Origin of the sequence: Stenotrophomonas sp. STK16_22, assembly GCF_051984505.1 — a bacterium.
GTDB lineage: Bacteria > Pseudomonadota > Gammaproteobacteria > Xanthomonadales > Xanthomonadaceae > Stenotrophomonas > Stenotrophomonas maltophilia_A.
In genome coordinates, this window is record NZ_CP196972.1 from 3,975,383 (window position 1) to 4,201,399 (window position 226,017).

Annotated in this window: 208 protein-coding genes (2 of these 208 only partly in view); 80 read left to right on the forward strand and 128 right to left on the reverse strand. The window is 66.0% G+C overall.

Features of this window, described 5'->3' with window-relative positions; all coding sequences use genetic code 11:
- Positions 1-2,412: the 3' portion of a TonB-dependent receptor domain-containing protein gene (locus tag ACSYAO_RS18385; RefSeq protein WP_121504397.1), read on the forward strand. It extends 678 nt beyond the left edge of the window; 2,412 of the gene's 3,090 nt are visible here — the last part of the coding sequence; its start codon lies off the left edge, out of view; it ends in the stop codon at positions 2,410-2,412.
- Positions 2,413-2,459: 47 nt separating this feature from the next.
- Here ACSYAO_RS18385 and ACSYAO_RS18390 read toward each other — a convergent pair whose 3' ends face one another.
- Complete coding sequence (locus tag ACSYAO_RS18390; protein WP_134951584.1) at positions 2,460-3,365, reverse strand: LysR family transcriptional regulator; 906 nt, start codon at positions 3,363-3,365, stop codon at positions 2,460-2,462.
- Between the two features lie 130 nt (positions 3,366-3,495).
- Here ACSYAO_RS18390 and ACSYAO_RS18395 point away from each other — a divergent pair, with 130 nt between their 5' ends.
- Both ACSYAO_RS18395 and ACSYAO_RS18400 read left to right on the forward strand, forming a co-directional pair.
- A complete protein-coding gene (locus tag ACSYAO_RS18395; protein WP_134951585.1) occupies positions 3,496-4,599 on the forward strand; it encodes an alkene reductase in 1,104 nt (367 codons plus the stop codon).
- 59 nt (positions 4,600-4,658) lie between these two features.
- On the forward strand, positions 4,659-5,075 hold the full coding sequence (locus ACSYAO_RS18400) for a VOC family protein (RefSeq protein WP_121504394.1): 417 nt from the start codon (positions 4,659-4,661) through the stop codon (positions 5,073-5,075).
- A gap of 12 nt (positions 5,076-5,087) precedes the next feature.
- On the opposite strand, the gene ACSYAO_RS18405 is transcribed toward ACSYAO_RS18400, so the two are convergent.
- Positions 5,088-5,783, reverse strand: coding sequence for a DAPG hydrolase family protein (locus ACSYAO_RS18405; RefSeq protein WP_149908657.1), 696 nt, complete (start codon positions 5,781-5,783; stop codon positions 5,088-5,090).
- Between the two features lie 75 nt (positions 5,784-5,858).
- On the opposite strand from ACSYAO_RS18405, the gene ACSYAO_RS18410 reads away from it, so the two are divergent.
- Positions 5,859-6,521 (forward strand): TetR/AcrR family transcriptional regulator, encoded by a 663-nt coding sequence (locus tag ACSYAO_RS18410; protein ID WP_149908658.1) that lies wholly within the window; start codon positions 5,859-5,861, stop codon positions 6,519-6,521.
- 51 nt (positions 6,522-6,572) lie between these two features.
- On the opposite strand, the gene ACSYAO_RS18415 is transcribed toward ACSYAO_RS18410, so the two are convergent.
- The gene (locus tag ACSYAO_RS18415) at positions 6,573-7,235 is read right to left on the reverse strand and encodes an SMI1/KNR4 family protein (protein WP_262220553.1); all 663 of its coding nucleotides are present in this window, start codon (positions 7,233-7,235) and stop codon (positions 6,573-6,575) included.
- Positions 7,236-7,364: 129 nt separating this feature from the next.
- A complete protein-coding gene (locus tag ACSYAO_RS18420) occupies positions 7,365-8,249 on the reverse strand; it encodes a LysR family transcriptional regulator (protein ID WP_149908660.1) in 885 nt (294 codons plus the stop codon).
- Positions 8,250-8,356: 107 nt separating this feature from the next.
- Between ACSYAO_RS18420 and ACSYAO_RS18425 the strand changes: the two genes are divergently transcribed.
- Complete coding sequence (locus ACSYAO_RS18425) at positions 8,357-9,415, forward strand: NAD(P)-dependent alcohol dehydrogenase (RefSeq protein WP_071229530.1); 1,059 nt, start codon at positions 8,357-8,359, stop codon at positions 9,413-9,415.
- 157 nt (positions 9,416-9,572) lie between these two features.
- Complete coding sequence (locus tag ACSYAO_RS18430) at positions 9,573-10,829, forward strand: NnrS family protein (protein ID WP_149908661.1); 1,257 nt, start codon at positions 9,573-9,575, stop codon at positions 10,827-10,829.
- Positions 10,830-10,868: 39 nt separating this feature from the next.
- Here the strand turns inward: ACSYAO_RS18430 and ACSYAO_RS18435 are convergent, their stop codons facing one another.
- The gene (locus ACSYAO_RS18435; protein WP_149908662.1) at positions 10,869-12,233 is read right to left on the reverse strand and encodes a glutamate--cysteine ligase; all 1,365 of its coding nucleotides are present in this window, start codon (positions 12,231-12,233) and stop codon (positions 10,869-10,871) included.
- A 152-nt stretch (positions 12,234-12,385) separates the two neighbouring features.
- Here ACSYAO_RS18435 and ACSYAO_RS18440 point away from each other — a divergent pair, with 152 nt between their 5' ends.
- The 3 genes from ACSYAO_RS18440 (at position 12,386) to ACSYAO_RS18450 (ending at position 15,371) form a co-directional block, all read left to right on the forward strand.
- Entirely contained in the window at positions 12,386-13,090 is a 705-nt protein-coding gene (locus ACSYAO_RS18440; RefSeq protein WP_149908663.1) for a VIT1/CCC1 transporter family protein, read from the forward strand.
- Positions 13,087-13,911 (forward strand): helix-turn-helix transcriptional regulator, encoded by an 825-nt coding sequence (locus ACSYAO_RS18445; protein WP_134951702.1) that lies wholly within the window; start codon positions 13,087-13,089, stop codon positions 13,909-13,911. Before ACSYAO_RS18440 ends, ACSYAO_RS18445 begins: the two co-directional genes overlap by 4 nt.
- A gap of 488 nt (positions 13,912-14,399) precedes the next feature.
- The gene (locus ACSYAO_RS18450) at positions 14,400-15,371 is read left to right on the forward strand and encodes an MBL fold metallo-hydrolase (RefSeq protein ID WP_049461259.1); all 972 of its coding nucleotides are present in this window, start codon (positions 14,400-14,402) and stop codon (positions 15,369-15,371) included.
- Positions 15,372-15,444: 73 nt separating this feature from the next.
- Here ACSYAO_RS18450 and yihA read toward each other — a convergent pair whose 3' ends face one another.
- Positions 15,445-16,047 carry a ribosome biogenesis GTP-binding protein YihA/YsxC gene (gene yihA / locus ACSYAO_RS18455; protein ID WP_149908665.1) on the reverse strand — a complete coding sequence of 201 codons (603 nt, stop codon included), beginning with the start codon at positions 16,045-16,047 and terminating at the stop codon, positions 15,445-15,447.
- A gap of 155 nt (positions 16,048-16,202) precedes the next feature.
- Between yihA and ACSYAO_RS18460 the strand changes: the two genes are divergently transcribed.
- From ACSYAO_RS18460 to ACSYAO_RS18475, 4 genes are all read left to right on the forward strand, one after another.
- On the forward strand, positions 16,203-17,003 hold the full coding sequence (locus ACSYAO_RS18460) for a c-type cytochrome (protein WP_032128969.1): 801 nt from the start codon (positions 16,203-16,205) through the stop codon (positions 17,001-17,003).
- A 106-nt stretch (positions 17,004-17,109) separates the two neighbouring features.
- Positions 17,110-17,760 carry a thiol:disulfide interchange protein DsbA/DsbL gene (locus ACSYAO_RS18465; RefSeq protein WP_049400466.1) on the forward strand — a complete coding sequence of 217 codons (651 nt, stop codon included), beginning with the start codon at positions 17,110-17,112 and terminating at the stop codon, positions 17,758-17,760.
- 106 nt (positions 17,761-17,866) lie between these two features.
- Positions 17,867-18,694, forward strand: coding sequence for a thiol:disulfide interchange protein DsbA/DsbL (locus ACSYAO_RS18470; RefSeq protein ID WP_149908666.1), 828 nt, complete (start codon positions 17,867-17,869; stop codon positions 18,692-18,694).
- Positions 18,695-18,747: 53 nt separating this feature from the next.
- Entirely contained in the window at positions 18,748-19,485 is a 738-nt protein-coding gene (locus ACSYAO_RS18475) for an endonuclease/exonuclease/phosphatase family protein (protein ID WP_005419292.1), read from the forward strand.
- Positions 19,486-19,543: 58 nt separating this feature from the next.
- On the opposite strand, the gene ACSYAO_RS18480 is transcribed toward ACSYAO_RS18475, so the two are convergent.
- Positions 19,544-20,419, reverse strand: a complete 876-nt coding sequence (locus ACSYAO_RS18480) for an EamA family transporter (protein WP_012512098.1) — start codon at positions 20,417-20,419, stop codon at positions 19,544-19,546.
- A gap of 72 nt (positions 20,420-20,491) precedes the next feature.
- On the opposite strand from ACSYAO_RS18480, the gene ACSYAO_RS18485 reads away from it, so the two are divergent.
- The 4 genes from ACSYAO_RS18485 to ACSYAO_RS18500 all read left to right on the forward strand — a co-directional run bounded on the left by ACSYAO_RS18485 (position 20,492) and on the right by ACSYAO_RS18500 (position 24,526).
- A complete protein-coding gene (locus ACSYAO_RS18485; RefSeq protein ID WP_049463305.1) occupies positions 20,492-20,974 on the forward strand; it encodes an Lrp/AsnC family transcriptional regulator in 483 nt (160 codons plus the stop codon).
- Positions 20,975-21,051: 77 nt separating this feature from the next.
- A complete protein-coding gene (locus ACSYAO_RS18490; protein ID WP_149908667.1) occupies positions 21,052-21,603 on the forward strand; it encodes a M23 family metallopeptidase in 552 nt (183 codons plus the stop codon).
- 172 nt (positions 21,604-21,775) lie between these two features.
- Positions 21,776-23,920, forward strand: coding sequence for a ferric-rhodotorulic acid/ferric-coprogen receptor FhuE (gene fhuE, locus ACSYAO_RS18495; protein ID WP_121504386.1), 2,145 nt, complete (start codon positions 21,776-21,778; stop codon positions 23,918-23,920).
- Between the two features lie 171 nt (positions 23,921-24,091).
- On the forward strand, positions 24,092-24,526 hold the full coding sequence (locus ACSYAO_RS18500) for a hypothetical protein (protein WP_032128962.1): 435 nt from the start codon (positions 24,092-24,094) through the stop codon (positions 24,524-24,526).
- Between the two features lie 70 nt (positions 24,527-24,596).
- Here the strand turns inward: ACSYAO_RS18500 and ACSYAO_RS18505 are convergent, their stop codons facing one another.
- On the reverse strand, positions 24,597-27,458 hold the full coding sequence (locus tag ACSYAO_RS18505) for a TonB-dependent receptor (RefSeq protein WP_149908668.1): 2,862 nt from the start codon (positions 27,456-27,458) through the stop codon (positions 24,597-24,599).
- A gap of 99 nt (positions 27,459-27,557) precedes the next feature.
- Here ACSYAO_RS18505 and ACSYAO_RS18510 point away from each other — a divergent pair, with 99 nt between their 5' ends.
- Entirely contained in the window at positions 27,558-28,163 is a 606-nt protein-coding gene (locus ACSYAO_RS18510; protein ID WP_149908669.1) for a hypothetical protein, read from the forward strand.
- Positions 28,164-28,172: 9 nt separating this feature from the next.
- Here ACSYAO_RS18510 and ACSYAO_RS18515 read toward each other — a convergent pair whose 3' ends face one another.
- On the reverse strand, positions 28,173-28,580 hold the full coding sequence (locus ACSYAO_RS18515) for an ExbD/TolR family protein (RefSeq protein ID WP_149908670.1): 408 nt from the start codon (positions 28,578-28,580) through the stop codon (positions 28,173-28,175).
- A gap of 151 nt (positions 28,581-28,731) precedes the next feature.
- On the opposite strand from ACSYAO_RS18515, the gene ACSYAO_RS18520 reads away from it, so the two are divergent.
- The 3 genes from ACSYAO_RS18520 to ACSYAO_RS18530 all read left to right on the forward strand — a co-directional run bounded on the left by ACSYAO_RS18520 (position 28,732) and on the right by ACSYAO_RS18530 (position 32,395).
- Positions 28,732-30,717 (forward strand): transglycosylase SLT domain-containing protein, encoded by a 1,986-nt coding sequence (locus tag ACSYAO_RS18520; RefSeq protein ID WP_149908694.1) that lies wholly within the window; start codon positions 28,732-28,734, stop codon positions 30,715-30,717.
- A 106-nt stretch (positions 30,718-30,823) separates the two neighbouring features.
- The gene (locus ACSYAO_RS18525; RefSeq protein WP_008267778.1) at positions 30,824-31,060 is read left to right on the forward strand and encodes a hypothetical protein; all 237 of its coding nucleotides are present in this window, start codon (positions 30,824-30,826) and stop codon (positions 31,058-31,060) included.
- Positions 31,061-31,174: 114 nt separating this feature from the next.
- Positions 31,175-32,395 carry a multifunctional CCA addition/repair protein gene (locus ACSYAO_RS18530; RefSeq protein WP_149908671.1) on the forward strand — a complete coding sequence of 407 codons (1,221 nt, stop codon included), beginning with the start codon at positions 31,175-31,177 and terminating at the stop codon, positions 32,393-32,395.
- 46 nt (positions 32,396-32,441) lie between these two features.
- Here ACSYAO_RS18530 and ACSYAO_RS18535 read toward each other — a convergent pair whose 3' ends face one another.
- The 4 genes from ACSYAO_RS18535 to ACSYAO_RS18550 form a co-directional block, all read right to left on the reverse strand.
- Positions 32,442-32,639: a hypothetical protein gene (locus ACSYAO_RS18535; RefSeq protein WP_125895627.1), complete on the reverse strand. Its 198-nt coding sequence runs from the start codon at positions 32,637-32,639 to the stop codon at positions 32,442-32,444.
- Positions 32,640-32,741: 102 nt separating this feature from the next.
- On the reverse strand, positions 32,742-33,176 hold the full coding sequence (locus ACSYAO_RS18540; protein ID WP_005419309.1) for an SseB family protein: 435 nt from the start codon (positions 33,174-33,176) through the stop codon (positions 32,742-32,744).
- A 49-nt stretch (positions 33,177-33,225) separates the two neighbouring features.
- Positions 33,226-33,561: a hypothetical protein gene (locus tag ACSYAO_RS18545; RefSeq protein ID WP_149908672.1), complete on the reverse strand. Its 336-nt coding sequence runs from the start codon at positions 33,559-33,561 to the stop codon at positions 33,226-33,228.
- Between the two features lie 3 nt (positions 33,562-33,564).
- Positions 33,565-34,602, reverse strand: a complete 1,038-nt coding sequence (locus ACSYAO_RS18550; protein ID WP_134951226.1) for a S41 family peptidase — start codon at positions 34,600-34,602, stop codon at positions 33,565-33,567.
- Between the two features lie 417 nt (positions 34,603-35,019).
- Between ACSYAO_RS18550 and ACSYAO_RS18555 the strand changes: the two genes are divergently transcribed.
- On the forward strand, positions 35,020-35,448 hold the full coding sequence (locus ACSYAO_RS18555; RefSeq protein ID WP_134951225.1) for a hypothetical protein: 429 nt from the start codon (positions 35,020-35,022) through the stop codon (positions 35,446-35,448).
- Between the two features lie 70 nt (positions 35,449-35,518).
- Here the strand turns inward: ACSYAO_RS18555 and ACSYAO_RS18560 are convergent, their stop codons facing one another.
- The 6 genes from ACSYAO_RS18560 to ACSYAO_RS18585 form a co-directional block, all read right to left on the reverse strand.
- Positions 35,519-38,548 (reverse strand): autotransporter family protein, encoded by a 3,030-nt coding sequence (locus ACSYAO_RS18560; protein WP_149908673.1) that lies wholly within the window; start codon positions 38,546-38,548, stop codon positions 35,519-35,521.
- A 298-nt stretch (positions 38,549-38,846) separates the two neighbouring features.
- Positions 38,847-39,914 (reverse strand): acyltransferase family protein, encoded by a 1,068-nt coding sequence (locus ACSYAO_RS18565; RefSeq protein ID WP_149908674.1) that lies wholly within the window; start codon positions 39,912-39,914, stop codon positions 38,847-38,849.
- Positions 39,914-41,062: an N-acetylglucosamine-6-phosphate deacetylase gene (gene nagA / locus ACSYAO_RS18570; RefSeq protein WP_149908675.1), complete on the reverse strand. Its 1,149-nt coding sequence runs from the start codon at positions 41,060-41,062 to the stop codon at positions 39,914-39,916. Before nagA ends, ACSYAO_RS18565 begins: the two co-directional genes overlap by 1 nt.
- A complete protein-coding gene (locus ACSYAO_RS18575; RefSeq protein ID WP_049400482.1) occupies positions 41,062-42,090 on the reverse strand; it encodes an SIS domain-containing protein in 1,029 nt (342 codons plus the stop codon). Before ACSYAO_RS18575 ends, nagA begins: the two co-directional genes overlap by 1 nt.
- Positions 42,091-42,097: 7 nt before the next feature.
- Positions 42,098-43,165 (reverse strand): LacI family DNA-binding transcriptional regulator, encoded by a 1,068-nt coding sequence (locus ACSYAO_RS18580; RefSeq protein WP_006391719.1) that lies wholly within the window; start codon positions 43,163-43,165, stop codon positions 42,098-42,100.
- A 39-nt stretch (positions 43,166-43,204) separates the two neighbouring features.
- Positions 43,205-44,494 carry a sugar MFS transporter gene (locus ACSYAO_RS18585; protein ID WP_032128949.1) on the reverse strand — a complete coding sequence of 430 codons (1,290 nt, stop codon included), beginning with the start codon at positions 44,492-44,494 and terminating at the stop codon, positions 43,205-43,207.
- A gap of 376 nt (positions 44,495-44,870) precedes the next feature.
- On the opposite strand from ACSYAO_RS18585, the gene ACSYAO_RS18590 reads away from it, so the two are divergent.
- From ACSYAO_RS18590 to ACSYAO_RS18600, 3 genes are all read left to right on the forward strand, one after another.
- The gene (locus ACSYAO_RS18590; protein WP_032130422.1) at positions 44,871-45,887 is read left to right on the forward strand and encodes a glucokinase family protein; all 1,017 of its coding nucleotides are present in this window, start codon (positions 44,871-44,873) and stop codon (positions 45,885-45,887) included.
- 143 nt (positions 45,888-46,030) lie between these two features.
- Positions 46,031-48,691, forward strand: a complete 2,661-nt coding sequence (locus ACSYAO_RS18595) for a TonB-dependent receptor (protein ID WP_149908676.1) — start codon at positions 46,031-46,033, stop codon at positions 48,689-48,691.
- 111 nt (positions 48,692-48,802) lie between these two features.
- The gene (locus ACSYAO_RS18600; RefSeq protein ID WP_149908677.1) at positions 48,803-51,160 is read left to right on the forward strand and encodes a beta-N-acetylhexosaminidase; all 2,358 of its coding nucleotides are present in this window, start codon (positions 48,803-48,805) and stop codon (positions 51,158-51,160) included.
- A gap of 135 nt (positions 51,161-51,295) precedes the next feature.
- Here ACSYAO_RS18600 and ACSYAO_RS18605 read toward each other — a convergent pair whose 3' ends face one another.
- Both ACSYAO_RS18605 and ACSYAO_RS18610 read right to left on the reverse strand, forming a co-directional pair.
- Positions 51,296-51,688 (reverse strand): VanZ family protein, encoded by a 393-nt coding sequence (locus ACSYAO_RS18605; RefSeq protein WP_149908678.1) that lies wholly within the window; start codon positions 51,686-51,688, stop codon positions 51,296-51,298.
- Entirely contained in the window at positions 51,685-52,869 is a 1,185-nt protein-coding gene (locus ACSYAO_RS18610; protein ID WP_010480950.1) for a class I SAM-dependent methyltransferase, read from the reverse strand. Before ACSYAO_RS18610 ends, ACSYAO_RS18605 begins: the two co-directional genes overlap by 4 nt.
- A gap of 59 nt (positions 52,870-52,928) precedes the next feature.
- Between ACSYAO_RS18610 and ACSYAO_RS18615 the strand changes: the two genes are divergently transcribed.
- Positions 52,929-53,666, forward strand: coding sequence for a pteridine reductase (locus tag ACSYAO_RS18615; RefSeq protein WP_024957037.1), 738 nt, complete (start codon positions 52,929-52,931; stop codon positions 53,664-53,666).
- A gap of 60 nt (positions 53,667-53,726) precedes the next feature.
- Here ACSYAO_RS18615 and folK read toward each other — a convergent pair whose 3' ends face one another.
- Complete coding sequence (gene folK / locus ACSYAO_RS18620; RefSeq protein ID WP_149908679.1) at positions 53,727-54,212, reverse strand: 2-amino-4-hydroxy-6-hydroxymethyldihydropteridine diphosphokinase; 486 nt, start codon at positions 54,210-54,212, stop codon at positions 53,727-53,729.
- A gap of 93 nt (positions 54,213-54,305) precedes the next feature.
- On the opposite strand from folK, the gene ACSYAO_RS18625 reads away from it, so the two are divergent.
- Positions 54,306-55,049: a 20S proteasome subunit A/B gene (locus ACSYAO_RS18625; RefSeq protein WP_149908680.1), complete on the forward strand. Its 744-nt coding sequence runs from the start codon at positions 54,306-54,308 to the stop codon at positions 55,047-55,049.
- Positions 55,050-55,124: 75 nt separating this feature from the next.
- Here ACSYAO_RS18625 and ACSYAO_RS18630 read toward each other — a convergent pair whose 3' ends face one another.
- From ACSYAO_RS18630 to ACSYAO_RS18655, 6 genes are all read right to left on the reverse strand, one after another.
- The gene (locus ACSYAO_RS18630) at positions 55,125-55,253 is read right to left on the reverse strand and encodes a hypothetical protein (protein ID WP_262975181.1); all 129 of its coding nucleotides are present in this window, start codon (positions 55,251-55,253) and stop codon (positions 55,125-55,127) included.
- Positions 55,254-55,462: 209 nt separating this feature from the next.
- Complete coding sequence (locus ACSYAO_RS18635) at positions 55,463-55,591, reverse strand: hypothetical protein (RefSeq protein ID WP_262975182.1); 129 nt, start codon at positions 55,589-55,591, stop codon at positions 55,463-55,465.
- 40 nt (positions 55,592-55,631) lie between these two features.
- Entirely contained in the window at positions 55,632-57,143 is a 1,512-nt protein-coding gene (locus tag ACSYAO_RS18640; RefSeq protein WP_149908681.1) for a hybrid sensor histidine kinase/response regulator, read from the reverse strand.
- Between the two features lie 4 nt (positions 57,144-57,147).
- Positions 57,148-57,588: a response regulator gene (locus ACSYAO_RS18645; RefSeq protein WP_005411057.1), complete on the reverse strand. Its 441-nt coding sequence runs from the start codon at positions 57,586-57,588 to the stop codon at positions 57,148-57,150.
- Positions 57,585-59,402: a sensor histidine kinase gene (locus ACSYAO_RS18650; RefSeq protein WP_032130516.1), complete on the reverse strand. Its 1,818-nt coding sequence runs from the start codon at positions 59,400-59,402 to the stop codon at positions 57,585-57,587. Before ACSYAO_RS18650 ends, ACSYAO_RS18645 begins: the two co-directional genes overlap by 4 nt.
- Before the next feature lie 230 nt (positions 59,403-59,632).
- A complete protein-coding gene (locus tag ACSYAO_RS18655) occupies positions 59,633-60,016 on the reverse strand; it encodes a BON domain-containing protein (RefSeq protein WP_006470382.1) in 384 nt (127 codons plus the stop codon).
- A gap of 171 nt (positions 60,017-60,187) precedes the next feature.
- On the opposite strand from ACSYAO_RS18655, the gene ACSYAO_RS18660 reads away from it, so the two are divergent.
- Complete coding sequence (locus tag ACSYAO_RS18660) at positions 60,188-61,231, forward strand: oxidoreductase (RefSeq protein ID WP_049463250.1); 1,044 nt, start codon at positions 60,188-60,190, stop codon at positions 61,229-61,231.
- Between the two features lie 227 nt (positions 61,232-61,458).
- Here the strand turns inward: ACSYAO_RS18660 and gnd are convergent, their stop codons facing one another.
- The 7 genes from gnd to ACSYAO_RS18695 all read right to left on the reverse strand — a co-directional run bounded on the left by gnd (position 61,459) and on the right by ACSYAO_RS18695 (position 68,968).
- The gene (gene gnd, locus ACSYAO_RS18665) at positions 61,459-62,364 is read right to left on the reverse strand and encodes a phosphogluconate dehydrogenase (NAD(+)-dependent, decarboxylating) (RefSeq protein WP_049463249.1); all 906 of its coding nucleotides are present in this window, start codon (positions 62,362-62,364) and stop codon (positions 61,459-61,461) included.
- 10 nt (positions 62,365-62,374) lie between these two features.
- Complete coding sequence (locus tag ACSYAO_RS18670; protein WP_149908682.1) at positions 62,375-63,613, reverse strand: hypothetical protein; 1,239 nt, start codon at positions 63,611-63,613, stop codon at positions 62,375-62,377.
- A gap of 17 nt (positions 63,614-63,630) precedes the next feature.
- Positions 63,631-64,224: a DUF2242 domain-containing protein gene (locus ACSYAO_RS18675; RefSeq protein ID WP_049463248.1), complete on the reverse strand. Its 594-nt coding sequence runs from the start codon at positions 64,222-64,224 to the stop codon at positions 63,631-63,633.
- A 242-nt stretch (positions 64,225-64,466) separates the two neighbouring features.
- Positions 64,467-66,644: a carboxy terminal-processing peptidase gene (locus ACSYAO_RS18680; RefSeq protein WP_149908683.1), complete on the reverse strand. Its 2,178-nt coding sequence runs from the start codon at positions 66,642-66,644 to the stop codon at positions 64,467-64,469.
- A 318-nt stretch (positions 66,645-66,962) separates the two neighbouring features.
- Positions 66,963-67,973, reverse strand: a complete 1,011-nt coding sequence (gene lipA, locus ACSYAO_RS18685; protein ID WP_032130310.1) for a lipoyl synthase — start codon at positions 67,971-67,973, stop codon at positions 66,963-66,965.
- A gap of 18 nt (positions 67,974-67,991) precedes the next feature.
- Positions 67,992-68,702, reverse strand: a complete 711-nt coding sequence (gene lipB, locus ACSYAO_RS18690; RefSeq protein WP_032130311.1) for a lipoyl(octanoyl) transferase LipB — start codon at positions 68,700-68,702, stop codon at positions 67,992-67,994.
- The gene (locus tag ACSYAO_RS18695; protein WP_005411067.1) at positions 68,690-68,968 is read right to left on the reverse strand and encodes a YbeD family protein; all 279 of its coding nucleotides are present in this window, start codon (positions 68,966-68,968) and stop codon (positions 68,690-68,692) included. Before ACSYAO_RS18695 ends, lipB begins: the two co-directional genes overlap by 13 nt.
- Before the next feature lie 261 nt (positions 68,969-69,229).
- Between ACSYAO_RS18695 and ACSYAO_RS18700 the strand changes: the two genes are divergently transcribed.
- Positions 69,230-70,303 carry a lipid A deacylase LpxR family protein gene (locus tag ACSYAO_RS18700; protein ID WP_032130312.1) on the forward strand — a complete coding sequence of 358 codons (1,074 nt, stop codon included), beginning with the start codon at positions 69,230-69,232 and terminating at the stop codon, positions 70,301-70,303.
- A gap of 174 nt (positions 70,304-70,477) precedes the next feature.
- On the opposite strand, the gene ACSYAO_RS18705 is transcribed toward ACSYAO_RS18700, so the two are convergent.
- From ACSYAO_RS18705 to ACSYAO_RS18745, 9 genes are all read right to left on the reverse strand, one after another.
- Complete coding sequence (locus ACSYAO_RS18705) at positions 70,478-71,698, reverse strand: D-alanyl-D-alanine carboxypeptidase family protein (protein ID WP_032130313.1); 1,221 nt, start codon at positions 71,696-71,698, stop codon at positions 70,478-70,480.
- 100 nt (positions 71,699-71,798) lie between these two features.
- On the reverse strand, positions 71,799-73,073 hold the full coding sequence (locus ACSYAO_RS18710; RefSeq protein ID WP_440566123.1) for a septal ring lytic transglycosylase RlpA family protein: 1,275 nt from the start codon (positions 73,071-73,073) through the stop codon (positions 71,799-71,801).
- The gene (gene mltB, locus ACSYAO_RS18715) at positions 73,070-74,215 is read right to left on the reverse strand and encodes a lytic murein transglycosylase B (protein WP_049463245.1); all 1,146 of its coding nucleotides are present in this window, start codon (positions 74,213-74,215) and stop codon (positions 73,070-73,072) included. Before mltB ends, ACSYAO_RS18710 begins: the two co-directional genes overlap by 4 nt.
- 1,139 nt (positions 74,216-75,354) lie before the next feature.
- A complete protein-coding gene (gene rodA, locus ACSYAO_RS18720) occupies positions 75,355-76,434 on the reverse strand; it encodes a rod shape-determining protein RodA (RefSeq protein ID WP_032130316.1) in 1,080 nt (359 codons plus the stop codon).
- A 192-nt stretch (positions 76,435-76,626) separates the two neighbouring features.
- Positions 76,627-77,739 carry a rod shape-determining protein RodA gene (gene rodA, locus ACSYAO_RS18725; protein ID WP_032130317.1) on the reverse strand — a complete coding sequence of 371 codons (1,113 nt, stop codon included), beginning with the start codon at positions 77,737-77,739 and terminating at the stop codon, positions 76,627-76,629.
- The gene (gene mrdA, locus ACSYAO_RS18730; RefSeq protein WP_121504363.1) at positions 77,736-79,817 is read right to left on the reverse strand and encodes a penicillin-binding protein 2; all 2,082 of its coding nucleotides are present in this window, start codon (positions 79,815-79,817) and stop codon (positions 77,736-77,738) included. Before mrdA ends, rodA (ACSYAO_RS18725) begins: the two co-directional genes overlap by 4 nt.
- A gap of 3 nt (positions 79,818-79,820) precedes the next feature.
- A complete protein-coding gene (gene mreD / locus ACSYAO_RS18735; protein ID WP_032130319.1) occupies positions 79,821-80,306 on the reverse strand; it encodes a rod shape-determining protein MreD in 486 nt (161 codons plus the stop codon).
- Entirely contained in the window at positions 80,303-81,541 is a 1,239-nt protein-coding gene (gene mreC, locus ACSYAO_RS18740; protein WP_149908684.1) for a rod shape-determining protein MreC, read from the reverse strand. The genes mreD and mreC overlap by 4 nt, the downstream gene beginning before the upstream one ends.
- A gap of 121 nt (positions 81,542-81,662) precedes the next feature.
- Positions 81,663-82,709 (reverse strand): rod shape-determining protein, encoded by a 1,047-nt coding sequence (locus ACSYAO_RS18745; RefSeq protein WP_005419402.1) that lies wholly within the window; start codon positions 82,707-82,709, stop codon positions 81,663-81,665.
- Between the two features lie 283 nt (positions 82,710-82,992).
- On the opposite strand from ACSYAO_RS18745, the gene ACSYAO_RS18750 reads away from it, so the two are divergent.
- A complete protein-coding gene (locus ACSYAO_RS18750; protein WP_049463230.1) occupies positions 82,993-83,931 on the forward strand; it encodes a carbohydrate kinase family protein in 939 nt (312 codons plus the stop codon).
- 103 nt (positions 83,932-84,034) lie between these two features.
- Here ACSYAO_RS18750 and ACSYAO_RS18755 read toward each other — a convergent pair whose 3' ends face one another.
- The 4 genes from ACSYAO_RS18755 to ubiE all read right to left on the reverse strand — a co-directional run bounded on the left by ACSYAO_RS18755 (position 84,035) and on the right by ubiE (position 88,504).
- On the reverse strand, positions 84,035-84,658 hold the full coding sequence (locus ACSYAO_RS18755; RefSeq protein ID WP_049463235.1) for an HAD family hydrolase: 624 nt from the start codon (positions 84,656-84,658) through the stop codon (positions 84,035-84,037).
- Positions 84,658-85,389, reverse strand: coding sequence for a hypothetical protein (locus ACSYAO_RS18760; protein WP_019337678.1), 732 nt, complete (start codon positions 85,387-85,389; stop codon positions 84,658-84,660). The genes ACSYAO_RS18755 and ACSYAO_RS18760 overlap by 1 nt, the downstream gene beginning before the upstream one ends.
- Positions 85,390-85,511: 122 nt before the next feature.
- Positions 85,512-87,440 (reverse strand): M1 family metallopeptidase, encoded by a 1,929-nt coding sequence (locus tag ACSYAO_RS18765; protein ID WP_049463229.1) that lies wholly within the window; start codon positions 87,438-87,440, stop codon positions 85,512-85,514.
- Between the two features lie 302 nt (positions 87,441-87,742).
- Complete coding sequence (gene ubiE, locus ACSYAO_RS18770; RefSeq protein ID WP_005411082.1) at positions 87,743-88,504, reverse strand: bifunctional demethylmenaquinone methyltransferase/2-methoxy-6-polyprenyl-1,4-benzoquinol methylase UbiE; 762 nt, start codon at positions 88,502-88,504, stop codon at positions 87,743-87,745.
- An 80-nt stretch (positions 88,505-88,584) separates the two neighbouring features.
- Here ubiE and ACSYAO_RS18775 point away from each other — a divergent pair, with 80 nt between their 5' ends.
- The 4 genes from ACSYAO_RS18775 (at position 88,585) to ACSYAO_RS18790 (ending at position 90,383) form a co-directional block, all read left to right on the forward strand.
- A complete protein-coding gene (locus ACSYAO_RS18775) occupies positions 88,585-89,037 on the forward strand; it encodes a nucleoside deaminase (protein WP_049399252.1) in 453 nt (150 codons plus the stop codon).
- Between the two features lie 199 nt (positions 89,038-89,236).
- Positions 89,237-89,497, forward strand: a complete 261-nt coding sequence (locus tag ACSYAO_RS18780; protein ID WP_049399251.1) for a hypothetical protein — start codon at positions 89,237-89,239, stop codon at positions 89,495-89,497.
- A 74-nt stretch (positions 89,498-89,571) separates the two neighbouring features.
- Positions 89,572-89,898 carry a hypothetical protein gene (locus ACSYAO_RS18785; RefSeq protein WP_049463228.1) on the forward strand — a complete coding sequence of 109 codons (327 nt, stop codon included), beginning with the start codon at positions 89,572-89,574 and terminating at the stop codon, positions 89,896-89,898.
- Between the two features lie 62 nt (positions 89,899-89,960).
- Positions 89,961-90,383, forward strand: coding sequence for a low affinity iron permease family protein (locus tag ACSYAO_RS18790; protein ID WP_032129005.1), 423 nt, complete (start codon positions 89,961-89,963; stop codon positions 90,381-90,383).
- A gap of 142 nt (positions 90,384-90,525) precedes the next feature.
- Here ACSYAO_RS18790 and smeF read toward each other — a convergent pair whose 3' ends face one another.
- From smeF to smeD, 3 genes are all read right to left on the reverse strand, one after another.
- Positions 90,526-91,926, reverse strand: coding sequence for a multidrug efflux RND transporter outer membrane subunit SmeF (gene smeF / locus ACSYAO_RS18795; RefSeq protein WP_125893439.1), 1,401 nt, complete (start codon positions 91,924-91,926; stop codon positions 90,526-90,528).
- Between the two features lie 109 nt (positions 91,927-92,035).
- On the reverse strand, positions 92,036-95,158 hold the full coding sequence (gene smeE, locus ACSYAO_RS18800; RefSeq protein WP_032129007.1) for a multidrug efflux RND transporter permease subunit SmeE: 3,123 nt from the start codon (positions 95,156-95,158) through the stop codon (positions 92,036-92,038).
- Between the two features lie 12 nt (positions 95,159-95,170).
- On the reverse strand, positions 95,171-96,355 hold the full coding sequence (smeD, locus tag ACSYAO_RS18805) for a multidrug efflux RND transporter periplasmic adaptor subunit SmeD (protein WP_149908685.1): 1,185 nt from the start codon (positions 96,353-96,355) through the stop codon (positions 95,171-95,173).
- 227 nt (positions 96,356-96,582) lie between these two features.
- Here smeD and smeT point away from each other — a divergent pair, with 227 nt between their 5' ends.
- The 3 genes from smeT to ACSYAO_RS18820 are packed head-to-tail and all read left to right on the forward strand — an operon-like array spanning position 96,583 to position 98,776.
- The gene (smeT, locus tag ACSYAO_RS18810) at positions 96,583-97,242 is read left to right on the forward strand and encodes an efflux transporter SmeDEF transcriptional repressor SmeT (RefSeq protein WP_032129009.1); all 660 of its coding nucleotides are present in this window, start codon (positions 96,583-96,585) and stop codon (positions 97,240-97,242) included.
- The gene (locus ACSYAO_RS18815; RefSeq protein WP_049399243.1) at positions 97,239-97,748 is read left to right on the forward strand and encodes a MepB family protein; all 510 of its coding nucleotides are present in this window, start codon (positions 97,239-97,241) and stop codon (positions 97,746-97,748) included. The genes smeT and ACSYAO_RS18815 overlap by 4 nt, the downstream gene beginning before the upstream one ends.
- Positions 97,749-97,783: 35 nt before the next feature.
- Positions 97,784-98,776: a Gfo/Idh/MocA family protein gene (locus ACSYAO_RS18820; RefSeq protein WP_149908686.1), complete on the forward strand. Its 993-nt coding sequence runs from the start codon at positions 97,784-97,786 to the stop codon at positions 98,774-98,776.
- A 54-nt stretch (positions 98,777-98,830) separates the two neighbouring features.
- On the opposite strand, the gene hslU is transcribed toward ACSYAO_RS18820, so the two are convergent.
- The 9 genes from hslU to ACSYAO_RS18865 all read right to left on the reverse strand — a co-directional run bounded on the left by hslU (position 98,831) and on the right by ACSYAO_RS18865 (position 106,662).
- Positions 98,831-100,204: an ATP-dependent protease ATPase subunit HslU gene (hslU, locus tag ACSYAO_RS18825; RefSeq protein ID WP_014038532.1), complete on the reverse strand. Its 1,374-nt coding sequence runs from the start codon at positions 100,202-100,204 to the stop codon at positions 98,831-98,833.
- Between the two features lie 103 nt (positions 100,205-100,307).
- Positions 100,308-100,859: an ATP-dependent protease subunit HslV gene (hslV, locus tag ACSYAO_RS18830; RefSeq protein ID WP_005411093.1), complete on the reverse strand. Its 552-nt coding sequence runs from the start codon at positions 100,857-100,859 to the stop codon at positions 100,308-100,310.
- Positions 100,860-101,031: 172 nt separating this feature from the next.
- Positions 101,032-101,232: a DUF3079 domain-containing protein gene (locus ACSYAO_RS18835; RefSeq protein WP_032129030.1), complete on the reverse strand. Its 201-nt coding sequence runs from the start codon at positions 101,230-101,232 to the stop codon at positions 101,032-101,034.
- Between the two features lie 77 nt (positions 101,233-101,309).
- The gene (gene xerC, locus ACSYAO_RS18840) at positions 101,310-102,200 is read right to left on the reverse strand and encodes a tyrosine recombinase XerC (protein WP_049463226.1); all 891 of its coding nucleotides are present in this window, start codon (positions 102,198-102,200) and stop codon (positions 101,310-101,312) included.
- A 13-nt stretch (positions 102,201-102,213) separates the two neighbouring features.
- Positions 102,214-102,888 carry a DUF484 family protein gene (locus ACSYAO_RS18845; RefSeq protein ID WP_049463225.1) on the reverse strand — a complete coding sequence of 225 codons (675 nt, stop codon included), beginning with the start codon at positions 102,886-102,888 and terminating at the stop codon, positions 102,214-102,216.
- Positions 102,885-103,736 carry a diaminopimelate epimerase gene (dapF, locus tag ACSYAO_RS18850; protein WP_049463224.1) on the reverse strand — a complete coding sequence of 284 codons (852 nt, stop codon included), beginning with the start codon at positions 103,734-103,736 and terminating at the stop codon, positions 102,885-102,887. Before dapF ends, ACSYAO_RS18845 begins: the two co-directional genes overlap by 4 nt.
- Positions 103,729-104,001: an LPS translocon maturation chaperone LptM gene (gene lptM, locus ACSYAO_RS18855; RefSeq protein ID WP_049463223.1), complete on the reverse strand. Its 273-nt coding sequence runs from the start codon at positions 103,999-104,001 to the stop codon at positions 103,729-103,731. The genes dapF and lptM overlap by 8 nt, the downstream gene beginning before the upstream one ends.
- Positions 104,002-104,070: 69 nt before the next feature.
- A complete protein-coding gene (locus ACSYAO_RS18860; protein ID WP_049463222.1) occupies positions 104,071-104,496 on the reverse strand; it encodes a YbaN family protein in 426 nt (141 codons plus the stop codon).
- A gap of 54 nt (positions 104,497-104,550) precedes the next feature.
- Positions 104,551-106,662: a S9 family peptidase gene (locus ACSYAO_RS18865; RefSeq protein WP_049399231.1), complete on the reverse strand. Its 2,112-nt coding sequence runs from the start codon at positions 106,660-106,662 to the stop codon at positions 104,551-104,553.
- Between the two features lie 192 nt (positions 106,663-106,854).
- Here ACSYAO_RS18865 and ACSYAO_RS18870 point away from each other — a divergent pair, with 192 nt between their 5' ends.
- Entirely contained in the window at positions 106,855-108,042 is a 1,188-nt protein-coding gene (locus ACSYAO_RS18870; RefSeq protein WP_149908687.1) for a pyridoxal phosphate-dependent aminotransferase, read from the forward strand.
- 136 nt (positions 108,043-108,178) lie between these two features.
- Here ACSYAO_RS18870 and ACSYAO_RS18875 read toward each other — a convergent pair whose 3' ends face one another.
- Positions 108,179-110,275, reverse strand: coding sequence for a prolyl oligopeptidase family serine peptidase (locus ACSYAO_RS18875; protein WP_049463220.1), 2,097 nt, complete (start codon positions 110,273-110,275; stop codon positions 108,179-108,181).
- A 69-nt stretch (positions 110,276-110,344) separates the two neighbouring features.
- Positions 110,345-110,671: a hypothetical protein gene (locus tag ACSYAO_RS18880; protein ID WP_049399225.1), complete on the reverse strand. Its 327-nt coding sequence runs from the start codon at positions 110,669-110,671 to the stop codon at positions 110,345-110,347.
- A gap of 127 nt (positions 110,672-110,798) precedes the next feature.
- On the opposite strand from ACSYAO_RS18880, the gene ACSYAO_RS18885 reads away from it, so the two are divergent.
- Positions 110,799-111,401, forward strand: a complete 603-nt coding sequence (locus ACSYAO_RS18885; RefSeq protein WP_010481371.1) for a lipocalin family protein — start codon at positions 110,799-110,801, stop codon at positions 111,399-111,401.
- A gap of 40 nt (positions 111,402-111,441) precedes the next feature.
- Here ACSYAO_RS18885 and ACSYAO_RS18890 read toward each other — a convergent pair whose 3' ends face one another.
- The 5 genes from ACSYAO_RS18890 to ACSYAO_RS18910 all read right to left on the reverse strand — a co-directional run bounded on the left by ACSYAO_RS18890 (position 111,442) and on the right by ACSYAO_RS18910 (position 115,076).
- Positions 111,442-111,741, reverse strand: a complete 300-nt coding sequence (locus ACSYAO_RS18890) for a HigA family addiction module antitoxin (protein ID WP_049463234.1) — start codon at positions 111,739-111,741, stop codon at positions 111,442-111,444.
- A 10-nt stretch (positions 111,742-111,751) separates the two neighbouring features.
- Positions 111,752-112,030: a type II toxin-antitoxin system RelE/ParE family toxin gene (locus tag ACSYAO_RS18895; protein WP_080356578.1), complete on the reverse strand. Its 279-nt coding sequence runs from the start codon at positions 112,028-112,030 to the stop codon at positions 111,752-111,754.
- Between the two features lie 255 nt (positions 112,031-112,285).
- The gene (locus ACSYAO_RS18900; protein WP_032129021.1) at positions 112,286-112,975 is read right to left on the reverse strand and encodes a methionine ABC transporter permease; all 690 of its coding nucleotides are present in this window, start codon (positions 112,973-112,975) and stop codon (positions 112,286-112,288) included.
- Positions 112,972-113,979 carry a methionine ABC transporter ATP-binding protein gene (locus ACSYAO_RS18905; protein WP_049463219.1) on the reverse strand — a complete coding sequence of 336 codons (1,008 nt, stop codon included), beginning with the start codon at positions 113,977-113,979 and terminating at the stop codon, positions 112,972-112,974. Before ACSYAO_RS18905 ends, ACSYAO_RS18900 begins: the two co-directional genes overlap by 4 nt.
- A 200-nt stretch (positions 113,980-114,179) precedes the next feature.
- Positions 114,180-115,076 carry a DMT family transporter gene (locus ACSYAO_RS18910; protein WP_049399222.1) on the reverse strand — a complete coding sequence of 299 codons (897 nt, stop codon included), beginning with the start codon at positions 115,074-115,076 and terminating at the stop codon, positions 114,180-114,182.
- 317 nt (positions 115,077-115,393) lie between these two features.
- On the opposite strand from ACSYAO_RS18910, the gene ACSYAO_RS18915 reads away from it, so the two are divergent.
- Positions 115,394-115,876: a YajQ family cyclic di-GMP-binding protein gene (locus ACSYAO_RS18915; protein ID WP_006471121.1), complete on the forward strand. Its 483-nt coding sequence runs from the start codon at positions 115,394-115,396 to the stop codon at positions 115,874-115,876.
- Positions 115,877-115,911: 35 nt separating this feature from the next.
- Here ACSYAO_RS18915 and ACSYAO_RS18920 read toward each other — a convergent pair whose 3' ends face one another.
- The 3 genes from ACSYAO_RS18920 to ACSYAO_RS18930 all read right to left on the reverse strand — a co-directional run bounded on the left by ACSYAO_RS18920 (position 115,912) and on the right by ACSYAO_RS18930 (position 119,782).
- Positions 115,912-117,009: a helix-turn-helix domain-containing protein gene (locus ACSYAO_RS18920; protein WP_032129024.1), complete on the reverse strand. Its 1,098-nt coding sequence runs from the start codon at positions 117,007-117,009 to the stop codon at positions 115,912-115,914.
- A 161-nt stretch (positions 117,010-117,170) separates the two neighbouring features.
- Positions 117,171-118,298, reverse strand: a complete 1,128-nt coding sequence (locus ACSYAO_RS18925; protein WP_049460891.1) for an NAD(P)-dependent alcohol dehydrogenase — start codon at positions 118,296-118,298, stop codon at positions 117,171-117,173.
- 17 nt (positions 118,299-118,315) lie between these two features.
- Positions 118,316-119,782 (reverse strand): benzaldehyde dehydrogenase, encoded by a 1,467-nt coding sequence (locus tag ACSYAO_RS18930; protein ID WP_032129026.1) that lies wholly within the window; start codon positions 119,780-119,782, stop codon positions 118,316-118,318.
- 193 nt (positions 119,783-119,975) lie between these two features.
- Here ACSYAO_RS18930 and ACSYAO_RS18935 point away from each other — a divergent pair, with 193 nt between their 5' ends.
- Both ACSYAO_RS18935 and ACSYAO_RS18940 read left to right on the forward strand, forming a co-directional pair.
- Entirely contained in the window at positions 119,976-120,542 is a 567-nt protein-coding gene (locus ACSYAO_RS18935; RefSeq protein WP_032129027.1) for a DUF1415 domain-containing protein, read from the forward strand.
- On the forward strand, positions 120,539-121,342 hold the full coding sequence (locus ACSYAO_RS18940; RefSeq protein ID WP_049460889.1) for an SDR family oxidoreductase: 804 nt from the start codon (positions 120,539-120,541) through the stop codon (positions 121,340-121,342). The genes ACSYAO_RS18935 and ACSYAO_RS18940 overlap by 4 nt, the downstream gene beginning before the upstream one ends.
- Positions 121,343-121,510: 168 nt before the next feature.
- Here the strand turns inward: ACSYAO_RS18940 and ACSYAO_RS18945 are convergent, their stop codons facing one another.
- Positions 121,511-123,541: a M3 family metallopeptidase gene (locus ACSYAO_RS18945; RefSeq protein WP_440566137.1), complete on the reverse strand. Its 2,031-nt coding sequence runs from the start codon at positions 123,539-123,541 to the stop codon at positions 121,511-121,513.
- A gap of 165 nt (positions 123,542-123,706) precedes the next feature.
- Between ACSYAO_RS18945 and ACSYAO_RS18950 the strand changes: the two genes are divergently transcribed.
- A complete protein-coding gene (locus tag ACSYAO_RS18950) occupies positions 123,707-124,111 on the forward strand; it encodes a hypothetical protein (RefSeq protein WP_049460886.1) in 405 nt (134 codons plus the stop codon).
- Positions 124,112-124,169: 58 nt separating this feature from the next.
- Here ACSYAO_RS18950 and ACSYAO_RS18955 read toward each other — a convergent pair whose 3' ends face one another.
- The gene (locus tag ACSYAO_RS18955; RefSeq protein ID WP_049460884.1) at positions 124,170-125,282 is read right to left on the reverse strand and encodes a PLP-dependent cysteine synthase family protein; all 1,113 of its coding nucleotides are present in this window, start codon (positions 125,280-125,282) and stop codon (positions 124,170-124,172) included.
- A 125-nt stretch (positions 125,283-125,407) separates the two neighbouring features.
- Between ACSYAO_RS18955 and gloA the strand changes: the two genes are divergently transcribed.
- Positions 125,408-125,923 (forward strand): lactoylglutathione lyase, encoded by a 516-nt coding sequence (gene gloA / locus ACSYAO_RS18960; protein ID WP_049460883.1) that lies wholly within the window; start codon positions 125,408-125,410, stop codon positions 125,921-125,923.
- A gap of 89 nt (positions 125,924-126,012) precedes the next feature.
- Positions 126,013-126,441: a VOC family protein gene (locus tag ACSYAO_RS18965; RefSeq protein ID WP_049460881.1), complete on the forward strand. Its 429-nt coding sequence runs from the start codon at positions 126,013-126,015 to the stop codon at positions 126,439-126,441.
- 67 nt (positions 126,442-126,508) lie between these two features.
- Here ACSYAO_RS18965 and ACSYAO_RS18970 read toward each other — a convergent pair whose 3' ends face one another.
- Entirely contained in the window at positions 126,509-126,940 is a 432-nt protein-coding gene (locus ACSYAO_RS18970) for a CBS domain-containing protein (RefSeq protein WP_006394252.1), read from the reverse strand.
- 445 nt (positions 126,941-127,385) lie between these two features.
- Complete coding sequence (glmS, locus tag ACSYAO_RS18975) at positions 127,386-129,224, reverse strand: glutamine--fructose-6-phosphate transaminase (isomerizing) (RefSeq protein ID WP_049460878.1); 1,839 nt, start codon at positions 129,222-129,224, stop codon at positions 127,386-127,388.
- A 203-nt stretch (positions 129,225-129,427) separates the two neighbouring features.
- On the opposite strand from glmS, the gene ACSYAO_RS18980 reads away from it, so the two are divergent.
- From ACSYAO_RS18980 to ACSYAO_RS19010, 7 genes are all read left to right on the forward strand, one after another.
- Positions 129,428-130,705 (forward strand): efflux RND transporter periplasmic adaptor subunit, encoded by a 1,278-nt coding sequence (locus ACSYAO_RS18980; RefSeq protein ID WP_049399200.1) that lies wholly within the window; start codon positions 129,428-129,430, stop codon positions 130,703-130,705.
- A 35-nt stretch (positions 130,706-130,740) separates the two neighbouring features.
- On the forward strand, positions 130,741-131,466 hold the full coding sequence (locus ACSYAO_RS18985; RefSeq protein ID WP_032129038.1) for an ABC transporter ATP-binding protein: 726 nt from the start codon (positions 130,741-130,743) through the stop codon (positions 131,464-131,466).
- 10 nt (positions 131,467-131,476) lie between these two features.
- Complete coding sequence (locus tag ACSYAO_RS18990) at positions 131,477-132,775, forward strand: ABC transporter permease (RefSeq protein ID WP_049460876.1); 1,299 nt, start codon at positions 131,477-131,479, stop codon at positions 132,773-132,775.
- A 20-nt stretch (positions 132,776-132,795) separates the two neighbouring features.
- Complete coding sequence (locus ACSYAO_RS18995) at positions 132,796-134,013, forward strand: ABC transporter permease (protein WP_049399196.1); 1,218 nt, start codon at positions 132,796-132,798, stop codon at positions 134,011-134,013.
- Positions 134,014-134,029: 16 nt separating this feature from the next.
- A complete protein-coding gene (locus ACSYAO_RS19000; protein ID WP_177179520.1) occupies positions 134,030-134,407 on the forward strand; it encodes a PDZ domain-containing protein in 378 nt (125 codons plus the stop codon).
- A 123-nt stretch (positions 134,408-134,530) separates the two neighbouring features.
- Complete coding sequence (locus ACSYAO_RS19005; protein ID WP_032129058.1) at positions 134,531-135,877, forward strand: sigma-54-dependent transcriptional regulator; 1,347 nt, start codon at positions 134,531-134,533, stop codon at positions 135,875-135,877.
- Entirely contained in the window at positions 135,874-137,226 is a 1,353-nt protein-coding gene (locus tag ACSYAO_RS19010; RefSeq protein WP_049399192.1) for a sensor histidine kinase, read from the forward strand. The genes ACSYAO_RS19005 and ACSYAO_RS19010 overlap by 4 nt, the downstream gene beginning before the upstream one ends.
- A gap of 47 nt (positions 137,227-137,273) precedes the next feature.
- On the opposite strand, the gene ACSYAO_RS19015 is transcribed toward ACSYAO_RS19010, so the two are convergent.
- Positions 137,274-137,807 (reverse strand): GNAT family N-acetyltransferase, encoded by a 534-nt coding sequence (locus tag ACSYAO_RS19015; protein ID WP_149908690.1) that lies wholly within the window; start codon positions 137,805-137,807, stop codon positions 137,274-137,276.
- Positions 137,776-139,143, reverse strand: coding sequence for a bifunctional UDP-N-acetylglucosamine diphosphorylase/glucosamine-1-phosphate N-acetyltransferase GlmU (gene glmU, locus ACSYAO_RS19020; protein WP_049460871.1), 1,368 nt, complete (start codon positions 139,141-139,143; stop codon positions 137,776-137,778). Before glmU ends, ACSYAO_RS19015 begins: the two co-directional genes overlap by 32 nt.
- Positions 139,144-139,226: 83 nt before the next feature.
- Here glmU and ACSYAO_RS19025 point away from each other — a divergent pair, with 83 nt between their 5' ends.
- A complete protein-coding gene (locus ACSYAO_RS19025) occupies positions 139,227-139,610 on the forward strand; it encodes a GtrA family protein (protein WP_049460896.1) in 384 nt (127 codons plus the stop codon).
- A gap of 187 nt (positions 139,611-139,797) precedes the next feature.
- Here the strand turns inward: ACSYAO_RS19025 and ACSYAO_RS19030 are convergent, their stop codons facing one another.
- From ACSYAO_RS19030 to ACSYAO_RS19070, 9 genes are all read right to left on the reverse strand, one after another.
- Positions 139,798-140,220 (reverse strand): F0F1 ATP synthase subunit epsilon, encoded by a 423-nt coding sequence (locus tag ACSYAO_RS19030; protein ID WP_005419509.1) that lies wholly within the window; start codon positions 140,218-140,220, stop codon positions 139,798-139,800.
- 113 nt (positions 140,221-140,333) lie between these two features.
- Entirely contained in the window at positions 140,334-141,740 is a 1,407-nt protein-coding gene (gene atpD, locus ACSYAO_RS19035; protein ID WP_005411128.1) for a F0F1 ATP synthase subunit beta, read from the reverse strand.
- A 37-nt stretch (positions 141,741-141,777) separates the two neighbouring features.
- Complete coding sequence (gene atpG, locus ACSYAO_RS19040; protein WP_005411129.1) at positions 141,778-142,641, reverse strand: F0F1 ATP synthase subunit gamma; 864 nt, start codon at positions 142,639-142,641, stop codon at positions 141,778-141,780.
- Between the two features lie 97 nt (positions 142,642-142,738).
- A complete protein-coding gene (gene atpA, locus ACSYAO_RS19045; protein WP_005411130.1) occupies positions 142,739-144,286 on the reverse strand; it encodes a F0F1 ATP synthase subunit alpha in 1,548 nt (515 codons plus the stop codon).
- Positions 144,287-144,330: 44 nt separating this feature from the next.
- Complete coding sequence (locus ACSYAO_RS19050) at positions 144,331-144,858, reverse strand: F0F1 ATP synthase subunit delta (protein WP_005411131.1); 528 nt, start codon at positions 144,856-144,858, stop codon at positions 144,331-144,333.
- 2 nt (positions 144,859-144,860) lie between these two features.
- A complete protein-coding gene (locus ACSYAO_RS19055) occupies positions 144,861-145,331 on the reverse strand; it encodes a F0F1 ATP synthase subunit B (protein ID WP_005419512.1) in 471 nt (156 codons plus the stop codon).
- A 106-nt stretch (positions 145,332-145,437) separates the two neighbouring features.
- On the reverse strand, positions 145,438-145,743 hold the full coding sequence (atpE, locus tag ACSYAO_RS19060; RefSeq protein WP_005411133.1) for a F0F1 ATP synthase subunit C: 306 nt from the start codon (positions 145,741-145,743) through the stop codon (positions 145,438-145,440).
- 73 nt (positions 145,744-145,816) lie between these two features.
- Positions 145,817-146,617 carry a F0F1 ATP synthase subunit A gene (gene atpB / locus ACSYAO_RS19065; RefSeq protein WP_010481316.1) on the reverse strand — a complete coding sequence of 267 codons (801 nt, stop codon included), beginning with the start codon at positions 146,615-146,617 and terminating at the stop codon, positions 145,817-145,819.
- Between the two features lie 31 nt (positions 146,618-146,648).
- A complete protein-coding gene (locus tag ACSYAO_RS19070) occupies positions 146,649-147,014 on the reverse strand; it encodes a hypothetical protein (protein ID WP_006394654.1) in 366 nt (121 codons plus the stop codon).
- A gap of 459 nt (positions 147,015-147,473) precedes the next feature.
- Between ACSYAO_RS19070 and ACSYAO_RS19075 the strand changes: the two genes are divergently transcribed.
- Positions 147,474-148,292 carry a hypothetical protein gene (locus ACSYAO_RS19075; RefSeq protein WP_010481314.1) on the forward strand — a complete coding sequence of 273 codons (819 nt, stop codon included), beginning with the start codon at positions 147,474-147,476 and terminating at the stop codon, positions 148,290-148,292.
- Positions 148,293-148,736: 444 nt separating this feature from the next.
- On the opposite strand, the gene lpdA is transcribed toward ACSYAO_RS19075, so the two are convergent.
- The 3 genes from lpdA to ACSYAO_RS19090 form a co-directional block, all read right to left on the reverse strand.
- Positions 148,737-150,545, reverse strand: coding sequence for a dihydrolipoyl dehydrogenase (gene lpdA / locus ACSYAO_RS19080; RefSeq protein WP_049460868.1), 1,809 nt, complete (start codon positions 150,543-150,545; stop codon positions 148,737-148,739).
- Positions 150,546-150,652: 107 nt separating this feature from the next.
- On the reverse strand, positions 150,653-152,365 hold the full coding sequence (gene aceF / locus ACSYAO_RS19085) for a dihydrolipoyllysine-residue acetyltransferase (RefSeq protein ID WP_049399181.1): 1,713 nt from the start codon (positions 152,363-152,365) through the stop codon (positions 150,653-150,655).
- A gap of 167 nt (positions 152,366-152,532) precedes the next feature.
- Positions 152,533-153,048, reverse strand: a complete 516-nt coding sequence (locus tag ACSYAO_RS19090) for a DNA-deoxyinosine glycosylase (protein ID WP_049460894.1) — start codon at positions 153,046-153,048, stop codon at positions 152,533-152,535.
- A 186-nt stretch (positions 153,049-153,234) separates the two neighbouring features.
- Here ACSYAO_RS19090 and ACSYAO_RS19095 point away from each other — a divergent pair, with 186 nt between their 5' ends.
- The 3 genes from ACSYAO_RS19095 (at position 153,235) to glpK (ending at position 157,109) form a co-directional block, all read left to right on the forward strand.
- Positions 153,235-153,867 (forward strand): OmpW/AlkL family protein, encoded by a 633-nt coding sequence (locus ACSYAO_RS19095; RefSeq protein WP_049460865.1) that lies wholly within the window; start codon positions 153,235-153,237, stop codon positions 153,865-153,867.
- A gap of 184 nt (positions 153,868-154,051) precedes the next feature.
- Positions 154,052-155,530: a glycerol-3-phosphate dehydrogenase gene (gene glpD, locus ACSYAO_RS19100; protein WP_049460863.1), complete on the forward strand. Its 1,479-nt coding sequence runs from the start codon at positions 154,052-154,054 to the stop codon at positions 155,528-155,530.
- Between the two features lie 79 nt (positions 155,531-155,609).
- Entirely contained in the window at positions 155,610-157,109 is a 1,500-nt protein-coding gene (glpK, locus tag ACSYAO_RS19105; protein ID WP_049460861.1) for a glycerol kinase GlpK, read from the forward strand.
- Positions 157,110-157,204: 95 nt separating this feature from the next.
- Here glpK and ACSYAO_RS19110 read toward each other — a convergent pair whose 3' ends face one another.
- Together ACSYAO_RS19110 and ACSYAO_RS19115 are read right to left on the reverse strand one after the other, a co-directional pair.
- Positions 157,205-157,999, reverse strand: coding sequence for a MetQ/NlpA family ABC transporter substrate-binding protein (locus ACSYAO_RS19110; RefSeq protein WP_032129055.1), 795 nt, complete (start codon positions 157,997-157,999; stop codon positions 157,205-157,207).
- Positions 158,000-158,026: 27 nt separating this feature from the next.
- Positions 158,027-158,998: a helix-turn-helix transcriptional regulator gene (locus tag ACSYAO_RS19115; protein ID WP_010481302.1), complete on the reverse strand. Its 972-nt coding sequence runs from the start codon at positions 158,996-158,998 to the stop codon at positions 158,027-158,029.
- A gap of 80 nt (positions 158,999-159,078) precedes the next feature.
- Here ACSYAO_RS19115 and ACSYAO_RS19120 point away from each other — a divergent pair, with 80 nt between their 5' ends.
- Entirely contained in the window at positions 159,079-159,681 is a 603-nt protein-coding gene (locus tag ACSYAO_RS19120; protein WP_049399177.1) for a LolA family protein, read from the forward strand.
- Positions 159,682-159,788: 107 nt separating this feature from the next.
- Positions 159,789-160,565, forward strand: a complete 777-nt coding sequence (locus ACSYAO_RS19125; RefSeq protein ID WP_010481298.1) for a DUF481 domain-containing protein — start codon at positions 159,789-159,791, stop codon at positions 160,563-160,565.
- Positions 160,566-160,680: 115 nt separating this feature from the next.
- Here ACSYAO_RS19125 and hemC read toward each other — a convergent pair whose 3' ends face one another.
- From hemC to mdoH, 5 genes are all read right to left on the reverse strand, one after another.
- Positions 160,681-161,592: a hydroxymethylbilane synthase gene (hemC, locus tag ACSYAO_RS19130; RefSeq protein WP_107433283.1), complete on the reverse strand. Its 912-nt coding sequence runs from the start codon at positions 161,590-161,592 to the stop codon at positions 160,681-160,683.
- Between the two features lie 577 nt (positions 161,593-162,169).
- On the reverse strand, positions 162,170-162,901 hold the full coding sequence (locus tag ACSYAO_RS19135; RefSeq protein ID WP_010481294.1) for a LytR/AlgR family response regulator transcription factor: 732 nt from the start codon (positions 162,899-162,901) through the stop codon (positions 162,170-162,172).
- A gap of 10 nt (positions 162,902-162,911) precedes the next feature.
- On the reverse strand, positions 162,912-163,955 hold the full coding sequence (locus tag ACSYAO_RS19140; RefSeq protein ID WP_177179491.1) for a sensor histidine kinase: 1,044 nt from the start codon (positions 163,953-163,955) through the stop codon (positions 162,912-162,914).
- Between the two features lie 3 nt (positions 163,956-163,958).
- Complete coding sequence (locus ACSYAO_RS19145) at positions 163,959-164,618, reverse strand: alpha/beta hydrolase (RefSeq protein WP_080291776.1); 660 nt, start codon at positions 164,616-164,618, stop codon at positions 163,959-163,961.
- Between the two features lie 50 nt (positions 164,619-164,668).
- Positions 164,669-166,594, reverse strand: coding sequence for a glucans biosynthesis glucosyltransferase MdoH (mdoH, locus tag ACSYAO_RS19150; RefSeq protein WP_032128590.1), 1,926 nt, complete (start codon positions 166,592-166,594; stop codon positions 164,669-164,671).
- Between the two features lie 493 nt (positions 166,595-167,087).
- Here mdoH and ACSYAO_RS19155 point away from each other — a divergent pair, with 493 nt between their 5' ends.
- Positions 167,088-169,133, forward strand: coding sequence for a TonB-dependent receptor domain-containing protein (locus ACSYAO_RS19155; RefSeq protein WP_149908691.1), 2,046 nt, complete (start codon positions 167,088-167,090; stop codon positions 169,131-169,133).
- A gap of 60 nt (positions 169,134-169,193) precedes the next feature.
- Here the strand turns inward: ACSYAO_RS19155 and ACSYAO_RS19160 are convergent, their stop codons facing one another.
- The gene (locus tag ACSYAO_RS19160; RefSeq protein WP_165929944.1) at positions 169,194-169,364 is read right to left on the reverse strand and encodes a hypothetical protein; all 171 of its coding nucleotides are present in this window, start codon (positions 169,362-169,364) and stop codon (positions 169,194-169,196) included.
- 217 nt (positions 169,365-169,581) lie between these two features.
- Here ACSYAO_RS19160 and ACSYAO_RS19165 point away from each other — a divergent pair, with 217 nt between their 5' ends.
- On the forward strand, positions 169,582-169,968 hold the full coding sequence (locus ACSYAO_RS19165) for a DUF2628 domain-containing protein (protein WP_049423770.1): 387 nt from the start codon (positions 169,582-169,584) through the stop codon (positions 169,966-169,968).
- A 95-nt stretch (positions 169,969-170,063) separates the two neighbouring features.
- Here ACSYAO_RS19165 and ACSYAO_RS19170 read toward each other — a convergent pair whose 3' ends face one another.
- The 3 genes from ACSYAO_RS19170 to ACSYAO_RS19180 all read right to left on the reverse strand — a co-directional run bounded on the left by ACSYAO_RS19170 (position 170,064) and on the right by ACSYAO_RS19180 (position 174,709).
- Complete coding sequence (locus tag ACSYAO_RS19170) at positions 170,064-172,595, reverse strand: methyl-accepting chemotaxis protein (RefSeq protein WP_032128587.1); 2,532 nt, start codon at positions 172,593-172,595, stop codon at positions 170,064-170,066.
- A 210-nt stretch (positions 172,596-172,805) separates the two neighbouring features.
- Complete coding sequence (locus ACSYAO_RS19175) at positions 172,806-173,699, reverse strand: NAD-dependent epimerase/dehydratase family protein (RefSeq protein WP_049462001.1); 894 nt, start codon at positions 173,697-173,699, stop codon at positions 172,806-172,808.
- 98 nt (positions 173,700-173,797) lie between these two features.
- On the reverse strand, positions 173,798-174,709 hold the full coding sequence (locus ACSYAO_RS19180) for a S41 family peptidase (RefSeq protein WP_049462000.1): 912 nt from the start codon (positions 174,707-174,709) through the stop codon (positions 173,798-173,800).
- Between the two features lie 50 nt (positions 174,710-174,759).
- Between ACSYAO_RS19180 and ACSYAO_RS19185 the strand changes: the two genes are divergently transcribed.
- A complete protein-coding gene (locus ACSYAO_RS19185) occupies positions 174,760-175,224 on the forward strand; it encodes a MarR family winged helix-turn-helix transcriptional regulator (RefSeq protein ID WP_049423760.1) in 465 nt (154 codons plus the stop codon).
- A gap of 5 nt (positions 175,225-175,229) precedes the next feature.
- On the opposite strand, the gene ACSYAO_RS19190 is transcribed toward ACSYAO_RS19185, so the two are convergent.
- Positions 175,230-176,714 carry a DUF4434 domain-containing protein gene (locus tag ACSYAO_RS19190; protein ID WP_049461999.1) on the reverse strand — a complete coding sequence of 495 codons (1,485 nt, stop codon included), beginning with the start codon at positions 176,712-176,714 and terminating at the stop codon, positions 175,230-175,232.
- A gap of 207 nt (positions 176,715-176,921) precedes the next feature.
- Between ACSYAO_RS19190 and ACSYAO_RS19195 the strand changes: the two genes are divergently transcribed.
- From ACSYAO_RS19195 to ACSYAO_RS19205, 3 genes are all read left to right on the forward strand, one after another.
- Positions 176,922-178,178, forward strand: coding sequence for a M24 family metallopeptidase (locus tag ACSYAO_RS19195; RefSeq protein WP_049461998.1), 1,257 nt, complete (start codon positions 176,922-176,924; stop codon positions 178,176-178,178).
- The gene (locus ACSYAO_RS19200) at positions 178,171-178,845 is read left to right on the forward strand and encodes a CerR family C-terminal domain-containing protein (protein WP_049461997.1); all 675 of its coding nucleotides are present in this window, start codon (positions 178,171-178,173) and stop codon (positions 178,843-178,845) included. Before ACSYAO_RS19195 ends, ACSYAO_RS19200 begins: the two co-directional genes overlap by 8 nt.
- Positions 178,846-178,980: 135 nt before the next feature.
- On the forward strand, positions 178,981-179,286 hold the full coding sequence (locus tag ACSYAO_RS19205; protein WP_032128582.1) for a KGG domain-containing protein: 306 nt from the start codon (positions 178,981-178,983) through the stop codon (positions 179,284-179,286).
- Positions 179,287-179,296: 10 nt separating this feature from the next.
- Here ACSYAO_RS19205 and ACSYAO_RS19210 read toward each other — a convergent pair whose 3' ends face one another.
- A complete protein-coding gene (locus tag ACSYAO_RS19210; protein ID WP_049461996.1) occupies positions 179,297-180,769 on the reverse strand; it encodes an MFS transporter in 1,473 nt (490 codons plus the stop codon).
- Positions 180,770-180,895: 126 nt separating this feature from the next.
- Here ACSYAO_RS19210 and ACSYAO_RS19215 point away from each other — a divergent pair, with 126 nt between their 5' ends.
- Positions 180,896-181,516 (forward strand): TetR/AcrR family transcriptional regulator, encoded by a 621-nt coding sequence (locus ACSYAO_RS19215; RefSeq protein ID WP_049461995.1) that lies wholly within the window; start codon positions 180,896-180,898, stop codon positions 181,514-181,516.
- Positions 181,517-181,531: 15 nt separating this feature from the next.
- Here ACSYAO_RS19215 and ACSYAO_RS19220 read toward each other — a convergent pair whose 3' ends face one another.
- Positions 181,532-181,882, reverse strand: a complete 351-nt coding sequence (locus ACSYAO_RS19220; protein ID WP_032128579.1) for a VOC family protein — start codon at positions 181,880-181,882, stop codon at positions 181,532-181,534.
- A gap of 124 nt (positions 181,883-182,006) precedes the next feature.
- Positions 182,007-182,207, reverse strand: a complete 201-nt coding sequence (locus ACSYAO_RS19225; protein ID WP_049462007.1) for a hypothetical protein — start codon at positions 182,205-182,207, stop codon at positions 182,007-182,009.
- A 188-nt stretch (positions 182,208-182,395) separates the two neighbouring features.
- Here ACSYAO_RS19225 and ACSYAO_RS19230 point away from each other — a divergent pair, with 188 nt between their 5' ends.
- On the forward strand, positions 182,396-185,752 hold the full coding sequence (locus tag ACSYAO_RS19230) for an autotransporter domain-containing protein (RefSeq protein WP_149908692.1): 3,357 nt from the start codon (positions 182,396-182,398) through the stop codon (positions 185,750-185,752).
- A 66-nt stretch (positions 185,753-185,818) separates the two neighbouring features.
- Here ACSYAO_RS19230 and cml read toward each other — a convergent pair whose 3' ends face one another.
- Positions 185,819-187,006, reverse strand: a complete 1,188-nt coding sequence (cml, locus tag ACSYAO_RS19235) for a CmlA/FloR family chloramphenicol efflux MFS transporter (protein WP_049461993.1) — start codon at positions 187,004-187,006, stop codon at positions 185,819-185,821.
- Positions 187,007-187,204: 198 nt separating this feature from the next.
- Positions 187,205-188,110, reverse strand: coding sequence for a LysR family transcriptional regulator (locus tag ACSYAO_RS19240; RefSeq protein ID WP_032128595.1), 906 nt, complete (start codon positions 188,108-188,110; stop codon positions 187,205-187,207).
- A 107-nt stretch (positions 188,111-188,217) separates the two neighbouring features.
- On the opposite strand from ACSYAO_RS19240, the gene ACSYAO_RS19245 reads away from it, so the two are divergent.
- A complete protein-coding gene (locus ACSYAO_RS19245) occupies positions 188,218-189,708 on the forward strand; it encodes an MFS transporter (RefSeq protein WP_049461992.1) in 1,491 nt (496 codons plus the stop codon).
- Between the two features lie 85 nt (positions 189,709-189,793).
- On the opposite strand, the gene ACSYAO_RS19250 is transcribed toward ACSYAO_RS19245, so the two are convergent.
- Entirely contained in the window at positions 189,794-190,246 is a 453-nt protein-coding gene (locus ACSYAO_RS19250; protein WP_005419568.1) for a PA2169 family four-helix-bundle protein, read from the reverse strand.
- Positions 190,247-190,800: 554 nt separating this feature from the next.
- Between ACSYAO_RS19250 and ACSYAO_RS19255 the strand changes: the two genes are divergently transcribed.
- Together ACSYAO_RS19255 and ACSYAO_RS19260 are read left to right on the forward strand one after the other, a co-directional pair.
- Positions 190,801-193,635 (forward strand): TonB-dependent receptor, encoded by a 2,835-nt coding sequence (locus ACSYAO_RS19255; protein WP_032128574.1) that lies wholly within the window; start codon positions 190,801-190,803, stop codon positions 193,633-193,635.
- A 258-nt stretch (positions 193,636-193,893) separates the two neighbouring features.
- Positions 193,894-194,922 carry a hypothetical protein gene (locus ACSYAO_RS19260; protein WP_049462006.1) on the forward strand — a complete coding sequence of 343 codons (1,029 nt, stop codon included), beginning with the start codon at positions 193,894-193,896 and terminating at the stop codon, positions 194,920-194,922.
- Between the two features lie 8 nt (positions 194,923-194,930).
- Here the strand turns inward: ACSYAO_RS19260 and ACSYAO_RS19265 are convergent, their stop codons facing one another.
- The gene (locus tag ACSYAO_RS19265; RefSeq protein ID WP_049401061.1) at positions 194,931-195,824 is read right to left on the reverse strand and encodes a DMT family transporter; all 894 of its coding nucleotides are present in this window, start codon (positions 195,822-195,824) and stop codon (positions 194,931-194,933) included.
- Between the two features lie 65 nt (positions 195,825-195,889).
- Here ACSYAO_RS19265 and ACSYAO_RS19270 point away from each other — a divergent pair, with 65 nt between their 5' ends.
- Positions 195,890-196,693 (forward strand): AraC family transcriptional regulator, encoded by an 804-nt coding sequence (locus ACSYAO_RS19270; RefSeq protein ID WP_049462005.1) that lies wholly within the window; start codon positions 195,890-195,892, stop codon positions 196,691-196,693.
- A gap of 7 nt (positions 196,694-196,700) precedes the next feature.
- Here ACSYAO_RS19270 and ACSYAO_RS19275 read toward each other — a convergent pair whose 3' ends face one another.
- Complete coding sequence (locus ACSYAO_RS19275) at positions 196,701-197,117, reverse strand: hypothetical protein (protein ID WP_049461991.1); 417 nt, start codon at positions 197,115-197,117, stop codon at positions 196,701-196,703.
- A gap of 127 nt (positions 197,118-197,244) precedes the next feature.
- Here ACSYAO_RS19275 and ACSYAO_RS19280 point away from each other — a divergent pair, with 127 nt between their 5' ends.
- Positions 197,245-197,886 (forward strand): glutathione S-transferase family protein, encoded by a 642-nt coding sequence (locus ACSYAO_RS19280; protein WP_049461990.1) that lies wholly within the window; start codon positions 197,245-197,247, stop codon positions 197,884-197,886.
- A 21-nt stretch (positions 197,887-197,907) separates the two neighbouring features.
- Here ACSYAO_RS19280 and ACSYAO_RS19285 read toward each other — a convergent pair whose 3' ends face one another.
- Both ACSYAO_RS19285 and ACSYAO_RS19290 read right to left on the reverse strand, forming a co-directional pair.
- Positions 197,908-198,315, reverse strand: coding sequence for a hypothetical protein (locus ACSYAO_RS19285; protein ID WP_049461989.1), 408 nt, complete (start codon positions 198,313-198,315; stop codon positions 197,908-197,910).
- 49 nt (positions 198,316-198,364) lie between these two features.
- On the reverse strand, positions 198,365-198,784 hold the full coding sequence (locus tag ACSYAO_RS19290; protein ID WP_049423730.1) for an H-NS histone family protein: 420 nt from the start codon (positions 198,782-198,784) through the stop codon (positions 198,365-198,367).
- Between the two features lie 118 nt (positions 198,785-198,902).
- On the opposite strand from ACSYAO_RS19290, the gene ACSYAO_RS19295 reads away from it, so the two are divergent.
- Positions 198,903-199,295: a DoxX family protein gene (locus ACSYAO_RS19295; RefSeq protein ID WP_049461988.1), complete on the forward strand. Its 393-nt coding sequence runs from the start codon at positions 198,903-198,905 to the stop codon at positions 199,293-199,295.
- 25 nt (positions 199,296-199,320) lie between these two features.
- Here ACSYAO_RS19295 and ACSYAO_RS19300 read toward each other — a convergent pair whose 3' ends face one another.
- Entirely contained in the window at positions 199,321-200,007 is a 687-nt protein-coding gene (locus tag ACSYAO_RS19300; RefSeq protein ID WP_049461987.1) for a hypothetical protein, read from the reverse strand.
- 60 nt (positions 200,008-200,067) lie between these two features.
- Positions 200,068-200,715, reverse strand: coding sequence for a hypothetical protein (locus ACSYAO_RS19305; RefSeq protein ID WP_049461986.1), 648 nt, complete (start codon positions 200,713-200,715; stop codon positions 200,068-200,070).
- Positions 200,716-201,040: 325 nt separating this feature from the next.
- Here ACSYAO_RS19305 and ACSYAO_RS19310 point away from each other — a divergent pair, with 325 nt between their 5' ends.
- From ACSYAO_RS19310 to ACSYAO_RS19335, 6 genes are all read left to right on the forward strand, one after another.
- On the forward strand, positions 201,041-201,886 hold the full coding sequence (locus ACSYAO_RS19310; RefSeq protein ID WP_239544480.1) for an HNH endonuclease: 846 nt from the start codon (positions 201,041-201,043) through the stop codon (positions 201,884-201,886).
- Positions 201,887-201,890: 4 nt separating this feature from the next.
- Positions 201,891-202,712: a GIY-YIG nuclease family protein gene (locus tag ACSYAO_RS19315; RefSeq protein ID WP_111008290.1), complete on the forward strand. Its 822-nt coding sequence runs from the start codon at positions 201,891-201,893 to the stop codon at positions 202,710-202,712.
- A 93-nt stretch (positions 202,713-202,805) separates the two neighbouring features.
- Positions 202,806-203,354 (forward strand): hypothetical protein, encoded by a 549-nt coding sequence (locus ACSYAO_RS19320; RefSeq protein WP_111008289.1) that lies wholly within the window; start codon positions 202,806-202,808, stop codon positions 203,352-203,354.
- Between the two features lie 168 nt (positions 203,355-203,522).
- A complete protein-coding gene (locus ACSYAO_RS19325; RefSeq protein ID WP_111008288.1) occupies positions 203,523-203,771 on the forward strand; it encodes a helix-turn-helix transcriptional regulator in 249 nt (82 codons plus the stop codon).
- Positions 203,772-203,888: 117 nt separating this feature from the next.
- On the forward strand, positions 203,889-204,179 hold the full coding sequence (locus ACSYAO_RS19330; protein ID WP_099470527.1) for a hypothetical protein: 291 nt from the start codon (positions 203,889-203,891) through the stop codon (positions 204,177-204,179).
- Positions 204,176-205,633, forward strand: coding sequence for a YfjI family protein (locus ACSYAO_RS19335; RefSeq protein WP_111008287.1), 1,458 nt, complete (start codon positions 204,176-204,178; stop codon positions 205,631-205,633). Before ACSYAO_RS19330 ends, ACSYAO_RS19335 begins: the two co-directional genes overlap by 4 nt.
- 197 nt (positions 205,634-205,830) lie before the next feature.
- Here ACSYAO_RS19335 and ACSYAO_RS19340 read toward each other — a convergent pair whose 3' ends face one another.
- The 9 genes from ACSYAO_RS19340 to ACSYAO_RS19380 all read right to left on the reverse strand — a co-directional run bounded on the left by ACSYAO_RS19340 (position 205,831) and on the right by ACSYAO_RS19380 (position 218,181).
- Positions 205,831-206,625 (reverse strand): MobA/MobL family protein, encoded by a 795-nt coding sequence (locus ACSYAO_RS19340; RefSeq protein WP_204275145.1) that lies wholly within the window; start codon positions 206,623-206,625, stop codon positions 205,831-205,833.
- A gap of 255 nt (positions 206,626-206,880) precedes the next feature.
- Positions 206,881-210,186, reverse strand: a complete 3,306-nt coding sequence (locus ACSYAO_RS19345; protein WP_204275144.1) for a type I restriction endonuclease subunit R — start codon at positions 210,184-210,186, stop codon at positions 206,881-206,883.
- A 37-nt stretch (positions 210,187-210,223) separates the two neighbouring features.
- The gene (locus ACSYAO_RS19350; protein ID WP_164242517.1) at positions 210,224-210,544 is read right to left on the reverse strand and encodes a type II toxin-antitoxin system RelE/ParE family toxin; all 321 of its coding nucleotides are present in this window, start codon (positions 210,542-210,544) and stop codon (positions 210,224-210,226) included.
- A 39-nt stretch (positions 210,545-210,583) separates the two neighbouring features.
- Positions 210,584-210,919, reverse strand: a complete 336-nt coding sequence (locus ACSYAO_RS19355) for a type II toxin-antitoxin system Phd/YefM family antitoxin (RefSeq protein ID WP_111008284.1) — start codon at positions 210,917-210,919, stop codon at positions 210,584-210,586.
- Positions 210,920-210,982: 63 nt separating this feature from the next.
- Entirely contained in the window at positions 210,983-212,215 is a 1,233-nt protein-coding gene (locus tag ACSYAO_RS19360) for a restriction endonuclease subunit S (RefSeq protein WP_111008283.1), read from the reverse strand.
- Positions 212,212-214,392 (reverse strand): type I restriction-modification system subunit M, encoded by a 2,181-nt coding sequence (locus ACSYAO_RS19365; protein ID WP_111008282.1) that lies wholly within the window; start codon positions 214,390-214,392, stop codon positions 212,212-212,214. The genes ACSYAO_RS19360 and ACSYAO_RS19365 overlap by 4 nt, the downstream gene beginning before the upstream one ends.
- Positions 214,389-216,284, reverse strand: a complete 1,896-nt coding sequence (locus tag ACSYAO_RS19370; protein WP_111008281.1) for an N-6 DNA methylase — start codon at positions 216,282-216,284, stop codon at positions 214,389-214,391. The genes ACSYAO_RS19365 and ACSYAO_RS19370 overlap by 4 nt, the downstream gene beginning before the upstream one ends.
- A 2-nt stretch (positions 216,285-216,286) precedes the next feature.
- Entirely contained in the window at positions 216,287-216,586 is a 300-nt protein-coding gene (locus tag ACSYAO_RS19375; RefSeq protein ID WP_245885062.1) for a DUF4258 domain-containing protein, read from the reverse strand.
- Positions 216,587-216,723: 137 nt separating this feature from the next.
- Positions 216,724-218,181: a competence protein CoiA family protein gene (locus tag ACSYAO_RS19380; RefSeq protein WP_099470519.1), complete on the reverse strand. Its 1,458-nt coding sequence runs from the start codon at positions 218,179-218,181 to the stop codon at positions 216,724-216,726.
- A gap of 45 nt (positions 218,182-218,226) precedes the next feature.
- Between ACSYAO_RS19380 and ACSYAO_RS19385 the strand changes: the two genes are divergently transcribed.
- Positions 218,227-219,243, forward strand: a complete 1,017-nt coding sequence (locus tag ACSYAO_RS19385) for a hypothetical protein (protein ID WP_099470518.1) — start codon at positions 218,227-218,229, stop codon at positions 219,241-219,243.
- Positions 219,244-219,536: 293 nt separating this feature from the next.
- On the opposite strand, the gene ACSYAO_RS19390 is transcribed toward ACSYAO_RS19385, so the two are convergent.
- From ACSYAO_RS19390 to ACSYAO_RS19420, 7 genes are all read right to left on the reverse strand, one after another.
- Positions 219,537-220,751 carry a hypothetical protein gene (locus ACSYAO_RS19390; protein WP_111008279.1) on the reverse strand — a complete coding sequence of 405 codons (1,215 nt, stop codon included), beginning with the start codon at positions 220,749-220,751 and terminating at the stop codon, positions 219,537-219,539.
- A gap of 4 nt (positions 220,752-220,755) precedes the next feature.
- Complete coding sequence (locus tag ACSYAO_RS19395; protein WP_111008278.1) at positions 220,756-221,889, reverse strand: nucleoid-associated protein; 1,134 nt, start codon at positions 221,887-221,889, stop codon at positions 220,756-220,758.
- Positions 221,890-222,601: 712 nt separating this feature from the next.
- A complete protein-coding gene (gene radC, locus ACSYAO_RS19400) occupies positions 222,602-223,105 on the reverse strand; it encodes a RadC family protein (RefSeq protein WP_111008277.1) in 504 nt (167 codons plus the stop codon).
- A 243-nt stretch (positions 223,106-223,348) separates the two neighbouring features.
- A complete protein-coding gene (locus ACSYAO_RS19405; RefSeq protein WP_099470514.1) occupies positions 223,349-224,242 on the reverse strand; it encodes a recombination directionality factor in 894 nt (297 codons plus the stop codon).
- Between the two features lie 2 nt (positions 224,243-224,244).
- Complete coding sequence (locus ACSYAO_RS19410) at positions 224,245-225,222, reverse strand: YqaJ viral recombinase family protein (RefSeq protein ID WP_440566167.1); 978 nt, start codon at positions 225,220-225,222, stop codon at positions 224,245-224,247.
- Positions 225,223-225,311: 89 nt separating this feature from the next.
- The gene (locus ACSYAO_RS19415) at positions 225,312-225,629 is read right to left on the reverse strand and encodes a hypothetical protein (RefSeq protein ID WP_099470512.1); all 318 of its coding nucleotides are present in this window, start codon (positions 225,627-225,629) and stop codon (positions 225,312-225,314) included.
- Positions 225,630-225,632: 3 nt separating this feature from the next.
- A protein-coding gene (locus ACSYAO_RS19420) for a DUF932 domain-containing protein (protein WP_099470511.1) crosses the window boundary here: on the reverse strand, positions 225,633-226,017 show its 3' portion. It continues 572 nt past the right edge of the window; 385 of the gene's 957 nt are visible here — the last part of the coding sequence; the start codon falls outside the window, past its right edge — the gene reads right to left on this strand; the stop codon is at positions 225,633-225,635.

Here is a 226,017-nt window from a genome sequence, read left to right on the forward strand (position 1 = left end):
GCTGATGGCCGTGGCCACATTGTGGTGGCGGCGGAACTGGACAACGCCGATGGGGTGAACGCGCTGCAACGCGATTTCTACCGCCAGGGCTACAGCCTGCAGGCCAATCCCACGGCGGCCAATGCCACTGCCCAGCCCCTGCGCCGGCCGACCAATGATGGCCGCATCGACGGCAGCATTCCGTTCAACACCGGGCCCCGCGATGGTATCCCCGACCAGGTCTGGATCCGCAACCGGCGCATTGCCAGCATGACCTTCGGTGGCCTGGTGATGCCGGCGACCGGCAGCTACACGCGCAACGGCCTGGGCGACATCCTTGGCTTCGGCCCGAACAAAGACAAACTGTGGCAGTTCAACAACGAGGGCAAGCTGGTCGAGTTCAATCCCGGCACCAGCTACGCGGGCGGCAACGCCTCCGGCGGTGACGGCCTGAACCTGTTCGAGACGGTGCCGCTGATCGCCGACCTCGAACGACGCTCGGTGTTCTCCACCGGCAGCTTCGACTTCACCGACAACGTGCGCGGCTTCTTCGAACTTTCGCGATACGAAGCGACCGCCCGCGAAACCCTCGACCAGAACGTCTACAACGCGGTGTCCTTCGGCAATGCGCGCCTGGACGGCGGCGGTACCGCCAGCGGTGCACTGACCTTCAGCGCCAGCAATCCGTTCCTCAGTGCGGAAACCCGCAAGATCCTCGCCGACAACGGCATCACCTCGTTCCGCCTGTCGCGATCTTCGCGCGACCTGTCGATGAACAACGCCAGCACCGAAACCCGCCTGACCCGTGCGGTGCTCGGCCTGAACGGCTTCTTCGAGGTCGGAAAACGCAGCTTCAACTGGGAAGCCAGCGTCACCCACGGCCGCGGTGACTTCGACTACCTCGGCACCGGCCTGATCCAGCAGAACTTCATCAATGCGATCAACGTCACCACCGACGCCAGCGGGCGCATCATCTGTGATGCCACCCGCCCGGGCACCACGGCCGATGCGAACTGCCGCCCGCTGAATCTGTTCGGCGAGAACCAGGCGTCGCGCGAAGCCCTGGACTATGTCTCCACCCGGACCGTGGCCAAGGCGCAGACCCGCCAGACCGTCATCAATGCGTCGGTATCCGGCGGCCTGTTCGATCTTCCCGGCGGCGAGCTGTCCGCGGCGGCCGGCTTCGAACACCGCCGCGAAGAAGGCTCCTTCACCCCCAGCGAGTACCAGCGCCTGGGCCAGGGCCGCTCAGTGCCGACCCAGGCGGCGGAAGGCAAGTACCACACCAATGAAGTGTTCGCCGAAGTGCTGGCACCGCTGTTCAATCCCGACTGGGATATTCCGGGCCTGCATCGCCTGGACCTGACCGCCAAGTTCCGCCGCGTCGACAACTCCGTCGCCGGCGCGTTCAATGCGTTCACCTACGGCATCCAATACGAACCGATCGCCGGCCTGCAGCTGCGCGGCAACAAGACCCAGTCACTGCGCGCGCCCTCCATCGCCGAGCTCTACACCACCCAGCAGCCGGCCTACTACAACATCCCGGAAGTGTGCTCGCTGGACAACATCAGCGGCGGCTCAAATCCGGCGGTGCGTCGCCGCAACTGCGAGGCGTTCTTCGCCGCCTACCCGGGTGCCGATCCGAACACCTTCCGCCAGCAGCCGACCAATACGCTGGGTTCGACCAACGGCAGCACCCGCCTGCAGAACGAAACGGCGAAGTCGTGGACGGCCGGCATCGTGTTCGCCCCAGAATGGATCCCGGGCCTGCGCGTCGCCGCCGACTGGTATGACATCAAGATCAACAACGTGATCACGTCGCTGAGCGCCAACGACATCATCACCGGTTGCTTCGACACTGCCGACTTCAACGCCGCCAACGTGCCCAACGCCAACCGCTTCTGCAGCCTGGTGACGCGTGATCCGAACACCGGCGTGGCTACCAGCATCAAGACCGAGTATGGCAACGGCCCGGTGCTGATGTTCCGTGGCTGGACCGCCGAAGTCGGCTACCGTTGGGACCTGTCGCGCTTCGGCGTACTGGACCTGGACTTCTACGGCTACATGCCGAAGAACCGTGGCCAGGCCGCGAACCGGGACGTGCCGTTCGTCGAACAGGCGGGCAGCTTCAACGAGCCCAAGCGCCAGTTCCGTTGGACGGCCCAGCATCGCATCGGCAACTGGAACTACGGCGTGGCCTCCAACTACACCAGCCGCGCCCAGTACACGATGACCGATACCCCGGAAAGCCGTCAGTACTTCTACCGCGACAGCTGGACCACCTGGGACGCCAACGTCACCTACCGCATCACCGACGCCGCGCGCGTGACGTTGTCGGTGATCAACGTGGGCGATGACATCGGGCCGTTCCCGTATGTACTGGATGCACTGGGCCGTCGCTACATGGCCAGCCTGCGCTACAACTTCAAGTAGGCCTGGCGCAGCGTTTCCACAGGCGGGGCCCGGTGTACGGGCCCCGCTCAATCAAACAGACCTTGTTCCGCCAACCGGGTCAGCTCATCCACCACGTAGCGCACCTTCGGCCGCAGGTGGCGCGTCGGTGGCCACAGCGCATGGATGTCGATGTGCCGCTGCATGTGTTCGTCCAGCACCGATTGCAGCACGCCGGAATCAAGATGGCGGCGCACCAGTGAAATGGGCATCTGGCAGATGCCGAGGCCGGCGATGGCCGCTTCGATCACCGCGTCGCCATCATTGAGTTGATAGGGCGCACTGGGAATGAACGTTCCCTCGTCCTCCTCGCTGCCGATCCGCCACCAGATCGGTTGCCCGTGGCGGAAGCCGACGATGCTGCGGTGCTGCGCCAGTTCCTGCACCGTGCGCGGCACGCCATGCGCCTGAAGGTACTCCGGCGATGCGCAGGTGACCAGGCGCTGGCGCCCCAACCGGCGCGCGACCAGGTGCTCGGCCTGGTGCAGCCCACCGAAACGGATCAGCAGGTCGATGCCCTCTTCGACCGGATCGACGAAGTGATCGGTGAAGGTCATCGTCAACTGCAGGTCCGGATACTGCCGGCACAACCGCAGCAGCACCGGCAGCACCACCAGCCGCCCGAACGAGGACGGCATGTCGATGCGCAGCCGCCCGCTGGGCAGGCCCGCCGACCCCAGACAGGCCTCGGCCGCGGAGATTTCTTCCAGCGCCGCCGCACAGGAGGCGTAGTACGCCTCGCCATCAGTGGTCAGTGCGATGCGCCGCGTAGTGCGATGGAACAGGCGCACCCCCAGCCGCGCTTCCAGACGGGCGATGGCCTTGCCCACCGCCGAGCGCGAGATGCCCAGCGCGTCTGCCGCCTCGGTGAAGCTGCCCGAGCGTGCGGTCGTGACGAACGTCACCAGGCCATTCAAGGATTCCAGCGGCAGCATCGTTCGCACTCCATTGGGGACAAATGGTCCCGCACCAAGGGAGATCGAAGCGCTTTATGCGCCTGCATGTCAACTCCATCCTGTGTGCATCGCGCCGCTGGCGCCTCTCCCCCGCACCGAGATGACCGACATGACCACCGCCCTCTTCCGCCCGTTCGACCTGACAGGCATCGCCCTGCGCAACCGCATCGCGATGGCGCCGATGACCCGTGCCCGCAACCCCGGCTCGGTCGCCAATGAGCTCACCGCGCAGTACTACCGGCAGCGTGCCAGCGCCGGCCTGATCATCAGCGAAGGCACGCCGGTCTCGCCGCAGGGCCAGGGCTACATCGACGTGCCGGGTATCTGGTCGGCCGATCAGGTGGCCGGGTGGAAGCTCGTCACCGAGGCGGTGCATGCCGCGCAGGGCACGATCTTCGCCCAGCTCTGGCACGTCGGCCGCATGTCGCATTCCTCGCTGCAGCCTGAGGGCGGACAACCGGTCAGCGCCGGTACCCGCCCGGTGGCCAGCGCACCGAAGAACACCTCGTTCGTCTATCTGGACGACGGCAGCCGCGGCCATGCCGATCCCACCCCGGCACGTGCGCTGGCCACCGAAGAGATCCCCGGCATCATTGCCGCCTTCGCACGCGGCGCCGACAACGCCATCGCTGCCGGCTTCGATGGCATCGAGTTGCATGCCGCCAACGGCTACCTGTTCGAGCAGTTCCTCAACCCGCTCATCAACGAGCGCGACGACCGCTACGGCGGCTCGCTGCCGAACCGCGCGCGATTGATCCTGGAGACGGTGGATGCGATGGCCCAGCGCATCGGCGCCCACCGCATCGGCGTGCGCCTGGCACCGAACAACCTCACCTTCGACATGCCGTTCTACCCCGACAACGAAGCCACCTATCTGTACCTGGCCGAGGAACTGGGCAAGCGCGGGCTGGCCTATGTGCACCTCAACGACAACCTGCAGGCGGGGCAGTCGGTGCTGGGCGAGGCGTTCCTGCAGCAGTTCAAGCAAGCCTACGGTGGCAACGTGATCCTGGCCGGTGGCATGACCCGCGAGCGCGCCCTGCAGCTGGTCGAGACCGGCACCATCGACCTGGCCGCATTCGGCCAGCCGTTCATCGCCAACCCGGATCTGGTCGAACGCCTGCAGCACAACGTCGCGCTGGCCACGCCCGACCGCAATACCTATTACGGTGGCGGCGAGGCCGGCTACCTCGATTACCCGCGCGCGCAGTAGAGCCACGCGATGCGTGGATGCGGGCGTACACTGCCCACCCGCATCCACCGGATCTGGCCATGGATACGCCCACCGCATCGTTCATCGTCAACCTCGATGTCCCCGATCTTGCCGCTGCCGAGGACTTCTACATCCGAGTCTTCGGCCTGCGCATCGGGCGCCGTCTAGGCCCGGGCGCCGTGGAGCTGCTCGGTGGGCCAACGCCGCTGTACCTGCTGCAGAACGAGGCCGGCAGCGCCGCCACCGAGGATGGCGACGTGCGCGACTACGAGCGCCATTGGACGCCGCTGCACCTGGACTGGGTGGTGGATGACATCGAAGCCGCACTGGTCCGTGCGGTTGCGGCCGGGGCGACGCTTGAGCAGTCCGTGCGCGAGCGCCGCTGGGGGCGCATCGCCGTGCTGGCCGATCCGTTCGGGCATGGCTTCTGCCTGATCCAGTTCAGCGGCGAAGGCTACAACGCGCTGGTCGAATGACCGGCGCGCCGTTCACCACGGCAACGGCACTGCTTCACCGTTGGCGCGCTCACCGTAGTACAGCGACGGCAGCAGGCGCGAGAGGAAACTGAACTCCGTGTAGCAGTGCTTGAGCAGGCCCAGGCCGACCGCATCGCCGGCATCGCAGTGCGGATCGGTGCTGTCCAGGCCGAGCACGAAGCGGCTGCGCAGCACACAGCCAAACGGCGTATCGCGCGCCACGTGCAGCATCTGCCCGTCGCAGGGATCACCGTTTGCATCCAGGCGTACGTGGTCGCCAAAGCCGATGCGCGCGGCGATCACTGCCGATACATCGCCTGCATCCTGTGCCGCCTGCAGGCGCTCTGGCACCAGCAACGTGCGCGGGTCATGGAACTTCAGGCGCGCCGCCACCGGCGGGATGTCGGCCAGCGATTCCACCGCGTGGATGCTGGCACCGTGGTAGCTGCGTCCGCGCTGCCAGGCCGCGTCCCAGCCGCGATGCTCGACATGATCGACCGGATGCCACCAGCGGATGTGCTGTGTGGTCTCAAAGAACGTAAACCACCAGTCCAGCATGCGGCCCTTGCAACCGTGCAGATCGGTACGCACCGCCACCAGCAGGGTGCCATCTTCGCGGCGCTGGATGCCGGTTTCCAAGCGCATCGGTGCGGGGTCGAGCAGATCGTGGTGGTCCAGCCAGGCGCGGGCGTTCACAGCGGCATCCATCGGGGTCTCCTGCATGTCGGAAGATCTGACAATACGGAAACGATCTTCGTTTCTCAATTATCCGAATGCGGTAAGATGGGCGCAATGAACAGCACCACCCTGCCCGAGCCACCCTCACCAATCCGCCGCCGCGGCCGCCCTGCGCGGCCGGAAGCCGAAGTCCGCCACGCCGTGCTGCAGGCCACGCTGGAGCTGCTGCTGGCACAGGGTTACGAGGCCACCACCATCGAAGCGGTGGCGGCGCACGCCGGGGTAGCGAAGAAGACCGTGTACCGCCACGCCAGCAACCGCGAAGAACTGGTCGGGTTGGCCGTGCGCGAGTGGACCGACGGCTTCGCGCCGCAGTTGCAGCGCGATGCGCACGACGCCGACGAGGTGATGCCGTTGCTGCAGGCCATCCTGCACGCGGTGTGCGCGCAGGCACTGTCGGCGCAGGCAGTGCAGGTGTTCCGGCTGCTGGCCACCGACTTTCCTGGCAAGGACGCGCTGCTGCAGGCCTATCTGGACAATGGCATCGAACGCGGCCGTGCGCTGCTGGCCGACTGGCTGGCGCGTCAGCAGCAGCGCGGGCTGCTGCGCGAGGGAGATCCCGCGTGCATGGCGCGGCTGATCCTGGCGATGGCCGTGGCCGAGCCGCTGCGCGAACGCGTGATCGGTGTGGTGGCCGAGGATGCGCCGGTAGAGGTGCATCTGCGTGAGTGCCTGGAATTGTTGGCACCCGTACTGCAGGTGCCGTAGCCGGCCGCATCCACGCATGGCGAGGTTCTACAGGCAGCGCTTCGGATCAGGTCACGCCTGCACGTAGGGCATTTCGCTGTCGATACCATCGAACGCGATCAGCTGCAGCAGCGGCTGCACGTCCTCGTCACTGATCTCACCCGCAGTGATGTCCTCCACGCGTGCATACAACGCCTGCAGCGCCGCTACCTGGTCCCCTCGCAGCCAGCCACGATGGGTACCGAGCCAAGCCTGCAGATTGGTTCCGATATCGCCCTCCGAAAGCAGCGAATCCTCTTCCTCCAGCTCCACCACCGCTTCGGCCATCTTGCGGAACAGGAAGTCCTGGAAGTTCGCGGCCAGCAGATCGGCGCGATCATCGTCATGCCAGACCAGCAGCACCGGCGACTCGCTGGAACCCGGTGCATTGGTCCAGAAACAGTAATGATCACCCGCGCCGGTGCGCGCGAACGGCAGCAGTTTCAGGTCATCGCGCAGCGGGTTGTAATGATCTTCGGCAGTCAGATCTTCCCACGCTGCGCGCAGTTCGCTCGGCTCGATCGGTTCATAGTCGTTGGCATACAGTAGTACCGGCGGCTGCGGCTGCACCTGCGGGAACACCGTGCGGTACCAGTTCGGGCCCTGCTCGCCCCAGCTGAAACGGTTGCCTTCCACCAGCTGGCGGAACAACGGCGGGAAGGTCTGGCCGGAAGCCTGTTCGAGATCGGCGAGCATGCTCAATGACGTCCTTTTGTTGAGAAGACTCACTCTAGCGGGTGAACGCCATCCACGCATGGCGTGGATCTACCCGGAAAGCTCTCGTTGGAGCCGGTCATTGGACGGCACTGCGCCATCCACCGCGATTCACTCGCGCAGCATATCCACGAACGCACGCAGCGCACCGGGCATCTGCCGCTGCTTCGGGTAGTACAGCGCGAAGCCGGCGAACGGTTCGCTCCAGTCTTCCAGCACCGCCACCATCTGCCCTGATTCGATGTAGGGCCGCGCGGTGTCTTCCAGCACGTAGGCCAGGCCGATGCCATCGAGTACCGCGCCGACCACGGTGCCCTGCTCGCCCAGCGTCAGCCGTCCGGGCACGTCGATCTCCAGCGCCTGCCCACCGCGCTCGAACTGCCACTTGTACAGATGCCCGCTGGCGAAGCGGAAGCGGATGCATTCGTGTGCAGCGAGATCGCGCGGATGCTGTGGCGCGGGATGCCGCCGCAGGTAGTCCGGCGATCCGACAATCAGCCCGCGCAGTGGTGGCCCCATCGGCACTGCCACCATGTCCTCGGGTACGAACTCGTGCAGGCGCACGCCGGCGTCGTAGCCCTCGGCGACGATGTCGACCAGGCCGTCGTTCTCGGTCAGCTCCACCCGCACGTCGGGATGGGCGTGCAGGAAGCGCGCCAGCCGTGGTCCCAGCTGTGTCGCCACCGCAGCACGGGTGGCGTTGATGCGCAGCAGGCCAGCCGGGACAGCACGGAACTGGTTCATCTCCTCCAACGCATCGTGCACCTGCCCCAAGGCCGGCTGCAGGCGCTCCAGCAGGCGCTGCCCGGCCTCGGTCAGGGCCACGCTGCGGGTGGTGCGATGAAACAGGCCCACCCCCAACCGTTCTTCCAGCGCGCGGATCGCATAGCTCACCGCCGAGGTCGACAGCGCCAGCTCGGCGCCGGCACGGCGGAAGCTGCGGTGGCGGGCGACTGCGGCGAACGCGGCCAGGTGGGAGAGATTGTCAGTGGCCATGATTGTGCAGTTTCACTTGATGAATCATGCCGATATCCGGGCTTTCTGCCGCTGGGTACGGAGCGTATTGTAAAGCGCCTTTCGACAAACCCTGCCAAGGATTCCCCATGTCCCTCGCCCGTGGTTACGCCGCCCATTCACATACCGACCCGCTGATCCCCTACGAGTTCGAACGCCGCGCGGTCGGCCCGGACGATGTGCGCATCGAGATCCTCTACAGCGGCATCTGCCATTCGGACCTGCACCAGGCCCGCGACGACTGGGGTGGCTCGATCTACCCGATGGTGCCGGGCCACGAGATCATTGGCCGCGTCACCGAGGTCGGCAGCAACGTCACCCGCTTCAAGGTGGGCGACCACGCCGGCGTGGGCTGCATGGTCGACTCATGCCGCCACTGCGACGCCTGCGAGCACGACCTGGAGCAGTACTGCGCCGAAGGCGCGACCTGGACCTACAACGGCCGTGAACGCGAAAGCGGCGCGCCGACCTACGGCGGCTATTCCGACCACGTAGTGGTCGAACAGCGCTTCGTGGTGAAGGTGTCCGAAACGCTGGACCTGAAGGCCGCCGCCCCGCTGCTGTGCGCCGGCATCACCACCTGGTCGCCGCTGCGCCACTGGAAGGTCGGCCCGGGCCAGAAGGTCGGCGTGATCGGCCTCGGTGGCCTCGGCCACATGGGCGTGAAGTTCGCCAAGGCCCTCGGCGCGCACGTGGTGATGATCACCACCACGCCGGAAAAGGGTGCCGATGCCAAGCGCCTGGGCGCCGATGAAGTGCTGGTCTCGCGCGATGCCGCGCAGATGAAGGCGCACGCCGGCAGCTTCGACTTCCTGCTGAACACCATTCCGGTTGGCCATGACACCAACCCGTACATGGTCCTGCTCAAGCGCGAGGCCACCATGTGCCTGGTCGGCGTGCTGACCGAACTGGATCCGCCGCTGACCGGCGGCAGCGTGATCTTCGGCCGCAAGCACCTGACCGGCTCGGCGATCGGCGGCATGGCCGAAACCCAGGAAATGATGGATTTCTGCGCCGAGCACGGCATCGTCAGCGATGTCGAGATGATCGACATCAAGAACGTCAACGAAGCCTGGGAGCGCATGGCGAAGAACGATGTGCGCTACCGCTTCGTGATCGACATGGCGACGATGAAGAACGCCGCCTGATCGATCGGCGACTGTGAACGAAGAACCCCGGCACTGCCGGGGTTTCTTGTTTGCGTTGCACGGCCCGTCGGCCGGGCATGGCCCGGCGCTACCGGAAAGATGACGGGTAGCGCCGGGCCATGCCCGGCGAGCGAAGCGGTTGCCTCCCTCCTTGGGCATGACGAAGATCAAGGACCCGGCCACCAGCCGGGCGCAGACTCGCTGCATGGCCCGCCTGCCCTCCCCTGCGATGCTGATGCGCGCGCCGCACCGGCTGCTGTTCTTCATCGGCGCCAGCAACCTGCTGCTGGCAATGCTGTGGTGGGCGTTGTGGCTGGGCGCATTGCGCGGGTTGTGGACGCCGCAGCCACCGCCGCTGCCTCCGGCCTGGCTGCACGCGCTGCTGATGCAGTACCTGGTACTGCCCAGTTTCATCTTCGGCTTCCTGCTCACCGTGTTCCCGCGCTGGATGGCACAGCCGGAGCTGCCACGCAGCCGTTATGCGCCGGTCGGCATCGGCCTGTTTGGTGGGCAGGCGTTGCTGATTGCCACCGCCTGCGGGTGGACACCCGGGCTGTGGCCCGGCCTGCTGCTGGCACTGGCCGGCTGGAGCGCCGGACTGATCGTGCTGGGACGCGTGCTCAAGGCCGCCGGTCCCAACCGCAACTGGCATGCGCGCGCCTGCTATGCCGCACTGCTGCTGGGCTGGCTGGGGCTGCTGCTGTTCATGGCGGTGGGGCGCGGCCACGCCACGCTGATGCCAGTCACGGTGGCACTCGGCACCTTCGGCCTGCTGCTGCCGGTCTACCTCACCGTCGCGCACCGGATGATCCCGTTCTTCGCCAACAACGTGGTGGATGGCTATGTGGCGTGGCGCCCGCTGCGCTGGTTGGCTGCGATGTGGGCGCTGCTGATGCTGCGCCTGCTGTTGAGCGCGTTGCAGGTCGACCACCTGCTGTGGCTGGCCGATGCGCCGCTGCTGATGTTGTCGCTGCAGGCGCTATGGCACTGGTGGCCACGCGGGCCGATGCCGGGCCTGCTCGCGGCCCTGTTCCTGGCACTGGCGTGGCTGCCGATCAGCTTCGCGTTGTATCTGCTGCAGGACATCGGCCAGATGCTGGGCCATCCGCAACTGCTCGGCCGCGCGCCGCTGCATGCCCTCGCCGTGGGCCTGTTCGGCAGCCTGCTGGTGGCGATGGTGACCCGTGTCACCCAGGGCCATTCCGGCCGACCGCTGGTGATGCCGGCAGTGGCCTGGTTTGCGTTCGTCGCGCTGCAGGCGGTGGCGATCATGCGCATCGCTGCCGAACTGATGCCCGACGCCTATGCGTGGCATTTCGCCGCAGCCATCGGCTGGTTGCTGGCCTTGGCACCGTGGGTGGCGCGGGTGGGCTGGATCTACCTGTGCCCACGGCGCGACGGCAAGCCGGGCTGACATCGACGCCGGGCATGGCCCGGCGCTACCGCAATCGAATCAATACGCGAATTCGCGGAACACCGGATCAACGTCGCCGTGCCAGCGGCCATGGAACAGCGCCAGCTTGCGTTCGGCCGGGGTCAGGCCGGACTCGACGATCTCCTGCAGCACGTCCAGGAACTTGCTCTCGTCCTGGCCGTCGGCATTGCGCGCCGCGCGGCGCTTGAGGCCTTCGACGGAAATCTTCACCGCTTCACGGGCCAGGTCGCGCACGCTGCCAGTGCGGAACGGCAGGTTCATCGCATGCTTCGGCACGCCGTCGCGCAGTGCATGGCGCTCGGCCAGGGTGAAGTCACGCACCAGGTCCCACGCAGCGTCCAGCGCAGCGTCGTCGTACAGCAGGCCGACCCAGAATGCCGGCAGCGCACACAGGCGGCTCCACGGACCACCATCGGCGCCGCGCATTTCCAGGTACTTCTTCAGGCGCACTTCCGGGAACGCGGTGGTCATGTGGTCCGACCAGTCGCGCAGCGTCGGCAGCGCGCCCGGCAGCACCGGCAGCCTGGCCAGCATGAAATCGCGGAAGCTCTGCCCGCTGGCGTCGTGGTAGATGCCATCGCGGTAGGAGAAATACATCGGCACGTCGAGCAGGTAATCGACATAGCGCTCGTAACCGAAGCCATCCTCGAACACGAAGTCGAGCATGCCGGTGCGGTCAGCGTCGGTGTCGGTCCAGATGTGCGAGCGGTAGCTCAGGTAGCCGTTGGGCTTGCCTTCGGTGAACGGCGAATCGGCGAACAGCGCGGTGGCGATCGGCTGCAGCGCCAGCGACACGCGGAACTTCTTCACCATGTCCGCTTCGGTCGCGTAATCCAGGTTCACCTGCACCGTGCAGGTGCGGGTCATCATGTCCAGGCCCAGCGAGCCGACCTTGGGCATGTAGGCGCGCATGATCTTGTAGCGGCCCTTTGGCATCCACGGCATTTCATCGCGCTTCCACTTCGGCTGGAAGCCCATGCCGAGGAAGCCGAGCTGCAGCTCACCGGCCACCTGTGCCACTTCGTTGAGATGGGTGCCGGTCTCCACGCAGGTCTGGTGGATGGTCTCCAGCGCCGCGCCGGACAGTTCCAACTGACCGGCAGGTTCCAGCGTGACCGAGGCACCATCGCGCAGCAGGGCGATCGTGTTGCCGTTCTCCTGCACCGGCTCCCAGCCGAAGCGGACCAGGCCGTTGAGCAGCGCTTCGATGCCGCGCTCGCCTTCAAAGGTCGGCGGGCGCAGGTCATCCAGGCGGAACCCGAACTTCTCGTGCTCGGTGCCGATGCGCCACTGCGCGCGGGGCTTCTCGCCGGAGGCGATCACCTCCACCAGCTGCGAGCGGTCGGTAATGGGGGTATCGGCGACGTGGCTGGGGCTCGACAAGGGAAAGGCTCGCTGGACGGTGGCGGGGGATGTGGGGCTCGCGGCCTTCCATCGCAAGGGCGCACTATAGCGTGGCACCCCGTTGCGTCATGCGACGGTGACGGGTTTCAGCATCCTACCGACGCCCTCTTGACCCTCGTACACTCAGAGCCATGAGCCGCCATTCACGACACCCCGAACTGCATCGCTCCGAGCGCGTCGGCTGGCTGCGAGCCGCCGTGCTGGGCGCCAACGATGGCATCGTCTCGGTGGCTGGCCTGGTGGTCGGCGTGGCCGCCAGCGGCGCCTCGGCTGCGACCATCCTGGCCACCGGCGTGGCAGGTACCGTGGCCGGCGCGATGTCGATGGCGGCGGGCGAATATGTGTCGGTGCAGACCCAGGCCGACACCGAAGAGGCCGACCTGGCAATGGAAAAGCGCGAGCTGCGCGACGATCCGCACAGCGAACTGGAGGAGCTGGCCGCGATCTACCGCCACCGCGGCCTGGAGCCTGCGCTGGCGCGGCAGGTGGCCGAACAGCTCACCGCCCACGATGCGCTGGGTGCCCACGCCCGCGACGAACTGGGCATCACCGATACCCTGCGCGCCCGCCCGCTGCAGGCAGCGCTGGCCTCGGCCGGTGCGTTCACCTGCGGTGCGGCGCTGCCAGTGCTGACCGCCCTGCTGGCGCCGGTCGACAAGGTCGCACTGATGACCACCGCCAGCACCCTGCTCGGCCTGTGCCTGACCGGCGCGATGGCGGCCCAGGCCGGTGGCGCACCGCCGGTACGCGGCGCGATCCGGGTGATGTTCTGGGGCGCGTTGGCGATGGCCGCGGCCGCCGGCGTCGGTCGCCTGCTCGGCGCACACGTGACATGACCGCCATGCTGCCCCCGGCCACCGCACTGCTGGCCGAGATGGCCAGTCTGGCGGGCTGTGAGCGCGCCGAAGGCTATGCCTGCATCACCGCCCGTCGCGAGCATGGCGCCAGCTCGGTGGAGATTCCGCAACCGCAGTTCGCGATCCTGCTGGAAGGCCGCAAGCAGGTGCGTACCGCGCACCAGTCGCTGGAATTCATCCCTGGCGACATCCTGCTGCTGACACAGCGCTGCCGTATCGACGTGGTCAACAGCCCCGACCCGGGGACCGGCCGCTACCTCAGTGCCATCGTGCCGCTGTGTGCCGAAGTGCTGGCGGCCGCACGCACACTGTGGAGCGAGGAACTTCCCGCCCCTGGCCAGGCGATGGCACGTCTGCCGTTGATCGACCATGGCCCGGTGCTGCGCCAGTGGCGGCAATCGCTGCAGGACGGCCGTTACAGCGAGGCACGATTGGCCCTGGCCTCGCTGGTGCTGACCCTGTGCCGGCAGGGCCACGGCAACCTGCTGCTGCCGCAGGCGCCGAGCCTGGGCGAACAGATCCGCGACCGCATCGCCGCCGAACCGGCACGCGACTGGCAATCGCGTGATGTGGAAGAACAGTTCGCGCTGAGCGGTGCGACCCTGCGTCGTCGTCTCGCCGCCGAGGACACCAGCCTGCGCCAGCTGCTTACCGAGGCCCGGCTGGCGCATGGCATGCAGCTGCTCTACACCACGGACCTGCCATTGAAGACCGTCGCAGCACGCGCGGGCTACCGGTCTGCGGCGAGTTTCAGCAAGCGCTTCGCCGAGCAATACGGACTGGCTCCCACAGACATTTGAGGGGGTTCGGCAGGGCTGCGCCCTGCACCCGCAGAGGCAACGGCAACGGCCGAAGCAACAGCAACAGCGGCTATCCGAGGGATGGCGTGGATCTACTGTGTCGACCAAGGTCGACACCCACCAGAGCAGTTTGCCGTTCCGACAGATCGCAGAAAACTGTCGAAGGCGGGGTGGGTCCGGTTGCGGGGGCGTGAGCCGCATGGATGCGGCGACCGAGCTTACATGGACGTACTTGCAGCGGCCCCCGCAACCGGACCCACCCCGCCATCCCACGGATAGCCCGCTGTTGCTGTTGCCTCGGCTGTTGCTGTTGCTTCAGCCGTTGCTGTTGCTTCAGCCGTTGCTGTTGCCTCTGCGGGTGCAGGGCGCAGCCCTGCAGACAACACCCCTTCCCTGAGCATTCCGCGTAGTGGTTTGAGCGCCGCACACACGTCGGCCACGGCACGCTATGCGGCAACGGAACCACCCATCGTCCACCGAGAACCACCATGACCCTGCGTCCCCTGCCGCTGCACCGCGCCCTGCTGTTGGCCCTGTCATCCCTGCCACTGGCCGCGCTGGCCGAAACCACGTCGCCTGCCCCCACCCAGCAGGTCCCAGGCGTCTACCACCAGCGCGTCGGTGCGCTGCAGGTCACCGCCCTGTTCGATGGCGTGGTCGCGCTGGGCCGGCAGGAAGTCGTGGACGTGCCGCCGACGCTGGTCAGCCGCCTGCTGGAAGGCCGTTACGTGCCCGAAGACAAGAAGGGCCTGCAGACCGCGATCAACGCTTTCCTGGTGCGCCAGGGCAACCACCTGACCCTGGTCGATACCGGTACCGCGCAGTGCTTCGGCCCCGGCCTGGGCCAGGTGCTGGGCAACCTGCGCGCCTCCGGCGTGGACCCGGCCGAGGTGGATGAGGTGCTGCTGACCCACGCCCATCCGGACCATCTGTGCGGCGTGCTCGACGCGCAGGGCAAGCCGGCCTACCCGAATGCCACGGTGTGGCTGTCCAAGGCCGATGCCGACTACTGGCTCAACCCGGCCAGCGAGGCCACCGCGCCGAAGGGCGTGCGCTTTGCCTTCCCGCTGGCGCGCAACGCGGTAGCGCCCTATCAGGCCAGCGGCCACCTGCGCACCTTCAGTCCCGGCGATGCCCTGCCCGGTGGCGCGGTGGCGATGGACACCCATGGCCATACGCCCGGCCATGTCTCCTACCGGTTCGACAGCCAGGGCCAGTCGCTACTGGTGTGGGGTGATGTGCTGCACTTCCATGCGGTGCAGTTCGCGCACCCGGAGGCGGCCTTCGAGGCCGATTCGGACCGCAAGGCGGCCATCGCCAGCCGTCGCGGCCTGCTGCAGCAGGCCACCGCCAACGGTTGGTGGGTGGCCGGTGCGCACCTGCCGTTCCCCGGTCTGGGCCATGTGCGTGGCGAGGGCAAGGCCTATGCGTGGGTGCCGGCGGAGTATTCGCCGTTGTGAGGGTGTGCCGACCAAGGTCGGCACCCACCCGATCCGGTAGCGCCCGGCTGCCAGCCGGGCGACCGGAAATGCCTTATTCCAGCCCCAACCAACCACCGATGATGCCGCGGGCTTCGTCCACACCGGTGCGGGCCGCGCCAGAGAACACCTGCACGCTGACCGTATCACCGAAGGAGGAGTGCAGTTCCTTGCGCACCTTCTGCAGGGTCTGCATCTGCTGGCTGCGGCTCAGCTTGTCGGCCTTGGTCAGCAACGCATGCGCCGGCAGGCCACGCTGCACGGCATAGGCCAGCATCTGCCGGTCGTAGTCCTTCAGCGGGTGGCGGATATCCATCACCACCACCAGGCCCCTCAGCGCATTGCGGGTGCGGAAGTAGCGGTCGATGAAGGCCTGCCAGTGCGCCTGCAGGTCCAGCGGCACCTTGGCGTAGCCGTAACCGGGCAGATCGACCAGATGGGCTTCCGGGGTCACCCGGAAGAACACCAGCTGCTGGGTGCGGCCGGGGGTCTTGGAGACCCGGGCCAGGCTGTTCTGGCGGGTCAATGCGTTGAGAGCACTGGACTTGCCGGCGTTGGAGCGGCCCGCAAAGGCCACTTCGGCCCCCTCATCGGGCGGCAGCTGCCCCATATTGTGGGCAGAGAGGTGGTATTGAGCGCGTTCGATGAGCAATGACATGTGCATAGGATCGCATGTTGTGGCACCGCGCGCCCGGCCCCGGGCCCTCCGCCGGGAAAATGCTGCACTGCTGCGTTGACCGTGCGCGGAAACGGCGTTGATAATCCGGACGATGCCGTGGCTGCCGCCCGGCCCGGTCCATACGGAGCTTTAGCATGCGCCACGCTCGCGTTCTTGCCGTATCCGCCCTTGCCACTGCCGTAGTTGTTGCCGCTGCTGCGTTCGCGCAGACCACGTTGACCCCGCTGCCCGACAACGGGCCGATCAACACCGCCTCGCTGGAGGTAGATTTCAGCAAGACCCACTGGGGCGATGCCAAGGCCGGCCAGACCAAGGCCTCGGCCTGCGCGGCCTGCCATGGCGCCGACGGCAACTCCACGGTGGAGATGTACCCATCCATCGCCGGCCAGAGCGAACGCTACGTGGCCCAGCAGATGGCCCTGATCGCCAACGGCCAGCGCAGTTCCGGCGCGGCGGTGGCGATGGTGCCGTTCGTGCAGAACCTCACCCCGCAGGACATGCGCGACATCGGCGCGTTCTTCGCCACACAGAAGGCCACTGCCGGCATCGCCGATGACACGGCAGTCACCGACGGCCCCTACAAGGGCATGAAGTTCTACGAGATCGGCCAGCAGCTGTACCGTGGCGGCGATGCCAAGCGTGGCCTGCCGGCCTGCATGGCCTGCCACGGCCCCAGTGGCGCCGGTAATCCGGGGCCGGCCTATCCGCACATCGGTGGCCAGCATGCCAGCTATGTCGCGCGCCGCCTGCAGGAATACCAGGCCGGCCAGACCAACGAGACCGACAAGGCGCACTTCCAGATCATGGCTGCGGTTGCGCAGAAGCTGAGCGAGCAGGAGGTGCAGGCGCTGTCGAGCTACCTGCAGGGCCTGCACAACAAGGCCGACGACGTGGCCGTTGCCACCGCGCCGGCACAACCGGCTGCCGCCCCCTGACCACCACTGGTCGGCCCGGGTCGCCACGCCGGCCCGCGGCTGCGGTATGTTTCCTTCACGCCGGCGACCGCGCCGGCGTTGCTTTTTTCAACGGAGATGCGTGTCGATGAGGTTGATTTCCCGCCTGCTGTTGTCTGTGCTGGTGCTGCTGCCGCTGGTAGCCTGCGCCGCCACCCCCGCCAATGCCCCGCTGGTCGAAGGCAAGGACTACGAGCGCATCGCCCAGCCGGGCCCGTTCCAGCCGCTGGCCGGCAAGATCGAGGTGGTCGAGGTCTTCGGCTACACCTGCCCGCACTGCGCCCGTTTCGAACCGCAGCTGGAAGCCTGGGCAGCCAAGCTGCCGGCCGATGTGCGCTTCACTCCGGTACCGGCAGCCTTCGGCGGCGCCTGGGATGCCTGGGCACTGGCCTACTACGCCGCCGACGAAGTCGGCGTGGCCAAGCGCAGCCATGGCGCCGTGTTCAAGGCCCTGCACCAGGACGGCTCGCTGCCGATGCAGAACGTCTCGGCCGATGAGCTCGCCACCTTCTACAAGGCCTACGGCGTGACCCCGGACCGTTACCTGCAGGCCCTGCGCGGCGATGCCGTACAGAAGAAGGTCGATGCCGCCCGCGCGTTCGCCCAGCGCACCAAGATCCCCGGGACCCCGGCGCTGATCATCAACGGCCAGTACCTGGTCCGTGGCGACAGCTTCGACGACCAGCTGCGCATCGCCTCGGCGCTGATCGCCCAGGCCCGCGCCGCCCGCGGCCGCTGAACCAACACCCACCACCGACACGGCGCTGTCGCCGCCGCGTGTCATCATTTCCCCCTGGCCGGCGCATGACGCCGGCCCCACCTTTCCAGATGCTGGAGACGTTTCCATGAAGATCCGTTACGCCCTCGCCCTCGCAGCGCTGCTGCCGATCCTGGCCGCCTGCAAGGCCGACGATGGCAGCACCAACACCACCGCAGCCCCGGCTGAGCCGACCGCCGCTCCGGCCACCACCGAGCCGGCAGCACCGGCCGCTGGCAGCGAAGGTGCCGCACCGGCCGCTGAAGGCGACAAGGCGCCGGCTGAAGCCGCCCCGGCCGCTGCACCGGCCCCGACCACCACCGCACTGACCGGCCCGGCCCCGGTGGAAGGCGCCGACTACCAGGTGATCCCGAACGGCCAGCCGTTCCAGCCGGCCGCCGGCAAGATCGAAGTGACCGAGATCTTCGGCTACGTCTGCCCGGCCTGCGCCGCGTTCCAGCCGCTGGTCGGCCCGTGGAAGGCCGGCCTGCCGAGCGACGTGAACTTCGTCTACGTGCCGGCCATGTTCGGCGGTACCTGGGACAACTACGCCCGTGCCTTCTACGCCGCACAGACCCTGGGCGTGCAGGAGAAGACCCACGAAGCCCTGTACGCTGCCATCCATTCGCAGAAGACCCTGAAGGGCGAGCGCGGCACCGATTCGGTTGACGACATCGCCAAGTTCTACGGTGCCTACGGCGTGGATCCGAAGCAGTTCGCCGCCACCATGGGCAGCTTCGCGGTGAATGCCAAGACCAACTCGGCCAAGCAGTTCGCCCAGCGCAGCCAGATCAGCGGCACCCCGTCGATCATCGTCAACGGCAAGTACCTGGTGAAGGGCAAGAGCTTCCCGGACATGCTGCGCATTGCCGACCACCTGATCGCCCGCGAACGCGGTGCGGCCCAGGCTCACTGATCCAAGAGAAGCGTTTCCCGGCCGTGAATTCCCCCCGTACACGGACCCTGCGCTTGCTGACGGCCAACATCCAGGCCGGCTCAAGTACCCGCCGCTACAGCGACTATGTGACCCGCAGCTGGTCACATGCGCTGCCGGCGGGCCGCAAGCGCAGCAGCCTGGACGCGATCGCCACCCTGGCGCGCGAACATGACATCGTCGGCCTGCAGGAGGCCGACCCGGGCAGCCTGCGCTCGGGCTTCACCAACCAGACCCACTACCTGGCCCAGCGTGCCGGCTTCAACTACTGGAGCCACCAGCCGAACCGGCGCATGGGCGGGGTCGCCTCCAGCGCCAACGGCCTGCTGAGCAAGCTGGAACCGGTGGAAGTGCAGGATCACGCCCTGCCCGGCCGCATCGGCGGGCGCGGCGTGCTGCTGGCCAAGTTCGGCGACGGCGCCGATGGCCTGGCGGTAGCGGTAGCCCATCTGTCGCTGGGCGCGGGTTCGCGGATGTCGCAGCTGGGCTTCATTGCCGAGCTGCTGTCCGACCATCCCAATGCGGTGCTGATGGGCGACTTCAACTGCCTGGCCGAACGCCCGGAAATGCAGGTGCTGTACCAGAAGACCCGGCTGCAGCCCCCCGGCTGCATCGTGCCGACCTTCCCCAGCTGGCGCCCCGATCGCGCCATCGACCACATCCTGGTCAGCAGCGGCCTGCAGACCCGTACCGTGGAAGCCGTACCGGCCGCGTTCTCCGATCACCTCGCCCTGGCGATGCAGATCGACGTCCCGGCCGACGCCCTGCGCTGACCGCTCCTGGTGGGTGCCAACCTTGGTTGGCACGCTCTCCGCCGGGCATGGCCCGGCGCTACCCCGCCTGCACCACCGGCACCTTCAGCCGCCGCGCGGTCATCGTGCTGCCCACCGAGGCCAGCACCGTGCAGCCGATCGCCAGCCACTGCAGCCCGTGCAGGTGCTCGTGCAGCAGCAGCATCGCCCACAGCGCGGCTACTGCCGGCTCCATGCTGATCAGGATGCCGAAGGTCTCCTTGGGCAGGCGCTTGAGCGCCATCATCTCCAGCGACATCGGGATCGCGCTGGACACCAACGCCACCAGCAGGCCAGCGGCCAGGATCTTCGGATCGAGCAGTGCGGCGCCGGCATGCACCACGCCCACCGGCACCACTACCAGCGACGCCGCCAGCAGCCCCAGCGACACCGAATGCCCGGCGTGCAGATGGCCGGCACGCTTGCCGAACACGATGTACAGGCCCCAGCACGCCGCCGCACCCATGGCATACAGCACGCCGGCCGGATCCAGCGCCGGGCCGCCACCGATCGGCAACAGCAACAGCAGCCCCACCGCCGCGCAGCCTACCCACAGGAAGTCGATCGGTCGCCGTGATGACAGCATCGCCACCGTCAGCGGCCCGGTGAACTCGATGGCCACCGCGATGCCGAAGGGAATCGTGCGCAGGGCCATGTAGAACAGCAGGTTCATCAGGCCCAGGGTGAGCCCGTAGCGCAGGATGGTGATCGCATCCACGCGGCTGGTCTTCCAGCGCCATGGCCGCCAGAACAGCAGCAGCAACAGCGCCGAAAAGCCCACGCGCAGCGCGCTGGTGCCCTGGGCACCGATCAGCGGGAACAGGTGTTTTGCGTAGGAGGTGCCGATGGCCAGCGAGGTGACCGAGCCGAGCACCGCCAGCGCCGGCAACATCGGCGCGAATCGTGAAGTCTGCATGCGCAAAGTCTATTGCGCCGGCGCCGAGCACTTGGCTCAATTGACGGCCCGTTCGTGCAACTTCTGCTCGCCATGGCCACCGCCCCCGTGCTCGACAGCTTCGACTGCGCCATCCTCGACCTGCTGCAGCGGGACAACACCCTGCCGCAGCGCGAAATCGCCGAGGCCGTGCACCTGTCCACCCCGGCCGTGCAGCGCCGCATCAAGCGCCTGCAGGACAGCGGCGTGATCGCGGCCAATGTGGCCGTGGTCGCTGCGGCGAAGGTCGGGCGGCCGCTGACCATCATCGTCGAGGTGCGCGTGGTCAGCGAGCAGCGCGAACGCGTGGCGCCGTTCAAGCGTCGCGTGCAGGACGACCCGGCCGTGCAGCAGTGCTACTCGATCACCGGCGATGGCGATTTCCTGCTGTTGCTTTCGGCGGCGTCGATGGAGGAGTATGAGGCGATCACCGAGCGCTTGTTCGGTGGCGATGACAACATCGAGCGCTTCCGTACCTCGGTGGCACTGGGCACCTTGAAGCGGAGTTTCGAGGTCCCGCTGGCACCGGTTCTGTAGCGTCGAGCCATGCTCGACTGCGTTTTTACCGCAAAGCAACAGCCGTCGAGCATGGCTCGACGCTACAGTCGGAGACCATGAGCACTCCTTCCTCTCCTGCCGGTCGCCTGCGCCGCTGGCTGCTGCGCGGCCTGTGGCTGGCCATTGCCGTCGTTGCGATGATGGCGTTGTGGAACAGTCCCTGGGCCGCCGCACCAAAGATGCTGTGGACACTCGCGCAGATGCCGCCGGCCACCGAACTCCCGGTGCCGGTGGAGGGTGTGCGCCCCCGCCAGATCGCCGATACCTTCGGCGCGCCGCGCGGCCGCGACCGCTCCCACGCCGGCATCGATATCTTCGCCCAGCGCGGCACGCCGGTGCGCAGCGTCACTGCCGGCGTCATCGCGGATGTCAGCGAACGCGGCCTCGGTGGTCGCCAGGTCTGGGTGATCGGGCCCGGGCGGGAACGCTACTACTACGCGCATCTGGAAGGCTGGGCCGAGGGCCTGGCGCGCGGCCAGGTGGTGCAGGCCGGTGACCTGCTCGGCCACGTGGGCGACAGCGGCAATGCCAAGGGCACGCCGCCGCATCTGCACTGGGGCATCTACGGCACGAACGGCCCCCGCGACCCGTTGCCGTTGCTGCGCTGATCGCCACGGCGCACCCGCGCACCGAACCGTTCATGATTTGTAAATAGTAATAGTTCGTATTACCATTTCTTTCGTTTCCGGTGGTGCCAGGACGGCCTGCCCGCCCTTCCCCTACCCGTAGCGCCTCGCCTCCTGGATGCCGGCCGAACGCGCGTGCTCGTCCAGGACCCCCATGACCCGTCCCGCCTTCCGTACCCTGCAGCCGCAGCGGCTGTCCGTTGCCGTGCTTGCCGTTCTTTGCGCCGTGGCCCCAGCCGCCTTCGCCGACACCGCCGCCGATCCGACCACGCTGGACAAGGTGGTGGTCAAGGGCGAACGTGCCGAAGGCTATTCGGTGCGCCGCACCTCGGCCGGTACCCGCTTCGATCTGGCACCGCGCGAGATCCCGCAGTCGGTCAGCATCATCAGCCACCAGCGCATCGAAGATCAGAAGCTGGACGACATCATCGACGTGCTGGCCAACACCACCGGCGTGACCAGCACCCAGTCCGACAGCGAGCGCACCGAGTTCTACGCGCGTGGCTTCTACATCGATGCCTACCAGTTCGATGGCCTGCCGACGCAGATGGTGCAGAACTGGAGCTACGGCGATTCCGGCCTCGATCTTGCGCTGTACGACCGCGTGGAAGTGGTACGCGGCGCTACCGGCCTGCTCAGCGGTGCCGGCAATCCGTCCGCCTCGGTGAACCTCATCCGCAAACACGCCGACAGCGCAGAACTGACCGGCAGCGTCTCGGTGAACGTCGGCAGTTGGGGCCGCACACGCACCACCGTGGACGTGGGCACCGCGCTGAACGCCAGTGGCACGGTGCGCGGCCGGGTGATCGGCAGCTACCTGGACACCGATGGTCAGATGGACCGCTACAACCAGCGCAAGACGCTGGGTTATGCCGTCATCGACGCCGACCTGACCCCGGACACGCAGCTCAGCGTGGGCTACGACTACCAGCAGAAGCGCGCCAACGGCGCGACCTGGGGCGGCTTCCCGATGTGGTACGCCGATGGCAGCCCGACCAACTATCCGACCTCGTTCAATCCGTCGCCGGACTGGACCTACTGGGACACCACCAGCAAGCGTGCGTTCGCCACCCTGCAGCATGCCTTCAGCAACGGCTGGAAGTTCAAGATCGGCGCCACCCACGACCGCACCAAGGCCGACGACAAGCTGTTCTATCCGGCCTACACCGCGTTCAACAAGACCACGGGCGCCGGCATCACGCCGATGGCCGGCTTCTACAACACCGAGCGCAAGGTTGATGGCATCGATGGCTACATCGATGGGCCGTTCCAGCTGTTCGGCCGCGAGCACCAGTTCATGGCCGGCCTGAGCTACAACAAGCGTGAGTTCGCCAACTATGGTGATTTCCAGCCTGACTTCAACGATCCGAATGCACAGTACCTGCCGCTGGCCAGCTACTTCGGCTGGACCGGTGATTTCCCGCAGCCGAACTGGCGACCGCTGAAGCTTGCCAGCCAGGGCACCATCACCCAGAAGGCCGGCTATGCCGCCGCACGCCTGTCGCTGGCCGATCCACTGAAGCTGATCATCGGTGCGCGCTACACCGACTGGAAGAGCGAAGACGAAGGCAACGACCGCTCGCACAAAGTGACCACGCCGTATGCCGGCCTGGTCTACGACATCAACGATACCTACTCCGCCTACGCCAGCTATACCGAGATCTTCCAGCCGCAGACGCTGCGCAACAAGCAGGGCAGCTACCTCGATCCGGTCGATGGCAAGAGCTACGAAGTCGGCGTCAAGGGCGCGTGGTTCGACAACCGGCTGAATGCATCCGTGGCAGTGTTCCGCATCGAGCAGGACAACGTTGGCCAGGAAACCATGGACAAGGTCGACGGGCAAATGAACGAGACCGCCTACATCGCTGCACGTGGCACCGTCAGCCGCGGCTTCGAGTTCGAAGTGAACGGCGAACTGGCACCGGGCTGGAACGCGACCTTCGGTGCTTCACGTTACGTGGCCAAGGACATCAACGGCGCAGACATCAACACCAACCTGCCGCAGACCGCGCTGAAGCTGTTCACCAGCTACACCCCGCAATCGCTGCAGGAACTGACCGTCGGCGGCGGTGCCAACTGGCAGAACCGCATCTACTACGCTGCGCCGGTAGTGGGCCGCTTCGAACAGGAAGGCTACGCGCTGGTCAGTGCCTTCGTGCGCTACCGCATCTCGCCGGAGTTCAGCGTGCAGGCCAACCTCAACAACCTGCTGGACAAGAAGTACTACTCGCAGATCACCGGCTACGGTGCCTACGGCGACGGCCGCAATGGCTCGCTAACGTTCACCTGGGCGTTCTGATCCAACCGGCCTTGTAGCGTCGAGCCATGCTCGACTCGATCACACGGGGTCGTCGAGCACGGCTCGACACCACAACGGGGGCGCCCAGCGCCCCCGTTGCCGCGCTGCCCTTGCAGGTGTAGCGTCGCGCAGACGGATACCTCGCGCCTTCCCCCTCCAGGACGACCGGCCATGCGCACCCGCACGAAACTCGGTCTATCGCTCGTGGCCCTGTTCTCTTCGCTGCCGCTGATGGTCGCTACAGGCAATGGCTACTTCATCCTGCTTCTGCTGATCGGCCTGCCCGCAGCGATCCTGTTCTGGTTCGATCTGGGCCGTGAACTGCGCGCCATCCCCACTCCCACCCGCTCCGAGCGCGCGCTGGGATTGGCAATGGGCATTCCACAGGTGCTGTTCGGACTGTTGTGCGCGGGGATCGGCCTGATCCTGGTGGCCTGGATCCTGTACAACCTGCTGGTTGAATCCCTGCCGCAGTTCCGCATTCCGTCACTGCCTGGTTTCGCGGTCGGGCCGATGATGATCATGGCCGGGCTGGGATGGGCACGCACCGCGTTCCGCCGTGCCAGCCTTGAACAGGATGACCCGGAACAGGACATTCCGGATTGACCACCTTCATGGAGTCGAGCATGGCTCGACGCTGCAACGGCGCCGGGCTGAGCCCGGCGCCGTCCCTTCATCAGAAACGCAGGTCCGCGCGCAGGTACCAGTAGCGGCCACGCGGGATGTCATAGGTCGAAGCGTCGTAACCGTTCAACGAGCACGACAGGCAGATCGGCGGATCCTTGTCGAACACGTTGTTCAGGCCAGCGGTCAGCTGCAGCCCCTTCATCCAGTCGATCTTGTAGCCCACCTGCATGTCATGGAAGGTGGTGGCCGACAGCGTATTGGTGCCTGCGGCCTGGTTGCTGCAGACCGGGAATACAGAGGCGTCACCGCAGTTCTCGGTCAATTCGGAGATATGCCGAACGGTCCAGTTGGCACTCCAGCGGTCCAGCGTCCAGCCGATGCTGGCATTGCTGGTCCATTCCGGAATCGAGCTGTCGGCCACTTCCACGCCCGGCTTCTGCGGCTGCTTCTGGCCCGCCGCACCGGTAGCCTCGTAGCGGCCGACGAACGTGTTCTTCCAGCCCAGCTTGAACTGGCCGATCGAGCTCTGCGGCAACGTCCAGAACAGATCCACGTCCCAGCCATCGGTCTTGATCGAGCCGAGATTGGTCAGGCGGTTGTTGAAGCTGCTCACTGCACCGGTACTGGCGCGGGAGATGCCATCGCAGTAGATCGGATCCAGCGTTTCCACGCACAGGTCCAGCTGGGTCTGCGCGTTGATTGCCTGGATCGCGCCATCGATGGCATGGCGATAGAAGGTCACCTCCACGTCGAAGCGCTCGGACCACGAGGTGTCGTTGCCAAACCACGGGCTCCACACGAAACCGGCACTGAAACTGCGCGAGCGCTCCGGATCCAGCTCGCGGTTGCCGCCGGTGGTCACCGAGATCTGCGAGTTGGCCTGCTGGAAGCCGGCCGGCACGCCCAGCGCGGCACAGTTGGCGGCGCTGCCGCGCGGCGGCGTACCGCCCAGGCCCACCGAGCATGGATCGAACAACTGCAGGTCGGCACGCGCGGCCGAACCGTACAACTCACCAATCGACGGTGCACGGAAGCCCTCGGCATAGGTCGTGCGCAGCACGAAATCGTCGGTCACCTGCCAACGCAGGCCGTACTTGGGCGTGAACTCGCCACCGAAGGTGGAGTAGTCCGAATAGCGGCCGGCCAGGCTCAGGTCCAGCTTCTTGCCGAATGAAGAGTCGGCGAAGATCGGCACGCTCAACTCCAGGTAGGCCTCGTTGACGTCATACGAGCCGGATGTCGGCTGCGAAGGCACGCCGTTGTAGTGGCCCGCCACCGTCAGCGGATCGGGCTGGTACGAACCCTCGTACTTGCGATACTCGAAGCCGGTAGCGAACGACACCGGGCCGGCCGGCAGCGTGAACAGGTCGCTGGACAGGTTGGCGGTGAACAGGCTCAGTTCGTTCTGGCTGCGGTCACGCACCACCGGCTGGATCCACTTCAGCATGTCCGGCGTGATCGAACCGGCACCGCCGAAGATGTTCAGCGGCACGCAGCCCGGCGTCGCCGCACAGACGGACGGATCGCCCAGCGCCATGTTGACGTTGTAGATGTTGTAGCTGCCGTAGTTGGTCTGTTCGGCCTTGTTCTTGCTGTACATGCCGTTGACGTCCCAGTACCAGCTGCGGTCAGCCGCCTGGAAGTTGCCGACGAAGCCGGTGGCGAAATACGTGGTGTCCACTTCCTGCTTGAAGACGCGCGCACCGCCTTCCACCGGACGGCGACCGATCAGGCTCAGGTTGTCACCCGAGACCAGGTCGAAGCCGAACGGGTTGTACGGGTTGAGCGCAGACACGGTGATGTTGTCGGCCAGCGGATTGCCGGTGGCGCCATCGGGACCGAAGAACAGCGGCTCCGGGCCGGCCTGGTTGGTCGACTCACGGCGGTTGCCCAGTGCCTTGACGTACCACTGCACGTTGTCGGTGATGTCGAAGCGGAACTGGCCGAACAGGCCCTTACGCTCCGACGGTGTCAGCACCATGTTGTATTCGGCGAAGTTGAAGCGATCAGCACTGGTGAAGCAGTGATAGTCATCGGTGCGCGCGCAGCCGGCACTGCCGTCGTAGCGCGGGTTGCTCACGCCGGTATTGGGCACGATGTTCTGCACCGCACCGGTGTTCGGGTCGGTGAACATGAAACGGCCCTGCGGAATGCCACCGCTGCCGAAGGCCAGGCCGGTGCCGGGAATCGGGAAGCGCGACTGCTCGCGGTCCTTGGCGAACACCGGATCCTGCTTGGTCCAGCTGGCGCCGAGGAACAGGCTGAAGCGATCACCGCTCTTGCCCCAGGCCAGGTCCACGCCCTTCTGCGTGCCATCGCCCTTGCTGTACTCGCCGTAGTTCAGGGTCACCTGGCCGCCATCGAAATCACGACGGGTGATGATGTTGACCACGCCGGCAATGGCATCGGAGCCGTACAGCGACGACGCGCCATCTTCGAGCACTTCGATGCGCTCGACGATGGCCAGCGGAATGGTGTTGAGGTCGGTGGCCGAGCCCACACCGGAGGCGGACGACTCATTGACCCAGCGGATGCCGTCAACCAGCACCAGCACGCGCTTGGCGCCCAGATGGCGCAGGTCCACCTGCGCCGAGCCAGCACCTACACCACTGCCATCGGGCGGGAAGCCGAAGTTGCCGGACGAATTGAACTTGGCATTGAGCGCGGAACCGGAACCGGTGAGCTGCTGCAGCACTTCGCCGATCGAGGTCAGGCCGGTGCGTTCGATATCACCGCGGGTCAGCGTCTGGATCGGCACCTGGCCTTCGACTTCAGCGCGCTTGATGCGGGTACCGGTGACTTCCACCGCATCGAGGTTGGTGGTGGATTGTGCAGCGGCACCCAACGGTGCCAGGGTCATCACGCACAGCGCGACGGCAACCGCCAAAGGGCGGTGGTGCAGGTGATTCATTCGCTCTCTCTCCAAAGGAATGTCGGGACATGGGCTGCCGCACTCCCTCCCTGCATGGCGGCGCCGTCTCCTTTGTAAACAAGTAGTAAAAATCGCGGCGTGATGATCGACACTCTTTCACGCGGAATTGACGCAATTGCAGGCCGATTGCGTCAGATGGCTGCAGGTTATGACCGGACGATATTGTTCACGACAGGCAGCCTTGATGCCGGCTGCGACAGCGCGCGCCGGGGGCTGCCACATTCATGGAAAAGGTCTTTGCCGGACCGTTTCAGGAATAGTTTGAAATTCCCTCTTTCAGAAGGCGCCGCTAGTCGATCCAGCGCAGACTCGCACCTCCAGCCATTCGCGGGAGGGTCGATCATGAAAGCGGTGAGTGCGGTGCTGGGTGTCACGACGGTGATGACGCTGCTTTTTTCCCTGGCGGGCGAATCGAGAGCAGGCGGCGTGATCGAGTGCAACAACTGCCCCTCTCCCAGCGATGCGGCCTTGGCCTCGGGAGAGGGATTGACGGTTGTGGTGGATTTCGAGAGAGCCGAGTTGACTGCTTTCGACGTTGAACGTGCCCCTGGGACCGGAAGGTGGCGAGCACATCCAACCCCGGTTCCAGCGCAGATTGAAATGGCCTTTCTGCGGATCCTGGATGCGACGCTGTCAGCAGGGGAAGCGCCGCCCATGCGGCAATCACCGCATGAGCGGCAGTGAGACATCGCACTACCGCACGAACGCAATGCGCTCCATGCCGGTCGCCTCGGCTGCGGCCAGAATCCTCGCCATGCCTTCGTATTCGGCCGCCGGATCGGTGGCGATACGCAGCTCCGGCAGGTTGCCGGCATGTTCGCCCGCCTGTGCCTGCAGGCGCGCCTGCAGCTCACTGATCACCATCGGCTGACCATTCCAGCTGAGCTGGTTGGCAGCGTCCAGGCGCAGCTCGATCGGCGGTGGCGGTTCGGGACGGTCGACCACGTGATCGGTGGCCTGCGGCAACTGCACGGCAATCGGCCGGGCCACGATCGGCGCGGTCACGATGAAGATGATCAACAGCACCAGCATCACATCCACCAGTGGCGTGACATTGATGTCCGCCAGCGGGCCGCTTCTTCCTGCGCTACTGAACGCCATGTGCCGCTCCCTGCAGCCGGGCCGTTCGCCCAAGCTCGACACTACGTCGCCCGCAGGCTCGCGAGGCAGTGCCTGCAGCACGAGCATTCAGCTGCCGTTGCCGACCCATCGCGTGCACGCAATGCGAAACTGAATTCAGCCATTGCCCGCTATGCTGCCCGCCATGACCCGACGCTCTTCGACCGCCCTGTCCCTGCTGCCCTTGGCCACCACGCTGCTGATCGGCTGCGCCAATGCCCAGTCCCTCGACGCCCAGAACGCGCAGCTGAAGGCCGCGATCGCTGCCGCCGAACGCGGCCAGTTCGATTCCGGCCAAGCCGCCGCACTCAGCCGCCATCCTGCATACGGCTGGCTGGAGTACGCCAACCTGCGCCGCAACATCGACACCGTCGATACCGCGCAGGCGCAGGCCTTCCTCAAGCGCTACGACGGCCAGGCCGTGGCTACCACCTTCCGCAGCGTGTGGCTGCCCTCGGTCGCACGCCGCCAGGACTGGCCGACCCTGCTCGCCAACTGGGCGCCCACCGACAACGCCGGCCTGCGCTGTGCGCAGCTGACCGCGCGCCAGGTGACCGGCAAGGTTGATCCGCAGTGGATCAGCGAAGCGCAGGATCTTTGGCGCAAGAACGGCAAGTCGCTGCCGGACGGCTGTGATGCCGTTTTCGCCGTGCTGCAGGCGCAGGGTGGTCTGAGCGACGCGCTGCGCTGGGAACGCATCGATGCCGCCGCCGACGCCCAGCAACCCGCTGTGATGCGCAGCGCCGCACGGGGCCTGCCTGCCACCGACCTGGCGCTGGCCAACAATTACGCGGCCTTTGTCGACAAGCCCAATGCCAGCGCATTGAACTGGCCGCGCAACGAGCGCAGCCGGCGCATCGCCACCGATGGCCTGGCCAAGCTGGCCAAGGCCGATCCCGGCGCCACCGAACAGCAGCTGCCGCAATACGCGCAGGCACTGGGCCTGAGTGCCGACCAGCAGGGCCAGGTGCTGTACCAGATCGCACTGTGGACGGTGGCGTCCTACCTGCCCGATTCGGCGCGCCGTCTCAATGCGGTGCCGGAATCGGCGTACGACGAACGCCTGCACGAATGGCGCGTGCGCGAAGCGATGTCGCGCGGCGACTGGCCGGCAGCGCTGACCGCGATCCGCAAGATGGGCAGCAAGCAGCGCAGCGACCCGCGCTGGCGCTACTTCGAAGGCCGCATGCTGGAGAAGACCGGCCAGGCCCAACAGGCGCAGCCGCTGTTCCGCGAGGCCGCGCGCGCACCGACCTTCCATGGTTTCCTCGCCGCCGACAAACTGCAGCAGGGCTACACGCTGTGCCCGTGGAAGCCGAACGACAGCGCGCAGGCACAGGCGGTGATCGCGCGCGACCCAGCCATCCAGCGCGCGATGGCGCTGTACCAGATCGACCGCGCCGGCTGGGCCGTGGCCGAATGGAACAGTGCGCTGTCGCGCTTCGATGACACCCAGCGCCGCCTCGCCGTTCGCGTGGCGCAGGACAATGGCTGGTTCGACCGCGCCGTGTTCGCGCTCGGCAAGCAGCCGCAGGAACAGCGCCTGTATGACCTGCGCTTCCCGCTGCACCACGACGCCACCATCCGCCGCGAATCGGCACGCAACGCGATCGATCCGGCCTGGGTGGCGGCAGAGATCCGCGCCGAGAGCACCTTCACCCCGCGCGCGCGCTCGCCTGCCAACGCCATGGGCCTGATGCAGGTGCTGCCGGCCACCGGTGCCGGCGTGGCCAAGTCGATCGGCCTGACCGGCTACGGCGGCGCCGACAGCCTGTACGACCCGGACACCAACATCGCCATCGGTACCGCCTATCTGCGCCAGCTGATGAACAAGTACGACGGTCTGCCGTACGTGACCATCGCCGCCTACAACGCCGGCCCGACCCCGACCGCGCGTTGGCAGGGCCAGCGCCCGGGTTATGACCCGGACCTGTGGATCGAGACCATCAGCTACAAGGAAACCCGCGAGTACGTCGCGCGCGTGCTGGCCTTCAGCGTGATCTACGACTGGCGCCTCAATGGTGATGCGCTGCCTCTGAGCGACCGTCTGATGGGCCGCCTGGTGGACAAGCGCAAGAGCTTCAGCTGCGCCGCCAACGCTGACCAGGGCGGCGATTGATCGCACTGCGGTCGTGCCGGCCGCTGGCCGGCTTCGGCCATTATCCAAGGGTTGCCGGCCAGCGGCCGGCACTACCCGGCATCCGTTTCCCGGGGAGGGGAAAGCGATGAGCCTGCTGGCCTGGATCGGGATGTTCGCCGCCTGGAGCCTGTTCGCCACCTGGGTATTGCGCTGGGGTGGCGCGGCCTGGATGGAAGGCTGGAAGTCGCTGGCCTTCGTCGACAGCTGGGGCAGCCTGTGGGACGAAGCGCAGATCAAGCTCTACTTCCTCTGCCTGTGGATCGTCTACGGGCTGTGGTTCCTGGCTGGCCTGTTCGTGCCGGAGTGGCGCGGCCTGCCGTGATGCCGCTGCGTCGGTAGTGCCGGCCGCTGGCCGGCAACCGCTATTTGCCCAGGGGTTGCCGGCCAGCGGCCGGCACTACCGGTGCATCTGCGCCGGGCATGCGATCATCCCCCCATGAAGATCTATCTTGTCGGCGGCGCCGTACGCGACCGCCTGCTGCAACGCCCTGCCGGCGACCGCGACTGGGTGGTGGTCGGTGCCACGCCCGCGCAGATGGAAGCGCAGGGCTACACCGCCGTCGGCCGCGATTTCCCGGTGTTCCTGCATCCGAAGACGGGTGAGGAGTACGCGCTGGCGCGCACCGAGCGCAAATCCGGCCGCGGCTATCGCGGCTTCTTGGTCGACGCCGATCCGGCGGTGACGCTGGAAGAGGACCTGCAGCGCCGCGACTTCACCATCAACGCGATCGCCTGCGATGAGGAGACCGGCACGCTGGTCGATCCTTACGGTGGCGTTCGCGATCTTGAGCAGCGCGTGTTGCGCCACGTCGGCCCTGCGTTCGTGGAAGATCCACTGCGCGTACTGCGCGCGGCGCGCTTCATGGCGCGCTTCGCGCCACTGGGCTTCACCGTCGCCGAAGAGACCATGGCGCTGATGCGCGAGGTCGCCGCCAGTGGCGAGCTGGACGCGCTGGTGCCGGAACGCGTCTGGCAGGAACTGCGCAAGGCGCTGGTCAGTGAACGGCCCTCCGCCTTCCTGCGCACGCTGCACGCTGCGCATGCGTTGGGCCCGATCCTGCCCGAGCTGGAAGCGCTGTATGGCGTGCCGCAGCGTGCCGAATTCCATCCGGAAGTCGACACCGGCATCCACCAGGAAATGGTCAGCGACATGGCCGCGAAACTGGCACCGGGTGATGACCTGGTCGGCTTCGCTGCCCTCACCCACGACCTCGGCAAGGGCCTGACCCCGCCGGAGGAATGGCCACGCCACATCATGCACGAGCAGCGCGGCATCAAACCGCTGAAGGCATTGTGCGCGCGGTTGAAGATTCCCACCGAGCACCAGCAGCTGGCCGAAGCGGTCTGCCGCGAGCACTTGAACCTGCACCGCATCGACGAACTGCGCGATGCCACTGTGCTGGAACTGCTGGGCCGCTGCGATGCGCTGCGCAGGCCAGAGCGCGTGGCTCGTATCGCGCTGTGCTGCGAGGCCGACAAGCGCGGTCGGCTCGGTTTCGAGGATGCCGACTACCCACAGGGCGAAACGCTCAAGCGCCTGCACCAGGCGGCGCTGTCAGTGCAGGCGCGGGATCTGGATACCACGCATCTGAAAGGTCCGGCCATCGGTGAGGCACTGGCCAAGGCGCGGGTGAAAGCCATCGCCGCCGCACGCTGAAGCCCTGGTAGTGCCGGCCGCTGGCCGGCACCTTCACATCTCCCGTCTATCGACGACGCTTGCGCGAAAAATGGTCGACAGCATGAGCACCCAACAAGATGGGTTGCATCAAGAGGAACAGCCATCCACCCAACCGGAGCGTCTCCACCGGATTGAACCGGGTGATGAACGCAGCTGCCAGTGCCAAACCCGCAAGAAGGCCGATCTCATAGACCCACAGCGATCGGTTAGAACGCTTGCCCACGATGCTCCTCTCCATTGAACAGGACGCACTTGCAAGCCATCGCCGCCGTCCGGCATCACGGGTAGTGCCGGCCGCTGGCCGGCACCCAGACAATCCCTGGATTCAGTGCGCCATGCCGCGGGTGATCGCCGCCGCACGCTGCTTCAGCTGGGCCACGGCATCGGGAATCATCTCCATGCCCACGTCCAGGCCCGGGTTCAGCACCAGGCCGACGCCGTCGCCGATACCGGCCAACAGCGCGTGCACCGCGATCGGCATGGCATGCGCAAACTGCGGCAGCTGCTCGTGCCACAGGCCGGCGCGCTCGGGGGCGGTGAACACCGCGAACATCGGCTCGCCGCTCTCGCTGGTCAGCACCAGCGGCGAGATGCTCTCGTCCCAGGCGCCATCTTCGCCGATGGCCTTGTCCAGCAGCACGAACGCCGTCGAGGTCAGCAGGCCGTCGAGGAACTGCGCTGCGGTCAGCGTGCCGTCCTGGGCCTGCAGCAGGCGCACCTCGAGGTCGTTGAGGGGTTCGAACGGGGTGTCGTGGTCCATGGTCGGTTCCGGTACGTGATTGCAGGGCAGACTTTAACAGGCCCGCTCCTCAACCGAGGAATCCATGACGCCACAGCCAGCCCAGCGCCGCCAGACCGGCCACCACCACCAGCATCAGCGGCAGGCCGAAGCGGTGCCGCCACGGGATCGGCACCCCGCCCAGCTGCTGGTCCATGGTGTCGGTGTCCAGCACCCAGCCGTGCCCGCACCGGCTGCAGGCCAGCTCGTAGCGGCGATGGTAGGTGAGGCCGAACAGCAGGTCGATGCGCGCCATCTTGTAGCGCAGCTGGGGCGCGAACCCGGTTTCCGTCTGGCAGCGCAGGCAGTGGTGGGCTTCGGTCGGGCCGACCACCATCACCCGTTCCTGCTGGCCGATCAGGATCATGGATCAGCGGCCCTGGCAGGCGGGTTGGGCCAGCAGCCAGGCTTGGGCGGCGGCAAGGGTGGCGGCATCACCCTCGATGCGCTGGTCGGGCTCGATCTTCAACCCATCACCACGATCATTGCGGTCGCGCATCACGGTGGTGGTCAACAACAGGCGGCTGCCATCGGCCAGTGTGCGCACGTTGTTGCCAGTCGAGACCCCTGCCGTCGGCTGGCCGAAGCTGCGCGTCTGCGCGCGGCCACGCCACGCCAGCGCCGAGGCCTCGCCCGAACTGCCGGTACGCTGTCCGAACAGCACCGCCACCGGCGCGCCAGGCTGCCGCAGCACATAGCCGGTCTGGCCGAAGTCCAGCACCGGCTTGCCTGCACGCTGCACGGCGGTCGCGGTCAACGTCCAGCGCTCCGGCCCCTGTGCGGTTTCGAACGACCCCACATCTTCGTTGTTCACCACCGAGGTGCGCAGCAGCGGTGCCATGCCCAGCAGCATCGGCCACATGTTGCCACCGCTGTTGTCACGCAGGTCGACGATCCAGCCACAGCGCATGCCGTCGTCCTTGCTGCGGATGACCTGCTGCCACCGCGCGGCGCGCTGGATGTTCTGGCGGAACGCTTCCTGTGGCGTCGCGCCGGGCGTGGAGGCATATCCCTCGATGACCAACCAGCCGATGCGCGCATCCACCGCATCGGCGGCCTTGGCCCTTTCCACGGCGGCGGCGCCGACCTGCTGCGCGCGCGCAAGGGATTCGCTCTGGCGCTGGGTCGTCGTCCATACGCCATGATTGCCCGTGCTGACCGCAATGGCTTCGCGCAGCAACGCCAGCCGCTTCACGGGGTCACCCTGCACCGATTGCAGTCGTGTGCGGGTGCCAGGCCAGTCCACCCGGTCGCGATACAGCGCCTGCCGTTCAAGCAGGTTGAGGATCTCGGCCTCCGCCTCCGGCGAGGGCACCTCGATTGCCTTGGGCGTATCGGCCATGGCGTTGGCAGCCACCAGCGCGATCACCAGCGCACCAATGCGACGCACTCCCTTGCGAACCTGCATGTGACGTTTCCTTGTCGTTGAGGCAGGCGCACAGCATAGCCCGCAGGTGATGGCTTTCGCCATGCGCGGACTGTCGTATCTGGCCCCGCCGCGGATTGCAGCAAGACAGCTTGCACGCGATCAGTAGATTGCAACTTTGCCCATGTCATCGCCACCTAGAACGCGAGAAGGTTGCCTCCGTCGGCGCCTCCTGCGCTGGCCGGGATTGGCGTCCTGAATGAAGCTACCTGAAGTCGGGCTTGCGACCATGTCGCGGGCTCGAATAATGCACCGTCCGTCGTCCTGCGGCGGGCGGTGCGTGGGGATCCTTCCGATCCGCCGGCTTCGTTTCCTTTGGGTAGCTTCACCGGCACGCCAACCCGCACCGCCCGCCACCTTGCATCCCTGCAGGTGGCCCAGCCTTGTGAGGTTGCTGACATGACCACGCTCTACCCCACCTACCCACGTCTGTATGTACTGCTCGGTGCCGCAATGCCCGGCCTGCAGCTCTCCAATGCCGCAGCCGAAGCGTTGGAAGATGCGCTCACAGAAGCCCATGAACACGCTCCGCCGCCGGCCTTCTTCGCCCGGTTGCACGGCATCGCGCAAAGCCACGCCGCCGATGGTCAGGTCTGGCGCGAACGGCAACTCAGCGATGTGCGTGGCCGGGAACTGGCGGAGGCGACGCGCTGCTTGGCAGCATTGTCTGTGTGCGGCGGGGTACTGCTGGCTGCACAGTCGGCGCGCGAGACGGACGATGCGCAGGCGCAGTGTCCGCCGCAGGTGGAGGAAGGCCTGCTGCACGCGGTAGTGGTGTTGGCCGATCATGCCAGCGCGCTGGTGGCGCCGGGTGCATGCGCGGGGTAATGGCACCGATGGATTCGTGCCGACCAAGGTCGACACCTCACAGAGCGGGTCATGAAATCCATACCCGGCGCTACCAGTCCGCGCGCAGGCCGATGTTGCCTTCGATGATGCGGCGCTTCTCGTTGCGGTCGCCGCCCAGCTCGCGCGTGTAGTCGGCAACGGCATAGGCGCTGATGGTCCGGTTGAAGCGCCCGACCACACCCACGCCGGCTTCCAGTGCGCGCGAGCGCTGCGAATTGATGATCGTGTCGTTGTCGAAGCCGACGCGATCCTCGCCGGAACGGCCATGCCAGTAGTTGAGCTTGAAGTACGGTTGCCAGCCGTTGTCGGCCAACTGGTAGTCGCCGGCCAGGCGCAGGCCGATGCGGCCGGTCCAGGCATTGTCGTTGTCGAAACGCGCGCTCGATACTTCATCGCGGCGGTCGTCCAGCGAGGTGCGCTGCCAGATCACCTGCACCTGCGGTTCCAGCCACCATGCGGACTGACCGAAGTACAGCAGCGGCTTGCCCGCCTCCACCGACACGCTGGTGCCATCGCCCTTGATCCCAAAGCCGAGCCCACGCGAGGAGCGTACGCGGCCGTCGTAACGGCTCTGCATCGCCACGGCGTCGATGTAGCCACCGCTGCTGTCGGTGAACGTCCAGTACAGGCCCACGTGCTTGTCGTCCAAGCGGTTCTGCCCCACCTGCACGTTCTCCCAGCCGAGTGCCAGGCCGGTGGTCTTGCCCTGCGCGCGGGTGCGGCCGACGAACACGCCGATCTGGTTGCGATGGTTGTCATTGGCCGTGGCCCACACATCGAGGCCGGCCTGCAGGCCCATCACATCGCCATCAAAGCCGGGCTGCGCATCCCCCTTCCAATGGATCTCGCTGCTCTGCCCCACCAGACGACCCCAGGCCGTGCGGAATGCGCCCTGGTTGTACAGCAGGCGCTGCTCGCCCTGCCGCTCATGGAACGTGCCGAGGCTGGCCAGCGAGGTCTCGCGCAGCAGCGGCGGCACCACGGCGTAGGTGGCGGTTTCCACGCGGTACAGCGGCACCACTGCGCCCTCGGCGGGGCGCGCGCCCGGCGTCGGCGGCGTACCGGTACCGGGCAGGCTGCCACCCGCCACCGGCACATCCGGCACCGCCGGATCACTGGGCGGCGCCACCGGCACGGGTTCCGGCGGCGGTGGTGGCGGCGCGGTCTCGCCTGCGGTCAGATCCGGATCGGTGGCACCTTCGGGCGGCGGTGGCGGTGCCGGGGTGATCGGTGGTGGGGGTGCGACGGGTGGCGTCGGCGGCGGCGGCACGCCATTGATACCGCTTCCGTTGGGCGCCGGTGCAGGCCCGGCCACCACGGTCGAGCGCAGGTACCAGTTCTCGCTGGTACCGGCACTGACACCGCCCTTGAACAGGAAGTACTCGTAGGCACCGGCCGCAACCGGTGCGAACAGCGAGAACGCGCCCGGCGCGGTACGGCCACCATTCAACGCCTGCACCACCAGGATGCCATCGGCCAGCGTGGCCGCGCCGCTGCCGCCGGCATTGAGCACGCCGATGCCGGTGGTGCCGGTGGCGGTACCGCCATCGATCACCAGGCGGTCGCTGGTGGAATTGTCCGCGCCGAGCACGGTACGCAGGTACAGGCCACCGCCGTCACCACGATAGTTGCCACGCACGGTAAACACGTCGCCAGCACCGGTACCGGTCAGGTCGATACGCCCGGCATTGACCATCTCCACCAGTGCGCCATTGTTGAACGGACGGACGGCATGGCCGCCACTGCCCGCGTAGACAGTGCTGGTGTCATCCACCGTGAGCGTGCCGGTGCCGGTTCCGCTGTCACCCAGCACCAGATCACCATCGAAGCTCAGCTCGGTGCTGTTGGCCAGGCTGATTGTCTCCCAGTTCTGGAAGCGTCCCACGCCCGCGGTCTTGACGTTGTTGAAGTTGAGCTGATCGATGCCACTGCCACCGTCGAACAGCGGCACTGCACCAAGGTTGCCCTGGTTGAGGCTGGCGAGATTGGCCACGTCGTTGTCAGGACCCATGTCGATCGCGCCATAGACGATGCCGCCACCTCTCCAGTTGAAGATGTCGTTGCCGGTACTGAGCAGCACCTGGCCACGCACGGTGCCATCGGTGATGGTCACGCTGTCGGCACCACCACTGACACTGATGTTGCCGCCGATGTAGGCCGTACCCGAGATGATGATGGTGTCGGTGTCGAAGCCGGTGACCACGTTGCCCTCAACGATGCCGCCGGACTGATCCCACAGATTCTTGTCCAGCTTCATGTTGACGCGGCCGATGCGGCCAGCGGTCATCCAGGCCTGGTCGCCATCCTCGAACGCACCGACGATGCGGCCACCGCTCATATGGAAGGTATCGATGTTGTCGCCCTGCTGCAGCGCGCCGATCGTGCCGCCACTCATGACGAAATCATCGCGGCCACTGCCCTGCACCACCACGCCGGTGACGGTGCCGCCGGTGACAGTCATCTGGTCACCGCCACCTCCCTGGTCGACGCTGTCGATCGTGCCGTCACTGAGCAGCAGCACATCGTTTCCATCGCCCTGCAGTACGCCTCCGGTGATGCTGCCGGCCTGCATCTCGAGGCGATCGTTGCCCGCATCGAACTGCACGCCGGTCTGACCACTGATCGTTCCCCGATTGACCAGCACGCTGTCGCCTGCGCCGATGAACTGCAGGGCAATGTTGTTGCCGGTGCTGATGCTGCCGCGGTTGTCGACGCGGCTGCCGCCCCCAAGCTGCACGGCCGCACCGCCCACCGAACTGATCGTGCCCTGGTTTGACAGCAGGTGACCATCGGCACCGACCAGCACGAGGGCCGATCCACCACCACTCTGCTGCAACTGGGCACCATTGCCGACGTTGACGGTGATTCCGGCCGCGCCACTGGCGGCAACGGGAACGGTCTGCGGATTCGGTGCGTTGGCATCACAGGTGACGGTCTGGCCGGCGGTCGGTGCCGGGTTGTTGCAGCCCGCCCAGGCGACGCTGGCGGTCGTCAGAAGCAGGGACGGAACGGCGAGGGCCTGCAACACGGAAACAGCAAGGCGGCGTGGGCGGAACGCACGCGGAACGGCACGGGACATGGGGCACTCCTGGACGGGAAATCAGGAACTGCGTATGTGCGGCACTGCGCTTGCAGTCTGCCGTGTGGTGAACCGTTTCGACAGGTGAACTTGCGTGCAGAGAATCACAGTTCAGATGTGAAATCGCCCGGTCCTCACGCCAATGTGATGTGGCTGAAATCGTTCATTTTTTGGCACGTGGGGATCACGCGCAAAGCATCCACGCATGGCGTGGATCTACTGACCCTGCATCGCCAATCGATTCACTCATGGCACCTGGTAGATCCACGCCATGCATGGATGCCGTTGGCGGATGGGGTCAGATCTTCAGATAGATCTTCCGCCGGTCCAGCCACCACGCCACGCCCCACCACAGTGCGACGAACACCAGCGCCTGCAGCATCGACGCCAGTTCCAGCGCCTGCGGCATCGCGGTGGCAAGCTGCTGCCAGATCCAGCCCCAGACGCCGGTCGCCATCAACACCACCGACATCACCGATGCCCCCAGGTACGCGGTGATCGCGTTGACACCGAAGCGCCGGCCCAGCGCGGGCCAGCCCTTCTGGTCGATCAGCACGTGGCCCAGCCACAGCGCCAGCGCCGCAAGACCGCCCGTCCACAGCACGTAACTGGGCGTCCACAGCTGTTTGTTCAGCGGCAACACGATGGCCAGCAACAGGCCGAGCACAGCGGTCGCCACGCCCAGCCCGGCCAATGCCGCCGAACGCCGGTTGCGCAGCAGGCCACCGGCCAACAGTCCGAGCACGGTACTGGCCAGCGCCCCCAGCGTGCTCAGCAATCCTTCCGGGTCATGGCCCAGCCCGGTATCGGCGTGCCATTGATAGATCCACGGTGCGAACAGCGTGGTATCCAGACGACTGGCCGGATTGGTCCACGGCGCCAGATCGCCGACGCCCAGCAGCAGCACGGTATACCCCACCAGCAGACTGACCAGTACGGCCGCCTGTGCGCGCGGACGCGCATACACCGCGAGCACGCCCACCAGCGCCGCGCATACCGCGATCCGCTGCAGCACGCCCCAGATGCGGAAGTGATGGGTATCCAGCGCCCACCAGATCAGCAGGTGCAGCAACGCACCGGCCACCAGGATGCGCAGTGCGCGCTCCAGAACGCCGCGCGCCAACGCGGGTCGTAAGGCCACGTCCAGCGCGCGTGGCGCCACGCTGAAGGCCATCGACACGCCCACCAGGAACAGGAAGAACGGGAACACCAGGTCGGTGGGCGTGCAGCCATGCCATTCCGAATGACGCAGCGGCGCGAACACCGCGCTCCAGTCACCCGGGTTGTTGACCAGCAGCATTGCCGCCACGGTGATGCCGCGCAGGGCATCGATCGAGCCCAAGCGGCGCGGCGGCATACTGTTCATCAAGCGGCCTCGTATTGTCCGGCAATCCAGGTGCCACGCACCTGCAGGGCATCGTCCAGCAGCACCAGGTCGGCCTGGTAGCCCTCGGCGATGTGGCCCAGACGATCGTCAACGTTGAGGAACTGCGCCGGATAGGTCGAGGCCATGCGCGCGGCTTCGGCCAGCGGCTGGCCGAGCAGCTGCACGGTGTTGCGCACGGCAGTGGCCATGTCCAGCGCCGAACCGGCCAGCGAACCGGCCGCATTGCGCACCACGCCATCGATGGCGGTGATGGTTTCGCCGTACAGCACGTAACTGGGATCGTCGGCGCCAACCGGTGGCATCGCATCAGTCACCAGCAGCAGGCGGCCGCGCGGCTTGGCCGCCAGCGCCACGCGCAGGCTGGCCGGATGCACATGCACGCCATCGACGATGATGCCGATCCAGCTGTCGCGGTCTTCCAGCGCCGCGCCCACCGCGCCGGGCTCACGCCCCTGCAGCGGCGACATCGCGTTGTACAGGTGGGTGAAGCCGCGCACGCCGGCATCCAGGCCGGCGCGGATCTCTTCATAGGTGCCTGCGGTGTGGCCGGCGGCAACGATCACGCCGCGCTCGACCAGCGCGCGAATGGTCTCCAGCGGCACGCGTTCCGGTGCCAGCGTCAGCAGGGTCACGCCGTTGTCCAGCGATGCGGCCAGCGCAATCTCTGCTTCGTCGGGCACGCGGAACTTGCTGGCATCGTGCGTGCCCTTGCGGGCCGGCGCGATGTACGGTCCTTCCAGATGGATGCCGATCACCCCTGGCACACCCTGCGCGATCGCCTCGCGCATCGCATCGATGGCTTCACGCATCACGCCCACGTCATCGCTGATCAGCGTCGGCAGCATCGCGGTGGTACCGAAGCGACGGTGCGCCTGCGCGATGGTGCGCAGTGCCGCCACGTCCGGCGTGTTGTTGAACAGCGCGCCGCCGCCACCATTGACCTGCACATCGATGAAACCGGGCAGCAGCCAGCCACCGCCCAGATCAACCTGCTCGGCGGCCTGGCCCAGCTGCGGCGCTGCATCGGGCAGCAGCGCGCTGATGCGGCCGTGCTCGATCACCACCGCCAGATCATCGCGGAATTCGTCGCCTGCCAGGATGCGGGCATTGCGCAGGACCGTTGCCATCACACCGTCTCCGTGACCTTGTTCAGGTGCGGCGGCAGATCCGGATTGAAGCCGCGACGCAGCGCCAGCGCGTTGATCGCGCGGTAGAAGCTCTGCACGGTCAGCAGCGGTGCGCACAGCGGATGCGGCGCGGCCGCTACCGGCAGGTTGCCACCGGCACCGGCCATCCACACCTGTGCACCGCGCGCGGTGAATTCCTCGACGACGGCACGGGTGCCGGCGCCGGTTTCATCCGGCTGGGCAAAGGCCAGCACCGGGAAACCGCGGTCGACCAGCGCCATCGGGCCATGCTTCACTTCAGCCGAGCTGTAGGCTTCGGCATGCAGGCTGCAGGTTTCCTTGAACTTCAGTGCGGCTTCCTGCGCCGCGCCCAGGCCCAGGCCACGGCCGAGCACGAACAGGTTGGTCGCCTCGACCAGGCCCTCGGTCACCGGCGTCCAGTCGCACTGCCAGGCCTCGCGCATCGCGTCCGGCAGCAGGTCCAGCGCCGCACGCAGGCTTGCGTCCTGCTTCCAGTAGGCAGCCAGCTGCAGCAGCGCGGCCAGCGACGCCAGGTAGCTCTTGGTCGCCGCCACACTCTTCTCGGCACCGGCATGCAGCGGAATGACCGTATCGGCCAGCTGCGCCAGCGGCGAATCCTCGACGTTGACCAGTGCGATCACGCGCGCGCCGGCGGCCTTGGCAGCTTCCGCGTTGCGCAGCAGGTCCGGGCTCTTGCCCGACTGCGAGATGACGATGAACAGCGCGCCACGCAGCTGCAGCGGTGCGGCATAGACCGAACCCACCGACGGCGAAGCCGATGCGACCACCAGGCCCAGCTGGGTTTCCAGCAGGTACTTGCCATAGGTGGCGGCATGGTCGGAGCTGCCGCGTGCACAGGTGACCACGAACGGCGGCGGCGCCGCACGCAGGCTGGCGGCCAGGGTTTCCATGGTGGCGTGGTTGCGCGAGAACTGGCGCGCGACCACGTCGGCCGCTTCAGCGGCCTCGGCGAACATCAGGGTGGACGTGGGGTCTGACAGCGACATGGCAGGCTCAGGCAGGATCGGAAGGAAGGGGGCGTGCGCCGGCCGGGCGCATCGGCGCGGTCGAACCGCGCACCACCAGCTGCGGCACGAAGCCCTGGTTGTGCAGCGGTGCCGGCGCATCGTCATAGGCGTCGCTGCGCAGCTGTGCAATCAGCAGGCGCGCGGCGTGGCGGGCGATGTCTTCGGTGGCCTGCTTGGCGGTGGTCAGCGGCGGCCACGACTGGCGCGAGAACGGGCTGTCCTCGAAACCGGCGATGGACAGGTCATACGGCACGTTCATGCCGGCCGACTTGGCGGCGGCCAGCACACCGGCGGCGATTTCGTCGTTGGAACCGAAGATGGCCGTGGGCGGCTCGCGCAGCGCCAGCAGGCGGCGTGCGCCCCGGAAACCGTCGTCGAAGGTGTAGTCACCCTGCACCACCAGGTGCTTGTCCACGGTCATGCCGTAGTCCTTCAGCGCGGCTTCGTAACCGGCATAGCGTTCGCCCGAGGAGCGGTGCGAGATGCCGCCCCAGAGGAAGCCGATGCGCTGGTGGCCCAGCTGGATCAGGTGCTCGGTGATCTCGTAGGCGGCCTCGCGGTCGTCGACGAACACGCAGGCGCCGTCGGCCGGGTCTTCGGTGGCGGCAATGATGCGCACCAGCTTGATGCCGCGCGCGGTCAGTGCCTGGATCAGGTCGCGGCGCTCGGACATCGGTGCGGTCAGCACCAACCCGGCCAGGCGCGAACGCTGCACCCAGTCGGCCAGCTCATCGGCCAGCAGCGGCGAGCTGGAATCGCAGGGATGGATCTGCAGGCCGAAACCGGTCTCGCGGCACGCGGCCAGTACGCCGTTCTGCACGCCGATGATGTGGTACGGGTTCGGGTTGTCGTAGACCAGCCCGATCACGAAGGTGGTGCCGCTGCGCAGGTTGCGCGCGGATGGATCGGGTTCGTAATCGAGTTCAGCGATGGCACGCAGCACCCGCGCACGGGTGGCCTGCATCACCGAAGGCTCGTTGTTGATCACCCGCGAGACCGTCTTCAGCGAGACCTTGGCCTTTTCCGCAACGTCCTTGATGGTCGCTCTGCGCATGGGTTTTCCCTGGGGTTGGCTGCCGTCCATCATCGCCGATCAGGCCTTGTCCTGCGGCAGGCCGGCGCGGTGGCCGACCACCGAGTAGAACAGGATGTACAGGTAGCACGGCACCATCAGCAACACGAACACCAGCTGGAAGTCGATGTGCTGCTTGAGCACGGCGAACAGCTGCGGAATGATCGCGCCACCGGCAATGCCCATCACCAGCAGGGCCGAGCCGGTTTCGGTGAAGCGGCCCAGGCCGCGGATCGCCAGCGGGAAGATCGCCGGCCACATCATGGCGTTGGCGAAGCCCAGCAGGGCCACGAAGGCCACCGATACATAGCCGTGGGTGGCCCAGGCGCCCAGGCAGAACACCACGCCCAGCACCGCCGAAATGGTCAGGTAGCGCGACTGCGAAACGACCTTGGGGATCAGCAGCAGGCCGACCACATAGCCGACCAGCATCGCGCCAAGGGTAAGCGAGGTGAACATCTTGGTCTGGTCCAGCGGCAGGTCGAAGCCATGCCCGTAAGTACCAATCGCATCACCGGCCATCACCTCCACGCCCACGTAGACGAACAGGCACAGCACGCCCAGCCACAGATGCGGGAACTGGAAGATGCTGCGGCGCTCGGCGGCACCGGCAGCCGCCGGCGTGGCGTTGGCTTCGGACGACTTGATTTCCGGCAGCGGCGAGAACAGCACGGCCACCGCCAGCACCACCAGCAGCGCAGCCATCGCCAGGTACGGGGTGTGGATCTTGGCGGCAAACTCGTTCAGCAGCGCGGCCTTTGTGACCGCATCTGCGGCCTGCACCTGTGCATCGAGGTCACCGATGCCGTGCAGCACCAGCGTGCCGATCAGCACCGGCGCCAGCATGCCGGCGATCTTGTTGCAGATGCCCATCAGCGCGATGCGGCGTGCCGCCGTCTCGATCGGGCCGAGGATGGAGATGTACGGGTTGATCGCAGTCTGCAGCAGGGCCAAGCCGCTGCCGATCACGAACAGGCCGCCAAGCGCGCCCGGGTACCAGCGCTGGGTGGCGAACTCACCGAACAACGCAGCACCACCGGCCATCACCAGCAGGCTCAGGCTGAGGCCCTTTTTCATGCCGGTGCGGCGCAGGATCCAGGACGCCGGCAGGGCCAGGAAGAAGTAGGACAGGTAGAACACCATCAGCACCAGGAAGGCGCCGACCTCGCTGAGTTCAAAGGCGAGCTTGACGAAGGTGATCAGCGGGCCGTTGAGCCAGGTGAAGAAGCCGATCAGGAAGAACAACACGCCAACGATGGCGATGGAGGTGGCCACGTTCGGGCGCGCGCTTGCAGCGGGGACGGCGGACATCAGGAGGGCTCCTGCGGCGACGGCCGCAGAACGCGGCGTCGGAGAGTGGCTGGGAACAACGTTGTCACATTCTTTCGATGGACAGCTGCGGTTTGTCAACTTCCACACGCAGCCCTGTGAACCTCGTGCTGCACTGCGCAACCCGATCGCAACGCATCGTGCTGAATGCGCCGAAGGCCTTGGCCCATGTGCGGCAACGGTTCCCACGTGAAAGCCGCACTCACGTCATGTAAACGTTTACTGCATGTCGCATTCGTTGCGATGCAGCAACGAAAGTGTCACGAACTCGTTGACATCGTTGTCAGCGGGGTTACAGACTCCGCCCCAATCGCCGCCCCCGATCCCGGGGCCGGCCCCACCTGCAGCAGGAGCCCGCGTGACCGCCAGCCACCCCGCCCCGGCCCATGTCCTGTCCCGAGTCGCGCCGACGTTCCTGGCCGCCGACGTCGGTGGCACCCATGTGCGCGTGGCCCGGGTCCAGGCCAGCGGTGATGCCGCCCATCCGGTGCAGGTGCTGGAGTACCGCAAATACCGCAACGCCGACCATGCCGGCCTCAGCGCGATCCTGTCCGACTTCCTCGGCGAAGGCCCGCGGCCCACGCATTGCGTGGTCGCCAGTGCCGGCTACGCCCGCGAGGACGGCACGGTGATCACCGCCAACCTGCCGTGGCCGCTGTCGGCGCGCCAGGTGGAAGCCGACGTCGGCCTGCAGCGGGTCTACATCGTCAACGACTTCGAAGCCGTGGCCTACGCCGCCGCGCAGGTTGACGCCAGTGGCGTGCTGCACCTGTGCGGACCGGAAACCGCCGCCCGCGGCCCGACCCTGGTGGTCGGCCCCGGCACCGGCCTCGGCGCCGCGCTGTGGATCCCTACCGCGCACGGCCCGGTCGTGCTCCCGACCGAAGCCGGGCAACCGACCCTGGCCGCCAGCACCGAACTGGAAATGGCCATCGTCCGCCACATGCAGCGCGACCGCGCGCACGTGTCGATCGAACACGCGATCTCCGGCCCGGGCCTGATGAACCTGTACCGCGCGGTGTGCGCACTGCAGGGCCAGGCGCCGACCCTGGCCAGCCCCGACGCGGTCACCGCTGCGGCCATGGCCGACAGCGATGCACATGCGCGCCAGGCGCTGGATGTGTTCTGCGGCCTGCTCGGCAGCACCATCGGCGACATGGCGCTGTTCTACGGCGCCCACGGTGGCGTCTACCTGGCCGGCGGCATCCTGCCGCAGATCCGTGAATACCTGCACGCCAGCACTTTCGTCGAACGCTACCTGCAGAAGGGACCGATGGGCGAAGCGCTGGCACGCATCCCGGTGAAGGTCGTCGAGCACGGCCAGCTGGGCGTGGTCGGCGCTGCCAGCTGGTACCTGCAGCAGTCGGCCGCCTGACACCGCAACAGGCTTCAACGCAATCGCAGCACGCAGTACGTGGCACGCCAACGCACGGGACTTCGCCGCCGCCCCGCGCATGTCATCGCAACCGTAATCGAACACCGCCGCCGGCATCCAATCGAGTGATGAGGAGAGACATCATGAACACCCGCAAGACCCTGCTTTCGGCCGCCATCGTCAGCTGCCTCGCCTTCAGCGCGCACGCGCAGCAGGCCACCCAGACCGCCACCGACCTGGATACCGTGCAGGTCACCGGCATCCGTGGTTCGATGGAAAAGTCGCTGGATACCAAGCGCGAAGCCAATGCGCGCGTGGAAGTGGTCACCGCCGAAGACGTGGGCAAGCTGCCCGCGCACAACGTCGCCGATACCCTGCAGCGCCTGCCGGGTGTGAACATCAGCTCGTCCAGCGCCGACGAAGGCGGCTTCGACGAAGCCGACCGTGTCAGCCTGCGCGGCACCAGCCCGAGCCTGACCCAGACCCTGATCAACGGCCATACCGTCGGCTCGGCCGACTGGTTCGTGCTCAGCCAGGGCAACAACGTCGGCCGCAGCGTCAGCTACTCGCTGCTGCCGTCGGAACTGGTCAGCTCGGTGGAAGTGAACAAGTCCTCGCAGGCCAAGCTGCAGGACGGCGGCACCACCGGTACCGTCAACATCATCACCCGCAAGCCGCTGGAATTCTCCAAGCAGTTCACCGCGGAAGGCTCGATCGGCGCGGTGCGCTCGGACCAGGCCAAGTCGAACGACCCGCAGCTGTCGGCCCTGTTCAACTACAAGAACGATGAAGGCACCTTCGGCGTGATGCTGCAGGCCTTCAGCCAGAAGCGCGAGCTGCGCCGCGAAGCGCAGGAAATTCCGGGTGGCTTCTTCACTATCGAAGCCAACGATCCGGTGGCCAAGACCAACCCGGATCTGCTCGGCGTACAGGTTCCGGGCCTGCTGGGCTCAACCCTGTTCGAGCAGACCCGCAAGCGTACGGGTGGCCTGGTTTCGCTGCAGTTCAAGCCGACCGATGATCTGAGCTTCGTACTCAGCGGCTTCAGCTCCAAGCTGAAAGCCAACAACTACAACCGCAACTTCATGATGTTCGGCAACAGCTTCGGCAAGTCGCAGGCGCCTGATCCGGGCTATGTGGTGAAGGATGGCGTGCTGACGCAGGCCAGCTACAAGGGCATGCCCGACACCAACTACGCGGTGTACGACATGATCTACCGCGAGTCGACGGCCAAGACCAACTACATCACCCTGGATGCCGACTGGCAGGTCAGCGAAAACCTGACTGCGAAGTTCCAGGCCGGTACCACCAAGGGCACTGGCGAAACGCCGCGCCAGTACATCGCCGAGCTGTTGACTGCAAAGGGTGGCGGCGCCAGCTGGACCACCCATGGCAACGGCTCGCCGGTGGACTGGAATGTGGGGGGCGATATCAGCCCTGCCGGCGCCAGCTGGGGCGGCACCTGGGGCAACCAGCAGGTCACTGCGATCGACAAGGAAAAGTGGGCCAACGTCGATTTCAGCCAGTACTTCAACGCAGGCGTGCTGAGCTCGATCGATTTCGGCGCGCGCTACGCCGACCACACGCGTGAAGCAAAGTCGCCGGAAGGCGCCACCCCAGGCAACATCTGGGACGCCCTGCGCGGCAGCCCCACCGCCAACTACCCGGGTGGCTTCGCCGGCGACATCGGCGGCAACTTCCCACGCAACATCTGGTACTACACCCCGGCAGCACTGCGTAATGCGGTGACCAACAACTCCGAATGGCTGTCGGGCAATGACGGTCCGGATGGCCGCCACAACTATGGTGCCGAATGGAAGGTGACCGAAAAGAACTTCGCCGCCTACGTGCAGGGCAACTTCAGCGGCGACCGCTGGAGCGGTAACGTCGGCCTGCGCTACGTCAACATCAAGCAGGACATCGATACCTACGCCACCGCCACCGGCTCGACCGTGCCGGACGTGAAGAGCCTGTTCGGTGCGTGGACCCGCGAAGCCTTCGAGAACAAGCACAACCGCGTGCTGCCGAGCGCGAACTTCAAGTACGACCTGCGCGACGACTTGGTGCTGCGCCTCGCCGCCTCGCAGACCCAGACCCTGCCCGACTACTCCGCACTGGGTGCGTCTTCGTACGGCTCGGATCTGAACCGAAAGGGCGGCGGCGGCAATCCGAAACTGAAGCCGGTGATCTCGACCAACTTCGACGCCAACCTGGAGTGGTACTTCATGCCGCGCGGCATGCTGTCGGTCGGTGCGTACTCGATGCGCCTGAAGGACTACGTGGCCTTCAGCACCGAGAAGCAGATGCTGTTCAGCGAGCTGACCAACCAGCTCGAGGAGTACGACATCTCGCGTCCGAAGAACGCCGATGGCAAGGTGCGCGGTATCGAAGTGGCCTACGAGCAGCCGATCGGCGAGTACTTCGGCGTCAACGCCAACTACACCTACGCTGATGGCAGCACCGAGCACACCTGGGCCGATGGAACCGACAACCTGCTCGGCACTTCGAAGAACACCTACAACGTGGGTGCCTACTTCGAGAACGACACCTTCGGTGCACGCGTCAGCTACACGCGCCGTTCGTCGTTCCTGATCGGCCTGTCCGGTGCCAACCCGTACTACCAGGATGACTTCGGCACGCTGTCGGCATCGCTGAGCTACAAGGCCACCGACTGGCTGAGCATCAGCTTCGATGCGCTCAACCTCAACAACCCGACCTACAAGTACTACCAGACCGCGGCCATCCCGACCTCGTTCTACAGCAACGGCCGCCAGTACTACCTCAACTTCCGCTTCAAGTACTGATTCAGCGGCGGCAACATCGCCGAGTCGTGCACGCACGCCGGGCCTGGGTCATTCCGGGCTCGGCGTTTTTCATGTATAGCGTTCATCGCACCGTTCCAAGGAGTCGTTCCGATGGTCAAGCCTTCCCGCGCCCGGATGCGCAGCGCAGTGCTGCTGGGCAGCCTGCTCGCCCTGCTGCCGGCACTGCCGGCGCTCGCCGCCGATCCCACGCCTGCCGCTGAAGCACCCGGTCCGCAGCTGCGTGCCGGCAGCCTGATGCTGATTCCGGCCCCGGCCACCGTGCAGCGCGGCCAGGGCAGCGGCATCACCGTCCGCGCCGATACCGTGCTGCAGGCCGAAGGCGAAGTCGCGCAGCGCGTCGCCGCCCAGTTCGCGGACCTGCTGGCCCGCAGTGGTGGCCCGCGCCTTGTCCTGGCCAAGGGCAAGGCTGCAGCCAAGACCGGCAGCATCCGCTTCCAGATCGTGCCCACCTTCCGCGACAGCGGCGAAAGCTACACGCTGGAGAGCACCGCGCAGGGCGTGCTGATCCAGGCCGGCAACGAAACCGGCCTGTTCTATGGCGCGACCACCCTCGCCCAGCTCGCCACCGGCGGCAGCAATGGGGTGCTGCCAGCGGTGCAGATCCAGGATGCGCCACGCTTCAGCTGGCGCGGCTTCATGCTCGACTCGGCTCGGCATTTCCAGAGCCTGGACGAGATCAAGCGCGTGCTCGACGCAATGGCTGCGCACAAGCTCAACACCTTCCACTGGCACCTCACCGATGACCAGGGCTGGCGCATGGAGATCAAGCGCTACCCGAAGCTGACCGAAGTGGGCAGCTGCCGCCTGCCGGCCGGCGATGGCGGCATCGATCCGGTCAGCGGCCAGGAGCATCCGTACTGCGGCTTCTACACGCAGGACCAGATCCGCGAAGTGATCGCCTATGCCGCGAAGCTGCATATCCAGGTGATTCCGGAAATCGACGTGCCCGGCCATGCGACCGCTGCGATCGCCGCTTATCCCGAACTGGGCACCATCGATACACCACTGAAGCCGCTCAGCGAATGGGGCGTGTTCCCCAACCTGTTCAACGTCGAAGACAGCACCGTCAGCTTCCTCGAGAACGTGCTGGAGGAAGTGATCGAACTGTTCCCGGCCAAGTACGTGCACGTAGGTGGCGACGAGGCAGTGAAGGACCAGTGGGAAGCTTCGAAGCAGGTGCAGCAGCGCATGCGTGCACTGGGCATCAAGGATGAGATGGCCATGCAGAGCCACATCATCAAGCGCCTGGAGACGTTCCTGGAGGAGCACGACCGGCGCCTGATCGGCTGGGATGAGATCCTCGAAGGCGGTCTGCCGCCGCAGGCCACGGTGATGTCGTGGCAGGGCACCGAGGGTGGCCTGGCTGCGGCCAGCGCCGGGCATGACGTGATCATGTCGCCGGTCGGCTACCTGTACCTGGACTACCTGCAGACGGCCTCACCGAACGAACCGCCGGGCCGCCCGACCCAGGTCAACCTCGGCAAGCTCTACAACTTCGAGCCGGTGCCGGCCGAACTGGCCGCCGACAAGCGCGGGCACATCCTCGGCCTGCAGGCCAACATGTTCACCGAACACACGCGCAGCTATGCACGCCTGCAGCACAACCTGTTCCCGCGCCTGGCCGCCGTGGCCGAGACAGGCTGGAGCACGCCGGAACATCGCGACTTCCGTGATTTCCTCGCACGCCTGCCGGCACAACTGCAGCGCTACCGTGCCTGGGGCCTGGCCTATGCGCAGACCCCGTTCGAAGTAGGCGTGGACTACACCGATGATCGCGCGAAGAACACCGTGACCGTGTCGCTGGCCAATCCGCTGGGCTATGAGGTGCGCTACAGCACCGATGGCCAGCCGGTGACCGCGCAGTCGCCGCTGTACCAGCAGCCGCTGACGGCGCAGCTGCCCGCCGCTGTGCAGGCCGCCGCGTTCTACCAGGGCCAGATGCTGGCCGCGAAGCCGACGGTCGCGGACTTCAGCGCACAATCGCTGCTCAGCCGCCGCAGTGATGAACTGCTCAGCTGCGTAGGCAAGAAGGGCCTGGTGCTGCGCCTGGAAGATGATGGCCCACGCGAGGGCCCCCGTGCGGTGTTCAACGTGGACATCTTCCAGCCGTGCTGGCGCTGGCCACAGGCGCAGCTGGACGGCATCGGCAGCGTGGAAGTGCGTGCAGGTCGCATCCCGTACTACTTCCAGCTGGCCCACGACGAGCCCAAGCGTCGCTTCGAGAAGGCCAAGCGCGCGCATGGCGAGATGCTGGTGCGCCGCGGCGACTGCAGCGGCAAGGTGCTGGCCGAAGTGCCGCTGCCGGCCAAGCCGGATGCCGATGGCTTCGTGACCCTGCGTGCGGCGCTGCCGAAGGGCACCCAGGGCACCAGTGACCTGTGCATCAACTTCACCGGCGATACGCGCCCGGCGATGTGGGTGCTGGATGAGGTCACGCTGGGGAAGTAATGACAGGTCTGTCATGGTGGGTGCCGACCTTGGTCGGCACCTCGGGCAGCTCATCCACGCATGGCGTGGATCTACTGATTCCATCCACACGCAGCGTGGATCTACCGGTAGGTGCCAACCTTGGTTGGCACGCCTTTACCCGCGCCAGCGCAGCAGCAGGTCGCGCATCGGGGTCAGTGCAGTGGCCATGCCGGCCAGCACGCCAATGGTATTGGCCAGCGCATCCATCGGGTCAGCAGTGCGGTTGATGGTCAGCGCGCCCTGCGCGAACTCGATGCCGATCCCCATCAGCACCAGGCCCACGCCCACCCACAGCAGCGGGCGGCCCCGACGGAACAGCTGCACCGCGCTGCCGGCCAGGATGAAATAGGCGAGGAAGTGTTCGCCCTTGTCGCTGTTTTCCGGCAACGGAATCGGCGGTGGTGGGATCAGGCAGACCACGATCACCAGCAGTACTGCCGCCGCCCACAGCGCGGCCCAGAGCCGGGGCCGCCGCAGCGGCTTGATCACCGGCAACGCGTGGCTCACAGGCGCCAGCTCAGGTCACCCAGCTCGAAGGCCGGTTCGAAGTCGACGCCACGCTGCAGGCCGATGGCCTGGAAGCGCTCGCCCATCTCCGTCGGCAGGGTCAACTTCTTCACCTGGTCGCGCAGCTGGATGCGCCCCACTTCATCGGTGCGTTCCTCGGCCAGCAGCAGCACCTGGTCCAGGCCGTTGCCAAGCAGGAAACTGGCCTGGCTGCAGTAACCGGCCAGCTCGAAACCGCCGTGCATGCCGGCCTCGGCCATCGCGGTGAAATCCACCGACGCCGTGATGTCCTGCAGGCCCGGCCAGCGATGCACGTCGTTGTGCACGTGGTGGCGGTAGAACGCACGCACGGTGCCATCGTCGCGGTCGTGCTGGTAGAACTCGCCGCGGTTGTAACCGTAGTCGACGAACAGCATCGCGCCACGCTGCAGGCCACCGGCGACCGCCTGCAGCCAGTACGGCAGCTGCGGCAGCACTTCGGAGCGGTAGCCCTCGGCGAAGGGCTTTTCCAGGTAGCGCTCGATGTGGCGTACCGCGCCATTGAGCAGGATGTCGGCCGGCTGCGCGCCGCGGATGAAGTTGCCTTCGGCATCCAGCTCGACGGTTTCCTCGTAGACCTCGCCATCCCGGATCAGGAAGCGCGGCGTCGGCAATGCGTCGATCACCTCGTTGGCGAACACCACGCCCTCCCAGTCCTCCTCGAACGGCCGGTCGACCCAGTCCACGCGCGCCGCCAGCTCGGCCGGCAGGTTCTGCTGCAGGCGCTGCTGCTGGCGCTCGCGCAGGTCGGCGCTGGGTTCGAGGATGGCGTAGCGCGACGGCAGCGCGTCGAGCTCGGCCAGGCGCAGCAGCACCGCTTCGGCGAAGGCGCCGGTACCACCGCCCAGTTCCAGCATCCGCGCCTGCGCACCCAGCTGGGCGAACACCGGCGCCAGCGCATTGGCCACGCTGCCGGCGAACAGGCTGCCGAGCTCGGGCGCGGTGGTGAAGTCACCGCTGCCACCGAACTTGCTGGCGCCGGCGCTGTAATAGCCCCAGCCGGGGGTGTACAGGCACAGTTCCATGAAGCGCGAGAACGGCATCGCCCCGCCCTGCGCAAGGATTTCGGCACGCAGGGCGGCGGCCAGCTGGTCGCTGTGGGCCAGGGCATCGGCTTCGGGCAGGGGGAAGGTGGGCTGCATGGCGTCTTCGAATGCGGTGACAATGGTGCACAGGATAGCCGAGCCTTGGAGGACCCTCGATGAGCGACACCCACCCCGTGGTCCTGATCACCGGCAGCGCGCGCCGGATCGGTGCGGCCATCGCCCGCCAGTTCCATGCCTGTGGCTGGTCGGTGGTGCTGCACGCCAACACCTCCAGCGCGGAGCTGCAGCAGGCCGCGTTCGATTTCGACAACGTGCGCCCGGGCAGCGTGCTGGCCCTGCAGGCCGACCTGCGCGACGCCGACGCCCTGGCCGACCTGGTGGAGCAGGCCGTCACCCACTTCGGGCGACTGGATGCACTGGTCAACAACGCCTCCAACTTCTTCCCCACCCCACTCGGCCAGGTCACCGCCGAGGCGATGGACGAGCTGTATGCGGTCAATGCGCGCGCGCCGCTGCTGCTGTCACAGGCGGCGGCGCCCTACCTGCGCCGCCAGCAGGGCTGCATCGTCAACCTGACCGACCTGCACGGCACCGACCCGATGCGCGACCACATCGCCTACACCATGGCCAAGGCCGCGCTGGAGATGGCCACCCGCTCGCTGGCGCTGGAGCTGGCGCCGAAAGTGCGGGTCAATGCGGTAGCGCCGGGGGCGATCCTGTGGCCGGAACAGGGCAAGGACGATTTCGCCCGCGAGGCGCTGCTGGCGCGCACGCCGCTGGCACGGATCGGCACGGTCGAGGAGATCGCCGAGGCGGTCTACTGGCTGGTGGCCGAAGCCAGCTTCGTCACCGGCCACACCCTGCGCGTGGATGGTGGGCGCACGGTCAGTTGAAATGTTGCCGGCCAGCGGCCGGCGCGAGCGGTAGTGCCGGCCGCTGGCCGGCAACCACCCTCATTCCAGGTCCACCACCTCGAACGCCTCGCCAAACTGTCTGTGCGCACGCCACAGCGTTGCCAGGTCCTGCCCGCTGACCGGGTCGATGAAGCCCGGCGCGATGTCGGCCAGCGGCTTCAGCACGAAGGCGTGCTTCAGCTCCGGGCGCGGAATGCGCAGGTGGCCGGGACCTTCCACCACCAGATCCCCGTAGAACACTACGTCGATGTCCAGGGTCCGATCGGAGAAGCGCGGCCCGCTGCGGTCGCGCCCGTGCGCGTCTTCCAGCGCATGCAGCCACTCGTCCAGTTCCTGCAGCGGCAGGCCGGTTTCGATCGCCACCGCATTGTTGAGGAAGGCCGGGCCATCGAAGCCGACCGCGGCGGTACGGTAGGCGGGCGACACCTGCAGCGCGCCGAAGCGCTCGCGCAGGGCCGCCACCGCGGCGTGGAGGTAGCGACGGGGCTGGACGTTGCTGCCCAGGCTCAGGAGCACGGTGGTCATGCGGTTCAGGTGACGGCACTTGGGGGGGGCGTGGACATGCCGTCGTCACGGCGGCCTGCCTACAATCCGGGACGCACATGATAGGGCACCGACATGACCTATTGCGTTGGAATCGAGGTGGACGAGGGCCTGGTCTTCGCTGCCGACACCCGGACCAATGCCTCGCTGGACGATGTGCGCGTGCACCGCAAGCTGCACGTGTTCGAGTACCCCGGCCAGGCAGCCTACGTGCTGATGGCGGCTGGCAACCTGGCCACCACCCAGCTGCTGGTGTCGCGCCTGGGGCGCGATGCCGGCGAACGGCGCACGCCCAACCTGCGCGACATGACTCACCTGTTCGAAGCCGCCGAGTACGTCGGCCAACTGCTGGTGGACAGCCAGGTGCACAGCAGCCACAGCGAACATGGCCATGACGGGGTCAATACCCAGGCCACGCTGATCTTCGGCGGCCAGATCGCCGGCGAGCGGCCCGGGCTGTACATGATCTACCCGCTCGGCAACGCCATCGCTGCTTCGCCGGAAACGCCCTACCTGCAGATCGGTGAGTCCAAGTACGGCAAGCCGATCCTCGACCGCATCCTCAGCCCGGCCACACACCTGGAGGATGCCGCGCGCACGGCGATCGTCTCGCTGGACTCCACCATCCGTTCCAACCTGTCGGTGGGCCTGCCGATCGATCTGGCGCTGCTGCGCGACGGCGAGCTGCGCATCGGCCAGCAGCTGCGGCTGGGCGCGGATTCGGCGTTGTATGCCGATATTCATCAGAACTGGTCGCGGCGGCTGGAACAGGCGGTGGACGCGCTGCCGCGGTTCCCCTGGGAAACCCTGGACCGGTAGTGCCGGCCGCTGGCCGGCAACCGCAGTGATCCCACCGCACGGCGATGCCGGCCAGCGGCCGGCACTACCGGGGCATCAGCCCAGCGCTTCAGCCACCGCGCGGAACACCTGCTGCATCGGCAGCGGCCAATACCAGCCACGCATCTCCAGGGAAACCGGGGACTGGTAGTGCCGGCCGCTGGCCGGCAACCGCAGTGATCCCATCGCACGGCGATGCCGGCCAGCGGCCGGCACTACCGCGGCATCAGCCCAGCGCTTCGGCCACCGCGCGGAAGACCTGCTGCATCGGCAGCGGCCAATACCAGCCACGCATCTCCAGGGAAACCGGGGACCGGTAGTGCCGGCCGCTGGCCGGCAACCGCAGTGATCCTACCGCACGGCGATGCCGGCCAGCGGCCGGCACTACCGGGGCGTCAGCCCAGCGCTTCGGCCACCGCGCGGAACACCTGCTGCATCGGCAGCGGCCAATACCAGCCACGCATCTCCAGAGAAACCGGGGACCGGTAGTGCCGGCCGCTGGCCGGCAACCGCAGTGATCCCATCGCACGGCGATGCCGGCCAGCGGCCGGCACTACCGCGGCATCAGCCCAGCGCTTCAGCCACCGCGCGGAAGACCTGCTGCATCTGCAGCGGCTTGTGCAACACATGCACCTCCACACCGGCCGGGAACGCGTCCGCCGCGACTGGCACCGCCGGATCCTCCAGCACCAGCGCCGGACCGCGGTAGCCAAGCGTGGCCATCTCGCCCAGCAGCTGGCTGGCCGGCAGCAGTTTGGAGCCGGCATCGGCAATCACCAGCGCCGGCATCGCCTCCTGCTGCATCCAGCGCAACGCCGCCGGGCCATCGGAGGCCAGCTGCAACTGGTAACCCTGGCTGGACAGCGCGTTGCCGAGCAGCGACAGGCGCGTGGCTTCGCCGTCAACCACCAGGATCGACTGGCCACTGCCCAGCGCCACCAGCTGCTCGATCGGCTCGCTGCCATCGATGGCCTCATGCATCGGCAGCCGCAGTTCGAAGCAGGTGCCCTGCCCCGGCTGGCTGTTGACGTGGATGCTGCCACCGGCGCCTTCAACGATGCGCTTGCAGGAAATCAGCCCCAGGCCGGTGCCATCGGCCTTGGTGGTGAAGAACGGATTGAACAGGTGTGACAGCGTGTCCGCATCCATGCCGATGCCTTCATCGGCCACGCAGATCTGCATCCAGTCCACGCCATCGCGCTGGCCGGCATGGCTGGCAGTCAGGCTCAGGCGCCCGCCGTTGGGCATCGCCTGGATCGCGTTGAGCGCCAGGTTCAGCATCACCTGCTGCAGTTCGGTGTAGTTGGCGTCGACCACCAGGCCTTCGTCCTGCACCTGCAACTCCAGGCGCACCGCATCGGGCACGTTGCTGCGCAACAGCAGCGCCACCGCATCGAACAGGCCATCGATCTCGATGCGCTCGCTCGGCTTGCGCGAGCCGCGCACGAACGACAGCATCGACTCGGCCATCTCGTGGCCACGGCGGCCGCACTCGGCGATGACATCGGCCAGGTGGTGCAGCTGCGGATCCTCGGTGCGCGCTTTCAGCAGGTCCGGCATGATCAGCAGCGGCTGCAGGATGTTGCGCAGGTCGTGGCTGAGGCCGGCGGCAAGCAGCGACAGGCTTTCCAGGCGCTGCGCGCGCATGAGTTCGGTTTCCACCCGCGCGCGCTCTATGGCGCTGCGTGCATCGCGGATCGCACGCGCCACCGCCGACGGCAGGCGCGCCGGCAGGTGCTTGATGATGTAATCGTTGGCGCCCTTCTGCAGCGCCGCCACCGCGTTCTCCTCACCCATGGTGCCGGAGACGAAGATGAAGGGCACTTCCGGTGAGGTCTCGCGCACGATGCGCAGCGCGTCATCACCGGAGAACCCCGGCATGCTCAGGTCGGACAGCACGATGTCCGGCTGGAACGCGACCAGTGCCTGGCGCAGTTCGGCCTCGCTCTCGACACGCTCGAAACGGGCCTCCAGGCCCGCGTCGAGCATCTGTTCGGACATCAGCTCGGCATCTTCCGGTGAGTCCTCCACCAGCAGGATGCGCAGCGCCCCCAGGGCGGGACCGGTCAGGGGCATGGGCTCACTCGAGTTCCGGTGCCTGGTTGATCAACGCCCAGAACTTGCCCAGGGTCTGCACCGCGCCGAAGAACTGGTCCACGTCCACCGGCTTGACCACATAGGCGTTCACGCCCATGTCCCAGCTGCGGGCCAGGTCGCTTTCCTCGCGCGAGGACGACAGGATCACCACCGGCAGGCGCTTGAGCTCTTCGTGCTCGCGGATCTGCCGCAGCACCTCCAGGCCATCCATGCGCGGCATCTTGATGTCCAGCAGCAGCACCGCCGGCAGGCCTTCCTCGCGGTTGGCGAAGGCACCACGGCGCAACAGGTAGTCCATCACTTCCACGCCATCCTCGACGTGCACGATGGGGTTGGCCAGACGCGCCTCTTCCAGGGCGTCGATCGCCATTTCGGCATCAGCCGGGCTGTCTTCGGCGAGAAGAATGGTGCGCAGAGTGGTCATGCAGAAGGCCCTTGTTTGTCCGCATCGATCGCGGGAGGCAGGTAGAAGTGGAAGGTGGCGCCGACGTCCGGTTCAGCCTCGGCCCAGATACGGCCGCCATGACGGGTGAGCACGCGGCGCACGCTGGCCAGGCCGATGCCGGTACCCGGGTAGTCGCTGGCCTTGTGCAGGCGCTGGAAGACACCAAACAGCTTGCCGGCGTAGGCCATGTCAAAGCCTGCACCATTGTCGCTGACCGTGAACTGATGACCGCCGTCAGGCTGTGGCTGGTAGTCCACGCGGATCTTCGCTGGTTCGCGGTTGCCCGAGTACTTCACCGCGTTGCCGAGCAGGTTCAGCCAGACCTGGCGGATCATGTTCTCATCGCCCACCACGATCGGCAGCGGCGCGATGCTCCACTCCACGTGGTGCGCATGGCCGCTGTTCTCGGCCTCGGCCTGCAGGTTGGAATCGAGCATGGCGCGGGTATCGGCCACCAGCGACTGCATGTCCACCGCCTGCTGGCGCATTGCCGCGCGGCCCAGCCGCGAGTAGACCAGCAGGTCGTCGATCAGTGCCGCCATGCGCCGCGCCGAACTGGAGATCACCTCCAGGTAATGGCGGCTCTTGTCATCGGCGGCGTCGCCCAGATGGCGCGACAGCTTGTCGGAGAAACCGGCCACGTGGCGCAGTGGTGCACGCAGGTCGTGCGACACCGAGTAGCTGAAGGCTTCCAGTTCCCTGTTGACCTCGGACACCTGCGCAACCTTGCCTTCCAGCTGGCGGTTCAGTTCCTCCACCCGCAGCTGCACGGCACGCTGCACGGTGACGTCGCTGACCGTGAGCAACACCACTTCGTCGTCGGTGTCCGGCAGCGGCATGCGCCGCGCGTTGAGCAGCATGTAGCGCACCATGCCATCGGCGGCGCGCTGTTCATGCTCGAAGTCCCACAGTTCGCGGCCGCGCAACAGCACATCGGACAGTCGCTGGCGCATCACGGGGTCTTTCCATGCACCGTCGCCGACAGTGTCCAGCAACAGGCCATCGGCGCGTTCATCCTGCAGCCCGTACAGCTCGGCGAAGGCAGGGTTGTGCAGCTGCACACGCAGGTCGCGGTCGAGCAGCACGATCGGCTCACGCACGGTCTGCAGCACCGAGGCTGCACGCGCGGCCGAACGCAGCGACTGTCGTTCGGCATGCAGGCGGCGACCGATCTGCCGCTGCAGCAGCCACAGCACCAGGCCAAGCAGCGCCAGCTGGATCACCAGCGAACTCCACGACACCAGCTCGGTCTGCTTGCGCTGGCGTGCGGCCTGCTCGGCGCGCTGTGTCAGCAGCTTCTGCTCGCTCGCCTGCAGTTCCTCCACCAGGCCACGGATCGGATAGCGCGTGCTCAGGTCCTGCACCAGCTCGCGCTGATCACTGTTGGGTTCGGACTTTGCCAGTTCGCGGGCAAGCGCCATGCGCCCTTCCAGCATCGACTCGATACGGCCGATGCGGATCAGCTGCTCAGGATTGTCGCGGGTCATCCGGCCCAGTTCAGCCAGGCGACCGGGAAGGTCATTGGCTTTGGCCATGCGCTCGCGCAGGCCAGGCGCATCCACACCCTTGGACAGGGTCAGCGCAGCCGATTCGACATCGCGTACATCAGCCTGCAGCTGCTGCAGGGCCACACCCACGGCCTGGGTATGATTGACCCAGGCCATCGCATCTTCGCTGTCCTGCTGCAGTTGGCGCAGGGTCAACCACGGCACCACGATGATCGCGGCGGCGGCCAGCGCCAGGGCCGGCAACCGCCAACGGTCCCAGATGTCATCACTGAAAACCAGCGCCATAGTTCCTCGTCAGCACAGCCGCGGAGCGTAGGCCGATACCGGCCCGGCTGCGGCGGAACGGGCAATATAGCGCAGGCGGTCACAACTCTGGAGTTTCCCGCCTGGTTGGCTGAACGGGTTGCGGAAACCCACGGTAGAGCCGAGACGTGCTCGGCTGCAACCCAAAGGGCAGTCGAGCAAGCTCGACTCTACCCAGGCAGCGGGCGCCCCATGCGGGGCGCCCTCCGGGGTCAGCGCTTGGCAGCAGCGCTGACCTTCAATGCAGCGGCATCGACGCGGGTCACGCCCTTGATGCCCTTGGCGGTGGTGACCGCCTTGTCCTTCTCGGCCTGGGTGGCCACGGCACCACTCAGGCTGACCACGCCGTTCACGGTTTCCACCTTGATTTCAGTGCCCGGAACGTTGCTGCTGGCCAGCAGATCGGCCTTCACCTTGGTGGTGATCCAGGTATCGGTCACCGGCTCGTTGGAGTCATGGCGATCAGCATGGGTTGCCGGATGGGTGCTGGTCGGCGGGCTCTTCGCGGCCGGGTCCTTGGCGAAGGCAGCCGAGGAGGACAGCGCCAAGCCCAGGGTCAGGGCGGAAGCAATCAGCGTGCGGGTGGTATTGCTCATCGTGTCGTACTCCTTCGGAATGTGCTGCCAGTCTGGACAAGCCGCCGTAGAGCAGGCGTGGCGTTGCGGTCATGCCGCTGTGAATCGAGGCGTTTCCAACGGCAACGGTTCAGTTTTGGCCTGTACGCAGGTGTCGTTTACCCTGCCCTTCCCCATTGCCGGAGCCGTCTCATGCGCCCCGACCTGCAACTGGCCCTGATCGGCTACGGCCTCGCTGGCCGCGTCTTCCATGCGCCGCTGATCCAGCACACGCCCGGGCTGGTGCTGCACAGCATCGTCAGTTCGCAGCGCGACACGTTGCTGCGCGCGTTCAGCGACGTGCACGTGCGCGCCACGCCGCAGGAGGTGTTCGACGACCCGGCGGTGGACGCGGTGGTGATCGCCACTCCGAACGCACAACACGCACCGCTGGCGATCGCGGCGTTGGCCGCGGGCAAGCATGTGCTGGTCGACAAGCCGTTCGCGCTGGATGTCGCTGAAGCCGAAGCGGTGCTGGCTGCGGCACGTGATGCCGGACGCATCGCGACCGTGTTCCAGAACCGGCGCTTCGATGCCGACTTCCTCACCCTGCAGGCGCTGCTGGCCGAAGGCGCGCTCGGTGACGTGGCCGAGTGCCATGCGCACTTCGACCGCTACCGGCCGCAGGTGCGCGACCGCTGGCGCGAGCAGGACGGACCGGGCAGCGGCCTGTGGTACGACCTCGGACCGCACCTGCTGGACCAGATGCTGGTGCTGTTCGGCTGGCCCGAGGCCATCGATGCCGATCTGGCCGTGCAACGCGAAGGTGGCAGCGGCATCGATTACTTCCACGCGGTACTGCACTACCCGAGGCATCGCGCGATCGTGCATGCCGGTTCGCTGGTGGCGGCCCCCACGCCGCACTTCAGTGTGCATGGCAGTCGTGGCAGCTGGATCAAGCATGGGCTGGACGTGCAGGAGGCACAGCTGCGGCGCGGTGTTGCGCCAGGAGCGCCAGGCTGGGGCATCGACCCACGGCACGGCGAGCTGGTGCGCTGCGATACTGAGGACAATGTGCAGCGCAGTACCGTGGACAACCTGCCGGGCGACTACCGGCGGCTGTATTCGCAGTTCGCGGCGGCGATGCACGGCGATGGCGAGCCGACGGTCAGCCCGGTGCAGGCACTGCAGCTGATGCGGTTGCTGCAGGCCGGCATGGACAGCGCGCGCGAAGGGCGGCGAATCGCGTTGGGGTGATCGGCAGGGCTGCGCCCTGCACCTGCCGAATCAACGGCAACGTCAACGTCAAAAGCGGGCATTCCGTGGATGACGGGGTGGGGTCCGACGGTGGGTGTCGACCTTGGTCGACACATCGACGTGGAAACCATCGGAGACGGCTCTTGTAGGGTCGAGCCATGCTCGACTGGCTTCATGGGGTCGGACCCCTTCGGCAACGCCGAAGGGGTCCGACCCCACCGCGGTGCTTACGATTTCTTGATGGCGTGGCCGCCGAACTCGTTGCGCATCGCCGACAGCAGGCGGTCGGTGAACGAATTCGATTCGCGCGAGCGCAGGCGTTCCAGCAGCGACAGGGTGATCACCGGTGCCGGTACATCCAGTGCGATCGCTTCGGCAACCGTCCAGCGGCCTTCGCCGGAGTCTTCCACGTACGGTGCAATGCCATCCAACGATGGATTGCGCTTGAGGGCTTCGGTGCTCAGGTCCAGCAGCCACGAGCGCACCACGCTGCCGTGGCGCCACACCTCGGCCACCTGGGCCAGGTCCAGCTCCATTTCCTGCTTGCGCTCCATCAGTGCGAAGCCTTCGGCGTAGGCCTGCATCATTCCGTACTCGATGCCGTTGTGGACCATCTTGGTGAAGTGGCCAGCGCCGGACGGGCCGACACGACCCCAGCCACGATCTTCGGCCGGTGCCAGCGTGCGCAGCAGCGGTGCGATCTGCTCCACCACCGACGCTTCGCCACCGACCATCAGGCTGTAGCCCTCCTGCAGGCCCCACACGCCACCACTCGTGCCGCAGTCGACGTAGCCCAGATCGTCTTCGGCCAGTGCCTTGGCGCGACGGATCGAGTCCTGGTAGTTGGAGTTGCCGCCATCGATGACGATGTCACCCTCGGCCAGGTGCGGGGTCAACTGGCCCAGGGTCTGGTCGACGGTTTCGCCGGCCGGCACCATCAGCCACACCACGCGCGGTGCCGGCAGCGCGGCAACCGCGGCGGCCAGCGAATCAACCACTTCCAGGCCGGCCTCGGCAGCGCGCTGGCGGGCACCCTCGCCCGGGTCGTAGCCGACCACGCGGTGGCCGCCGCGATGCAGGCGCTGGGCCATGTTGGCGCCCATGCGGCCGAGGCCGATCATTGCAATGTCCATTGTTTCACCTTCAGTTGGGGTCTAGGGTCAGGCTGCCTGGCCTGCCGGTAGCCGCGCAGTGGCGCAGCTGCGCCTCGCGCCAACGCCGGTAGAGCGTGGTATGCAGATTGTGCACCGCCAGGTCGATCGAAAACGGCGTTCGCGGGTTGCGATCGAGCAGGCGGGCGATGTGGTAGCCGATGGGACGTATACCGCGTGGATGCACATAGATCACGAACTGCTGGTAGAACGGATCGTCCAGCAGCTGGTCCATGCGTGCCAGCGTGTCGTGGTAGCGCGGTTCCAGCCGTGCACGAAGGTTGGGATCACGCTCGAACAACAGGCGCTCGAAGTAGCGCTGGCCGATGCGCGGGATGCCCTGCGCGAGTTTCCAGAGTTCGGCATTGCGCTGGTCGTACCAGGCCAGGCCGCCATGCTCAGCCAGTGCCTGCGCGGCGCCCTCGCCCACCTCGACCACGACGAAGTTCTCGGCCTGGTTGCTCAGGTCATCCAGCGTGCCCTTGTCGTACACGTGCTCGATGAAACCGGGCACACCAACGAAGGCCTGCCGTCCCATCGCCGAGGTGCGCACCGCCTTGCCATCGGCGAAGAAATCACCCGCGTGGGCTCCGAGCAGGATGCTGTCGGTCTCGTGCAGGGCGAGGAAAGTGCCGATCGACAGTTCATCCGCTGCGAACTCCGTATCGAACGCGGCATCACCATAAAGCTCTCGTTGCGTGGCCAGCTGCGCGACCTGGCGGCCGACCCCGCATTCGGCACGCACGGCACCGCTGTAGAACGCCTCCAGTGCATGACTGTTACCCGCGCTCGGCACGAAGCCACGACCGAAACTGCGTGTGCGCTGCCAGCCTTGCGCGCGTGGGCCCTGCAGGCCGAAGCCGATCCAGCCCAGCTGCGGGCCGGAGAAGCGGAAGGTGGGGTTGTCCTGCAGTGCAGAAGCCGCACGTTGCGTGGCCGCGCCCAGTTCGAAGGCATAGGCGCAGACCGTGGCTGGATCGTCCAGCAACTGTTGCAGCAACGCCTGGCGTGCTGCAGCGGACATTCCGGCCGGCCACCCCACGCGCAGATCGCCTGCCGCCTGTGCTGCAGCCAGCGAGGCACGTGTACACAACGGGCCGCCGTGCACCTGTGGTGCACCGGCCGTGACCTCGTCAAAGCGCCATCCCAGCCGCTGCAGCAGGCCCTGCGTGCAGTCCGGCGTTGCGGACGCAATGCCCAGCGCGGGCATCAGCAGGAGTGCCACTCCCATCAACGTGCCGCGCACGATCACCCTTGATCCGTGCTGCGGGCCGGTGCGGGCTCGGGCGGCGCGAGCGCAGGCGGTGCGGGTTTGCCAGCATCCGCCGGCAGGTACTGTTGCAGGCGCTGGAAGAAGCGCTGATAGAACCCGGCATCGGTGACGGTGCTGCTGGCCACTTTCACCAGGGAATCGTCATTGCTGCCGAACGGCAGCGACACCGAGCCCAATGCACCCACGCCCACGCTGGCCGACGTCGGGCTCTTCTTCAACGCATAGCGGTCCTGCACCGCGCTGACGAACACCAGCGTCTGGCTACCACGCTGCGCGCAGGAGATGCGCAGCACCAGCTGCTCGTGGTCGTCCTCGCGTGGCTGGAAGTTCTTGTTGCCTTCCACCTGCGCTTCGTCGGAGCGGGCGATGGCGTAGCCCTGGCTGAGCAGGGTGCGCCGCGCGGCCTCGCAGGCGTCACCGGGGCGGCCATCGACGGTACGCGAGAAGGTGTCGCCGGAATCAAAGGATTCGCGCAGCAACGTACTGTCGGCGGCGCGGCCACCACAGGCCGACAGGATCAGGGCGCTGGCGAGCGCCACGGCAGCACTGGAAAGACGGGAGGCCCGCATGGGTACTCCTGCGAGGACGGTACCGCCAAGGGTAGCCCTGCGGCCGTGTGCGGCAGGTTGAAACCGGCGTGACCGAGCCACCCCGTTGCTGCCGGTTCATGCACAGAAAAGGGGACGGAGGGGATTAAGTCGTTTGTGGCACTTCGCTCGCCGGGCATGGCCCGGCGCTACCGTGAACGAGGTCCCCAGACAGAAAGGGGCCGGCAATGCCGGCCCCTCGGGTATCACATGCCGTCGCCGGCTCAGTCGGCCCAGCGACCAGCGCCGGTCGACTGCGGCAGCACCTGCGCCGACAGCGGGCGATCATTGGCCAGCAGGTTCACCGCATCGGCCAGGATCGAGGCCGACTCGCGCAGCAGCGGGTCCGGACGCTTCTCGGCGGCCTTCTCGCGCGCTGCATCCTTGACGATGTCGCGCTCGTTGCCAGTCAGGCCGTCGTCGTTGCTGTCATCGGCCAGCGGGTCCAGGGCCAGGCCCAGTTCCTTGCGCATCGCCTGGCGCTCCTTGCGCTGGGTGTCCTGGCGCTCACGCTCGGCGCGGCGGGTGGCCTCGTTGAGCGAGACGTACTTCTTCGCGGCCTCGGTGCGGAACTGCTGCACGTCCTCGTTCCACCACTGGAATTCCTTGTCGGCGGCGATGCGCGCGTCATGGCGGGTTTCCAGCTTCGGCAGCAGCGGCGCGAAGTTGCCGTACTGGGTGTGCGGCACGGCAGCGATGCGGGTCCACGGCAGCGCGTTGTCGTAGGTGCTCTCGCCGAACTCGGTGGCATCGACACTGGCCGGGAAGGCCAGGTCCGGCACCACACCCTTGTGCTGGGTGCTGCTGCCGCTGATGCGGAAGAACTGGGCGATGGTCAGCTTCACCTGGCCGAAGCGCTGGGTCTCGCCACTCGGCCAACGGTCCAGGTCGACGATGTTCTGCACGGTGCCCTTGCCGAAGCTGGTCTCACCGATCACCAGGCCACGGCCGTAATCCTGGATGGCACCGGCAAAGATTTCCGAAGCCGAGGCCGAACCGCGGTTGATCAGCACTGCCAGCGGGCCATCCCATGCCACGCCCTGGTTGCGGTCGCTGTTGACGGTGACGCGGCCACCGGACTCGCGCACCTGCACCACCGGGCCCTGCTCGATGAACAGACCGGTCAGTTCAATGGCTTCATCCAGCGAACCACCACCGTTGTTGCGCAGGTCCAGCACCACGCCGTCCAGCCTGTCGTTCTTGAAGCCGGCCAGCAGCTTGGCCACGTCGCGGGTGGCCGAGGCGTAGTCGGCCGCGTTGCGGCGACGGCCTTCGAAGTCCTGGTAGAAGGTCGGCAGCTTGATCACGCCGACCTTGCGCGCCGGCTCGCCATTGGCGGCCGGAATGGTCATGGTCTCGCCCTTGGCGGCCTGTTCGGCCAGGCGCACCTTCTGGCGGGTCAGCACCAGAGTGTGGTGCTTGCCGTCGGCGCCCTCAGCAGCCGGGATGAACTCCAGCTTGACCTGGGTATCCTTGGCGCCGCGGATCTTGGCCACGACGTCGTCGATGCGCCAGCCGATCACGTCCTCGACCAGGCCGGACTTGCCCTGGCCGACGCCGACGATACGGTCACCCGGCTTCAGCGTGCCATCCACTGCGGCCGGGCCACCGGCGATGATCTCGCGGATCACCACTACGTCGTCCTGGCGCTGCAGCTGCGCACCAATGCCTTCCAGCGACAGCGACATCGCCTGGTTGAAGTTCTCGGCGGTGCGCGGGGTGAAGTAATCCGTGTGCGGGTCAACGGCGCTGGTGTACGAGTTCATGAAGAATTGGAAGACGTCTTCGCCCTTCAGTTCATTGACCGACTTCTCCAGCGTCGCGTAGCGCTTGTCCAGCGTCTTGCGGATGTCGTCCGGCTTCTTGCCGGCCAGCTTCAGGCGCAGCCAGTCGTTCTTGACCGACTTGCGCCACAGCTCATCCAGCTCTGCACTGCTGGCCGCCCACGGCACCTTCTTGCGGTCGTATTCGAAGCGCTCGTCGGTGGTGAAGTCCGGCTCCTGCTTGAGCAGCTTGCGCGCGTAGGCCACACGTTCGCCGACGCGCTGCTTGTAGACCGCGAACACCTGGAACGCCGGCTCCAGCTCGCCGCCACGGATGGCCGAGGAAATGTTGGCTTCGAACGGCGCGAAGCGCGCCACGTCGGCCTGGGTGAAGTACTGCTTGCCGCCGTCCAGCGTCTCCAGGTAGCGCTTGAACACGTCCTTGGAGGTGGCCTCGTCCAGCGCACGCGGGCGGTACGCGTAGCGGCTGTCGGACAGCAGGCCGTACACCAGCTTGGAGGTGGTCACCTGATCGGCGGTTGCCGCAGCGGGCAATGCCGGCGAATCGGCCTTGGCCGCCAGCGCCAGCGGCGCGACCAGCGCCAGGGCCATCAGGAATGCGGGGGCTTTGAATTTCATTGACGTGCTCGAAGGCGCCTTGCCAAGGGGGAGACTGCGGGGTGTTAAGACACCACGACAGTGCCGAAAGTTGCCGGGTTTGTCATCCGGCCGCGCTAGGTGGAAAACCAGCCTAGCCGGGCCGGTGTAGCAAATTGTGAATGGCTGAAGAGCGGCGCACCCAGCGGCGCCGTCTGTCCGGTTGCAGAGGGCATGGGGTTGCAAGCCCCCTGAGTCAGGGGGCGGCCGCGAAGCGGCGGGGGTGTGGGTGGTGGTAAGCCGGGGCCCACGGTGTGCGCAGCGCAGCGTGGGAAGTGGTAGCGCGCATCGCGCAACCGCTTACCGGACGCCGGCGCCCTTGGCCTGCACGTCGGCGTGGTACGACGAGCGCACCATCGGGCCGGAGGCCACGTGGCTGAAGCCCAGCTCGTAGCCGTAGTCTTCCAGCGCCTTGTAGTCCTCGGGGGTCCAGTACTTCAGCACCGGGTGGTGATGCGCAGTCGGCTGCAGGTACTGGCCGATGGTGATCATGTCCACGTCGTGCGCGCGCAGGTCGCGCATGGTGGCCTTGATCTGCTCGAACTCTTCGCCCAGGCCCAGCATGATGCCGCTCTTGGTCGGCACGTCCGGATGCTGCGCCTTGAAGTTCTTCAGCAGGTTCAGCGACCACTGGTAGTCCGCACCCGGGCGCACGTTGCGGTACAGGTCCGGCACGGTTTCGATGTTGTGGTTGAACACGTCCGGCGGGTTCTGCGCCAGGATCTCCAGCGCGCGCTCCATGCGGCCCTTGCCGCGGAAGTCCGGGGTCAGCACTTCGATGCGGGTGCCCGGCGACTTCGCGCGGATGGCACTGATGCAGTCGACGAAGTGCTGGGCACCGCCGTCGCGCAGGTCATCTCGGTCGACGCTGGTCACCACCACGTACTTCAGCCCCATGTCGGCCACGGTCTGGCCGAGGCTGGCCGGTTCGTTGGCATCCGGCGGCTTCGGGCGGCCGTGGGCGACGTCGCAGAACGAGCAGCGGCGGGTGCAGACCTCGCCGAGGATCATGAACGTTGCCGTGCCGTGGCCGAAGCACTCGTGGATGTTCGGGCAGCTGGCTTCCTCGCACACCGTCACCAGGCGGTTCTCGCGCAGCTTGGCCTTCAGGTTCTGCACCGCATTGCCCGAAGGAATGCGCACGCGGATCCAGGATGGCTTGCGCAGCACCGGCGCGTCGGCGAACTGCACCGGCGAGCGGTTGATCTTGTCACCGCCCAGCTGCTTGACCCCGGCCTGCAACGGCGCGGCGGACGGAGAGTCGCCCTGCACGATCTGCAGGGGAATGGAACGGGCGGTGGTTTCAGTCATGGCAGTTCCGGGGGGCGGTCAGGCGGCCGCAGAAAGATCAGGCAGTTCGGGCGTGGGCTGCAGCAGCAGGCCGAACTGGCGGGCCAGGTGGTCCAGCAGCACCGGCTTGACGGCCTCCATCCCGGAGGGCCCGCCCAAGTCTACTACCGAGGTCACCTGCAACCCCTGATAGCCACAGGGGTTGATGCGGTGGAAAGGTTCCAGGTCCATGGCCACGTTGAAGGCCAGGCCATGGAAGGTACAGCCGCGGCGCACGCGGATGCCGAGCGCGGCGATCTTGGCGCCACCGACATAGACGCCCGGGGCGCCCTCGCGGCGTTCGGCGCCGATGTTCCACTCGGCCAGGGTATCGATGATGGCCTGCTCGATGCGGCACACGTAGTCGCGCACACCGATGCCCAGCCGTGGCAGGCGCAGCAGCGGATAGACCACCAGCTGGCCGGGGCCGTGATAGGTCACCTGGCCGCCGCGGTCCACGTGCAGCACCGGGATCTCGCCCGGCGCCAGCACATGCTCGTCCTTGCCGGCCTGGCCCAGGGTGAATACCGGGTCGTGCTCGACCACCCACAGCTCATCGGCGTCGGCCTCGCTGCGCTGGTCGGTGAAGCGCTGCATGGCGCGCCACACCGGTTCATAGGCCTGGCGGCCGAGGTCGCGGACCAGCGCCGGGCGCGGCGCACGGTCTTCCGGGGCGGCTTCGGCCGGGCAGCTGTCGGCTACAGCGTCCACTTCACTTCCGGGTGGTCGCGCAGTGCCTGGTGCGCCAGGTCGTACTGTTCGCGGCTCTCGGCCTTGAACACGATGCGCACGGACACGTACTTGCCGTTGGAGGAATGCTTCCAGCTGATGCGTTCATTCACCACATCGATGCCGGCAGCCAGCAGCAGGCGGGGAAGCTCATGTTCCAGGCCGCGGTTGGCCGGGCCCATGGCACTGAGCTCGAACTGGCCGGGGAACTGGAAGCCGTGGTCGGGGTTGTCGGACTTGATTTCCATGCCCCCATTATCGGGCCGCAGGCCAACAAACCCAAGAGTATTCATCAACGTCAAACAGTGCACCGGTGAGTCGCTGCGTTGCAGCTGAACAGCCGTTCAGCATTGGCCGTTGCCCCTTGGGGCGCCGCAGGACAGTGCAGGATTGTCTTCACGAGACAATGTCGTTTTCGGAACAGACAAGTGATTCGAACGCGCTCGTTCCATCACGCCCGCACGAGTACCGTGTCGCGGCATATAACGACAGACAGAAAAAACCTCCACATGAGCCCCCCTTCCCAACGTCGCCTTGCAGCCCTCGGGCTGTCCGGCCTGCTGGCTGCTGCCCTCCCCCTCGCCGCCCAGGCGGCCGAACAATGTGGCCCGGACGCGATGCGCGACCACCCTCCGCAGGTCAATTTCCGCGTTGACAACGACCTGTTCGGCGGCCGCCACCAGGACCAGGGCTATACCAATGGTGCACTGTTGACCCTGGTCTCGCCCAATCTGGTCGATTACACCGACGACCCCTGCCTGCCACGCATGGCCCGCTGGGTGAACCAGTACCTGGAAGGGCTGCATCCGGGCAAGTTCGAACAGCAGAACATGATCTTCAGCATCGGCCAGGGCATCTTCACCCCGACCGATTTCAGCCGCAGGGACCTGATTGAGGACGACCGCCCTTACGCCGGCGTACTGATCGCAAACTTCGGTTTCAATGCGCGCAGCGGCGACCGCCTGCAGACCACCCAGCTGACGCTGGGCGTGGTTGGCCCGTGGGCACAGGGCAAGCAGGTGCAGAATGCCGTGCACGAAGTGCTGGGCGACGAGAAATTCAAGGGCTGGGACAACCAGCTGCACAACGAGCCGCTGTTCATGCTGACCCATGAGCGCATGCGCCGCTGGCCGGGCGATGCCAGCGTCAATGCCGACGGCTGGGGTTGGGACGCGATCAGCCACTACGGCGGATCGATCGGCAACCTGGAAACCAAGGCCAACCTTGGCGGTGAAGTACGCTTCGGCTGGAAGCTGCCGGACGACTTCGGCAGCACGCCGTTGCGCCCGGCCGGTGAGAACACTGCGCCGACCCGCGGCGGCCGTCCCAATGGCTGGTCCTGGCACCTGTTCGCGACCTCGGACGCCGCCTGGGTGATCCGTGACATCACGCTGGATGGCAACACGTTCCGCAACAGCCACAGTGTGGACAAGCGCCATGTGGTGGCCTACGGCGGCTATGGCGTGGCGGTGATGTACGGACGCTGGAAGTTCGCTGCGGCGCGTTACCACAGCACGCGCGAGTTCAACGGCCAGCGCGAAGCGCCGGTGTTCGGCAGCTTCACCATCAGCCGGTCGCTGTAGGTAGGTGCCGACCGTTGGTCGGCACACCGGGGCCGGCATATCCGGATGGATTCATGGGGAGCCGGCCAGCGGCCAGCACTACCCACATCCGGCAGGATTCATGCGCAAGCGGCATCCCGAAACAGAAAAGGCCGGCATTTGCCGGCCTTTTCCTTCACCACGCCGGGGCGTGGATCATTCCGATTCCCACCACATCCAGAAGCTGTCCCACAGGCGCTTGAAGAAGCCGGCCTGTTCGACGGCAGCCACCGCCACCAGCGGCGCTTCGGCCACCAGCTTGCCATCCAGCATCACCTTCACGGTGCCGATCTGCTGGCCGGCGGTGAACGGTGCTTCCAGGGTCTTGGGCACGTCGATGCTCGGCTTCAGGTCGTTGTAACGGCCACGCGGCACGCTCACCAGCATCGGCTGGGCCACGCCCAGCTGCACCTTGTCGGTGGTGCCCTTCCAGACCTTGTGCTCGGCCACGGCCTTGCCCGGCTCGTACAGGCGGTGGGTCTCGAAGAAGCGGAAACCCCAGTTCAGCAGGGCCAGACTGTCATCGGCACGCTGCTTTTCCGACTGGCCGCCCAGCACCACGGCGATCAGGCGCTGGTCGCCGCGCTGGGCCGAGCTCATCAGGCAGTAACCGGCTTCCGAGGTGTGGCCGGTCTTGATGCCGTCCACGCTGCCATCGCGCCACAACAGCAGGTTGCGGTTCGGCTGCTTGATGTTGCCGACCTGGAATTCCTTGATCTTGTTGTACGCGTAGGTTTCCGGGTAATCGCGCACCATCGCACGGCCCAGCAGCGCCAGGTCGTAGGCGGTGCTGTGGTGGCCCTGCGCAGTCAGGCCATGGGCGTTGACGAAGTGCGAATTCTTCATGCCGATCTTGGCGGCATAGCTGTTCATCAGCGACGCAAAAGCTTCTTCGCTGCCTGCCACGTGCTCGGCCAGGGCGATCGCGGCGTCGTTGCCGGACTGGATCGCCATGCCCTTTTCCATGTCTTCCAGGCGCGCGGTCTGGTTGACCGGGAAGCCGCTGTAGCTGCCATCGGTACCCGCGCCACCTTCGCGCCAGGCGCGTTCGCTCATCATCACCTGGTCATCCGCACGGACCTTGCCGTTCTTGACCTCGGCGGCGATCACGTAGGACGTCATCACCTTGGTGATGCTGGCCGGAGCCAGCTGTTCGTTGATGTTTTCACCAGCCAGCACCTGGCCGGTGGCGTAATCCATCAGCACCCAGGCCTTGGACACGCTCGGCGCCGGCGCCGGCGGAGTGGCGACGGTGGCCGGGGCGGCAGCGGCGGCGGCAGGCGCCGGCGTGGCCGGAGTCGGCAGCGGCGTCTGGGCGGAAGCCAGGCCCACCACCAGGGTGGCGGCCAGGGCGGTGGCGGCGGAACGGAAATTCATTGGACAGCAGGCTCCAGGGGACGGCCGGGAATGGAGGGTGGAACGTAGCGGCCATTGTAAGGCCGGGGCAGCATGGGCCGGCAGCACCGGCCCGGGTGGATCAATCCTTGACGATCTGCGGCGAACCCAGCCCCAGACCGGCGATGCGGCCGACAAGTTCCGCGGCACTGGCATGGTCGCTGGCGGGAACGCGCAGGCGGAACAGCGTACGGCCACCGGCGGCGATGTCACTGATGGTGGCACCGACGATGCCCGCGGCGTTGAGCTGGCCCATCGCGCGGTTGGCGTTGTCACGGTTGGAGAAGCTGGCAACCTGCACCATGACTGCGCCCACCACCTGCTGCGACAGGCTGGGGGTAGCGGCGGCGGTGCGGACCGGTGCCTGCGCAGCGGCGCCCGGCGTGGTGCTGGCAACGACCGCCGGAGCTGGCGCGTATGTGGTGCTGCGCACCGGCGGAGCACTCGGCGGCAGGCTGCTGACCGCCACATCCGGCACGGTGCTGGCCACGCCCTGGGTGGTGGCCGGCTGGCCACGCGCCGGCATGCCATCGGCCGGCAGCCCCTTGACCAGGCGATCGATGTCGCTATCGGCGGCGGCACGCGCGGTCGGTGCCGGGCGCGCACTGGCTACAGCGCTGGCGGCGGCCGCTTCCGCAGCACGACGCTCGCGGCGCGACGGCTTCTGCGCCAGCAGGTTGCCCTCACCCGGCTGCAGCGCGCGCACTTCCACGTTGCCGGTGCCGCGCTGGGTGATGCCCAGGCGCACGGCAGCGGCATAACTGAGATCGACCACGCGGCCATCATGGAACGGACCGCGATCGTTGACGCGCACGATCACCGACTCACCGTTGTCGAGGTTGGTCACGCGGGCGAAGCTGGGCAGCGGCAGCGTCTTGTGCGCAGCGGTGAACTGGTACATGTCGTAGACCTCACGGTTGGAGGTCAGGCGGCCATGGAACTTGGCACCGTAGTACGACGCGGTTCCGCGCTCGACGTAGTCATGGGTGTCGTCGAGCACCTTGTACGACTTGCCCAGCACCACGTACGGCGACTTGTTGCCGATGGCCGAACGTTCCTCGGCGGTCACTTCCGGCTCGGGGATGCAGGCCACGTTGGGAATGTAGTCGGGCGTGCTGTCACGCACGCCCGGCTTGTACAGGCCACCAGCGGTGTAATTGCCGCGGGTGCTGAGGTCTTCCTTGGCCGCTGCATACGGCGAACCTTCCGGGCAGTGCGCCGGTCGCGAACCACGGCCCTGCACCAGCGTGCCGCTGGACTTGCCACCATGGCCGGCCGTGGCCGGCTTCTTCGGCGCGCTGCTGCAGGCCGCCAGCGCGAAGACGATCAAGCTCGGGACCAGCCATCTGATGTTCATGCCGGGGGCAGCTCCTGTCCGGCGATGGCCTGGGACAGCTGGAACACGGCCATCGCGTACATCTTCGAGAGGTTGTAGCGGGTGATCGCGTAGTAGTTCTGGAAGCCCAGCCAGTACTGCTTGCCGGTGCTGCCTTCCAGGGTGATCGGGGTGGCGGTGGCGCCCGGCTGCACCGGCGTGCTCGGCTGGTAGCCGCGCTGTGCGAGGTCAGCCAGCGACCAGGTGGGCATCCATTCGGTCGGGTTGAACTCCTCGCGGCCCGGGGCCAGCGTGGCCGGTACCGCAACCTGGCCACCACGCACCCAGCCCCCCTTCTTCACGAAGTAGTTGGCGATGGACGAGAACACGTCGTCGTAGCTGGTGAACAGGTCGCGACGGCCGTCGCCATTACCGTCCACCGCGTAATCGAGGTAGCTGGACGGCATGAACTGGCCCATGCCCATCGCGCCGGCATAGCTGCCCTTGAGCGTGGTGATGTCCAGGTTCTCTTCGCGGCCCAGCTCGAACAACTTGGCCAGCTCATCGCGGAAGAACAGCTCGCGGCGCACTTCGCGCTCCAGCTTGGCCGGGTCGCCGCTGCGCGGGTAGTAGAACGCCAGCGTGTACAGCGCATCGAGCACGCGATGGCTGCCGGCATTCTTGCCGTAGCTGGTTTCCACGCCGATGATCGCCACGATCACTTCGGCCGGCACACCGGTGCGCTGCTGCACGCGATCCAGTTCGGCGCGATGCTGGGCCAGGAACGCGCGGCCGCCATCGATGCGCGCCTTGCTGATGAACATCGGCCGGTATTCGTTCCACGGCTTGACCCGCTCGGCCGGGCGCGACATCGCGGCGATGATCGGCTGGCGCACCTGCGCCTGGTCGAGCACGCTGCTGATCTGCTCCGGCTTCAGGCCATAGCGCTTGGCGGTATCGGCAATGAAGCGGGTCCGTGCGACCTCGAACGGCACCGGGGTGAGATCGACCGGCGGCGCGGTGGCGGCAGCGGCTTCGGGCGCGGCCTCGGCCGGGCCATGGGCCTTGGCGGCGGGCTGGCGCGGCGTACTGCTGGCCTGGGGCGAAGACGGTGGGGACTTCGGCTGGGTCGCGCAGGCGACCAGGCCGAGGGTGAGCATGCAGGCCAGAGTGCGTCGAATCATCGTCGCAGGTTAGCAGGTCATGGATGAATTAAAACCCCTAACACCATGAATCACAACGATTTGCCTGCGAGCAGCGGGAAATGTGAAGACGTCGTGATCACACTTCCCCATTCAGATAGAGGTTGCCGGTTGCGTCCCCATCCCCGCAGACGCAACCGGCGACCGGATCCGGTCGGTACCCGCGCGGCTGCCGCTCCCCAGTGGCAGTGCTCCGCGCTCCCTGTACCCGTTGGATCAGTACTGCTTCCCGCCCGACGCCCCCTCGCGCTGCAACGATTGACGGCGCGCCGTGCCGAACGGGCCGCCATTGTGCAGGCCGATTACGACAAGTCCATTGATCAGGATCAACGCGCTGTAAAAGTGTGAACCAGCTAACGCTTTTTCCGGACTTTGGTCAGTGGACGTGCTGACGTGCATCGTTGTGAGAACGCTTCCACAACGGGCGTTGCGCAGAGTCAGGAAGTTTCCAGCCAACGGCGCAGCCCCTCGTGGGTGGGGTGTGTTGCGGAAAGCAGAAGCCGCCGCTGGGCCGGTCGGGTTGGGTACGCGGGGGACGCCGTGAATCCGTCCCTGGAGGCTTGGCAGCCGCTTGCTCTTGCGCGCAGTCCTGCACGCGCGGCAAGGCCAGGGTTGGGCGTCCTGCCCAACCCGCCCGAGGCATGCCTCGGGCCCATGCGGCTGACACCCCCGCATACCCAACCCGACCGCCCTCTGACAGATTTCGGTGGTCTGCCACCCACGGAGAAGAAAGAGAAGATCACAAGCGGGTCGCGCGCTGCGCTTGCTCGAGAGCCGAGCATGGCTATGCCGGTCGTCCTGACCGGCACCCTTCGGGCCGTCGCCGTGGGCGACGTTGGCAGCGGCTCCTGCCGCTGCCTTCGGCTCTACACAAAGCAAGGAAGCGACCCGCCAGGCCGCTTTTGCTTTTGATCTTCTTTTTCTTCTCCGTGGGTGGACGCGCACGGAACCTGTCCGTGGCCGGGTAGATGGGCTGCGCAGGGGCGTGAGCCGCATGGATGCGGCGACCGAGCTTACATGGACGTACTTGCAGCGTCCCCTGCGCAGCCCATCTACCCGGCCCCACCCATGAACTGCTTTGCGCGACCACCCACGAGGGGCTGCGCCGTTGGCTGGAAACCCTATCCCCCGTGCACGGGCCGGTGCCCACGCACCGCCATCACCAACCCGATACCGGCCAGCAACGAGACCGCTGATGTCCCGCCATAACTGATCAACGGCATCGGAATGCCCACCACCGGCAGCAGGCCGGAAATCATTCCACCGTTCACCAATACGTAGACGAAGAACGCCAGCCCCAGGCTGCCGGCCAGCAACCGCGCATGGGTGTCGCGCGCGTGCACTGCGATCCACAGGCAACGCCCGACCACGAACAGGTACAGCGCGAACAGCGTCGCCACACCGATCCAGCCGAACTCCTCGGCCAGCACCGAAAACGCGAAGTCGGTGGTGTACTCGGGCAGGAAATCCAGTGTGGCCTGGGTGCCCTGCCCCCAGCCACGTCCCTGCCAGCCACCGGAACCGATCGCGATGCGCGACTGCAGGATGTTCCAGCCGGTGCCGAGCGGGTCTGCTGCCGGGTCGAGGAAGGTCAGTACGCGATCCTTCTGGTACTGCCGCAACACGCCGAGCCAGGCCAGTGGCGCGGCCACCGCCAGCCCCACCGCGCCGGTGGCCACCCAGCCCCAGTGCAGGCCCGCCAGCAACAACGCGAACACACCGCTGGCGGTGACCAGCGTGGCGGTACCGAGGTTGGGCTGCATCAGGATCAGCACGGCGGGAACGCCGATCAGCACTGCGGCCGTCAGTACCGTGCGTGGTGACGGTGGCAGCGGTTGCCGGTGCAGGTACCAGGCCATCATCAACGGCAGGCTGAGCTTGAGCAGCTCGGAGGGCTGCAGGTAGAAGACGCCGAGGTTGAGCCAGCGCTGCCCGTACTTGCCGGTGCCGATCACATACACCGCCATCAGCGGCAGCATCGACAGCGCGTACAGCGCCGGTGTCCACGCGCGCAGGCGCAGCAGCGAAACACGCGACAGCAGCCACATCGCCAGCAGGCCACCGGCGAAGCGCGCCGCCTGCCCGGCCACCGGACCGGACACGCTGTGCAGCACCGCCAGCCCCGCGCCCATCAGGATCAACAACGCGACCAGCAACGGCAGGTCGATCGTGCGCACCGCCTCACGGCAGCCGCCAAGCATTCGTTTCCAGTCCACGCTGGCCACGGTAACAACGCGCGCTTGCGTGAAGCTGTCAGGGTGCTTCTGCGTCTGTAGAGTCGAGCCGTGCTCGACTGCCTTTCATGCAGCAGAAGCAGTCGAGCACGGCTCGACTCTACAGAACAGCGAGAAGCAATCGAGCATATGGAAGCGCGGTGAAAGGCGCGGCCGTTGTTACCCGTAGCCGCCGTGCACTGGATTGTGGCTACGCACGGCCATCACCAACCCGAAGCCGGCCAGCAGCGAGACCGCCGAGGTACCGCCATAGCTGATCAGCGGCATCGGCACGCCCACCACCGGCAGCAGGCCGGAGATCATCCCGCCGTTCACCAGCACGTAGACGAAGAACGCCAGGCCGGTGGCGCCGGCCAGCAGGCGCGAATAGGAATCGCGCGACTGGCTGGCGATCCACAGGCAGCGCCCGATCACCACCAGGTACAGCGCCAGCACGGTGGCCACGCCGATCCAGCCGAACTCCTCGCTCAGCACCGAGAACGCGAAGTCGGTGGTCTGCTCGGGAATGAAGTTCAGGTGCGACTGCGAGCCCTCGCCCCAGCCCTTGCCATCGAAGCCGCCGGAACCGATCGCGATCTTCGACTGGATGATGTTCCAGCCAGCACCCAGCGCATCCATCTCCGGGTCCAGGAACATCATGATGCGGTCCTTCTGGTACGGCCGCAGCAGCCAGAACCAGGCCACCGGCGCGACCGCAGCCACGCCACCCACGCCCAGCCCGACCCACCACCACGGCAGGCCTGCCAACAGCAGCACGAACACGCCGCTGGCGGCGATCAGCACACCGGTACCGAAGTCCGGCTGCAGCATCACCAGGCCGGTCGGTACGCCGATGATGACCAGGGACACGAGCACGGTATTGAAGCGCGGTGGCAACGGCATCTTGTGCAGGTACCAGGCCACCATCATCGGCAGGCTGACCTTGAGCAGCTCGGCCGGCTGCAGGTAGAAGAATTTCAGGTCGAGCCACTGCCGGCCGTATTTGCCGGTGCCCAGCACGAACACCGCCAGCAACGGGATCATCGAGATCGCGTAGATCATCGGCGTAGCCGAGCGGATGCGCAGGATCGGTACCCGTGAGATGCCCCACAGCGCAGCCATGCCCACTGCGAAGCGCGCGCCCTGGGCCATCACCAGGCCGTCGCCACCGGCACTCTTCAAGGTGGCCAGGCCGATCACCATCAGCGCGCCCAGGGCCAGGCACAGTACCCAGTCCAGCGTGCTGAAGAAGCGGCGCAGCATGTCGCCGGCCCAACGCAGGAACACTCTCATCGTGCGGGCTCCGCGGTGGTCGGGCGTGGCGTGGCCGGCAGCGCCGCGGCGGCCGGCGTCCCCGGCTGCGGTGCGGGTGCGGGTGCCGGTTCCGGCGCAGGCACGCCAATCAGCACGGGGTGTTCCCCCAGTTGTGCCGCAGCAAGGTCACCGGCCTGGCGCGCGCCCACATCTTCGTTGTCGAATGCGGTTGCACCGATGGCGGTGGTGCCGCGCTCGCTGTCCAGCGGCTGCATGCCTTCGGGCATCTTGCCCAGCAGATAGGCATCAAACACCTTGCGGGCGATTGGTGCGGCCGCCGCACCGCCGTAACCACCACCTTCCACCGCGATCGCCAGCGCGATCACCGGCTGGTCAACCGGCGCGAAACCGACGAACAGCGCGCGGTGGCGCAGGTGCATCGGCAGGCTCTTCGGGTTCACTGCAGCGGTGCCCTTGCGGCTGACGACCTGCGCGGTACCGGTCTTGCCTGCCATCGTGTACGGCGCGCCGGCCGCCATTCGCGCAGCGCTGCCGCCAGGCAGCATGGTGGCCATCATGCCTTCGCGCACCGCCTGCAGGTTGTTCGGGTTCGGGCTGACCGGTTTGCTCTCGCCCGGGTCGGTCGCCATCCAGTCATGGTCGAACCCCGCACGCTGCTGGATCACCAGATGGGGCGTGCGCAGCTGCCCGTTGGCCAGCCCACTGACGCCCCGCGCCAGCTGCAGCGGAGTGACCTTCCAGTCACCCTGGCCGATGCTGATGTTGACTGTATCGCCCGGATACCAGGCTTCCTTGCGGCTCTTCCGCTTGTAGGCCGGCGACGGCAGGATGCCGCCGATCTCGCCGGTCAGGTCGATGCCGGTCGGCTGGCCGAAGCCGTAGTACTCCATGTAATGGTCGAAGCGCTCGATGCCCAGATCCAGCGCCAGCTTGTAGTAATACGTGTTGACCGATTGCGCGATCGACTTGCGCAGGTCGGTCCAGCCGTGGCCGCCGCGGTGCGAGTCACCCCAGCCACGCGAGGTGCCGGGCAGGTAGAACATGCCGGTGGACAGCACCTTGTCTTCCGGGCGGCGCACGCCCGAATCGAGGCCAGCCAGGCCGATCAGCGGCTTCAGCGTGGAACCGGGGGCGACGCCACCGAGCACCAGGCGATTGAACTGCGGCCGCGACGGGTTGTCGTTCAGCGCCTTGAAGTCGGCATGGGAAATACCGTTGACGAACAGGTTGGGGTCGTAGGACGGCAGGCTGACCATCGCCAGCACTTCGCCGGTGCGCGGGTCCATCGCCACCGCCGAGCCTTCCTGGTCGCCGAAGGCGGCCACCATGGCGCGCTGCAGGTCGGCGTCGATCGACAGCCGCAGGTCGGCGCCGGACTGCGCGGCGACGCGGCCGATGGTGCGGATCGCACGGCCCTGCACGTTGGTCTCGACCTGCTCGTAGCCGACCTTGCCGCGCAGCTGCTGCTCGTAATAACGCTCCAGGCCGGACTTGCCGATGTGGGTCAGCGCGGCATTGCCCTCGCCGAGGATTTCCAGATCCTTGTCATCGACGCGGCCGACGTAACCGATGATGTGCGCGAACAGATCGCCATAGGGATAGCGACGGGTCAGGTAGGGTTCCAGCTCGACGCCGGGGAAGCGCCAGCGGTCGACGGCAAAGCGCGCCATCTCCTCGTCGCTCATGCGCAGCTTCAGCGTGACCGGCAGGAACTTGCGGCGCGCCTTGCGCGACTTGTTGAACGCTTCCAGTTCTTCCGGGCTGATGCTGATGATCTTCGCCAGCCCTTCCAGGGTGGCGTCCATGTCCTTGACCTTGTCCGGGGTCACGTCCAGGCGGAAGGCCGGCACGTTCTCGGCCAACAGGCGGCCGTTGCGGTCGTAGATCATGCCGCGCCCGGGCACCACCGGCCGCGGCTTGATGCGGTTGGCTTCCGAGCGCGTGGCGTAGACGTCGTGGTCCAGCACCTGCAGCTTGAAGTACCAGCCGCCCAGGCCCAGCAGGCAGACCAGCACACCCAGGAAGCCCAGCGCCGCGCGGCGGCGGAACTGTTCGGCTTCGGCGTGCGGGTTCTTGACCTGGCGGCGCGGAATCATGGCTCAGCGCCCGCGCTTGCCGAAGCGCACCGCGTCCAGCAGCACGAATACCAGCGGCCACAGGCCCATGCCCAGCAGCGGTGCCCACCAGTACGACCACGGCAGGGTCGGCTCATCCACCACGATGTGGACCAGCGCGCTGACGATGCGGTCGTTGAACAGCAGGCCGCCGATGGCCAGCATCTGCTGGGACATCGGGAAGAAGCGGATGCGGGCGCGGAAGCGCTGCAGGATGAAGGCCAGCATCACCAGCCGCAGCGACTGTTCGCCGAGTACACCGCCGTACAGCAGATCGGCGATCACGCCACTGGCGAAAGCGACGCCCAGGCCGACACGCTCAGGCGCTTCAATCACCCAATAGGCCAGCACCAGCGCCAGCCAATACGGGCGCAGCGGCTGCAGCAGCGCCGGCAACGGCAGCAGGCCCAGCAGCAGCGCCACCACCAGGCTGGCCGGCAGCACCCACGGGTTGTCGCGCAGGCGGCTCATCGCTGGGCCTCCGGCGCGGTCGGTTGCCGGCCAGCGGCCGGCACTACCGTCGCCGACCCAGCATCGGGTGGAGAGCCCCCCTCTTGTTGAGGGGGGCGCGCTGAAGGCGCGGGGGTAAGGGAGGATGCGCGGGCCGGTTGCGCCGAAGGTGCAGTCGGCTCAAGGGGGCGCGCCGACGGCGCGGGGTCAAGGGAGGATGCGGGGGCAACCGGCTTCGTCGAAGACGGAGTCGGTTGCCGGCCAGCGGCCGGCACTACCGTCGCCGACCCAGCATCGGGTGGAGAGCCCCCCTCTTGTAGAGGGGGGCGCGCTGAAGGCGCGGGGGTAAGGGAGGATGCGCGGGCCGGTTGCGCCGAAGGTGCAGTCGGCGGCAATTCGCTGGCCGCAGGCAAGCGAATTGCCGCGCCCGGGCGCAGCAGCAGCACGTCGCGGCCGCGGTCCAGCTGCGCCGCCGGCTTCAGTTCGCCGACCAGGAAGGCGTGCGTGTCGTCCGGGCGCAGGCCGGTGATGGTGCCGACCGGGAACCCGGCCGGGAAGCGGCCACCGAGGCCGGAGGTGACGATCTCATCGCCCACCTCCACGCCGGCGCTGAGCGGGATGTCGCGCAGCTCCAGCTTGTCGCCGCGGCCGTAGACGATCAGGCGAACGCCGTTGCGGGCCACGGTGACCGGCACCGCGTGGTCGGGGTCGGTCAGCAGCAGCACGGTGGAGGTACCGCCGGTGACGCTGATCACCTGCCCCATCAGGCCACCGGCATCGATCACCGCCTGCCCGACGTGCACGCCTTCGCGGCTGCCGGCGTCGAGCACCAAGCGCTGCTTCACCGGGTCCAGGTCGATATCCAGGATCGGCGCCAGCTGCACGTCCAGGCCACTGCGCTCGGCCACGTTCAGCAGTTCGCGCAGCTGGGCGTTGTCCAACGCGGCGGTCTGCAGGCGGGTCAGGCGGGCGTTGGCCAGCAGCAGCTGGTTGCGCAGTTCACGGTTCTCGTTGACCAGCTGGCCGTGGCTGGCCGCCGAGTCCTTGACCTGGTTGCCGAGCTTGCCCGGCAGTCCCGCCAGTGCCCATACCGGCTGCACCAGGCTGTTGGCCTGCCCGCGCAGCTGCGCAAGCCAGCCGGCCTGGTCGTCAAGCACGATCAGGGTGATGGCCAGTGCGAGATAAGCCAGCAGACGCAGCGGGCTGGCGGCATCACCGGATCGGGAAGCAACGGGAGGTCCGGCGTAGGGCGGCACGGCAACGATTCAACTGGCAGAAGGCGGAAGGGAAACACGCGGACGCCCCGCCGGTGCCGGCCTACCCTCATGGTGGGCCGCACCCCGGAGGGGCGCTGCGGGCGCAGGCAGCCGGGACGGCTTATTCCGGCGCAAAGAACTCGTTGCCGTGCATGTCGACCAGCTCCAGCGCACGGCCACCGCCGCGGGCCACGCAGGTCAGCGGATCGTCCGCCACCTGCACGTGCAGGCCGGTTTCCTCGGAAATCAGGCGGTCCAGGTCACGCAGCAGGGCGCCACCACCGGTCAGCACGATGCCGCGCTCGGCGACGTCGGCGCACAGTTCCGGCGGGGTCTGTTCCAGCGCCAGCTTGACCGCGCTGACGATGCCCGACAGCGGCTCGTGCAGGGCTTCAAGCACCTCGTTGGAGCTGATCTTGATCATCTTCGGCACGCCCTCGGCGAGGTTGCGGCCGGAGATTTCCATCTCGATCACTTCCGCCTGCGGGTAGGCGCAGCCCAGCTCGACCTTGATGCGCTCGGCGGTGGCTTCGCCGATCAGCATGCCGTGGTTGCGGCGCACGTAGTTGGTGATCGACTCGTCGAAGCGGTCGCCGCCGATGCGGACCGAGGCCGAATAGACGATGCCGTTGAGCGAGATCACCGCAACTTCGGTGGTGCCGCCGCCGATGTCGATGACCATCGAGCCACGGGCTTCGGTGACCGGCATGCCGGCGCCGATCGCGGCGGCCATCGGCTCTTCGATCAGGAACACATCACGGGCACCGGCTTCCTCGGCCGATTCCTTGATCGCGCGGCGCTCGACCTGGGTCGAGCCGGCCGGCACGCAGACCAGCACGCGCGGGCTCGGGCGCAGCACGCGCGACTTGTGCACCTTCTTGATGAAGTGCTTGAGCATCGCCTCGGTGTAGGTGAAGTCGGCGATGACGCCGTCCTTCATCGGGCGGATGGTGGTGATGTGGCCCGGGGTACGGCCAAGCATCTGCTTGGCTTCGGCGCCTACGGCTGCCACCGAGCGGGTACCACCAATGGCACGGTCCTGGCGCACGGCCACGACCGACGGCTCGTTCAGCACGATCCCCTGCCCGCGCACGTAGATGAGGGTGTTGGCCGTGCCCAGGTCGATGGACAGGTCGTTGGAGAACATGCCACGGAGTTTCTTGAACATCTGAGGAAGGAGTCCTGAGGGGTGTCGTGCCCGCCGCGGGATGGCGAAAAAATGGGCAGAAATCGAGGCCGACAAGCCTAGCAACCCGCCTGCCGCCGAGCAAGGAAAAAACTAGCTGAACCCGCGTCTTCACAGGCTTTCGGCCTGATCGGGTCTCACCCGGTTCTGGCCCTGAGCGGCACCAGCGGGTAACCTTTGCGCCGTCGGGCGCCCAAGGGCGCCGTTTGCTTGCCCGCCGAACCGGGCCGGCCCACCCCAAAATTCACCGCATAGGCTTACATCGATGTCCGCTCTGATCTGTGGTTCTCTTGCCTTCGACACCATCATGGTGTTCCCGGACCAGTTCAAGAATCACATCCTGCCGGACAAGGTGCACATCCTGAACGTGTCCTTCCTGGTGCCGCGCATGCGCCGCGAGTTCGGCGGCTGCGCCGGCAACATCGCCTACAACCTGCACCTGCTGGGCGGCCAGCCGATCCCGATGGGCACCGTGGGTTCGGACTTCGGCCCGTACCGCGAATACTTCGACGGCCTGGGCATCGACCTGTCGCGCGTGCGCGTGATCGATGAGCTGTTCACCCCGCAGGCGTTCATCACCACCGACCACGACAACAACCAGATCACCGCCTTCCACCCGGGCGCGATGATGCGCTCCTACGAAAACCACGTGCGTGGCGTACCGGGCGTGACCCTGGGCCTGGTCGGCCCGGACGGCCGCGAAGGCATGATCCAGAACGCGCAGGAATTCCACGAAGACGGCATTCCGTTCATCTTCGACCCGGGCCAGGCCATGCCGCTGTTCAACGGCCCGGAGCTGCGCGCCTTCATCGACCAGGCCGACTACGTGGTGGTCAACGACTACGAGTCGAACCTGCTGCAGGAACGCACCGGCTGGGACGAGAAGGAGATCGTCAGCCGGGTCAAGGCCTACATCACCACCCGCGGCCCGAAGGGCGCGGTCATCCACACCCCGGAAAAGAGCTACGACATCCCGCCGGCGCACGAGCGCCGCGTGGTCGACCCGACCGGCTGTGGCGACGCCTTCCGTGCGGGCCTGATCTACGGCATCCAGAAGGGCTACGACTGGCTGACCATCGGCCGCATGGGCAACCTGATGGGCGCACTGAAGGTCGAGCACCCGGGCACGCAGAACCAGCGCTTCACCTTCGATGAGTTCAACGAGCAGTTCAAGCAGCAGTTCGGTTACGCGCTGGGCGCGTAAGCCGAACTGCCCGCGCACCCGCTCGGTAGGTGTCGACCTTGGTCGACACGCTGTGCCTTGGTAGGTGTCGACCTTGGTCGACACTGCCGGCCAGCGGCCGGCACTACCCCTTCTGCTGCCAGGCGGCCAACAGGTCGCGGCAATCGGCGAAATGCCAGTCGGCACTGCCCGGCCACGGGTTCTCCGGCAGATTGACCAGCACGGTGTGGGTGCCCGCGGCGCGGCCGCACTCCAGGTCATAGGCGTGGTCTCCGACCATCACCGCCTCCGCAGCCCCGATTCCCCAGCGTCGAAGATGCTGCTGCAGGCCATCCGGCGACGGCTTGGGCACCGCTTCATCGCGGCCAATGATGTCGGCATCGTCGAACAGCTCCCCGACCCCGATCGCGTCCAGGGTCAGCTTCGCCAGCGCATGGTCGTTGCGGGTCAGGATGCCCAGCCGGCAGCCCGCCGCCGCCAGCGCGCGCAGCAGCTTCACCGCGCCCGGTGCCGGCAGCGCGTCCTCGGCCAGCGTGCGCTCGTGTTCCAGCAGCCACTCACGCTTGGCCTGCGCCGATGCGTCCGGCAGCGCCGCGATGTGGTCGAGGATGTCTTCCTCCGCGGCGATCTGCAGCGCGCGGCGGATCGCGGCGAAGTCATGCACGGCCACCGTCAGAGTGCCGTCCATGTCAAACACCCAGTGCCGGATCGCGGACAACGCGTGCACTGCGCTGCCCGCCGCAACCATCACTGCCACCACTGCGGCATGCGGCTGGCGTCGACACCACCGGTTTCGAACACGGCGGTACGCGTGCCGCCGGCCTTGACCGGGAACTCGATGCTGATCGACTTGCCCTTGCGCGCCAGCTTCCACAGCGCCTTCTGGTCGGTGATGAACAGCGCGATGGCTTCATCGGTCTTCGGGCGCCAGGCCGCCATGGAAATCGGCTTGCCGTCGTCCACGGTCACCTTCACCGTGCACTGCGGGCAACGGAAATCGCCGGCCTGCAGCACCAGGTAGGCATGCCGCTTCCACTCCGGATGATCGCGGAACACCAGCTGCACCGGCTTGGCACCGCTGCCATCCACGTCCACCCGTTCTTTGCTGTAGATCTGCGCCGAGACCTGGTTGCCCTTGTTGCCCACCGGGATCTGGTTGTACTGCCACAGCGCCTGCATGCGGCGCAGGTCGCGCGCAGCATCGCCCTTGGCCTTGACCTCGTCGAAGCCGGCGGCGATGCGCTCGGCGGCGGCGGTGTCCTTGTACTGGTCCAGCAGCGAGGCGCCATGCAGGCGCGCACGCTCCCAGTCCTGTGCGGCCACGGCCATGTCGTACTGCTTGGCCACGTCTTCGGCCTTGGCTTCCTTCTGCGCCTGCACGGCGGCTGCGGCGGCTTCCTGCGCCTTGCGCTCTTCCTCGGGGTTGCTGCAGGCAGCCAGGGCCAGGGTACAGGCGGTGAGCAGGATCAGTCGTTTCATGGCGGAGGTCCTTCGTGTTTTCGCATATCTGTAGAGTCGAGCTTGCTCGACTGCTGTTGAAGAGCCAGTCGAGCAAGCTCGACTCTACAAAAAAAGCGCCGGGGGATGCCCGGCGCGTTTTCTTACTTGGCTTCGGCCTTGGCCAGCATGTCCTGGACCGAGGCGGTGGTGATCGGGTGGTAGCCCGGCTTGGCCTTTTCGAAGGCCTGCTTGGCCAGCTCCAGCCCCTTCGGAGTTTTCACCAGTTCGGCGTAGATCGGCAGGATCAGCTTGCGACGGCCGACGCGCTCGATGAAGGCGGCCGCGCCTTCATTGGCCTGCTCGTAGCCGCTGCGGATCGCCAGCGGGTACCAGCGCATGGCGATTTCGCCATTCGGGGTGCCGGTGAAGTGGAAGGCCTTGTCCAGCGTGGCCAGCTTGTCCAGCGGCTGGGTCGCGCCCAGGCCGTCGATGAAGCGCACCCATTCCTGCGTGCTCCAGTCGGCGATGACCTGGCTGCTCGGCACGGTGCCGGCGCTGGCAAAGGCGATGCGCGCGGTATCGACGCTGCTGAAGTTGCGCGACTGCGCCTTGGCCGCGAACGCCGGGATGCCCGGCTCGTCCAGCCACGCCTTCAGTTCGGCCTCGGTCACTGCCGACGGATTCTTCGGCAGCAGGTTCTTTTTCAGGTACTCGACGAACTGGTCGGTGTTCGCGCTCTGGAAGGCGTGGTCATCGAACCAGCCACGCAGGAACGGATCGAAGGTTTCGCGGCCGAAGCGCTGCTCCAGGAATTCCAGGAACCACGAACCCTTGACGTAGGCGACCTGGCTGAGGGCTTCGTCGGGGTCACGCTCGTTCAGCGGCGGCAGCGCCAGCGCCTGGTCGGCCGGGCTCATGTCCTTCACTTCGGCCAGCAGGTCGGTCTGGTCGATCTGCTTCTCCATCTCGGCCATTTCCTTGCCGTACAGAGCTTCGGTGATGCGGCCCTGGACGTAGGTGGTGAAGCCTTCATTGAGCCAGATGTCCTTCCAGCTGGCGTTGGTCACCAGGTTGCCCGACCAGCTGTGCGCCAGTTCGTGGGCGACCAGCGAGACCAGCGACTTGTCACCAACGATCACGGTCGGGGTGGCGAAGGTCAGGCGCGGGTTCTCCATGCCACCGAACGGGAACGACGGCGGCAGCACCAGCATGTCGTAGCGGCCCCAGCGGTATTCGCCGTACAGCTTCTCGGCGGCACCGATCATCTTCTCGGTGTCTTCGAATTCCTTGGCGGCCTTGTTGACCATGGTCGGCTCGGCCCAGACGCCGGAGCGGCCGGAGATCGGCTCGAACACCAGGTCGCCGGCCGCGATGGCCAGCAGGTAGGACGGAATCGGCTGCGGCATCTTGAAGGTGTAGTCACCGTCACGCGCGGCCTTCGGATCGTTGTCGGCGCTCATCAGCACCATCACGTCCGGGCGCGAGACCACGTGCGCGCTGTAGGTGAAACGCACGCTCGGGGTGTCCTGCAGCGGCACCCAGGAACGGGCGTGGATGGCCTGCGACTGGCTGAACATGAAGGGCAGCTTCTTGCCCTCGGTCATCGACGGCGCCAGCCACTGCAGGCCCGAGGCGGTCGGTGCGGTGTGGTAGGTCACTTCCACCTTGGCCGGCTGTTCCGGGGCCTCGATGGTCAGCTTGCTGCCGAACACCTTGTCAGCGGCGGCCAGCTCGAACTTCAGCGGGCTGCGCGCGCCATCGGCAGCGACGGCCTCGACCTTGGACACGGTCAGCTCGCGGGTGTCGAGCACCAGCTGCTTGGCGTCCTTCTGCTTCCATTCCAGGGTGTAGGTGGCGGTGCCGCCGATCTGCTTCTGGTCGAAGTCCAGCTTCAGATCCAGCGCGATGTCCTTGATGACGACCTTGTCCGGCTCGGCGTACGAGCTTTCGTCGTGGCTGCGGTTCTCGGCGTTCACGGGGGCGGCGGGGGCCTTGGCGGCAGTCGGGGCGGCGGCGGGCGCGGCCGCCTCCTGGGAGCAGCCGGCGGCCAGGGCCACGGCCAGCGGAAGGAGCATCAGCGGATTACGCATGAATCGGGACCGTTACGGGGATCAGACCCCCAATGGTAACTCCCTCCGGCCCCGCAGGCGTTGCGCGGTGCGGGGTAATGGCGGCCGGGGCCGATCCTGCGCCTCCGGCGCATGCCAACCAAAGTTGGCCTCTACCGGAATGGCGGCGGACGCGGTACGGGCCGCCGGGGCTGCGCTGCGCCTCGGGCGCATGCCAACCAAGGCTGGCTTCTACCGGTAGGTGCCAACCTTGGTTGGCACGGATCTTTCATCGCTCGCGGCCGGCGTGTGCCAACCAAGGTTGGCACCTACCAGAGCAGGAACTACAGCTTGTAGCCGGAGTGGATCGAGACGATGCCGCCGGTCAGGTTCTTGTAGTGGCAGCGCTCGAAGCCGGCCTGCCCCATCATCGCCTTCAGCTCATCCTGCGGCGGGTGCTTGCGGATGCTCTCGGCCAGGTACTGGTAGCTGTCCGAATCGTTGGCGAACAGCTTGCCCAGCTTGGGCAGGATCTTGAACGAGTGGAAGTCGTAGATCGGCTTGAACCAGTCGGCGGTGACTTCGGAGAATTCCAGCACGCGGGCCTGGCCACCCACCTTCAGCACGCGGTACATCTCGCGCAGGCCAGCGTCCTTGTCGGTCACGTTGCGCAGGCCGAAGGCGATGGTCACCAGGTCGAAGCTGTTGTCCGGGAACGGCAGGGCTTCGGCGTTGCACTGCACGTAGTCCAAGCCGAGCACCAGGCCGCGGTTGGTCAGGCGGTCACGGCCGACCGACAGCATGCCGGCGTTGATGTCGCCCAGCACCACCGAGCCCTCGGCGCCAACGCGCTCCTTCAGCAGGGCGGCGATATCGCCGGTGCCGCCGGCCAGGTCGAGCACACGGTCGCCCGGCTTCACCTGCGCGGTCGCCACGTAGTAGCGCTTCCACGCCCGGTGCACGCCCAGGCTCATCAGGTCGTTCATCAGGTCGTAGTTGCGCGCGACCGAGGTGAACACCTGGCCGACCAGCTTCTGCTTGTCCTTGGCGGCGACGTCGCGGAACCCGAAATGGGTGGTACCGGCTTTGTAGGGGGATTCGCTCATGGCCCCGATTATCGCACCGCCGGGGGCCAACGGCACCCCCTGCCCGTATCATGGCGGGCCACGACTTACCGGAGCCCCGCATGATCACCACGCCCGACTACCAGGCCCTGCTGCAGACCGCCATCGCCGAAGCCCGCCAGGGCCTGGCCGAGGGCGGCGTGCCGATCGGCGCGGCGCTGTACCACAACGACGGCCGCCTGCTCGGCTGCGGCCACAACCGCCGCGTGCAGGAAGGCGACCCGTCGGTGCACGGCGAAACCGATGCGTTCCGCAAGGCCGGCCGCCAGCGCCGCTACCAGGACACCATCATGGTCACCACGCTGGCGCCTTGCTGGTACTGCTCGGGCCTGGTGCGCCAGTTCAACATCGGCACCGTGGTGGTGGGCGAATCGCGCACATTCCAGGGCGGCATCGACTGGTTGCGCGAAAACGGCGTCAACGTGATCGACCTCGACAACCAGGAATGCGTCGATCTGCTCGGCGGCTTCATTGCGCAGCATCCCGAGATCTGGAACGAAGACATCGGTGAATGAGCACCACGCAGTGTGCTGTTGAACCCGCTTAATGAACGCTTCAGTGCCGGCACGCCCTAGTGCCGGCAGCGTTTGCGGCGCCAGCCGTGAACCCGCGCACAGTCAGCCGTGCCCCGTGCACACGCTGCGGTAACACCCCGCCCCAGCGTCGCGCCTAGGGTGGGGCTACCGGGACCTTCCTTCCCCGGCGGAGCCAGCCATGTGCGCGCACGCCGTACGCCCCACGCCCGACCCGATCCTTGACGCCATCCGCAAGCGCCTGCAGCAGCAGTTCGCGCTGCATCAGCGTGGCGCCCGGTTCTGGACCGCTTACCAGGGCCTGCAGCTGGAACTGGTGCGCGGCCATCCGCTCGAACACGAACGCCTCTGCAATGCAATGGCCGACATGGCCGAAGAGATGGGCGCGGTCGAGCATGCGCAACTGATAGGCAATCGCAACGCCGGCTGCACATCTCCCTGACGCGGTATCCACCGGGGTCCGGGCCACACTGCGATGAACCCCCACTCCCATCCACTTCAACCGATTGGATCGACATGCACGCCGAAGTCCCCACCATTCCCCCGGTCATCAATGTTGACGCTGAGCTTGACCACTGGCGCCGCCAGCATGCCGACGGTGCATTGGCGCACAACTCGTTCGGCTCGTACGTACCGTGGATCAAGTTCGCTTGCGATTCGCTGATCACCCAGCCGCGCGCCAGCAATGCGCAGCGCGACGAGATGTTCCAGACCCAGTACGCCCTGCAGATCATGCCGCGCCTGAGCGAAGCCCAGGCCCGCGAATTCGTCGACCGTTGCTGGCAGCACGTCTACCAGACCAGCCCGGTGCGCCTGCAGGACGCCCCGCGCCTGCGCGCCTGAGCTGCACAGCCCCTGCACGAGCCGCTGCCGATCATCCTCGTCACCTGAGTGGGACGACGACGATGAAAGCACGCAACCTGTTCAATACGATCGCCAAGAAGGCCGCGGCCGCCACCGGCTCGCCGTGGACCTTCCTGGCCGCGGTAGCGATCGTGGTGATCTGGGGCATCAGTGGCCCGGTATTCGGTTTCAACGACACCTGGCAGCTGGTGATCAACACCGGTACCACCATCATCACCTTCCTGATGGTGTTCCTGATCCAGCACACGCAGAACGCAGATACCGCCGCGATGCAGATCAAGCTGGACGAGCTGATCCGCGCGACGGCCGAAGCCAACAACGAACTGTTGGATCTGGAAGAACTGGACGAGGAGCGGCTGGAGGAGATCCGCCGCGAGTACGAGCAGATGGCGCGCGAAGCCGGCGACGCGCTGGCGCGGGTACGCGCCTGCCATGCAGCGCGGCGCGACGATGAAGCGGTGTAGCAGTTCCTGAAATGACAATGCCGGCCCGCGGCCGGCATTACCCTCGATCTCCAGGTAGGTGCCAACCTTGGTTGGCACAGGGCCAGCCGCCTGCGCTGACGCATCCGTGCCAACCAAGGTTGGCACCTACCAGAAGCACTGCTTACCCGCGCTCGTGCCAGCCGCCGCCCAGCACCTTGTACAGGGTGATGCGGTTGGCCTGCTGGGCCAGTTGCGCCTGCAGCTGGGTCTGCTGCGCGTTGTAGGCGGTACGGCGCGCATCAAGCAGGGTCACGAAGCTGTCCAGGCCAGCGTCGTAGCGTGCCTGCGACAGGCGGTTGGCCTGTTCGGCCGCTTCCACCAGGCGCTGCTGTGAACTCACCTGCTCATCCAGACTGACGTTCAACGCCAGCGCATCGGCGGTTTCGCGGAAGCCCACCTGGATCGACTTCTCGTACTGCGCCAGCGCAATGTCACGGTCCGCATTGGCGATGGCCAGATTGGCGCGCAGCTTGCCGCCCTGGAAGATCGGCAGCGTGATCTTCGGCAGGAAGCTCCACACGCGGGTCCCACTGTCGAACAGGTTGGACAATTCGCTCGAACCACTACCGATGCTGCCGGTCAGCGAGATGCTCGGGAAGAACGCCGCGCGTGCCGCACCGATGTTGGCGTTGGCCGCCAGCAGCTGGTGTTCGGCGGCCATGATGTCCGGGCGCTGCAGCAACACGTCGCTGGGCAGGCCGGCCGGCGGCGGTGCCAGTGCCAGCAGCTGCGGTTCGATGCTGTCCGGCAGCAGTGCCGGATCCAACTGGCCACCGGCCAGCAGCGCCAGCGCATTGCGGTCCTGGGCCAGCTGGCCACGCAGGCGTGCAGCATCCGTACGTGCGGTCTCGACCAGGGTACGGGTCTGGGTCAGCTCCAGCGCCGAACTGCCACCACGCTCGTGGCGGGCCTCGGCCAGGCGCAGCGAATCCTCGTAGGTCTTCAGCGTGGCATCGGCGATCTTCAGCCGCTGCGCATCAGCCCCGTAGGTCAGCCACGCCGTGGCGGTCTCGGCCACCAGGCTCAGCTGCGCGTTGCGGCGGTTGGCGGCCACGGCGAAGTACTGCTGCAGCGCCGCTTCACTGAGATTGCGCACGCGGCCGAACAGATCCAGCTCGAACTCGGCTACGCCAACACCGGCGGTGAACTGCTCGGTGACACCGGCGTCGGTACCACGGCGGTCCATCTGGCCGGTGACTGCCACGCCGGGCACACGGTCGGCGCGCTGTACGCGGTACTGGCCGCGCGCGCGTTCAACGTTGAGTACGGCCACGCGCAGGTCGCGGTTGTTCTGCAGCGACTGGTCGATCACCTGCTGCAGGCGCGCATCGGTGAAGAAGTCGCGCCAGCCGACGGCGGCGACATCGGCCACCTCGCCCTGCGCGGCCTCGGCCGGCCACTGCGCCGGAATGGCCGGAGCAACGGCGGTGTTCTTCGGCACCAGGGTGGAGCAGCCGGCGAGCGCGAGCGCGGCGGCAATGGAAAGGAACAGGGATGCACTTTTCATGGGAATGACTTCCATCGGTACTGCCGGATGGCAGGAGGTAGTGCCGGCCGCTGGCCGGCAACCTCGTTGGATTCACATCACGCGGGCAGTAGGTGCCGGCCAGCGGCCGGCACTACCGTTTCGCTTACGTGGAGGATTTGCGCTTGAACACGCGCTGCACCACCACGAAGAACAGCGGCACGAAGAACACGCCGAGCACGGTGCCGACGATCATGCCGCCAAGCACACCGGTGCCGATCGCCTGCTTGGCACCGGAGCCGGCACCGGTGGAGATTGCCAGCGGCACCACGCCCATGCCGAAGGCCAGCGAGGTCATCACGATCGGGCGCAAGCGGTCGCGCACGGCGTGCATGATCGACTCGATCAGGCTGGCCCCCTTCTCCAGGTTTTCCTTGGCGAACTCGACGATCAGGATCGCGTTCTTGCTGGTCAGGCCCACCGTGGTCAGCATCGCCACCTGGAAGTAGATGTCGCGTTCCAGGCCCTTGAAGGTATTGGCCAGCACCGCGCCGAGGATGCCCAGCGGGGCCGCCAGCAGCACCGCGGTCGGCACGCTCCAGCTTTCATACATCGCGGCCAGGCACAGGAACACGATCATCAGCGACAGCGTGTACAGCAGCGGCGTCTGCGAGCCGGCCTGGCGTTCCTGGTAGGACATCGCCGTCCACTCGATGCCGAAGCCCGCCGGCAGCTGCTTGGCCAGCTGTTCGATCTCGGCCATGGCATCACCGGACGCGACACCCGGGGCCGGTTCGCCCTGGATTTCCATCGCCGACACACCGTTGTAGCGTTCCAGGCGCGGCGAACCGTAATCCCAGTGCTTGGTGGCGAAGGCACTGAACGGCACCATCTCACCCTTGTCGTTCTTCACGGACCAGAGATCGAAGTCCTCCGGCACCATGCGGAACGGCTGGTCGGCCTGCACGAACACACGCTTGACGCGGCCACGATCGACGAAGTCGTCGATGTACGAGCTGCCCCATGCGGCGGCCAAGGTACCGTTGATCTGGTCGATCGACAGCCCCAGCGAGGTCGCCTTGGCTGCATCGATGTCGATGCGGAACTGCGGCGTGTCTTCCTGGCCGTTCGGGCGCACGTTGGCCAGCTTCTTGCTGCCGGCGGCGAGGCCCAGCAGCTGGTTGCGCGCGGCCACCAGTGCCTCGTGGCCCTGGCCGCTGTTGTCCTTCAGGAAGAAGGTGTAGCCCGAAGCGGTACCCAGTTCCGGAATGGCCGGCGGCGGGAAGGCGAAGATGAAGGCATCCTTGATCTGGCCCAGTGCCGCCATCGCGCGACCGGTGATCGGCATCACGCCATTGTCGGCGTCACGCTCGCTCCAGTCCTTCAGCTTGACGAATGCCATGCCCGCGTTCTGGCCCATACCGGCGAAGCTGAAGCCCTGCACCGAGAACACCGAGTCCACCGCATCCTTCTCGTTCTGCAGGAAGTGGTTTTCCAGTGCCGCGATCGATTCCAGCGTACGTTCCTGGGTGGCACCGACCGGCGCCTGCACCAGCGCCATCAGCACGCCCTGGTCTTCGTTGGGCAGGAACGAGCTGGGCAGGCGCACGAACAGCACGCCCATCAGCACGAACAGTGCCGCCACGATGCCCATGAAGCGCCACGGACGGTGGATGATGCCGCGCACACCGCGCTGGTAGCTTTCGCTGGTGCGGTCGAAGCCGCGGTTGAAACCATTGAAGAAACGACCGGACCAGCCCTTGTGTGCGACGTGGTGCTCACCCTTCTTCAGCGGCTTGAGCATGGTCGCGCACAGCGCCGGGGTCAGCACGATCGCGACCAGCACCGACAGCGCCATCGCCGAAACGATCGTGGCCGAGAACTGGCGGTAGATCACGCCGGTGGAGCCGCTCATGAAGGCCATCGGCACGAACACCGCCGACAGCACCAGGCCGATACCCACCAGCGCGCCGGTGATCTGGCCCATCGACTTGCGGGTGGCCTCAAGCGGCGACAGTCCTTCCTCGGACATGATGCGCTCGACGTTCTCCACCACCACGATGGCATCGTCCACCAGCAGGCCGATCGCCAGCACCATCGCGAACATGGTCAGCATGTTCACCGAGAAGCCCAGCATCGCCAGCACGCCGAAGGTACCCAGCAGCACCACCGGCACGGCGATGGTCGGGATCAGGGTGGCGCGGAAGTTCTGCAGGAACAGGTACATCACCACGAACACCAGCACGATCGCTTCGATCAGGGTCTGCACCACGCCCTTGATCGACACGCGCACGAACGGGGTGGTGTCGTACGGGATCTCGGCCTTCAGGCCGGCCGGGAAGAAGCTCTTCATGTCCTGCAGCGCGGCATCCACGCCGGCCGCGGTATCCAGCGCGTTGGCGCCGGTGGCCAGGGTAACCGCCAGGCCGCTGGCCGGCTGGCCGTTGTAGCGGGTGACGAAGTCGTAGGACTCTGCACCCAGTTCGACGCGGGCGACATCGCCCAGGCGCAGTTCGGCACCGTCCTGCGCACCGCGCACGATGATGTTGCGGAACTGTTCCGGGGTCTGCAGGCGCGACTGCGCATTGATGGTGGCGTTGAGCTGCTGGCCCTTGATCGACGGCGCGCCGCCGAGCTGGCCGATGGCCACCTGGGCGTTCTGTGCCTTGACTGCTGCGGTCACTTCCGCAACGGACAGGCCGTAGGTGTGCAGCTTGTTCGGGTCCAGCCAGATACGCATGGCGTACTTGCCACCGAACACCTGGATGTTGCCCACGCCCGGCACGCGGCTCAGACGGTCGACGACATTGGAACCGACGTAGTCGGCGATGTCGTTGGCGTCCATGCTGCCGTTCTCGGACACGAACGCGATGACGTTCAGGAAGCCCGAGCTGGACTTGGCCACGTTGATGCCCTGCCGCTGCACTTCCTGCGGCAGCAGCGGCATGGCCAGCTGCAGCTTGTTCTGCACCTGCACCTGGGCGATGTCCGGGTTGGTGCCGCTCTCGAAGGTCAGGGTGATGGTGGCCTGGCCGTTGGACGAGCTGTTGGAGGAGAAATAGATCAGGCCATCAAGGCCCTTCATGTTCTGCTCGATGATCTGCGTCACCGAGTCCTCGACCACCTTGGCCGATGCACCCGGGTAGGTGGCGCTGATTTCCACCGCCGGCGGTGCGACGTTGGGGTACATCGAGACCGGCAGCTTGAACAGGGCCAGGCCGCCGGCGAGCATGATGATGATGGCGATCACCCATGCAAAGATGGGTCGATCGATGAAAAAGCGTGCCATGGGGTTCTCCGCTTACTTCGCGTCGCCGGCCGGAGCGGCAGGCTGGGCGGCCGCTGCCGGCTTGGCCGGAGCAGCGCCCTTCTCGGTGGCCTTGACCGGCATGCCGGGGCCGATCTTCTGCAGGCCTTCGACGATGACCTTGTCGCCGGCCTTCAGACCGTCCTCGACCAGCCACTTGTCGCCGACCGTGCGGCTGACCTTGACCGGGCGCACTTCGACCTTGTTGTCCTTGTCGACCACCATCGCCGAGGTGTCACCCTTCGGATCGCGGGCGATGCCGGCCATCGGCACCAGCAACGCATCGCTGCGCACGCCGCCGCCGATCACCGCGCGCACGTACGTGCCCGGCATCAGCAGGCCATCCGGATTGTCCACCTTCACGCGCAGGCCGAAGCTGCCAGTGGCCGGGTCGACGCTGACTTCGGAGAATTCCAGCGTACCCTTGTGCTCGAAGGTGCTGCCGTCTTCCATCAGGATGCTGACCGGCAGCGTCTGGTTGTCCTGCAGGCGGCCCGCGGCCAGCTCACGACGCAGCTGCAGCAGCTCGGCCGAGGACTGGGTCAGGTCGACATAGATCGGGTCCAGCTGCTGCACGGTGGCCAGTGCATTGGCCTGGCCGGCGCTGACCAGCGCACCCTGGGTGACGCTGGACTTGCCGATGCGGCCGCTGATCGGGGCGGTGATGCGGGCGTAGCCCAGAGTGACGTTGGCCGCATCCAGCGAGGCCTTGGCGGCGCCCACGTCAGCCTCGGCCTGCTTCTGCGCGGCCACCGCGTTTTCCAGGTCCTGCTGGCTGACCGCATCAACCTTGGCCAGCTCGGTGATGCGCTTGGCGCTCAGGCGCGCGGCGTTGGCGGTGGCCTCGGCACGCGCCAGCTGCGCACGGGCACTGTTGGCCTGTGCGCGGTAGCTGGCGTCCTCGATCTGGTATAGCGGCTCGCCGGCCTTGACCATGCCGCCCTCGGTGAACAGGCGCTTGGCGACGATGCCGTTGACCTGCGGACGCACTTCGGCGACCAGGAAGGCGTTGGTACGGCCCGGCAGCTCGCGGGTCAGGCCCACGGTCTCGGACTTCAGCGTGACCACTGTGACGTCACCCGGGCCCTGTTCGGGGGCCTGGGGTTGGCCGCCGCAGGCAGCCACGGTCGCGGCGATTGCCAGCGACAGTGCAAAGGGTCGGATTCGGCTCAGCAACATGACGGAAAGGCTCTTGAAGGAAAGGGTCTCAGCCAGCGCTGATACGGCGGACCCTCCACCAGCGAAGGTGAAGACCGTGCGAACAGCGCCCACCCGGGTGGAGTGGGAGCCGGACGGGCCTGCCACGCACACGACGGGAATGATGGGTGCGAAATATACATACATGCTTGTTTGTTTGTAAACCGGTACAATTCAGCCACGTTTCACCCGCACTCGTACCCACACCCATGGCCCGCAAGACCAAAGAGGACACCCAGGCAACCCGGGAAGGCATCCTTGACGCCGCCGAAGCCTGCTTCCATGAACACGGCGTGGCCCGTACCACGCTGGAGATGATCGGTGCCCGCGCCGGCTATACCCGTGGCGCGGTGTACTGGCACTTCAAGAACAAGAGCGAGGTGCTGGCCGCGATCGTCGAACGGGTGCACCTGCCCTTCATGCAGGAACTGGAGCGCACCTCCACCGACCAGCGCGACACACCGGTGCACGACCTGCGCGCAGTGATGATCCACTCGTTCATCGAGCTGTCCGAGGACGAACGCCTGCGCAAGACCATGGAGATCATGCTGCGCAGCGACGCCTCGGCCGATACCAAGGTGCTGACCGAAATGCAGCAGGCCGGCTTCCGCGACGCGCTGGACCGGATGGAGCGCGCCCTGCGCCGGGCCCAGGACCTGGGCCAGCTGCGCGAAGGCGCGGACCCGAAGATCGCCGCGCGCATGCTGCACGCCACTGTGCTGGGCGTACTGCATGGCGCGATGGTCGAACCGGAACTGATGGACCTCAAGCGCGACGGCATGCTTGCGCTGGACATGACCCTGGCCGCCTACGTGAAAGAAGGCGTGTTCGTGCCCGGAACGGTGCCCGAGCCGCTGCCGGAAGCATGAGCGGCATTGCTGCCGCCACTGCGGCACTGCACGATCTCTACCTGCCCGCAGGGCTGCAGTTGACCGGACCGATCGTGGCGGAAGCGGAAAGCGCAGAGTACGGTGCCTGCCGCTTTGCCCTTGAGGGTCACAGCATCGTGTTCCGCGTCGCGAAGATCACCCCCACCAAGACCGGCCAGTTCGTAACCCTGTGGAAGCGCCCCGCCCCCGGTTCTGATATCGCTCCATTGGATGCAGCCGATGCTGTGCACTTCGTGGTGATCGCGGTCTTCGACGGAACACAGCGCGGACAGTTCATCTTCAGTCGTGACCTGCTGATCGAGCGCGGCGTGATGTCGCGCGATGGCGAGGGCGGAAAGCGCGCCCTCCGTGTCTATCCGCCGTGGAGCACGCCGACCGCAAAGGACGCGATCCGGACCCGGCAGTGGCAGCTTCGTTGCTTCCTGCCCACCGGTGCCGATGTCTCCGCCTCCGCCGGTGATCGATTACGCTCACTGTTGGGTTGAACCCGGCGGACCTTCCCTTTTCTGGACGCATCGTGATGATCCTGGACAACGTGGTGTGGGGCTTCATCGGCTGTGGCAGCGTCACCGAGAAGAAGAGCGGGCCGGCCCTGGCCAACACGCCGGGCTCACGGGTGGCCGCGGTCATGCGCCGCAATGCGGCATTGGCCGAGGATTATGCGCGGCGCCATGCGATTCCCCGCTGGTACGCGGACGCCGATGCACTCATCGCCGACCCGGAAGTGAACGCGATCTACGTTGCGACGCCGCCCTCCACGCACATGCACTACGCATTGCAGGCGATTGCCGCGGGCAAGCCGGTCTACATCGAAAAGCCGATGGCCATGGATCACGGCGAGTGCCAGCGCATCATTGAAGCCAGCGCGCGCAGTGGCGTGCCGGTGTTCGTGGCCTACTACCGCCGCGCCCTGCCCCGCTTCGCGCAGGTGAAGCGGCTGCTGGACAGCGGCACGATCGGCACGCCGCGCAGCGTGCACGCCACCCTGCACCGGCCGCATTCGGCGAACGCTGCATCGCCGGACTTCTGGCGGACCAACCCGGCGATCGCCGGCGGCGGGCTGTTCGTCGATCTGGGCTCGCACACCCTGGACCTGCTGGATCATCTGCTGGGGCCGCTGAGCGATGTGCGTGGCCTGGCCAGCTCGTTGACCGGCGCCTACGCCGCCGAGGACAGCGTTTCGATGTGCTTCCGCACCGGGACGGGGGCGCACGGCATCGCGCAATGGAGTTTCTGCGCGTTCCGCCGCCAGGATGAAATCGAAATCACCGGCGATCGCGGACAACTGCGCTTTGCCACCTTCGAGGACGTTCCAGTGGTTCTGGAGACGGAAGCGGGCGTGCAGGCGTTCGACATCCCGAACCCGCCGTCGATCCAGCAGCCGTTGATCGCCACTCTGGTGGATGAGCTGCGCGGCAGCGGCCACTCACCATCCAACGGCATCAGCGCCGCCCGCACCAGTGCGGTGATCGACCAGGTGCTGCAGGCCTACCGCACACGGCACTCGCGCTGACTGCCAACGCAAAAGGCCGCCTTTCGGCGGCCTCATGCTTTGCAGCGTCGGGCGTTACAGGATGTAGCGGCTCAGGTCCGGGTCCTGCACCAGCTCACCCAGGTGCGCATCGACGTAAGCGCTGTCGATGGCCAGGGTTTCGCCGTCGCGGTCCGGTGCCTCGTAGCTGAGCGAATCCAACAGGCGCTCCAGTACGGTGTGCAGGCGACGGGCACCGATGTTCTCCTGGCGCTCGTTCACCTGGAAGGCGATCTCGGCCAGACGATCGATGGCGTCGGCAGTGAAGCTGACCTTGACGCCTTCGGTGGCCAGCAGCGCTTCGTACTGCTTGGTCAGCGCGGCCTTCGGCTCGGTCAGGATACGCACGAAATCACCCTTGCTCAGCGCACCCAGCTCCACGCGGATCGGGAAGCGGCCCTGCAGCTCCGGAATCAGATCGCTGGGCTTGGCCAGGTGGAACGCACCCGAAGCAATGAACAGGATGTGATCGGTCTTGATCGTGCCGTACTTGGTGGACACGTTGGAGCCTTCCACCAGCGGCAGCAGGTCGCGCTGCACGCCTTCGCGCGAGACGTCGCCACCACCCACGTTGTCACCACGCTTGGCAACCTTGTCGATCTCGTCGATGAAGACGATGCCGTGCTGCTCGCAGGCCTCGATCGCGGCAGTGCGGATGTCGTCCTCGTTGACCAGCTTGCCGGCTTCTTCCTCGATCAGCAGCGGACGCGCGGCCTTGATGGTCAGCGTGCGCTTGTGCGCCTTGGCGCCGCCGCCGAGGTTGGCGAACATCGACTTCAGCTGCTGGCCCATTTCCTCCATGCCCGGCGGGGTCATGATGTCCATGCTGACGTTGGCAGCCAGGTCGAGCTCGATCTCGCGTTCGTCCAGCTCACCGTTGCGCAGCATCTTGCGGAACTTGATGCGGGTCTCGTTGTCCTGCGCCGACGGCTCGTTGCGGGCGACTTCCGGATCGAAACCGATGCCACCGCTGCGGCGCGGCAGCAGCGCATCGAGGATGCGGTCTTCGGCGCGTTCTTCGGCCTGGGTACGCACGCGCACCTTGGCCTGTTCGCGGTACAGCTTGACCGCGGTATCGGCCAGGTCGCGGATGATCTGCTCGACGTCCTTGCCGACGTAGCCGACTTCGGTGAAGCGGGTGGCTTCAACCTTGACGAACGGCGCGTTGGCCAGGGTGGCCAGTCGACGCGCGATCTCGGTCTTGCCGACGCCGGTCGGGCCGATCATCAGGATGTTCTTCGGCATCACTTCATTGCGCAGCTCGGGCACCAGCTGCATGCGGCGCCAGCGGTTGCGCAGGGCAATGGCCACGGCGCGCTTGGCGTCGTGCTGGCCCACGATATGCCGGTCCAGTTCCTGCACGATCTCGCGCGGGGTCATGGTGGCGGAGGAAACTTCGATCTTCGACATGGATGTGCTCACGGATTCATTGTCGGTAGTGCCGGCCACTGGCCGGCAACCAGGCACGCGTGCGGGGGATCATGAGGTTGCCGGCCAGCGGCCGGCACGCCCCTCACAGCTCCTCGACCACCACGTTGCGGTTGGTGTAGATGCAGATGTCGCCGGCAATGCCGATCGCTTCGCTGGCAATGGTGCGCGCATCCAGTTCGGTGTGCGCCATCAGTGCGCGCGCGGCCGACAGTGCATAGGAACCACCGGAACCGATTGCGATGATGCCGTCCTCCGGCTCGATCACATCACCGGTGCCGCTGATGATCAGCGAGGTTTCCTTGTCGGCCACTGCCAGCAGGGCCTCGAGCTTGCCGAGGCGGCGCTCGGTGCGCCAATCCTTGGCCAGTTCGACCGCAGCGCGCTGCAGCTGGCCGTGCTTTTCCAGCTTGGCCTCGAACAGCTCGAACAGGGTGAAGGCATCGGCGGCGGCACCGGCGAAGCCGGCCAGCACCTGGCCATCACGTCCGAGACGGCGCACCTTGCGTGCATTGCCCTTCATCACGGTGTGGCCCAGCGTGACCTGGCCGTCGCCGGCAATGGCCACGTGCTCGCCGCGACGGACGCAGACGATGGTGGTGGCGTGGAAAACGTTGGGATTCTGACTGGGGTCCATGCGGCCTCCGATAGCTGTTCACGGGACATGGGGACAGCACCGGGTGCGATCAAGCCTGCGCGGATGGCTGCCGTTCAGCGCTTGGTGGCGCCCCATGGGAAGAGGGCGCCCTTTTAACGAGCGCATCGCAATGCGCGCGGACCCCGCCGCCCGAACGTGGAACGCCTGCCGTTCAGCGCTTGGCCTGCGATGGCCGGTCCGGATTGGGCTCGATGCCCCAGGCGAGGTACCAGTCTTCACCCTGCGTCTCGATCGGATGCTGGGTGCGGCCGGAGCCATTGCCGCAGGCCAGGGCGTCAGCCGCGCAGTAGCGGTCGCAGCCCCAGCAGATGCGCTCGGGGTGTTTGGGATGCAACGGTATGGGCTTCGCCATGGTGGCGGTGTCCTCGTGGCCTGCGGCCACGATGCGCCGGTAGCGCCCGCCCTGCCCTGATCCAGATCAAGGACGGTTTATTCAGCCTTGTCGTCCTTGCTGCGGCGCTTCGCACGTGGATGCGCGGCGTCGTAGACCTTGGCCAGGTGCTGGAAATCAAGGTGGGTGTAGATCTGCGTGGTGGCGATGTCGGCATGGCCAAGCAGTTCCTGCACGCCACGCAGGTCACCGGACGATTCCAGGATGTGGCTGGCGAAACTGTGCCGCAGCATGTGCGGGTGCACGTGCTTGAACAGGCCCTGGCGCTGCGCCAGCTGGCGGATGCGGATCTGCACCGCGCGTTGGCTGATCGGCCCGTTGCGGCCGGGAAACACCGGCGAGGCCGGGCCGCCCCCGCTTTCCGCACGCCACGCCTGCAGCGCTTCGCGTGCAGGCCGGCCGAACGGCACGCGGCGCTGGCGATTGCCCTTGCCCATCACGTTGACCAGGCCGCTGTCGAAATCCAGGTCGCGCCAGGTCAGCGCGCAGACTTCGCTCAGGCGCAGGCCAGAGGAATAGAACAGTTCCAGCAGCGCGCGGTCACGGCGGCCGAGCTCACCTTCCGGTTCCAGCTCGACCAGCTGCACGGCTTCGTCGGCGTCAAGCACCTGCGGCAACCGGCGCGGTGCGCGTGGCGCCTTCAGCGTCGCCGCCGGGCTGACCTCGATGCGTCCATGCTTCAACAGCCAGGCGTAGAAGCTGCGGCAGGCCGACAAGCGGCGCTGCAGGCTTTTGGGTGACAGGCCTCTGCGGTGCTCATCGGCAACGAACTGGCGCAGCGCCTCGGCATCGAGTGCGTCCACCGCAACACCGCGCGGCTCGGCCCAGACCGACAACGCGTCCAGGTCACGGCGGTAGGCATCGAGCGTATGCGCCGACATCCGCCGCTCTACCTGCAGATGCTGCAGGAAGGCCTGTACCGCGCTCATCGTCGTATCCTGCTCAGCCCGGGAAGCGCTTCAGGCCGGTGGCCAACGCATCGCCCATCATGCGCAGGAACAGCGTGCCCATGCCCGGGTAGAAGCGGTTCGGGTCGTGGCTGCCCACAGCAATCAGGCCCACGCCCGGCAACGGCAACAGCGCGGTGGTCTGCACTTCTTCGCTGCGCACGCCATACAGCACGGCGTTCTTTTCCGGCTGCAGGCGGCCGCAGATCGGCTCGCCGTCGTTCAGACAATCGCGGAACGGGCCCAGCTGCGCATCATCGGCAGCAATCACCTGCAGCCAGTCGGCCTGCTCCAGCCCGGCCACCGGCGCGTGCACCACCAATCGCACCAGGTCGCCGGCGAAATCTTCCTGCAGCGAGGCTGCCATCGCACGCAGGGTGTCGGCGGCGTTGTCCTGCTTCATCAGCGCCAGGGTCAGCTGATGCGTGCGCACTGCCAGGCGTTCATTGACCTGGGCGGTGGCACCCAGATCGGCCAACCGTCGTGCCAGCTCGCGGTTCTTCTCGCGCAGCACTTCCAGCTGGTAGCTGGCCAGCGACGCGGTCGGGCCGTCGTCGCGTGGCACCACCAGGGTCAGGGCCAGGTCCGGGAACTGCTTGAGGAAGCCGGGATGTCGCCGCAACCACGCAGCGACTTCATGGGCCCCGAGCTTGTCGACGGTTTCGGTCATGCGATCCACTCCCCTTCGAAGACGAATGCGGTCGGGCCGGCCATCACCACCGGCTGGCCATCGCCCGGCCACTGGATGCGCAGGTCACCCCCGGGCAGGCTGATGCGCGCGTCGCGCTGCAGGCGGCCACGCTGCATCAGGGTCACCGCCGCGGCACAGGCACCACTGCCACAGGCCAGGGTTTCACCGACGCCGCGCTCGAACACGCGCAGGCGTGCATGCGCCGGGCTCATCACCTGGGCAAAACCCACATTCACCGAGCGCGGGAACGAGGCATGCTGCTGCAGCAGCGAACCGACGCGCTCGACGGGTGCTGCATCGATCAGGCCCACTTCGATCACCGCATGCGGATTGCCCATCGACACCGCGGCGAAGCGTACGCTCTCGCCCTGCAGCGGCAGCAGGTACTCCTCGCGTGCGTGGGCGAAGCCCACCAGCGGCACGTTGACCGGCTCGAACGCAGGCACGCCCATCGTCACCGCAAACTGCCCCTCGCCCAGTACCTTCACTTCGTGGCTGGCCAGCGGGCTGTCGATGACGAATGCATCGCCCTGCGCGCTGCCCTCGCGCACCAGCCAGGCCGCGATGCAGCGCGCGCCATTGCCGCACTGCTCGGAATTGGAACCGTCGGCATTCCAGATGCGGTACGACGCCACCGAGCCTTCCGCGCGCGGCGCTTCGATAGTCAGGATCTGATCGCAGCCGACGCCGGTGTGGCGGTCGGCCAGGCGCGCGGCCAGTTCAGGCGTGGGCGGCGCAGTGCCGTCACGCAGGTCGATCACTACGAAATCATTGCCCGCGCCATGCATCTTGCTGAAGCGCAGCGCCTTGGAACCGGCCTTACTCATTCCCGCCGCCCACCTTCTTCGCAGGTGCAGGCGCCGGTTGCGTGGTCGGTGCAGCCGGGTCCACGGTCGTGGCCGGGGTGGCGCTGCCTTCGGTCTGCGCCGGGGTCGCTTCGGTAGCGGGCTCGGCAACCGGTTCGACGGTTTCTTCCACCGGCACCGGCTTCTGCGGCAGTACCAGCGGGCCCTTGTTGCCGCAGGCGGCGAGGAGCAGCAGCGAGGCCGCTGCCAGCGGAATCAGGATGGCGTTTCGATGGGGGATCTTCATGCCCCGAGTATAGCCATTGGCGGCTGAGCGGTTGGTGCAGGGAACCGGGGTGCCGGCCAGCGGCCGGCACTACCGCTCCGGTGGCGGCAGCGGCCGGGTCCACAGCCAGATCGCCACCACGGTCATGCTGCCGATCGAAAACCACTTCACCCAGGCGATCGGCACGCACCACAGCATGATGCCGGCGCACACTGCCATGGTGATCGTGGCCATCCACTTGCCGTAGCGGCTGACCGCCCCGTGTGCCTGCCAGTTGGCAATGGCCGGGCCGAAGCGCGGGTGCTGCAGCAGCCAGTTGTGCAGGCGCTCGGAACCACGCGAGGCAGCCCAGGCCGAGATCAGGATGAATACGGTGGTGGGAAGGCCCGGCACGAAGATGCCGACGATACCGGTGCCCAGGCTGACGTAGGCCAGCAGCCACCACGCCCAGCGGAAACGCACCACGCGCGGTGGCGTGGCAGCATCGCGGGATGCGGAGGGGTCGGGCTGGCTCATGGCCGCAAGGATACCGGTTCGGGATGCCAGGCAACGCCCGGCACCCCTGCACCATTACGGCTGGGCGATGCCCAGCTGCTGCAGCACGAACGCGTACGACTCGGACAGTTCACGGTAGCGCTGGAAGCGCCCCGACTTGCCGCCGTGGCCGGCTTCCATGTTGGTGCGGAACAGGATCGGGTAATGGCCGGTGTTGTCGTCACGCAGCTTGGCCACCCACTTGGCCGGCTCCCAGTACTGCACCTGCGAATCCCACAGGCCGGTGCCCACGAACAGCGCCGGGTACGCCTGCTGCTTCACGTTGTCGTAGGGCGAGTAGGACAGCATGTAGTCGTAATACTGCTTCTGCTCGGGGTTGCCCCACTCGTCGTATTCGTTGGTGGTCAGCGGAATGGTCGGGTCGAGCATGGTGGTGACCACGTCGACAAACGGTACCTGCGCCACCATCACCCGGTAGTCCTGCGGCGCCTGGTTGGCCACGGCGCCCATCAGCAGGCCACCGGCGCTGCCGCCGGACGCGGCGACGCGATCCTTCGCCGCCCAGCCCTGTGCGACCAGGCCGCGGGTGACGTCGATGAAGTCGTTGAAGGTGTTCTGCTTGTGCAGCAGTTTGCCGTTCTCGTACCAGTCGCGGCCCATCTCCTGGCCGCCACGGATATGGGCGATGGCATACACCACGCCACGATCGAGCAGGCTCACCGCGGTCTGGTTGAAGTACGGATCCATCGACATGCCGTAGCTGCCATAGGCGTACTGGAACAGCGCGCCCTTGCCGTCCTTCTGGTAGCCCTTGCGGTAGACCAGCGACACCGGCACCTTCACGCCATCGCGTGCGGTGATCCAGACACGATCGGTTTCGTACTTCGACGCGTCATAGCCGATCACCGGCTGCACCTTCAGCTGGCGGCGCTCACCGGTGGCGGTGTTCAGCTCGAACACGGTGGTCGGGGTGGTCATCGAGGTGTAGACGTAGCGCAGCCACGGCGTATCGGCCTCGGTGTTGTCGCCCAGGCCCATCGAATACGCCGGCTCATCGGCCTTCACGTAGTCGCTGCGGCCATCCTTGAACAGCAGGCGGATGCGTTCCAGGCCCTCGGAACGTTCGGCGATGGCGGTGTACGCATCGAACAGCTCGAAGCCTTCGATGAACACCGCATCGTCATGCGCGATCCAGTCCTTCCACTGTGCGCGCGAGGTCGCATCGGTCGGTGCGGTGACCAGCTTGAAATTCTTCGCACCGTCGTTGGTGCGGATCACCCAGCGGCCGTCGTAGTGGTCAGCGTCGTACTCCACATCGCGCTGGCGCGGCGCCAGTACGGTGAACGTGGTCGGGTCGCTGGCCGGCGCGTAGCGCTCTTCCGAGGACACGGTGCTGTGCACGCCGATGGTGATGAAGCGATCGTCGCGGGTGCGGCCGATGCCCATGTAGAAGCTGTCGTCCTTCTCTTCGTAGACGACGGTGTCGGCGCTGGCCGGGGTGCCCAGCACGTGCTTCTTCACGCGCACGGTCAGCAGAGTTTCCGGATCGTTCTCGACATACAGCACGGTGCGGTTGTCGTCGGCCCAGACCAGGTCGCCGGAGCTGCCGGTGATCACATCAGGCAGCACCTTGCCGGTGGCCAGGTCCTTGAAGCGGATGGTGTACTGGCGGCGACCGACGTCATCATCGGCCCAGGCCAGCAGCTGGTTGTCCTGGCTGACTTCCATCGAGCCGACGCTGAAGTAGCCCTTGCCGGCGGCCATCGTGTTGACGTCCAGCAGGATTTCCTCGGCGGCATCCATGCCGCCCTTGCGGCGTGCGTGGATCGGGTAGTCCTGGCCGGTCTCGAAGCGGCTGTAGTACCAGTAGCCACGCTCGCGCGCCGGCACGCTGGAATCGTCCTGCTTGATGCGGCCGACGATCTCCTTGTACAGGGTGTCTTCCAGCGGCTTCAACGGCGCCAGCAACTGGTCGGCATAGGCATTCTCGGCCTGCAGGTAGGCCAGCATGTCCTTGTTCTCGCGCTTGTCGTCGCGCAGCCAGTAATAGTCGTCGTTGCGGGTCGCGCCGAACGGCGCCTTGACCACATGCGGATGCTTGGCGGCATCCGGCGGAACGGGCGGCGTGGCGGCGGTGGCAGTGGTGGTCATCAGGCTCGCAAGCAACAGGCAGAGGGTGGATTTCATGAGATAAGGCTCCTTGAGCCGCAATGCAATGGCGTCCTTGTGCTCGAGTCTGGGTTGCAGGAGGGTTGCGGGCAACCCTGCGGATGGTCATGGGTCGTGCTGGCCGCTGGCCGGCAACCTCGGGATAAACAGAGGCGGGTGGTTGCCGGCCAGCGACCGGCACTACCAGGACGCGCGGCGTACCATGGGCACATGAGTACCCTGCCCCACACGCCGGGCTACAGCCGGCGCAGCCATGAAATCGCTCCGTTCCACGTGATGTCCCTGCTGGCCCGCGCGCAGGCGCTGGAACAGGCGGGCCACGATGTGATCCATCTGGAAATCGGCGAACCGGACTTCACCACGGCCGAACCGGTCGTGCGTGCCGGCCAGGCCGCATTGGCCGCCGGCCATACCCGCTACACCGCCGCACGTGGCCTGCCGGCCCTGCGCCAGGCGATCAGTGGCTTCTATCGCAGCCACTACGGGCTGGATATCGATCCCGAACGCATCCTGGTCACTCCCGGCGGCTCCGGTGCGCTGCTGCTGGCCAGCAGCCTGCTGGTCGACCCCGGCCGCCACTGGCTGCTGGCCGACCCCGGCTACCCCTGCAACCGTCATTTCCTGCGCCTGGTGGAAGGCGGTGCACAGCTGGTGCCGGTCGGCCCGGACACCGCCTACCAGCTCACACCGTCGCTGGTGGAACAGCACTGGAATGCCGACAGCGTCGGCGCACTGGTGGCCTCCCCCGCCAATCCGACCGGCACCGTGCTGTCCGCCGACGAACTGGCGGCACTGTCGCAGGCCCTGCACGCGCGTGGCGGCCATCTGGTGGTGGACGAGATCTACCACGGCCTGACCTACGGCCTGGATGCACCCAGCGTGCTGCAGGTGGACGACAGCGCGTTCGTGCTGAACAGCTTCTCCAAGTATTTCGGCATGACCGGCTGGCGGCTGGGTTGGCTGGTGGCGCCGCCAGCGGCGGTGCCGGACCTGGAGAAGCTGGCACAGAACCTGTACATCAGCGCGTCGAGCATCGCCCAGCATGCCGCACTTGCCTGCTTCAGCGAGGAATCGATGGCGATCTTCGAACAGCGCCGCGAGGCGTTCCGCCAGCGTCGCGACTATCTGCTGCCGGCGCTGCGCGAGCTTGGTTTCCGCATCGAAGTGGAACCGCAGGGTGCGTTCTACCTGTACGCCGACGTCAGCGCGTTCACTGACGACGCGCAGGCGTTCTGCGCGCACTTCCTGGAAACCGAGCACGTGGCGTTCACCCCGGGGCTGGATTTCGGTTTCCATCGCGCCAACCAGCATGTGCGCCTGGCCTATACCCAGGAAGTGCCGCGGCTGCAGGAGGCGGTGGCGCGGATTGCACGCGGGTTGAAGAGCTTGGGCGCCTGATCGATCTGCGCGAACGGCATCCACGCATGGCGTGGATCTATTGACCCAGCGCACGATACGTAGGGAGATCCACGCCATGCGTGGATACGTGAACCCAACGAAAAACGCCGCCCTGGGGCGGCGTTTTCCGTTCTGCTTATTTACCGCCCAACCGCTCCCACAGGAAGCTGTAGGCCAGCGCCGACATGTGTGCGGCCTGCGCGTTGTTGGCTGCGCCGCCGTGGCCACCTTCGATGTTCTCGTAGTAGGTCACGTCCTTGCCGGCGTCGATCATCTTCGCCGCCATCTTGCGGGCATGGCCCGGGTGCACGCGGTCATCGCGGGTGGAGGTGGTGAACAGCACCGGCGGGTAGTTCTTCTTCTCGTTGAACAGATGGTACGGCGAGAAGGTCTTGATGAACTCCCAGTCGCTGGTATCCGGGTTACCGTACTCGGCCATCCACGAGGCACCGGCCAACAGGTGGCTGTAGCGCTTCATGTCCAGCAGCGGCACCTGCACCACCACTGCACCGAACAGCTCCGGGTACTGGGTCAGCATGTTGCCGGTCAGCAGGCCACCGTTGCTGCCACCCTGCACGCCCAGGTGCTTGGCGCTGGTGATCTTGCGCTTGACCAGATCGCGCGCCACCGCAGCCATGTCTTCATAGGCCTTGTGACGGTTCTGCTTCAGCGCTGCCTGGTGCCAGCGCGGGCCGTACTCGCCACCACCACGGATGTTGGCGACCACGTACACACCGCCCTTCTCCAGCCAGGCGCGGCCCATGCCACCTGAGTAATTCGGGGTCAGCGAGATCTCGAAGCCACCATAGCCGTACAGCAGGGTCGGGTTGGAGCCGTCCAGCTTCATCGCCTTGTCGTGCACCACGAAGTACGGCACGCGGGTGCCGTCCTTGCTGGTGGCGAAGTGCTGCTCGATCACCTTGCCCTTGGCATCGAAGAAGGCCGGCATGGTCTTCAACGTTTCCGGCGCCTGGCCGATCTCGGCCAGAGCCAGCGTGGTCGGGGTCAGGTAGTCGGTGGCGGTCAGCCACACCGCATCGCTGTCGTTGCTGTCCACTGCGCCCACGGCCAGCGTGCCAAAGGCCGGCGCGCCGACGAAGCGGCTGGTCTGCCAGCCATCGGCGCCCGGGGTCAGCACCGACAGGCGGTTCTTGACGTCATCCAGCACGTTCAGCACCAGGTGGCTCTTGGTCCAGGTGGCGCCGGCCAGCGAGGTGGTCGCGGTCGGGGTGAACAGCACCTCGAAGTCGCGCTTGCCGGCCAGGAAGTCGTCCAGCTTCGTCGCCAGCAGCGAACCGGACGCGTAGGTCTTGCCGCCCACGGTCCACGGATCGCGCAGTTCCAGGGTCAGCCACTGCTTGTGCAGGCCCTTCTCGGCCGAATTCGGCGCGTCGATCTTGGTCAGCGTGCCATCGTCGCCACGCAGGTAGAGCTCGTTGTTGTAGAACGCCAGCGTGCGGCTGACCAGGTTGCGCTCGAAGCCCGGGGTGTCATCGTGCATCGCCGCGATGTACATGTCCTCCGGCTTGCCTTCGTACACCACGGTGGCCGAGGTCATCGGCGTGCCGCGCTTCCACAGCTTGGCCACGCGCGGGTAGCCGGAGGTGGTCATCGAGCCCGCACCGAAGTCGGTGTAGACGAACACGGTGTCGCGGTCGACCCAGTTGAGGCCGCCCTTGGACTCTGGACGGAAGAAGCCGTCCTTGATCCAGGTCTTGTTGGCCAGGTCGAACTCACGGGTGACGTCGGCGTCGGCGCCACCGCGCGACAGCGCGATCAGGCAGCGGCTGTAATCCGGGCGCAGGCAATCGGCGCCGTGCCAGACCCAGTTCTCACCCTCGGCCTTGTTCAGCGCATCCAGGTCGAGCACGGTTTCCCACTGCGGCGAGGCCTTGCGGTACTCGGCCAGGGTGGTGCGCCGCCACAGGCCGCGCTCGTGCTGCTGGTCCTTCCAGAAGTTGTAGTAGTAGTCGCCGATCTTCTGCACGCCGGGGATCTTGGCATCGGAGTCGAGCACCTCGCGGATGCTGGTCTCCATCTGCTTGAAGGCCGGGGTCTGCGCCAGGCGCGCCTCGGACTTGGCGTTCTGTTCCTTGACCCAGGTCAGCGGCTTGTCGCCGGTGACGTCTTCGAGCCAGGCGTAGCGATCGGTGTCTTCAGCGGCCACGGCGGTCCCCACCGAGGCAGCGGTCATCATGCCGGCCAGCAGGCAGGCGGAAGCGAGTCGAGACATTGCAGCTCCAGGCAGTCATAAGCCGTGGAACGCTAGCATGGATCGCCGCGGCCGCCCCCGTGTCGAAGGTCAGGCCGCGGCGGTGGAGCCGCGACGGCCTCGCGCCGCCCCGCCGCTACGGCGACGTGCCTGTCCACCGGTACGACGCGCCAGCCGCAGCCACGACAGGCGCGGCAACGGAAAGCGCAGCAACGCCCACCAGGCCACCAGCGGCATGCCCACCAGCCACATGGGTAGCCAGCCCAGCCAGGCACTGCTGCCGCGCGCGGCCGGCCAGACCAGTACCAGCGCCATACCGGCCAGGGCCAGCTGCTGCACGCTGCGCAGCAGGCGCGGGTCGGCACGCTCGAGAATGACGCGTTCAGTTGCAGAGCGGCGGACGGAACGTGCGTTCATGGGGCTTCTCCGGTGGACAATGCAACACAGCATGGGCAACCCCCTTCTCACAGGTTGCGACACCATTGACGGATCGCGTGCACACAGTCGACCATGCGCGTGCAAGCCCACTGGAGCCCGCTCCCGCATGACTTCGATCCGCCCGCTCTGCGCCGCGCTGCTGGCCCTTTCCCTGGCCGGCCCCGCCGTGGCCGCCAGTGAGCCGCCGTCGCCCCGTACCAGCGCCTCTGGTGCGGCTGCCCTGGACGCACCGATCGACCTGAAGCGCTTCATGGGCACCTGGTATGTGATCGGCCGCGTGCCGAACTTCATCGAACGTGGCCATGTCGCCAGCGTCAACGAGTACGAGTTGCGCGACGCGCACAAGGTCGGCATCACCTACCGCTACCGTGATGGCTTCGGCGAACCGCTGCAGGAAGTGCGTGCCCGCGCCAGCGTCGACCCGGACAGTGGCAACCACGGCTGGCGCACCTGGTTCTACCGTGTCGTGCCCACCCATTCGAGGGTGCTGGAAGTAGCGCCGGATTACTCGTGGGCACTGATCGGCTACCCGGGCCGCGAAATGGCCTGGATCTTCTCGCGTACGCCGGACATGGACAAAGCCCTGTACAAGGAGCTGGCCGAGCGCCTGCGTGACGAGTACGGCGTGAACACCGACAAGCTCAAGCGCGTGCCGCAGCACCCGGAGCAGGTCGGCAAGCTGGGCTACGAAGTACCGAACGTGCGTTGACTGGATTGTGGCCGCGGACCTCGGTCCGTGCGCCCCGAATTCACGCTGCCCGCGGCTGTACCCGTCGCTCGATCTCGCTGCGCGTTGGCAATGTCTTGAGGTCGTAGGCCGCCTGCATCGCAAGCCAGGACGCGGCATCCCCACCAAAATGTCGCGCCAGCCGTGCCGCGGTATCGGCCGAAATACTGCGCTCCCCGTGCACGATGGCGTGCAGCCGTGTTGCGGGAACATCCAAGGCCCTTGCCAGCGCGTTCACGCTCAACGCCAGAGGCATCAGGAACTCTTCGCGCAGGATCTCGCCAGGATGGATGGCGCGCATGCCGTTGTGGGGACGCTTCATGGCGGGCACCTCAGTGATAGTCAACAATTTCCACGGCATCGGCACCGTTGTCAGTCCAGGTAAAGCACAGCCGCCACTGGTCATTGATACGCAAGCTGTACTGCCCTCTCCGATCACCTGACAGCGCCTCGAGTCGGTTCCCGGGCGGGCTGCGCAGGAATGCCAACGTCTGTGCCGAGTCGAGCAGCTGCAGCTTGCGCTCGGCAGCCCGCCGGATCGAAAGCCAGGCACGTGGACAGGTTCCTTCAAACAGGGCACGGGTCTGCTTGCAGCGGAATGAACGGATCATTCCGTAAAACGTATTACGTTGAACGGAACATACCAAGGAACGGGGTGTGCTGCCAGTCCCAGTCTGGCGATATCGATTCCTGATGGGTGTGGCGGCTTCCAGAGCCTGGCGCTATGACAGGCACACTGTCGAAGTTCTGCAGGTTCTGCCGGCCAGCGGCCGGCACTGCCATTTCCAGGCAATGAGGTAGAGCCGGCCGCTGGCCGGCTGCCGCGATGCACCGGGCGACGCCGGGGGCAGCGCCCCGGCGCCTCGTCATTTGCGGCTGTAATGCGCGACCAGGCGGTCGCCGAGCATCTGCAGCAGCTGCACCAGAACCAACAGCAAGACCACGGTAACCAGGGCCACGTCGGTGTGCGAACGCTGGTAGCCATCGCGGAACGCCAGGTCACCAAGGCCGCCGGAACCAATCGCGCCGCCCATCGCGGTGAAACCGATCAGCGCCACGGTGGTGACCGTCGCACCGGCGATCAGGCCGGGGCGCGCCTCGGGCAGCAGCACGCGGGTGACCAGCTGCCAGGTGGTGGCACCCATCGACTGGGTCGCTTCGATCACGCCACGGTCCACTTCGCGCAGTGCGGTTTCGACCAGGCGCGCGTAGAACGGCGCGGCACCGATCACCAGCGGCACGATCGCACCGCGTACCCCCAGCGACGTCCCCATCAGGAACAGGGTGACCGGGATCAGCACGATCATCAGGATGATGAAAGGCACCGAGCGCAGCAGGTTCACCACCAGCGCCAGCACGCCGTAGGCGAACGGACGGCGCTTCATCTGCGGCGCGCCGAACAGGTACAGCAGCACGCCCAGCGGCAGGCCGATGGCCAGGGTCAGCGGCAGCGAACCGAGCAGCATCAGCAGGGTGTCGATGGTGGCCTGGCCGATGTCGGCCCACTTGCCCGCATCCAGGTGGCGGAAGAATCCGCCGGCAGTGGCGATGATCATCGACGCAGCTCCTCAACGTGCACGCCGGCAGCCACGAACGCGGCCTGCGCGGCGGACTGGTCACCGCCCACCAGGGCGACCACCAGCTGGCCATACGGGGTGTCCTTGATCCGGTCGATACGGCCGGACAGGATGTTGTAGTCGACCCCGGTCTCCCGCGCGACACTGCCGAGCAGGGGTTCGTAGGTGTCTCCGCCGAGGAAGGTCAGCCGCACGATGCGGCCACCGACGGCATCGAAATCACGATGCAGCGCGCCTTCATCCACGTGCTCCGATTCGCTGACGAAACGGCGCGTGGTCGGGTGCTGCGGATGCAGGAACACCCGGGTGACCGGCCCGGTCTCGACCATCTGGCCGGCGTCGAGCACGGCGACACGGTCGCAGACACGGCGGATCACATCCATCTCGTGGGTGATCAGCACGATGGTCAGGCCCAGCTCGCGATTGATCTTCGACAGCAGCGACAACACCGAGGCGGTGGTCTGCGGGTCCAGCGCACTGGTGGCCTCGTCGCACAGCAGGATCTGCGGGCGTGTCGCCAGCGCACGGGCGATGCCGACGCGCTGCTTCTGCCCACCGGACAGCTGTGCGGGGTACTTCTGCGCGTGCGCCTCCAGGCCCACGGTCTGCAGCAGCTCGGCCACGCGTGCATCGATCTCCGCCTTCGGCGTGCCCGCCAGCTCCAGCGGGAAGGCAACGTTGCCGGCCACCGTGCGCGAAGACAACAGGTTGAAGTGCTGGAAGATCATGCCGATGCGCCGGCGCAGCGCGCGCAGGCCGTCCGCATCCAGTCCGGTGACATCCTCGCCACCGATCAGCAGGCGACCACCGCTGGGCTCTTCCAGGCGGTTGATCATGCGGATCAGGGTCGACTTGCCGGCGCCGGAATGGCCGATGATGCCGAATACCTCACCGGCCTCGATGGTCAGGTCCAGCGGCTGCAGCGCGCTGACTGCGCGGCCGGCAACGGCATAGGATTTGTGCAGGCGCTGGAACTCGATCACGGGCGTGGCTCACCGGCTGGGTGACGGAAGGGGGCGTGCAGCCTACCAGCGCAGGCGGTCGCGCGCCCGCGCCATGGGCCAGAATGTTATTCCTTTTGGTTCTAAGTCGCCCGCGCCCGGTAGTGTCGGCCGCTGGCCGGCACCTGCAGCGGTTCCTCCGGGGCAAGGAGTTGCCGGCCAGCGGCCGGCACTACCCCGGCTCAGGGATGATCCAGCGGCTTCGGCGGTTCCTGCCGGTTCACCCGCTCACGGTGCAGCAGGTACAGCCCCGAGGCGACGATGATCGCCGCGCCCACCCAGGTATAGCTGTCCGGCAGCTGGCCCCAGAAGGCCAGATCCCAGCCGATCACCCAGACCAGGCCGCTGTACTCCAGCGGCGCGATCATCGAGGCCTCGCCCAGCTGGAACGCCTTGGTCAGGGCAATCTGGCCCAGCGCCCCAGCCAGACCCATGCCGGCGATCAGCGGCGCATGCGCCAGCTGCAGTGGCACCCAGCCGGGAAGGGCCAGCAGGCCGGCACCGATGGCCATGATCACCAGGAACCAGACCACCATCGACTGCGAGGTATCGGTGCGGGTGAGCAGGCTGACCGTGATCGCCGCCACGGCATACGCAGTGGCCGCGGCCAGCACCATCAGCCCCGGCACCGAAATGAAGCCGTCCACGCCCGGCCGCAGCACCACCAGCACGCCGACCAGGCCGATGCCGATGGCCACCCAGCGCCGCGGGCCAACCCGCTCACCCAGCAACGGCACCGACAGCGCGGCGATCAGCAGTGGGGCAACGAAATAGATGGTGTAGGCGGTGGACAGCGGCAGGTCACGCAGGGCGAACACGAAGCAGCCGATCATCGCCATGCCCAGCCCACCACGCAGCAGGTGCAGGCCCCAGCGGCGCGGGATCAGCGAGCGCGGGCCGGCGCTGACCAGCACCCAGACCAGCACGAACGGCAACGAAGCCGCACCACGCAGGAAGGTCACTTCCAGGGTCGGATAGCTGGCCGACAGCTGCTTCATGCCAGCATCCATCAGCGAGAAACAGGCGACCGCAGCGACCATCCAGGCCACCGCACGCGAAGGGGAGCGTTGCACATTCATGGCCCATTATCGCCGACAGCACCGGTTTGTAGAGTCGAGCTTGCTCGACTGCCGCCCTTCTGTAGAGTCGAGCTTGCTCGACTGCCGCCCTTCTGTAGAGTCGAGCTTGCTCGACTGCCGCCCTTCTGTAGAGTCGAGCTTGCTCGACTGCCGCCCTTCTGTAGAGTCGAGCTTGCTCGACTGCCGCCCTTCTGTAGAGTCGAGCCATGCTCGACTGCTTTGTGAAGAGCAGTCGAGCATGGCTCGACTCTACAGAAAGCGGGCATGCGGGCCGGCGCGATAGAATGGCCACCACTGAATCCTGCGGAGCATCGCCCATGCCCTCCTTCGACGTCGTGTCCGAAGTCGACACCCACGAGCTGACCAACGCCATCGACCAGGCCAACCGCGAACTGGCCACCCGCTTCGACTTCAAGGGCGTGGACGCCAAGTTCGAACGCGATGGCGATGTCATCAACCAGACTGCGCCGACCGAGTTCCAGCTCAAGCAGATGAACGACATCCTGCGCGCACGCCTGGCCGCGCGCGGCATCGACGTGCTCAGCCTGGAGTTCGGCGACATCGAAACCAACCTGGCCCAGGCCCGGCAGAAGATCACCGTCAAGCAGGGCATCGAGCAGAAGATCGCCAAGAAGATCGCGGCGGCACTGAAGGACGCCAAGCTGAAGGTGGAAAGCCAGATCAACGGCGACAAGCTGCGCGTGCAGGGCAAGAAGCGCGACGATCTGCAGGATGCCATCGCCGTACTCAAGGCCGGCAAGTTCGAGCTGCCGCTGCAGTTCAACAACTTCCGCGACTGATGCCCCCGCCGGGCCCTGCCCGGTGGACTACGCGGTCAATCGCGCAGCAGCTTGTACAGCGTGGTACGCGAGATTCCCAACTGGCGTGCGGCCAGGCTGAGGTTGCCGTCAGCGGCCAGGGCCGCGCGACGCGCGGCCTCACGCTGCTGGTCACGCAGCAGCGGCGCGCCTGGATCTGCCGGGGTGCTTCGCACAGTAGACCGGTGCGTCGCGCCCCGCGGCCCCTGCAGACGCTGCAGGTAGACCGCACTGCCCTCGCCCAGCCGGACCCGATGCGCTGCGCCCGGTTGCAGCAGCCGACGCCGTTGCGCCGCACTGGCACCGGCAAACAGCGCTTCCAGACCCAGCAGCGGCAACGGCCCGCGCCGTGGCAGGCCCAGCAGGCGCCGTGCAACGCGGTTGGCTGCACGCAGCTGGCCATCCTCCTGCACCGCCAGCAGCCCCTGCAGCGGTGACGCCAGCCAGCGCGGATCATGTTGCACGGCCAGCAGGTGCACGTCAGTGAGGCTGTGGAACAAGCGATTTTCGCTGGCCAGCGCAGCCTGCCGGAAATAGCCCTGCAGCAGCGCGGGATCGCGCTCGCCAAGACCGGTGATGTCGATCACTCCGCAGACCCGACCGTCGAGATCGTGCAGTGGCTCGCTCAGGCAGAACACCGGCGCGAACCGCTGCAGGTAGTGTTCGTTGCCGCGCACCAGTGCCGGCACATCGTCGGCCAGGCTGACCGCTGGCGCGGTGGTGCCGATCTCGGTCTCGCCCAGCTGTCGCCCGACCTGGATCGGCCGCAGCAAGGGAGCATCTTCCAGCCCGTGGGCCTGCTGCGCGATCACCATGCCGTCGCGGTTGGCGCAGAACATCGTCCAGCCACGCCCACCGAAGGCCGCCCAGAGCTGTTCCAGCTCCGGCTGCACGCAACGCGCCAGGCGCCGGTCATCGGGATGGGACAGATGGCGGCCATCGCCCAGCAGCGGCCGATAGTCCGGCTCCTGCCCCGGCTGCAGGCCCGCCGCGCGCGAACGCAGCCATGACTGCTGCAGCGGCAGCGGCAACACGCCCAATGAGCGCGCATCGCCGTCGGCGAAAGCGGCGCGTGCCGCCACCAGTTGTTGCTGCCCGACTGTCGTGGCCATCATGGACGCAGCGTACACCCGCCAGTGGCAACGCCATGTTACGTCTCGGCAACGGAGCGTTTCCGTTTCAAGACGCGTTCAAACAAAGGGGCAGAGCCGTTATCTTCTGGAAAACGGATCTGCCCCCCGGGCCGGCCGGCGGCCGGCACTACCAACAAGGGAAACTACGCCGCGATGCGCAGCACCGGCTTCAGGGTAATGCCACGGGTACTGTCTTCGGCGGCCTGGTTGATCTGGTCCAGCGGATAGAACTTCACCAGTTTGTCGAACGGAAAGCGTCCCTGCTGGAACAGGGTCACCAGCTGCGGAATGAACACCTGCGGCACACTGTCGCCCTCGACGATGCCGCGGATGCTGCGACCGCCGAGCAGCAGGTTGTTCACATCGAAACTGGCGGTGGTGCCCAGCTTCGGCGCACCGACCACGCCCATCATGCCCAGCCCACCCAGCGCCTCGACGCCAGCGGACAGCACGTCCGGACGACCGGTCGATTCCAGCGCGAAGTCAGCACCCCCACCCGTGATCGCACGCACCGCCTCGACCACATCGGTCTCCCGGCTGTTGACCACGTGGGTGGCCCCCAGCTCCAGAGCAAGCTCCAGGCGCGAAGGCACCACGTCGATGGCAATGATGGTGGTGGCCCCGGCCACCCTGGCCGCCATCACCGCGCTCAGGCCCACCGCACCGGCACCATAGCTTGCAAAGCTGCTGCCCGACCGCACCTGCAGCGAGTTGAGCACCGCACCGGCACCGGTCTGGATGCCGCACCCCAACGGGCCCAGCAGTTCCAGTGGTGCGTCATCAGGCACCTTGATCGCATTGATCTCGCGGGCCAGCGCGTAGGTGGCAAACGAGGACTGGGCGAAGAAATGATCGTGCAGCGGCTGGCCCTGCGCATCGGTGATCGCGGTATGGCCGTGGCCATCATCGCCACCGAAGTTCAGGGCGAAGAAATCCCTGCAGTAAGCACCGTGTCCACCCCGGCAGGGATTGCAGTGACCACAGGCGCCGTAGGTCAGCACCACGTGATCCCCCGCCTTGAGGTCGCGCACGTTCGGGCCAACCGCTTCGACGATGCCCGCCCCCTCATGGCCCAGCACCGCCGGCAGCGGCACCGGATAGTACTGATCGCGCACGATCAGGTCGGTATGGCACAGGCCGGTGGCCACCACCTTCACCAGCACCTCGTCGTCCTGCGGACCGCGCAGCGTCGCCTGCTCGATGACGAAGGGCTGCTCCTTGCCGCGTACCACGGCGGCGGTGATCTCACGCGTTGCGTTGTTGTCGTTCATCGTGATGGCTCCTTCGATCAGATCGGGTATGCGGGCGCTTCGCCCTTGACGGTCAACCACTGCCACTGGGTGAACTCCTCGCCGTTGGCCGGGCCACCGATGCTGGTGCCGTTGCCGGACGCGCCGACGCCGCCGAAGGGGTTGATCACCTCGTCATTCACGGTCTGGTCGTTGATGTGCAGCAGACCGGTACGCAGGCGCTCGCCGATCTTCAGCGCGCGGCCGACGTTGCTGGACACGATCGCCATCGACAGCCCGTACTCGCTGTCGTTGGCCAGGCGCACGGCTTCGTCGTCATCGTCGAACGGCACCACCACCGCTACCGGCGCGAAGATTTCCTCGCTGAAGGCCGGATTGTCGGCCGCAACGTTGCCGAGCACGGTGGGTGCGAAGAACAGCTCCCGGTGCGTGCCACCCGCTTCCAGCGTGGCACCGGCCTGCACCGCCTGCTCGACCACGCGTGCAGCATGGTCGCGCTGGCCGGCATTGATCAGCGGGCCGATCGCCACGTCCTCACGTGCCGGGTCGCCTACCTTCAGCGCGTTGGCCTTGGCCACCAGTTTCTGCAGGAACGTGTCATGGATCTTCCGGTGCACCAGCACGCGGCCGGTCGCCATGCAGATCTGGCCCTGGTGCAGGTAGACGCCCCACGCGGTGTTGGCCACCGCCAGGTCCAGGTCCGCATCGTCCAGGATGATCAACGAATTCTTGCCACCCAACTCCAGCGAAACCTTTTTCAGGTGCTTGCCCGCCGCTTCGCCGACCTTGCGCCCGGCGGCGGTGGAACCGGTGAACTGGATCATCGCCACGTGCGGGTCACTGGTCAGCGCGGCCCCGGCCGCGCCATCGCCGGGCAGCATGTGCAGCACGCCTGCCGGCAGGCCCGCCTGCTCGAACAGGCGCGCGATCACCGCGCCACCACACACTGCCGTACGCGGGTCCGGCTTGAGAACCACAGCGTTGCCCAGCGCGATCGCCGGGGCCACCGCACGCATCGCCAGGTAGAGCGGGAAGTTGAACGGCGAAATGACCCCGACCACACCCAGCGGGCGGCGCCGCGCCAGATTCAGCTTGCCCGGCTCGGAGGGCAGGATCTCACCCGTGCTGCGCGACGGCAGTGCGGCGGCCTCGTGCAGCGCCTTGATCGTCACCTTGGCCTCGAAGCCGGCCTTCAGGCGGGTCGAGCCGCTTTCGCGCACCAGCCACTCGACCAGGGTGTCGATGTTCTCTTCGGCCAGACGCGCGGCCTTGCGCAGCACGTCGGCACGCTGTTCGTAGGGCGCCGCCGCCCAAGCCTGTTGCGCCTGTGCCGCGGCAGCCGCCGAACGCGCGATCTGCGCCGGATCGGCCAGGCCGATCTCGCCCAGCTCCCGGCCAGTGGCCGGTTCAATCACCGGGTGCCGTTGCGGGGCAGCCTGCCAGTGGCCATCAAAGAAGGCGCCGGCCCAGAGGGCGTCCGGCAGCCACGGGGAAGATGCAGTCATGGGTGTCCTCCTGTTTCGTGCATCCATTCCACGCCCGTCGCCCCGGACTGGCAATCGGCCATCCATCGGTAGCGCGCAACGGTTTGAATCTTCAGGAATTTCCAGCTTCGCCACTGTCCAGTTCCTGCACAGTGGACAGCGCAGCACCGGCACACTGCCTACAATGGCGGCCCCGCCAGCCCACGTGCCCGCCATGACCGATTCACACCTGCCCACCGATGACCCGATCGCCGCCACCCGCCTGTGGCTGGAGCGCATCGTCATCGGCCTGAACCTGTGCCCGTTCGCCAAGGCGGTGTACGTGAAGGACCAGGTCCGCATCGTGCTCAGCGATGCGACCACGCCGGAAGCGCTGGTTGAACAGCTGGCCGAGGAGCTGGTGCTGCTGCGCGATACGCCGGCCGAGCAGATCGACACGACGCTGATCGTGCATCCGCAGGTGCTGACCGATTTCCTCGACTACAACGATTTCCTCGACAACGCCGATGCGGCGATCGAGGCACTGGACCTGCAGGGCATCCTGCAGGTGGCCAGCTTCCACCCGGACTACCAGTTCGATGGCGTGGCCGCGGACGACGCCAGCAACTACACCAACCGCGCACCCTTCCCCACCCTGCACCTGCTGCGCGAAGACAGCGTGGCACGCGCGGTGGATGTCTATCCGGACCCGGACGTGATCGTCGAGCGCAACATCCAGACCCTGGACCGCATCGGTGTGGACGGCTGGCATCGCCGCCTGCGCGGCGAAGACCTGACGTGAGCACGGTGCCGCCGATCGCCGCATGGCCGGCCGCGCCACTGTCGGGCAAGGTTGTGCTGGTCACCGGCGGTGCCAACGGCATCGGCCGTGGTATTGCCCAGGCCGTACTTGGTGCCGGTGGACGCGTGCTGATCGGCGACCTGGACGTGGAGGCCGGAGAAGCGTGTCTGGCGGAATGGCAGCGCGGCGAGGATGCCGCGTTCCAGCGCCTGGACATCACCGACGAAGCCAGCGTGCGCGACTTCATCGCCGTGGCCCTGCAGCGTTTCGGCCGTATCGACGGACTGGTGAACAACGCGGGCATCGCCGGTCCACACGGCACAGGGTTGCAGGATATGGACTGGGACGAGTGGCAGCGCCGGCTGTCGTCACTGCACGGTGCATTCCTGTGCAGCAAGCACACGTTGCCAGCACTGACCGCCAGCGCCGCCGGTGCGATCATCAACATCGCCTCCACCCGGGCCTGGCAATCCGAAGCACACAGCGAAGCCTATGCGGCAGCCAAGGGTGGGCTGGTGGCCTTCACCCATGCACTTGCGATCAGCGCCGGTCCGGCGGTGCGTGTGAACAGCATCAGCCCCGGCTGGATCGGCACCACTGCGTGGCAGGCCCCCTCACGGCGCCACGCGCCGGAATACTCAGCCATCGACCATGCGCAACACCCGGTCGGCCGGGTCGGCCGCCCCGAAGACATCGGTGCACTGGCGGTGTACCTGCTGTCGTCGCTGTCCGGTTTCACCACCGGCCAGGACTTCATCGTGGACGGCGGCATGACCCGGAAGATGATCTACGCCGAATGACCCCAAGGCGCGACGCCCGGTAGAGGCCAACCTTGGTTGGCCTGGGCTTTTCGCCAACCAAGGTTGGCGCCTACCAAGGCGTTACGCCATGTCCGAACATTCCGGTAGATCCACGCCATGCGTGGATAACGGTAACGTGCCAACCAAGGTTGGCACCTACCAAACACCTTACGCCATGCCCGAGTGGCGCAGCAGCGCGTCGATCAGAGGCGCGCGGCCGCGGAAGGCCTTGAAGTTCTCCGCCGCCGGGCGGCTGCCACCGCGCGACAGGATCTCTTCGCGGAAGCGCGCGCCGGTTTCAGCCAGCGCCTGCGGCGCCTCCTCGAACGCCGCATAGGCATCGGCGCTCAGCACCTCGGCCCACTTGTAGCTGTAGTAACCGGCTGCGTAGCCGCCGGCGAAGATGTGGCTGAACTGATGCGGGAAGCGGTTCCAGACCGGCGGGTGGTTCACCGCCACTTCCGCGCGCACACGATCGAGCAGTGCCAGAACGCTGTCCTGCGCCGGTTCGAACTGGCTGTGCAGCAGCATGTCGAACAGGCCGAACTCCAGCTGGCGCACCGTGGCCATGCCGCTGTGGAAGTTGCGTGCAGCCAGCATGCGCTCGTACAGCGCGCGCGGCAGCGGCTCGCCACTGTCCACATGTGCGGTCATCGCCTGCAGGTGCTCCCATTCCCAGCAGAAGTTCTCCATGAACTGGCTGGGCAGCTCCACCGCGTCCCATTCCACGCCGTTGATGCCGGCCACGCCCAGTTCGCCGATGCGGGTCAGCAGCTGATGCAGGCCGTGGCCCATTTCATGGAACAGGGTGGTCACTTCATTGTGGCTGAAGGTGGCCGGCTTGCCATTGGCACCTCGGCCGAAGTTGCACACCAGGTAGACCAGCGGCGTCTGCACGCTGCCGTCGGCACACTCGCGGCGGTTACGGCAATCATCCATCCACGCGCCACCGCGCTTGCCTTCGCGCGCGTACAGGTCCAGGTAGAACTGGCCCACCAGCCCGCCCTGCGCATCGACCAGGCGGAAGAAGCGCACATCCTCGTGCCACACCGGCGCGCTGTCCTCCTGCACGCGCAGGCCGTACAGCTGCTCGATCACCGAGAACAGGCCGCCCAGCACCTTCGGTTCGGTGAAGTACTGCTTCACTTCCTGTTCGGAATAGCTGTAACGCGCCTGCTTCAGGCGATCGGCAGCGAATGCCAGGTCCCAGGCCTGCAGGCTGTCGATACCGAGTTGCTCGCGTGCGAACTGTTCCAGTTCAGCACGGTCCTTGGCCGCGAACGGCTTGGCGCGCGAGGCCAGGTCACGCAGGAAACCGAGCACCTCGGCCGGGTCCTGCGCCATCTTGGTCGCCACCGAATAATCACCATACGAACCGAAGCCGAGCAGTGCGGCGAGTTCCGCGCGCAGGGCGAGGATGCGGTCGATGTTGCCGCTGTTGTCCAGCGTGTCATCGCCGAATTCGGACGCACGCTGTGCGCTGGCACGGTACAGGATCTCGCGCAGGTCGCGGTCCTCACCCCAGGTCTGCACCGGCAGGTAGCACGGCATCTGCAGGGTCAGTTTCCAGCCAGACTTGCCGTCCTTCTGTGCTGCGGCATGCGCGGCGGCCTTCACGTCTTCCGGCAGGCCCTTCAATCGTGCTTCGTCCTCGACGATCAGCGACCAGGCATCGGTAGCGTCAAGAACGTTCTGCGAGAACTTCGCCGACAGCGCCGACAGTTCTTCCTTGATCGCCGCGAAGCGCTGCTGCGCCTCCGGCGCCAGCTCGGCGCCGCCGAGGCGGAAGTCACGCAGCGTGTTGTCCAGCACCTTGCGCTGGGCCTCGTCGAAGCGCGCCGCCTCGGTGCTGGCGGCCAGCGTCTGGTACTGCCGGTACAACGCCAGGTTCTGGCTGAGCGCGCTGGCGAAGCGGGTCACCCGCGGCAGGTTGCTGTTGTAGGCCTCGCGCAGTTCCGGGGTGTTGACCACGCCCTGCAGGTGGCCGACCAGGCCCCAGGCGCGCCACAGGCGCTCGGTGGCGTCATCCAGCGGGGCCACAAAGGTCTCCCAGCGCACCGGCTGCACCTGCTCGGCCGCGCTGACGGCGGCTTCGGCCTCGGCCAGCAGCACGTCCAGCGCCGGCGCCACGTGCTCGGGGCGGATCGCCTCGAAGCGCGGCAGGCCGGAAAAATCGAGCAGGGGGTTGGCAACGGTCACGGCAGATCTCCAGGGAACGGGCCCGGCGGGCGGGCAGCTTGGTAGATATGGCGCTGGCAGGCGTGGCTGACAAGGGGGCGCGGCATTCACATCGGCCTTACGGTCACGCATCGAAGCTCTGGCTGCGGGGGAGTCCGCAGCGGTACGCACCGAACGAGGCCCTACATGGAAGGTCTGGCTGCAGTTGCATCCGCCTCACCGGCCCGGTCACTGGCATTGTCCGCCAGCCCGGCCGAACTGACCTGGATCGCCGCATTGTGCGATGCCGGCGACGACGCCCCGCGTCACCTGCATCAACTGCAGGCAGTGCTGCAGCAGGGCGGCACGTTCAACGATGCCCAGGAGTGGTACCCGTTCGAGGTGATCGAACGTGGCGCCAGCCAGCTGCGGCTGGGCCATGAGCGCGAGTTCGTGATCTGCGTGCTGCTGTGGCTGCAGGCGCTGGCCCAGGGCCGTGCCAGCATCCTGGACCCGAGCCTGCATCTGGATGATCGCGCGATGGACATCGAGGCCTTGCCCGATGCGCTGCGAGATGCAGTGCTGGACGCGTTCACCGCGGCGGGGTATTGATCGGGGTACGACACACCGCTGCGCTCGTCGGGCATCGCCCGGCGGAAATGCCGGCCGGCTACAACGCTTCCAGGCTGCACCACGGCAGTTCCGGCAGCCCCTGCCCGGCCACTGCCGCTGCCAGCTGTGCATCGGCGCCGTCGACATCGATGCCCTGCCGCGCGTACCACGCCGGGTCGTAGTAGCTCTGCGCGTAGCGCTCGCCACTGTCGCACAGGATGCTGACAATGCTGCCCTGGTGGCCTGCCTCACGCATCCACTGCGCCGCCCGCAGCACACCGATGAAGTTGGTGCCGGTGGAGCCACCCACGCGTCGACCGAGCTGGCGGCTGACATGGCGCATCGCGGCCAGGCTCAGCGCGTCGGGCACCTTCACCATCGCATCGACGCTGGTCGGGATGAAGCTCGGCTCCACCCGCGGCCGGCCGATGCCTTCCACGCGCGAACCGCCGCTGCAGGTCAGGCCGCGCCAGTCCTGCTGGCCGGCCACGGCAGCCTGATAGCCATCGAAGAACACCGACACTTCCGGGTCCGCGCAAAGGATGCGGGTGTCATGCCGGCGGTAGCTGACATAGCGGCCCAGCGTCGCTGCGGTACCGCCGGTACCGGGGCTGCACACGATCCATTCCGGAACCGGGCTGGGCTCCTCGGCCATCTGCTTGAAGATGGACTCGGCAATGTTGTTGTTGGCGCGCCAGTCGGTCGCCCGCTCGGCATAGGTGAACTGGTCCATGAAGTGGCCACCGGTTTCGCGGGCCAGCTTCTCCGATTCACCGTTGAGTTCGCAGGCGCGCTCGACCAGGTGGCAGCGGCCCCCGTGGAATTCGATGGCGGCAATCTTCTCCGGCGAGGTCGTGGCCGGAATCACCGCGATGAACGGCACCCCCAGCAGGCGCGCGAAATAGGCCTCGGACACTGCCGTCGACCCGCTGGAAGCCTCGATCACCGGCCGCCCTTCGCGCAGCCAGCCGTTGGTCAACGCATACAGGAACAGCGAGCGCGCCAGCCGGTGCTTGAGGCTGCCGGTGGGATGGCTTGATTCATCCTTCAGGTACACATCGATGCCCGCGAACCCGGCCAGCGCCAACGGGATCAGGTGGGTATCGGCGGAACGGTTGAAATCGGCTTCGATCTTGCGGATGGCGGCGGCCACCCATTCACGCTGCGACATGGCGGGCAATGGTCATCAGGACGGAACGGTGCTATCTGGCCATTGTATGTCGCGAATGGCCAAATTCAGAGCCGGTAGAATGGCCACATCCGGCCGGCAACGGCCCTGTCTGAAGGACCTCCCCCATGACCATCCCCGCCCTGCGCGATGTCCCCGGCGTCGCCGCCCAGGCTCCGGCCGAGACCACCGGCTTCGTGTTCAACCACACCATGCTGCGGGTGAAGGACATCACCGCCTCGCTGGACTTCTACACCCGCGTGCTGGGCTACCAGCTGATCGACAAGCGCGACTTCGCCGAAGCCCAGTTCAGCCTGTACTTCCTGGCCTACGTACCGGCCGGCGCGGTGGTGCCGGAAGACGACAGCCAGCGCCGCGTGTGGATGGCCGGCCTGCCGGGCGTGCTGGAACTGACCCACAACCATGGCACCGAGGCCCAGGACGGCGCGGTCTACCACGACGGCAACAGCGACCCGCGCGGCTTCGGCCACATCTGCGTGTCCGTGCCGGACATCGAAGCCGCCTGCCAGCGCTTCGAGGACCTGGGCGTGACCTTCCAGAAGCGCCTGACCGACGGCCGCATGAAGAACCTGGCCTTCATCAAGGACCCGGACGGCTACTGGGTCGAGATCATCGCCAACTGACAAAAGGGGACGGAGGGGATTAAGTCGTTTCTGGCACTATTGGCTGGAAGTGACTTAATCCCCTCCGTCCCCTTTTTTGCGAGGTTCGTATGGAAACGATGGAACTGCACCGCGGACGACTGATCGACCACATCCAGCTGGTCGTACGCGACCTCACCGCCAGCCGCCGCTTCTACCAGGCGGTGTTCGACACGATCGGCATCCCGATCGCCGGCGAAGGCGAGGATTACTTCTGGGCCGATGAGCTGTTCATTTCCAGCGCCACCAGCGAGGCCGCCGCCGGCCAGCTCACCGGGCGCCACCATCTGGCGTTCCAGGCACGCGACAGCGCCACCGTCGATGCCTTCCACACTGCGGCCATCGCCGCCGGAGGCAAGGACAACGGCGCACCCGGCGAGCGCCCCTACCATCCCGGCTACTACGGCGCCTTTGTGCTCGATCCGGATGGCAACAACATCGAAGTGGTCTATCACGGTCCGGCGAACTACAGCGCCGATTCGGTGAAGGTCACTTTCTGATATCACCGAAGCCGTGAACGAAGAAGCCGGGCAATGCCCGGCTTCTCTGCATCCAAGGGTCCAGCCCTCAGTGGGCGGCCATGTAGATGTCCTGCAGCACGGCCTTTTCCAGCTCCAGCTCGCCCAGCAGGTTCTTCACGATGTCGCCCAGGCTGAGGATGCCCACCAGCAGGGTGCCTTCGGTGACCATCAGATGACGGCGCCGCGAGTATGTCATCAGCGACATGGCCTGCTTCAGGGTCGCTTCCGGCGCAATGCCTTCCAGGCCGGTGGACGGCAGGCTGGAAATCACCCGGCGGCCGGCCTGCGGGCCGTCGTCGGCCAGGGTGCGCACGATGTCCTTCTCGGAAATGATGCCGACCGGGGCATCGTCCTTCATCACCACCAGCGCAGCGATCTTGTTCGCGCTCATCTTGTGGGCGGCGGCACCGATGGTGTCTTCGGCGTCGATGGTGATGACAGCTTCTTTCTTGGATTGCAGGAGTTCGCGGACGTTCATTCTTGTTTCCTGGTGCAGGTCACTAAGTCAAAAAGTGTGCTCTTCCGATACGCCCCCTCCCCGGGAACAGACCTTTCAGCGCACGTCTGGCGCACCCGGCTGCCGGTGGAAATGGATCGGCAGACGACGTGCTGCAACGCGAACGAGGTGGGTTCAACCGCTCAACCCGGCCCTCGGTCAAATCGATTCTACGACTGCGACCATCGGTCACTACCGGCATCGATAGGACAGTTCGTCGTAGGAACCAACTGACGATCCAGAGGATGGCACCGCGGCTGAAACCGCCGCTGAATACAGGCGATGTCGCGCATTAAAGATTGATTGCCTGCTGCCGACAGCGGACAGAACACCCGGCGGCTGTCCCACTTGGCACGACCACCGGCGCAAACGAAAGGGGCCCACGTGGGGCCCCTTTCGCATGCAGCTTCCAGCGGTTCCGGCGGAGTTACTCCACCGTCACGCTCTTGGCCAGGTTGCGTGGCTTGTCCACGTCGGTGCCACGTGCCAGTGCGGTGTGGTACGCCAGCAGCTGCACCGGGATGGTGTGCACGATCGGGCTGAGCACGCCGGCATGGCGCGGCGTGCGGATCACATGCACGCCTTCGGACTCGTTGAAGTTGCTGTCATGGTCGGCGAACACGAACAGCTCGCCGCCGCGCGCGCGCACTTCCTGCATATTCGACTTCACCTTCTCCAGCAGGCTGTCGTTGGGCGCGATCACCACTACCGGCATGTCCTCGTCCACCAGCGCCAGCGGGCCATGCTTCAGCTCGCCCGCCGGATAGGCCTCGGCGTGGATGTAGGAGATTTCCTTGAGCTTGAGCGCGCCTTCCAGCGCGATCGGGTAATGCAGGCCACGACCCAGGAACAGCGCACTGCTCTTGCGCGCGAAACGCTCGGCCCAGGCGGCGATCTGCGGCTCCATGTTCAGCGCGTGCTGCACGCTGCCCGGCAGGAAGCGCAGCTGCTCCAGGTAGTCCGCTTCCTGCGCCGCGTCGATGCGGCCATGCAGCTTGCCCAGCACCACGGTCAGCTGGAACAGTGCGGCCAGCTGGGTGGTGAAGGCCTTGGTCGACGCCACGCCGATCTCGGCGCCGGCACGGGTGTAGCAGACAAGCTCGCTGGCGCGCGGAATCGCGCTTTCCGGCACGTTGCAGATCGACAGCGTGTGCTTGTGGCCCAGCGACTTGGCGTACTTCAGCGCTTCCATCGTATCCAGCGTTTCGCCGGACTGGGAGATGGTGACGATCAGGTGCTTCGGGTTGGCATAGGCGGCGCGGTAGCGGTACTCGCTGGCAATCTCCACGCTGCACGGCAGGCCGGCAATGGCTTCGATCCAGTAGCGCGCGGTCAGGCCGGCGTAATAGCTGGTGCCGCAGGCGATGATCTGCACGCCTTCGATGCCTGACAGCACGGCCTCGGCATTCTTGCCGAACAGTTCGGCCGGGAAACCACCGGCGTCGATCGCTGCCTCGATGGTGTCGCCCAGCGCGCGCGGCTGCTCGTGGATTTCCTTCTGCATGAAGTGGCGGTACGGGCCCAGCTCCAGCGATGCCAGCGATACGTCGGACAGGTGCACCTCGCGCTCGATCGGCTGGTCATGCTCATCGAAGATGCGCACGCCGTCGCGGCGGATTTCGGCGGTGTCGCCCTCTTCCAGGAAGATCACCTTGCGGGTGGCCGAGATCACCGCCGAAACGTCGGACGCCACGAAGTTCTCGCCCTCACCCAGGCCGATCAGCAGCGGGCAGCCCATGCGCGCGCACACGAAGCGTTCCGGCTCGGCGCGGCTGACCACGGCCAGCGCGTAGGCGCCGGTCAGCTCCTTCACCGTGTGCTGCAGCGCCACCAGCAGGTCGTCGCCGTCCTTCAGGTGGTGATGGATCAGGTGCGCGATGACTTCGGTGTCGGTCTGCGACTCGAAGGTGTAACCCAGGGCACGCAGCTTCTCGCGCTGCTCCTCGTGATTTTCAATGATGCCGTTGTGCACCAGTGCCACGCCGTGGCTGATGTGCGGATGCGCGTTGGCCTCGGTGACACCACCGTGGGTGGCCCAGCGGGTGTGGCCGATGCCCAGCACTGCATTGAAGCCCTCGGCCTCGGCCGCAGTGGCCATTTCCGACACACGGCCGGTACGACGCACGCGGCGCACATCCGGCCGTTCGGCATGGTCGATCACCGCGATGCCCGAGGAATCGTAACCACGGTACTCAAGGCGCTTCAGGCCTTCGATCAGCACCGGCACTACGTCGCGATCAGCGATCGCACCCACGATTCCACACATGTCACGCGTTTCCTTGAAGACGATCGCCGCATTCTAGCCTGCGGGCCCGCGCTCCCCCTCCTGTCCGCTTAATGAAAGTGTCCGGAAAGGTGTCCGCGGACACCCGGACACTTCAGGGTGCCTCCCAACCCATTGACCCACAAGGAAATAAAGTTGGCACGCTACGTGCTTGGTACCCACTACCACCGTCAGGCACGCACCCGATGATCCGCGACACCTCCGCACAGGACCAGATCGTTTCCTCCGCCCCGGCCGGCACCACCCGAGCCAACTGGCAGCGTTACCGCTGGCCGGCACTGGGCGCCATCGCGCTGCTGGCCGGCATCGGCTGGGCCGTGTACGCCTGGTCCAACGCCAGCCGCTCCTACGACAGCAGCCGCGTGCGCATCGCCGAAGTGAAGCGCGGTGACCTGGTCCGCGACATCGCCGCCGACGGCCGCGTGATCGCCGCCAACAGCCCGATCCTGTACGCCATCTCGGCCGGTACCGTGGACCTGAAAGTCGTTGCCGGTGACGTGGTCAAGAAGGACCAGGAGCTGGCGGTCATCGACAGCCCGGAACTGCGCAGCAAGCTGGCCCAGGAGCAGGCCACCCTGGCCGGCCTGGAAGCCGAGGCCAGCCGCGCCGCGCTGGACGCCACCCTGGCCCGCGCCAAGTCGCGCAAGGAAACCGACCAGGCCACCATCGAGCGCCAGGCCGCCGACCGCGACCTGCAGCGCTACCAGCGCGGTTACGACGGCGGTGCAGTACCGCAGATCGATCTGGCCAAGGCCAAGGACTCGCTGAAGAAGGCCGATATCACCCTGGCCAACGCCACCACCGATGCCCGCCTGCAGAGCCAGGGCGCGGACCTGGACGCCCGCAACAAGCGCCTGCTGGCCGACCGCCAGAAGGCGGTGGTGGCCGAGGTGCAGCGCCAGGTGGACGCGCTGACCCTGCGCGCACCGTTCGACGGCCAGGTCGGCCAGGTGCAGGCCGTCCAGTCCACCAACCTGGCCGCCAATGCGCCCGTGCTGGGCGTGGTCGACCTGTCCAAGTTCGAGGTCGAGATCAAGGTGCCGGAGAGCTTCGCTCGCGACCTGGCGATCGGCATGCCGGCGCAGCTGACCGGCGGCAACGGCAAGCCGTTCCCGGGCGAGATCAGTGCGGTGTCGCCGGAAGTGGTCAACGGCGAGGTCAACGCCCGCGTGCGCTTCGCCAGCGCGCAGCCGGAAGGCCTGCGCCAGAGCCAGCGGATGTCGGTGCGCGTGCTGCTCGACACCCGCAAGGACGTGCTGAAGGTCGAGCGCGGCCCGTTCGTCGAACAGGGCAACGGCATCGCCTACGTGATGGATGGCCGCACCGCAGTGCGGCGTCCGGTGGAACTGGGCGTCAGCAGCCTGGGCGAAGTGGAAATCAAGTCGGGTGTGCAGCCGGGCGACCGCATCGTGGTCTCTGGCAGCGACCTGTTCAAGGACGCCGAACGCGTCTCCGTCAACTGATACCTGATACCTGAATCCTGGAGAGAGGACACCCCATGTACATGCTCGAAATGCGTTCGGTCGCCAAGGTCTTCCGCACCGAACAGGTGGAAACCCACGCACTGCGCTCGCTGGAACTGCAGGTCAAGGAAGGTGAGTTCGTCGCCGTCACCGGCCCGTCAGGCTCCGGCAAGACCACCTTCCTCAATATCGCCGGCCTGCTGGAAACCTTCACCAGCGGCACCTACATGCTTGACGGCCAGGACGTGAGCACGCTGGGCGATGATGCCCGCAGCCGCCTGCGCAACCAGAAGATCGGTTTCATCTTCCAGGGCTTCAACCTGATCCCCGACCTGAACCTGTTCGACAACGTCGACGTGCCGCTGCGCTATCGGAAGATGAGCGCCAACGAGCGCCGCGAACGTATCGAGAAGGCGCTGAGCCAGGTCGGCCTCGGCTCGCGCATGAAGCATTATCCGAATGAACTGTCGGGTGGCCAGCAGCAGCGCGCGGCCATCGCGCGTGCGCTGGCCGGCAGCCCGCGCCTGCTGCTGGCCGACGAACCGACCGGCAACCTGGACACACAGATGGCCCGCGGCGTGATGGAACTGCTGGAGGAGATCAACGCTGCCGGCACCACCATCGTGATGGTCACCCACGATCCGGAACTGGCCGCGCGCGCGCAGCGCAACGTGCACATCGTCGATGGCCAGGTGACCGACCTGGTGCGCGAGCCGGTGCTGGCCACCCCGCCGCGCCACATCGTCGCCGTCAACGAGTGAGGGCCCGACCATGTTCGCCTACTACGCCCGATTGGCGGTGCGCAGCTTCCGCCGCAACAAGGTACTGACCGCGTTGATGGTGATTGCTATCGCGCTAGGCATCGGCGCCTCGATGACCACGCTGACGGTGTTCCATGTGCTGTCCGGTGACCCGATCCCCGGCAAGAGTGACCGCCTGTTCTATGTGCAGCTTGATGCCGCGACCGGCGCCTATGTCGCTGGCGAGGAACCGGAAACCCAGCTGACCCGCTTCGACGGTGAAGCCCTGCTGCGCGAGGCCAAAGGCGAGCGCCAGGCACTGATGAGCGGCGGCGGCGGTACCATCGAACCGGACAACAGCACTCTCAAGCCCTTCAGCATCGACACCCGCTGGACCTCGGCCGACTTCTTCCCGATGTTCGAGGTGCCCATGCAGTACGGCCGCCCCTGGACGCGCGAGGACGATGAAGGCCGTGCACGCGTGGTGGTCATCTCCAAGGCGCTCAATGACAAGCTGTACCAGGGCGCCAACAGCGTGGGCCGCGACCTGCGCATGGAAGGGCAGAGCTACCGCATCGTCGGCGTGATGAAGGAATGGAGTCCGGAGCCGCACTTCTACGACCTGACCACGGGCAGCTACGGCAAAAACGAGGACCTGCTGCTGCCGATCTCCACCTCCTTCGACCTGAAGCTGGGCAACAACGGCAACATGAACTGCTTCGGCGAGAATCCCGATGGCAACAGCTACTCGCTCAACGCACCGTGCGCGTGGCTGCAGTACTGGGTGGAGATGGACCCGGCCAAGGCCGCCGACTACCGCCGCTACCTGGAGAACTATTCGACCCAGCAGCGCGAGGCCGGCCGCTTCAAACATCCGCCGAACGTGCGCCTGCGCACCGTGATGGAATGGCTGGACTTCAATGGCGCAGTCCCCAGCGATGTGCGCCTGCAGCTGTGGCTGGCGCTGGGCTTCCTGGGTGTCTGCCTGGTCAACACGGTGGGCCTGCTGCTGGCCAAGTTCCTGCGCCGCAGTGGTGAGATCGGCGTGCGCCGCGCCCTCGGTGCCAGCCGTCGCCAGATCTTCCTGCAGTGCCTGGTGGAAGCCGGTGCGGTCGGCGTGGTCGGTGGCGTGCTGGGTATCGGCCTGGCCCTGCTTGGCCTGTTCGCGGTGCGCCAGCAACCGGTGGAATACGCAAAGCTGGCCCACCTGGACGGCAACATGCTGCTGCTCGCGCTGGGCCTGACCCTGCTCGCCAGTCTTGCCGCCGGGTTCCTGCCCGCCTGGCGCGCCATGCAGGTCACCCCGGCCATCCAGCTCAAGTCGCAGTAAGCACCCGAACGAGGACTCCCATGGACATCCGCCCCATCCTCAGCACGCTGCGCCGGCACAAGACCGCCGCTGCCCTGATCGTGCTGGAAGTCGCACTGACCTGCGCCATCGTCTGCAACGCGCTGTTCCTGGTCAGCCAGCGCGTGGAGAAGATCAGCATGCCCAGCGGCATCGCCGAGAGCGAACTGGTCATGCTGCGCGTCAGCGGCATCGGCAAGCAGACCGACGCCATGGCCCGCACCCGCGAGGACCTGGCATCGCTGCGCGCGATTCCCGGCGTCAGCAACGTCACCATCATCAACCAGGTCCCCTTCCGCAACGGCTCCTCCAGCAGCAGCATTTCGCGTGTGATCGACCAGGAACGGCCGACCACCAACGCCTCGATGTACACCCTGTCCGAGAACGGGCTGGCCACGATGGGCATCAACCTGATCGCAGGCCGCGATTTCCTGCCCGACGAGTACCAGAACTTCGAAGACGCCAGCAAGGGCGGCGCAAAGGAGAACGCGATCCCGGTCATCCTCACCCAGGCCACCGCCGCCAAGATGGAACCCAATGGCAGTGCGCTGGGCAAGACCTACTACATGGGCAAGCAGCCGCTGCATGTGGTCGGCATCGTCGACACGCTCAGCACGCCCAACGGCTGGAATGACAACTGGACCAACTCGATGCTGCTGCCCATGCGGCGCACCTTCGACGAAGGTGGCACGTATGTGCTGCGCACTTCGCCGGAACGCCGCAAGGAAGTACTCGATGCCGGTGCCGCCGCGCTGGAACGCAACGACCCCAACCGGCTGATGCGCGACAAGCTGACCTATGAAGACCAGCGCAAGGACTTCTTCAAGAACGACCGCGCGATGGTCGGCCTGCTGATCACCGTCAGCATCTCGCTGCTGGTGGTCACCGCGCTGGGCATCATCGGCCTGGCCAGCTTCTGGGTGCAGCAGCGCAGCAAGCAGATCGGCATCCGCCGTGCGCTGGGCGCGACCCGCGGGCAGATCCTGCGCTACTTCCAGACCGAGAACTTCCTGCTGGCCACGCTGGGCATCGTGCTGGGCATGCTGGCGGCCTACGCCATCAACCTGGCGCTGATGAACCTGTACGAGCTGCCGCGCATGCCGCTGTACTACCTGCCGCTGGGTGCACTGCTGCTGTGGGTGCTGGGCCAGATCGCCGTGTTCGGGCCGGCGCGGCGTGCGGCAGCGGTGCCGCCTGCGGTCGCCACGCGGGGCGCGTGAGATGCGTGCCCGCGCGATGTGCCTGATGCTGCTCCTGCCATTGCCGGCGCTGGCCGGCGGTGGCAGTGCGCAGACACTGGAGTGGCGCCAGGATGCCGCGCGGTTGTCCTTGCGCTCAACGGAGGGCCAGGTGCGCGTGGAGGCCGCCAGCCCGGAAATGCGCTTCGGCGTGCGCAGTGGCGATCGCATCCTGCGCGTGGACGACACGGCGGTGCGCCGGGTCGAACACCTTGCCGAGGCCCTGCGTCATTCCAACGCAGCCACCGCCTATCTGTTGCTGCGCCGCGACAAGCGCGAACTGACGGTGGCGGTCGACGCCGCAGCCTGGCGCCAGGCGCTGGAGGTGCCGCCGCCACCCGCGCCGCCACGGCCCCCGGTGCCTCCCCGGCGCTGAGCGAGGGCCGCTCCTGCACAGCCACGGGTTTGGCTATGCTTGATGGGTGGCGCCGGGCTCTCCCGGTGCGTGGACACGAACGGCTCCAACGGCGCCGCCCATCCCTTTCTGCAGAACCGCTTGATGCCTGCGATCCTGATCATCGACGACAACGCCAGCGTGGGTACCGCGCTGGACGTGCTGTTCTCCCTGCACGACATCGACACCCTGCAGGCGCAGAGCCCGTCCGAAGGGCTGGCCCTGCTGGAGTCGCAGCCGGTCGACCTGGTGATCCAGGACATGAACTTCAGCGAGGACACCACCTCCGGCGAAGAAGGCGAGGCCCTGTTCGCGCAGATCCGCGCGCGCCATCCCGATCTGCCGGTGATCCTGCTGACGGCCTGGACCCACCTCAGCAGCGCGGTGGATCTGGTCAAGGCCGGTGCGGCCGACTACCTGGCCAAGCCCTGGGACGACCGCAAGCTGATGACCACGGTCAACAACCTGCTGGAACTGTCCGAGGCGCGCCGCGAACTGGACCGGCGCCGCAGCCGTGAACTGCGCCAGCGCAATGCGCTGGAAGAGAAGTACGACCTGTGCGGCGCGGTCTTCGCCGACCCCGCCAGCGAGCGCGTCATCGCTCTCGCCTGCCAGGTCGCACGCTCGGAACTGCCGGTACTGATCACCGGCGCGAACGGTGCCGGCAAGGAGAAGATCGCGCAGATCATCCAGGCCAATTCCCTGGTGGCCAAGGGTCCATTCGTGGCGGTCAACTGTGGCGCGCTGCCTTCGGAACTGATCGAGGCCGAACTGTTCGGTGCCGAGGCCGGTGCGTATACCGGCGCCAACAAGGCGCGCGAAGGCAAGTTCGAGGCCGCCGATGGTGGCACCCTGTTCCTGGATGAGATCGGCAACCTGTCGCTGGGCGGGCAGATGAAGCTGCTGCGTGTGCTGGAAACCGGCCGCTTCGAGCGCCTGGGCTCCAACCGCGAACGCCAGGTCAAGGTCCGCGTGGTCAGCGCGACCAATGCCGACCTGCCGGCGATGATCCGCGACGGCACCTTCCGCGAAGACCTCTATTACCGCCTCAACACGGTGGAACTGGTGCTGCCACCGCTGGCCGATCGCCCGGGCGACATCGTGCCGCTGGCCGAGCGCTTCCTGACAGCTGGCAAGCCCCTGTCCAGCGCCGCCACCGCCGCCCTGCAGCGGCACCCGTGGCCAGGCAACGTGCGCGAACTGCGCAACGTGATCCAGCGCGCCGAACTGCTGGCCACCGGCAACCGCATCGAAGTGGCCGATCTCAACCTGCCGCGCGCAGCCGCCGCTCCGCGCCCGGCCCCCAGTGCGGGCAATGACCCCGACCGCGCGCGCATCGAGGAGGTACTGGCGCGCAACCATGGCGTCATCGCCCAGGCCGCCGCCGAACTCGGCCTGAGCCGCCAGGCGCTGTACCGGCGCATGGACCGCCACGGTATCCCGCGCGAATGAAACGGCGCTCGTTCACTTTCCGCCTGTTCCTGCGCCTGCTGCCGGTGCTGGCGCTGGCCGCCGCGTTGCCGTGGCTGCTGGCCTACTGGATGGACCATGGCTGGGTGGTGACCACGGTGTCGGCGTTGATCCTGCTGTCGCTGATGTGGTGGACCCTGCGTCGCGCTACCGCCCCGGTGCGGTCACTGATGCGGGCCCTGGCGGGCACCACCAGCAGCTATCGCGACGGCGAATACAACTTCGGCGTGCACTGGCCCGGCAATGACGAGCTCGGCGACCTGGTGCAGGCACACCGCGAACTGGGCGATGTGCTGCGTGCACAGCGGCAGGGCCTGGTGCAACGCGAACTTCTGCTGGACACGATGGTGCAGAACACGCCGGTGGCGATGCTGCTGATCGCCTCGGGCGGTGATGGCATCGCCCGCGTGGTGTTCTCCAATCTGGCTGCGCGCAAGCTGCTGCATGGCGGCTGGAAGCTGGAAGGCCAGCGCCTGGAGGACGTGCTGGAACAGGTGCCGGTGGAGCTGCGCGATGCCATCGCCCGCGGTGGCGACAGCCTGTTCGCGGTGCATGCCGAGGGAGAGGATGGCGACGAGGACGACGAGCAGGTCTACCACCTGTCGCGGCGCGCCTTCCAGCTCAACGGCCGACCGCATGACCTGCTGCTGGTGCGTCTGCTGACCGCCGAGCTGCGGCGCCAGGAAGTGCAGACCTGGAAGAAGGTGATCCGGGTGATCAGCCACGAGCTCAACAACTCGCTGGCGCCGATCGCATCGCTCGCCCATTCCGGCGGTGTGCTGGTGCAGCGTGAGCGCTTTGACCGGCTGCCGGAGATCTTCACCACCATCGAGGATCGCGCACGCCACCTGGAAGGCTTCATCCGTGGCTATGCGCGCTTTGCCAAGCTGCCGCAACCGCAGTTGCAGACCGTGCACTGGGCCCCCTTCCTGTCCAGCCTGCGCCAGCAGATCCCATTCGGCATGGAACGTGAGCCGGACGAGGAACTGAGCAGCCGCATCGACATCGCCCAGTTCGGGCAGGCACTGCTGAACCTGTTGAAGAACGCGCACGAAGCCTGCGCCGAAGCAGAACCGCCCAACGACGACGTACAGGTGCAACTCACGCGGCTGCCGCAGTGGCTGCGCCTGGACGTACTGGATCGCGGCAAGGGCATGAACGAGCAGGTGCTGCAGAATGCGCTGATGCCGTTCTATTCGACCAAGCGCAATGGCACCGGGCTGGGCTTGGCCTTGACCCGCGAGATCGTGGAAGCGCATGGCGGCCGGGTATCACTGCAGAATCGCGGCGATGGCGGGTTGTGCGTGTCGATCCTGTTGCCGGTGGGTTGAGCGGGTAGGTCCACGCCATGCGCGGATGTGTCGACCAAGGTCGGCACCTACCAAACCTGCCGCATCGCCACCCGCAGGTGCATCGGGAACCCGAGCGCAGCCTCTTCGGCCATCGCCGCGCGCAGGCCATCGTTCCACTGCGCCTCGGGCACTACGTTGAATCCTTCGCTGGCATAGAAGGCCGCATTCCACGGCACATCGGACAGCGTGGTCAGCACCGCGGCCGCGTAGCCTCCCGCCCTCGCCTGCGCCAAGGAATGGCGCAGCAAAGCGCGGCCGTGGCCACGCCGCGCGTGTGCGGGATCCACGTCCATCTGCAGCACATGGAATTCACCGCAGAGTTCACCGGCCAGCAGGTAACCCGCGATACCACCGTCAGCCGCATCCACCACCCACAACTGGCCACGTTGAAGGCCATCCTGCAGCGTCGGCAGGTCCAGACCATGCCCGGCAAACACCGGGTAGGCCTGGTGACCCTTCAGCAGTTCACCGGCACGTTGTTCAATTGCCGGCAGCATGCCGAGTTCGTCGGCATGCGGGATGCGTGGCTCAGGACTTCTTGAGCGGGCGCTTCCAGCCATCGATGGTTTCCTGTCGTGCACGTGCCAGTGTCAGCTTGCCATCCGGGGCGTCGCGGGTGATGACCGAACCGGCGGCAATCGTCGCACTGTCGCCAATGGTCACCGGTGCTACCAGCGAACTGTTGGAGCCAATGAAGGCGTTGTCGCCGATGGTGGTGGTCGACTTGTTCACGCCGTCGTAGTTGCAGGTGATGGTGCCGGCACCGATGTTTACCCTGCTGCCGATCACCGCATCGCCCAGGTAGGTCAGATGGTTGGCCTTGCTGCCAACACCGAGGGTGACCTTCTTGGTCTCGACGAAGTTGCCGACGTGCACGCCATCGGCCAGCACGGTACCCGGGCGCAGGCGCGCGAACGGACCGACCAGTGCTGCGCCTTCGGTGACCACGCCTTCCAGATCACAGTGCGCACGTACTTCGGTGCCCGGACCGAGAGCAACGTCCTTCAGGCGGTTGAATGGACCGATGGTCACGCCATCGCCCAGCACGATATTGCCTTCGAGAACGACATCGACATCGATCAGCACGTCACTGCCCACGGTGACAGTGCCACGGATATCGAGACGTGCCGGATCGCGTACGCGCGCGCCCTGCGCGCACAGGGCCCGTACCGCGCGGCGCTGCCAGGCACGCTCCAGCTGCGAAAGCTGCCAGGGATCGTTTGCCCCTTCGGCTTCCTGCGCGTCGGCCACCAGTGCCATTTCGGCCGGGGTGTACTCGTGCGCGGCAAAGGCGAACACGTCGGTCAGGTAGTACTCGCCCTGCGCGTTGCTGTTGGACAACTGCGACAGCCAGCGCCGCAGCGCGGTCGACTCGGCGGCAATGATGCCGGTGTTGATCGTGCGCACACGCAGCTGGTCATCGGTAGCGTCCTTCTGCTCGACAATGGAGCCCACCTTGCCTTCGGCATCGCGCAGCACGCGGCCGTAACCGGTCGGGTCATCGACATCGGCGACCAGCACCGCCAGGCGACCCGGCTGCGCCAGCAGGTCGCGCAGGGTCTGCGCGCGGATCAGCGGCACGTCGCCGTACAGCACCAGCACCTGCGCGGCGTCAGGCACCTGCGGCATCGCCTGGGCCACCGCATGGCCGGTGCCCAGCTGCCGTGCCTGTTCAGCCCATTGCAGGTCGGGCTGGTCGGCGAAGTACTGGCGCACCGCTTCACCACCATGGCCGTAGACCACGTGGATCGCCGCCGGTTCCAGTTCGCGGGCGGCCGCGATCACGTGTGCCAGCATCGGCTGGCCGGCGATCGGCTGCAGCACCTTCGGCAGCACCGACTTCATGCGCTTGCCCGCGCCAGCGGCGAGGATGATGACGTGCAGGGGTTGGGTCATGGAAACGGCAGTCCGTGGTTCGTTGCCGATGATTCTAGAGCGTGGGCCGTTAACATGTGCATCCCACCTCCTTCACCGCACTGATGGGCCTCGTCCGCCAGGGAAGCACCTATCTCATCATCGGGCTCGTGCAGCTGCTGCTCGACTGGCTGGTGTTCGTCACCGCGACCGCGCTGGGCCTGCCGGTGGTGCCTGCCAACATTGCCGGTCGCCTGGCCGGGATGCTGCTGGGCTTCTGGCTCAACGGCCGTTACACCTTTGCCAATGCAGGTGATGCGCGCCTTGGCTGGCGTCGATTTTCACGCTTCTTCGGGCTGTGGCTGCTGCTGACCGCGACAAGCACGTTGCTGGTGAGCCTGGTCGACCACGCGCTGGGCCTGCAGTACACCTGGCTGGCCAAGCCGCTGGTGGAAGGCGGGCTGGCGTGCGTTTCCTTCCTGCTGATGCGCTGCGTGGTCTACCGCTGATACGGCGCTGGGATCGGGATCGGGATCGGGATCGGTAGAGTCGACTGTTGGTCGACTGCTCTTCCATCAGAATGCGGAAATCCCGCGCTGCGCGCGATAGTCGACTCTACCCAGCCGACACTCTACCCCGCACAAACAAAAACGCCGGCACAGGGCCGGCGTTCTCGTGGATGCAGCGCGAGAAACCTCAGTGCTTGAGGTTCTTGCGCAGGCGCTCCAGCGCCTGCAGCTGGACGACGGCTTCGGCCAGCTTCTGCTGGGCTTCAGCCACTTCCATCGCCTCGCCGCGGTTGGCCAGGATGCGCTCGGCTTCTTCCTTGGCCTTGCGGACAGAGGCTTCGTCGATGTCCTGCGCGCGGATCGCGGTGTCGGCCAGCACGGTCACCACCTGCGGCTGCACTTCCAGGATGCCGCCGGAAATGGCGAAATCCAGCTGCTCGCCGTTCGGCGTGGTCACCACCACCTTGCCCGGCTTCAGGCGGGTGATCAGCGGCGCGTGCTTGGGCGCGATGCCCAGTTCGCCCAGCTCACCGGTGGCCACGACCAGGGTCGCTTCGCCACGGAAGATTTCCTGCTCGGCGCTGACGATGTCGCAACGGATCGTGCTCATGCAAATCTCTTCGCTGTTCGCGGCGGCGCAATGCCACCGTGGGAGTCCACCGGCGCGGGCGGTTGCCCGGCGCCGGCGTCAGGTCGGGCAGGATCGCTCCCGCCCGTCCCGGATCAGGCCTTCTCGGCCATCTTCTTGGCCTTCTCGACCGCTTCTTCGATGCCGCCGACCATGTAGAACGCCTGCTCCGGCAGGTGGTCGTACTCGCCATCGACGATGGCCTTGAAGCCACGGATGGTGTCCTTCAGCGGCACGTACTTGCCCGGCGAACCGGTGAACACTTCGGCCACGTGGAACGGCTGGCTGAAGAAGCGCTCAATCTTACGGGCGCGCGACACGGCCTGCTTGTCCTCTTCGGACAGCTCGTCCATGCCCAGGATCGCGATGATGTCCTTCAGTTCCTTGTACTTCTGCAGGGTCTGCTGGACGCGCTGGGCGGTGTCGTAGTGCTCGTGGCCGATGACCAGCGGGTCCATCTGGCGGCTGGTGGAATCCAGCGGATCGACGGCCGGGTAGATACCCAGCGAGGCGATCGAACGCGACAGGGTGACGGTCGAGTCCAGGTGGGCGAAGGTGGTCGCCGGCGACGGGTCGGTCAGGTCGTCCGCGGGAACGTAGACGGCCTGGATCGAGGTGATCGAACCGTTCTTGGTCGAGGTGATGCGCTCCTGCAGGACGCCCATTTCCTCGGCCAGGGTCGGCTGGTAACCCACGGCGGACGGCATACGGCCCAGCAGTGCCGACACTTCGGTACCGGCCAGGGTGTAACGGTAGATGTTGTCGACGAACAGCAGGACGTCCTTGCCCTTGCCGTTTTCGTCCTTCTCGTCGCGGAAGTACTCGGCCATGGTCAGGCCGGTCAGGGCGACGCGCAGACGGTTGCCCGGCGGCTCGTTCATCTGGCCGTACACCATCGCCACCTTGTCGAGGACGTTGGAGTCCTTCATTTCGTGGTAGAAGTCGTTGCCCTCACGGGTACGCTCACCCACGCCGGCGAACACGGACAGTCCGCTGTGCGCCTTGGCGATGTTGTTGATCAGCTCCATCATGTTGACGGTCTTGCCGACGCCGGCGCCGCCGAACAGGCCGACCTTGCCGCCCTTGGCGAACGGGCACATCAGGTCGATGACCTTGATGCCGGTTTCCAGCAGTTCGGTGGCCGGGGACTGGTCTTCGTACGACGGGGCCGCACGGTGGATTTCCCAGCTGTCGCTGGCGGCCACCGGGCCGGCTTCGTCGATCGGACGGCCGAGCACGTCCATGATGCGGCCCAGGGTGCCAGCGCCGACCGGCACCGAGATGCCACGGCCGGTGTTGACGGCAACCAGGTTGCGCTTCAGGCCGTCGGTGGAACCGAGGGCGATGGTACGCACCACGCCGTCGCCCAGCTGCTGCTGGACTTCGAGGGTGATCTCGGTGTTTTCCACCTTCAGTGCGTCGTACACCTTCGGCACCGATTCACGCGGGAATTCGACGTCGACGACCGCGCCGATGATCTGAACGATCTTGCCCTGACTCATTGCTGCATCCTCTAATGTGTGCTTTGAACGAACGCGGTCAGACTGCTGCCGCGCCGCCGACGATTTCGGAGATTTCCTGGGTGATCGCTGCCTGGCGCGCCTTGTTGTAGACGAGCTGCAGGGTGCCGATCAGCTTGTTGGCGTTGTCGCTCGCCGCCTTCATCGCAACCATGCGTGCCGCATGCTCGGAGGCGACGTTTTCCAGCAGTGCCTGGTACACCAGCGACTCGATGTAACGCGTCATCACGTGCTCGAGCACGGTCGCGGCATCGGGTTCGTACAGGTAATCCCAGTCGTGGTGAGCGACCTGCTTCTCAGCCGGCGGCAGCGGCAGCAGCTGATCGAAGCTGGCCTTCTGCACCATGGTGTTCACGAAGCGGTTGTAGACCAGGTACACGCGGTCGATCTTGCCTTCGGTGAAGGCGTCGAGCATGACCTTGATCACACCGATCAGCGATTCCAGCTTCGGCACGTCGCCGATGTGGGTCACGCTGCCGACCATGTTGACCTTCACGCGGCGGAAGAAGGTCGAAGCCTTCTGGCCGATGGTCACCAAGTCCACTTCCGCACCCTTGTCCTGCCATGCCTTGGCTTCGCCCAGCATCTTGCGGAACAGGTTGTTGTTCAGGCCGCCGGCCAGGCCGCGATCGGAGGAGATCACGATGAAGCCGACCCGCTTGACCTGCTCACGCTCGACCAGGAACGGATGCTGGTAGTCGGTGCTGGCCTGGGCCAGGTGACCGATCACCTGCTTCATCGCCTGCGCGTACGGACGCGAGGTCTTCATCCGATCCTGCGCCTTGCGGATCTTGGAGGCCGAGACCATTTCCAGGGCGCGCGTCACCTTGCGGGTGTTCTGCACGCTCTTGATCTTGGTTTTGATTTCGCGTCCGCTTGCCATCTCTTGTTTCCCGTGGCGCGGGGCTGCTGCCCCGCGTTGTTCAACCGTTTGTCATCTGGTCCAGCGGAGCCAGCGGCTCCGCTCTACAGGACCGCGATTACCAGCTGCCGGTGGTCTTGAACTCGGCGATGCCCTTCTTGAAGGCACCTTCGATGTCGTTGTCCCAACCGCCGGTGGCGTTGACCTTGCTGACCAGCTCGCCCTGGGTGTTGGCGAAGTGGGCGTGCAGGCCTTCTTCGAACGCCAGCAGCTTGTTGACCGGCACGTCGTCGAGGTAACCCTCGTTGACGGCGTAGATCGACAGCGCCTGGTTGGCGATCGACATCGGCGCGTACTGCTTCTGCTTCATCAGCTCGGTGACGCGCTGGCCACGCTCCAGCTGCTTGCGGGTGGCTTCGTCCAGGTCCGAGGCGAACTGCGCGAACGCAGCCAGCTCGCGGTACTGGGCCAGCGAGATACGGATGCCGCCCGACAGCTTCTTGATGATCTTGGTCTGGGCCGAGCCACCGACGCGCGACACCGAGATACCGGCGTTCACGGCCGGGCGGATGCCGGCGTTGAACAGGTCGGTTTCCAGGAAGATCTGGCCGTCGGTGATCGAGATCACGTTGGTCGGAACGAAGGCGGACACGTCGCCGGCCTGGGTTTCGATGATCGGCAGCGCGGTCAGCGAACCGGTCTTGCCGGTGACCTTGCCTTCGGTGAACTTTTCGACGTATTCCTCGGACACGCGGGCAGCGCGCTCGAGCAGACGGGAGTGCAGGTAGAACACGTCACCCGGGTAGGCTTCACGGCCCGGCGGGCGCTTCAGCAGCAGCGAGATCTGGCGGTAGGCGACGGCCTGCTTGGACAGATCGTCGTACACGATCAGCGCGTCTTCGCCGCGGTCCATGAAGTACTCACCCATGGTGCAGCCCGAGTAGGCGCTGATGTACTGCATGGCAGCCGATTCGGAAGCAGTCGCGGCCACCACGATGGTGTGGGCCAGCGCGCCGTTCTCTTCCAGCTTGCGCACGATGTTGGCGATGGTCGAAGCCTTCTGGCCGATCGCAACGTACACGCACTTGATGCCGGTGCCCTTCTGGTTGATCACCGCATCGATCGCCATCGCGGTCTTGCCGGTCTGGCGGTCACCGATGATCAGCTCGCGCTGGCCACGGCCGATCGGGATCATCGAGTCGACCGACTTGTAGCCGGTCTGCACCGGCTGGTCGACCGACTTGCGCCAGATCACGCCCGGCGCAACGCGCTCCACCGGAGCGGTCAGGTCGGTGCCCAGCGGGCCCTTGCCGTCGATCGGCTCGCCCAGCGCGTTCACGACGCGGCCCAGCAGTTCCGGACCGACCGGCACTTCCAGGATGCGGCCGGTGGTCTTGGCGACGTCGCCTTCGCGCAGGTGCTCGTAGTCACCCAGCACCACGGCGCCGACCGAGTCGCGCTCCAGGTTCAGGGCGAGGGCGAAGGTGTTGTTCGGCAGTTCGATCATTTCGCCCTGCATCACGTCGGCCAGACCGAAGATGCGCACGATGCCGTCGGACACGCTGGTCACGGTGCCTTCGTTGCGCGATTCCGCGGCCAGCTTGACCTTCTCGATGCGGTTCTTGATCAGTTCGCTGATTTCGGAGGGGTTGAGCGTGGTTGCCATCGTCAAGTCCTAGTGCCGGCAGCGGGGCCGGACGTTAAATGAATTCAGTTAGCGAGCGCGGTCTGCAGACGGGCCAGCTTGCCCTTCAGCGAACCATCGATGACCACGTCGCCGGCGTCGATCACGGCGCCGCCGATCAGCGAGGCATCGACCGCGGTGGTCACGTCGACCTCGCGGTTGAAGCGCTTGCGCAGCGCGACCTTGATCGCGTCCAGCTCACCGGCCGACAGTTCGGCGGCCGAGGTGACGGTGGCCTTGACCACGTGCTCGGCTTCGGCGCGCAGGGCGTCGAACATGCCGGAAATCTCCGGCAGCAGCGGCAGACGATGCGATTCGGCCAGGATGGCCAGGAAGCGCGAGTAGGTCTCGCCGTGGGACACCGGCGCCAGCAGGGCGACGGCGTCGTCACGACCCAGCTCCGGGTTGGCGAGCAGGGCCGCCACGCGCGGGTCGGCGGCGACGTGGGCGGAGAACGCCAGGGCGTCCGACCACGGCGCGAACGCGCCTTCGTCGCGCGCGGTCGCGAACGCGGCGCGGGCGTACGGGCGGGCAAGCGTGAGGGCCTGGCTCATCCTTAGATCTCCGAGGCCAGCTCGTCGAGCAGCGCCTTGTGGGCGTTGGCGTCGATTTCGCGCTTGAGCAGCTTTTCGGCACCGGTCACGGCCAGCGCGGACACCTGCTTGCGCAGATCTTCACGGGCACGGTTGGCGGCGGCGTCGATTTCAGCCTGGGCCAGTTCCTTCTGACGGGTGGCTTCGGTGATCGCTTCGTTACGGGCAGCATCAACGATCTGGTTGGCACGCGCGTGAGCCTGATCGATGATCTCGTTGGCCTTGGTGCGTGCTTCCTTCAGCGCTTCGTTGACCTTCTCCTGCGCCTGGGCCAGATCTTTCTGGCTGCGGTCGGCAGCAGCGAGGCCTTCAGCAATCTTCTGCTGGCGCTCTTCGATCGCGTTCATCAGCGGCGGCCAGATCTTGGTCGCGATGATCCAGATCAGACCAGCGAAGGCCAGCGCCTGCGCAAGAAGGGTGAAATTGATATTCATGGTTAGCTCGATCGCTGGTTTCGGGGTGGACGCGCCGCCGTAGCGGCACATCCGGCCTTCATCCGAAACCGGGTGCATCAGCACCCGGTCGTCTCAAACCGCTGTATCAGCCGGCCAGAGCCTTGGTGACGGCGCCAGCGAAGGCAGCCGACAGCGGGTTGGCGAAGGCCAGCAGCAGGCCAACGGCGACCGAGATGATGAACGCGGCGTCGATCAGGCCGGCGGTGATGAACATGCGGACCTGCAGGACCGGGATCAGTTCCGGCTGGCGGGCGGCCGACTCCAGGAACTTACCAGCCATGATGGCCAGACCCAGACCGGCGCCCAGCGCGGCCAGGCCGATCATGATGCCGACGGCAAGGGCGGTGGAGCTCTGAATCTGCGCGAAGTTGGTCAGGACGGCGAAGTACATGGTTATCTCCAGGAACTTAAGTTGCTAAGGGTGATGAAACGGATGAAGGTTGAAACGCGTTGAAGCTTGAAACTCAGTGAGCGTCTTCCGACAGGCTCAGGTACACGATCGACAGCATCATGAAGATGAAGGCCTGCAGCGGGATCACCAGCAGGTGGAACAGCATCCAGCCGAGGCCGAACACACCACCGGCAATGGCACCGAAGAAACCGGCACCACCCAGCACCCAGATCAGCAGGAACACGATTTCGCCGCCGAACATGTTGCCGAACAGTCGCATCGCCAGCGAGATCGGCTTGCTCAGCCACTCGACGATGTTGAGGATCAGGTTGAACGGCATCATCCACTTGCCGAACGGCGCCGTCAGGAATTCCTTGATGAAGCCGCCCAGGCCCTTGGACTTGAGCGCGAAGAACAGCATCAGGAAGAACACGCTGATGGCCATGCCCAGGGTGGCATTGACGTCAGCGGTCGGGACCGGCTTCCAGTAGTGCACGCCCACCCATTCCAGCGGCTTGGCGATGAAATCGGCCGGGATCATCTTCAGCAGATTCATCAACAGGATCCAGAAGAAGATCGTGATGGCGATCGGCGTGACCAGCTTGCTCTTGCCGTGGTAGGTGTCCTTGGCCTGGCGGTCGACGAACTCCAGGCAGATCTCGACGAAGGCCTGCCACTTGCCCGGCACGCCGGCGGTGGCCTTGCGGGTGCCCAGCCAGAACGCGACAACGATCACCAGGCCCATCAGGACAGCGGTGAGGAAGGTATCGACGTGGATATGCCAGAACATACCCTCACCCTTGCCGACCGGCGCGGTCAGGTTGTGCAGGTGATGCTGGATGTAGCTGGTAGGGGTTAGAGCCTCGCCCGCCATGTGTCCGGAACCTTCAGTTAATTGAATTCTGTCAACGCCTGGCCATCGCCAGGACCTGGAACATCAAGCCGACGGCGATACCGGCCAACAGCGCCAATGCAGGCAGCTTGAAGACCAGAAACCCCACCAGCAGGACGCCGAAAACCACCACCCACTTGGCCACGATCGCAATGATCAGGCGAGCCATCGCCGAACCTGCGGCCAGTGCCCCACCGCCCAGGGCCATCCGTGCCGCCACCCAGCCACCGGCCGAAATGGCCACACCGGACGCCAGCGCGCCGAGGGCATATTTCGGACCTACCAGCAGGAAGGCCAGGGCCAGGACAGCCACTGCGGCCAGCGGGTAGACCGCGGCGCGCAGCATCAGTCGCCGACCCGCATCAACGGAGTTCAGCACAGGACGTCCCGCGTGGTTGCAAGTGGAGGGCTGAGGCGACTACAGCAGGGGGGCCTCATCGAGCCGCCAAATTATAGCAATGGGACAATTTGCGAGACAACCGCTCCCTGTTCATCCCGGGAGGCCGCAAGTTGCGGTAACGGTTACATTTTTGCGTGCCACCCAGGGGACAATGACGTCCGTATGATGTTGCAGCGCAGTATTGAACTTTGGTCGCAGGCCGCGGAACTTTCACCGAATGCGCCGGTCCGATCTTTCGACCTGCCTGCAGCAACCTCGTCGACGCTCCGCCCCGCAGGTCCCACGATGGCCCCGAAGCCCGGCTCCGGGGCCATCTTTTTGCATCGTCGCGACAGCGCTGAACCGTGCACACTTCGTGGACCATACGTTCACGGATGGTGGACGGGCCTGTCCGGCACAGTGGTCTTCATTCTGATGAACCACTGCAAGGACTCTTCGATGCGCCCCGTACCCACCCTGCTCGCCCTCTCCCTGCTCGCCGCTGGCGCTTCGTTCGCCACTGCCGCCCACGCCGCTGAAGGCGACGACCGCTTCGCCCTGCGCCTGGGTGCGATGAACATCGACTCGGACAACACCCTTCGCGGCAAGACCAACGTCGCCGGCCAGGACATCGGCTTCTCCGAGGACTTCAAGCTGGGTGGCAAGGAGTGGGAACCGCGCATTGACGGCATGTTCCGCATCAGCAACCGCCAGCGCCTGCTGTTCAACTACTTCAAGTACGACAAGGACCGCCGCGAGACCCTTGGCCAGGACATCTCCTTCGGTGACGTCAACGTGCCGTCCGGCAGCTTCGTCAAGGGTGAACTGAAGTACCAGGTCGCCAGCCTGGTCTATGACTACTCGGTGGTGGACACCGATACCTTCGACCTCGGCCTGCAGCTGGGTGCCGAGTACGCCAAGGTCAGCACCAAGGCCTACGCCGATCTGGGCACTGTCTACGAAGGCCAGTTCCTCAATGAGAAGACCGACGGCGTGGCGCCGGTGGTCGGTGCGCGCCTGAGCTTCACCCCGTCGGAAAAGTGGATGATCACGCTGCAGGGCCAGTATCTCAACACGCGCTGGGGCAGCTTCGATGACTACAAGGGCGACCTGAGCCGCGCCAACGCCATCGTGGATTACCGCTTCACGAAGAACTTCGGTGTGTTCGCTGGCTACGACTGGTTCAAGCTCGACGCGGACAAGAAGGGCAGCGACGGCACCATCGGCCTGAAGCAGGAATTCAAGGGCCCGGTGGCCGGCGTCAGCTTCGTGTTCTGATCCCACGCCCCTTCCACGACACTCTCTCTCCTGGCGCGGCCTCCGGAACATCGGGGCCGCGCTTTTTCTTTGCATCGTCGAGCAGAGAAGCAGGTTGGTCGAGCGCTGGGGGAAGAGGGGCTTGCGTGCGAATGTCCCCCGGCACCGGCCTGCGGCCGTCACCTCCTCCTTTACTTCGCACGCAAGTCCCTCTTCCCCCGCGTGTCAGGCATCCAGGCGGGCCAAGCTGTGGCTCTCGACTATCCGCAAGCCGAGCCGCTGCGCGGGTGGCAGGCGTTTGGACAAAGCAAAGGAGGAGGCGACCGCCGCAGGCGGACGACGGGGGACATTTGTCCAAACGCCTGCCACCCGCGCAGCGGCCCCACCGCTCGCAAAAATCCGGAGCGGAGAAACAAAAAACCCCAGCAGATGCCGGGGCTTCTCGTTCGCGAAGGCGCGGGCGCCTTACTTCTTCTTCGGCATGTACAGATCGGTGATCGTGCCGTCGTAGATTTCCGAGGCCATCGCCACCGATTCGCTCAGCGTCGGGTGAGCGTGGATGGTGTGGCCGATGTCCTCGGCTTCCGCACCCATCTCGATGGCCAGGCCGATCTCGGCCAGCAGGTCACCGGCGTGCACGCCGACGATGGCACCACCGATGATGCGATGGGTCTCTTCGTCGAAGATCAGCTTGGTGAAGCCCTCGGTGCGACCGATGCCGATCGCGCGGCCACTGGCGGCCCACGGGAACTTGGCCACGCCGACCTTCAGGCCCTTGGCCTTGGCTTCGGTCTCGGTCACGCCGACCCAGGCGATTTCCGGGTTGGTATAGGCCACCGACGGGATCACGCGGGCCACCCATTCCTTCTTGTGGCCGGCGGCCACTTCGGCAGCCAGCTTGCCCTCGTGCGTGGCCTTGTGGGCCAGCATCGGGTTGCCGACGATGTCGCCGATGGCAAAGATGTGCGGCACGTTGGTGCGCATCTGGCGATCGACCGGGATGAAGCCACGGTCGGTGACCTGCACGCCGGCCTTTTCGGCATCGATCTTCTTGCCGTTCGGCGAGCGACCCACGGCCACCAGCACGCGATCGAAGGTGCCCTGCGCCAGCGCAGGCGCCTGGCCTTCCTCGGCGGCGTCGAAGGTCACGGTGATGCCCTTGGCATCGGCGGTGACGCCGGAGGCCTTGGTCTTCAGGTGCACGTCGATGCCCTGCTTCTTCAGGCGGTCGGCCAGCGGCTTGACCAGGTCCTTGTCGGCGCCCGGCATCAGCTGGTCCATGAACTCGACCACGGTGACCTTGCTGCCCAGCGCGCTGTACACGGTGGCCATTTCCAGGCCGATGATGCCGCCGCCGACGACCAGCAGCGAGCCCGGCACTTCGGCCAGCTCCAGCGCGTCGGTGGAGTCCATCACGCGCTTGTCGTCCCACGGGAAGTTCGGCAGCTTCACCGCCTGCGAACCGGCGGCGATGATGCACTTCTGGAAGCGCAGCAGCTGGGTGCTGCCATCAGCGGCGGTGATTTCCAGCTCGTTGGCCGAAACGAATTTGCCGACGCCCTGCACGCTGCGGACCTTGCGCTGCTTGGCCATGCCGGCCAGGCCCTTGGTCAGCTGGTTGACGACCTTTTCCTTGTACTCGCGCAGCTTGTCCAGGGTAATGGTCGGCTTGCCGAACTCGACGCCGAAATCACCGGCGTGGGCCACTTCGTCGATGACCGCTGCAGCGTGCAGCAGCGCCTTGGACGGAATGCAGCCCACGTTGAGGCAGACGCCGCCTAGGCTGGCGTAGCGCTCGACCAGCACCGTATCCAGGCCGACGTCGGCAGCGCGGAAAGCGGCGGTGTAGCCGCCCGGGCCGGAGCCCAGCACGACCATTTCGCATTCGATGTCGGCTGGCTTGCCGCTGGACAGCGCCGGCTTCGGCGCAGCCGGTTCAGCCGGGGCGCGGTGCGACGGGGTCACCGGCGGCTTGCTGGCCGGAGCGGCCGCTGCCGGGGCCGGCGCGGCGGCCTTGGCCGGGACTTCGGCGGCACCTTCGGCGTCCAGCACCACGACCACGGCGCCTTCGGACAGGGTGTCGCCCAGCTTGACCTTGATTTCCTTGACCACGCCGGCAGCCGAGGACGGCACTTCCAGGGTGGCCTTGTCCGATTCCAGGGTCACCAGACCCTGATCCTTCTTCACCGTGTCGCCGACGGCGACCAACACTTCGATCACCGGCACATCGCTGTAATCGCCGATGTCGGGAACCTTGACTTCAATCGTGGCCATGGTGGGTTTTCCTCGTGCCCGCCCGGCGGTGCCGGCGGGCTGTCACTGCATCTGTTCACGCGGCCGCGCCAGGGGCGGCGGCCGCACGGTGGGGGCGAAGCGGTGCCTTACAGCAGCACGCGGCGCATGTCGGCCAGTACCTGCGACAGGTACGTGGTGAAGCGCGCGGCCAGCGCGCCATCGATGACGCGGTGGTCGTAGCTCAGCGACAGCGGCAGCATCAGCTTCGGTGCGAACTCCTTGCCGTTCCAGACCGGCTGGATGGACGACTTGGAGACGCCGAGGATGGCCACTTCCGGTGCATTGACGATCGGGGTGAACGCGGTGCCGCCGATGCCGCCCAGCGAGCTGATCGAGAAGCAACCACCACTCATGTCGGCCGGGCCCAGCTTACCGTCGCGCGCCTTCTTGGCCAGTTCGCCGGTTTCCTGCGCGATCTGCACCACGCCCTTCTTGTCCACGTCGCGGATGACCGGCACGACCAGGCCGTTCGGCGTGTCGGCTGCAAAGCCGATGTGGAAGTACTTCTTCAGGGTCAGGTTTTCACCGCTGGCATCGAGCGAGGCGTTGAACTCCGGGAACTTCTTCAGCGCCGCGGCGCTGGCCTTGATCAGGAAGGCGAGCATGGTCAGCTTGATGCCGGCCTTCTCGTTTTCCTTGTTCAGCGCCACGCGCAGGCCTTCCAGGTCGGTAATGTCGGCCTGTTCGAACTGGGTGACGTGCGGGATCATGGCCCAGTTGCGGGCCAGGTTCGCACCGGAGATCTTCTTGATGCGCGACAGCGGCTGGACTTCGGTCTCGCCGAACTTGCTGAAGTCGACCTTCGGCCACGGCAGCAGGTTCAGGCCACCACCGGCAGCAACAGCAGCACCGCCGGCAGCCGGCACGCCACCGCTGAGTGCGGCCTTGACGAACTTCTGCACGTCACCCTTGGTGATGCGGCCACCCTTCTCGGTGCCGTTGATCTGCAGCAGGTCCACGCCCAGTTCGCGGGCGAACACACGCACCGCCGGGGTGGCATACGGCACCTTGGCCGGCAGCACGCCATCGGCGTTGAACTGCACCGGCGGGCTGGACGGGGTACCGGCCGAGGCGACCTCGCGGGCCGCCAGCTTGTCCGGCTGCGCCGGCACAGCGACCGGCTCGACCTTGGTGGCGGTCTCGGCGGCAGCCGGAGCGGCAGCAGCGGCTGCCTTGGTCGGCGCCGGCGCGGCAGCGCCCTCGGCCTCGATGATGGCGACCACATTGCCCTGCGACAGAGTGTCGCCGACCTTGACCTTCAGTTCCTTGACCACGCCAGCCACCGACGACGGCACTTCCATGGTGGCCTTGTCGCTTTCCAGCGTGACCAGGCCCTGGTCCTTCTTGACCGTGTCGCCGACGGCGACCAGCACTTCGATGACCGGAATGCCGGAATAGTCGCCGATATCCGGCACCAGCGCTTCAACCGCACCACCGCTGGCAGCCGGAGCGGCCGGCGCAGCTGCGGCCGGGGCCGGCGTGCTCTGGGTGGCAGCGGCCGGCGCTGCGGCCTTGGCCGGTGCCGGGGCGGCAGCGGCCGGTTTGGCCGCCTCGCCTTCAGCCACTTCGATCAGCGCCACGACCTTGCCCTCGGACAGGGTGTCACCGACCTTGACCTTGATCTCCTTGACCACGCCGGCGACGGCCGACGGCACTTCCATGGTCGCCTTGTCGCTTTCCAGCGTCACCAGGCCCTGGTCCTTCTTGACCGTGTCGCCGACGGCGACAAGCACCTCGATTACCGGGATATCGCTGTAGTCACCGATATCGGGGACAAGTGCTTCCTTGATTTCGGCCATGGGGATAACTCCGGCAATCTGGTGTAGGGAAACGTCTATTGTGCGGCCAGCGGGGGCCAGCGCCAACCGTTACAGGTGTTTTCAGTACTCACGCAGCCGGGACACGCTGTTGCTCATGGGTTGCGGCCGCGACCAGTCGGTAGCGTATTGTCCGGACGATGTCCGCTTCATGTCGCCAGTGCGTCGGCTACCGGCTGCCAGGCCTGGCGCAGCCGCGGCAGTGACCAGGCCGCGTTGGCCGGGCTGGTGGACGGCAGCGCCAGCAGCCTTGGCGGCGCCTCCAGGCCGGGCAGCACCCAACGCTGGAATGCCTTCAGCGATGCCGCACCGTTGCAGCCGATCAGCTCCAGCTCAGGAAGCGAAGCGATCAATGCCGGCAGCGCATTGGGTACTTCCGTGCCACGCACGATGTCGGCATCCAGGCTGCCACGCCGCTCGCACTGACCGATCACATCCCACAGACCCACACCGGCTGCCTGCAGTGCGCGCAGCCGTTGCGGGTACGCCAGGGCCACATCGAAGCCACAGATATCGGCCAGCACAGGCCAGAAGCGATTGCGCGGATGCGCGTAGTAGCGCTGCTCCTGCAATGACGCAACGCCGGGCATCGAACCCAGCAGCAGCACCCTGCAATCCGCCTTCACCTGCGCTTGCAGGCCGATGCACACCGTTGCTTCGCTCACATCGTCTCCAACTGCATGAATGTCGCCGAAGGCCGAAAAGCCCATGAAAACAGGCTTTTCGCTCCAGTCGCTGAACAAGGGAAACTATTTTTTAACGTGCGTCGGATTCGATTCATGTTGGGGCGACTACGGTGTGCTCGCCCCGCAACCGGGGGCCCAAAACAAGAAACATTAGGAGATACCCCCATGCGCTCCATCCGTATCCTGAGTCTCGCCCTGCTGACCTCCGCCGCCTTCGCGCCGGCCGCTTTCGCCCAGGACAGCAGCACCGACACCGCTTCGGGCAAGCATTTTGCCGTTGTTGGCGGCATCTCGCTGCTGGAACCGAAGAACGATCCGATCACCGGCGTCAAGAAGACCGATGGTGGCCCGGCGCCGACCGTCAGCTTCAGCTACTACATCAACGACAACTGGGCCGTTGAACTGTGGGGCGCTGCCGACAAGTTCGACAACAAGTTCAAGGGCCCGAACAACGCCCGCCTGGGCTCGGTCGAGCAGCAGCCGATCGCGCTGAGCGGCCAGTACCACTTCGGCCAGGCTGACAACGTGTTCCGTCCGTTCGTGGGCGTGGGCTACTACCAGTCGAGCTTCAGCAACGAGAAGCTGGGCAACGGCGCTGACACCGACATCCGCTTCAAGGATGCCAAGGGCGTGATCGGCACCGTCGGCGTGGACATGAACATCAACTCCACCTGGTTCGCCCGTGCTGACGCCCGCTACATGCGCGCCCGCCCGGACGTGAAGGTTGGCGGCGAGAAGATCGGCGAAGCCAAGATGGATCCGTGGACCGTCGGCTTCGGCATCGGCGCCCGCTTCTGATCCAGGCTGCACCTGCTTCACTGATGTAACGCGACGGGCCCTTCGGGGCCCGTCGTCGTTTCCGTCACCCGCGTTCTGTAGAGTCGAGCTTGCTCGACTGCCTTTCGTAGAGTCGAGCTTGCTCGACTTTTGCAAGAGCAGTCGACTGACAGTCGACTCTACACACACAGGATGCGGAGGCGCGATGCACGACGTCGACCTGCTGGTGATCGGTGGCGGTATCAACGGTGCCGGCATCGCCCGTGATGCCAGCGGCCGCGGCCTGCGCGTGCTGTTGTGCGAGCAGCACGACCTCGCTGCGCATACATCCAGCGCCAGCAGCAAGCTGATCCACGGTGGCCTGCGCTACCTGGAACAGCGCGAGTTCGGTCTGGTACGCAAGGCCTTGGGCGAACGCGAGGTGGTACGCCGGCAGGCACCCTATCTGGTCCGCCCGCTGCGTTTCGTGCTGCCGTGGGAACCGCACCTGCGCCCACGCTGGATGCTGCGCGTGGGACTGTGGCTGTACGACCACCTGGGCCCACGCAGCCCGGCATTTCCCGCCTCGCGCGCCCTGGACCTTCAGCATGATCCGCTCGGCCCCTGGCTCTCCCCGGATCTGCGGCAGGCCTTCAGCTACGCCGACGCGCAGGTCGATGACGCGCGTCTGGTACTGCTCAATGCCCTGGATGCTGCCTGGCGTGGCGCACAGGTACATGTGCGCAGCCGCTGCATCGAGCTGCGCCCTGTGCAGGGCCGTTGGCTGGCCGTGCTGGAATCCGCCGATGGCCAGCAGCATGTGACCGCGCGCGCCGTCGCCAATGCGGCTGGCCCATGGGCCGGTGGCCTGCTTGAGCAGATGGAGGCCCGCAGCGGCGGCCCCGCGCTGCGGCTGGTACAGGGCAGCCACATCGTGATGCGCCGCCCCTGGCCCGATGACAGTGCCTGCCTGCTGCAGCAGCCCGATGGCCGCGTGGTGTTCCTGCTGCCGTTCGCCCACGATCATCTGCTGATTGGCACCACCGACACCGACTACCGCGGTGACCCGGCGCGCTGCAGCGTGCTGCCTTCCGAGGTGAGCTACCTGTGCGCGGCCGCCAGCCGCTATCTGCGTGAGCCGATCACTCCGGAAGACGTGGTCTGGCAGTTCGCCGGTGTACGTCCCCTGCTGGCCGACCCGGACCCGCGTGCGGCAACGCTGAGCCGCGACTACCGCCTTCAGCTGCAGTCCAACCCGGCGCCGGCGCTGCATGTGCTGGGCGGCAAGCTGACCACCTACCGCGTGCTGGCCGAGGAAGCGCTGGACCTGCTGCGCCCTGCCCTGCCACAGATGGGGCCGGCCTGGACCGCAGGCGGAGACCCGCTGCCGGGCAGCGACTGGGGCGACGCCGCGCAGGCGCGCTCCCGTCTGCAGGCGCTGGCACCGTGGTTGCCCGTGGAGATCGCACGGCGTTGGGCCGAAGCCTACGGCAGCCGCAGCGCCGCCCTTCTGCAGGGTGCACGGGGCATGGACGATCTTGGAGAGGACTTCGGCGGCGGCCTGCATGCGCGGGAAGTGGCTTTCCTGCGCGACCACGAATGGGCCTGGGACGCCGAGGACGTGCTGTGGCGGCGGAGCAAGCTGGGGTTGCGGCTGGATGCTGCGCAGGTGGCGCGGCTGCAGGCGTGGATCGATAGACGGTAGAGTCGAGCTTGCTCGACTGACATGAAAAGCAGTCGAGCAGGCTCGACTCTACCAACACCATCGCTACCGGAGACGCTGCATGACGCCCCGCTACGTGCTGGCCATCGACCAGGGCACCACCAGTTCGCGCGCGATCCTGTTCGACCGCACCGGCGACATCGTCGGCAGCGCGCAGCGCGAATTCGCGCAGATCTTCCCGCAGCCGGGTTGGGTCGAGCATGACCCGCGCGAGATTCTCACCAGCGTCTATGCCACGCTGACCGAACTGCTCAGCCGCGGGCAGATCGACCCGCGCCACATCGCCGCACTGGGCATCACCAACCAGCGCGAAACCACCGTGGTCTGGGACCGTGCCACCGGACAGCCGATCCACAACGCCATCGTCTGGCAGTCGCGGCAGAGCCACGCCATCTGCGAGCGGCTGAAGTCCGAAGGGCATGAGGCGCTGATCCGCGAGCGCACCGGCCTGCTGATCGATGCCTATTTCTCCGCCACCAAGGTGCGCTGGATCCTCGACCACGTGGAGGGCGCGCAGCAGCGTGCCGAGCGCGGCGAGCTGCTGTTCGGCACCATCGACAGCTGGCTGGTCTGGAACCTCAGTGGTGGCCAGGCACATGTGACCGACTACAGCAACGCGGCGCGCACGCTGCTGTTCAACATCCACACGCTGGACTGGGATGACGACCTGCTGGCGCTGCTGGACATCCCGCGCGCGATGCTGCCGCAGGTGCGCGATTCCAGCGCGGTGTACGCGCATACCCGGCCGCAGTTCTTCTTCGATCACCCGATCCCGATCGCCGGCATCGCCGGTGACCAGCAGGCGGCGCTGTTCGGCCAGGCCTGCTTCCAGCCGGGCATGGTCAAGAACACCTATGGCACCGGCTGTTTCATGCTGATGCACACCGGAACGCAGGCGGTGCGTTCGCGCAATGGACTGCTGACCACCATCGCCTGGGGCCTGGACGGGCGCGTGGAATATGCGCTGGAAGGCTCGATCTTCATCGCCGGCTCGGTGGTGCAGTGGCTGCGCGATGGGCTGCGCATGATCGAACGCGCCAGCGACAGCCAGGCGCTGGCCGCCCAGGTGCCCGACAGTGGCGGTGCTTACCTGGTACCAGCATTTGTCGGCCTCGGTGCGCCCTATTGGCGAAGTGATGTGCGCGGCGCGATGTTCGGCCTGACCCGTGGCACCCGCAAAGCGCACTTCGTGCGTGCCGCGCTGGAGGCGATGGCCTACCAGACCCGCGACGTGCTCGATGCGATGCAGTCCGATGCCGGTATCGCGCTGACCGAGCTGCGCGCCGATGGCGGTGCGATCAGCAACGACTTCCTGGCCGGATTCCAGGCCGACATCCTTGGCGTGCCACTGCTGCGGCCGCGGCTGACCGAAACCACCGCACTGGGCGCGGCCTACCTGGCCGGGCTGGCGGTGGGGTTCTGGTCCAGCCGCGAACAGATCGCCGCGCAATGGGGCCTGGACCGGCGCTTCGAGCCACAGATGGAGGTGGCGCGGCGCGAGAAACTGTATGCGGGATGGCAGCAGGCCGTGGCGGCCACCCTCGCCTTCCACGTCGACTGACGGTAGTGCCGGCCGCTGGCCGGCAACCCCATGATCCTTGGCGGCGTCTGCAGATTGCCGGCCAGCGGCCGGCACTACCACATGGCCAGCGGCCGTCAGAACGCCGGCAGCACCGCGCCCTTGTACTTGGTCTCGATGAAGGCCTTCACCTGCGGGCTGGTCAGGGCCTTGGCCAGCTTCTGCACGCGGGCGTCGTCCTTGTTGTCCGGGCGTGCGACCAGGAAGTTCACGTACGGCGAGTCCTTGCTCTCGATCGCCAGTGCATCCTTGGTCGGGTTGAGGCCAGCGTCCAGTGCGTAGTTGGTGTTGATCAGGGCCAGGTCGACCTGGTCCAGCACGCGCGGCAGCATCGCCGAGTCCAGCTCGCGGAACTTCAGGTTCTTCGGGTTTGCAGTGATGTCGCGCTGGGTCGACAGCGCGTTGGTCGGATCCTTCAGCTCGATCACACCGGCCTTGTGCAGCAGGATCAGCGCGCGGCTGTTGTTGCTCGGGTCGTTCGGGATCACCACGTCGGCACCTTCGCGCAGCTCGGCCAGCGACTTGATCTTGCGCGAGTACGCACCGAACGGCTCGATGTGCACGCCGATCACCTTCACCAGATCGGTCTTGCGATCGCGGTTGTAGGCATCCAGATACGGCTCGGTCTGGAAGTAGTTGGCGTCCACCTGCTTCTGCACCAGCTGGTCGTTGGGCTGCACGTAGTCGTTGAACACGCGCACGTCCAGGTCCACGCCTTCCTGCTTGAGGATGGGCTTGACCACTTCAAGGATCTCGGCATGCGGCACGGCCGTGGCGGCCACCACCAGCTTCTGCGAGGGCTCGCCGGACTTGCCGCAGGCGGTCAGGGCCAGCGCAGCGGCGAGCAGGGGCAGCAACAGGGTCTTCTTCATGGGCGGAAGGGTTCTCGGGGGGGAGTGTCAGGAGTTGTCGTAGTTGCTCAGGGCGAGCTCAAGCAGCGCCTTGGCCTGCTCGCGCAGCATCACCGGTTCGACGATCTCGGCATCCGAGCCGTAGTGCAGCACGTCCATCAGCAGCTCGCGCGAGACGCTGTACGGCACCTTCAGTTCATAGCGGCCATCGGCCAGGAAGCGGCCCTGCTGCTTGGAATGCCAGTGCTCGTCGGCCACCCAGCGCGCGGCCTTGGCGCTGAACAGGATGGTCGCCCAGCCCTTCGGCGCACCGGAGAAGATGCCGTAGCTGGCCCCGAGCTGCTCGTCCAGCTCGCTGTCGGCCACGTCGCGGGCGGTGCTGTCGATCACCCGCGCCTTGTGGATGCGATCCACGGCAAAGCTGCGCAGCGCCTCGCGGTCATGGTCCCAGGCATCCAGGTACCAGTTGTCGCGATAGTGGGTCAGGCGCTGCGGCGAAACGGTGCGCTTGGTCGGCTCGTCGGTGGAACGGGCGCGGTACTCGAACGCCAGCTGGCGGCGCTCCAGCACCGCCGAAGCCACGCTGCGGAAGCTGCCTTCATCGAACTTGCGGCCACGGTGCGGAATCACCCGCACCCGGTCCACCGGCCAGCTGGAAACGCCAGCCTGGGCCGCCAGCAGGCTCTCGATGCGCTGCTGCAGCGGTGCCAGCACCGAGGACAGCACGCCGCCGCCGGTCCGCGCCAGCAGGTGCTGCGAGGCCAGCAGGGCATGCAGCTCCTCCGAGCTCAGCCACAGGCCGGGCAGCTCGAAGCGGTCGCTCTCGTCGGCCTGGTAACGGAAGCCGGCTTCGCCGTCGCCCTCGATCGGTGCCATCAGCGCATCGCGCAGGAAGGCCAGATCGCGGTAGACGGTGGCACGGGAGCAACCGAGCTTGTCCTGCAGGGTCGCCACCGTCACCGGATAGCGTGCGGACTTGAGCAGACGATGCAGGGCGGTGATGCGTTCGTATCGGTCCATACCCCCGATTATGTCCGAGTCGCGGGTCTTGTGTGGGACGTTTGGGCTATCGTGGTCGCCCCCCCCCTCTGGAACACCCGATGCGCCGGTTGCCTGCCCTGTCCCTGCTGGCCTGCCTGCTGCTGGCCGCCTGTGATCGCGCGCCCGCGCCGGCCAGCACCGAAGCGCCCGTGCCTGCGGCGGATCCGGCGCAGGCGGTGCTGGGCGCCAGCCAGCGCTTCTCGGCCCTGCGCAGCTTCCACGCCGAACTGGAGGTGCTGGGCGCGCCCCAGCCGGTGCGCAGCGCCATGGACTTCGTCGCCCCCGACCGCTTCCGGGTGCAGACCCCGGCCGGTCCGCAGACGATCATCGGCGACACCATGTTCCTGCAGGCCGACGACGCGATCCGGCAGGTGCCGACCCCGCCGGGCCTGCTCGAGCAATGGCGCAACCCGCTGCCGGCCGATGCCCTGCCCGCCGATCTGCAGGCCGAAGACCTGGGCAGCCAGTCGCTGGACGGGGTCGAGACGCGTCACTACCGCCTGCGCGGTGCGCAGCCCGGCGAACGCCTGGAGTACTGGGTGGACGCGCAGGGCCTGCCGCGGCAGATCGTACGCAGCGGCAGCAGCAATGGCCGCAGCTTCCAGCTGCGCCTGCGCTATTCGCGCTTCAACGACCCGGCATTGCGCGTCGATCTGCCCTGAATAGGCGATCGCGGCAACGTCTGCTGAAGAAACCGTTTGGATCGATTCGGACCGCCATCACGCTTCCAGTATCATCACCGGCTGTCAACCGCTTCGGAGAAGCCCCGATGTCCCTGCGCGTGTCCCTGCTGATCCCCCTGCTGCTGTGCGCACCGCTCGCGTATGCGCAGGATGCCTCCGAACTGGCGGCGATGTCCTCGCCGTGGAGCGGCAGTGGCGGCGAGCTCGGTTTCGCTTCGGCACGCGGCAACAGCAGCACCGAGAGCTTCAACGGCCGCCTGCGCCTGCGCTACACCGATGGTGACTGGGTGCACAGCATGGATCTGGCTGGCCTGCGTTCCAGCTCCAAGGTGATCGAGACCCGCGACGACGGCTCCACCAGCCGCCGCAACAACACCACCGCCAACCGTTACACCGGCAGTGCCGGCAGCGCGCTGCAGCTGGGCGAGCACCGCCAGCTGACGGCCACGGTGCGTACCGAGCGCGATGACTTCGCCACCTACGACCGCCAGAGCTCGTTCGGTCTGGGTTACGGCACCCGCCTGTGGAACACCGAGCGTTTCTCGTTCGACGCGCAGATCGGCCCCGGTGTGCGCCGCACCCACAGCACCGAGGACGACCGCACCCGCACCGGCATGATCGGCCGCGGCCTGTTCGACATGAAGTACTCGCTGACCGACAACACCGACCTGGTCAACACCCTGCTGGTCGAGTCGGGTTCCTACAACACCTTCGGCCAGAACGACTTCGGTGTTTCGGTGAGCATGAACGAACATCTGGCGCTGAAGGCCGGCTGGCAGGCGCGTTACAACAGTGACGTGGCCGAGGACAAGCGCAAGACCGATACGCTGACCACGATGAACGTGGTCTACAAATTCAAATAAGAAACGGGCGCCAAAGGCGCCCGTTCTTCTTTCGGCAGTGCCGGCCGCTGGCCGGCAACTGCATTCAATCGGAGCACGAGGTTGCCGGCCAGCGGCCGGCACTAGCTGCGATGGCTCAGACGTTCAGCAGTTCGCCGGCACCGGCATCCAGCAGCATCTTCGCCACGCGCTGGCCCAGTGCTTCCGGGTCACTGGCCGGGCCGATCGCTTCGGCACGCACCGCCTGGCCATCACTGGCACTGCCGACCAGGCCCTGCAGGTGCAGGTCGGTGCCCTGCCACTGCGCGATCGCCGCCACCGGCACGTGGCAGCTGCCATGCAACGCACGGTTCATCGCTCGCTCGGCTTCCACGCAGGCACGGGTTTCCGCGTCATCCAGGCCCGCGAACAGCGCCATCAGGCGCGCATTGCCACCGTCGCACTCCACCGCCACCGCGCCCTGCGCCGGGGCCGGCAGCCATTGCGGCGGTTGCAGGCGCGCGACGATGCGCGCGCCCAGGCCCAGACGCTCCAGGCCGGCCACGGCCAGCACGATGGCGTCGTAGCCACCGTTGTCGAGCTTGGCCAGGCGGGTGTTGACGTTGCCGCGCAGGTCCAGCAGTTCCAGGTCCGGGCGCAGCGCGCGCAGCTGGGCTTGGCGGCGCAGCGACGAGGTGCCAACCCGCGCACCGATCGGCAGCGCATCCAGCGAGGCGTACAGGTTGGAGACGAAACCATCGGCCGGATCGTGGCGGGTCAGCATCGCCGGCAGCGCGAAGGGTTCATCCAGTTCCATCGGCACATCCTTCAGCGAATGCACGGCGCAGTCGGCCTCGCCACGCAGCATGGCCAGCTCCAGTTCCTTCAGGAACAGGCCCTTGCCACCGATGGCGGCCAGCGAGCGGTCCAGCACCTCGTCACCGCGGGTGCTCATCGGCACCAGTTCCACATGCAGGCCGGGGTGGGCCTGGCGCAGGCGATCGGCGACGTGTTCGCTCTGCCAGAGGGCGAGCGGGCTCTTGCGGGTGGCGATGCGGACGGTTTCCATCCGGTCATTATCGCGCCTTCGGCGCGGATACGGCCAACGGCGGAGCCCCTCGTGGCTGGTGGAGGGGTCATGAAAGCAACAGCCGCGCGTGGCCGGGCGGGGTGGGCCACGCAGGGGACGCTGCAAGTACGTCCATGTAAGCTCGGTCGCCGCATCCATGCGGCTCACGCCCCTGCGCAGCCCACCCCGCCCGACCTCTGAAAGTTTCCGTGCGCGCCAGCCACGGAAGATCAAAAAAAGGAAAAAGCAGAAGCAAAGGCAACAGCCGATTGCTTCCAGGGTCAGATCCCTTTTCCGCAGGAAAAGGGATCTGACCCTTCTTCCCCCACCCGATAACAACAATGCCTTTGCCGTCCGTCACCGGGAAATTCGCGAGGGTGAGGCGGGAAGGGCGGGCGGGACCGTTGGCGCCATGGATGGCGCCATCGAGACCCCATGGATGGGTTCACGGCGTGTCCCGCCCGCCCATCCCGCCTCACCCAGCACGTAGAAACACCGAGCCATGACCCGCTGTTGCTGTTGCTGTTGCTTCAGACGTTGCTCGTAAGCAGTCGCGGCCGCAGGCCGCGCGGACACCTCACAGGTGCCGCAACTCCTGCTTCAGCGTCGCCACGCAGCGGCGGCTGACTTCCAGCGGTTGCTTGCCATGGCGCAACATCGCCTGCACCTGCCCACCCGTGCCACGGCGCAGCTCGACCAGTTCATGGCGCGCCACCAGGCAGTTGCGATGGATGCGGATGAAGCGGCTGGCGAACTCTTCTTCCAGCGACTTCAACGATTCCTCGATCAGGTCCTCGCCGCGCGCGTGGTGCACCACCACGTACTTCTCTTCGGCCTGCAGGTAATGGATGTCGTCCAGCGGAATCAAGCGCAGGCTGCCGCGCAGGCGCGCGCACAGCATGCTGCGCGCCTGCTGCCCGCGGTGGTCCTGTGGCTGGCCATCGCGGCCGGCCAGGAACGTGCGCGCGCGCGCGATGGCCGCGGCCAGACGCTCGGCGCGTACCGGCTTCATCAGGTAATCAATCGCGGCCGCCTCGAACGCCGACAGCGCATGCGCATCGTAAGCGGTGCAGAACACCACCGCCGGCCGTGGCTCGAAGCTGGCCAGGTGGCGGGCGGCTTCCAGGCCATCCAGCCCGGGCATGGCGATATCCAGCAGGACCAGGTCCGGCTGCAGCTCCGCGCACGCGTGCAGGGCCTGCTCGCCGTTGCCGGCCTCGGCCACCACATCCACGCCGTCCTGCGCGGCCAACAGGCTGCGCAGGCGCTCACGCGCCAGCGGTTCGTCATCGGCGATGACTACCCTCACGATCGCTCCCTCACTGGATCGGCACTGTCACCTGGCAGGCATAGTAGCCCTCGCTCCAGCCAGCCGTCATCCGCGCGGCGCTGCCGAAGCGCCAGGCCAGCCGATGGCCGATGCTGTGCTGGGCATGGCCGGCACCGCGCGCCAGGGCCAGCCCGGGGGCCTGCGGGTCGGGCGCCGGATTGCGCACGCAGATCTGCAGTTCATTACCCTCGCGCATCAGCTGCAGCTCGATGGTGCCACCCTCGGGCAGCCGCGAGATGCCATGCAGCACGGCGTTCTCCACCAGCGGCTGCAGTACCAGGCGAGGCAGGGGAAGATCCCAGGGCAGCGGTTCGTCGCGCTGCCAGCGCACCTGCAGGCGCTCGCCCAGGCGCAGTGATTCGATCGACAGGTAGCGCTCGGCCAGCTCGCATTCGTCACGCAGGGTGGAATCACCCTCGCCCGCCCCCAGCGCGGCACGGAACAGATCGGACAGGTCCAGCACCGCACGCTCGGCCACGACCGGGTCGCGATGCAGCAGGCTGGCGATCAGGTTCATGCTGTTGAACAGGAAATGCGGGCGGATCCGCGCCTGCAGGGCATCGGCCTGTGCGCGTGCGTTGGCCTGTACCTGCGCGGCCCAGCGATCACTCACATAGAAGTAGCGCAGAGCCAAGGCAGTGATCAGCGCCGTCGTCGCCGCGCTGCCCAGCGTGAAGCGCCAGAAGCTGATGCCGCGGGCGAAGCTGTCGCCAAGCACCGCGTACAGGGCATGCACGATGCCCGCGCAGACCACCGCGATCAGCGTCGCCAGTGCGATGGCCGAGACCGCCCCCAGAACCTGTGGCAACCTCGACAACGCGTTCCGCAGCAGGCACAGGCTGGCCGTTACAGCCAGCGCCAGCCACAACGCGAAACCACTGGCCGACAGCAGTTCGCCCACAGTCCAGTGGCGGCTGCCATCCGGAGCCAGGGCCAGCACCACCACCACCAGTTCGGCCAGGCCGAGCATCGCCGCCAGCCGCGGCAGGCGGCACAGTTCCGGCATCCAGGGCGGGGCGCTGGCCGGCGGCATGGGTCAGGCAGCGCCCAGGCGTTCCTGCAACCAGTCACCCAGCGCCTGGATCTCTTCGGCGCAGACCTGGTGGGCCATCGGGTAACTGTGCCATTCCACCTCCAGGCCCAGCGCCTGCAGTGCCTGCGCACTGTGTGCGGCCACCGCCTGCGGAATCACCGGATCGCTGCTGCCATGGGCCATGAACACCGGCACCTGCACGGCGCCTTCAGCGCGCTTTGCGCCGTCGGCTTCGGGCAGGTAGGTGGACAGCGCGATCAGGCCGGCCAGCGGCGCAGTGCGTGACAGCGCGGCGGTCAGGATGATCGCGCCCCCCTGCGAGAAACCGGCCAGGAAGATCTTCTCCGGCGCGATGCCACGCTCGATCTCGCGCGCGATCAGCGCATCCAGCTGTACCACCGATTCCTGCACGCCCACCATGTCGGCGCGCGAACGGAAATCCATGCCGACGATGTCGTACCAGCCGCGCATCGGCACGCCGTTGTTGATCGTGATCGGCCGCACCGGTGCATGCGGGAACACGAAGCGCAGCGCCGGCCAATGCGGACGCACCAGCTCCGGCACGATCGGCGCGAAGTCGTGGCCATCGGCACCGAGGCCGTGCAGCCAGATCACCGACCACTGCGGCGAGGCGCCGGTCTCCTGTTCCACCGTTTGCAGCATGATGCGGCTCCTTCAAGTTCGAGCCGCATTATGCCGCTGCCGCGGGACGATCAGTACAGCGGCGGTTGTTCGGCCGCTTCCCGGCGCAGCTGCGCGGCGCGTACCAGCACCGGCGGCGGGATGTTCTCCTCGGGGATATCAAGCAGGCCAAGACGGTGCAGGAAGGCGCCGGGGCCACGCGAAGACGTCAGTGCCACCACCGGTACCGCCAGCACCATGCCGATCACCACCGGCGCCATCCACGCGGCCAGCGATGGCGACACCGCCCAGGCCAGCATGCCCATGAAGGCGCCGAACACCCCCAGCCCACCGTAGCCACGGATCAGCGCCAGCCACGAAATGCCACCATCGTCACGCTGCTGCGCGTCCCACCCCGAATCGCGGCCGGACAGCACTTCGGCCACGCCGCGCGACTGCACGTACATCACCACCGGCGCCATCAGCGCGGCCAATACGGTTTCCACCAGCATCGAGACGAACGCGCGCAGGGCACCGCCACACCCGCGGCGGTCGACCGGGTCCAGCAGCATCGCCAGGTAACCCAGCACCTTGGGCAGCAGCAGCACCGCCATGGTCGCCGCGAACAGGCGCACCACCTGTTCCTCGTCCTGGGCCCGCCAGTACACGCTGGGCGACAGGTGCAGCAGCGCGTTGAAATCGATGCCTTCCTGGAACAGCGGGATGGCGATGCCGATCAGCATCAGCATCGCCCACATCGGCGCGGTGAAGTAATGACCGATGCCGATCAGCATGTGCATGCGGCTGATCCAGTGCAGGCCACGGCTGCCGACCACCTTGCCGTGCTGCAGGTTGCCCTGGCACCAGCGGCGGTCGCGCACCAGCAGGTCGGTCAGGGTCGGCGGACCTTCTTCATAGCTGCCGCCCAGGTACGGCACCATGTGCGCGGCCCAGCCGCCACGACGCATCAGCGCCGCTTCGACGAAGTCATGGCTGAGCACGTGGCCACCGAACGGCTTGCGCCCCGGCAGCGCCGGCAGCCCGGCCTGATCGGCGAAGGCGCGGGTGCGGATGATGGCGTTGTGGCCCCAGTAATTGCTCTCGGCACCGTGCCACCAGGCCACGCCACGGGCGATCACCGGACCGTACACACGGCCGCCGAACTGCTGCATGCGCGCGAACAGGGTGCGCCCGCCGATCACCGACGGCAGGGTCTGGATCAGGCCGACGTCGGCGTTGTGCTCCATGCCCGCGACCAGGCGCACGATACTGTCGCCGGTCATCAGGCTGTCGGCGTCCAGGATCAGCATCTGCGGGTAGGCACCGCCGAAGCGGCGGACCCAGTCGGCGATGTTGCCGGCCTTGCGCCCGCTGTTGTCGCCACGGCGGCGGTAGAACAGCCGCGCCTGGCCATCGGGCACGCGCTCGCGCAGTTCGGCGAACACCTGCTCCTCGGCCCGCGCGATGTCTTCGCGCCGGGTATCACTGAGCACGAAGAAGTCGAACCGGTCGAGCTGGCCGGTGGCGGCCACCGACTCGTAGATCGCCTGCAGGCCGGCCAGCAGCCGGCGCGGATCTTCGTTGTAGGTCGGCATCAGCAGCGCGGTGCGACTGTGCACGGTCGGCAGTGGCTTGTCCGGGTCGATGCCGAGGCGATACCCCCGGTCGAACACGGCAGTCAGGAAGCCGGCCACGGCGCTGGCGAAAGACAGCGCGATCCAGGCGAACAGGCCGACAAACAGCACCAGCAGGCAGGCCTCGAGCACGCTGATGCCATTGGCCGACAGCACCCGCCACATCATCCGGGTAGCGATGGCGGTCATCGCCAGCGTGCCGCCGAAGATATAGAACCGGCGCAGGCCGATCAGCCGCGGCGAGGTGCGGTGGCGGCGAACCTTCAGTTGGCCTTCGCGCAGGGTCTGCTCGGGCATCTGCAACGGCGATTCGGCCGGCAGCAGCGTCCAGCCGGCATCAAGCCGGGACGTATCTGCTTCCGCATGGATGGTCTGCACCTCCATTGCCGCCTACTCCGCGCAGTCGGCACGGCCGGCCATCCCGGCCGGGCTGCATGCACCAAGGTTCCCGGCGCGCTTTCCCGGCGCCCGCACTTGTCCTGGCTGCGTCGGCGTCACGCCACGCAGTCGCTGTCTGTCACTACCGGAACCCACACGATCTCCAACGGGGCGGAATCGAAAATGCGGCTCAGTCTAGGGCGCCGGATGTAAGCCGAGTGCGAAGGTCTACGCCGGGATTTATCCCCATTCAGCAAACAGCAGGCGAGTGCCGGGGCAGGGGAACGGATGTCACTTGGTCGCCCCAGGTACTGGATCGTAACAAACGCGAACGGTTATCATTTCATTAACCAGGCAGGTCACCGTCTTCCGCACGGCCGAGACCCACCCAGCTGCGCCGGTTCCCACCCAGCGCCCAACGACCCATGGAAGGGGGCTGCCTGCTGTCTGCGTGCGCCTGCTGCTTCCACCGGGTCCCCCTCCTCCGATGGAAGCCGTCATGTCCCTGTCGTTCCGTACCCCTTCCGCGCGCCTGCCGCGCACCCGCCTGGCCTGCGCTCTGGCCACCGCCTGCCTGCTGGCCCTGCCCGGCCTGGCCGCCGCAGAGGCCAGCGCCGATGCCTCCACCAAGGATCTGGATACCGTGGTGGTCACCGCCTCGGGCAACCAGCAATGGATCAAGGATGCACCGGCCAGCATCAGCGTGATCAGCCGTGAGGACATCGAGCGCCAGCCGGTGCACGACCTGGCCACCCTGCTCAGCCGCGTGCCGGGCGTGACCGGTGGCCTCAGCGCGGTCGGCGAGCAGTCCAAGATCAAGCTGCGTGGCATGCCGTCCAATTACACGCTGGTGCTGGTGGACGGCAAGCGCATGGGCAGCTCGGCCTCGACCAACTACCGTCCCGACCTCGGCCGCCAGGATCTGAACTGGATCTCGCCCGACCAGATCGAACGGATCGAGGTGGTGCGCGGACCAATGTCGTCACTGTACGGCTCCGACGCCATGGGCGGCGTGATCAACATCATCACCAAGCGCATCGGTGATGACTGGAACGGCAGCGCCACCCACAGCTATACCCGCCCGGGTGATGGCAAGCGCGGTGATACCCAGCAGATCGGTGCGACGTTCTCCGGCCCGCTCGGCGAGCGCTTCGGCCTGCGCATCGGTGCCAACAGCATGCGCCGCGACTCGGACCGCTCCAACGGTGGTGTCTATGGCAATGCCTACGCCGGCGAGAAGGACCGCAATGTCGACGCGCTGCTGCAGTGGAAGCTCAGCGATGCGCAGGAACTGTCGCTGGAAGCCGGCCACGGCGTGCAGCAGGCCTTCATCGACGCCTCGCTGGAAAAGCAGGACGAAGGCGCCTGGGGTGCCAGCGAACTCAAGCGCAGCTCGCTGGCACTCAACCACGATGGCAAGTGGAGCTTCGGCAACTCGAAGCTCAGCGCGTACTGGACCGAGTACAAGAACGACATCGGTGCCACCGGCCGCTCCGAGGCCACCGATACCATCATCGAAGGCAGCCTGACCACGCCGTTCACCCTGGGCGTTGAACACCAGTTCGCCGTCGGTGGCCAGTGGAAGCGCCAGGAACTGACCAATACCGATACCATCGGCCGCGCGCCGATCGACTATGCCGGCAATGCCGTCAGCGGCTCCAACCTGGAAGTGGTTACCTGGGCATTGTTTGTCGAGGACGAACTGAAGCTGCACCGCACGCTGGCGCTGACCGTGGGCGCACGCCTGGATCACCATGAGAAGTTCGGCAGCCACGTCAGCCCGCGTGCGTACCTGGTCTGGCACCCGGCCGAACAGTGGACGATCCGCGGTGGCGTCTCCAAGGGCTTCCGCGCGCCCAGCCTGACCGAGAATTCGCCCAGCGCGGCCACCCAGTCCGGCGGCCGCGGCTGCACCTCGCTGATCCCGCTGGGCTATACCCGCGGTGGCTGCTACATGGCCGGCAACCCGGACCTGGACCCGGAAACCAGCACCAACCGAGAGATCGGCATCAGCTTCGACAATGACCTGTTCGATGCCGGCCTGACCTACTTCCATACCGACTTCAAGAACAAGATCGAGTACGCGCCCCTGGGCAAGTTCAACGGCATCTGGTGGACGCGCATGAGCAACGTGCAGCGCGCGCGCACCAGTGGCATGGAAGGCAACTTCAATGTCCGCTTCGGCGAGCAGTGGCGCTGGCGCACCTCGGCCACCTGGATGAAGGAAGCCAAGAACCTGACCACCGGCAGGAATCTGATCGATACGCCGGATTTTTCCGGCTATTCGTCGCTGGACTGGACGCCCAATACGGTGTTTTCCAGCAGCCTGTCGGCGCAGTACACCGGCAAGCAGACCGGTACCGCCACGACCTTCCTCAAGGCCTACACCCTGTATGACCTGACCGCAGCCTGGAACGTCAACGAGGTACTGACCCTGCGCGGCGGCGTCAGCAACCTGGCCGACAAGAAGCTGTATGCGGAGGGCTCCACCGACTACTTCGTGGCCGGGCGCAGCTACTTCATGAGCATGACCGCGCGGTTCTGACCGGCGGCGCGCGCCGCGATCGCGCTGGCAGCACGCCAGCGCGATCGGCGGTGTTGCGGATTACTCGCTTTCCAGCGCGGCCGCGGCCGCGTTCTGCGTAGCGGCCGTGCGTGCACGGTCCATCGCTACCGCCAGTTGCTGGCGTGCGAGCAGTTGTTGTGCCTGCACCACTTCAGGTGTCGGCAGGAGCACCGGTCCCGGTGCGTTTTCCGGTATAGCAGGTGTGGTCATGCAACCTCCATGGACATCCCGCCGCCGCCCGGGTTCAGCTGGGGCGGCAGCGGAACTGCGCACCCTATCCTAAAAACAAGGCGGATGGGTGACGGTGCGGCGCCCCGCCGCAGGCCTGCACATGCCGGGCGCGTCACATTTTTGACGGTTGAGGGTAGTTTCCTGAACCGTCGGCCCCGTATCATGTAACCGTTTTCCTACAAGGACGTAATCGTCAATGAACACCGTCGACCTCTCCCGCTTCAGCCCGAAGTGGCAGTTCCGCTTCAATTTCTTCCAGCAGCACGGCGCTCCGAAGGAGCCGCGCTTCAAGGAAGCCTGGAAGGCGCTGTCCTTCGGCGACCGCCTCAAGATCAACATCAACTTCTTCGCCTTCTTCTTCGGCTTCATCTACCTGTTCATTCTGGGCATGTGGCGCAAGGCGCTGGTGGTGATCGGCATCGGCCTCGTGCTGGGCATCGTGTCCCTGTTCCTGCCGGACATCATCGCGCGCCCGCTGTTCATCGCCATGAACTTCCTGGTTGCCGCCAGCACCAACTACAGCTACTACCTGGAGCAGGTGAAGGGCAAAGCCAGCTGGAATCCCTTCGAAGGCATGTTCTGACGCGATGCTGCCGCCGCACTCCGGCCTGGCATAGCATCAAGCAGAAATGAAGACGCCCGGCCTTGGCCGGGCGTCTTCATGTGCGCGCAACAGGATCAGGCCGCGCGGCGGACCGTAGCCACCGGCTCGGCCTGCAGGCGGAAGCGCGAGACCGCCACCGCCAGCTGCTCGGCCTGTTCTTCCATTGCGCGCGCAGCGGCACTGGCCTCTTCCACCAGCGCGGCGTTCTGCTGGGTGGTCTCGTCCATCTGCACCACGGTCTGGTTGACCTGCTCGATGCCCGCCGACTGCTCGCGCGAGGCTGCCGAGATCTCGGCCATGATCTCGTTCACTCGGCCGACCTGGCCGACGATTTCCTGCATGGTGCGGCCCGCGCCGTGCACCAGCTGCGCACCGGCACCGACCTGCGCCACCGAGGCGTCGATCAGCTCCTTGATCTCCTTGGCCGCGCCTGCCGAGCGCTGGGCCAGCGCACGCACTTCGCTGGCGACCACGGCGAATCCGCGGCCCTGTTCGCCGGCACGCGCCGCTTCCACCGCCGCGTTCAACGCCAGGATGTTGGTCTGGAACGCGATGCCATCGATTACCGAAATGATCTCGGCAATGCGCTGCGAGGAGGCCTCGATCTGTTCCATGGTCTGCACCACCTGGCTGACCACCTGCCCGCCTTCGCTGGCCACGCCCGCTGCGGAGCCGGCCAGGGTGTTGGCCTGCAGCGCGTGGTCGGCATTCTGGCGCACCGTGGAGGTCAGCTCTTCCATCGAGGCCGCGGTCTCTTCCAGGTTCGCCGCCTGCTGCTCGGTGCGGCGCGACAGGTCACTGTTGCCGGCGGCAATCTCACCCGCCGCCAGGCGGATGCTGGCCGCCGACTGCTGGATCTGGCCAACGATCTGGGTCAGCTGCTGCACGGTGCTGTTGGCATCGTCGCGCATCACCGCGAACACGCCGTGGAAGTCGCCCTGCATGCGCGCGCTGAGGTCGCCTGCGGCAATCGCGCGCAGCAGCGTCGACAGCTCGGCCAGGTTGTGGTCGCTGACCTGCATCATGGTGTTGAGGGTTTCCACCATGCGGCGGAAGTCGTGGTCGAAACGCAGCGTGTCGCCGCGCACCGCAAAATCGCCGGCGGCGGCGGCAGCGGCCAGCTGCTGGATCTGATCGTTGATCGCCGCCAGGTTGCTCTTGGTAGTGGCCATTGCAGCGGTGAACACCGCCTTCTCGCCCGGCAGCGCTTCCATGTCCACGCTCAGGTCACCCACCGCATAGCGCTGCATCACGTCGACCAGGCGCTGGGTGACGGCGTTGCTGGAGGCCACCAGCTGGTTGCTGTCAGCCACCATCCGGCCGTACTCACCCGGGAACGCCGAGGCGTCCATGCGGTAGCTGATTTCACCGGCGTCATGGCGACGCGCCATTTCCGCCTGCGCCGCCATCACCGACTGCAGCTGCCCCCGCATGCCCTGCATCGCGTCCAGCAGGCGGCCCACTTCGTCGTTGCTGCGTGCCGGCAGGGTGCTGTCCAGCTTGCCCGCGGCGACATCGCCGGCCACGCGCACGGCTTCGGCCAGTGGGCGGATCGCCAACCGGCGCAGCAGCACATAGACACCGGCACTCAGCGTCAGCGCGGCCACCACACCAACCAGCAGGGTCAGCCACAGCAGCTGGCGCGCCTCGGCCACGATCACCGCGTGCGGCATCACCACACCCAGTGCAAAGCGCTGCGGCGCATCGCCCACACGCAGCGGCACGTATACGCGCACGTTGCCGGCGGCATCCGGAGTGAAGGCTTCGAACCGGCGGTCGGCGGCGATGTCTGCCAGCATGCTGCGGGTCAATGCGTCGCCTCGTGGCTTGCCGATTTCGGCGGCATTGGCCGAGGCCAGCACCACGCCATTCGGCGAGAGCAGTTCGACGCGCCCGGCGCCCATCGGCTTGAGCGTGGCCAGGTGCTTCTGCAGCGCCGCCAGCGAGAAGTCCACAGTAAATACACCGAGGAACCGGCCGTTTTCGATGATCGGCGTGCTCAGCGTGCTCATCAGCACCTGCTGGCCACCGATGTCGTAGGCGTAGGGCTCGCTTACCTTCGCCAGCTTGTCGCGGCTGGGCACCATGTACCAGTCACCGGAGCCACTGGCCGTCTCGGTGTAGTCGGTCATCGTCGACTGCTGCGGCTTGCCATCGTGCCAGGCCCAGTAGCTCATGTAACGACCGGTGGCATCGTGCGCTTCAGTGTTGACGAACTCGGCATCCTTGCCATCGAAGGCGTCGGCCTCCCACATGGTGCTCTTGCCCAGCCACTCGGGGTGGGTGCGCAGCTGCTCGCCCAGCACGGCAGCCAGGCTGGCACGGTCCGGAACATCGCCGCGCGCGCGCTGGGCGAGCACGGCCTCGACCATGGCGTCGTTGCTGGCAAAGGCGGTGCCCAGATCGGCCGCGACCTGGCGGGCTTCGGCGGTGGCTTCGCTGGCCATGGTCTGGCGCGAGGCGTCGATCAGGCTGGCGCTGGCCTGGCGGTAGATCAGGAACGCAGTCAGGCCGAAGCACAGCAGCGCGATCGCAGCGGTGCCCAGCATCAGCTTGTGGGCGATGCTGCCCGGGCGGCGGGCAGCGGCGGAACGGGGAGAAGGCATGGAAGGATCCGCAAGGCAGTTCAGGACGACCGGCACCGCGAGGGCACCGCGCAGGTGCGCGATCCGTCGCGCAGGCCACCGGCCGCCGGGACACGCCCGGCGCTGGAAGCGCACCGGGTTAGCGGCCGCCTGCGAACGAGGTTGAGGCGGTCCATCTGCACATTCCTGAACCTGCTCAGGGTCGGGTCAGGAACCCGCCCGGCTGCCGCCCTATTCGGCCACGCGGTCCTTGATCCATTCCGCCCGCGGCAGCACCTCGATGCTGCCAACCGCGTACTGCTGCAGCACGTCGTCCGGGCCGAAGCGCGGCTGCCAGCCCAATGTGCGGCGCATCAGTGCACTGTCGTAGACGCGGTCAATGCTCAGCGGCAGCGGCCAGCCACGGCGCTCGAACTCGGCCAGCAACTGCGGGGCGCGGCGGGCCAGCACCCTGCACGGCTGGGTCGCCAGTTCCAGGCAATCCTCGCGCAGGAACGGCGTCGGTGCGCAGGCAATGTAGCGTGCGAAGGCAGCGCCCTCATCGTGCAGCAGCGCGGCATGTGCGCTGGCCACGTCGCGCGCGTCGATGCCGCGGTGCAGGCGGAACATCGCCATCCGCTCCGGTGGCTCGGGGAAACAGCGGGCCATGCGCAGCACGCGCACGCTGAAGCCCGGCGCCGCAGCGGCTTCAGCCAACGCCTCGGCCTGCAGCTTGCTGCGATGGTAGATGGTGCGTGGCAGCGGCTCGGTATCTTCATCGATCCAGCGGCAACCGCCCGCCACCACCGCATGGCCATACAGCGCCGTGGTGCTGGTCAGCACGAAGCGGCGTGCACCGGCCTCGCGGGCAGCCTGCAACAGGTGTGCGGTCGCCTCCACATTGATCTGCTGGAATACCGCATCCGGCACCAGGCCGACATGGGGTGCGTGCAGGGCGGCGGTATGGATCACCGCGTCGACGCCCTGCACTGCCCGCTTCACGGCCTGACGATCGGTGACATCGGCAATGATGCGGGTGGTGGCGAATGGGCTGCGATCCAGCCCCACCACTTCGTGGGCCGCCGCCAGCGCGCCGAAGATCGCACGCCCGATCCGCCCGGAACTGCCGGTCAACAGAATCTTCATTGAGTCCATTCACTCGAAGCGCCCGGGAACTACCGGGATGCATCGATTCTAGGCACGCTGCATGTCGTCTGCGATAGGGCGCGGTTGCAATTGTGCGTTCATTCTGGCGATGCCGATCGGGCCAGCAGCTGGCGGGCGACGAACAGCGGATCGTCACCGCCTGCTGCATCAGGCGTGACGCCGGTGCGTTCCCAGTTGGTTCCGGTACGGAGGTTGATCGGCTGCCGGTCGGGAATGCTGATCTGATAGCCATCCGGCAGCAGCACAGGATCATCGAACATATGTGCCGCACCGCCACTTCGACTACCAACGACACGTGCCCGCCCCTGCGCCTGCAGCGAGTACGCGACGAATTCGGCGGCCGACCCGGTGCGGCGGTCGATCAGAACCACCAGCGGCTTCAGGTACAGCCCCAGGCTCGCCGGTGGCAACGGTACCGGACTGCGCTGGCCACGGCGTTGCAGTGACTGCACCTGGGTGATCTCCGCCGCCAGCAGGGTCCGCACCAGCAGGTCCGCACTGCCGTCATCGCCACCACCGTTCTGGCGCAGGTCCAGCACCAGGCCATCGGTGTCGGCCAGCAGGGTGAAGGCAGCAGCCAGCTTCGGCCGGGCCAGATCGAGCGGATAGAAGGTGCTCAGGCGCAGGTAACCGATGTTGCCTTCCAGCACCCGCACCTCGCGCACGCCCGCACCATTGCTGCGCGCATCCGCGCGCCAGGCCATCAGCCAGTCGTCCTGGCCGGCGCGGGCATCCACCCGCTCGACATGGAAGTGGCCATCGAACACGTCCAGATCCTGGTTCAAGCGTGCGCTGAACGCCTTGGGGTCCGCGCAGCTGTCCACATAGCGCTGCTGGGTGGACCAGCCGCGAACGGCCTCAGCAATGTGCGCGCCTTCGGCCACGTCCAGGTACTGCGCCTGTATCGCCGTGGCCGCCGCCTGCAGCACCGCGTCCTGGGCCGGGCAGGACGCCGCCAGCAGCGCGCCCAGCATCCACGAAACTGCCATGACCGCACCCCACGTTGATGATATGTAAGCTCTTATATATCATCGCCACCATGGATCTCCAACATGCCACCCTGGGAACACTGCTGCGGGCCCTGCTCGACCAGCTGGACCCGGCGGTCGAGCAGGCCTACCGCGACCTGAAGCTGGACTACCGGCCGCGCTACACCCCGGTGCTGCGCACGCTGATGGCGCAGGGACCCTGCCGCATCAAGGATCTCGCACTGGCCTGCGGGCTCAGCCATTCGGCGCTCAGCCAGACGGTTTCAGCAATGGTGCGCGACGGCTGGCTGCACGCTGCGGTCGGTGAAGACAGCCGCGAGCGCATCCTGCAGCTGAGCCCGCGCGCGTTGCAGGCGTTGCCGGCGCTGCAGGCGCAGTGGCAGGCCACGGCACGCGCGGCGCGCAGCCTCGATGCCGATCTTGGACAGTCATTGGAGCAGGTGCTGCGCGAGGCACTGCAGGCGCTTGAACAGCGGCCGTTCGCGCAGCGACTGCGTGGCACGCCCCAACGCTGAGGCGCTTACTGCTCGGCCGCCATCTCGATTTCACTGAGGAACGTCCAGCTGCCATTGGCCAACCGCAGCTCCAGCGTACGGCACTGCGCGGCCAGCGGCGCGGCGTTGCCCAGCACGTATTCCTCTTCGGTCGAACCGCTCAGTCCGGCCTGGGGGAATGGCGCCGACAGCACACCGATCTTCACCGCAGCGGCGCCCGGCTCGGCACACATCACCTCCACAGCTGTCGGCGTGACGATGCCCCACGCCGGGCGGGTCATCGTATGCAGGCCGATCCAGTCCACCCGCCGGCGCTGGCCCAGGTCGATGGTGATGCTGGCGTTGCCATGCACGCCTACCCAGCCGGCATCCATCGGGTTGCGCGGATCCCCCACCCGGCGATCGAACAGTTCATGCCCGGTGCTGTCGGGATAGTTTGCATCCGGCGCCACGCTGTAGCTGTAGGTGGTCTGCACCGGATCGACACTGTAGGACGCACCGAGCCCATACAGCCCGCGATAGGTGTTCATCAACCGCGGAGATTCGGCATAGCCCTGGCCGGGGCCGACCACCTCGGACATGTGGTACTGGTTGAGCCAGGCAACGCGCTTGCCGGCCGAACGCGCGCTCCACAACTGCTGGTTGATGCGCTGCACTGACGCGGAGCGATAGGCACCGGACAATCCGTTGCCGGTTCCCAGGAACAAGGGACTGCCATGGTTGAACAGTTCGATGTCGGCCCACAGGCCGCTGGCCCCCAGCGCCGCCGACAGCGCCTCGTAATACGCCTCGGTGGAATGACCTGGGCGATCCCACTGGAACAGGCGTGCATGCGAGGCGGCGCCGATGCCGTCCTGCCAGATCTGCACATCCACGCCGGTGGCCGTACGGAACTGTGCAGCAGCCCGGCCCACACTGGCCGGACCCACGCTGGATGACGCCAGGTAGGGGGCCACCATCACCGGCCGCGCGGGTGTACTGCCTTTGAGCGCCGTCACGATCGCACGGTAGAACGGCGCGCGATCAGCCGGCACCTGTGCTGGCTCGTCGGTGATGTACCAGCCCGCGAACGCCGGATGCGATCCGTACTGTTGGCCCAGCTGGGCCAGCGACTGCGCCGCATCCTGTGCCACGGCCGTTGCGTTCTGCCCCTGCCAGAAGGTGGCGCACTGCCCCGAGCTGTAGGTGGTGCCGACCACGACCTTCATGCCGCGCGCGGCCGCCGCATCGAGCACGGTGCCGAGCTTGCCGGGAAAGCCGGCAATCCATTCGAAATCCTGCACGCCGCTGGCGCAGCCCACGCCGGCACGGATGGCACGCACCTGACCGAGGATGATCGTGTCGTTGCCCAGGTCCTGCAGTTCATCCAGGAACAGCGGCAACTGCGCGGCCGGCAGTTGTTCGTCGCTGCCCGAGTAGCCAACGTGGACGAAGCTGCCGGACAACAGAGGGCTGGCTGCGTGGACGGGAGCGGTACAGGCCAGCACTGCGATCAGTCCAATCCTGTTCATGTTCTACGTCCCTGTCGTGGCCAGGCGAGTGGCGTTGTTGCGCATCCTATCAACAGCAACGGTGGCCCCATCACGATCATCGACAACGCTGCGCAATCGCCGACTTCAGCTGCCCCCGCAGCAGCGCACGTGCAATGCCGATTCAAGCGGTTGATTCATTCAACTGCGTGATCGAGCCTGCGCGCTCCTTCCCCTGGAATACTCCTCATGCGCACGCCGCCCGCACCGCTCAGCCTGATGGAACGCGACCGCCGCTGGGCCCTGGCCCGCGACCTCATGGCCAGTGAACGCCTCGATGCCCTGGTTGTGCATGGCGACCGGGAAGCCGCCGCACCGGCCGGGTTCTCGCCGGACTGCTACTTCACCAATGACCGGCCCGGCTCGATCGTGGTGTTCGTCGGCGACCAGCCGCCACGGGTGTTCACCTTTGCCTCGCTGATGATTGCCGACCACCTGCAGGCCTGCCTGCGCGGCGACCTGCAGTGGATCGCACCCGAACAGCTGTGGGTTGGAAAATCCGGTCTGGAGGTTGGCCGCTGGCTGCAGCAATGTGGCCTGCACACGGCACGTATCGGCGTGCTGGGGCTGGAGCCCTATCCACCGTTCTACTTCGACGGCGCGATGCCCGCGCGCACCCTGCAGGGCATGCAGGCGGCGGTGCCGAACGCGGAATTCGTACCGGTATATCGTGCGTTCTTCCAGCGCGCCTCGGTAAAGAGCCAGGAGGAACTGGCGCTGATTGCGCATGCCGCCTGGATCGGTGAATCCATGAGCGAGGCGCTGCGTGCCACTGCTCGCCCCGGTGTTTCGGAAGCCGAACTGGTTGCCGCAGTGACCGCCGCCTGTTTCTCGCTGGGGGGCTATACCGCCGAGGTGTTGCTCGGCTCGGGTCCCGAGTATGTGGGCTGGGGACCACCCGCCTGGCAGTATCGTGCGCAGCCGCCGCGCATTCTGCGCGATGGTGACCTGGTGCTGTCGGAGATCTTCGCACTGTACGGGCTGATGGAAACCCAGCATCAGGCCGCGGTTGCCATTGGCGAGGTGCACGACGACATCCATCGCGCCGCTGCCGTCGCCCGCAGCAGCTACGAAGCAGGCCTGTCCGCACTGCGCGTGGGCAATACCTTCGGCGATGTCGTCGACGCGATGGAAGCGCCCCTGCTGGAGGCGGGCGGCTGGCACGTGCATCCGTTGGTCCACAGCCTCAACCCCTATGGACCGATTGGCTTCGGCCGTGCACCGGGCATCGAAGCGCTGCCGGAGGCCGCGCGCTATGCGCACATCGCGCCGCTGCCGACTGTCGGGCGCGAACTGCCCCTGCAGGCCGGCATGTGCTTCGCCTTCGAACCGAACTGTGCATTCGGCCGGCACATGGCCAACATCGGCGGTACGGTCATCGTCGGCGCGGAAGCGGGTACCGCGCTCAATGAAAACTCGACATGGCTGATGCAGGCCGATGCCTGAGTTCATCGCCCATCTGCAGACACCGGCACGGCGGCGCGCGGCCGAGACGCGCAGCGGGCAGACCCGAGCCCGACTGCTGCACGCGGGGCTGCAGCTGTTCAGCGCGTTCGGCGTGGAGGGTGTGCGTACCCGCCAGCTGGTGGACATGGCCGGCTGCAGCCAGTCAGCCATTCCCTATCACTTCGGTGGCAAGCAGGAACTGTATGCCGCCGTACTGCAGCGCTGCGCTCAAGCCATTGCCGAGCGATTGCCGCTGCCGGCAACGCCACCCAGCGGCGCGCGGCAGGCCGCGCAGCAGCTGCAGCAGTTGATGCGGGCATTCGTCCATGCCTTGCTGTCGGCGCCGGATGCGGGTCCACGCACGCTGCTGTTGGCGCGCGAACAGATCCAACCGACGGCGGCGTTCGCCAGTGCCCACCGTACGCTGTTCGAACCCCTGCACACCACGTTGGCCGCGTGCGTAGCGTGCCTGCGCGGCAGCGAACCATCCAGCGCCGAGACGGTGCTGCGTACCCACGCACTGCTCGGCCAAGCGATCGTCTTCGCCGTCTCCCACGGAGCTCTGCAGGCGCGACTGAACCAGGGAGCTCCCTTGGCAGACGTAGAGACGATCGGGTCGGTGGTCAGTGGCATGGCACTGGCGGCAGCGAAGGCAGCGCCCGCCTGAATGGCTGCCTGATCAGCCCCGTGCGCAGGGCGCGTGAAAACCAGGGCCAAGATGGCGACCTGGACTTAGCGTGCGATGGCCAAGCATGGATGCCGTCGTCTACGAAGGCGACCCCCATACCGCAGGAGATTTCACATGACTGAGCAGAACCCGCGCAGCTCCAACCGGGGTTTCGCATCAATGGACCAGGAAAAGCAGCGCGCGATCGCGGCCAAGGGCGGGCGCGCCGCACATGCCTCCGGCAACGCGCATGAATTCAGTCCGGCCGAGGCACGTGTCGCAGGCCGCAAGGGCGGCGAGGCGATCAGCCGCAACCGCCAGCACATGGCCGAGATCGGTCGTGAAGGTGGACACGCTCGCCACGCCAATGCGCGCCAGCAGCAACAACAGCCTCAGGAGATCGAACGCACGGCAGCGGGTCCGCAACGCCAGCAGGGCTGAATGCAGCGCGTCAGGCCGGAGCGCGCTGCCGATACAGCCCGAGCGCCGCAAGCAGGGCCAGCGCACCGGCCACAGCCATCGCCCATCCGAAACCACTGGCCATCGCACTGCGATACCACGTCAGCATCTGCGGCGTGGCGTGCATCGAGCCCGGTTGCAGGATCAGTTCGCGCGCCTGTGCCGCCAGCTCCCGCTGCCCGGCCGCCTGCGCGGACGCGGCGAACTGCTGCACGGCGCGCTGGCCCATCAGGCTGCCCAGCAGCGCGATGCCCAGGCTCATGCCTGCCTGACGTAACGCGTTCATCGTGGCTGAGGCGATACCCGCGCGCTCGACCGGCGCGCTGGCCATGACCGCCATGCCGGTCGCCGGCACTGCCAGCCCCATTCCAATGCCAAGCAGCACCAGCACAGCACTGGAACAAGCGTGCGAAGTAGCCGGTTCGAACGTGGCCATCGCGCACAGCGCCACCCCAGCCAGGGCGTAGCCCAGCACCAGCGCGGCGTGCAGCCCGAGGTGGGCGACCAGACGCCCGAACAACAGCGAGACGGCACCCATCAACAGGAACTGCGGGGCCAACTGGGAGCCTGCCAGCGCAGCGTTGTGCCCCTGCGCCTGCTGGAAGAACAGCGACAGGAAGAACAGGCTGGCATAGGCAGTGAAGCCCAGGACGAACGAGGCCAGGTTGAACATGCCGAAGCGGCGGTCGGCAAACAGGTCCAGCGGCAGCAATGGGCGTGCCACCCGGCGTTCGACGATGCCGAACAGGATCAACCCGGCAGCTGCCACGCCCAGCGCCAGCAGCGTCACCGGGGCAAGCAGGCCATGCGCGCCGATCGCGATCAGGCCATAGCTCAGCGCACCCAGCGCGACGATGCTGAGCAGCTGCCCGGCAGGGTCCAGCGCAGCGTGCTGCGGATGCCGCCGCTCCGGAATTCCCCAGGCGCCCAGCGCCAGTGCGAGCAGGCCCAACGGCAGGTTGATCAGGAAGATGCTGGGCCATCCGACGCGCTGTACCAGCACGCCGCCCAGCAGCGGGCCAAGCACCAGGGCCAGCGCACTGAACGCCGACCAGCCACCGATCGCACGCGCACGTTGGCGCGCATCGGGAAACGCGTGGCTGAGGATCGGCATTGCGGCGGGAATCAACAAGGCGCCGGCGATGCCCTGCACTGCACGCCCGGCTACCAGGGTCGCAAGATTGCCGGCACAGGCGCACAGCAGCGACCCCAGCGTGAAGGTGGCGACGCTGAGCAGCCACATCCGCCGATGACCGTAACGGTCCCCAAGCGGCCCCGCCGACAGCATCAACGCCGACAGCGCGATTGCATACGCATTGATCACCCACTGCAGGCCGGCCATGTCGGTATTCAACGCCTGCTGCAGGGTCGGCAGGGCGACGTTGACGATGCTGATGTCCAGCGAGGCGAGGAATGTGCCGAGGTAGGCCGCCAGCACCAGGGCCGGCCGCTGGAAACGTCGCATGTACGGTTCCCGGGGGAAGGATGTGTACGCATCGTAGCCACTGACTGACCGTCGGTCAATGACTGACGGTCAGTCGGTGCCACAGGCCAGCTAGAATGGCTCCCGTCGCACCCGGATCCCTCCCACATGCAGACCCCAGCTGTCGCCAGGCCTCGCACCAAACCTGCGGAAACCCGCCAGGAAGAACTGATGGACGCCGCGCAGGCGCTGTTCCTGTCAAAGGGAGTGGATGCCACAACCATCAGCGACATCGTCGCCGCAGCGGACGTTGCCAAGGGCACCTTCTATACCTACTTCGCCTCGCGCACCGAGATTCTGCAGGCGCTGGCGCAGCGCTATACCCAGCGTTTCATGGAAGGCGTCGACCACGCCGTGCAGCGCTACCCGGCCAGCGATGGCGTAGCACGCCTGCGCGCCTGGATCCGCGCCAACATCGAACTTTATGTGCGCACCCATGCACTGCACGACGTGGTGTACGCCAACCATCATCACCACCAGCGTGGCAATGCCGAACGCAATGCGATCCAGCAGCAACTGCTGGGCATCCTCGAAGCAGGCAATGCCGCAGCTCTGTGGCAGCTTCCAGCGCCCAAAGTCACCGCCTCGTTGATCTATGCCGGCGTGCACGGCGCCACCGACGACCTGATCGCCACACCCGCACAGAATGCCGATGCCTTCATCGCCGCCGTGGTGGATGATTGCCTGCGCATGGTCGGCGTGCCACCGACCAGTGCCAAACGGCGCTGACAGACTTTCTGCCGCTCAGGTGTGGGCAAGGATGTTCAACAACCGCCCGAACGGGTCACGGACGAAGAAGCGGCGCACGCCCCAGGGCTCATCGGCCGGGCCATATTCCAGCGGGATGCCGGCCGCGCGCATGCGCTCCAGTACCTGTTGCAGATTGTCGACTTCTATCGACAGATCCGGCACCGCCGTGCCGGATCCCCCTTCAGTGGCAAAGCTGACCTGCGCCAGCGCGCTGCCCTCGCCGCCATGGGTGACGATCCAGCCGTGGTCCATCACCACCGGCATGCCCAGCAGCTCGCCATAGAACGCTGCAGCACGCGCAGGGTCAGGCGTGGCGATGTTGGCGACGACACGTTTGACGGCCATGTGCGGCGGCTCCGATGCGATTCCCCATCCTCGCCGCTGCGTGCATGGCCTGCAAGCGGGCGGCGCTGAAACAGAAGAGCCCCGTCAGGGACGGGGCTCGTCATCAATCCTGCATTGCCACTGCTTACACAGCGCCGCAGCGATCCATGATGCAACGATCGTATTCGTACTGGCATTCCATCGCATCACCGCCACCGGACAGACACGCCTGGTAAGCCTTCCAACAGGGAAGATCGCATGGCGGAATCGGCCCAGCCACAGCAACCGAACCGCTGCAGGCCAAGGCGAACACCGCACCCGCGATCATTTTCCTGAAAGTACGCATCGACATCACTCCTTGATAAGCCTGGTGAGCCCAGGCCGGGCCACGGTAGCGAGGCCTCCGGGAGATGGAGTGAACGCCCGTGTCACGGAACATTAACCTGTTCATTAAATTTCCTTCACACCACTGGGGGGGATCGGCGCGCTGCGGGGTTAACGGCCTTGTTGTCCGTCAATCAAGGAAGTTGTCCGATGAATCACCCGCTGCACGGCCGTTCGTCCCACTCCCGTTCTCCCCTGCACAGCCGCCTCGCGCTGGCGGTCACCAGCACATTGCTGCTTGCCAGCACGTTGCCCGCCATGGCCAACGACTCATTCGAGGTCTGGCAACAACAGCGCCAGTTGCAGGCGGCCTGGGCGCAACCAGGCGTCGGCGCGTCCGCAGCACCGACGGCCACCACGCCAGCGGCGGCCAACACGTCCGTTCTCGGCAACCCCGGCGATGCAGCCAGTTGGCGCAGCGATGAATTCAACGCTGACTGGGGGCTGGGTGCGATGGGGGCCGATTACGCCTATGCACGTGGACTGACCGGCCAGGGCGTACGTCTTGCCCTGTTCGATTCGGGCTCGGCACTGGCCCATCAGGAATTTGCGGGGCGCAATACGTCCAGCATCACCATCGGCGCGGACTGCGCCACGCCAGGCGTGGTGGCCGGTACCGGTGCCTGCGAACAAACCCGTGGCGAGCAGCCAGGCTACAACTACTACGGCCTTGGCCCCGGCGTTCCCGCCGCACTGGCCGCACGCCTGATCGCGGCAGGCCAGCCCTATGGCTTCAGCTACGCCGACCACGGCACCCACGTGCTGGGTACCATCGGTGCCAACCGCGATGGCAAAGGCATGCATGGCGTAGCATTCGGTTCGAACCTGACCGCAGCCCGTGTGTTTGGTGATACCTACTATGAGTGGCGCCTGGATCCGGACAACTTCTATCGTCCGCGCGCGCTATATCGCACCGATCCCGATGACACCGCTACCTTGGATATGTATGCGCAGATCCAGGCGCAGGGCGTGCGCGCCATCAACCACAGCTGGGGTATCTCTACCCGCAACATGACTGCTGCCGCGCTGGATGCACAGTATGCAGCGATCGGTGACGGCTACGGCGTGTATGGCAGCATCTACGCCAACGATGGCGATGCCCCCTCCTCCACCCTCATCCAGGTGTGGTCGGCTGGTAACGGCAGTGGCGCCGTCGCCGGAATCACGGCCGCCATGCCGCGCTGGAAGCCGGAACTTGAACCGTACTGGCTGGCCGTGGCCAACGTCCGCCGGCCCAACGCTGCTGCGGGCGAAACCGACTACGTGATCGATGGCAGTTCCAGCATCTGCGGCGTTGCCGCCAACTGGTGCATCTCGGCACCGGGCACCGACATCCTGAGCACCATTGTGTCCGGTGATATCCAGGGTCGCGTCGAGAACACTTCCGCCTATGTCCGCCTGATCATCGACAGCGAGAGCACCCAGTACGTCTATGGCACCAAGACGGGCACGTCGATGGCGGCGCCACACATCACCGGCGCGCTCGGCCTGCTGATGGAGCGCTTCCCCTATCTGGACAACGCCCAGGTCCGCGACGTGTTGCTGACCACCGCACGCGACCTGGGTGCAGCAGGCATCGATCCGATCTACGGCTGGGGCATGGTCGACCTGCGCAAGGCCATCGAAGGCTACGGCTCGCTGCGCGTGGACACCAACGTGGTAATGAACCAGAAGGCCGGTGGCCTGAAGGTGTGGGAAGGCGATGCCTGGGATGACTGGACCAACGACATCGGCGGCCCCGGCAAGCTGACCAAGTCCGGCATCGGCTGGCTGCGCCTGAGTGGTGGCAACACCTTCAACGGCGCAGTACTGCAGGACGGCACGCTGGAATTGAACGGCACCAACACACTCACGTCAGCGGTCGAAGTCCAGGGTGGCCAGTTCCTGCTCAACGGTTCGCTGGTCTCCACCGCCCTGAACACCACCGGAGGCGTGAGCACGGTCAGCAGCAGCGGCCTGCTGAAGGACAGCAACCTGACGGTCAACGGTGGCGTGGTGTCCTTCAACGGCACGCAGACCGGCGGCACCACCACGGTCGGTGCCAACGGCCTGCTGAAGGGCATCGGCACGCTGGGCAACACCCGTGTGGACGGCATCATCGCGCCCGGCAATTCGATCGGCACGCTGACCATCAACGGCAACTACGTGCAGGGCGCAACCGGCGTCTATGCCGCCGAACTTGCCCCGGGCGGCCGCAGTGACCAGTTGCACGTAACCGGCACCGCCACTCTCGGCGGCACCCTGGTCGCACTGCCGGAGCCGGGTACCTACTACCTCGGCGAGCAGTTCAATTTCATCCGCGCCGACGGCGGTGTCAGCGGCCAGTTCGCGAAAACCGACTTCAGCGCGTTCTCGCCGTTCCTGCAGTTCAGCCTGGCCTACGGCGCCAATGGCACCCGCATCGACGTGACCCGGGGTGCCTCGCTCGCCAGCGCCGCCACCACGCCGAACCAGCGTGCGGCCGCGGCGGTGGCCGATGGACTGGCGATCAACCAGGGCCTGCCCAAGCCGCTGACCCAACTGTTCCCGCAACAGGTGGGTGGCGTGCTCGATGGCCTCAGCGGCGAGCTGCATCCGGCCACGGCGCTGGCCCTGCTCGAGGGCAGCCGCTATGTGCGCGATGCCGCACTGTCACGTCGTGCCGGTGCCACCGCACCCGGTGCCGATGCGGGTGATGCCACCGGCGCCTGGGTGCAGGCACTGGGCGGCAACAGCAAGCTGGATGGCAACAGCAACACCGCGCGCACCGACGCCAACAGCAACGGCCTGCTGGTCGGCATCGACCGCGAGTTCGGTGGCTGGCAGATCGGCGTGCTGGCCGGTACAGGCCGCACCGACGTGAAGCAGCAGGAGCGTCGTGCCAAGTCGAAGATCGACAACACGCACTTCGGCGCCTATGCCAGCCACACCTGGGGCGGCTTCGGCCTGCGTGGTGGCGTGGCATGGAGCCGCAACGAAGTGAAGAGCACGCGTGATGTTGCCTTCGCCGGCTTCAGCGACAGCCTCAGCGCGCGCTACAACGCACGTACGCGCCAGGCCTTCATCGAAGCGGGCTACCGCTTCGGCAATGCGGAAGGCGGACTGGAGCCGTACCTGCAGGTCGCCCGCGTGGAAGTGGACCTGAAGCAGATCAACGAGCGTGGCGGCGCGGCCGCACTGCACGGCAAGGTGGACGACACCGGCACCACCATCGCCACCGCTGGCCTGCGCTTCGACAAGGGCCTGAAGGCCTCGTTCCAGCAGGACAGCTGGCTGCACCTGCGCGGTGGCGTGGGCTATCGCCGCGCCTCTGGCGACCGCAGCCAGGTGGCCAACCTGGCTTTCGCCAACAGCAGCAGCACCTTCGCGGTCGAGGGCGCACCAATTGCCGACAACGCCATGGTGGCCGAGCTGGGCCTGTCGGCATGGCTGACCCCGCGGCAGCAGCTGGAGCTGGGCTACAGCGGCCAGTTCGGCAGTGAAAGCCGCGACCATGGCGCCACCGCACGCTGGTCTGTGCGCTTCTAAACACGTGCTCTCTTGACGGGTTGGGGCGGCCTTGCGGCCGCCCCCTTTTTTGCCCGCCACCCAGCGTTATGCGCGATGCCGCAGCGCGGCGGCACCTGCCAGGCTGGCAAGTGGCAACAGCAACCCATAGGCCACCAGCGGCCACACGGTATCGCCGGGCAGCACGAGGGTAACCAGCGTGCCGATGCCTGCCACGATCAGGCTCTGCACGGCGTAGTACAGGGCCACCGCCGTACCTGACGCATCGGCGAAATCACGCAGCGCGCCGCTTGCAGCCACCGAAACCACCATCACCAGCCCCACCGCGATGCCCCACATGGGCAGCACCACTCCGACGAACGAGGGAGGCCACGCTGCGGCCAACGCCATCAGCAGTACGCCGGCCACCATCACCCACAGGCCACGCAGGAAGGTACCGCGCGCGTTCCAGCGGGCAATGCACACGTTCGCCATCCGCGCCGTGACGATCATCACCAGCGCCACCGTGGCGAAGGCCAGGCTGAACGACAGCGGCGAGTACTGCATGCGCCCGACCAGCAGCCGGGGCGCGACCGAGAAGAACACGAAGAACGTGCCCATGCCCGCACTGAAGCCCAGCGTGTAGACCCAGAACGCGCCGCTGCCGAGGATGCGTCGTAGCGCGGGTCGCGACGCGTCCCGGCACTGCGGGCGGGTTTCCTGCCAATGCCGTACCGCGCGCATGCCGGCGATCATGCCCAGTACGCCGAGCAGAACGAAGATCGCGCGCCAGCCGAAGGCGCCTGCCAGCAGCGCGCCGAGGATCGGTCCCAGCGCCGGCACGAAGGCCAGCATCGAGGCAAACAGCCCGTACAGCGACGCGCCTTCGGCTGTATCAGCATACACATCACGCACCGTGGCAAAGGTCGCCACCAGTGCCGCCGACGCTCCCACCGCCTGCACGCCTCGCCAGGCCAGGAATGCTGCGCCGCTGCTGGACATGGCCAGCGCGAACGACGAAAGCGCGAACAGCAACGCCCCCAGCAACAGGACCGGCCGCCGCCCGATGCGGTCGGACAACGGGCCGAACAGCAACTGGCCGAGGCCAAGTACCAGCAGGTAGATGCTCAAGGTGAGCTGCACCAGCGTCGGTGATGTCTGCAATGCCTGCGGCATCATCGGCACCACAGGAAGATAGATGTCCATGGCCAGCGAGGCCAGGAGGTCGAACGGCGCCATCAGCACAATGGCCGATGGCAGCGGGTGGGCCCAACGCGGGGCCTGTCGATTGAACATGGGGAGTCTCCGCCCAGAGTGAATCCGGCGGTGATCCATCCAATTCGCGTGCATCGCAGGGATGATCACCGCAACAACGTCTGCATCGTTGTTGCGGCTCAGCGAACTGTCTGCGGACCGTTCCCGTTGTTCATGGTGTCCATCGAATGCGAATGCAGGTGGCACCAGTGTAGCAATCGTCCACCTGCCGCGCGGCGCTCAGGCCAGGGGCAACATGTCGATGCGCCTGCACGGTGTCTCCTTCACCTGCTCGATCAGCCGCCGCACCACTGGCGAAGTCTCTGCCCGCCGGTACTGCACAGCGATGGTCGAGACGATGGTGGGGCCCGCCAGTGGCAGATAGATCATTCCGGGCAGCACCAGCGTGCGTTGCAGTACCGATGGCACGATCGCCACCGAACCAACGCCGACCGACACCTCGGCCAACACCGCCGCCAGATGCCCGGGCTGGGAACGGATACGTGGAATGAACCCGCCGCGGCGCCCGACTTCCATTGCGCCCACCGGCTGCTCCGGCATGACGAAACCCTCCCGGGCCAATGACGCCGGCTGCACCGGCGACCGGGCCTGCGCCAGCGGATGGGTTTCCGGCAGGGCCACGCAGAACTGGTCTTCGACCAGGGTGTGTTCGCCGAAACTGTCGGGCACATCCATCGGAGGCCGGCAGAACACCACATCCACCCGTCCTTCCTGCAGCAGCTGCGGGAGCTCGCCCATCGGCCATTCGCTCACCTGCAGTTCCACGCCCGGGTAGCGGCTGCGGAACCGGCTGAGCTGATCCTGCAATGCTCCGGCATACAGCGCCGAGCCGACGTAACCGATCTCGATCTTGCCGATCTCACCCCGCCCCGCGCGCCGGCCCAGGGTTTCAGCCTGTTCGAACCGGCGCAGCACATCGCGGGCTTCCGCCAGGAACACCTCGCCTGCCGAGGTCAGCAGCACCTCGCGCCGGCCGCGGTCGAACAGGCGCGTGCCAAGCCGACGCTCGATGTCCTGGATCTGCACGCTCAGCGTGGGAGTGGCAATTCCCAGGCGCAGGGCCGCACGACCGAAGTGCAGCTCCTCGGCCAGGGTGACGAAGTACTCCAGGTGACGGCGTTCCATGGGCGGCATTTCGTTAGGTTCAAGCTAACGTAACCAGAAAACACCGAGAATGAAACAAACACCGATCATTGATGGAATGGCCGTCCTCCCCTTCCTGCGAGTGACCGGTGCCGCCCTCTCCTCCCCCTTCGCCTGCACGGCACACGCTGCCTGACTCGGTCCTGCTGGTGGCCTCGCTGGGCTGCACGATGACCGTGCTGGAGACCAATGCCGTCGCGGTCGCATTGCCCAGCATCGCACGTGACCTGCACGCCGGATTCGCGGATATCGAGTGGGTGATCAGTGCCTACATCCTGTCCTTCACCTCACTTCTGCTGCCCGCCGGTGCGGTCGCCGACCGCTACGGCCGCCGCCGGGTGCTGCTGATCGGCATCAGCCTGTTCGCCCTCACCTCTCTGCTCTGCGCACTGGCGCCCGGTGCTGCCCTGCTCTACCTGGCGCGGGCTCTGCAGGGCATTGGTGCAGCCTTTCTGCTGGCACCCTCGCTGTCGATCATCGGCCACACGTACCACGAGGGGGCCGCCAAGGACACCGCATGGGCGTTCTGGGGCACAGCCATGGGCGTGATGATGGTGCTCTCACCGCTGATCGGCGGCGTGCTGTCCGCACTCTGGGGCTGGCGCGCGGTGTTCGTCGCGATCCTGCCGTTCCTGGGCCTGCTCGGCTACGGCACGCTGCGCTGGATACCCGAGTCGTCAGACAGCGTGGTCCGCCCGCTCGATCCACCCGGCATCATCACGTTCAGCGCTGCCATCTTCGGCATCGTGTTCTTCCTGGTGGAAGGACTGGCAGAAGGATGGACATCGGCCCCGGCGCTGATTGGGCTGGGCCTGGCCGTCATCATGGCTGTTGCCTTCGTCATCGTTGAACGGGCACGGTCACATCCCATGGTCGATCTCGGGCTGCTGGCCAGTCCGCGTTTCGTCGGCGCACTCATTGCCATGGTCGGCTATTCGGTCAGCGCACAGGTGATGGCATCGATGCTGCCGCAGTACCTGCAGAACGGCATCGACCTGAGCGTACTGGCTGCCGGTGCTGGCATGCTTCCGTTCGCTGCGGCGATGCTGCTGTTTCCCAGCGTGGGCCGGCGGCTCGGTCGTCATCTGACCAGTCCGGCGGTGCTGGCGATCGGGTTGTCGGTCACCGCCGCGGGCAATGCCGTGGCCGGACTGGCCGCGTGGCAGCACCTGCCGTGGCTGGCACTCGTCGCAATGGTGGTGATCGGTGCCGGCGGCGGCATCCTCAATGGCGAGACATCCAAAGCCATCATCGGCGCGGCACCGCGCGAGCGCGCCGGCATGGCCTCCGGCATCAGCGCGACCACGCGCTTTGTCGGCATCCTGCTCGGATTCACCGTACTGTCCAGTGCCTTGAGCCTGGGCATCCGCAGCGCACTGTCCGCGGCGGTTCCCGCGCGCAACGTACTGCCCATGGCCGATGCGATCGCTACCGGCACCTTCGCCGATGCGCGCACCGCCGCCTTCGCACAGGCGATCTACAGCCATGGATTTGCCAGTGCACTGTGGACGTCGGCCATCGCCGCGCTGCTGGCCAGCCTTGCGGTGTTGCTGCTGGGCCGTAGCACCACGCGGCGATGATGTTGGAGCGCTGGTTGCAAAGATGGCCGGGGCAGCCACGCTGCCCCGACCGTGGCGGCCCCGGGGAGAAGGCCGCCGATGATCGTCAGGCCGCCTTCATGGCGTGCTTGCGAGCGCGCATCACGTTATGGCACTCCTGCACTTCAGGCAGAAGCTGGGTGACTTCCTGGCGCACGGCCGGCGGCAGTTCGTTATCCTTCAGCACGTCCTTGAACGCGCCAAGCAGCCGGTCTTCGGACTCTTCCAGCTCGGCCACGTAACCATAGTTGGTGTCGCCGAATGCAGCGCGGACCTTGCCATAGAACTGCTGCATCGAACCGACCACGGTGCCGTGCTCGGCCGGCTTGCCACCGCTGGCAGCAACGGAGCCACTCAGTGCGGCGACGATGCGGCCCTTGACGCCGGCAATACGAGTGAACAGGGCCGACAGTTCGGCATCCTTCACCTTGGTCGCAGCTTCCTCGTAGAACGACTTGCCATCACGGGCAATCTCGATCAGGTCGTTGAGGCGGTGTTCGATGGTGGACTGGGTGCTCATGGAATCGCTCCTGTGTGCTCGATGGTCTATGGAGAATGACAGCGCGAGTGCGTTGCCTTCGGGACCACTGTGGAGGTTTGAATGTGCCGATTGGGTGAGTACGAATTGATGCATGCATCACCACCCTCAACGCGCCCTGACTCCTTCATCCCGTCGCATTTCCGCGTTCACGGTACCTGAGCAGAACGCCGACGATTCACCATGGCGCGATGACGATGATCAGCGTCACCAACAGTGCGATGGCAAGCACCAGCAACAGCACATGCCACTGCTTCCACGTGGGTCTTGGTTTGCCGGGGGTATTCATCGGATGTCTCCTGGAGTCTGTCATCAGCCCGCAGCCAGACTGAAGCAGAGCACCCTTGGTGCGCGTCGCGGTTTCGTGCATGGCCTGTGCATGAACGCTGTATCCGGCGCGCGACGATAACGCGTCCATAACGTAATCGAGTTGTAAGCGGAGTGTTAGGTTCCTTCCGATTCCGCACAGCGGGATTTCAGATCGGTTTCCACGCAGCGATGCGGAAACCCATTCAACTGGATTTGGAGAGAGCCAAATGCACTACAAGTACACCCTGCTTTCCCTGGCAGTGGGCACGGCCTTGGCCGCTGCCTGGTCACCGGCCGCGCATGCGCAGGATGACAGCGATAAAACACCGAAGAACCTCGATCGCATCCAGGTTACCGGTTCGGCCATCCGCAGCGTGGATATCGAAACGCAGCAGCCGATCATCGCCATCACCCGCGCGATGATCGAGCAGCAGGGCTTCACCACCATCGCCGACCTGCTGCAGAACCTGACATCCACCGGCGCGCCGACCATTTCGCGTGCGCGCGCGTTGGCGTCCGGCGAGAACGTTGGTGGCTACTACGTCAACATCCGCAATCTGGGTGCCACGCGCACCCTGGTTCTGGTCAACGGCAAGCGGCTCGGCGCCACCACCAGCGGCCTGCAGGATCTCAGCCAGATTCCGATGAGCGCGGTGGAACGCATCGACGTGCTGAAGGACGGCGCCTCCTCGCTGTACGGCTCGGATGCAATCGCTGGCGTGGTCAACATCATCACCCGCAAGAACTACGAAGGCCTGGAAGTGTCCATGCAGCACGGGCAGTTCAGCCAGGGCGATGGCAAGGACAGCACGTTCTCGCTGGTCACCGGCGCCCGTGGGGAGCGTGGCGGGTACACGCTCGCACTGGAATATCAGAAGTCAGACCCGGTGTTTGCCCGCGACCGCGAGTTCTCCCGGTACGGTGGCGCCGGCCCCAACTACCCGGGCGCGGACTGGAGCAACATCAGCCAGAACGGTTCCTGGTGCGACCCGGCGCTCTACAAGTGCAATACCGGTGATGCCGTATTCAAGACCCTCAATCGTGGCGGCGATCCGAAGAACCCGAACGACTACCACCCGATCACACCGGCCGAGTTCGCCAACGGCAACGACCAGATGCACCTGCAGACCGGCATCGAGCGCCGCTCGCTGTTCCTGAGCACGGACTACGCGCTGACCGACCAGATCAAGTTCACTGCCGACATCGGCTACAACGAGCGCACCACCGACCAGCAGATCGCGGGCTACCCGTACCAATCGACCAAGTTCGGCACGCCGCTGGACGCGGCCAGCGTATTCAACCCGCTCGACCACGGCATCGCGTTCAATCGCCGCCTGTGGGAAGTGCCGCGCACGACCGAAAGCAAGCTGAAGTCGCTGCGGGTTGCACCCAGTCTGTCCGGCTACTTCGAGCTGGGGACCAAGACGTACGACTGGGAAGTCGGCGCGTTGTTCAACCGCAATGAAGTTACAAAAACAGGCCGTGGCGACATGAGCCTGATCGCTTCCCGGCAGGCATTGGGGCCCTCCTACCTCGATGCCAACGGTGTGGCCCGGTGTGGCACGGCGGCATCGCCGGTCTCGGGTTGCCTGGCCTGGAATCCTTTGCTGCCGTTCGGGGTCGCGGGGGCTGGCTCTCTCTCCGATCCCGAACTGCAGCGCTTCTTGTTCCCGACGTTCAACGATACCGGCATCACCAAGACCCGCAGTTACTTCGCCAACATCTCCGGCCCGGTGATCGAACTGCCTGCCGGTGACCTGTCCGTCGCCCTGGGGTATCAGTACCGCAAGGAAGAAGGCCGCTTCGTGCCCGATGCCTTCGCCCAGTCGCGCCAGAGCACTGCACTGGGCGCATCCACCACCGCCGGTGACTACAGCCTCAACGAGTTCTTCGCCGAAGTGAACGTGCCGATCCTGCGCGACCTGCCGTTCGCCAAGGAACTGACCGTGAACCTGGCTACGCGCTACTCCGACTACAGCAACTTCGGCAGCACCACCAACTCCAAGGCGAGCTTCGCCTGGCGTCCGATCGAAGAGCTCATGATCCGTGGCACCTTCGCCGAAGGCTTCCGCGCACCGAGCATCTCCGATCTGTATGGCGGCCTGGGCACCAGCTTCGAAACCTATGTCGACCCGTGCGGCATCGGCGCCACCAACAGCGTCAACGGCAATGCCGCCTGCAACGCCGCCGGCGTCCCGCTGGGCTACCAGCAGCTGAACCAGAGCCTGAAGCCCTGCGCCAGCTATCCGTGCGCCACGCCTGACGAGTTCACCACCGGCTCCGATCCGAAGCTGCGCCCGGAAGAGTCCAAGAGCAAGACCGTGGGCGTGGTCTGGAGCCCGCGCTGGGTGGACGGGCTGGACATCAACCTCGACTGGTACAGCTACAAGATCACCAACATGATCATCCAGGACAGCGTCGACCGCATCCTGCGTGACTGCTACGTGCTCGGCAACGCTTCGCGTTGTGGCAGCGTCAAGCGCGCTGGCGATGGCCACATCACCAGCATGTTCTACGGTCTGGCCAATCTGGGCTCGATGGAAACCGAAGGCTGGGACCTGGGTATCCGCTACCGCCTGCCCGAGTTCTCGTTCGGCCGCTTCACCATCGACCTGCAGAACAGCTATGTCTCCAAGTACGACGAGGAGAACCAGAACTCCGCCGGCGATACGATCATGATGGGCCGGATCGGCCAGCCGGGAATTTCCCGCCTGCGCTCGAACCTGGGTGTGAACTGGCAGCTCGGCAACTTCAGTACGCAGTACACCGTGCGCTACTACTCCGGCATGGTTGAAAACTGCGTACCGAACCGTCCGTGCACCCTGCCCGACCGCTACGCCTACGGTGAGCCGGATGCCCTGCGCAAGGTCGGTTCCAATGCCTTCCACGATATCCAGGTCAGCTACAAGCTGCCGTGGGACGGCACCGTGGCGCTGGGTTCGAACAACGTGTTCAACCACCAGGGCCCGATCATGTTCTCCAAGCCGTCCAGCTCCTTCCCCTATTACGGCGGCTTCGATATCGGCCGCACCGTGTACGTGAAGTACTCGCAGCGCTTCTGACGGGCAGGTCCGTGCTCGTGGCCGGCGGAAGGGGAGTCCGCCGGCCACGATGCACACCGCCTCCACCCAATCTCCATCGTTTTTCGACGGAATCTCCAAGGTTCCCGGCAACACTTGATGTCATGACGGCTAAGGAGCAGGACCGCATGGATCGCCACGCGCCCCGACACTGCACACCCGTCTCCAGGTTCACCACTGAATGTGACGGTGTGGCCGGGTTCCGATCTTCCGGACATGCCGCCGCAAGGGAAGTACGAGATGACGACGGCAGTTCGCACCGGCCTGACCGACCTGGTCGCTGACGCGCAGCGGTACCTGCGCAGGATTCTCCCCGGGCTCGCCTCGGCAGTGCATCCACTTGCTTCATTGCATGCCATTCCCCACGCGATGGCATCGCGCTACCACCTCGCCGGGCTGATGCTGTACGGGGAAACCCCCGCCATGCTCGCCGTGGCCCGCGAGCCGGGCGAATCCAGCACCCGTGTGATCCAGGATGTGCGCTGCCTGCGCTCTGCAGCGAATGCACTGGTGCTGTACGTCTCGCCCTATCTCACGCCGACCCAGCGCCGCTTCCTGGTCGAGAACCACATCGACTTCGTGGTCCCGCACACCCAGTTGTTCGCGCCGAGCCTGGCCATTGAGTTCCGCGACGACCCCGATCATGAGAAGAAAGCCATCTCGCTGCTGCCTTCGGCGCAGGCCGTACTGATCCACGTGCTGCTGAGCGGCCAGTCGCGCTGGTGGTCGCCGCGCGAGATCAGTGCCGTCGCCGGCTACACCTCGATGACGGCGTCGCGCCTGTCTGCCGAACTGGTCGGTCGCGGCCTGGTCGAGCGCTCCACCGGGGGCCGCGAGCGCTTCCTGAAGCTGGCCGGCAACCGCGACGAGGTCTGGGCCAGGGCACAGCCGTTCCTGCGTTCCCCCATCCTGAAGGAAGTGGATGTCTGCTGGGGCCCGACCGCCGAGGCACTCCGCGATGCGGGGCATCCGGCGCCGACGGCCGGCCTCGATGCGCTTGCTGAAACGTCACCGCCCCCGATCGGTGGCACCCGCGCACTGCACATCGATGCGTGGCGGTTGCTGGGCGCACTTCCCATGCCCGGCCCGGACTGCCTTCAGAGCGCACGGCTGCAGATCTGGGCCTATCCGCCGGCATTCACCAGTATTGGCGATGTGGTGGACCCGCTTTCGCTGTATCTCAGCCTGCAGGGCAAACGCGGCCATGATGCAGACGCGCTGCAACAGCGGGTGGAACAGGCGCTGAGCGGAGACACGTATCCCGCATGAGCGAAGCCCTATGCGGGCTGCTCGCTCGGCACTGCGGCGGCGCGCCTGGCGCTGTACTCAGCGAACACCACGCCGGACACCGCCAGCAGGCCACCGCCCAGTACCCAGCCACTGAGCGATTCTCCCAGCAGCAGTACAGCCAGCGCGGCGGTCACGATCGGCACCAGGTTGAAGAAGCCAGAGACGCGCGCAGCGCCCAGGCGTGACAGTCCGGTCATCCAGGTCAGCGGCGCCAGGATCGAAGCGCACACGGCGGCGAAGCCGATGCAGCCGACCGCCGTGAGGTTGTTCACCCCGGTGCCGACCAGCAGCTGTACCGGCAACAGGATCAGCGATGCAGCGGTGGCCTGCAGGAACAGCGACTCCAGCACCGACAGCGGAATCTTCCAGCGCTGCATCAGCACGTTGTAGGCGGCGAAGGCCAATGCGCCGATCAGCATGATCGCGTCTCCTCGGTTCAGGCCCTGCGCCGCCAGCCGTGCCAGGTCGCCCTGCGAGACCACCGCCACCACGCCGACGGTGGAGATCACCGCGCCAAGAATGGAAGTGCCTCGCACCGGATGGCCCATGAACACGCGCGACAGCGCCAGCGCGATCAACGGAATCAGCGCCTGGATCACCCCCATGTTGGTGGCCGAGGTGAAGTGCGCCGCATAGTAGGCCAGGCACTGGTACATCACCCCACCCAGGCAGCCCAGCACCAGGAAGCGCCCGAGATTGGCGCGCACGGTCGGCAGGTTTTCGCGCAGACGTGGCAGCGCCAACGGCAGCAGGACCAGCGCCGCGACCAGCCAGCGGAAGAAGCCGATGTCGATGGGACCGACCGAGCCCGAAGCAAGCTTGGTAACGATGGTGTTCGCGCCCCACAGCAGGCAGGCGAGGATCGGGAAAAGATAGTTCACGGAACGCGGGTGTACGTAGGGGAATGGCCAGCGTACGCTTGGCGCATATCGAGGACATCCCGAAAATGCGCCACACCGACCCCGGCTTGCGGCAACCGATGGAGCCAATCCCCACCTTCCGCCAGCTGCCCGGTCCGATCTACTTCCGGCAGGGTGCGATGGAGCCCACGGACTGGGGCACGCACAGCCATCCGTGGGGCCAGTTCAACTTCGTCGCGCAGGGTGTGATGGAGATGAAGATCGACGGCGAATGGATGGTGTCCCCGCCGCACTACGCGATCTGGATTCCACCGGGAATGGCCCACTATTCGCGCAACCGCTCGCAGCTGGCCTACCGCTCGGCCTATCTGTCGCCGGCCTTGTCACGCCGCTTGCCTGATCGCTGCCGTGCACTGGAAGTCAGCCCGCTGCTGCGCGAGCTGCTGCACGAACTGGCACGGCAGGGCGTGACCGATCCGCAGACCCCGGCCCAGCGGCGCATGGCCGCCGTGGTGATCGACCAGATCGTCAATGCGGCCGTAGTGCCCAGCTTCCTGCCAATCGCCAGCAGCGATGCGCTGAAGCAGGTGATGGCGTACATGGAGAAACACCTGTCGATGGCCGAATCGGTTGCCGAAATCGCGCAGCGCCACCACATGAGCGTGCGCAAGCTGGAGCGCATGGCACGCAGCGAGCTGGGCATGTCGCTCGGCGACTGGCGTGGACGGGTGAAGTTCGTGCGCGCCACCGAGGCGCTGTGCACCCGCCGGCCGATCAGCCGGATCGCCGAGGAGCTGGGCTATTCCGGCGTCAGCGCCTTCGCTGAGATGTTCAAGCGGCACGCGCAGTGCACGCCGGATCAGTACCGGAAGCTGCATCGGGCGGGGTGAGGGCGGTCTAGAGAGCGATCAGCAGGTCCGCAAGCAGCCTCGGCAGGAACAAGGCGGCCAGAACGCAGGCGAACAGGATGAGAATGACCTTTGCCGTCAATGGGCGACGGCGGGGATTGCTGAAATAGAGGTGCAGATCGCGCAGTTCATCTTCCAGCCCCCTCCGCACGCCTGCGTTCTGTGTACCGGGTTCGAGCAGCTGTCGCTCAAGCGCCTTCAGGCGCTTCATCAGCTCACGCGGTGGTGTAGCCCGCAGGATCAGCTGATTGAGCTCCTGAAGCCGGCGCGACTGCGGCATCAGCGCTGCCACGAGATCATCCGGCGGAAGCTGTGAGACCCATCGCTGGGCGTCCGCATCCATCTCAGCCTGCAGCACATCGCGTTGCTGCTGCAGTTCGGCCAGGGAAGTGCGGCGCTGCCACATGAGGAGGCACAGGAGTGGTGGGTGGGGGGCAGTGTATCGCCCGCCGTCCCGGGAAGGGTGTCGATTTCCCGCCCCGTCGTTCGTCGGAACAGGAAAGGCAGGCCCTTCGACCTGCAGGAGTGCCACGATGTGCCCGATCCTCACCGCCTTCGCCACTTCCCCGGACCGCGGCCAGGGCCTGGCCCGTGACATGCGCGTGCGCTGGGCGCTGGAGGAGCTGGGCGTGCCCTACAACGTGCAGCTGCTCGGCTTTGCCGAGCTGAAGCAGCCCGCGCACCTGGCCCGCAACCCCTTCGGGCAGATCCCCACCTGGCAGGACGGCGGCCAGATCCTGTTCGAATCCGGCGCGATCGTGCTGCACCTGGCCGAGCAGCATGCCGGCCTGCTTCCTGCTGATCCAGATGCACGCATGCGCGCGATCATGTGGGTGTTCGCTGCATTGAATACGGTGGAGCCGCCCATCGTCGAGCGCTCGATGGCCTGGGTGCTGGAGCACGAGCAGCCCTGGTATGCGCAGCGCCTGCCGATGCTCGATGAGCGTGTGCGTATGCGGCTGGCGCAGCTGTCCGCCTGGTTGGGATCGGCGTTGTGGCTGGAGGGCGAGTTCAGCGCCGGCGACCTGATGATGGTTTCGGTGCTGCTGCGCCTGAAGAGCAGCGGCCTCCTCGATGAGTACCCGCAGGTGGTGGCCTATGTGGGCCGTGCAACGCAGCGCCCCGCCTACCAGCGTGCGTTTGCTGCGCAGCTGGCGGTATTCCAGAACGCCTGACGCTACGCCCGTGGGCAAGCCTCAGTGCAGACTGCGCCGGCATGCGGCCTGCACCAGCATCAGCTGCGCCACCAGGATCAGCATCGCGCAACCTGACAGCAGCCACGGGTCGATGTACCACTGCGCGTTGAAGCTGAAATCTCCGGCGGAAATGCGCTTCCAGCCGTTGAAGTGCTGCATCGCCGCGACCACGAACGCGAAGCCGCCTGCGGTGTACGACAACCAGGGCACGATGAGGCCGCCCGGTCGTGCGAACAGCATCAGCACGCCCAGCACGCCGATGACCGTGCGCTGCACGCGGCAGTACGGGCAGACATAGGCCATCCCGCTCCATTCCACTGCCCAGGCCAGCAGGCTGACCAGCACCGCCGCGCCTGCCGCGATGTAGAGGACTCTGGGTGAGATCGTCAGGCTGCCATCGTGTGCCATCGCGCGCTCCTTCGTTCAAAGACCCCGGCAGGGTAGCAGCGCGGCAGGTTCAATCCTTCTTGAAAACCGTGCGCTTGCCGATCGGGCTGCTCTTGCGCGCCGTCGGCCGGGCCAGGCCGGGAATCAGGAAGTCGGTCACCTTGTGGCCCTTCTGCACCTTGGACGCCAGCCAGCGCGGCATGCGCCCGCGGCCGGACCAGGTCAGGCGCTTGTACTCCGGGTCACGGTACTTGGCAGCCACTTTCCCGGTTCTGCGCCGTGCCGGTTTCCGGCGGGGAGCGGCCTCTTCGTTCACCTCTCCGCCGAACAGCTCTTCGAGGGTATACCCCGCTTCTGCTGCTGCGGCCTTCAACATCCGCCGTACCGCACTGGCCGGACGGCGGCTGGATATCAGCTGTTTCCGCTGTTCAGCGGCAACCACCAAGGCGCCCAGCTCCCGAAGGCTGAGCGATTCAATATCAATCGTCATGGGAGAAAGGTCTCCTGCGGACGGCCAGCTGTCAAGGCGCCTTGCCCTTGGCGTAGACACGGGCTTCACTGCCGGTGGGCTCCGATCGCCTTCGCCGGCCATCTCCGAGGACACCGACGTGAGCCACTCATCCCATTCGCTCGCTTACCTGCTTGCACGCATCCTGCTGATGGCGCTGTTCCTCATCTCCGGCCTGGGCAAGCTCGGTGATCTCAGCGTCACCCAGGGCTACATGGAAGCGATGGGCGTGCCCGGCATCCTGCTCTGGCCCACCATCGCCTTCGAGATCGGCAGCGGACTGTGCATCCTGTTCGGCTTCCAGACCCGGCTGGTGTCGATCGTGCTGGTGGGTTTCAGCCTGGTCACCGCTTTCATCTTCCATCACAACTTCGCCGACCAGACCCAACAGATCATGTTCCTGAAGAACCTGGGGCTGGCCGGTGGCTTCCTGCTGCTGGCCTGCACCGGGGCCGGGCGGTACAGCATTGATGGCAGAGGGCGGCGCGGGTAAGCGCCGATCGGCGCCCCCCCACGCGCTAGCGCCGAAGCTCAGCCTCCGGCGCCAATGTGTGGATCACCTTGCCCTGCGCATCGAGGAACTCGATCGCACCGTAGCCTTCCGCAGTGACAGTCAGGCGCAGTCGCGTGCGGTCTGCCTTGTCGTTCAAGGCGATGGCCGGCGTGCCGTCAGGCCCGACCACCAGACCGATGCGGGTCGGTGCTTGCACCCCAGGAATCAGCTTGTTGCCCAGCGCAGGCTCGCGGATCAGCTTCGGCGCCTGGTTGATCGAAAAACTCACCGCGCCGTCCGGCGATACCCGCCAGCCGATCGCATCCATCGCCGGATGGTCCAGCGCAAGCACCGCCATGCCGCCGTCGACATCGGCGGTGCCGAAGCCACCGCGTTCGCTGCCCTTGTCGTCGTACAGCACCATGCCGGCCACATTGAAGGCGCGCTTGTACTGCAGGCCATCGATGATCGGTGCCGGTGTCTTTCCGGACAGCGTCATGCGGATCACCCCCGTGTCATCGACGATATCGATGCGCCGTGCGGTGATGCGCTCGTGGTCCGGTGTTGCTACGCGCGTCTGCGGTGCCTTGTCGACGATCAGGCGTTGCAGGGTGTCAACCGACGGGCGCTTGGGTGAGTCGGACGGCTCGGCAGCGGCAGGCAGTGCCGCAAGGGCAGTCAGGGCGACGAACACACGGGCACTGCGCTTCATGCGGGCTCCTTGTCGTACGGATCGGCGGAAGCCGCATCATGCCACCCTTGCAGCGCCCTCTCATGAGGGAGGCGGAATTTCCGGCAGCTGGAGCCCCTGTGCCAGGGCGAATGCACGTGACGCGCGCCAGTACGCCTCAGGCGGCCTCTGCAGTTCGGGCCGGCTCCAGTAGTCATTGATGTGCAGTACGCTCATCACGTCGACCCATGCAGCGCGCGCATCGTGGACGCACATGCGCCAGCGATGATGCGGCGGAAAGTACGCGTAGTACTCAAGCGCCTGCCGCTGTGCCTGCTCTTCGTCAATCCCTGCCTGATGGATCAACGTCCACGCATGCATATGGCGCGCGTGCGCAAGCGCACCGAGATACTCATCCTCATCCAGCAAGGGAATCGGCTCGCCGCGCGCCAGGCACAGCGCGTCCGATTCGGTGTCGTACTCCAGCGACGGCTGCAACAGTTCCGGGTTCTGGTACCAGTACCCTTCGCCCAGCACATGCAGCATCGCCCAATGCCAGGGCTCGTCGTGGAAGAGCAGTTCGTGCTCGTATTCGTGGCCGGCGGCCTGGTCCGGATAGCGTTCGCGTGCCTGTTCGATTGCCAGCGCTTCGGGAATCTGGCCGTAGCGCACCAGGCACCAGGCGAACAGATGCCGGCTGTCTTCGATTTCAGTGGTGAAGTCTTCCACCGGGGCGCGGGTGTCGGGCATGTTCGATCCTTGCGTGTGGATCAGATGTTGCCTTGAAGGCAGACCAGCAGCTGTTCATGCATGCTGGGTTGGTGGCCCACCAGCAATCACATTCATTCCCCAAGAGATTGTTGGGGAAGAACTTTTCTCGGGCGGCCAGCTGCGGTTACTCGCACCGTTACTCACATTCCCCAGAAGGGGACTGGATTCGAAGCCTGACGATCGCTGTGAGCAGTGAAGCAATAGTCCCACGCTGTACAGGAAAGTACTATCCAGTCTTCTTCATCGCGCCGCGCGTGGGCTGACCTCCATGGGCCGTGGCGACAATTGGCAGGGGACGTAGCCGATGGCCGCTACACAGAAGCCGGGACGCGATGGCGTCAAGTATTGGCGAGCCGTAGACGCCATTGAGGCCTTGGGCAGCGCGTCGCTGGCCGAGGTCGAGGAGTGGGACCTGTCGCGCCACCCTCACGACCCGCTGGGCAACGCCCGCGCTGACCTGGAGTTGTTCACGGTCAATTCGCCCAGCCGAGTTCACTACAACTACTCGCGCACGAACTGGCGAAGCGACCAAGATCACCCGCACGACCGCTTGTTCAAGCTGGTCGATCCCGGCCCGCCGCGGCGCACGCGCTACGTTCTGTTCAATCCAGCGGACCACGGGCACGTGGACCTGCAAAAGGGTGGCGACGGAAAGTGGAAAGCCAGACCCCTGATCATGGACGATCAGGCGCGGGTGGAGGCAGACGCGCAGGCAGGCGCGTTCACCGCTCCAGTGGACAGCGACCAGGACGCCCGCGTGTGGGCGATGCGCGCCGTGGCCCAGCGCCGCGGCCAGCCGTTGTTCCGCGCCAAGCTGCTGGACGCCTACGGCGGCCGCTGCGCCATCACCGGGTGCTCGGCGATTGAAGTGCTGGAAGCGGCGCACGTGCTGCCCTACAAGGGCATACATACCAACCGGGTGGATAACGGCCTGCTGCTGCGCGCCGACCTCCACACGCTTTTCGATTGCCAACTACTGTGGATCACCCCCGTGCATACGGTGGCCTTGGCGCCGTCCCTGCTCACCACCGACTACGCCGCCTTGCAGGGCAAGGCGCTGGCCTTGCCCGCTTCACCGGCCCACCGCCCCAACGCGGCGCACTTGGCCGATCACGCGGCGCGGTGCCAAGCTCGCCACTCGGGGCTCTAAGCCGATGCGACTCTTCGACCTGCTCAAAGTATGGGAGCCCGCGTTCGACGCGTCGAAGGCCAAGGTCCACCTGGCGCGCTACAACGGCAACGAGCGGCCGCTGGACGTGTTCCTGGAAGGGAAATTCGACTGGTGGCAGCGCTGGCAGACCAAGCGCAACTTCCAGCGCGAGTTCGTCGTGTCGCTGGTCAACGCGGGCTCCCCCACGCGCTGGCTCTACGCTGGACTATTCCGATCCATCGACTATGTGGAAGAAGCCGACCCAAAGCCCCACTACTTCTACACCCTTGAGCGGGTGCCCTCCTGCGAGGAGTGGGTCGGTCGCCTCTATCTAGAAAGCGTCTACACGGGACGGCCTTCCTACCTCCGCGGGGAGACTTTGGCAAACGATCTCACTGTGGTCGAACTGCTACCCTCGCGACTGTCGATCGCAGACTTTCCAGGCTTCAAGGCGGTGAACCTCACCAAGGCGCAGCTGGACATTGTGGTGCGCAACCAGTCCGCCGCCTGGAGCGCGGCCTTGTCGTCGGTGAAGGGGGTCTACGTCATCACCGACACGGCCACTGGCCGGCTCTACGTTGGCAAGGCATCGGGCGCCGACGGCATCTGGCGGCGCTGGTGCGCGTATGCCGCCAACGGGCACGGGGGCAACGTCGCCCTGCGCCAGGAGTTCGGCATCGAGGCATCCGAGGAACGGCGGCACGCCTTGCGCTTTGCCGTCCTGGAAATCGCTGACCTGTCGGCAACCGAGGCCGATCTCTGCGAAAGGGAGAGCCACTGGAAGTCCGTTCTGCTATCACGCAACCACGGCTTCAACCGGAACTAAAAATGCCCCTTGGGTCACTCGGTCGATTCAAAAACCGCGTCGAGCGCACCAGCTCACAGGTCGCCGCGTTAAGCTTCTCAGGTACATGAGTCGATGTCGAAGGTAGTGCGTGTGGAACAAAAGAGCATAGAGGAAACCCTGGCAGGACTCGCGGCTACGTTCGACAGGACACCCGAGACGTCCAACCGCAGCGACGTCATCTTCTTCAACGGGATAAAGCGCGAAGCGGTGATCGCGCTGCTGGATGCAGCCCACTCCGCCATCCAAGAGAACCAAGAATCTGCTGCCTGGTCCTATCTCGTCCAAGCATCGGAGCAATTGGGCTACCTCATTGGCATCAATGAAGCCGAGTCCCTGGCTACGCCAGAACAGGCCATCAATGCGAAGCTAGAACAATATGGCCGCAAAGGCGGATTGAAGAAGGGCGAGAACGCCAAGCAGCTTCAAGACGCTGTCGCCAGCAAACTCATTGCCGCCACACCCAAGAACGGATGGAAGAGTCGCCAGGAGGTCCATCGGCGGTTCTTTGAAGTGGCCGACGAAGTTCCCGGATTCAGTGCAACTGACTATCAGTGGCGTGCGCTGCTCAAGCGAAGCGACGTTAAAAACGTTCTGCCGGCCACCAGCAGACGAACCCGCTGAACACCGCCGCGGGCACTGATCAATGCAGATTCGTAGGGATTCAAGCCGTGAGCGGCAACGCTGGCGCCACGATTTCGTTGAATAGCGGCTATTAGATAGCATCATAGCTGCTATAAAAACGTATAGCACCTGCTAGGGATCGGCACTTTCTCTCCGAATTTTTAACGTGTGTCCAAGCATCAGCTTGCCGACACACTCATGAATTCGCAGCGACTCCAAATCATTTCCCTGCTCGAGACGACGAAGCGCCTGAACCTCGCGCGCTCCACGCTCTACACGCGTCTCGATCGGAAATCACCCTACTTCGACCCTGATCTGCCGAAGCCCGTGCGCTACGGCTCAAGCGTCGGATTCATTGAGCACGAGATTGACGACTACATCCTTGGCCTGATGCAGGCCAGAGGGGGTGTGGACTGACAGTAGATGCGCGACTGGTTCGCGACTGTCCTGCGGGGCGCTGCTCTAGACGCTCCCTGCCACACCCCGCCACTCACAACGTGGCGAATCACTTCACAAGAATCTTGGTACAGAAAAATGCAGCACGACATCAACAATGACCTTCAGTCCGAAGCCGACGACATCATGGGAGCGCTTCGGGAATTGCAGTCCAACCCTCAGCACCGAAAGGGGCAGCTGTTCTCGCTGCTTTATCCGGCAATCGTCGAAATGCTCGAGAAGAACGTCACCCAAAAGGCGATCCTGGCCACCCTCGCGCAAAGAGGGCTGAAGCTCCATCCTGCCCGCTTCAAGGAGATGATGGCGACGGAAGCCCAGAAGATCCGCGGTATTCCTGGCTCCGGCGGTGCCGAGGAGGGTACGGAATGAACACTCCCTACTTTCCTCGCGCCTACCCCATCCACGCCATGTACAGCGTCATCCGGGACGCGATCCTGGAAGTCCAGCACAACCTGAAAGCGCCCGACGCGCTGATCGCCGGTTCGTTCCTCACGGCGATGTCCATCGCCTCGCAGGGAGATGTGGATGTCGAACTTCCCACTGGCCAGATCCGCCCGGTTTCGCTGGATGTCCTGATCATTGCCGATTCCGGCGAACGCAAGTCTGCCACCGACAGCATTGTTGGCGCGCCCATCTACGAGCACGACGAGAAGGTGGCACGGGATCACGTCCAGGCCGTGCTCGCGCACAAGGCAGATCGGCGCCTTTGGGATGCAAAGGAGGCGTCCCTGCAACGCAAGGTGGCCAAGGCACTGGACAACGGCACGGACGACGACATCGAGCAACTCCGTGAAGAACTCATCCGCCATGGCGCGCGTGAGCCCGCCAGACCTGTCCTCAGTCGCATCGTGCACCAGAACATCACCGAACGCCCCCTGATGGAAAGCATGCAGGGCGATGGCAAGTCGATTGCAATCCTGAGCGATGAAGGCGAAATCGTGCTCAAAGGAGGTGCAATGAACAAGCTTGGCACGCTCAACAAGGCTTGGGACGGCGCCACGACACTGACCTTGGATCGCGCGGACGACAGCATCGTGGTCACCAATCCCCGCCTTACCATCAGCATGATGGTGCAGGAACGGGTCTTCAGGGAGTTCATGAACAAGCGGGGCGAGATGGCTCGCGGATCAGGTCACCTTGCGCGATACCTCGTCGCTTGGCCCGCGTCCACACAGGGCTTCCGTTTCATGTCACTTGAGGAACCTGCCTGGGAGCAGCTGCCCCGCTTCCATCAGCGTGTAAGCGAGCTTCTCGCGGCGGCACATGCACGTCGTATCGCCGGTGATAACACCCGTAAGACGCTCGCGTTCAGGCAAGAGGCGAAAGAACTTTGGGTGCAAACTCAGAACGCGATTGAACCGCGCCTGCGTCAGGATGGTGATCTGGCCAGCATTCGGGACTTCGCATCCAAATCGATGGAGATCACGGGGCGGGTTGCCGCAATCCTGCATCACTTCAGCGCACAAGAGGGCAACCTGATCAGTAAGGAAACTCTGGAGCGAGCGCTGGAAGTCGTGGGCTGGCACTTCCAAGAATTCCTCGATGTATTCGGAGACAGGAATCACGAACCTGAGCAGGCTAGGGATGTTCGTACTCTGGCCATGTACCTGTGGAGGCGCTACTGGTGTGCAGGATATGGGGTAGCTTTGCGCAACGAAGTGCGAAAGAACGGCCCGATCCGGAACCAGGGACGCTTCGAAGCGGCGCTCCACCAACTGCAGATGGAGGACTCTGTTCGCGTGATGCATCAGGACGCCGCCCGAGGAAAGGGCAGGCTCTGGATCCACTTGAACGGGGCTGTCTTCAGCCAGGTCACCACCTAATAACGAGACCCTGCCAACTACAGCAATGGAGGCCGCCCCGTTTATGGGGCGGCCTCGTTCATTACCCGTCCGCCGACGGGCCTGCACGAGGTGCGATTCTGCTACAGGTATCGCAAATCGCCCCCAGTGCAGGCCTGCCGGCACACCGCGAGGGTCATGGCACGGACCCGCCAGCCCATCGGCGCCCCCAAGGCAGATCAGACGGAATCGCACCTGCCATTTCGACGTAACGAAACGTATTGGGCCTTCTCTTGCGGTGACATCCCTCGGATCCTCGCCGGCCCGAGATGGCGTTCAGCCCTTCTATCAGCACCCTGCTCCTTGAGCGTCCGGTGATCGACCCTCGCAGCATGCCCGTTGATCTCCAAATGCTGATTGATGGTATCCGCCACCAACTTTCGCATCGCAATGACCTCGTCCCTGAGCTGCATTCGATTGCGTCCTCCACTGGCCTTCCTGCGCCCACCATCTTCCGGACGCTTGCTGTTGTGCCGAGCGAAGAAGCGGTCTGCAGAGCGCTCGATTCCATCATCCATGCGATCACACGTCATCAGGTGGAGATGTGGATTGGCCTCACCCTCCAGCGAAGAGGATGGAGCATGGACTGCAAGCTGGTATGGCTTTCCAGGTGTCAGCTTCGCAACGATATCGTCCACCAAGGCCGCGTTCTGCTCTGATGTCAGCTCTGTAGGCAGCGCGATGATCGCCTCGCGGTAGGCGGCACCGTTCTTGCGCTCGTACTTGTCCGCGGCCCTCCACATAACCTTCGGATCATTGGCCGCCCAATGCGGCAGGTTTCCATGGCTCGTATGAACCAGATCATCGCGTCTGCGATGAAAGCCGTTTCTGGCGATGTAATCCGCATGACCACCTGCGGTTCCTTTACCTCCACTCTTGATTTGAAGATGAAACGTTGCCATCGATGCACTACCCTTTTTGCTGGTTGCGGAAATGAAAAGACCGGCCAGGTTGCCTTGGCCGGTCTTGAGCAATTGAAATGATCCGTGAGGAAACGGTAAGTGCGCGAAGGCTTTGCCCCCCCCCTATCACTATGGGGACAACCCAGGACTGATTACTGCGGATTACCACTCATCGAATCTATCCCTGCTCATAGGGTAGTGTTACGCGGGTGAAAAATTACTTTCACTGGTTCGTGGAACTGAAGACAGATGGCGCGAGTTAGTCACTTCAGCAACTTAGCCAGATCTGCAACGATACTGGCCTGAGGGGAGGCCTACTGACTCGCGTCAGTGAAGCATCCGCGCACTGCCGCTGGCAGCACCGACAAACAGATAGGCGAACACGGCATCGCCCTTGCTCACCACCTCGTCTTCGGAATAGCCCATGTCGGCCATTCCGCTGGCCCACAGGTGGTTCTCGATCTCGTGGCGCAACTGCGCCTGCTTGGCAGCCATGTCGCGCAGGTGACTCATCAGCAGCTTGCGCTCCTCCAGCCTGGCCAGCAGCTCGACGGCCGCCCTCTTGACCGCCTCGCGATCCTTCCGGCCGAGTGACTTCTTCCGCAGCAGGTCGAACACGGCGAGCTGTTGTTCGGTCTCCAGACCTTCCCGCTGAAAGCGCCTCGCTTCCTCGTCCATCTCGTCATGGGTGGCGAACAGCTCCCCCATTACTTTCTGAATCTCCGCCTCGTCCTTGTCGGCGTTGTACTCCGCCACGATACGCTGGAACTTTTCGTACAGGTCGACCCGCGTCGGGTTCTCCTCCAGCATGGCCTTGAGTCGCTCGTCGATCTTCTCCATGAGGTTCATCGCGACCAGGTTCTTCTGCTTGATGTTCTGGAACTCAACCCGCAAACGATCGAAGTCGATGGTGCTCAGATCGAACTGTGCAGGCGCCTTACTGGCCCTCTGCTCCAGGCCGATCCCGAGATCCACCACGTCGTAGAAGCCCTGTAGCAACCCGGTGATGTCCGGCGACGTACGTGCTGCCTGCAGCTTGTTGTAGATGGCATTGAGGGCGCTCTCCTGGGCGTCATAGGCGAACAGGCCCGGATTCGGGAACAGACCCCGGTACTTGGCGGCAACGTCCTCCACGATCACCATGAACGTTTTTCGTCGCTCATTGCTGGCCGCGAGCAAGTCGCACGCCTCCAGGATCTTCTCGCCCTTGTCCATGCCCTGGGCCTCGATCACGCCCTGCAGCTCAAACCCGAGGTCGGTCAGGAACTCGGTCGCGTGCTGGATGCTCGCCGCATACTCGGCAATGGCCTCGTCGTCGTCCTCCAGATAACCTGGATCCTCGCCTTCTCTTACTTCGACCCTGCCGTCACGGTCGCCCTGGGCGAAGGTCGCCAACGCCTTGCGCAGGCTTTTGATCATACCGTTGTAGTCGATGATCAGACCGTTCGCCTTGCCCCCGCCGACGCGATTGACCCGGGCAATCGCCTGCATCAGCGTGTGGCCCTGCATCGGCTTGTCCAGGTACAGGGTGGCCAGTGACTTGACGTCGAAGCCGGTCAGCCACATCGCGCAGACGACGGCGACCCGGAACGGGTTCTCGGCCTTCTTGAAGTCCTTCTCGAGGTTGCGTGAGGTCATCTTTGCCCGGTGGGGCGCGATTTCGAGCGGCTCACCTCGATGGTTGGTCCATTTCCTGAACTCCTCCACCTCGCCCTGCTCGCTGGAGACCACCACGCAGAACTCGGTTTCGCGCATCCATTCCAGGCGTTCACGCTTTTGCTGCATGATTTTCGGGAAGGGGCGATCAGGGAACTTGGCGGTATAAGCCAACTCGTCGGCAACCAGCTCCTTCTCCAGCACGTCGCCCAGTACCTTCCACTTGTCAGCGATCAGGTCGTACATCTTCACGCAGGTGATCTTGTCTATGCAGACCATCAGCGCCTTGCTGTTGCCGCCGGCCACGGCATTGCGGCGCTGCGAGTAGTGCTTGACGAAATCCTCCGCCACCGCGTCGAGGCGCGTGGGCGAGGTGAAGATGGAGTACTCCTTGGCCAAGGTCCGGTAGAGCTTATCCTCCTTCTCGTCCGTCCAAGGGTCTTCCGCCGTCGCTCCGAGCCTGGCTTCCTCGATATAGCGGGTGATCTTCTCGTTCAGATCGTCATCAACGATCTTCAGCTTCTCGCCGTGGTTCTCGTACTTCAGCGGCAGGGTCGCACCATCGGCGACCGCGCGCTGGAAGTCGTAAACGGAGACGTAGTCGCCAAACACCTCTCGGGTCAGCTGCTTCTCCGCCGCCTCGATCAGTGGCGTACCGGTGAAGCCGAGGAACTTGGCATTGGGCAGTCCTTTGCGCATGTTCAGGGCCAGGCGCCCGTACTGGCTGCGGTGCGCCTCGTCGCTGATGACGATGATGTCGTCGCGCTCCGAATAGGGCTCGGTCACGCGCTCCCGGTACTTCTGGATCAGGGTGAAGACGTAGCTGCGATTGCTGTCCCGGAGCATTGCCCTCAGGCTGGCGCCGGTCTGGGCCTGGTCATGCTTCGCGTTGGCACGCCCGCAGTGGGTGTAGGTGCCGGCAATCTGGTCGTCCAGCTCGGTGCGGTCGGTGACGACCACAAAGGTATAAGCCGCTGACACCCTGCGCCTGATCTTCTCGGTCAGGAACACGATGGAGTATGACTTGCCTGAGCCCTGCGTATGCCAGAACACGCCGAGCTGACCTTTCGCCAGTTCGCCTTTTGCCTTCTCATCGTCCGACTGCAGGCGAGCGATGACGCGATTCACCCCCAGGTACTGGTGGTTGCGGGCAACAATCTTGCTGGCGCTGCCTTCGCTGGTATCGAACAGGACGAAATTCTCGACGATATCCAGCAGCCGCGCCTTGTCCATCATGCCGCGCAGCAGGATCGGGAGCTGCATCGTGGTCTTGGCCGGTTCTGGGTCGTTCTCATCCAGCCGCTTCCATTGGTAATGATGCTCCGGCGTGGCCGTGATACTGGCGTACTTGGCGACATGACCGTTGGAGAAGACCACGAACTGGTTCCAGTGGAACAGCTGCTCGATGGTGCCTTCGATCGCGGCCTGCTTGCCGGATTCATCGGTGCCGCGATAGTCGCGGTAGTTCTTCTTGTAGGCGTCGTTGTAGTCCACATCGAAGCGCTTGAGTTCGACGAACACCAGCGGCAAGCCATTGACGTAACCCACCAGGTCGGCACGGCGCAGGTAGTTCTTCGAGCCGCGCACCCAGAGCTCGCGCACGGCCTTGAAAGTGTTGTTGTCCAGCCCGCTCTCGCTAAAGTCCACAAGCCGCAGGCGGCGCTCCACGGCGCGTCCGGCCCGGTCCTTGAACCGGACCAGCGCGCCGTTGCGCAACAGCTCGTGCTTGTCCTGGTTGATCGCGACCAGAGTCTTGGCATGGTCGTGTGCGGTCGCCTGATCGATGGCCTGCTGGTAGGCCTCCTCCGGCAGGCCGGGATTCAGGCGTTCCAACGCTGCCCGCAGGTCCGGCTTGAGCACTGCCTCGGTAAAGCTGCTGCGCCCGGTGAGATGCGGCCTGTCCTCGGTTTCAGCCTGGGCATGGATCGATGTCCAGCCGAGATCGTCCAGAATCGCAGCAGCGTGCTTCTGGATCATCCCGTCTTCGCTGTAATCCCCCCTTGCGTTCATCCCCTCACCCCTCGCTAAAATCGAAGCCGCACTGACGGTGATGGCGCAGCGTCAGCAGATGGATGCAGTCCTGATGGATGACATACAGCGCCAGGTAGTCTCCCAGGATGTACTCGCGCAGCTCGATGTCATCGCCCAGCAGCTCCCGCACGGCCGTCCAGGCAGCGAGCACCTCGGACGTTTCGGGGTTGCGGACGATGAACTCGCGTCCGATACGCGGTGCCTGCGCCAGACGTTTGGGAAGGGCCTCGTAGGCCTGGTCCAGCAGCGCCTGCGCCGCGGCATCCGCGCCAACGTCCAGCAGATGCGCGACAGCCTCGTCCAATCTGAGCTCGTAGGCCGCGCCCAGGAGGACCCGCATGCGTCAGGTGCCCGTCTTGCGGGCAGCGATCGCTGCGTCCAGCCGGGCCTGCGAGCGCGCCCTAGCCCCCTCCACTGGCAGGCCGGGCTTGCCCGCGCGAATGTCCTGCAAACCGCCGGCAACGTCGTTCAACAGGCCAAGCTGAGCGCTGCCCCGCGCCAGAGTTTCGCGCTCAAGCCGGTGGTAGTAGTCCAGCTTTCGGGCATCCACCAGCGCCACGTAGCTCTCGCCGTTGCGGGTGATGATCTTCTCGTGGCCAGAGCGCACCTCATCGGCCAACCGGGTCAGTTCGGCACGGGCTTTGTTGAAGGGCACGATGTCCTGCGAGGTGATGGGCATGGCTGGCTCCGACGCTATGTAGATAATAACGTTAAGGTATTCGTTGATGTTTGGCAAGCCGGACTACCGGTCATACGGCCCCGGCTGCGACAGCCGGATACCGGAGACGTCCAGTTGCCCGCTCATGAGCTTGGGCAACAAGGTGTCGCGGGCTTCAGTGAGCACGCGAACCTGGTTTTTGAGTGCCAGCACCGAATCCATCATTGGGTCAACGTGCTCGGCGAACGCCGTCGCAATACTAGTGCTCGGAACAAGCATCGAATGCTCGACAAGCGCCGATCGGCGAATGTGCTGCATCGTCGCACCGACTGCATGGCCTACGAGCTGTGGGATCGCCGCCTCAACTGCAAACCGCACCAACCTTCTGTGCGACTCACTCTTCGCTATCACTTTGAAAAGGTGTTGGTTAAGCAAAGCAGGTCCTTCACTCCACTCATTCACTAACAACGTGCCCGACCACGAGAAAAGCACGTCGCCAGTATCAATGTGGTTGCGCTTTGGGACGATCAGTCCGGGGTTGTATGGGGTTTTGGGAGAGACTCCGTCTCGCAACTCTGGAATCTTCACAACCGGAAAGCCGACTCCCTGAAGATGAGCTGGCTTGAATGCGAAGCCGTTGATGAAATCCGCAACATCAGTCAACGACTTACGCCCCCACCCCTCCGGCACACCATCCGTCACCTTGATGGCTTCATGACCGGGAAAGCGCAGGTGCACGAACCATTCGCGGTAGAGCCGGCGGGCGGCTTCTTCCAGCAGCGCTATGCGGCGTTGATTGGTGGCGATGAGGTCGTCGTAGGCGGAAAGTACCGCGACAACTTGGCGCTGCTCGTCAGGTTCAGGCAGGAGAAATTCATACGCGGCAATATCCTTCCCACTGATGTGGGGAATGTTCGCGCCCGTCGTCACAGCTTGGATATGCGCCGAAAATTCCGGCGCAGCAAGTACATAACGCAAGTAGCTTGTTTCAGCGACTCCCGATTTTCCACGAAGACGGCAAACTCGTTGCACGAGAAGTGAAGGCAAATCCTTGGGCTGAACCCACGCCATCTTCAAACCGTCATCGACAATGGGGCGATCCATTGCGAGAATCACATCATTCTCAGCAAGCTGATACTTCTCCAAACCAGATATCTCAGCCGATGGCCAGAGCTTGGTTTTGTCGCCCCAGCGGATGAAACCCTGCTGCACATTGTCTCCGCGCATCAGCTTCACACCTTCCGAACCCGCATCGAGAAATCCCGAACTTTTGAAGGCAAAGCCGATAAGCATGTCTGCGGCGTCACCAAGCCTCACGCCAACAACTCCTCGAAGTTGGCAGTGATGGTCGCGGCCAGATCGCCAGCCCTCTCGTTCAATTCCGCCAGTTCATTATGGATGGCGCGCATACGCTCGCCGAATCCTTCCTCGTCATCCTCGGCAACCGCCGCCACGCCCACGTAACGCCCCGGCGTGAGCGACCAGTCGTTCTGCTCGATGCGCTTGCGGGTGACGGCAGCACACAGGCCCGGCACGTCCACGAACTCGCCCTCAGGAAACCGTGACAGTAGCCAGTGCGCTTGTGCGATGAAGTAACCGGATTGCTTCAACGCCTCCAATACAAGGTCACGCACCGTGGCCGCTTCGTCCTTCTTCGCATCGGCGGCCAGCAGGGTGCGCCTGGCCTCGCGCACTGCCTTGGAGTCGAATGCGCGGCTGTTGCGCGCGCGCAGTTCCTTCTCGGCCTTGTCCAGCAGCTTCAGCCATTGCTTGTGTCGGGCCTCAAGCTGCCGGGCCGTGGCCTTCAGTTGCGGCGCAAGGTCTTCCAGCGCGGCCTGCGCGTCCTTCACGCTGGCAAGCTTGTCGGGCCGGGCCTTCGCAACGACCTTGCGTGCAAGCTCCACCGCCGCCTCAAGGTCTGCGATGGCTTGCCCGGTGTCCTTGCCGTCCTCGCTAGCCGCGTCAAGCTCTGCCTTGAAGGCCTCCAGCGTCGCTTCATCGAGCCGGGCCTCGTCGTCCACGCCGTCATTGAGCTCGGCCAGCGTCGCGCCTTTGGCGAACACGGTCAGGTGTTGGACCAGCGTCTCGATCGCCTCCGTGTCATCGGCCAGCCGCTGGGACAGTCGCGCCAACCAACCATCCGCCTGCTGCTGATGGCTCACCACCAGCCCCGCAAACCTGTCAGCCTGCCCGCGATACAGCCACACCACCGCGTTGAGGTTGGCAAGCTGTTCCTCACTGAACACATGCGATCGCGCCGACACCACCGTGTACACATTGCGCGCATCGAGCATCAGCACCGTATCCTTGCGCGACTCCGGCTTGCCCTTGTCGAAGAACCACAGCGTGCAAGGCAGAGTGCGGGTATAGAAGAACTTGTTGCCGATGGCGACCATCACATCCACGTGGCCGGTGTTGACCAGCTTCTCGCGGATCTCTTTGTCCTTGTTTCCTGCGTCCGAGGCGCTGGAGGCCATCACAAACCCGGCACGGCCCGTCGGATTCAAGTACGCGTAGAAGTACTGGATCCAGAGGCTGTTGGCATTGGAGATCGCCCCGGTCTTGCCAGCCAGGCCTGGCAGGCCGAACGGCAAGCGGCCATCGGGCGCAACCTGGCCTTCGACCCTCTTGGTCTCCACCCCATCCACGTTGAATGGAGGGTTGGCCATCACGAAGTCACACGCGCCAATCAGTGGTTCGATCTGGTCGTAGAAGGTATTGCCCTGGCGGATATTGCTGGCATCCAGGCCGTGAACCGCAAGGTTCATGCGGGCCAGCTTGGTGTTGGTGTCGCTCTTTTCCTGCCCATGGAAGACCACGCCGGCATCCAGCGGATCCTGACCATGGCTCTCAATGAAGTGGCCGGACTGCACGAACATGCCAGCCGATCCGCAAGCCGGGTCCAGCACCAGGCCATGGTCTGGCTCGATGACATTGACGATCATCCGCACCAGGGACGGCGGGGTGAAGAACTCGCCGCCCTCCTGGGCCCCGGTCATGGCGAACTTGTTGAGGAAATACTCGTAGATGCGCCCGAACACGTCGCCAGTGGCGTTGCGGATCGCCTCCCCGTCGAAGATCTTGATGAGGCGTGCCAACAGGTCCGGCTCGAACGCGGCGTAGCCGCGCGGCAGTGCTCCCTGCAGCACTTCATGCTCGGCTTCGATGCTGTCCATGGCTGCATCGATCGCCTCGCCTACGTTGGCACCGGTCGGCAGGCTGGCGATGTGCTCGAAGCGCGCGGCTTCCGGCAGGTAGATGGCGGCCTTGCCCTGGAAGCCCAGCTTGATGAGCGCCTCCCGCCGCGACGCGGGAACCTTGGGGTCGATCCCGGCGGCGATATCCGGGAGGTAGGCGTTGAAACGGTTGCTGGCGTGCCTCAGGAAGATCAACCCCAGCACCGGCATCGAGTACTCGCTGGCAGTGAGCTTGGAGTTGGCGCGGAGGTCGTCTGCCGATTGCCACAGGTCGCCTTCAAGTCGCTGGATGTTCATGGGGTGTTCTGATCCTTGTGCGTCTGCTGCAATTCTGCGAGAAGTTCAGTCCAGAAGTCCTCGGCGATCTCGGCTTGCTCTGCTTGTAAACCCTCGATCTGCCTCTGCAGTTCGTTTTCTCTCTCCAGAATATCGACCGCCGCATTGGCTAGCGCCGCGTTCAGTGCAAAGACTTTGAGCTTGCGAAGCGTGCCGATGGACATCATCGGAATGGTCGCGCCAGTCTTGATGCCTTCCAACACCTGTTGGCCCATCTTCGATCGCAGCCACAAGCCCAAGCCACGCAGGTCCACCTCAGGTCTCTCCCCCCTCAGGACCACAAACGATTGCCCTGCGATCCAGCCGCCCTCTCCCGGTGGCGGCACGTTGTCCGGCACGATGCCGACCTTGCCCGCGGTGCCTTTCACGACCAAAAGCAGATCACGCGGCCGCAGGAAGATGTCCATTGGATTGCCGGAACGCTTGGTCGCCAAGCGCACTCTCACGCTCTTTTCAGGAGTGTGGATGTAGCCGGTGCTGGGCAGATCGGCGGCCCCAACTTCGAGAACCTCGACTCCTTCTGCCACATCCACTCCGCGATCCCTGTTGGAGACCGGAATGAGGATGCGGACCACATCCTCCAGTGTTGCGGTTGGCAGGGTTTCCAGGCGCGCTTGCGCCTCACGCTGCTGCTCTGGAATCACGTAACGACCGACATCCAGCGTGGCATCGTTGGCGAAAATTTCATTCACGCCGACCATTTCCGCATACGAGCCCGCCTCTTGGCGTTGAGCGGGTGACTTGGTGTCAGCTTCGCCCCTCAGGCTCAGGCAGAAGTCCCGAATGAAGTCGGTGTTCTGCAGCACCACCCGCCCCTTCCCCACCGGCGCATGGAAATACGGCAGCGATGCATCCACGAACCCAACGCGGCGATGGCATGCCAGCGTGTTCAGCACCAGCATGGATGTCCCCAGCCCACTGGACTGGAAAACTCCATTGGGCATCGCGATGACTGCTTCGACCCAGCCCTGCTTCAACAGGTAATCGCGAACATCCCGATCCTTGCCCGAACTGAACAGAAAACTGTTCGGAACAACAATCACGGCGATCCCGTCCGTCTGGGCTGCCATGTGCTGCACCATCAGGCCCATCGTGCTCGCCTTGGCCGCAGGGAAACGCCTGTAGATGTCTTGCATAACCACGTCATCGACGCCGCTCGTCATTCCTATCGGGGGAATCGACAAGGTTGCATCGAACCTTTCCAGGTGTCCCCCATGGACTGCTGCGGGCGCGCGCAGCGGATCGCTTGACGCAACTGTTGTAGGCGCATCACGAAACAGGGCCAGCAATGCAGCAATCTGCGATCCCGCGTGTACTTCAGCGTGGACGCGCAGGCTGGAATGATCCATCAGCACACCGACAAGCCGGCCACTATTTTCCCAGGGCAAGTATGCCGACTGCGTGGATTCATCGATCGCCAGGTCCTTCATCAGTCGTGCCAGCTCAACGGGCACATCGAAACCCTCGAAGGCGTCACCAAGCAGGTCGCCGGCAACATCGACCGACGCGAACCTCTCGAACACGCCACCGTCGACCAGGTACTTCACAGTTCTAAGCGCGGCGAAGACCGCATCATTTGCCTGCTCGACGTATCGAGTGGCGTTGAAGAACGCCACGCCCAGCGCGCCGGGCTGCCAGAACAGCTTTTTGAGTACGCTCAGCAGCCCATCGACGCCTCCCTGGGCCAGAGCGGTATCAAGCGTGACATCGGCAGCAAGCCTGCCCTTAGCCGACAGATGCGCCCAGGTGAGCAACTGGAACGCCAGCAGCCTGGATTCATCCGGGCGGAGAGAGGTGCTGCGGAAGTGTTCCTGCACCTGGAACAGGACCTGCCCGGCATTGTCCTTGGCCATGATCAGTGCCCCCTGCCCGTGTAGCTGTACGTGGTGATCTGGGCGTCGCCTTCGGCAACGACCACCAGTCCCCCCTTGTCCATGATCTTCATGAGAGTGCGGAGCGCTTCGCGGAGCTGCTCCGACTTCTTGCGACTCAGGACGACCTTGTCGCCCTCATTCTCGCCGTACCCCAGCACCAGATCGATCATCGCCTGATTGATGCCCCGCTGGCCCATCCGCTGCTGAAAATGCCTTGTCTTGTGCATTGCAGTGCCCTCCGCTGTTGAGCGTAGATTGCACCGCGAGTAGAAGTAGGTCAATTGTAATCCTGCAGTAATTTCCTACTGCCATACTTTTGTTTAGTTTTTGTTCATCTTTTCGGGCGTAGTCAACAACGACGCAATCACCTTATCCCATTGAAACAAAAAGAAAAAAGCTGGGCTGAGGCCACCTACTCCTACTTCCAGCCCCCCGGAGACAGCCCCGTTCCAACTGCCGCTGCAGGCATGAACCCCGTCGACGGCGGCGCCAGGACTTCACACTCGCCTTTGGGCGCCGGCAGTTTCCGGATGACTCGAGCGGACTCCAGCCGGTCGATGAAGTCGTTGACGGGAGAGTAGAAGTTCGGGATCCGGTCGTTCTCCTCATCGGTGAACACCCAGTAGGCCAGTCGCCGCTTGCGAAATCCCGCGCGCTGGGCCTCGGCCCGATTGGCGTACTGGGCGACGAAGAGCCTGTACAGCTCCCGCTCGGGATGGAAGCTGCGGCGGACCCAGGCGGCGACGTCCCTCTGGTTGAACCGGTCACCCGGTCGCCGCTGTGCCACGAAATGACAGTGGGCCAGGAGCTGCCAAAGCGCCGGATCCACGCCGAAGATCCAGGCATCCTCGTGGGCGCGGAGACAGGCAGACCGAACCGCCGGGGAAACGGAGTCCAGGAGCTCACTGACCCGGCCTTCTGCACTGATCCGGTACTCGCGTAGAAGCCCGTCGACTCGCTCAGGCGATGTCAGCTCCATCAGCTGCCCCAGATCCGCGGCGTGTTGTGCACGCTTCTGTCGGCGCACGTAGGACCTCCGACCCTCCTTGTCCCTGGCCTGGCTCGCCTCGCGCTCCTGGCGAGCCTTGGCGGCCTTGACCATCTGATTCCGCAGCTCAGCGATCTCCCGGTTTCTTGCCGCAACCTGCTCCTCCAGCTCCAGCTTGTAGGCCTCCCACTCCGCGACTGCCTCGGGGCACGAGATCCAGCTGCGGTTGGCAGCGTCATCGAGCACCGCATGCTCGAAGGCCGCCAGATCATGGGGGATGTCCCGGTGCAGCTGGGAAAGGTCGATCTCGACCATCCTCCGGCCCTGGGCTTGGACTCGCTCCGCCTTGATGTCGCCCACGGCATGGGTCACACGAACCTCAATCAGGAGCTCGCCGACTTCATCCCTGCCAACGACGTCGGGCGTATAGGTGCCGAACGATCGCTCGATCTCAATGTCGCGCAGCTCCATGCTGCAGGCCGGTCGGTCAACCTGACGCCCCCAATGGAGGTGCCCATCCTCGTCCCGGGCACGCGGCGGGTTTGGCATGTCGATGGGGTCGCCGGTCCAAGCCGGGACCACCAGCCGCTGGTGATCGGCGATCAGCTGCTTGGCCCGCTCATGGATCCCGGTTTCGCGACCGGTCTGGCAGCCGGTGTCGGTCAGGTGGGCGAAATGGGGGCGCTTGCGCCTGCTCTCCTGGGCCTTTGCGACCAGGGGCGCATGGCACGCCGGGCAGACGCAGCCGCACGCCTTGCCCTTTGGCACCTCGCTCGGTGCCCAGATCCGGCCGTCTTTCAGCCCGAACGGGACTCGAAACCCGCCGCGCCGCGCCTGCGGGTTGCCGGACGGATTGCGGAGTGAGAACGGCTCTGGGATGGTATCCATGGTGCTTTCCTTGATCGGAGGGAAAGCAAAAATTCGCGGCAAACCATGGACGAAAACAGCTCCAAACCCGCCCAAACGGGTAATCCAGAGGTCAAATCCCTCCAATTGGCGCTTGATTGGCTGGATCGGGAGGGGGGCCAGCAGCGCAATGCTCGAGTGCTTCGGGAGGTCGTGGACACGACCCTGACCGCTGTTTCGCGCGGTGAACCGCCTCCTGACACGGACACCACGACCCTTCGGGCGCTCTTTCAGGAGCTGGAAGGGGCTGGGGATACCTCCTTGAAGGCGTTCCGGGCGACCGAGCTGGAGAATTGGTGGGGATCACGCCAGGAACAGATCCGCCAGAGGTGCGCTCAGGAAGGCTGCTCCCTGACGCCACACCTCGTGGTCAAGAAAGGCGGGGGCCGCGGGCTGCCCTCCAGGCTGTCCTTCGAATTTCACCGGACCATTGAGGCGGAGCCTGAGGAGGACAGCGCCTCATCACAGATCGATTCGACCCTGGTTCGCTACCAGATGGATCCCGTCAAGCCAGCCCTGTGGCTGAGGCTGACGGTGGGCAGCAGGCCGTTCCCCGTGCAGTCATGGCGCGGCTACGTGCTCATCGGCAGCGTAGTCCTGAACATGGCCCTGATTGGGCTCGTCTGGTGGTGGCTGTACGCCTCATGGGCAAAGGGCCAGCCAGTGACCACCGCCGCGCCAGCCCAGCTCGGTCTCGCGATGCTGATTACTGGGTGGCTGTGGTGGGTGTCGCTGCCGGTGTTCCGCCTGCCGACGCAGCGAGTCACGATGGCGGGGCCGTCCTATCTGGCGATGAGCGAGCTCTACGGACAGCTTCGCACCATGCCGGTGCCGGGGCGGAAGCTGAGATCCCGTGAGTTTGCTGTCGTGCGCCACTGGGGCACGTGTCCGATCTGCTCGGCCGAGGTCGACCTGGACTCCGGGCGGGCGGCGTTTCCGGACCGGCTGGTTGGTCGCTGCCATGATGCGCCGCTGGAGCACGTGTTTTCATTCGACCCGGTGCGCCTGGTGGGGAGGCCTCTGGTAGCAGCAACGCAAGACTAAGCTGAGATGCGATCCGGTGACTGCGCAGACTCACGGGGCTGATCACTCAAACCAGCCAACCGTCGACAATCAGCAGGTCGACGTTGATCAGCAACCCCCGGAAGGAGGCTTTCGGCCAGAAGCGGACACCGTGCCTCAAGTTGCCAGGCTCGGGCCAAAGCACGCTCATCCCTTGCTCAGTGTCTACAGGATCAAGCCGATGCCTGCCTTAGCGAATTGTCACGCGAAAAGCAGGTCGCTGTTCGCTTAGCTCGCCGCCGCATGCAGGACCTGAGGATTGCACAGACAGAAGATTAGAGACCGAGCCACTTCTGAAGGCCGGGGTGAAATTTCCATGCCAGCAAGACAAGCCCCATCGCAATCGGAACCCAAGCCAGCACCCGGATACCCCAAAGTGTGCGAATGAGAAACGTGCGCTGATTCAAGAATCCACCACCGGCCTGACGCAGCCGATCTGCGATGGAGGTCGGATAGCTTTGCATCTTCTTTCTGAACTGGTCGAAGATCACCTCGAAACCATGGTCGATCCGTCCCAGCTGCATCAGCTGGTTATGAATCAGTCCGGAGAAGAGCAGCGATACCACCAAGGCACCCAGAAACAGCAGATAGCTTTCGACAATTCCACCCGTCCTGTAGATCGCGATCAGGACCGCGAACGGCAGGGGCAGTGCCAGGAACTTGGCCGCGCTATCACCCATGACCGAACTAAGCTTGTTGGAGAACTCCAACTCCATCTGTGAGATTTCCAGGCGCACTTTCTCGAAAGAGAAGTTGCTGATGTAGCAATCGACATCGAAGGCATGCTTCGCCAAAACGTCGGACCAATGTGTCACCAGGAAGGTGAAGGCGTTTTCGCCCACCGGCGCGCGGCCCACAACCTCGGCCACGGCCAAACGGAACAGCGCACGATGCTCGTGAACATGAAGGGCAAGCGCATTCTGATCAGACGTCAGCCGGCGCAGGGGCTCAAGATCAAGGTGGGGCACGGCGAGCGCGGATGGCTCCAACCGGGTAGAAAGCGTGAGCGTACGCGGCGGGGCCTTGTCGCCCGCCGGGATGACGAACACCAGCCGCCGTGAGTCGGCGGGCCCGCCTTGCTCGGTGGGCAAGGAGATCCTCACAAGCAGTTGGATCAACTCGCACAGCGCATAGGCACGACTCAATGCCTCGGGCGGATCAGGCTCGCCTGCCCAGTAGTTTTCTTCGACCAGGTAAAAGTTCTGGGGCTGCTCGCCTCGGCTAAGCGCTTGGGATCTGGCGACAAAATCTTCAACGTCCAGATAGAAACGGCCGAGATCGTTATCACCTACCAGCCAGCAGAACTCCAGGTGGCCGCTTCCGTCCTCATCGGGCGGATCTATAAAGCGCCCGTACGCGTCATCAATTGCCTCACAGGACGCAATTGCCGCACGAAGAGGCGCCGAAGCCATGCCCGAATAGCAAAACCGCCCCGTCTCGAAGGCGGGGTGCTGGCTTTCGCGATAGAGCGAGACGACGTGAGAGAACATCGCACTACCTGTCCTCATCACCAGGCAACATTGCCCGTGCTGCCAAGGCCGCCTCGATCTGTCTGACCATGCCCTGTGGTAGGTGCGTGACCGTTACGCTTTGCTCTTGCGGATTGTAGATAATTTCGCCTTCGCCCACGCCCAGCGCGCCGTTCTCGAAGCTGAGTTGCCAGCGTGGCCCCTTGCCGACGATCCGCGTATACGCGCGTAGCACTTTCGCGCTTAGCGGGAACTCGTCCGGAATCTGCACGCCGTCGCTATTTAAGTGATCCTTCAAGCCATCGACATGGCGCTCAAAATCCACACCGACCGTGTGACGAACCACAGCAGCGATCGTGTCGAGCGTCACCAGAGTGCCATCCCCTTGCTCGCACATGTAATCGATGACAGCCATGCGCGCAGCAGAAGCCTTGTCGCGGATCTCCGCCACGGACTTAACGAATCGGTAGACTTCGCTGACGACCGCTTTGGTCGTTCGACCCGACGCCACGCCTTTCTCGCAACCCAGGGCCTCCACGAAGTAATCGGCCACGTCTGACTGCGACTTGCGATTGACGAAGCACAGATAAGTCTTTTCCTCAGCGGCTTCCGGCTGGTCGTCGGCGACGGGCGATTCTCCCGATGCTTGCGCCAGGACGCTTTGGTAGCGATCCAGGTTAACGCGTGCGGCTTGATGCAGCTTGGACAGGTCGATCTCAGTGATCTGCGTCGGCTCCAGATCGGCCGACAACACCATGCCGCTACGTTCTTTGATCATGGCGACAAGCAGAAAGTCCGTCGCCTGGATGCGATAGGCAATAAAACAGATGTGCCCGCCGGTAGCGAAGTTTTCCTCACACGCCTTACTTTCCAGCTCCCGCATGGCCACGTGGGAAGAGGCGATGAATGCCTCCTCCGTACAGCCGCCGAGCAGGGACTGAACCGAACTCGGGAACAGACCCTCGCGGCGGTTGGTACCAAACTGTCCCCAGAAAACCGAGCTGCCATCCTTGCCGACCAGTTTGGCCAGTTGCTCGGCCAACGATCGGACCGCAGGCTTATCGATGTCCAATACGCTGTCACGCGTGCGGATGCTCGCGGCGGCCGATCCTGCGGCCTTGTCCAGCGAATGAATAATTGCGAACTGCAGTTCGTCCATAGCCTCCCCTGTTTATCCCCGTCCCATCGCAGGGGGTGCGACAGCCTGCGCGGTCCAGGGGACAGCATGGCCGTTCGCCCCACGCCCTGCAAGCGCAGGGGCTTCCGTCTCCCACAGGCAGTCCCTAGTTGGGAGCTAGCTGCCAGTCACCCATGCGGTGCAGCCCCCGACCGGGGGAAGGCGGCCGTACCGGTTGATCCTGTTGGAACCGCCACCAGCTCCGGCTCGAGTGTTGAGAGCCGGGTCTAGCTAGCCAGTCCTCAGAGTGCCGCTAGAGACGGCGCAAGCTCAGTCACCTCAATCGAGGGCTGACAAGCCTCCAGAGATAGAACTCGCCCTGAGGAAGTTCCACCCGCCGCAGAATTTGCGCTTTCGACCTTGGTCGGCGCCTCGAGGTCAGTCGAAGTCCTATGTCGGAGGCGGGCCACGGGTCCGGCTCGAAGGCCGCTTGGCGTCCAGCATAGGCGAGCCCTCCAGCAGCTCGGCCAACTACAGCGCATCCTCGAGCTCAACCCGGGGGGGGCGCCAAAGCAATGTCCGCTTAGGGTCGAAAGCCGTCTCATCGGACCTGAGCATCGTTGTTCGATCTGTTGGTCTTGTGGCCTGAATGCGCGCGAACGAAAAAAGTAGGTTACCGATGGCAGCCCGCCAGCCCCTATTGGCTGGCGGGTGAATTGACTGGCAAGCACCCACCGGGTCTGGCCTATGACCATCACACCCATCCACGCTCAGCCAAGGCCGTCGTCTGGTGACCGCCCACAACAATGTGGTCGAGCAGTCGCACATCCACCAAGGAGAGCACCTGTTTGAGTTGCGCCGTGACAGCTCGATCCGCTGCGGAAGGTTCAACCGATCCAGAAGGGTGGTTGTGCCCAATGATGATCGCGGCGCAGTTCGTCCGGATTGCGTGTCGAACAACCTCCCTGGGGTGTACTTCAGCACCGTCGATCGTTCCTTGGAACAGCTCTGCGTACTCAATGAGGCGGTGACGGCTGTCGAGGAACGCTGCGGCGAACATCTCCCGCTGGAGTCCCGACAACTTGTCCCGAAAGAACTCCTTTGCCTTCTTCGGATCGGTGAAAGACGCCCCTCGCCTCATCCGCTGCCCGACCACGGCTCGTGCCGCTTCCACGATCTCGTCACCGCTGGCGACCTTGTATCTGCGTGACTTGCTCCTCACGTAGAGCGACAGGTGCTCTGGCGTGTCTTTGTCCATCGCTTCCTCATCTATAAGATGGCCCTACAGGACCGGAAACGACGAAGGGGCGCACGGGCGCCCCTTCGATCGCTGTTCGTGTTTGCCCGGTCAGCCGCCAGGAGACGCCTGGTGTCCGGGTGAGTACTTCGTCCCCGTCGCGGTGTACATCCACACCAGGAACCTGCCAAAGCCGTACAACGCGAAGCCGTAGACGACCACTGCGCCAATCACCCTCGTCATCGCACCCTCCTTCGCTTGGCGTCATGCGGTGCCGGCACGGGCGACCTTCTTCTGAAGGCGCTCGTGCAAGCTGACGGTGTCGCTGGTTTGCGCTGGGGCGCCGGAACCCGGCTCCTGGCTATCCGGATAGAACTCCTCCACCACGGCCGGGACATCCTCTGCCAGGTCCTCAAACGCGCCATTGGCAAACCCACGGCGAGCGGCCTCGTCCAGGGCTTCCTGATCGAACCCCGCGTCCCTGCGGCTCTGGTCGACCTCCCGCGCCTGGGTAATGGCCTGTTCCAGCGTCAGCCCCGAGCGGACGACCAGGTCGACGTAGTAGATCGCTGAGCGGAAGCTCATCGTCGTCGACTTGCCCCGTAGCTTGAGCTCCAAGGGCATGCAGGCGAGTCTTCCGCCCGACACGGCGTGGAAGTACTGCAGCCGGGCCGCGAGCGTGCGGATGGTGTTGTAGGACGTGGTGCGCAGCACGAAGCTGCCCAGCTCGTCCTCCTCCCCCACTCGTACGTTGAGTCGGGCATAGGCCTTGCATTCGCCCATGGCGAACGCGCAGGCGTCCGGACCCGGACAGGACTCCTGGGTGACGCCCTCCTTGGCCATCCGGCGGCTGGTCTCTCCATTGCCCACGCACACCGGCCTGCCCGTACTCCGGTCGAACAGGGAGTAGTCCGCCCTCAGGTTCAACGCCGGGTCGTCGAACAGCAGCTGGACCGGGACCGATCGAAGCTTGCCGCCGGCATCCTTGCGTAGGGCCTCGTCGAGCGGGTGCAGGATCCACCCTTCCCTGTTCTGCACCTGACTGGTCAGAGTGAACTGGTCATCCTTCTCCGGCAGGCGCTTGCCGTTGCGCTCGACCACACGGCCGATCGAGATCCGCCCAACCACGGGCGGCGTGATTGCCAGGCCTTTCAGCATGGTCATGCTCCTTCTGGTGAGTGGGTGACGATCCGGAAGCGACGGCTCCCGGGCCTGGTGACGGTGAACTCGGCCACGAGCTCGGGGTGCGCCTCGACCAGCTTCTTGGTGTCGACGCTGGAGCTGTCCTTGGATCGGCGGAAAGTGATCTCACCGGTCGGGAACACTGCCTTCGAGGCTTCCCCCATCGCCTCCTGCAGCCGCTGGCGAAGGCACTCGGCCTGCTTGGCCTTCTCATCGATCTCGTCCCTGAGCGAGACAAGGCCCCTGAAGGCTTCCGAGAGCGCCCCGTCCTCGCTGAAGTCCACCGTGGTGTCGTTGCCCCGGTACAGGCTCCTGAGCGCCTTGGCGGCCGATTCACTGCCGTCGGCCGGCGGTGGAACGTCCTGGGTGACGTACTCCCAGAACCGGGCTTCCAGAACGACCAGGCGGGAGATGATCTCCTCATCCCGCTCGACCCGGTGGATCTCCAGCTTCTGGCCGCACAGCAGTACCGCCACGTCCGCGGCATCCTTGCCCGTGACCGCCAGCTGGTGCTGGACCTGGAGCTGGACGTATTCGGGCACGCCATCGCGCCACAGACGCGCTCCAAACTCCCCGGCCGTCTTGCACTCAAGGATCTGGACGTCCGGGTTGCCCACGACCTCGCGGTCGATGTTGGCCAGCATGTAGCTGTAGGTGGGGTGCTGCAGGACGGCGTTGAACCGGCGGACCTTGATGCCCGTCCGCTGCGTGTAGGCCGAGGCCACGTAGGGCTCCAGCAAGGTGCCCCAGTACATGGGCGAGTCCTGACCCGGTTCCTCGTCCTGGACGGCCCGGCCGGTCTTCTCCATCCATAGCTCCAGCTGGCTCTTGTAGGGGCAAAGGCCGACTGCCGCGGCGGCGTCCGAGCTGCCGATTCCCTGCTTACGGACCTCCAACCACTCCTCACGCGCCATCTCCCGCGTGTCGATCAGGCGCAATGCCGGTGATCTGCTCATTACGGTTTCTCCAAAGAAAAAGGCCCGGCGCTCCTTTCGGAGGCCGGGCCTATGGGTTGCTGTTGAAACGGCTTGACGAGTGCTGGCTTCTAGGCCGGCGAGACCTTCATTGCGGTGGCAACGATGCGATCCAGGATGGCGGGGGCAAGATCAACGGACCCTCCGGCCAGCAGGTGCCGGCCGAAGTCCCGACCGAAGGGTTCCGCTACCTCGTAGCACCACAGGCCCGGAAACACCTCGCTGCAGGCCTGCCACGTCCGTCCCAGCAGCTCGGCCTGGTCGATGCACGCCCGGATGTAGCCCCACTCCCCCTCGAACGGCATGTCCGAGTAGGGAGTGCAGCTCTTGTCCAGGGCGTGCTTGGCGTCAATGGCGATGTAGGCCACGTCGAGACGATCGACCGCCATCGCTCAGGCCACCAGTTTCAGCGCTTCATCCCACGCGCGCTGCTTGATCTGGGCGCCCGCACCGAACCAGGCCGCTTCCCTGCGGTGATCGTCACTGCGGGCCCGCCGATGGTGGTCGACGAACTCGGTGACGCTGCTCAGCACGCCCCAAGCCGTTCCTTTGGCGCTCGCCAGCTCGGACCCCTTGCCTGCGCCGTCGTACAGGGCGCGAGCGGTCTTGAACGCCTGCTCATTGACCGCTACGCCCTCCCCGTCCGGGTTCGGATAGGTCAGGACCCGACGAAGCAGGCCATCGACCGAGTCCGGATCCACCGGGCAGTCGACCAGCGCCTTCATGCGGGCGACGAACGAGTCCCAGGTGGAGACGGTGATCCCGAGCTGGCGCTTC

Excerpts from the sequence above, each read along its gene's own strand:
- glpK (WP_049460861.1), top strand. The coding sequence starts at position 155,610 with ATGACGCCCCGCTACGTGCTGGCCATCGACCAGGGCACCACCAGTTCG.
- ACSYAO_RS19335 (WP_111008287.1), top strand. The coding sequence starts at position 204,176 with ATGAACACTCCCTACTTTCCTCGCGCCTACCCCATCCACGCCATGTAC.
- ACSYAO_RS19330 (WP_099470527.1), top strand. The coding sequence starts at position 203,889 with ATGCAGCACGACATCAACAATGACCTTCAGTCCGAAGCCGACGACATC.
- atpG (WP_005411129.1), bottom strand. The coding sequence starts at position 142,641 with ATGGCAAGCGGACGCGAAATCAAAACCAAGATCAAGAGCGTGCAGAAC.
- ACSYAO_RS19210 (WP_049461996.1), bottom strand. The coding sequence starts at position 180,769 with ATGCGACGTTTCCAGCGGCCGGCCCTGGTGCTGGCGGCCTACCTCGGC.
- ACSYAO_RS19305 (WP_049461986.1), bottom strand. The coding sequence starts at position 200,715 with ATGCCCGACACCCGCGCCCCGGTGGAAGACTTCACCACTGAAATCGAA.
- radC (WP_111008277.1), bottom strand. The coding sequence starts at position 223,105 with ATGGACAAAGACACGCCAGAGCACCTGTCGCTCTACGTGAGGAGCAAG.
- ACSYAO_RS18970 (WP_006394252.1), bottom strand. The coding sequence starts at position 126,940 with ATGAACGTCCGCGAACTCCTGCAATCCAAGAAAGAAGCTGTCATCACC.
- ACSYAO_RS18425 (WP_071229530.1), top strand. The coding sequence starts at position 8,357 with ATGTCCCTCGCCCGTGGTTACGCCGCCCATTCACATACCGACCCGCTG.
- ACSYAO_RS18835 (WP_032129030.1), bottom strand. The coding sequence starts at position 101,232 with ATGGCGAAGCCCATACCGTTGCATCCCAAACACCCCGAGCGCATCTGC.
- ACSYAO_RS18860 (WP_049463222.1), bottom strand. The coding sequence starts at position 104,496 with ATGAGCCAGCCCGACCCCTCCGCATCCCGCGATGCTGCCACGCCACCG.
- ACSYAO_RS18745 (WP_005419402.1), bottom strand. The coding sequence starts at position 82,709 with ATGTTCAAGAAACTCCGTGGCATGTTCTCCAACGACCTGTCCATCGAC.
- ACSYAO_RS19030 (WP_005419509.1), bottom strand. The coding sequence starts at position 140,220 with ATGAGCACGATCCGTTGCGACATCGTCAGCGCCGAGCAGGAAATCTTC.
- smeE (WP_032129007.1), bottom strand. The coding sequence starts at position 95,158 with ATGGCACGCTTTTTCATCGATCGACCCATCTTTGCATGGGTGATCGCC.
- ACSYAO_RS18580 (WP_006391719.1), bottom strand. The coding sequence starts at position 43,165 with ATGCGCAGAGCGACCATCAAGGACGTTGCGGAAAAGGCCAAGGTCTCG.
- ACSYAO_RS18925 (WP_049460891.1), bottom strand. The coding sequence starts at position 118,298 with ATGAACGACAACAACGCAACGCGTGAGATCACCGCCGCCGTGGTACGC.
- ACSYAO_RS18915 (WP_006471121.1), top strand. The coding sequence starts at position 115,394 with ATGCCCTCCTTCGACGTCGTGTCCGAAGTCGACACCCACGAGCTGACC.
- hemC (WP_107433283.1), bottom strand. The coding sequence starts at position 161,592 with ATGGAAACCGTCCGCATCGCCACCCGCAAGAGCCCGCTCGCCCTCTGG.
- ACSYAO_RS19185 (WP_049423760.1), top strand. The coding sequence starts at position 174,760 with ATGGATCTCCAACATGCCACCCTGGGAACACTGCTGCGGGCCCTGCTC.
- ACSYAO_RS18415 (WP_262220553.1), bottom strand. The coding sequence starts at position 7,235 with ATGCTCGCCGATCTCGAACAGGCTTCCGGCCAGACCTTCCCGCCGTTG.
- mrdA (WP_121504363.1), bottom strand. The coding sequence starts at position 79,817 with ATGATTCCGCGCCGCCAGGTCAAGAACCCGCACGCCGAAGCCGAACAG.
- ACSYAO_RS18565 (WP_149908674.1), bottom strand. The coding sequence starts at position 39,914 with ATGAACAGTATGCCGCCGCGCCGCTTGGGCTCGATCGATGCCCTGCGC.
- ACSYAO_RS19275 (WP_049461991.1), bottom strand. The coding sequence starts at position 197,117 with ATGTGGCAGCGCCGCACTTCCCTGGCCGAACTGCAGCAGCAACGCGAT.
- ACSYAO_RS19320 (WP_111008289.1), top strand. The coding sequence starts at position 202,806 with ATGTCGAAGGTAGTGCGTGTGGAACAAAAGAGCATAGAGGAAACCCTG.
- ACSYAO_RS19175 (WP_049462001.1), bottom strand. The coding sequence starts at position 173,699 with ATGAAGATTCTGTTGACCGGCAGTTCCGGGCGGATCGGGCGTGCGATC.
- ubiE (WP_005411082.1), bottom strand. The coding sequence starts at position 88,504 with ATGAGCGAATCCCCCTACAAAGCCGGTACCACCCATTTCGGGTTCCGC.
- ACSYAO_RS18750 (WP_049463230.1), top strand. The coding sequence starts at position 82,993 with ATGTCCGCTCTGATCTGTGGTTCTCTTGCCTTCGACACCATCATGGTG.
- ACSYAO_RS18400 (WP_121504394.1), top strand. The coding sequence starts at position 4,659 with ATGGATACGCCCACCGCATCGTTCATCGTCAACCTCGATGTCCCCGAT.
- ACSYAO_RS18395 (WP_134951585.1), top strand. The coding sequence starts at position 3,496 with ATGACCACCGCCCTCTTCCGCCCGTTCGACCTGACAGGCATCGCCCTG.
- ACSYAO_RS19160 (WP_165929944.1), bottom strand. The coding sequence starts at position 169,364 with ATGACCACACCTGCTATACCGGAAAACGCACCGGGACCGGTGCTCCTG.
- ACSYAO_RS18430 (WP_149908661.1), top strand. The coding sequence starts at position 9,573 with ATGACGAAGATCAAGGACCCGGCCACCAGCCGGGCGCAGACTCGCTGC.
- ACSYAO_RS19055 (WP_005419512.1), bottom strand. The coding sequence starts at position 145,331 with ATGAATATCAATTTCACCCTTCTTGCGCAGGCGCTGGCCTTCGCTGGT.
- ACSYAO_RS18820 (WP_149908686.1), top strand. The coding sequence starts at position 97,784 with ATGATCCTGGACAACGTGGTGTGGGGCTTCATCGGCTGTGGCAGCGTC.
- glmU (WP_049460871.1), bottom strand. The coding sequence starts at position 139,143 with ATGACCCAACCCCTGCACGTCATCATCCTCGCCGCTGGCGCGGGCAAG.
- ACSYAO_RS19385 (WP_099470518.1), top strand. The coding sequence starts at position 218,227 with ATGGACGAAAACAGCTCCAAACCCGCCCAAACGGGTAATCCAGAGGTC.
- ACSYAO_RS18485 (WP_049463305.1), top strand. The coding sequence starts at position 20,492 with ATGGCCACCGCCCCCGTGCTCGACAGCTTCGACTGCGCCATCCTCGAC.
- ACSYAO_RS18930 (WP_032129026.1), bottom strand. The coding sequence starts at position 119,782 with ATGACTGCATCTTCCCCGTGGCTGCCGGACGCCCTCTGGGCCGGCGCC.
- ACSYAO_RS18500 (WP_032128962.1), top strand. The coding sequence starts at position 24,092 with ATGCGCACCCGCACGAAACTCGGTCTATCGCTCGTGGCCCTGTTCTCT.
- ACSYAO_RS18910 (WP_049399222.1), bottom strand. The coding sequence starts at position 115,076 with ATGAATGTGCAACGCTCCCCTTCGCGTGCGGTGGCCTGGATGGTCGCT.
- ACSYAO_RS19230 (WP_149908692.1), top strand. The coding sequence starts at position 182,396 with ATGAATCACCCGCTGCACGGCCGTTCGTCCCACTCCCGTTCTCCCCTG.
- hslU (WP_014038532.1), bottom strand. The coding sequence starts at position 100,204 with ATGTCGAAGATCGAAGTTTCCTCCGCCACCATGACCCCGCGCGAGATC.
- ACSYAO_RS19120 (WP_049399177.1), top strand. The coding sequence starts at position 159,079 with ATGCGCCGGTTGCCTGCCCTGTCCCTGCTGGCCTGCCTGCTGCTGGCC.
- ACSYAO_RS18680 (WP_149908683.1), bottom strand. The coding sequence starts at position 66,644 with ATGAAATTCAAAGCCCCCGCATTCCTGATGGCCCTGGCGCTGGTCGCG.
- ACSYAO_RS18595 (WP_149908676.1), top strand. The coding sequence starts at position 46,031 with ATGAACACCCGCAAGACCCTGCTTTCGGCCGCCATCGTCAGCTGCCTC.
- ACSYAO_RS18615 (WP_024957037.1), top strand. The coding sequence starts at position 52,929 with ATGAGCGACACCCACCCCGTGGTCCTGATCACCGGCAGCGCGCGCCGG.
- nagA (WP_149908675.1), bottom strand. The coding sequence starts at position 41,062 with ATGGCAACGGTCCTGCGCAATGCCCGCATCCTGGCAGGCGACGAATTC.
- ACSYAO_RS19270 (WP_049462005.1), top strand. The coding sequence starts at position 195,890 with ATGCGCCACACCGACCCCGGCTTGCGGCAACCGATGGAGCCAATCCCC.
- ACSYAO_RS18650 (WP_032130516.1), bottom strand. The coding sequence starts at position 59,402 with ATGGCGCTGGTTTTCAGTGATGACATCTGGGACCGTTGGCGGTTGCCG.
- yihA (WP_149908665.1), bottom strand. The coding sequence starts at position 16,047 with ATGTCATTGCTCATCGAACGCGCTCAATACCACCTCTCTGCCCACAAT.
- ACSYAO_RS18645 (WP_005411057.1), bottom strand. The coding sequence starts at position 57,588 with ATGACCACTCTGCGCACCATTCTTCTCGCCGAAGACAGCCCGGCTGAT.
- ACSYAO_RS18710 (WP_440566123.1), bottom strand. The coding sequence starts at position 73,073 with ATGAACATCAGATGGCTGGTCCCGAGCTTGATCGTCTTCGCGCTGGCG.
- ACSYAO_RS19410 (WP_440566167.1), bottom strand. The coding sequence starts at position 225,222 with ATGAGCAGATCACCGGCATTGCGCCTGATCGACACGCGGGAGATGGCG.
- hslV (WP_005411093.1), bottom strand. The coding sequence starts at position 100,859 with ATGGACCCCAGTCAGAATCCCAACGTTTTCCACGCCACCACCATCGTC.
- ACSYAO_RS18545 (WP_149908672.1), bottom strand. The coding sequence starts at position 33,561 with ATGATCCTGATCGGCCAGCAGGAACGGGTGATGGTGGTCGGCCCGACC.
- ACSYAO_RS18630 (WP_262975181.1), bottom strand. The coding sequence starts at position 55,253 with ATGGGATCACTGCGGTTGCCGGCCAGCGGCCGGCACTACCAGTCCCCG.
- ACSYAO_RS18845 (WP_049463225.1), bottom strand. The coding sequence starts at position 102,888 with ATGACCGAAACCGTCGACAAGCTCGGGGCCCATGAAGTCGCTGCGTGG.
- ACSYAO_RS18530 (WP_149908671.1), top strand. The coding sequence starts at position 31,175 with ATGAAGATCTATCTTGTCGGCGGCGCCGTACGCGACCGCCTGCTGCAA.
- glmS (WP_049460878.1), bottom strand. The coding sequence starts at position 129,224 with ATGTGTGGAATCGTGGGTGCGATCGCTGATCGCGACGTAGTGCCGGTG.
- mltB (WP_049463245.1), bottom strand. The coding sequence starts at position 74,215 with ATGATTCGACGCACTCTGGCCTGCATGCTCACCCTCGGCCTGGTCGCC.
- ACSYAO_RS18585 (WP_032128949.1), bottom strand. The coding sequence starts at position 44,494 with ATGTCCGCCGTCCCCGCTGCAAGCGCGCGCCCGAACGTGGCCACCTCC.
- ACSYAO_RS19010 (WP_049399192.1), top strand. The coding sequence starts at position 135,874 with ATGAAACGGCGCTCGTTCACTTTCCGCCTGTTCCTGCGCCTGCTGCCG.
- rodA (WP_032130317.1), bottom strand. The coding sequence starts at position 77,739 with ATGAGAGTGTTCCTGCGTTGGGCCGGCGACATGCTGCGCCGCTTCTTC.
- ACSYAO_RS19240 (WP_032128595.1), bottom strand. The coding sequence starts at position 188,110 with ATGGAACGCCGTCACCTGGAGTACTTCGTCACCCTGGCCGAGGAGCTG.
- ACSYAO_RS18675 (WP_049463248.1), bottom strand. The coding sequence starts at position 64,224 with ATGCGGGCCTCCCGTCTTTCCAGTGCTGCCGTGGCGCTCGCCAGCGCC.
- ACSYAO_RS18765 (WP_049463229.1), bottom strand. The coding sequence starts at position 87,440 with ATGCGTAATCCGCTGATGCTCCTTCCGCTGGCCGTGGCCCTGGCCGCC.
- atpA (WP_005411130.1), bottom strand. The coding sequence starts at position 144,286 with ATGGCAACCACGCTCAACCCCTCCGAAATCAGCGAACTGATCAAGAAC.
- ACSYAO_RS18695 (WP_005411067.1), bottom strand. The coding sequence starts at position 68,968 with ATGGAAATCAAGTCCGACAACCCCGACCACGGCTTCCAGTTCCCCGGC.
- ACSYAO_RS19250 (WP_005419568.1), bottom strand. The coding sequence starts at position 190,246 with ATGAGCACCCAGTCCACCATCGAACACCGCCTCAACGACCTGATCGAG.
- ACSYAO_RS19370 (WP_111008281.1), bottom strand. The coding sequence starts at position 216,284 with ATGGCCAAGGACAATGCCGGGCAGGTCCTGTTCCAGGTGCAGGAACAC.
- ACSYAO_RS19415 (WP_099470512.1), bottom strand. The coding sequence starts at position 225,629 with ATGGCGGTCGATCGTCTCGACGTGGCCTACATCGCCATTGACGCCAAG.
- ACSYAO_RS18540 (WP_005419309.1), bottom strand. The coding sequence starts at position 33,176 with ATGGACCACGACACCCCGTTCGAACCCCTCAACGACCTCGAGGTGCGC.
- ACSYAO_RS19280 (WP_049461990.1), top strand. The coding sequence starts at position 197,245 with ATGTGCCCGATCCTCACCGCCTTCGCCACTTCCCCGGACCGCGGCCAG.
- ACSYAO_RS18935 (WP_032129027.1), top strand. The coding sequence starts at position 119,976 with ATGACCGATTCACACCTGCCCACCGATGACCCGATCGCCGCCACCCGC.
- ACSYAO_RS19380 (WP_099470519.1), bottom strand. The coding sequence starts at position 218,181 with ATGGATACCATCCCAGAGCCGTTCTCACTCCGCAATCCGTCCGGCAAC.
- ACSYAO_RS18790 (WP_032129005.1), top strand. The coding sequence starts at position 89,961 with ATGAAAGCACGCAACCTGTTCAATACGATCGCCAAGAAGGCCGCGGCC.
- ACSYAO_RS19355 (WP_111008284.1), bottom strand. The coding sequence starts at position 210,919 with ATGCCCATCACCTCGCAGGACATCGTGCCCTTCAACAAAGCCCGTGCC.
- ACSYAO_RS18560 (WP_149908673.1), bottom strand. The coding sequence starts at position 38,548 with ATGTCCCGTGCCGTTCCGCGTGCGTTCCGCCCACGCCGCCTTGCTGTT.
- aceF (WP_049399181.1), bottom strand. The coding sequence starts at position 152,365 with ATGGCCGAAATCAAGGAAGCACTTGTCCCCGATATCGGTGACTACAGC.
- smeT (WP_032129009.1), top strand. The coding sequence starts at position 96,583 with ATGGCCCGCAAGACCAAAGAGGACACCCAGGCAACCCGGGAAGGCATC.
- ACSYAO_RS18865 (WP_049399231.1), bottom strand. The coding sequence starts at position 106,662 with ATGAAATCCACCCTCTGCCTGTTGCTTGCGAGCCTGATGACCACCACT.
- glpD (WP_049460863.1), top strand. The coding sequence starts at position 154,052 with ATGCACGACGTCGACCTGCTGGTGATCGGTGGCGGTATCAACGGTGCC.
- gnd (WP_049463249.1), bottom strand. The coding sequence starts at position 62,364 with ATGGACATTGCAATGATCGGCCTCGGCCGCATGGGCGCCAACATGGCC.
- ACSYAO_RS18445 (WP_134951702.1), top strand. The coding sequence starts at position 13,087 with ATGACCGCCATGCTGCCCCCGGCCACCGCACTGCTGGCCGAGATGGCC.
- ACSYAO_RS19215 (WP_049461995.1), top strand. The coding sequence starts at position 180,896 with ATGCAGACCCCAGCTGTCGCCAGGCCTCGCACCAAACCTGCGGAAACC.
- ACSYAO_RS19180 (WP_049462000.1), bottom strand. The coding sequence starts at position 174,709 with ATGGCAGTTTCGTGGATGCTGGGCGCGCTGCTGGCGGCGTCCTGCCCG.
- ACSYAO_RS18885 (WP_010481371.1), top strand. The coding sequence starts at position 110,799 with ATGACTTCGATCCGCCCGCTCTGCGCCGCGCTGCTGGCCCTTTCCCTG.
- lipA (WP_032130310.1), bottom strand. The coding sequence starts at position 67,973 with ATGACTGAAACCACCGCCCGTTCCATTCCCCTGCAGATCGTGCAGGGC.
- ACSYAO_RS19165 (WP_049423770.1), top strand. The coding sequence starts at position 169,582 with ATGAACACCGTCGACCTCTCCCGCTTCAGCCCGAAGTGGCAGTTCCGC.
- ACSYAO_RS19345 (WP_204275144.1), bottom strand. The coding sequence starts at position 210,186 with ATGATCCAGAAGCACGCTGCTGCGATTCTGGACGATCTCGGCTGGACA.
- ACSYAO_RS18460 (WP_032128969.1), top strand. The coding sequence starts at position 16,203 with ATGCGCCACGCTCGCGTTCTTGCCGTATCCGCCCTTGCCACTGCCGTA.
- ACSYAO_RS19155 (WP_149908691.1), top strand. The coding sequence starts at position 167,088 with ATGTCCCTGTCGTTCCGTACCCCTTCCGCGCGCCTGCCGCGCACCCGC.
- ACSYAO_RS19200 (WP_049461997.1), top strand. The coding sequence starts at position 178,171 with ATGCCTGAGTTCATCGCCCATCTGCAGACACCGGCACGGCGGCGCGCG.
- ACSYAO_RS19255 (WP_032128574.1), top strand. The coding sequence starts at position 190,801 with ATGCACTACAAGTACACCCTGCTTTCCCTGGCAGTGGGCACGGCCTTG.
- ACSYAO_RS18950 (WP_049460886.1), top strand. The coding sequence starts at position 123,707 with ATGGAAGGTCTGGCTGCAGTTGCATCCGCCTCACCGGCCCGGTCACTG.
- ACSYAO_RS19405 (WP_099470514.1), bottom strand. The coding sequence starts at position 224,242 with ATGCTGAAAGGCCTGGCAATCACGCCGCCCGTGGTTGGGCGGATCTCG.
- ACSYAO_RS18390 (WP_134951584.1), bottom strand. The coding sequence starts at position 3,365 with ATGCTGCCGCTGGAATCCTTGAATGGCCTGGTGACGTTCGTCACGACC.
- ACSYAO_RS18670 (WP_149908682.1), bottom strand. The coding sequence starts at position 63,613 with ATGGGAGTGGCACTCCTGCTGATGCCCGCGCTGGGCATTGCGTCCGCA.
- ACSYAO_RS18525 (WP_008267778.1), top strand. The coding sequence starts at position 30,824 with ATGAGCCTGCTGGCCTGGATCGGGATGTTCGCCGCCTGGAGCCTGTTC.
- lptM (WP_049463223.1), bottom strand. The coding sequence starts at position 104,001 with ATGAAGATCCCCCATCGAAACGCCATCCTGATTCCGCTGGCAGCGGCC.
- ACSYAO_RS18470 (WP_149908666.1), top strand. The coding sequence starts at position 17,867 with ATGAAGATCCGTTACGCCCTCGCCCTCGCAGCGCTGCTGCCGATCCTG.
- ACSYAO_RS18755 (WP_049463235.1), bottom strand. The coding sequence starts at position 84,658 with ATGGTTGCGGCGGGCAGCGCAGTGCACGCGTTGTCCGCGATCCGGCAC.
- ACSYAO_RS18635 (WP_262975182.1), bottom strand. The coding sequence starts at position 55,591 with ATGGGATCACTGCGGTTGCCGGCCAGCGGCCGGCACTACCGGTCCCCG.
- ACSYAO_RS18625 (WP_149908680.1), top strand. The coding sequence starts at position 54,306 with ATGACCTATTGCGTTGGAATCGAGGTGGACGAGGGCCTGGTCTTCGCT.
- ACSYAO_RS19285 (WP_049461989.1), bottom strand. The coding sequence starts at position 198,315 with ATGGCACACGATGGCAGCCTGACGATCTCACCCAGAGTCCTCTACATC.
- dapF (WP_049463224.1), bottom strand. The coding sequence starts at position 103,736 with ATGAGTAAGGCCGGTTCCAAGGCGCTGCGCTTCAGCAAGATGCATGGC.
- ACSYAO_RS18575 (WP_049400482.1), bottom strand. The coding sequence starts at position 42,090 with ATGTCGCTGTCAGACCCCACGTCCACCCTGATGTTCGCCGAGGCCGCT.
- ACSYAO_RS19390 (WP_111008279.1), bottom strand. The coding sequence starts at position 220,751 with ATGTTCTCTCACGTCGTCTCGCTCTATCGCGAAAGCCAGCACCCCGCC.
- ACSYAO_RS18780 (WP_049399251.1), top strand. The coding sequence starts at position 89,237 with ATGTGCGCGCACGCCGTACGCCCCACGCCCGACCCGATCCTTGACGCC.
- ACSYAO_RS18785 (WP_049463228.1), top strand. The coding sequence starts at position 89,572 with ATGCACGCCGAAGTCCCCACCATTCCCCCGGTCATCAATGTTGACGCT.
- mreD (WP_032130319.1), bottom strand. The coding sequence starts at position 80,306 with ATGAGCCGCCTGCGCGACAACCCGTGGGTGCTGCCGGCCAGCCTGGTG.
- ACSYAO_RS19365 (WP_111008282.1), bottom strand. The coding sequence starts at position 214,392 with ATGAACATCCAGCGACTTGAAGGCGACCTGTGGCAATCGGCAGACGAC.
- ACSYAO_RS18870 (WP_149908687.1), top strand. The coding sequence starts at position 106,855 with ATGAGTACCCTGCCCCACACGCCGGGCTACAGCCGGCGCAGCCATGAA.
- ACSYAO_RS19050 (WP_005411131.1), bottom strand. The coding sequence starts at position 144,858 with ATGAGCCAGGCCCTCACGCTTGCCCGCCCGTACGCCCGCGCCGCGTTC.
- ACSYAO_RS18815 (WP_049399243.1), top strand. The coding sequence starts at position 97,239 with ATGAGCGGCATTGCTGCCGCCACTGCGGCACTGCACGATCTCTACCTG.
- ACSYAO_RS18555 (WP_134951225.1), top strand. The coding sequence starts at position 35,020 with ATGACCACGCTCTACCCCACCTACCCACGTCTGTATGTACTGCTCGGT.
- ACSYAO_RS19300 (WP_049461987.1), bottom strand. The coding sequence starts at position 200,007 with ATGAAGCGCAGTGCCCGTGTGTTCGTCGCCCTGACTGCCCTTGCGGCA.
- atpE (WP_005411133.1), bottom strand. The coding sequence starts at position 145,743 with ATGTACTTCGCCGTCCTGACCAACTTCGCGCAGATTCAGAGCTCCACC.
- ACSYAO_RS18600 (WP_149908677.1), top strand. The coding sequence starts at position 48,803 with ATGGTCAAGCCTTCCCGCGCCCGGATGCGCAGCGCAGTGCTGCTGGGC.
- ACSYAO_RS19260 (WP_049462006.1), top strand. The coding sequence starts at position 193,894 with ATGACGACGGCAGTTCGCACCGGCCTGACCGACCTGGTCGCTGACGCG.
- ACSYAO_RS19315 (WP_111008290.1), top strand. The coding sequence starts at position 201,891 with ATGCGACTCTTCGACCTGCTCAAAGTATGGGAGCCCGCGTTCGACGCG.
- ACSYAO_RS19140 (WP_177179491.1), bottom strand. The coding sequence starts at position 163,955 with ATGCCGCCGGCCAGCGCCCCGCCCTGGATGCCGGAACTGTGCCGCCTG.
- ACSYAO_RS18405 (WP_149908657.1), bottom strand. The coding sequence starts at position 5,783 with ATGGATGCCGCTGTGAACGCCCGCGCCTGGCTGGACCACCACGATCTG.
- ACSYAO_RS18480 (WP_012512098.1), bottom strand. The coding sequence starts at position 20,419 with ATGCAGACTTCACGATTCGCGCCGATGTTGCCGGCGCTGGCGGTGCTC.
- fhuE (WP_121504386.1), top strand. The coding sequence starts at position 21,776 with ATGACCCGTCCCGCCTTCCGTACCCTGCAGCCGCAGCGGCTGTCCGTT.
- lpdA (WP_049460868.1), bottom strand. The coding sequence starts at position 150,545 with ATGGCCACGATTGAAGTCAAGGTTCCCGACATCGGCGATTACAGCGAT.
- ACSYAO_RS18890 (WP_049463234.1), bottom strand. The coding sequence starts at position 111,741 with ATGAAGCGTCCCCACAACGGCATGCGCGCCATCCATCCTGGCGAGATC.
- ACSYAO_RS18660 (WP_049463250.1), top strand. The coding sequence starts at position 60,188 with ATGCGCCCCGACCTGCAACTGGCCCTGATCGGCTACGGCCTCGCTGGC.
- ACSYAO_RS19145 (WP_080291776.1), bottom strand. The coding sequence starts at position 164,618 with ATGCTGCAAACGGTGGAACAGGAGACCGGCGCCTCGCCGCAGTGGTCG.
- ACSYAO_RS19025 (WP_049460896.1), top strand. The coding sequence starts at position 139,227 with ATGGGCCTCGTCCGCCAGGGAAGCACCTATCTCATCATCGGGCTCGTG.
- ACSYAO_RS18610 (WP_010480950.1), bottom strand. The coding sequence starts at position 52,869 with ATGCAGCCCACCTTCCCCCTGCCCGAAGCCGATGCCCTGGCCCACAGC.
- ACSYAO_RS18965 (WP_049460881.1), top strand. The coding sequence starts at position 126,013 with ATGGAAACGATGGAACTGCACCGCGGACGACTGATCGACCACATCCAG.
- ACSYAO_RS19170 (WP_032128587.1), bottom strand. The coding sequence starts at position 172,595 with ATGCCTTCTCCCCGTTCCGCCGCTGCCCGCCGCCCGGGCAGCATCGCC.
- ACSYAO_RS19000 (WP_177179520.1), top strand. The coding sequence starts at position 134,030 with ATGTGCCTGATGCTGCTCCTGCCATTGCCGGCGCTGGCCGGCGGTGGC.
- ACSYAO_RS18980 (WP_049399200.1), top strand. The coding sequence starts at position 129,428 with ATGATCCGCGACACCTCCGCACAGGACCAGATCGTTTCCTCCGCCCCG.
- atpB (WP_010481316.1), bottom strand. The coding sequence starts at position 146,617 with ATGGCGGGCGAGGCTCTAACCCCTACCAGCTACATCCAGCATCACCTG.
- ACSYAO_RS19125 (WP_010481298.1), top strand. The coding sequence starts at position 159,789 with ATGTCCCTGCGCGTGTCCCTGCTGATCCCCCTGCTGCTGTGCGCACCG.
- ACSYAO_RS19220 (WP_032128579.1), bottom strand. The coding sequence starts at position 181,882 with ATGGCCGTCAAACGTGTCGTCGCCAACATCGCCACGCCTGACCCTGCG.
- ACSYAO_RS19110 (WP_032129055.1), bottom strand. The coding sequence starts at position 157,999 with ATGAAGAAGACCCTGTTGCTGCCCCTGCTCGCCGCTGCGCTGGCCCTG.
- ACSYAO_RS19310 (WP_239544480.1), top strand. The coding sequence starts at position 201,041 with ATGGCCGCTACACAGAAGCCGGGACGCGATGGCGTCAAGTATTGGCGA.
- ACSYAO_RS18895 (WP_080356578.1), bottom strand. The coding sequence starts at position 112,030 with ATGATCCGTTCATTCCGCTGCAAGCAGACCCGTGCCCTGTTTGAAGGA.
- ACSYAO_RS18990 (WP_049460876.1), top strand. The coding sequence starts at position 131,477 with ATGTTCGCCTACTACGCCCGATTGGCGGTGCGCAGCTTCCGCCGCAAC.
- ACSYAO_RS18515 (WP_149908670.1), bottom strand. The coding sequence starts at position 28,580 with ATGGCGTTCAGTAGCGCAGGAAGAAGCGGCCCGCTGGCGGACATCAAT.
- ACSYAO_RS19225 (WP_049462007.1), bottom strand. The coding sequence starts at position 182,207 with ATGCGTACTTTCAGGAAAATGATCGCGGGTGCGGTGTTCGCCTTGGCC.
- xerC (WP_049463226.1), bottom strand. The coding sequence starts at position 102,200 with ATGAGCGCGGTACAGGCCTTCCTGCAGCATCTGCAGGTAGAGCGGCGG.
- ACSYAO_RS19095 (WP_049460865.1), top strand. The coding sequence starts at position 153,235 with ATGCGCTCCATCCGTATCCTGAGTCTCGCCCTGCTGACCTCCGCCGCC.
- ACSYAO_RS18440 (WP_149908663.1), top strand. The coding sequence starts at position 12,386 with ATGAGCCGCCATTCACGACACCCCGAACTGCATCGCTCCGAGCGCGTC.
- ACSYAO_RS18900 (WP_032129021.1), bottom strand. The coding sequence starts at position 112,975 with ATGATCATCGCCACTGCCGGCGGATTCTTCCGCCACCTGGATGCGGGC.
- rodA (WP_032130316.1), bottom strand. The coding sequence starts at position 76,434 with ATGCTTGGCGGCTGCCGTGAGGCGGTGCGCACGATCGACCTGCCGTTG.
- smeF (WP_125893439.1), bottom strand. The coding sequence starts at position 91,926 with ATGGAAGTCATTCCCATGAAAAGTGCATCCCTGTTCCTTTCCATTGCC.
- ACSYAO_RS18505 (WP_149908668.1), bottom strand. The coding sequence starts at position 27,458 with ATGAATCACCTGCACCACCGCCCTTTGGCGGTTGCCGTCGCGCTGTGC.
- ACSYAO_RS19290 (WP_049423730.1), bottom strand. The coding sequence starts at position 198,784 with ATGACGATTGATATTGAATCGCTCAGCCTTCGGGAGCTGGGCGCCTTG.
- ACSYAO_RS18655 (WP_006470382.1), bottom strand. The coding sequence starts at position 60,016 with ATGAGCAATACCACCCGCACGCTGATTGCTTCCGCCCTGACCCTGGGC.
- gloA (WP_049460883.1), top strand. The coding sequence starts at position 125,408 with ATGACCATCCCCGCCCTGCGCGATGTCCCCGGCGTCGCCGCCCAGGCT.
- ACSYAO_RS18985 (WP_032129038.1), top strand. The coding sequence starts at position 130,741 with ATGTACATGCTCGAAATGCGTTCGGTCGCCAAGGTCTTCCGCACCGAA.
- ACSYAO_RS18875 (WP_049463220.1), bottom strand. The coding sequence starts at position 110,275 with ATGTCTCGACTCGCTTCCGCCTGCCTGCTGGCCGGCATGATGACCGCT.
- ACSYAO_RS18760 (WP_019337678.1), bottom strand. The coding sequence starts at position 85,389 with ATGAAACGACTGATCCTGCTCACCGCCTGTACCCTGGCCCTGGCTGCC.
- ACSYAO_RS18700 (WP_032130312.1), top strand. The coding sequence starts at position 69,230 with ATGAGCCCCCCTTCCCAACGTCGCCTTGCAGCCCTCGGGCTGTCCGGC.
- ACSYAO_RS19005 (WP_032129058.1), top strand. The coding sequence starts at position 134,531 with ATGCCTGCGATCCTGATCATCGACGACAACGCCAGCGTGGGTACCGCG.
- ACSYAO_RS19075 (WP_010481314.1), top strand. The coding sequence starts at position 147,474 with ATGCGCCCCGTACCCACCCTGCTCGCCCTCTCCCTGCTCGCCGCTGGC.
- ACSYAO_RS19395 (WP_111008278.1), bottom strand. The coding sequence starts at position 221,889 with ATGGACGAACTGCAGTTCGCAATTATTCATTCGCTGGACAAGGCCGCA.
- smeD (WP_149908685.1), bottom strand. The coding sequence starts at position 96,355 with ATGTTGCTGAGCCGAATCCGACCCTTTGCACTGTCGCTGGCAATCGCC.
- ACSYAO_RS19205 (WP_032128582.1), top strand. The coding sequence starts at position 178,981 with ATGACTGAGCAGAACCCGCGCAGCTCCAACCGGGGTTTCGCATCAATG.
- ACSYAO_RS19195 (WP_049461998.1), top strand. The coding sequence starts at position 176,922 with ATGCGCACGCCGCCCGCACCGCTCAGCCTGATGGAACGCGACCGCCGC.
- ACSYAO_RS19115 (WP_010481302.1), bottom strand. The coding sequence starts at position 158,998 with ATGGACCGATACGAACGCATCACCGCCCTGCATCGTCTGCTCAAGTCC.
- ACSYAO_RS18705 (WP_032130313.1), bottom strand. The coding sequence starts at position 71,698 with ATGAATTTCCGTTCCGCCGCCACCGCCCTGGCCGCCACCCTGGTGGTG.
- ACSYAO_RS18775 (WP_049399252.1), top strand. The coding sequence starts at position 88,585 with ATGATCACCACGCCCGACTACCAGGCCCTGCTGCAGACCGCCATCGCC.
- ACSYAO_RS18920 (WP_032129024.1), bottom strand. The coding sequence starts at position 117,009 with ATGATGGCCACGACAGTCGGGCAGCAACAACTGGTGGCGGCACGCGCC.
- ACSYAO_RS18450 (WP_049461259.1), top strand. The coding sequence starts at position 14,400 with ATGACCCTGCGTCCCCTGCCGCTGCACCGCGCCCTGCTGTTGGCCCTG.
- ACSYAO_RS18955 (WP_049460884.1), bottom strand. The coding sequence starts at position 125,282 with ATGTCGCAGCGTGAATGGGTGGCCGCCGCCATCCGCAAGATCGAAGCC.
- cml (WP_049461993.1), bottom strand. The coding sequence starts at position 187,006 with ATGTTCAATCGACAGGCCCCGCGTTGGGCCCACCCGCTGCCATCGGCC.
- ACSYAO_RS18410 (WP_149908658.1), top strand. The coding sequence starts at position 5,859 with ATGGGCGCAATGAACAGCACCACCCTGCCCGAGCCACCCTCACCAATC.
- mdoH (WP_032128590.1), bottom strand. The coding sequence starts at position 166,594 with ATGGAGGTGCAGACCATCCATGCGGAAGCAGATACGTCCCGGCTTGAT.
- ACSYAO_RS18640 (WP_149908681.1), bottom strand. The coding sequence starts at position 57,143 with ATGCCCCTGACCGGTCCCGCCCTGGGGGCGCTGCGCATCCTGCTGGTG.
- atpD (WP_005411128.1), bottom strand. The coding sequence starts at position 141,740 with ATGAGTCAGGGCAAGATCGTTCAGATCATCGGCGCGGTCGTCGACGTC.
- ACSYAO_RS18420 (WP_149908660.1), bottom strand. The coding sequence starts at position 8,249 with ATGGCCACTGACAATCTCTCCCACCTGGCCGCGTTCGCCGCAGTCGCC.
- ACSYAO_RS18490 (WP_149908667.1), top strand. The coding sequence starts at position 21,052 with ATGAGCACTCCTTCCTCTCCTGCCGGTCGCCTGCGCCGCTGGCTGCTG.
- ACSYAO_RS19015 (WP_149908690.1), bottom strand. The coding sequence starts at position 137,807 with ATGGCTGGAAGCGCCCGCTCAAGAAGTCCTGAGCCACGCATCCCGCAT.
- folK (WP_149908679.1), bottom strand. The coding sequence starts at position 54,212 with ATGACCACCGTGCTCCTGAGCCTGGGCAGCAACGTCCAGCCCCGTCGC.
- ACSYAO_RS18880 (WP_049399225.1), bottom strand. The coding sequence starts at position 110,671 with ATGAACGCACGTTCCGTCCGCCGCTCTGCAACTGAACGCGTCATTCTC.
- ACSYAO_RS18995 (WP_049399196.1), top strand. The coding sequence starts at position 132,796 with ATGGACATCCGCCCCATCCTCAGCACGCTGCGCCGGCACAAGACCGCC.
- ACSYAO_RS18520 (WP_149908694.1), top strand. The coding sequence starts at position 28,732 with ATGCTGCCCGCCATGACCCGACGCTCTTCGACCGCCCTGTCCCTGCTG.
- ACSYAO_RS19190 (WP_049461999.1), bottom strand. The coding sequence starts at position 176,714 with ATGAACAGGATTGGACTGATCGCAGTGCTGGCCTGTACCGCTCCCGTC.
- ACSYAO_RS18550 (WP_134951226.1), bottom strand. The coding sequence starts at position 34,602 with ATGCAGGTTCGCAAGGGAGTGCGTCGCATTGGTGCGCTGGTGATCGCG.
- ACSYAO_RS18465 (WP_049400466.1), top strand. The coding sequence starts at position 17,110 with ATGAGGTTGATTTCCCGCCTGCTGTTGTCTGTGCTGGTGCTGCTGCCG.